The organism is Elusimicrobiota bacterium (assembly GCA_016722575.1).
GTDB lineage: Bacteria > Elusimicrobiota > Elusimicrobia > FEN-1173 > FEN-1173 > JADKIY01.
Genome location: JADKIY010000002.1, coordinates 230687 through 461372 on the forward strand (window position 1 = coordinate 230687; position 230686 = coordinate 461372).

General features: G+C 63.7%; 213 protein-coding genes, 5 tRNA genes and 2 pseudogenes (2 of these 220 cut by a window edge). 46 read left to right on the forward strand and 174 right to left on the reverse strand.

Annotated features, from left to right (window positions below; genetic code table 11):
- Positions 1-378, reverse strand: partial view of an endonuclease III gene (gene nth / locus IPP68_04590; GenBank protein ID MBL0349637.1) — the 5' portion only. It extends 267 nt beyond the left edge of the window; the window shows 378 of its 645 coding nt (coding positions 1-378); the start codon lies at positions 376-378; its stop codon lies beyond the left edge, outside the window.
- Positions 379-442: 64 nt separating this feature from the next.
- On the opposite strand from nth, the gene IPP68_04595 reads away from it, so the two are divergent.
- The gene (locus IPP68_04595) at positions 443-979 is read left to right on the forward strand and encodes a cob(I)yrinic acid a,c-diamide adenosyltransferase (GenBank protein ID MBL0349638.1); all 537 of its coding nucleotides are present in this window, start codon (positions 443-445) and stop codon (positions 977-979) included.
- A gap of 64 nt (positions 980-1043) precedes the next feature.
- On the opposite strand, the gene ilvD is transcribed toward IPP68_04595, so the two are convergent.
- The 43 genes from ilvD to IPP68_04810 all read right to left on the reverse strand — a co-directional run bounded on the left by ilvD (position 1044) and on the right by IPP68_04810 (position 48264).
- A complete protein-coding gene (gene ilvD, locus IPP68_04600) occupies positions 1044-2735 on the reverse strand; it encodes a dihydroxy-acid dehydratase (GenBank protein ID MBL0349639.1) in 1692 nt (563 codons plus the stop codon).
- A 10-nt stretch (positions 2736-2745) separates the two neighbouring features.
- Positions 2746-3582 carry a tetratricopeptide repeat protein gene (locus IPP68_04605; GenBank protein ID MBL0349640.1) on the reverse strand — a complete coding sequence of 279 codons (837 nt, stop codon included), beginning with the start codon at positions 3580-3582 and terminating at the stop codon, positions 2746-2748.
- Positions 3579-4274: an HAD family phosphatase gene (locus IPP68_04610; GenBank protein ID MBL0349641.1), complete on the reverse strand. Its 696-nt coding sequence runs from the start codon at positions 4272-4274 to the stop codon at positions 3579-3581. The genes IPP68_04605 and IPP68_04610 overlap by 4 nt, the downstream gene beginning before the upstream one ends.
- Positions 4238-5629: an FAD-dependent oxidoreductase gene (locus tag IPP68_04615; protein MBL0349642.1), complete on the reverse strand. Its 1392-nt coding sequence runs from the start codon at positions 5627-5629 to the stop codon at positions 4238-4240. The genes IPP68_04610 and IPP68_04615 overlap by 37 nt, the downstream gene beginning before the upstream one ends.
- A gap of 127 nt (positions 5630-5756) precedes the next feature.
- Positions 5757-6389: a peroxiredoxin gene (locus IPP68_04620; GenBank protein ID MBL0349643.1), complete on the reverse strand. Its 633-nt coding sequence runs from the start codon at positions 6387-6389 to the stop codon at positions 5757-5759.
- A 54-nt stretch (positions 6390-6443) separates the two neighbouring features.
- A complete protein-coding gene (locus IPP68_04625) occupies positions 6444-8189 on the reverse strand; it encodes a threonine--tRNA ligase (GenBank protein MBL0349644.1) in 1746 nt (581 codons plus the stop codon).
- A gap of 39 nt (positions 8190-8228) precedes the next feature.
- A complete protein-coding gene (locus tag IPP68_04630) occupies positions 8229-10151 on the reverse strand; it encodes a hypothetical protein (protein MBL0349645.1) in 1923 nt (640 codons plus the stop codon).
- Positions 10152-10590: 439 nt separating this feature from the next.
- A tRNA-Val gene (locus tag IPP68_04635) sits at positions 10591-10664 on the reverse strand.
- Positions 10665-10700: 36 nt separating this feature from the next.
- The gene (locus IPP68_04640) at positions 10701-11135 is read right to left on the reverse strand and encodes a hypothetical protein (protein MBL0349646.1); all 435 of its coding nucleotides are present in this window, start codon (positions 11133-11135) and stop codon (positions 10701-10703) included.
- The gene (gene queF, locus IPP68_04645) at positions 11132-11542 is read right to left on the reverse strand and encodes an NADPH-dependent 7-cyano-7-deazaguanine reductase QueF (protein MBL0349647.1); all 411 of its coding nucleotides are present in this window, start codon (positions 11540-11542) and stop codon (positions 11132-11134) included. Before queF ends, IPP68_04640 begins: the two co-directional genes overlap by 4 nt.
- Before the next feature lie 10 nt (positions 11543-11552).
- Positions 11553-11629, reverse strand: a tRNA-Cys gene (locus tag IPP68_04650).
- Positions 11630-11771: 142 nt separating this feature from the next.
- Positions 11772-13370 carry a chromosomal replication initiator protein DnaA gene (locus IPP68_04655; protein MBL0349648.1) on the reverse strand — a complete coding sequence of 533 codons (1599 nt, stop codon included), beginning with the start codon at positions 13368-13370 and terminating at the stop codon, positions 11772-11774.
- 31 nt (positions 13371-13401) lie between these two features.
- Positions 13402-15030 carry a hypothetical protein gene (locus tag IPP68_04660; GenBank protein MBL0349649.1) on the reverse strand — a complete coding sequence of 543 codons (1629 nt, stop codon included), beginning with the start codon at positions 15028-15030 and terminating at the stop codon, positions 13402-13404.
- A 44-nt stretch (positions 15031-15074) separates the two neighbouring features.
- Positions 15075-16157: a PilT/PilU family type 4a pilus ATPase gene (locus IPP68_04665; GenBank protein ID MBL0349650.1), complete on the reverse strand. Its 1083-nt coding sequence runs from the start codon at positions 16155-16157 to the stop codon at positions 15075-15077.
- A 344-nt stretch (positions 16158-16501) separates the two neighbouring features.
- On the reverse strand, positions 16502-17053 hold the full coding sequence (locus IPP68_04670) for a hypothetical protein (GenBank protein ID MBL0349651.1): 552 nt from the start codon (positions 17051-17053) through the stop codon (positions 16502-16504).
- Positions 17046-17459 (reverse strand): tetratricopeptide repeat protein, encoded by a 414-nt coding sequence (locus IPP68_04675; protein MBL0349652.1) that lies wholly within the window; start codon positions 17457-17459, stop codon positions 17046-17048. The genes IPP68_04670 and IPP68_04675 overlap by 8 nt, the downstream gene beginning before the upstream one ends.
- A complete protein-coding gene (gene rpiB / locus IPP68_04680; protein MBL0349653.1) occupies positions 17456-17905 on the reverse strand; it encodes a ribose 5-phosphate isomerase B in 450 nt (149 codons plus the stop codon). The genes IPP68_04675 and rpiB overlap by 4 nt, the downstream gene beginning before the upstream one ends.
- A complete protein-coding gene (locus IPP68_04685) occupies positions 17902-18678 on the reverse strand; it encodes a triose-phosphate isomerase (GenBank protein ID MBL0349654.1) in 777 nt (258 codons plus the stop codon). Before IPP68_04685 ends, rpiB begins: the two co-directional genes overlap by 4 nt.
- A 113-nt stretch (positions 18679-18791) precedes the next feature.
- Positions 18792-19514, reverse strand: a complete 723-nt coding sequence (pgl, locus tag IPP68_04690) for a 6-phosphogluconolactonase (GenBank protein ID MBL0349655.1) — start codon at positions 19512-19514, stop codon at positions 18792-18794.
- The gene (zwf, locus tag IPP68_04695; protein MBL0349656.1) at positions 19511-21106 is read right to left on the reverse strand and encodes a glucose-6-phosphate dehydrogenase; all 1596 of its coding nucleotides are present in this window, start codon (positions 21104-21106) and stop codon (positions 19511-19513) included. Before zwf ends, pgl begins: the two co-directional genes overlap by 4 nt.
- Positions 21045-21953, reverse strand: a complete 909-nt coding sequence (gnd, locus tag IPP68_04700) for a decarboxylating 6-phosphogluconate dehydrogenase (protein MBL0349657.1) — start codon at positions 21951-21953, stop codon at positions 21045-21047. Before gnd ends, zwf begins: the two co-directional genes overlap by 62 nt.
- 10 nt (positions 21954-21963) lie before the next feature.
- A complete protein-coding gene (locus tag IPP68_04705) occupies positions 21964-23760 on the reverse strand; it encodes a glucose-6-phosphate isomerase (GenBank protein MBL0349658.1) in 1797 nt (598 codons plus the stop codon).
- On the reverse strand, positions 23693-24829 hold the full coding sequence (gene tal / locus IPP68_04710) for a transaldolase (GenBank protein ID MBL0349659.1): 1137 nt from the start codon (positions 24827-24829) through the stop codon (positions 23693-23695). Before tal ends, IPP68_04705 begins: the two co-directional genes overlap by 68 nt.
- The gene (tkt, locus tag IPP68_04715; GenBank protein ID MBL0349660.1) at positions 24826-26868 is read right to left on the reverse strand and encodes a transketolase; all 2043 of its coding nucleotides are present in this window, start codon (positions 26866-26868) and stop codon (positions 24826-24828) included. Before tkt ends, tal begins: the two co-directional genes overlap by 4 nt.
- Positions 26869-26932: 64 nt before the next feature.
- Positions 26933-28786 (reverse strand): sensor histidine kinase, encoded by a 1854-nt coding sequence (locus IPP68_04720; GenBank protein ID MBL0349661.1) that lies wholly within the window; start codon positions 28784-28786, stop codon positions 26933-26935.
- Between the two features lie 123 nt (positions 28787-28909).
- Positions 28910-29332: a tetratricopeptide repeat protein gene (locus IPP68_04725; GenBank protein MBL0349662.1), complete on the reverse strand. Its 423-nt coding sequence runs from the start codon at positions 29330-29332 to the stop codon at positions 28910-28912.
- The gene (locus IPP68_04730; protein MBL0349663.1) at positions 29293-31239 is read right to left on the reverse strand and encodes an O-antigen ligase family protein; all 1947 of its coding nucleotides are present in this window, start codon (positions 31237-31239) and stop codon (positions 29293-29295) included. Before IPP68_04730 ends, IPP68_04725 begins: the two co-directional genes overlap by 40 nt.
- 75 nt (positions 31240-31314) lie before the next feature.
- Positions 31315-34155, reverse strand: coding sequence for an O-antigen ligase family protein (locus IPP68_04735; GenBank protein ID MBL0349664.1), 2841 nt, complete (start codon positions 34153-34155; stop codon positions 31315-31317).
- Positions 34156-34181: 26 nt separating this feature from the next.
- Positions 34182-34253 (reverse strand) — tRNA-Thr (locus IPP68_04740).
- A 590-nt stretch (positions 34254-34843) separates the two neighbouring features.
- On the reverse strand, positions 34844-34999 hold the full coding sequence (gene ccoS, locus IPP68_04745; protein ID MBL0349665.1) for a cbb3-type cytochrome oxidase assembly protein CcoS: 156 nt from the start codon (positions 34997-34999) through the stop codon (positions 34844-34846).
- 55 nt (positions 35000-35054) lie between these two features.
- On the reverse strand, positions 35055-35309 hold the full coding sequence (locus IPP68_04750) for a hypothetical protein (GenBank protein MBL0349666.1): 255 nt from the start codon (positions 35307-35309) through the stop codon (positions 35055-35057).
- Positions 35303-35872: a cbb3-type cytochrome c oxidase subunit II gene (locus IPP68_04755; protein ID MBL0349667.1), complete on the reverse strand. Its 570-nt coding sequence runs from the start codon at positions 35870-35872 to the stop codon at positions 35303-35305. Before IPP68_04755 ends, IPP68_04750 begins: the two co-directional genes overlap by 7 nt.
- 51 nt (positions 35873-35923) lie before the next feature.
- Positions 35924-37309: a cbb3-type cytochrome c oxidase subunit I gene (locus IPP68_04760; GenBank protein MBL0349668.1), complete on the reverse strand. Its 1386-nt coding sequence runs from the start codon at positions 37307-37309 to the stop codon at positions 35924-35926.
- 107 nt (positions 37310-37416) lie between these two features.
- Positions 37417-38007: an SCO family protein gene (locus IPP68_04765; protein MBL0349669.1), complete on the reverse strand. Its 591-nt coding sequence runs from the start codon at positions 38005-38007 to the stop codon at positions 37417-37419.
- Positions 38008-38112: 105 nt separating this feature from the next.
- On the reverse strand, positions 38113-38490 hold the full coding sequence (locus IPP68_04770) for a hypothetical protein (GenBank protein MBL0349670.1): 378 nt from the start codon (positions 38488-38490) through the stop codon (positions 38113-38115).
- 177 nt (positions 38491-38667) lie between these two features.
- A complete protein-coding gene (locus IPP68_04775) occupies positions 38668-41124 on the reverse strand; it encodes a DUF4118 domain-containing protein (protein MBL0349671.1) in 2457 nt (818 codons plus the stop codon).
- The gene (gene kdpC / locus IPP68_04780) at positions 41121-41699 is read right to left on the reverse strand and encodes a potassium-transporting ATPase subunit KdpC (GenBank protein ID MBL0349672.1); all 579 of its coding nucleotides are present in this window, start codon (positions 41697-41699) and stop codon (positions 41121-41123) included. Before kdpC ends, IPP68_04775 begins: the two co-directional genes overlap by 4 nt.
- Before the next feature lie 10 nt (positions 41700-41709).
- Positions 41710-43776 (reverse strand): potassium-transporting ATPase subunit KdpB, encoded by a 2067-nt coding sequence (gene kdpB / locus IPP68_04785; GenBank protein ID MBL0349673.1) that lies wholly within the window; start codon positions 43774-43776, stop codon positions 41710-41712.
- A 14-nt stretch (positions 43777-43790) separates the two neighbouring features.
- A complete protein-coding gene (gene kdpA, locus IPP68_04790) occupies positions 43791-45512 on the reverse strand; it encodes a potassium-transporting ATPase subunit KdpA (GenBank protein ID MBL0349674.1) in 1722 nt (573 codons plus the stop codon).
- Positions 45509-45598, reverse strand: coding sequence for a K(+)-transporting ATPase subunit F (kdpF, locus tag IPP68_04795; GenBank protein MBL0349675.1), 90 nt, complete (start codon positions 45596-45598; stop codon positions 45509-45511). Before kdpF ends, kdpA begins: the two co-directional genes overlap by 4 nt.
- Positions 45599-45693: 95 nt before the next feature.
- Positions 45694-45936: a hypothetical protein gene (locus tag IPP68_04800; GenBank protein MBL0349676.1), complete on the reverse strand. Its 243-nt coding sequence runs from the start codon at positions 45934-45936 to the stop codon at positions 45694-45696.
- Positions 45937-46043: 107 nt separating this feature from the next.
- A complete protein-coding gene (locus IPP68_04805; protein ID MBL0349677.1) occupies positions 46044-46724 on the reverse strand; it encodes a response regulator in 681 nt (226 codons plus the stop codon).
- Between the two features lie 7 nt (positions 46725-46731).
- The gene (locus IPP68_04810; protein ID MBL0349678.1) at positions 46732-48264 is read right to left on the reverse strand and encodes a DUF4118 domain-containing protein; all 1533 of its coding nucleotides are present in this window, start codon (positions 48262-48264) and stop codon (positions 46732-46734) included.
- 84 nt (positions 48265-48348) lie between these two features.
- Between IPP68_04810 and IPP68_04815 the strand changes: the two genes are divergently transcribed.
- Positions 48349-48819 carry a hypothetical protein gene (locus IPP68_04815; protein ID MBL0349679.1) on the forward strand — a complete coding sequence of 157 codons (471 nt, stop codon included), beginning with the start codon at positions 48349-48351 and terminating at the stop codon, positions 48817-48819.
- 10 nt (positions 48820-48829) lie between these two features.
- On the opposite strand, the gene IPP68_04820 is transcribed toward IPP68_04815, so the two are convergent.
- Positions 48830-49360 carry an SRPBCC family protein gene (locus IPP68_04820; GenBank protein MBL0349680.1) on the reverse strand — a complete coding sequence of 177 codons (531 nt, stop codon included), beginning with the start codon at positions 49358-49360 and terminating at the stop codon, positions 48830-48832.
- Between the two features lie 21 nt (positions 49361-49381).
- Positions 49382-50071, reverse strand: coding sequence for a hypothetical protein (locus IPP68_04825; protein MBL0349681.1), 690 nt, complete (start codon positions 50069-50071; stop codon positions 49382-49384).
- Positions 50072-50246: 175 nt separating this feature from the next.
- Between IPP68_04825 and IPP68_04830 the strand changes: the two genes are divergently transcribed.
- Together IPP68_04830 and IPP68_04835 are read left to right on the forward strand one after the other, a co-directional pair.
- Complete coding sequence (locus IPP68_04830; protein MBL0349682.1) at positions 50247-51473, forward strand: hypothetical protein; 1227 nt, start codon at positions 50247-50249, stop codon at positions 51471-51473.
- The gene (locus tag IPP68_04835) at positions 51470-52243 is read left to right on the forward strand and encodes a hypothetical protein (GenBank protein MBL0349683.1); all 774 of its coding nucleotides are present in this window, start codon (positions 51470-51472) and stop codon (positions 52241-52243) included. Before IPP68_04830 ends, IPP68_04835 begins: the two co-directional genes overlap by 4 nt.
- A 794-nt stretch (positions 52244-53037) precedes the next feature.
- Here the strand turns inward: IPP68_04835 and IPP68_04840 are convergent.
- The 3 genes from IPP68_04840 to IPP68_04850 are packed head-to-tail and all read right to left on the reverse strand — an operon-like array spanning position 53038 to position 55484.
- The gene (locus IPP68_04840; GenBank protein ID MBL0349684.1) at positions 53038-53388 is read right to left on the reverse strand and encodes a DUF3147 family protein; all 351 of its coding nucleotides are present in this window, start codon (positions 53386-53388) and stop codon (positions 53038-53040) included.
- Positions 53388-54506 carry a PQQ-binding-like beta-propeller repeat protein gene (locus IPP68_04845; protein MBL0349685.1) on the reverse strand — a complete coding sequence of 373 codons (1119 nt, stop codon included), beginning with the start codon at positions 54504-54506 and terminating at the stop codon, positions 53388-53390. Before IPP68_04845 ends, IPP68_04840 begins: the two co-directional genes overlap by 1 nt.
- Positions 54507-54524: 18 nt before the next feature.
- Entirely contained in the window at positions 54525-55484 is a 960-nt protein-coding gene (locus tag IPP68_04850) for a DUF1259 domain-containing protein (protein MBL0349686.1), read from the reverse strand.
- Between the two features lie 193 nt (positions 55485-55677).
- Here IPP68_04850 and IPP68_04855 point away from each other — a divergent pair, with 193 nt between their 5' ends.
- The gene (locus tag IPP68_04855; GenBank protein ID MBL0349687.1) at positions 55678-56235 is read left to right on the forward strand and encodes a hypothetical protein; all 558 of its coding nucleotides are present in this window, start codon (positions 55678-55680) and stop codon (positions 56233-56235) included.
- 882 nt (positions 56236-57117) lie between these two features.
- Here IPP68_04855 and IPP68_04860 read toward each other — a convergent pair.
- The 10 genes from IPP68_04860 to IPP68_04905 all read right to left on the reverse strand — a co-directional run bounded on the left by IPP68_04860 (position 57118) and on the right by IPP68_04905 (position 63019).
- The gene (locus IPP68_04860) at positions 57118-57669 is read right to left on the reverse strand and encodes a hypothetical protein (GenBank protein ID MBL0349688.1); all 552 of its coding nucleotides are present in this window, start codon (positions 57667-57669) and stop codon (positions 57118-57120) included.
- Positions 57653-58600 (reverse strand): transcription termination factor Rho, encoded by a 948-nt coding sequence (gene rho / locus IPP68_04865; GenBank protein MBL0349689.1) that lies wholly within the window; start codon positions 58598-58600, stop codon positions 57653-57655. Before rho ends, IPP68_04860 begins: the two co-directional genes overlap by 17 nt.
- A gap of 47 nt (positions 58601-58647) precedes the next feature.
- The gene (locus tag IPP68_04870) at positions 58648-58947 is read right to left on the reverse strand and encodes a hypothetical protein (GenBank protein MBL0349690.1); all 300 of its coding nucleotides are present in this window, start codon (positions 58945-58947) and stop codon (positions 58648-58650) included.
- A complete protein-coding gene (locus tag IPP68_04875) occupies positions 58944-59156 on the reverse strand; it encodes a hypothetical protein (protein ID MBL0349691.1) in 213 nt (70 codons plus the stop codon). Before IPP68_04875 ends, IPP68_04870 begins: the two co-directional genes overlap by 4 nt.
- 311 nt (positions 59157-59467) lie before the next feature.
- Positions 59468-60889, reverse strand: coding sequence for an SDR family oxidoreductase (locus tag IPP68_04880; protein ID MBL0349692.1), 1422 nt, complete (start codon positions 60887-60889; stop codon positions 59468-59470).
- A gap of 138 nt (positions 60890-61027) precedes the next feature.
- A complete protein-coding gene (locus IPP68_04885; protein MBL0349693.1) occupies positions 61028-61180 on the reverse strand; it encodes a hypothetical protein in 153 nt (50 codons plus the stop codon).
- Positions 61181-61231: 51 nt separating this feature from the next.
- The gene (locus tag IPP68_04890) at positions 61232-61435 is read right to left on the reverse strand and encodes a DUF3185 family protein (protein MBL0349694.1); all 204 of its coding nucleotides are present in this window, start codon (positions 61433-61435) and stop codon (positions 61232-61234) included.
- Positions 61436-61445: 10 nt separating this feature from the next.
- A complete protein-coding gene (locus tag IPP68_04895) occupies positions 61446-62015 on the reverse strand; it encodes a tetratricopeptide repeat protein (protein ID MBL0349695.1) in 570 nt (189 codons plus the stop codon).
- A complete protein-coding gene (locus IPP68_04900) occupies positions 62002-62604 on the reverse strand; it encodes a C39 family peptidase (protein MBL0349696.1) in 603 nt (200 codons plus the stop codon). Before IPP68_04900 ends, IPP68_04895 begins: the two co-directional genes overlap by 14 nt.
- Before the next feature lie 16 nt (positions 62605-62620).
- The gene (locus tag IPP68_04905; GenBank protein ID MBL0349697.1) at positions 62621-63019 is read right to left on the reverse strand and encodes a PA2779 family protein; all 399 of its coding nucleotides are present in this window, start codon (positions 63017-63019) and stop codon (positions 62621-62623) included.
- 1051 nt (positions 63020-64070) lie between these two features.
- On the opposite strand from IPP68_04905, the gene IPP68_04910 reads away from it, so the two are divergent.
- Positions 64071-65129, forward strand: a complete 1059-nt coding sequence (locus IPP68_04910; GenBank protein MBL0349698.1) for a hypothetical protein — start codon at positions 64071-64073, stop codon at positions 65127-65129.
- Entirely contained in the window at positions 65126-68326 is a 3201-nt protein-coding gene (locus tag IPP68_04915) for a right-handed parallel beta-helix repeat-containing protein (protein ID MBL0349699.1), read from the forward strand. The genes IPP68_04910 and IPP68_04915 overlap by 4 nt, the downstream gene beginning before the upstream one ends.
- A gap of 149 nt (positions 68327-68475) precedes the next feature.
- On the opposite strand, the gene IPP68_04920 is transcribed toward IPP68_04915, so the two are convergent.
- Together IPP68_04920 and IPP68_04925 are read right to left on the reverse strand one after the other, a co-directional pair.
- A complete protein-coding gene (locus IPP68_04920) occupies positions 68476-70182 on the reverse strand; it encodes a delta-60 repeat domain-containing protein (GenBank protein MBL0349700.1) in 1707 nt (568 codons plus the stop codon).
- 157 nt (positions 70183-70339) lie between these two features.
- A complete protein-coding gene (locus IPP68_04925) occupies positions 70340-71359 on the reverse strand; it encodes an NAD-dependent epimerase/dehydratase family protein (protein MBL0349701.1) in 1020 nt (339 codons plus the stop codon).
- Between the two features lie 76 nt (positions 71360-71435).
- Between IPP68_04925 and IPP68_04930 the strand changes: the two genes are divergently transcribed.
- Entirely contained in the window at positions 71436-72578 is a 1143-nt protein-coding gene (locus IPP68_04930; protein MBL0349702.1) for a hypothetical protein, read from the forward strand.
- Between the two features lie 14 nt (positions 72579-72592).
- Here IPP68_04930 and IPP68_04935 read toward each other — a convergent pair whose 3' ends face one another.
- Positions 72593-74389 (reverse strand): ABC-F family ATP-binding cassette domain-containing protein, encoded by a 1797-nt coding sequence (locus tag IPP68_04935; protein MBL0349703.1) that lies wholly within the window; start codon positions 74387-74389, stop codon positions 72593-72595.
- 101 nt (positions 74390-74490) lie between these two features.
- Between IPP68_04935 and IPP68_04940 the strand changes: the two genes are divergently transcribed.
- Positions 74491-74799: a hypothetical protein gene (locus tag IPP68_04940; GenBank protein MBL0349704.1), complete on the forward strand. Its 309-nt coding sequence runs from the start codon at positions 74491-74493 to the stop codon at positions 74797-74799.
- A 76-nt stretch (positions 74800-74875) separates the two neighbouring features.
- Positions 74876-75328, forward strand: coding sequence for a tautomerase family protein (locus tag IPP68_04945; GenBank protein MBL0349705.1), 453 nt, complete (start codon positions 74876-74878; stop codon positions 75326-75328).
- Between the two features lie 862 nt (positions 75329-76190).
- Here IPP68_04945 and IPP68_04950 read toward each other — a convergent pair.
- Positions 76191-77714 (reverse strand): OmpA family protein, encoded by a 1524-nt coding sequence (locus IPP68_04950; protein ID MBL0349706.1) that lies wholly within the window; start codon positions 77712-77714, stop codon positions 76191-76193.
- A 241-nt stretch (positions 77715-77955) separates the two neighbouring features.
- On the opposite strand from IPP68_04950, the gene IPP68_04955 reads away from it, so the two are divergent.
- Entirely contained in the window at positions 77956-78648 is a 693-nt protein-coding gene (locus IPP68_04955) for an outer membrane beta-barrel protein (GenBank protein MBL0349707.1), read from the forward strand.
- Positions 78649-78690: 42 nt separating this feature from the next.
- Here the strand turns inward: IPP68_04955 and IPP68_04960 are convergent, their stop codons facing one another.
- The 11 genes from IPP68_04960 to IPP68_05010 all read right to left on the reverse strand — a co-directional run bounded on the left by IPP68_04960 (position 78691) and on the right by IPP68_05010 (position 91763).
- On the reverse strand, positions 78691-82788 hold the full coding sequence (locus IPP68_04960; protein MBL0349708.1) for a hypothetical protein: 4098 nt from the start codon (positions 82786-82788) through the stop codon (positions 78691-78693).
- Between the two features lie 120 nt (positions 82789-82908).
- A complete protein-coding gene (locus IPP68_04965) occupies positions 82909-83196 on the reverse strand; it encodes a hypothetical protein (protein MBL0349709.1) in 288 nt (95 codons plus the stop codon).
- Between the two features lie 76 nt (positions 83197-83272).
- Positions 83273-83593 carry a hypothetical protein gene (locus IPP68_04970; GenBank protein ID MBL0349710.1) on the reverse strand — a complete coding sequence of 107 codons (321 nt, stop codon included), beginning with the start codon at positions 83591-83593 and terminating at the stop codon, positions 83273-83275.
- Complete coding sequence (locus tag IPP68_04975; GenBank protein MBL0349711.1) at positions 83590-83910, reverse strand: TfoX/Sxy family protein; 321 nt, start codon at positions 83908-83910, stop codon at positions 83590-83592. The genes IPP68_04970 and IPP68_04975 overlap by 4 nt, the downstream gene beginning before the upstream one ends.
- 40 nt (positions 83911-83950) lie before the next feature.
- On the reverse strand, positions 83951-86938 hold the full coding sequence (locus IPP68_04980) for a PQQ-binding-like beta-propeller repeat protein (GenBank protein ID MBL0349712.1): 2988 nt from the start codon (positions 86936-86938) through the stop codon (positions 83951-83953).
- A gap of 108 nt (positions 86939-87046) precedes the next feature.
- Positions 87047-88174 (reverse strand): DUF2914 domain-containing protein, encoded by a 1128-nt coding sequence (locus IPP68_04985; GenBank protein ID MBL0349713.1) that lies wholly within the window; start codon positions 88172-88174, stop codon positions 87047-87049.
- A 22-nt stretch (positions 88175-88196) separates the two neighbouring features.
- Positions 88197-88595 (reverse strand): tryptophan-rich sensory protein, encoded by a 399-nt coding sequence (locus IPP68_04990; protein ID MBL0349714.1) that lies wholly within the window; start codon positions 88593-88595, stop codon positions 88197-88199.
- A gap of 37 nt (positions 88596-88632) precedes the next feature.
- Positions 88633-89193, reverse strand: a complete 561-nt coding sequence (locus IPP68_04995; protein ID MBL0349715.1) for a phosphatase PAP2 family protein — start codon at positions 89191-89193, stop codon at positions 88633-88635.
- A gap of 18 nt (positions 89194-89211) precedes the next feature.
- Positions 89212-90690: a DUF3943 domain-containing protein gene (locus IPP68_05000; protein ID MBL0349716.1), complete on the reverse strand. Its 1479-nt coding sequence runs from the start codon at positions 90688-90690 to the stop codon at positions 89212-89214.
- 134 nt (positions 90691-90824) lie between these two features.
- Entirely contained in the window at positions 90825-90980 is a 156-nt protein-coding gene (locus tag IPP68_05005) for a lmo0937 family membrane protein (GenBank protein MBL0349717.1), read from the reverse strand.
- Positions 90981-91004: 24 nt separating this feature from the next.
- Positions 91005-91763 (reverse strand): DNA starvation/stationary phase protection protein, encoded by a 759-nt coding sequence (locus tag IPP68_05010; GenBank protein MBL0349718.1) that lies wholly within the window; start codon positions 91761-91763, stop codon positions 91005-91007.
- Between the two features lie 250 nt (positions 91764-92013).
- Between IPP68_05010 and IPP68_05015 the strand changes: the two genes are divergently transcribed.
- Positions 92014-92634, forward strand: coding sequence for a hypothetical protein (locus IPP68_05015; protein ID MBL0349719.1), 621 nt, complete (start codon positions 92014-92016; stop codon positions 92632-92634).
- Positions 92635-92745: 111 nt separating this feature from the next.
- Here the strand turns inward: IPP68_05015 and IPP68_05020 are convergent, their stop codons facing one another.
- From IPP68_05020 to IPP68_05035, 4 genes are read right to left on the reverse strand one after another with little or no spacing between them, the layout of a single operon-like run.
- Entirely contained in the window at positions 92746-93021 is a 276-nt protein-coding gene (locus IPP68_05020) for a hypothetical protein (GenBank protein ID MBL0349720.1), read from the reverse strand.
- Positions 92997-93371 carry a phage holin family protein gene (locus IPP68_05025; protein ID MBL0349721.1) on the reverse strand — a complete coding sequence of 125 codons (375 nt, stop codon included), beginning with the start codon at positions 93369-93371 and terminating at the stop codon, positions 92997-92999. Before IPP68_05025 ends, IPP68_05020 begins: the two co-directional genes overlap by 25 nt.
- A 7-nt stretch (positions 93372-93378) precedes the next feature.
- Positions 93379-93657 (reverse strand): hypothetical protein, encoded by a 279-nt coding sequence (locus IPP68_05030; protein ID MBL0349722.1) that lies wholly within the window; start codon positions 93655-93657, stop codon positions 93379-93381.
- 46 nt (positions 93658-93703) lie between these two features.
- A complete protein-coding gene (locus IPP68_05035; protein MBL0349723.1) occupies positions 93704-93907 on the reverse strand; it encodes a DUF3185 family protein in 204 nt (67 codons plus the stop codon).
- A 179-nt stretch (positions 93908-94086) separates the two neighbouring features.
- Here IPP68_05035 and IPP68_05040 point away from each other — a divergent pair, with 179 nt between their 5' ends.
- The gene (locus IPP68_05040) at positions 94087-94734 is read left to right on the forward strand and encodes a superoxide dismutase (GenBank protein MBL0349724.1); all 648 of its coding nucleotides are present in this window, start codon (positions 94087-94089) and stop codon (positions 94732-94734) included.
- A gap of 68 nt (positions 94735-94802) precedes the next feature.
- On the opposite strand, the gene IPP68_05045 is transcribed toward IPP68_05040, so the two are convergent.
- From IPP68_05045 to IPP68_05080, 8 genes are all read right to left on the reverse strand, one after another.
- A complete protein-coding gene (locus tag IPP68_05045; GenBank protein ID MBL0349725.1) occupies positions 94803-95573 on the reverse strand; it encodes a BON domain-containing protein in 771 nt (256 codons plus the stop codon).
- A gap of 129 nt (positions 95574-95702) precedes the next feature.
- On the reverse strand, positions 95703-96404 hold the full coding sequence (locus tag IPP68_05050; GenBank protein ID MBL0349726.1) for a response regulator: 702 nt from the start codon (positions 96402-96404) through the stop codon (positions 95703-95705).
- Positions 96405-96425: 21 nt separating this feature from the next.
- A complete protein-coding gene (locus IPP68_05055) occupies positions 96426-96917 on the reverse strand; it encodes an ATP-binding protein (GenBank protein ID MBL0349727.1) in 492 nt (163 codons plus the stop codon).
- Positions 96812-98335, reverse strand: coding sequence for a PAS domain S-box protein (locus IPP68_05060; protein ID MBL0349728.1), 1524 nt, complete (start codon positions 98333-98335; stop codon positions 96812-96814). Before IPP68_05060 ends, IPP68_05055 begins: the two co-directional genes overlap by 106 nt.
- 16 nt (positions 98336-98351) lie before the next feature.
- Positions 98352-98501 (reverse strand): DUF3309 family protein, encoded by a 150-nt coding sequence (locus tag IPP68_05065; protein ID MBL0349729.1) that lies wholly within the window; start codon positions 98499-98501, stop codon positions 98352-98354.
- 23 nt (positions 98502-98524) lie between these two features.
- Positions 98525-99145, reverse strand: a complete 621-nt coding sequence (locus IPP68_05070; protein MBL0349730.1) for an RNA polymerase sigma factor — start codon at positions 99143-99145, stop codon at positions 98525-98527.
- A 59-nt stretch (positions 99146-99204) separates the two neighbouring features.
- Entirely contained in the window at positions 99205-99918 is a 714-nt protein-coding gene (locus tag IPP68_05075) for a GGDEF domain-containing protein (GenBank protein MBL0349731.1), read from the reverse strand.
- A 70-nt stretch (positions 99919-99988) separates the two neighbouring features.
- On the reverse strand, positions 99989-100168 hold the full coding sequence (locus IPP68_05080; GenBank protein MBL0349732.1) for a hypothetical protein: 180 nt from the start codon (positions 100166-100168) through the stop codon (positions 99989-99991).
- Between the two features lie 762 nt (positions 100169-100930).
- Here IPP68_05080 and IPP68_05085 point away from each other — a divergent pair.
- Positions 100931-101881 carry a PD40 domain-containing protein gene (locus IPP68_05085; protein MBL0349733.1) on the forward strand — a complete coding sequence of 317 codons (951 nt, stop codon included), beginning with the start codon at positions 100931-100933 and terminating at the stop codon, positions 101879-101881.
- A gap of 164 nt (positions 101882-102045) precedes the next feature.
- On the opposite strand, the pseudogene IPP68_05090 reads toward IPP68_05085, so the two are convergent.
- A pseudogene (locus IPP68_05090) lies at positions 102046-102961 on the reverse strand (TerC family protein).
- Positions 102962-103604: 643 nt separating this feature from the next.
- A tRNA-Gly gene (locus tag IPP68_05095) sits at positions 103605-103755 on the reverse strand.
- A 257-nt stretch (positions 103756-104012) separates the two neighbouring features.
- Between IPP68_05095 and IPP68_05100 the strand changes: the two genes are divergently transcribed.
- Positions 104013-104843 carry a GGDEF domain-containing protein gene (locus IPP68_05100; protein ID MBL0349734.1) on the forward strand — a complete coding sequence of 277 codons (831 nt, stop codon included), beginning with the start codon at positions 104013-104015 and terminating at the stop codon, positions 104841-104843.
- On the opposite strand, the gene IPP68_05105 is transcribed toward IPP68_05100, so the two are convergent.
- Genes IPP68_05105 through IPP68_05170 form a run of 14 tightly spaced genes read right to left on the reverse strand, consistent with a single transcriptional unit; the run spans position 104840 to position 118084 of the window.
- Entirely contained in the window at positions 104840-105277 is a 438-nt protein-coding gene (locus IPP68_05105; GenBank protein ID MBL0349735.1) for a hypothetical protein, read from the reverse strand. The genes IPP68_05100 and IPP68_05105 overlap by 4 nt on opposite strands.
- Positions 105270-106733, reverse strand: a complete 1464-nt coding sequence (locus tag IPP68_05110; protein ID MBL0349736.1) for an HDIG domain-containing protein — start codon at positions 106731-106733, stop codon at positions 105270-105272. Before IPP68_05110 ends, IPP68_05105 begins: the two co-directional genes overlap by 8 nt.
- Complete coding sequence (locus IPP68_05115) at positions 106730-108289, reverse strand: long-chain fatty acid--CoA ligase (protein ID MBL0349737.1); 1560 nt, start codon at positions 108287-108289, stop codon at positions 106730-106732. Before IPP68_05115 ends, IPP68_05110 begins: the two co-directional genes overlap by 4 nt.
- Complete coding sequence (locus IPP68_05120) at positions 108286-109080, reverse strand: ABC transporter ATP-binding protein (GenBank protein ID MBL0349738.1); 795 nt, start codon at positions 109078-109080, stop codon at positions 108286-108288. Before IPP68_05120 ends, IPP68_05115 begins: the two co-directional genes overlap by 4 nt.
- The gene (locus IPP68_05125) at positions 109077-110030 is read right to left on the reverse strand and encodes an ABC transporter ATP-binding protein (GenBank protein MBL0349739.1); all 954 of its coding nucleotides are present in this window, start codon (positions 110028-110030) and stop codon (positions 109077-109079) included. The genes IPP68_05120 and IPP68_05125 overlap by 4 nt, the downstream gene beginning before the upstream one ends.
- A complete protein-coding gene (locus tag IPP68_05130) occupies positions 110027-110866 on the reverse strand; it encodes an ABC transporter permease (GenBank protein MBL0349740.1) in 840 nt (279 codons plus the stop codon). The genes IPP68_05125 and IPP68_05130 overlap by 4 nt, the downstream gene beginning before the upstream one ends.
- A complete protein-coding gene (locus tag IPP68_05135) occupies positions 110863-111837 on the reverse strand; it encodes an ABC transporter permease (GenBank protein ID MBL0349741.1) in 975 nt (324 codons plus the stop codon). The genes IPP68_05130 and IPP68_05135 overlap by 4 nt, the downstream gene beginning before the upstream one ends.
- On the reverse strand, positions 111837-113465 hold the full coding sequence (locus tag IPP68_05140; protein ID MBL0349742.1) for a peptide-binding protein: 1629 nt from the start codon (positions 113463-113465) through the stop codon (positions 111837-111839). The genes IPP68_05135 and IPP68_05140 overlap by 1 nt, the downstream gene beginning before the upstream one ends.
- A 5-nt stretch (positions 113466-113470) precedes the next feature.
- Positions 113471-114763 carry an insulinase family protein gene (locus IPP68_05145; GenBank protein ID MBL0349743.1) on the reverse strand — a complete coding sequence of 431 codons (1293 nt, stop codon included), beginning with the start codon at positions 114761-114763 and terminating at the stop codon, positions 113471-113473.
- Positions 114764-114769: 6 nt separating this feature from the next.
- Positions 114770-116086 (reverse strand): insulinase family protein, encoded by a 1317-nt coding sequence (locus IPP68_05150; GenBank protein MBL0349744.1) that lies wholly within the window; start codon positions 116084-116086, stop codon positions 114770-114772.
- Positions 116086-116319, reverse strand: coding sequence for an Lrp/AsnC ligand binding domain-containing protein (locus tag IPP68_05155; protein MBL0349745.1), 234 nt, complete (start codon positions 116317-116319; stop codon positions 116086-116088). Before IPP68_05155 ends, IPP68_05150 begins: the two co-directional genes overlap by 1 nt.
- Before the next feature lie 21 nt (positions 116320-116340).
- Positions 116341-117012 (reverse strand): NAD(P)H-hydrate epimerase, encoded by a 672-nt coding sequence (locus IPP68_05160; GenBank protein ID MBL0349746.1) that lies wholly within the window; start codon positions 117010-117012, stop codon positions 116341-116343.
- The gene (locus tag IPP68_05165) at positions 117009-117365 is read right to left on the reverse strand and encodes a hypothetical protein (protein MBL0349747.1); all 357 of its coding nucleotides are present in this window, start codon (positions 117363-117365) and stop codon (positions 117009-117011) included. Before IPP68_05165 ends, IPP68_05160 begins: the two co-directional genes overlap by 4 nt.
- Positions 117362-118084, reverse strand: a complete 723-nt coding sequence (locus IPP68_05170; protein MBL0349748.1) for an endonuclease V — start codon at positions 118082-118084, stop codon at positions 117362-117364. Before IPP68_05170 ends, IPP68_05165 begins: the two co-directional genes overlap by 4 nt.
- 96 nt (positions 118085-118180) lie before the next feature.
- On the opposite strand from IPP68_05170, the gene IPP68_05175 reads away from it, so the two are divergent.
- Positions 118181-119695 (forward strand): hypothetical protein, encoded by a 1515-nt coding sequence (locus IPP68_05175; GenBank protein ID MBL0349749.1) that lies wholly within the window; start codon positions 118181-118183, stop codon positions 119693-119695.
- Here the strand turns inward: IPP68_05175 and IPP68_05180 are convergent.
- The 25 genes from IPP68_05180 to IPP68_05300 all read right to left on the reverse strand — a co-directional run bounded on the left by IPP68_05180 (position 119692) and on the right by IPP68_05300 (position 150711).
- Entirely contained in the window at positions 119692-120507 is an 816-nt protein-coding gene (locus IPP68_05180) for a metal ABC transporter permease (protein ID MBL0349750.1), read from the reverse strand. The genes IPP68_05175 and IPP68_05180 overlap by 4 nt on opposite strands.
- Positions 120504-121268 carry a metal ABC transporter ATP-binding protein gene (locus tag IPP68_05185; protein MBL0349751.1) on the reverse strand — a complete coding sequence of 255 codons (765 nt, stop codon included), beginning with the start codon at positions 121266-121268 and terminating at the stop codon, positions 120504-120506. The genes IPP68_05180 and IPP68_05185 overlap by 4 nt, the downstream gene beginning before the upstream one ends.
- A complete protein-coding gene (locus IPP68_05190) occupies positions 121265-122182 on the reverse strand; it encodes a zinc ABC transporter substrate-binding protein (GenBank protein ID MBL0349752.1) in 918 nt (305 codons plus the stop codon). Before IPP68_05190 ends, IPP68_05185 begins: the two co-directional genes overlap by 4 nt.
- A 164-nt stretch (positions 122183-122346) precedes the next feature.
- On the reverse strand, positions 122347-123582 hold the full coding sequence (locus IPP68_05195; GenBank protein MBL0349753.1) for a hypothetical protein: 1236 nt from the start codon (positions 123580-123582) through the stop codon (positions 122347-122349).
- A 64-nt stretch (positions 123583-123646) separates the two neighbouring features.
- On the reverse strand, positions 123647-123934 hold the full coding sequence (locus IPP68_05200) for a hypothetical protein (GenBank protein MBL0349754.1): 288 nt from the start codon (positions 123932-123934) through the stop codon (positions 123647-123649).
- A 31-nt stretch (positions 123935-123965) separates the two neighbouring features.
- The gene (locus IPP68_05205) at positions 123966-124571 is read right to left on the reverse strand and encodes a peptidylprolyl isomerase (protein ID MBL0349755.1); all 606 of its coding nucleotides are present in this window, start codon (positions 124569-124571) and stop codon (positions 123966-123968) included.
- Between the two features lies 1 nt (position 124572).
- Positions 124573-125286 (reverse strand): DUF1573 domain-containing protein, encoded by a 714-nt coding sequence (locus IPP68_05210; GenBank protein ID MBL0349756.1) that lies wholly within the window; start codon positions 125284-125286, stop codon positions 124573-124575.
- An 11-nt stretch (positions 125287-125297) separates the two neighbouring features.
- Entirely contained in the window at positions 125298-126758 is a 1461-nt protein-coding gene (gene bioA / locus IPP68_05215) for an adenosylmethionine--8-amino-7-oxononanoate transaminase (GenBank protein ID MBL0349757.1), read from the reverse strand.
- Positions 126755-127441, reverse strand: a complete 687-nt coding sequence (gene bioD / locus IPP68_05220; GenBank protein ID MBL0349758.1) for a dethiobiotin synthase — start codon at positions 127439-127441, stop codon at positions 126755-126757. Before bioD ends, bioA begins: the two co-directional genes overlap by 4 nt.
- Positions 127438-128607 carry an 8-amino-7-oxononanoate synthase gene (locus IPP68_05225; GenBank protein ID MBL0349759.1) on the reverse strand — a complete coding sequence of 390 codons (1170 nt, stop codon included), beginning with the start codon at positions 128605-128607 and terminating at the stop codon, positions 127438-127440. Before IPP68_05225 ends, bioD begins: the two co-directional genes overlap by 4 nt.
- On the reverse strand, positions 128592-129716 hold the full coding sequence (locus IPP68_05230; protein ID MBL0349760.1) for a beta-ketoacyl-[acyl-carrier-protein] synthase family protein: 1125 nt from the start codon (positions 129714-129716) through the stop codon (positions 128592-128594). The genes IPP68_05225 and IPP68_05230 overlap by 16 nt, the downstream gene beginning before the upstream one ends.
- Positions 129713-130432: an SDR family NAD(P)-dependent oxidoreductase gene (locus IPP68_05235; protein MBL0349761.1), complete on the reverse strand. Its 720-nt coding sequence runs from the start codon at positions 130430-130432 to the stop codon at positions 129713-129715. The genes IPP68_05230 and IPP68_05235 overlap by 4 nt, the downstream gene beginning before the upstream one ends.
- Positions 130429-131499: a biotin synthase BioB gene (bioB, locus tag IPP68_05240; protein MBL0349762.1), complete on the reverse strand. Its 1071-nt coding sequence runs from the start codon at positions 131497-131499 to the stop codon at positions 130429-130431. Before bioB ends, IPP68_05235 begins: the two co-directional genes overlap by 4 nt.
- 117 nt (positions 131500-131616) lie before the next feature.
- On the reverse strand, positions 131617-132126 hold the full coding sequence (locus tag IPP68_05245) for a PilZ domain-containing protein (protein MBL0349763.1): 510 nt from the start codon (positions 132124-132126) through the stop codon (positions 131617-131619).
- A 142-nt stretch (positions 132127-132268) separates the two neighbouring features.
- Positions 132269-133954, reverse strand: a complete 1686-nt coding sequence (locus IPP68_05250; protein MBL0349764.1) for an arginine--tRNA ligase — start codon at positions 133952-133954, stop codon at positions 132269-132271.
- 25 nt (positions 133955-133979) lie between these two features.
- Positions 133980-134414 (reverse strand): ribosome silencing factor, encoded by a 435-nt coding sequence (rsfS, locus tag IPP68_05255; protein ID MBL0349765.1) that lies wholly within the window; start codon positions 134412-134414, stop codon positions 133980-133982.
- A 34-nt stretch (positions 134415-134448) separates the two neighbouring features.
- Positions 134449-135417 carry a cyclic nucleotide-binding domain-containing protein gene (locus IPP68_05260; protein ID MBL0349766.1) on the reverse strand — a complete coding sequence of 323 codons (969 nt, stop codon included), beginning with the start codon at positions 135415-135417 and terminating at the stop codon, positions 134449-134451.
- A 1-nt stretch (position 135418) separates the two neighbouring features.
- Positions 135419-136564: a type IV pilus twitching motility protein PilT gene (locus tag IPP68_05265; GenBank protein MBL0349767.1), complete on the reverse strand. Its 1146-nt coding sequence runs from the start codon at positions 136562-136564 to the stop codon at positions 135419-135421.
- Between the two features lie 94 nt (positions 136565-136658).
- Positions 136659-137759: a type IV pilus twitching motility protein PilT gene (locus IPP68_05270; protein MBL0349768.1), complete on the reverse strand. Its 1101-nt coding sequence runs from the start codon at positions 137757-137759 to the stop codon at positions 136659-136661.
- 30 nt (positions 137760-137789) lie between these two features.
- Positions 137790-139025 (reverse strand): LCP family protein, encoded by a 1236-nt coding sequence (locus IPP68_05275; protein MBL0349769.1) that lies wholly within the window; start codon positions 139023-139025, stop codon positions 137790-137792.
- Entirely contained in the window at positions 139022-139258 is a 237-nt protein-coding gene (locus IPP68_05280) for a hypothetical protein (protein ID MBL0349770.1), read from the reverse strand. The genes IPP68_05275 and IPP68_05280 overlap by 4 nt, the downstream gene beginning before the upstream one ends.
- Positions 139259-139263: 5 nt before the next feature.
- Entirely contained in the window at positions 139264-139593 is a 330-nt protein-coding gene (locus tag IPP68_05285) for an HD domain-containing protein (protein ID MBL0349771.1), read from the reverse strand.
- Complete coding sequence (nadD, locus tag IPP68_05290; protein MBL0349772.1) at positions 139590-140195, reverse strand: nicotinate (nicotinamide) nucleotide adenylyltransferase; 606 nt, start codon at positions 140193-140195, stop codon at positions 139590-139592. Before nadD ends, IPP68_05285 begins: the two co-directional genes overlap by 4 nt.
- Positions 140195-141535, reverse strand: coding sequence for a glutamate-5-semialdehyde dehydrogenase (locus IPP68_05295; GenBank protein MBL0349773.1), 1341 nt, complete (start codon positions 141533-141535; stop codon positions 140195-140197). Before IPP68_05295 ends, nadD begins: the two co-directional genes overlap by 1 nt.
- 68 nt (positions 141536-141603) lie before the next feature.
- A complete protein-coding gene (locus tag IPP68_05300) occupies positions 141604-150711 on the reverse strand; it encodes a hypothetical protein (protein MBL0349774.1) in 9108 nt (3035 codons plus the stop codon).
- A gap of 174 nt (positions 150712-150885) precedes the next feature.
- On the opposite strand from IPP68_05300, the gene acnA reads away from it, so the two are divergent.
- Complete coding sequence (gene acnA / locus IPP68_05305) at positions 150886-153576, forward strand: aconitate hydratase AcnA (GenBank protein ID MBL0349775.1); 2691 nt, start codon at positions 150886-150888, stop codon at positions 153574-153576.
- Here acnA and IPP68_05310 read toward each other — a convergent pair.
- A complete protein-coding gene (locus IPP68_05310; GenBank protein ID MBL0349776.1) occupies positions 153573-154043 on the reverse strand; it encodes an 8-oxo-dGTP diphosphatase in 471 nt (156 codons plus the stop codon). The two genes, acnA and IPP68_05310, sit on opposite strands and share 4 nt — an antisense overlap.
- Before the next feature lie 74 nt (positions 154044-154117).
- On the opposite strand from IPP68_05310, the gene IPP68_05315 reads away from it, so the two are divergent.
- Positions 154118-154747 (forward strand): urate hydroxylase PuuD, encoded by a 630-nt coding sequence (locus tag IPP68_05315; protein ID MBL0349777.1) that lies wholly within the window; start codon positions 154118-154120, stop codon positions 154745-154747.
- Positions 154748-154829: 82 nt separating this feature from the next.
- Here IPP68_05315 and xseB read toward each other — a convergent pair whose 3' ends face one another.
- From xseB to IPP68_05345, 6 genes are read right to left on the reverse strand one after another with little or no spacing between them, the layout of a single operon-like run.
- Positions 154830-155051, reverse strand: a complete 222-nt coding sequence (xseB, locus tag IPP68_05320; GenBank protein MBL0349778.1) for an exodeoxyribonuclease VII small subunit — start codon at positions 155049-155051, stop codon at positions 154830-154832.
- Positions 155048-156439, reverse strand: a complete 1392-nt coding sequence (gene xseA, locus IPP68_05325) for an exodeoxyribonuclease VII large subunit (protein MBL0349779.1) — start codon at positions 156437-156439, stop codon at positions 155048-155050. Before xseA ends, xseB begins: the two co-directional genes overlap by 4 nt.
- Positions 156406-157197 (reverse strand): hypothetical protein, encoded by a 792-nt coding sequence (locus tag IPP68_05330; protein ID MBL0349780.1) that lies wholly within the window; start codon positions 157195-157197, stop codon positions 156406-156408. Before IPP68_05330 ends, xseA begins: the two co-directional genes overlap by 34 nt.
- Positions 157198-157210: 13 nt before the next feature.
- A complete protein-coding gene (locus tag IPP68_05335) occupies positions 157211-159676 on the reverse strand; it encodes a HEAT repeat domain-containing protein (protein MBL0349781.1) in 2466 nt (821 codons plus the stop codon).
- 14 nt (positions 159677-159690) lie between these two features.
- Positions 159691-160449, reverse strand: coding sequence for a hypothetical protein (locus IPP68_05340; protein ID MBL0349782.1), 759 nt, complete (start codon positions 160447-160449; stop codon positions 159691-159693).
- Between the two features lie 44 nt (positions 160450-160493).
- A complete protein-coding gene (locus tag IPP68_05345) occupies positions 160494-160958 on the reverse strand; it encodes a hypothetical protein (protein ID MBL0349783.1) in 465 nt (154 codons plus the stop codon).
- A gap of 192 nt (positions 160959-161150) precedes the next feature.
- Between IPP68_05345 and IPP68_05350 the strand changes: the two genes are divergently transcribed.
- Entirely contained in the window at positions 161151-161642 is a 492-nt protein-coding gene (locus IPP68_05350) for a hypothetical protein (GenBank protein MBL0349784.1), read from the forward strand.
- Positions 161639-162763, forward strand: coding sequence for a hypothetical protein (locus tag IPP68_05355; protein MBL0349785.1), 1125 nt, complete (start codon positions 161639-161641; stop codon positions 162761-162763). The genes IPP68_05350 and IPP68_05355 overlap by 4 nt, the downstream gene beginning before the upstream one ends.
- Before the next feature lie 48 nt (positions 162764-162811).
- Here IPP68_05355 and IPP68_05360 read toward each other — a convergent pair whose 3' ends face one another.
- The 6 genes and pseudogenes from IPP68_05360 to IPP68_05385 all read right to left on the reverse strand — a co-directional run bounded on the left by IPP68_05360 (position 162812) and on the right by IPP68_05385 (position 168404).
- Positions 162812-164119 (reverse strand): hypothetical protein, encoded by a 1308-nt coding sequence (locus IPP68_05360; protein MBL0349786.1) that lies wholly within the window; start codon positions 164117-164119, stop codon positions 162812-162814.
- A gap of 20 nt (positions 164120-164139) precedes the next feature.
- Entirely contained in the window at positions 164140-164472 is a 333-nt protein-coding gene (locus tag IPP68_05365) for a hypothetical protein (protein ID MBL0349787.1), read from the reverse strand.
- A gap of 15 nt (positions 164473-164487) precedes the next feature.
- Complete coding sequence (locus IPP68_05370; GenBank protein ID MBL0349788.1) at positions 164488-165414, reverse strand: hypothetical protein; 927 nt, start codon at positions 165412-165414, stop codon at positions 164488-164490.
- 142 nt (positions 165415-165556) lie between these two features.
- Positions 165557-167161: an FAD-dependent oxidoreductase gene (locus IPP68_05375; protein ID MBL0349789.1), complete on the reverse strand. Its 1605-nt coding sequence runs from the start codon at positions 167159-167161 to the stop codon at positions 165557-165559.
- Positions 167162-167251: an NAD(P)/FAD-dependent oxidoreductase gene (locus IPP68_05380; GenBank protein ID MBL0349790.1), complete on the reverse strand. Its 90-nt coding sequence runs from the start codon at positions 167249-167251 to the stop codon at positions 167162-167164.
- Between the two features lie 7 nt (positions 167252-167258).
- Positions 167259-168404, reverse strand: a pseudogene (locus IPP68_05385) (aminoacetone oxidase family FAD-binding enzyme).
- 99 nt (positions 168405-168503) lie between these two features.
- Here IPP68_05385 and IPP68_05390 point away from each other — a divergent pair.
- The 4 genes from IPP68_05390 (at position 168504) to IPP68_05405 (ending at position 170775) form a co-directional block, all read left to right on the forward strand.
- The gene (locus IPP68_05390; GenBank protein ID MBL0349791.1) at positions 168504-169055 is read left to right on the forward strand and encodes a hypothetical protein; all 552 of its coding nucleotides are present in this window, start codon (positions 168504-168506) and stop codon (positions 169053-169055) included.
- Positions 169052-169417, forward strand: a complete 366-nt coding sequence (locus IPP68_05395) for a TM2 domain-containing protein (GenBank protein MBL0349792.1) — start codon at positions 169052-169054, stop codon at positions 169415-169417. The genes IPP68_05390 and IPP68_05395 overlap by 4 nt, the downstream gene beginning before the upstream one ends.
- Positions 169418-169488: 71 nt before the next feature.
- Positions 169489-170136 carry a DsbA family oxidoreductase gene (locus tag IPP68_05400; protein ID MBL0349793.1) on the forward strand — a complete coding sequence of 216 codons (648 nt, stop codon included), beginning with the start codon at positions 169489-169491 and terminating at the stop codon, positions 170134-170136.
- Positions 170137-170250: 114 nt separating this feature from the next.
- Positions 170251-170775, forward strand: a complete 525-nt coding sequence (locus IPP68_05405; GenBank protein MBL0349794.1) for a hypothetical protein — start codon at positions 170251-170253, stop codon at positions 170773-170775.
- 20 nt (positions 170776-170795) lie between these two features.
- Here IPP68_05405 and IPP68_05410 read toward each other — a convergent pair whose 3' ends face one another.
- From IPP68_05410 to IPP68_05445, 8 genes are all read right to left on the reverse strand, one after another.
- On the reverse strand, positions 170796-171401 hold the full coding sequence (locus IPP68_05410) for a rhodanese-like domain-containing protein (GenBank protein MBL0349795.1): 606 nt from the start codon (positions 171399-171401) through the stop codon (positions 170796-170798).
- A 79-nt stretch (positions 171402-171480) separates the two neighbouring features.
- The gene (locus IPP68_05415; GenBank protein ID MBL0349796.1) at positions 171481-172080 is read right to left on the reverse strand and encodes a DUF3592 domain-containing protein; all 600 of its coding nucleotides are present in this window, start codon (positions 172078-172080) and stop codon (positions 171481-171483) included.
- Between the two features lie 18 nt (positions 172081-172098).
- Complete coding sequence (locus IPP68_05420) at positions 172099-172464, reverse strand: hypothetical protein (protein ID MBL0349797.1); 366 nt, start codon at positions 172462-172464, stop codon at positions 172099-172101.
- Between the two features lie 64 nt (positions 172465-172528).
- Positions 172529-172951, reverse strand: coding sequence for a peptide chain release factor-like protein (locus tag IPP68_05425; GenBank protein ID MBL0349798.1), 423 nt, complete (start codon positions 172949-172951; stop codon positions 172529-172531).
- A 95-nt stretch (positions 172952-173046) separates the two neighbouring features.
- Positions 173047-173439, reverse strand: coding sequence for a hypothetical protein (locus IPP68_05430; GenBank protein ID MBL0349799.1), 393 nt, complete (start codon positions 173437-173439; stop codon positions 173047-173049).
- Between the two features lie 96 nt (positions 173440-173535).
- Positions 173536-173949: a hypothetical protein gene (locus tag IPP68_05435; GenBank protein ID MBL0349800.1), complete on the reverse strand. Its 414-nt coding sequence runs from the start codon at positions 173947-173949 to the stop codon at positions 173536-173538.
- Between the two features lie 68 nt (positions 173950-174017).
- Positions 174018-174239, reverse strand: coding sequence for a hypothetical protein (locus IPP68_05440; GenBank protein MBL0349801.1), 222 nt, complete (start codon positions 174237-174239; stop codon positions 174018-174020).
- A gap of 76 nt (positions 174240-174315) precedes the next feature.
- Positions 174316-175356: a DKNYY domain-containing protein gene (locus tag IPP68_05445; protein MBL0349802.1), complete on the reverse strand. Its 1041-nt coding sequence runs from the start codon at positions 175354-175356 to the stop codon at positions 174316-174318.
- A 397-nt stretch (positions 175357-175753) separates the two neighbouring features.
- On the opposite strand from IPP68_05445, the gene IPP68_05450 reads away from it, so the two are divergent.
- A complete protein-coding gene (locus tag IPP68_05450; protein MBL0349803.1) occupies positions 175754-176182 on the forward strand; it encodes a type II secretion system protein in 429 nt (142 codons plus the stop codon).
- Positions 176183-176465: 283 nt separating this feature from the next.
- Here the strand turns inward: IPP68_05450 and IPP68_05455 are convergent, their stop codons facing one another.
- The 7 genes from IPP68_05455 to IPP68_05485 all read right to left on the reverse strand — a co-directional run bounded on the left by IPP68_05455 (position 176466) and on the right by IPP68_05485 (position 184571).
- Entirely contained in the window at positions 176466-176783 is a 318-nt protein-coding gene (locus tag IPP68_05455) for a hypothetical protein (GenBank protein ID MBL0349804.1), read from the reverse strand.
- A gap of 113 nt (positions 176784-176896) precedes the next feature.
- A complete protein-coding gene (gene clpB / locus IPP68_05460) occupies positions 176897-179485 on the reverse strand; it encodes an ATP-dependent chaperone ClpB (GenBank protein ID MBL0349805.1) in 2589 nt (862 codons plus the stop codon).
- Positions 179486-180588: 1103 nt separating this feature from the next.
- Positions 180589-181146 (reverse strand): aminoacyl-tRNA hydrolase, encoded by a 558-nt coding sequence (locus tag IPP68_05465; GenBank protein ID MBL0349806.1) that lies wholly within the window; start codon positions 181144-181146, stop codon positions 180589-180591.
- A gap of 12 nt (positions 181147-181158) precedes the next feature.
- Positions 181159-181914 carry a 50S ribosomal protein L25 gene (locus tag IPP68_05470; GenBank protein MBL0349807.1) on the reverse strand — a complete coding sequence of 252 codons (756 nt, stop codon included), beginning with the start codon at positions 181912-181914 and terminating at the stop codon, positions 181159-181161.
- A gap of 30 nt (positions 181915-181944) precedes the next feature.
- The gene (locus IPP68_05475) at positions 181945-182904 is read right to left on the reverse strand and encodes a ribose-phosphate pyrophosphokinase (protein MBL0349808.1); all 960 of its coding nucleotides are present in this window, start codon (positions 182902-182904) and stop codon (positions 181945-181947) included.
- Positions 182905-182926: 22 nt separating this feature from the next.
- Positions 182927-184273, reverse strand: coding sequence for a bifunctional UDP-N-acetylglucosamine diphosphorylase/glucosamine-1-phosphate N-acetyltransferase GlmU (glmU, locus tag IPP68_05480; protein MBL0349809.1), 1347 nt, complete (start codon positions 184271-184273; stop codon positions 182927-182929).
- A 226-nt stretch (positions 184274-184499) separates the two neighbouring features.
- Positions 184500-184571: transfer RNA gene (locus tag IPP68_05485), tRNA-Gln, on the reverse strand.
- Between the two features lie 419 nt (positions 184572-184990).
- On the opposite strand from IPP68_05485, the gene IPP68_05490 reads away from it, so the two are divergent.
- The 5 genes from IPP68_05490 to IPP68_05510 all read left to right on the forward strand — a co-directional run bounded on the left by IPP68_05490 (position 184991) and on the right by IPP68_05510 (position 192868).
- The gene (locus tag IPP68_05490; GenBank protein ID MBL0349810.1) at positions 184991-186130 is read left to right on the forward strand and encodes a tetratricopeptide repeat protein; all 1140 of its coding nucleotides are present in this window, start codon (positions 184991-184993) and stop codon (positions 186128-186130) included.
- 1 nt (position 186131) lies between these two features.
- Positions 186132-187037 (forward strand): hypothetical protein, encoded by a 906-nt coding sequence (locus IPP68_05495; GenBank protein ID MBL0349811.1) that lies wholly within the window; start codon positions 186132-186134, stop codon positions 187035-187037.
- Between the two features lie 169 nt (positions 187038-187206).
- Complete coding sequence (locus IPP68_05500; protein MBL0349812.1) at positions 187207-190530, forward strand: hypothetical protein; 3324 nt, start codon at positions 187207-187209, stop codon at positions 190528-190530.
- On the forward strand, positions 190521-191942 hold the full coding sequence (locus IPP68_05505; GenBank protein ID MBL0349813.1) for a hypothetical protein: 1422 nt from the start codon (positions 190521-190523) through the stop codon (positions 191940-191942). The genes IPP68_05500 and IPP68_05505 overlap by 10 nt, the downstream gene beginning before the upstream one ends.
- A complete protein-coding gene (locus IPP68_05510) occupies positions 191939-192868 on the forward strand; it encodes a PorV/PorQ family protein (GenBank protein ID MBL0349814.1) in 930 nt (309 codons plus the stop codon). Before IPP68_05505 ends, IPP68_05510 begins: the two co-directional genes overlap by 4 nt.
- 63 nt (positions 192869-192931) lie before the next feature.
- On the opposite strand, the gene IPP68_05515 is transcribed toward IPP68_05510, so the two are convergent.
- From IPP68_05515 to IPP68_05570, 12 genes are all read right to left on the reverse strand, one after another.
- Complete coding sequence (locus tag IPP68_05515; protein MBL0349815.1) at positions 192932-193228, reverse strand: septation protein SpoVG family protein; 297 nt, start codon at positions 193226-193228, stop codon at positions 192932-192934.
- Between the two features lie 42 nt (positions 193229-193270).
- Complete coding sequence (gene ispE / locus IPP68_05520; protein MBL0349816.1) at positions 193271-194176, reverse strand: 4-(cytidine 5'-diphospho)-2-C-methyl-D-erythritol kinase; 906 nt, start codon at positions 194174-194176, stop codon at positions 193271-193273.
- A gap of 2 nt (positions 194177-194178) precedes the next feature.
- Positions 194179-196356, reverse strand: coding sequence for a tetratricopeptide repeat protein (locus IPP68_05525; GenBank protein MBL0349817.1), 2178 nt, complete (start codon positions 196354-196356; stop codon positions 194179-194181).
- Positions 196343-196834 (reverse strand): ribosomal protein S18-alanine N-acetyltransferase, encoded by a 492-nt coding sequence (rimI, locus tag IPP68_05530; GenBank protein MBL0349818.1) that lies wholly within the window; start codon positions 196832-196834, stop codon positions 196343-196345. Before rimI ends, IPP68_05525 begins: the two co-directional genes overlap by 14 nt.
- A gap of 4 nt (positions 196835-196838) precedes the next feature.
- Positions 196839-197630: a tRNA (adenosine(37)-N6)-threonylcarbamoyltransferase complex dimerization subunit type 1 TsaB gene (tsaB, locus tag IPP68_05535; protein MBL0349819.1), complete on the reverse strand. Its 792-nt coding sequence runs from the start codon at positions 197628-197630 to the stop codon at positions 196839-196841.
- Positions 197627-198118 carry a tRNA (adenosine(37)-N6)-threonylcarbamoyltransferase complex ATPase subunit type 1 TsaE gene (gene tsaE, locus IPP68_05540; GenBank protein ID MBL0349820.1) on the reverse strand — a complete coding sequence of 164 codons (492 nt, stop codon included), beginning with the start codon at positions 198116-198118 and terminating at the stop codon, positions 197627-197629. Before tsaE ends, tsaB begins: the two co-directional genes overlap by 4 nt.
- Positions 198111-199118, reverse strand: coding sequence for a thiamine-phosphate kinase (thiL, locus tag IPP68_05545; protein ID MBL0349821.1), 1008 nt, complete (start codon positions 199116-199118; stop codon positions 198111-198113). The genes tsaE and thiL overlap by 8 nt, the downstream gene beginning before the upstream one ends.
- On the reverse strand, positions 199115-200281 hold the full coding sequence (locus tag IPP68_05550) for an amidohydrolase (protein ID MBL0349822.1): 1167 nt from the start codon (positions 200279-200281) through the stop codon (positions 199115-199117). The genes thiL and IPP68_05550 overlap by 4 nt, the downstream gene beginning before the upstream one ends.
- Before the next feature lie 65 nt (positions 200282-200346).
- Positions 200347-201225, reverse strand: a complete 879-nt coding sequence (locus IPP68_05555) for an NAD(P)H-hydrate dehydratase (GenBank protein ID MBL0349823.1) — start codon at positions 201223-201225, stop codon at positions 200347-200349.
- The gene (gene acpS, locus IPP68_05560) at positions 201222-201587 is read right to left on the reverse strand and encodes a holo-ACP synthase (protein MBL0349824.1); all 366 of its coding nucleotides are present in this window, start codon (positions 201585-201587) and stop codon (positions 201222-201224) included. Before acpS ends, IPP68_05555 begins: the two co-directional genes overlap by 4 nt.
- 9 nt (positions 201588-201596) lie before the next feature.
- Positions 201597-203648, reverse strand: coding sequence for a ComEC/Rec2 family competence protein (locus IPP68_05565; GenBank protein ID MBL0349825.1), 2052 nt, complete (start codon positions 203646-203648; stop codon positions 201597-201599).
- 87 nt (positions 203649-203735) lie between these two features.
- Positions 203736-204323 (reverse strand): methyl-accepting chemotaxis protein, encoded by a 588-nt coding sequence (locus IPP68_05570; protein ID MBL0349826.1) that lies wholly within the window; start codon positions 204321-204323, stop codon positions 203736-203738.
- A 120-nt stretch (positions 204324-204443) separates the two neighbouring features.
- Between IPP68_05570 and IPP68_05575 the strand changes: the two genes are divergently transcribed.
- Positions 204444-205769, forward strand: coding sequence for an amino acid permease (locus tag IPP68_05575; protein MBL0349827.1), 1326 nt, complete (start codon positions 204444-204446; stop codon positions 205767-205769).
- Here IPP68_05575 and IPP68_05580 read toward each other — a convergent pair.
- From IPP68_05580 to sucC, 7 genes are all read right to left on the reverse strand, one after another.
- Positions 205766-207634, reverse strand: a complete 1869-nt coding sequence (locus tag IPP68_05580) for an N-acetylmuramoyl-L-alanine amidase (GenBank protein ID MBL0349828.1) — start codon at positions 207632-207634, stop codon at positions 205766-205768. The genes IPP68_05575 and IPP68_05580 overlap by 4 nt on opposite strands.
- A gap of 7 nt (positions 207635-207641) precedes the next feature.
- On the reverse strand, positions 207642-208808 hold the full coding sequence (locus IPP68_05585) for a DUF819 family protein (GenBank protein MBL0349829.1): 1167 nt from the start codon (positions 208806-208808) through the stop codon (positions 207642-207644).
- The gene (locus IPP68_05590) at positions 208805-209884 is read right to left on the reverse strand and encodes a hypothetical protein (protein ID MBL0349830.1); all 1080 of its coding nucleotides are present in this window, start codon (positions 209882-209884) and stop codon (positions 208805-208807) included. Before IPP68_05590 ends, IPP68_05585 begins: the two co-directional genes overlap by 4 nt.
- On the reverse strand, positions 209881-210948 hold the full coding sequence (locus tag IPP68_05595) for a C40 family peptidase (protein MBL0349831.1): 1068 nt from the start codon (positions 210946-210948) through the stop codon (positions 209881-209883). Before IPP68_05595 ends, IPP68_05590 begins: the two co-directional genes overlap by 4 nt.
- Positions 210949-211117: 169 nt before the next feature.
- A complete protein-coding gene (locus tag IPP68_05600; protein MBL0349832.1) occupies positions 211118-213085 on the reverse strand; it encodes a glycogen debranching enzyme family protein in 1968 nt (655 codons plus the stop codon).
- Positions 213085-213993 (reverse strand): succinate--CoA ligase subunit alpha, encoded by a 909-nt coding sequence (sucD, locus tag IPP68_05605; protein MBL0349833.1) that lies wholly within the window; start codon positions 213991-213993, stop codon positions 213085-213087. Before sucD ends, IPP68_05600 begins: the two co-directional genes overlap by 1 nt.
- Complete coding sequence (gene sucC / locus IPP68_05610) at positions 213990-215255, reverse strand: ADP-forming succinate--CoA ligase subunit beta (GenBank protein MBL0349834.1); 1266 nt, start codon at positions 215253-215255, stop codon at positions 213990-213992. The genes sucD and sucC overlap by 4 nt, the downstream gene beginning before the upstream one ends.
- A gap of 257 nt (positions 215256-215512) precedes the next feature.
- On the opposite strand from sucC, the gene IPP68_05615 reads away from it, so the two are divergent.
- The 15 genes from IPP68_05615 to IPP68_05685 form a co-directional block, all read left to right on the forward strand.
- Positions 215513-215986 carry a CBS domain-containing protein gene (locus tag IPP68_05615; GenBank protein MBL0349835.1) on the forward strand — a complete coding sequence of 158 codons (474 nt, stop codon included), beginning with the start codon at positions 215513-215515 and terminating at the stop codon, positions 215984-215986.
- A gap of 71 nt (positions 215987-216057) precedes the next feature.
- Positions 216058-217824, forward strand: a complete 1767-nt coding sequence (locus IPP68_05620) for a 2-oxoacid:acceptor oxidoreductase subunit alpha (protein ID MBL0349836.1) — start codon at positions 216058-216060, stop codon at positions 217822-217824.
- A complete protein-coding gene (locus tag IPP68_05625; protein MBL0349837.1) occupies positions 217821-218858 on the forward strand; it encodes a 2-oxoacid:ferredoxin oxidoreductase subunit beta in 1038 nt (345 codons plus the stop codon). The genes IPP68_05620 and IPP68_05625 overlap by 4 nt, the downstream gene beginning before the upstream one ends.
- Positions 218855-219391, forward strand: a complete 537-nt coding sequence (locus IPP68_05630) for a CBS domain-containing protein (GenBank protein ID MBL0349838.1) — start codon at positions 218855-218857, stop codon at positions 219389-219391. Before IPP68_05625 ends, IPP68_05630 begins: the two co-directional genes overlap by 4 nt.
- A 58-nt stretch (positions 219392-219449) precedes the next feature.
- Positions 219450-220388 carry a thioredoxin-disulfide reductase gene (gene trxB, locus IPP68_05635; GenBank protein ID MBL0349839.1) on the forward strand — a complete coding sequence of 313 codons (939 nt, stop codon included), beginning with the start codon at positions 219450-219452 and terminating at the stop codon, positions 220386-220388.
- Positions 220292-221317, forward strand: a complete 1026-nt coding sequence (locus tag IPP68_05640) for a hypothetical protein (protein MBL0349840.1) — start codon at positions 220292-220294, stop codon at positions 221315-221317. The genes trxB and IPP68_05640 overlap by 97 nt, the downstream gene beginning before the upstream one ends.
- A gap of 86 nt (positions 221318-221403) precedes the next feature.
- Complete coding sequence (locus tag IPP68_05645; protein ID MBL0349841.1) at positions 221404-221739, forward strand: hypothetical protein; 336 nt, start codon at positions 221404-221406, stop codon at positions 221737-221739.
- Between the two features lie 38 nt (positions 221740-221777).
- Positions 221778-222083 (forward strand): hypothetical protein, encoded by a 306-nt coding sequence (locus tag IPP68_05650; protein ID MBL0349842.1) that lies wholly within the window; start codon positions 221778-221780, stop codon positions 222081-222083.
- Positions 222076-222597: an FAD-dependent monooxygenase gene (locus tag IPP68_05655; protein ID MBL0349843.1), complete on the forward strand. Its 522-nt coding sequence runs from the start codon at positions 222076-222078 to the stop codon at positions 222595-222597. Before IPP68_05650 ends, IPP68_05655 begins: the two co-directional genes overlap by 8 nt.
- 183 nt (positions 222598-222780) lie before the next feature.
- Positions 222781-223170: a hypothetical protein gene (locus IPP68_05660; protein MBL0349844.1), complete on the forward strand. Its 390-nt coding sequence runs from the start codon at positions 222781-222783 to the stop codon at positions 223168-223170.
- Positions 223142-225196, forward strand: coding sequence for a (E)-4-hydroxy-3-methylbut-2-enyl-diphosphate synthase (gene ispG / locus IPP68_05665; GenBank protein MBL0349845.1), 2055 nt, complete (start codon positions 223142-223144; stop codon positions 225194-225196). Before IPP68_05660 ends, ispG begins: the two co-directional genes overlap by 29 nt.
- The gene (locus tag IPP68_05670) at positions 225186-226367 is read left to right on the forward strand and encodes an AI-2E family transporter (protein MBL0349846.1); all 1182 of its coding nucleotides are present in this window, start codon (positions 225186-225188) and stop codon (positions 226365-226367) included. Before ispG ends, IPP68_05670 begins: the two co-directional genes overlap by 11 nt.
- Before the next feature lie 717 nt (positions 226368-227084).
- Entirely contained in the window at positions 227085-227789 is a 705-nt protein-coding gene (locus IPP68_05675) for an RNA methyltransferase (protein ID MBL0349847.1), read from the forward strand.
- Between the two features lie 2 nt (positions 227790-227791).
- Positions 227792-228925, forward strand: a complete 1134-nt coding sequence (locus IPP68_05680) for a DUF1343 domain-containing protein (protein ID MBL0349848.1) — start codon at positions 227792-227794, stop codon at positions 228923-228925.
- A gap of 1151 nt (positions 228926-230076) precedes the next feature.
- Positions 230077-230686 carry the 5' portion of a hypothetical protein gene (locus IPP68_05685; protein MBL0349849.1) on the forward strand. 185 nt of this gene lie beyond the right edge of the window, so the window shows 610 of its 795 coding nt (coding positions 1-610); its start codon is at positions 230077-230079; its stop codon lies beyond the right edge, outside the window.

A 230686-nucleotide genomic window follows, 5' to 3' on the forward strand; every position in this document is an offset into this window, starting at 1 on the left:
TCCCATCACCACGTTGGCCGTCTTGCGGGCGACGCCCCGCATTTCCAACAGGGCGTCGAAAGACCGCGGGACCTCGCCGCCGTGTCGTTCGACCAGCAACCGCGCCGTCGCCACCAGGGATTTGGCTTTCTGACGGAAAAACCCCGTGGAGCGGACGATCGTTTCCACCTCAAGCACGGGGGCGGCGGCCAGGGCCGCCGCCGTTGGAAAACGGCCGAAGAGAACGGGGGTCACTTGATTGACCCGGGCGTCCGTGCACTGGGCCGACAGGATCGTCGCGATCAAAAGTTCAAAGGCGTTTCGGTGGGCCAGGGCGCAATCGGCATCGGGATAGGCTTGGTGCAACGCTTTCAGGAGGGGAGCGAGGGTCGGCTTCACGGGATTATTTTCTCACATTTTGTCGGCCTTTGCCGACGCGCTCGGAACGGGTAAAATGATCCCCATGAAAATCTACACGCGGGTGGGCGACGGCGGATACACTTTTCTGTTCGGCGGAAAAAAAGTCCGGAAGGACCACATCCGCGTCGAGGCGTACGGCACGGTGGACGAGCTCAACTCGGCCCTGGGGTTGGCCGGGGCGCTGACCCAAAAGGCCGCGCTCCGGCGCCGGATCGAAGCCGTGCAACGGGATTTGTTTGTCCTGGGCGCCGATTTGGCCACGCCCCTCAAAAAGGGCGCTCCCCGGGTGCCGCGGATCGGCCCCCTCCACGTGCGGCGATTGGAAATCGAAATTGACCGGATGCAGGCGGAACTTCCGGCCCTTCGCCACTTCATTTTGCCCGGCGGCTCGTCGGCGGGGGCCGCGATTCACCTGGCCCGGGCCATTTGCCGACGGGGAGAGCGCTACTGCGCCGGCCTGGGAAAACCCTTCGCCTCGGCGATCGTCTATTTAAATCGCCTGGGAGATTTCCTGTTCGTTCTGGCGCGCCGGGCGTCTCACGAAGAAGGGAAAAAAGAAACCCTCTGGACGCCCGATTAACTTCCCCGGCGGTCCCGTCCGGGGCCGCCCCCCCCTAACAATATTTACCGCAGAACGGTGTCGGCTACTCGCCGGGGACGCGCAGGACGGCCCCTTCGGAACCGGAAGTGACCAGGGCGGCGTACCGAGCCAACCAACCGGTGGCGCGGCGCTTGGGCGCCTTCCAGGCTTTGGCCCGTTTGGCCCATTCCGCCTTGGAAAGCGCCACGCTCAATTCCCGTTTTTCGGCGTTGATCGTGACGACGTCGCCGTTCTTGATCAGCCCGATGGGACCGCCCACGGCGGCTTCCGGGCACACGTGCCCCACCACCCGGCCGTGGCTGCCGCCGGAGAAACGCCCGTCGGTAATGAGACCCACCTTGTCGCCCAACCCTTTGCCGGACAAAATGGCCGTTAAGGAGAGCATTTCGCGCATTCCGGGACCGCCCTTGGGCCCTTCGTAACGCACCACGACCACGTCCCCCGCCTGAATGCCCCCCCGCAACGCGGCCTGGGTGGCCGCTTCTTCGCCGTCGTAGACTTTCGCGGGGCCGACAATCGTGGTGTTCGACAACCCGCCGACTTTGGCCACGGCGCCCTCCGGCGCCAGATTCCCCTTCAGGATGACGATGGGGCCGGTGGGCCGCAGGGGATTGTCTTTGGATCGGATAACGGCCTGCCCGGCGACCAGCGCGGGCGCGTCGGCCAGCGTTTCGGCCAACGTTTTGCCCGTCACCGTGAGGGTCGAGCCGTCCAAATAACCGTCGGCCAGCATTTGTTTCATAACCGCGGGCACGCCTCCCGCTTTGTGCAGGTCGAACATCACGTAACGTCCACTCGGTTTCAAGTCGGCCAGGTGCGGGACTTTTTTAGCGATGCGAACAAAATCCTCCAACCCCAACTTGACCCCGAAGGCGTCGGCCATGGCGATCAGGTGAAGCACCGCGTTGGTGGAACCGCCGAGGACCATCACCAGGGCGATGGCGTTTTCGAAATTCTTTTTCTTCACGATGTCCCGGGGCCGCAGGCCCAAACGAAGGGCTTGGACCACGGCTTTTCCCGCCTCGACGCATTCGGCGGCCTTGTCGGGGGTCTCGGCCGGAAGAGAGGAACTTCCGGGAAGGCTCATGCCCAAACACTCGATGGCCGAGGCCATGGTGTTGGCCGTGTACATCCCGCCGCAGGACCCGGGCCCGGGGCAGGCGGAACATTCGACGCCCTTCAGGGTTTTTTCGTCGATCAGGTTGTTGTTGAATTGGCCCACGGCCTCAAAGATGCTCACGATGTCGACGTCCTTCCCCTGGAAGGAACCGGGGCGGATGCTTCCGCCGTAAACGAACACGGACGGGATGTTGAGGCGTCCCATGGCCATGAGGCAGCCGGGCATGTTTTTGTCGCAACCGCCGATGGCCACCAGGCCGTCGAAGCGCTCGGCCCCGGCCACCGTCTCGATGGAATCGGCGATGATTTCCCGGCTGGGCAGGGAATAACGCATGCCGTCGGTTCCCATGGAAATGCCGTCCGACACCGTGATGGTTCCGAAAATCAGAGGCGCCCCGCCCCCCGCCCGGGCCCCGGCTTTGGCGCTCTCGGCCAACTTGTTGATGTGGATGTTGCAGGGCGTGATCTCGCTCCAGGTGCTGGCCACGCCGATCAACGGCTTTTGGAAATCCTCGTCCGTCAACCCGACGTCCCGCAACATCGCGCGGTTCGGGGCGCGGTTGACGCCGTCGGTGATGTCGCGGCTTTTTATTTTGAGGTCTCGGGAATCGGGCATAACGGGCTCCTTAGATGGTTTCGTTCAGTCGACGGGCGATGAGGTCTTTCAATTTGGAAACGTCCGGCCGGTCGGTGGCCTCCGGCGCGTGGGTCAAATAGGATTCCAGGTCCCGCAAGGCGGGACGGTAACGACGCATTTGATAAAGGACCAAGCCCCGGTCCCGCACCTCGGTCCAGGCTTCGGGAAGGAGCAGGGCCAATTTATCGATCACCGCGTGGGCCTTGGCGTAGGACCGCGACTCCACGTAGATGTTCTTCAAATTGGTGAGCAGGCGAACCAGGATCGCCCGGGGCCCGATGGGGCGGAGGTGGTCCGGCGTCAGGGCCATTTTCCCCCCGAAAACGTTGGCCACTTTATCCGCGCATTCCTCCTCCGTCAACAACCGCCCGCCGTCAAAAGCGTCGATGTAGTGAACGCGCCCCGGGGAAAGCAGGGCCGCCACAAAATGCCCCGGAAGGCCGACGCCGGCGGAGGAAAGCCCGGCGCGACGGGCGACGTCGATGTAGAGGAGGGACAGCGTGATCGGGATGCCGACCCGGCGGTCCAAAACTTCGTTTAGAAAACTGTTTCGGGGATCGTAATAATCCTTCTGGTTCGGTCCAAACCGCTCTTCTTCAAAGAGGACCGCGTTCAAGGCCGCGATGGCCGCGACGGGATCGGGGCCGCCGCGCAGACGCGCGGCCACCCGGTCGGAAAAACCGTCCAAACGGTCCAAATAGGGCCGCGGGTCCAGGCCGGGGTATTCGTCCCCCGCGACCAACAGGGCCGCCTCGGCCAAATCCACCCCGGCGTCGTCCCGATCCAACAATTGAAGCAGGCGCGCGCGGGGGGTGGGCGGGGTCATTGGGGCGTGGCGGTCAGAAACAGGCTCTCGAGGTCTTTCACCCGCACCGCGGTCAACACGGGAACGACCCGGTCGGCCGCGCTCAACTCCTCGGCGGAATAGGAGGTCGTGACGGCCACGCATTTCATCCCCGCGGCGCGGGCGGACAAAAGGCCGTGCTTGGAATCTTCCACCACCAAACATTCCGAAGGCTGAATGCGGCGGTCCGGGTATTTCCGGTTGATTTCCTCCAAGGCTTTCAAATAGGCGTCCGGAGCGGGTTTTCCCCGCACCACGTCCTCGGCGGCGATCACGGCGTCGAAATAGTGCGCGATGCCCGCGGCGTTGATCATGAGTTTGACTTCGTCCCGCAGGGCCCCGGAGGCCATGGCCAGGGGAAACTTTTGGGAAACGGCCATGACGAATTCCACCACCCCGGGGAGAATCACCAGATTTTCCGTGGCCGTTTTCTTATAAAGGGCCGTTTTCTTTTCAATGAGGGCGGACAATTCCGCGTCGGACAAGGACCGGCCGTGAGCGGCCACCACCGCCCGAAAACATCCCTTGTCGTCCATGGCCAAGTATTTTTCCAGGTAGTCCGCCTGGGTCAACGGCACCCCGATCTCCCGAAGGACCTTTTGGAAAAGCGAAAAGTGCAGGTGTTCGGAATCCGCGATTACGCCGTCGCAGTCGAACAATACGGCTTTGAGCATTCGTCCTCCTTTTGACCGTCCAACCAACGCAACGCGAAGGCCGCGGCCCGGTGGCCGCTCCGGCAAGCCGCTTCGATGGTGGGCGGGAGACCCACGTCCACCCAATCGCCGGCCAAAAACAGATTTTTGAGGGGCGTTCCCACCCCGGGCCGGGCGCGCCAAAAAAGCGGGGTCGGGGCCGGCGTCGCCTCTTTTTCCCAGGTCACGGTGGCGTGGGTCGGCTCTTCTTTAAAATCGGGAAAGGCCCGCCGAAGGTCCGCGAGCGCCAGAGCGATGAGCTGGTCGCTGGAGCGCCCCACGTGGTCGTGTCCGGCGCTCAACACGAGGGAAATTTGCCCTTCGGCGCCCCGCCCCCAAAGCACTTCCCGATTAAAACCCCATTGGATGTCCAAATCCAAAAACCCCACCCAGGGGTCGGAAAAAGGCGCCCGGGGAAACCAAAGATTAACGGCGGCGATGGGCGAATGACCGGTCGGCATTTGAGCCAACCCGGGCACGTGGGGCCCGGCCACCGCCCGGCCGGCGCTCAAGGGCATCGCCGCGACGAAAACGTCGGCGGCCACCGGCTCCCCCGCGTCAATTTGAAGGGCGGTCACGAGGTCCCCTTCGACCGCAAACCCCGTGGCCCGGATGTTGGCGGCCACGTCCCCCCCCTGGCTTTTTAAATAAGCCGGCAACTCCGTGGCCCAGAGCCTTGCCAGGGGAACCGTGGAATACCCCAAAGCGCGATCGTCGACCGATTTTAAAAAACCGTCCCGAAGGACCGCCACCAAGGCGTCGGCCGAGGCCCGGTCGGGCCGCTCGTTCAACGTGGCGTAACAAAGGGGGTCCCAAAAGGCCCGCAGGGCGCCCGGCGTCTGATGAAGGTTTTTCAGCCACGCCGACACCGTCAAAGCCCCGTGGTCGGTCGAACGATCAACGCGAAGACGAGCCAACCCGTACAGGAGGGACGCTTTGTCCTTCCACCTCAGGGCTCCAAAACCCAGCACGCCCCGCACGAAACCCAGGGCGCCGGGAAGGCGGCCGGGATTCAGAACGGATTTTTTTCCCGAACGGGCGTAAAAGGACGTCGAAGCCCCGGGAAGCCACCGCAGGCGGTTCTCCGTCTTCATTCGCCGTAGAAAGGCGCGGGTATCGCGGTAGGCGCCCAGAAAAAGATGTTGGCCGTTGTCGACGTCCTGGCGGGTGACCCCGTCCCGATAGGACGATGTGCGCCCGCCCAGAGTGTTCCGGGCTTCCACGAGAGTAACGGCCACCCCCGCTTCGGCCAAGGCCGAGGCCGCGGCGGCGCCGGCGAATCCGCCGCCCACCACGACCGCGTGCCGCCGGTCCGCCCCCGTGTCCAATCGCCCCATGCCCGCTCCCCCGTATTTCCTCGAACCGCGTGTGCGCGTCCGGTTCCCCTAAAAAAAATCCGCCCCCACCGGTTCCGACCCCACGGGGCGGAAGCCCCAAAGGGCCGGTGGGGGCGGAACGTAAAAACTATTTCAACGCGTCGCCCACCCGACCCACCATCTGGGCCCCCGGCTTGAGCGTTTTGCCGCCTTGTTTCCAGTTGGCGGGGCACACTTCTTCGGGATGTTTGGCCAAATAGGCGTTGGCCTGCACCTTCCGAAGCAACTCCGCCGCGTTCCGCCCGACGTTGAAGAAATTGATTTCACCGCTGGCCAGCTTGCCGTCCGGGGCGATGATGAAGGTCCCGCGCAGGGCCAGTCCCGACGCGTCGTCGTAGACGCCGAAAAGCCGGGAGACCTTGCCCGTCGGATCGGCCGCCATGGGGTATTTCACGTTTTTCAGAAGCGTTTCCTCGCGCTGCCAGGCCATGTGGACGAAATTCGTGTCCGTGGAGACGGAGAAAACCGCCGCCCCGGCTTTGGTCAATTCGGCGTGCTGCTCGGCCACGTCGGCCAATTCCGTGGGGCAAACGAAGGTGTAGTCGGCGGGGTAGAACACCAAAACCGTCCACTTCTTTGCTTTCTTGTTTTCGGCCAGGGACATCTTGCCGAACCCGTGCTCGACGGGATCGAAGGTGTCCATTTCAAAATCGGGCACGGTTTGACCCACCCGAACGGGAACGGCTTGGGGGAAGTTGGCTTCGTAGGAAAGACTGGACATGGGATGGCTCCTTGGGTGAAAAAAGGTCTCGGCCGAATTTCCGCCGGCCCCGGACTACTTTTTCTGGGAAATCTGTTCTTTCAATCGCGCCACGAGATCGGCCAGGGGCAGGACGCCCACGTCCTGGCCTTCGCGGGTGCGAACGGCAACGGTTTTGGTCTCCGCCTCGCGGCCGCCGACGACGAGAAGATAGGGGATCTTTTGCATCGTCGCTTCGCGAATTTTCGCTCCCACTTTATCGGCCGAATCATTGACCGAGGCCCGAATTCCGGCCGCTTTGAGGGCCGCGAAGACCTCGTCCGCGTAGCCTTGGAATTTATCGCTGATGGGAAGCACCGCCGCCTGAACCGGCGAAAGCCACAACGGGAAGGCCCCGGCGTAATGTTCGATCAACACGCCAAAGAACCGCTCCAGGGAACCCAACAGGGCCCGGTGGATCATGAACACCTGGGTTTCGCCCCCCTGGGCGTCCCGGTATTTGATGTTGAACCGTTCCGGGTTGTTGAAATCCACCTGCACCGTCGAGCACTGCCAAGCGCGGCCCAGGGAGTCTTTGATTTTAAGATCGATTTTGGGGCCGTAAAAAACGCCTTCGCCGGGATCCAGCGTGTAAGCCAGTCCGACGGTTTCCAAGGCTTTTTTAAGGGCGCCTTCGGCGTGGGCCCACCCCTCCAAGGTCCCGGAATACTTGTCCGGCCGGGTGGAAAGTTTGACATCGTAATCTTTGAACCCGAACATGCCCAGGATTTCGGTGATGATGCGCAGGATGCTCGCCACTTCCTCTTCCACCTGGTCCGGGCGGCAGAAAATGTGGGCGTCGTCCTGGGTGAATCCGCGGACCCGCATCAACCCGTGCAACACCCCGCTTCGTTCAAACCGGTAAACGGTCCCGAACTCGGCGTAGCGGAGCGGCAATTCCCGGTAGGAGTGGAGGGTCGACTTGTAAATCAGGATGTGCCCCGGGCAATTCATGGGTTTCAGGAGAAATTCCTGGTTTTCGAGTTCCATGGCCGGGTACATGTTTTCGCGGTAATAATCCAAGTGACCGGAGGTTTTCCAAAGGTCGGAACGCGCCACGTGGGGGGTGTAGACGAAATCGTATCCGCGGGCGCCGAGATAATCCTTGAGCGTGTCTTCCATCAACCGGCGAACCAGGGCGCCTTTGGGCAGCCAATAAATGAACCCCGAGCCTCCGGATTCGTGTTGAATCGAAAAGAGCCCCAACCGCGGGCCCAATTCGCGGTGGTCGCGTTTTTTGGCCTCTTCCAGGCGAGCCAAGTAGTCGGTCAATTCCTTGGCCGAGGGCCAGGCCGTGCCGTAAATGCGCTGCAGGCGCTCGCGTTTCTCGTCCCCTCGCCAATAGGCCCCGGCGATTTTAAGGAGCTTGAAGTGGCGGATGTCCTTGGTCGTGTCCAGGTGGTGACCGCGGCAAAGATCGACGAATTGGTCGTGGGAACAATAGGTGACCGTGGGCTCGTTCAGGTCGTTGATCATCTCGACCTTATACTTTTCACCCCGGGCGCCCCAAAACGTCTTGGCGTCGTCGGAGGCGTGGGTGCTCATGACGAAGGCGTGATTGCCTTCGACGATTTGGCGCATGCGCGCCTCGATTTTCTCGAGATCCTCGGGGACGAAACGGTGGTCCGACTCAAAATCGTAATAAAACCCGTCTTCCACCGGCGGGCCGATGGTCAGGCGCGTGCCCGGAAAAAGATCCTGGACCGCTTGGGCCATCACGTGCGTGGTCGAGTGGCGGAGTTTGTAGAGGTAGTCTTCGCGGTTTACAACGGCTTGGGCCATGGGATCATCGCTCTGTTTTTTTGGAAGTTCCATTTTAGCTTATCCGATGCGTTCCCGCAAAAACCAAAACAAACGAAATCCGGTGGGCGGTCCTTCGGCCCGGAGCGGCGCGCCCGCGAGCCCCCCGGCCCCGCGGCCCCGCCAACCGACGGCCAAGGCCAATGACAACATCGACAATACAAGCCCCGCCCAAAACGAAACGGGGACGAATCGAAAAACAAGCGCGTGCTCCCCCGAAGGAACGGACACACACATAAACACGTCGTCCTTCAAACGCAGGGGGGCGGAACGGCCGTCGATCGCCGCTCGCCACCCCGGAAAATAGGCCTCGGAGAAATCGATTTCCCCGGGGCCACCGGCCGTGTATCGACATTCCAGGCGCTCGGGCCGGGGACGACTTACCGAGAGAATCCGAACATCCCCCCGGGCGGACACGCGCGGGGCCGGTTGGTCCAACACGGCGACCCGCGTGTTGTTCTCGGCCACCCGATCGGACGCGGGGTCGGCATCGACCACGCACCCGATGGCGGCCGCGCGGGCCTCGGGCGCGGATTTTCCGGCCCGGAAGAGCCGGGCTTGAAATCGCTCGGTGGATCGCAAGAGCAAAACCTGGTAACTGTCCACTTCCGCCACCCCGTAGGCCGTGCCCAGGGACGGGACCAGCAAATCGCGCATCCGTTGAAAATCCGACTCGTCCGTCAAAGTCGAACGCGGGGCCAAACGCACGAACCGGGGCGTGTGGTAGATGCGCCCGGCATCGGGCCCGGCCAAACGCGCGGCGAGGGGAGGGATGTCGCTCAAGATTTCCGGCCGAGCCCAGCGGTGGCGGGGGGCCAAACCATAAGCCAGCAAATCCGCGGCGACGAAGAGAAACGCCGCCCCTTTCCTTTTCACAGAGGACCACCGTCCGATTTCAACGCTCGCAAGATAAATGGCGCCCGCGGTTAAAACCAACAGCCAGTTGGCGGGATAGCGCGCCACCCGCAAAGGCGACAGGAGCCAGTGTCCCCACCCGAGTCCCCCCAGCGACAGGATAAAAGCAAGGACAACCAATGCCACCCACCGCCCCTGGCCCCGCCCGCCCGCCAGCAGGGAACGAACGCAAAGGAGGGTGGGCAGAAGACCGATATAGAACGAAACCATGACGGGGTCGCCTTTTAGCTCCGTGTACCACCAGGACCAGGCCGGACCGAACATTTCAACGGCCAATTGTTTGACCGGAAGCGAAAACTCCAAAGCCTGGTCGACGGCCAAAATCAAAGGGCGACTGGATCGCAAAAAGAGTTCCATAAAGGGGACCCACTGAACGGCCGATAGGCCGGCGAACCACAAGGAAACCCGCAACCAGAACGCGGCGTCGGCCCGTCGGCGGGGAAACGCGACCAGGCCCACCACCCCGACGGTCAATAGGAAAAAGGGCGGATAACCGGCCAACCACTGGAGGCCCAACGCCATCCCGACTCCCCGGGAGGATTTCAAGGAAGCGCCGTAGAGAACGACGGGAAGCCAGGCCGCGGCGGCAAAATGATTGGGAAACAACCCCCGGCCCAGGAAAAAACCATTCGCGGCAAACAACAAGGCGGCCGTTCGAGCGGCCCACGTGTCCCCCGTGACGCGATGGATCCACGCGGCCCCGAACCCGGCCGAAAGGGCCGTGTGCAACAAGATCCACGCGCCCCAAAAAGCCGCGTACGTTGGGAAAAACGCCGTCAACCACCGAAGCGGGTACAAGGCCATCGTTTGCGGATCGGCCAGAAAGGGCTCGCCCATATTTTTTAATGGATTCCAAAAGGGCCATTGGAAATGAGTCGCGGATTTGTGAAAAAAGGACCAAAGCGGAAAGGAGTAGGTCAAGGTGTTGCCGTCCACGGGAAGCAGACCGTTGAAAAAATAGCGCCGCCAACAAAGCAGCGCCAAGCCGGCGACAACGCCGACGACAAAGCCCGTTCGATGGATTTTCATAGGTCAACCCCGGAGCGGGGAGCGCGATTAAGAGAAGTTTCGAGCCTGGTCATGGGCCAAGGAGGCGGTGGCTGCGGGGCTCCGGGAAGCAAGTCCACGAGAAACGCCGCGGCCTCGCACCGAATTCCCGGCCTCGGTTGAGCGCACTCCGCCCTTTCCAGGCGGACGTCTTCGTCGTCCGCTCCAACCGCGAACCTCCGCGTCAACCGCGGGAGGTCCTCGCCTTGGAACCCATCCGTTTTGCCGGACCCCCGGTGGGGACCTCGCAAACCGGCTCGGTACAGGACAACGGCCCCCGGCCTTTGTTGGGAGGACTCCGCCCTTTTAGGCGGACGTCTTCGTCGTCCGCTCCAACCGCGAACTTCCGCGTCAACCGCGGGAGGTCCTCGCCTTGGAACCCATCCGGTTTGCCGGACCCCCGGTGGGGGTCCCGCAAATCTGCTCGGTACAGGACTCGAACCTGTGACCCCCTCCATGTCAAGGAGGTACTCTAACCAACTGAGCTAACCGAGCGAAATTCGACTCCACGACGCCCCGGAGGGCGGCGGGTTAATTCTTGGGAGCGGGGGATTCGCCTTCGTTCTCGGGCGCGTTGCTTTCCGCCCCCTCGGCGCCCGTCGACCCCGGGAAGGGGCAATGGGCCATGGCGGCTTTTTTGGATTCACAGCTTCGGCGGCAAAGGCCCGCCCCGGCGCGGCAGAGCAATCCGAAAAGACTCACCACGAGGATCACCGCGCTGACAAAACGACCCACGTTTTTCAAAATTTTCTTGTTTTCTTGTTCGGCCAACCGCAGGAGCCAATACCCCAACCCGAGAGTCGCCAAATAAAGCGCCACGCCGCTCACCCCGTGACCTTGAGGGGCTCCCATTCCGCATTTCATGCCGGCGCCCATCAGGCCCATGCCGTGACCGGGCTCGCAACCCGCGAAGACCGACGAGAAAGAAACCGACGCCAAACCGAGCGCGCTGATGAGTTTTTTCATTTTCCCTCCTGGGGGACCTTCCCGTGCGACGCCGCGATGCGCGCTTCAATCCCGCCGCGGGCGGAAAACCGCCCTTCGACGACCGCCCACCGGGGCTTCGCGTCCTTCACCACCGAGGCCAATACCCGATTGACCACGTTTTCCGTAAAAATGCCCAAATCCCGAAAGGCGTTCAAATACATTTTCAACGATTTGGTTTCCAAACACCAACGGTCCGGCGCGTAGCGGATCACCAGAGTGCCGAAATCCGGGAGGCCCGTCTTCGGACACACCGACGTGAATTCCGGAAAAATCAACTCGATCGTGTAACCGGGAAATTGATTCTCCCAGCATTCGATCTCCGGCAACTTGTCCCCCACGCCCGAACGCGCGTGGGTGGGTGTGTAGGCTCGCGACTTTTGGCTCACGTTGAGATATTGGAGGTGCGGGCCGGATTTGAACCGGCGAATAGAAGTTTTGCAGACTTCCCCCTTAGGCCACTTGGGTACCGCACCAAAAGGGGCATCCGTAACAACCCCATGATACGAAGTTCCCGGCCCCCCCCGCAAGCCAACGGGGCGCACCGAACTCCGCCCCTCTTATCCCGTCGGCGATCGAAACCGATCGTTCGATCCCACCGGGAAGAGAAGCCCGTGATTAAGGTTTGCCTTTTTGTTTGATGCGGAGAAGCGTAATGTCCAGGGCGAGGTTTAAAAAGCGGTAGTCCTTTGCCAACTCGTCCCACGGAATCAGCTGGAGGGACAAATCCTGCTGCTCAAAAAGTTCCTGGAGCCGATGAAAAAAGACGGCCTCCCCCAAGGTCCCGTCCGGCGAGGGGCCGAGCACGACGGCGATCATGACGCCGGCGCGTTTGCATTTGGTGGAGAACAACTCGTAGGACAACGAACTGTCCATGGGGTAGGGGACTTCCAAGGCCGGAAACAGGGAAAATTTAAGTTTGTGCTTGCGGATGATGTCCCCGAATTTCTTTTTCATTTGGCCCAGTTCTTTTTCTTTTCCCGTCGGGAAAAAGAACACCACGGGGATGTCCCCGGGGTTGGAGGGAACCGCCACCACCTGTTCGTCCTCTCCTTTGACGAAATTGGACGATCCGGGAGCTTCCGCCGCCGACGCCATTGGGGCCTCGGCCGGGGCGTCGCCCCCCCCCAATTCCAACGAGGACCCGATGCCCGCCATGGCGTTGTCGAATTCCTGCCCGAGGGGAGCGGGGGTCTCTGGCTCCGAAGGCACCTCGGGGAGTGCCAAACCGGGAGCCCCTTCCTCCGGGACGGAAGGCCGCGCTTCAATCGGGGGCTCCGCCGCGGGCAAAGACTCCAACGCGGCCTCGGGTTCCGCGGGCGCGGGGGCCGACTCCAACGGGGCCGGTTCCTCCGCGGGCGCGGGGGCCGACTCCATCGGGGCCGGTTCCTCCACGACGGGATCGTCCACCCACTCTTCGGGCGGCAATAGTTCCTTCATGATTTCCTTGACCAGCACCAAGGTCACGTCCTGGTTGTTGAGCTGGGAATAGGCCTGAACCCGGCGTAAAAATCCCTCCAGTTCCCGAATGTTGGATTTAAGCCGGCTGGCGATGTAAATCCGAATGTCGTCGGCTAAACGAACGCCTTTGAGATGCCCTTCTTTTTTCCGGAGGATGGCGACGCGCGTTTCCAAATTGGTGTGCTTAATGTCGGCGATGAGGCCCCATTCAAATCGACTGCGAAGGCGGTCTTCCAAGGTGGTCAGCATTTTGGGCGGGCGATCGGACGTCATGATGATTTGCTTGCCGGCCGAATGCAAATCATTGAACATGTGAAAAAATTCCTCTTGCGTGGCCTCCGACGTGGCCAAGAATTGAATATCGTCGACCAGAAGCAGGTCCAAGGCCCGGTAACGCTCCCGAAGGGCGTTCAAGTTGCCCGCCTGAAGCAATTCAATGACTTCCGACATAAACTGCTGGGCGGTGACGTAGAGGACGCGGGTTTTCGAGTCCCGCTGAAGCACCCGGTGGCCGACCGCCTGCATCAAATGCGTTTTTCCGATGCCGACCGGACCGTATATGAAAAGAGGGTTGTAGGCTTTGCCTAAATTTTCGGACACGGCCAACGCCGCCGCGTGGGGAAAGCGGTTGTGAGGCCCGATGACGAATTCCTCAAACGTGTAGGACGGAATCAGGCGGGTGTCGCCGGACCCCTGGGCGGAATCGGGAGGGGCCACGGTCACCGCTTGCCCTTTCCGGCCGCGCGCGCGCGCCAAGCCCGTCTCGATGAAATCGATTCAAGAAGAGTCATGACGTGGTTTTCGGTTTCCTTTTAATCAGCATGAGTTCCACCATTAAATCCATGTAAAGGAGTTTGGATCCAATTTCGGCCTGCGGGATCAGGAAACAACGAAGGCCCGCCTGGCGGGCTTCCGCCACGATGCCCTCCATGAAGTCCGGCAGAATGTCCGGCGGCAGGATGACGAAAAAGCAATCCGCCCCTTGGGCTTTGGCGGTCCAGATCCATTCCACGGCGTTGTCGGACGTAATGCTCGTGGCCTGGGAGTGCACGATATGAAAGAACATGGGTTTTTTTGATTTCTTTTGGGCCATGTCCATTATCGTGGTGAGGAATTTTTGTTTCGGCGCGTCTCCTCCCTGGGGGAAGAAAATCGCTGTTTTAAACGTGGAATCCTCCGGGGTTTTTAACTCCACCACCACCTTGGGTTCTCGCACGGGGGGCGGAGGAGGCGTGGGGGGCGGCGGCGCCACCGGAGAAGGCGGCGCGGCCACGGGAGCCACGGGCGGCGTCGGCGGCGCGGGGGGCACGGTTGGTATCGGCAAAGGAGGCGGGGTCGCCGTCGGCGCGGGGGGCGATTTTGGTCCCGGTGTCGTCGGAGTCGTCGACATGGGTTCGATTCCAACCCCCAGGGGCGGCTCGGCCGCGGGCTTGCCCGGGGGCGGCGCTTTCAAGATCGCCGTCAAATCGTTTCGGGGCGGAGACGGTTTGGCCTCCGGCACCGGCAGGGGGAGGGCGTCGTCGATCCCGATGTCCAATACGATTTCCCCCGGCATCGTCGGGACATCGGAGCGAATCGCCGCCGGGGGGGCCGGCGCGGTCGGCGGCGTCGCGGCGGGCGGAGTCTTTGGCGGCGCGGGGGGCGGAACCGGGGCCGGCCCGCCGATCGATGCAAATCCATGGTCGATCATGGGCTCCACCGGTTTCTCGGGAGGGGACTTAACAACCGGGGGAGTGGGCGCGGCGGGTCGCGGCGGCAACGGCATTCCCCCGACCGGGGGCGCTTTGGGCGGCGGGGGCGCGACCGGCGGAGCGCCCGCGACGGGAACCCGGGGAGCCAACGGGGGCACCGGAGGAACCGGAGAGGCCGCCGGGGGCTTGGAAATCGGCGGCGTCGGCGCGGCCGGACGAACGGTGGGGTTGGCCGGGGCTCCGTTTGGAACCGCTGGTGGAGGCGCGGCCGTCGGGGCGGACCCTTTCCCGGGCGCCGCGGGATTCCCCGGCGCGATTGCCGGTCGTAGAGGATGCAGGGGAGGAACGGCGGCGTCCCGTTCCTGGACCTCTTTCAATTTTTTCGCCACGAACGCCTGTTCTTCGGCGGTTAAATTGGTCAAATTTTCAAGAGCGTCGCTCAACCCCGTCAACATTTCGCTCAAATCGAAGGAGGCTTGGGGTCCGACCGCGGGATCCGCGGTCATGGCGATCAACTGGTTTTGGATGGCGAGCCGTTCGGCTTGATTGGCGTCGACGACGAAAATCACCCATTGGAAGACGGCATCGGAGATTTCTTGGGCGTCTTGGCAGACACGGGGATTGGAGGCGACAATCTTATCGACGTCGGCCTTGGCGCCGCGGATTTTAAGGATATACCGGTCCGCCCGGGAAGACAAAAGCATTTCCCAACGCTCAATGGACATTCAACGACTCTCCTCAGCCATCGCCATGGACGGGGCGCGTGGGCCTACATGTCCCCCAGGCGGAGGGTGTTCATTTTGACCAGCAAATCATCGGGGTTCGTGGAGGCGTCCAGGGCCTCTTCCTTCGTGATTTTCCGTTCGTTGAACAAACGGATGATGTCCTGGTCGAAGGAATGCATTCCGTAGTACTGGCCCTGCTCGATGGCCTTGTTCACTTCCGGAAATTTATCTTCCATCAGCAGTTTCCGGATCAAGGAGGTGACGACCAAAATCTCCGTCGCGGGAAAACGGTCCCGGCCGTCGGCCGATTCCAGGAGCCGCTGAGCGACGATGCCCTTCAACACGTTGGCGATGCGGGCTTTGGCGCCGGCCTGTTCGGCCGGATGGTAGGATTCCAAAAGGCGCCCCATGGTTTGGGCGGCGTCCATGGTGTGAATGGTGCCCAGCACCAGGTGGCCGGTTTCCGCGGCGGTGATGCCGGCCTGGATCGATTCCGCGTCCCGCATTTCCCCCAGCACCACCACGTCGGGGTCCTGGCGGAGCAAATGCTTGACCGCCGAGGCGAAAGACGGCGTGTCGTTCCCCACTTCGCGCTGGGCGATGGAGGATTTTTCGTTGGCGTGGTAATACTCGATGGGGTCCTCGATGGTGATCATGTTGTAGGCGTAGTTCTTGTTGATGTAGTCCACCATGGAGTTCAGGGTCGTCGTTTTCCCCGCCCCGGTGATGCCCGCCACCAGGATCATGCCCCGGGTGTTCGTGCAAATCTTTTTCATCGTGTCCGTCGGGAGATTCAATTCCTCGAAGGTTTTGGCCTGCAGGGGGACGACCCGCAGGGACAGCGCCACGGACCCTTTTTGCCGGTAAATATTGACGCGGAACCGGGACAGGTCCGGCACGTGGTAGGACATGTCCAATTCGCTTTCCCGTTGAAAAGATTTTCGTTGCTCCTCGCTCATCAGGAGGTTGGCCAATTCCTCGATGTGTTCCGGCGCCATCTTGTTGAAGCCGGACGACATCAAACGCCCATGCATACGCACCATGGGCGGCGTTCCCGCCTTGAAGTGGATGTCCGAAATGCCGCTTCGGATCATTGTTTGAAAAAGCTTGTTGATGTCAACGGCCACCGAAGACCTCCTTGATGCGATTGGTCGCTCGCCGCGCGGGAGCGGGTCGTTCCTCACGCCCCCAACGTCGCGCGAAGCTCCTGTTACAATTCCGAAACATCTATTTTACCACGCCCTCGGGTTTCCCACAACCGTCGAAGAAACCGTGTTTTTCCCCCAAGCGCTTCGGGAACCCCTTTTCCGCCCATTTCGCCCTGATTCCCGCGTCCCGAACCCCCTCGGAGAAAAAAATTCCGGTCTTGGACCCCTGGCCGACACGTTGCAAACACACCCCCCGAAGCCCATTCAGTATGCACTATGAAATCAGCGGTTTCAACCCTTTTTAACGCGCAAAAACAAGAATCCTAGGGGGTCGGAAACCTCTTTAATAAGGCGGTCACCGACCCCTCCACCGCGGCGTCCAAATCCAGCCCCTCATACGTCATGGCGCCGGTCCACCAGACGTTTCGGCTCACCGGATCCAACAAACGAACGGACAACGAAAGCGTGGCGTTGGAAACAACCACTTGGGCGTCCTGGACCCCCGCCGTGGTCGCGGAGGGATAGAGGCTTCGGCCTGAAATCTCGGTGACGGGGTTCAAAACCAGGACGTCCTGGCCGTCTTTGGACCGGATGGGGATCAAATATTTCTTGTCGGGGATCATACGGCCGACGTTGACTTGAAGCAAAGCGTCGGGGGCGGGAACTCCTTCGCTCCCGACCCGAAGGGTGAATCCCCGGGCCATCAGTTGCCGCACGAATTCGTCGGTGATCCCCCGCAGTTCTTCCCGGTCGGGATCCAAAACGGCGATGGTCTTGACGCGGGAGAAATCAACCCCGGGCAACGTGGCCACGCGGGCCGGCGCCAAACACCCGGCCGACAGGAAAAAGAGCGTGGCGAGGACGAATTTATTCAAGACGATCCACGTGCCGTTGGGCGATTTCCTTGAGATCCGACGAAGGGGACAAAGCCAAAAAACGCGTCCAGGCGTCCCGGGCCCGGGACCAATCCCGTAACTTTTCGTAAACCATGGCGAGATTATAGAGGGCCGTTTCCGATCGAGGAGCCCGCTGCAGGGCCCGTTCCAAGGCGTCCCGGGCGTCGTCGTAACGCCGCGCCTCCTGGGCGGTCAAACCCAGGGTGATCAAGATCGAGGCGTTTCCCGGGTCCAATTGCGCGGCGCGACGCAGGGTGGACAGGCCCCGATCGACGTCCCCGCCTCGAACCTCGGCCAGGCCCTGCTGCAACAGGTCTTGGGCGCTTTCGGCGTGGCCGACCCCGGCCAACAGGATCAACGAAAAAACGGCGACCGAAATTTTCATCGGATTCGCCCCTTTTCGAGGGCGGTGATTTTTTCAATTCGCCCGGCGTGCCGCCCCCCCTCGAAGGGGGTTTTCAGCCATATTTGGACGAGACGGATCAACCGCGCCGTGCGAAAAAGACGCCCGCCGACGCTGAGAACGTTCGCTCGGTTGTGCGCGGCGGCCAGGGCCGCGGTTTTCTCCGACCAAACAACGGCGGCCCGAACCCCGCGGATTTTATTCGCGGCGATGGCCATCCCGATCCCGGACCCGCAGACCAACACCCCCCGGTCCGCCCGGCCGGAAGCCACGGCGCGCCCCACCGCGGCCGCAAAATCGGGATAATCCACTCGGTCCCCGGTGATGGGTCCCACGTCCACAACCCGGTGCCCGGCCCGCCGCAGGGCCTGGAGCAGGGCGGTTTTTCCGGCGAACCCGGCGTGATCGGAACCGAGGGCGATTTTCACGCCCGGGAAGCCGCCGGGGCGTTGAACCGGACGATGCGGAGGAAATCCTCGGCTTTCAGGCTGGCGCCGCCGACCAAACCGCCGTCGATGTCGGGCTCGGCCATCAGCTGGTCGATGTTGTCGGGTTTGACCGAGCCGCCGTAAAGGATTCGGAGGGCGTCGGCCGTTTTGGGACCGAAGAGGGCGTCCAATCGGCGGCGGATGAAAGCGTGAACCTCCTGGGCTTGCGCCGGGGTGGCGGTTTTCCCGGTGCCGATGGCCCAGACGGGCTCGTAGGCGATCACAAGGCGGAGGGCCTGCTCCGCGGTCAGACCCTTTAAGCCCCCGTTGATTTGAGTTTCAACCACGGAAAAGGTTTTGCCCCCCTCCCGTTCGGCGAGGGTTTCCCCGACGCAGACAATGGGAACCAATCCGTTGTCCAAGGCCACTTTTGTTTTCTTGTTGATCAAAGCGTCGGACTCCCCGTAGATCTGGCGTCGCTCCGAATGGCCGACAATGACGTGGGTCGCGCCGGCGTCTTTGATCATCCCGGCCGAGATCTCCCCGGTAAAGGCGCCCTGGAGATTGTCGTTCATGTTCTGGGCTCCGACTTGAACGGACGTTCCGCGAGCGGCCTGGGCGGCCCCCGCCAAGGCCGTAAAGGGCGGGCACACGAGGACGTCCCGGTCCGACCAGGACCCGGATTGGGATTTCAAGGCGTTCACCAAATCGACGGATTCCGCGATGGTTTTGTGCATTTTCCAATTTCCGGCCATTAAGGCGCGACGGGGCATAAAAACTCCTTTGAGGAACGGCAAAGTATAAAGAAGGGCGTTTCTGTCAGGTATTCTAGAACATCTTTTCCGTCGGAGCAATGGGGCATCGTCCGAAGGGGCCGGACGCCGGGCTACCCCCCGGGAAAGGCCGGGCGGTCCACAAACCACTCCACGGTACCCCGGGACGGCCGAACCCGGGCGGCCGGGAGGGTCCTCCCGCGGCGGGACCAGACTCGGCGGAGAACTTCCCTTTTATCCCCCCCGCGAACCAGAAAAAGCACGTGGCGCGCCCGATTGAAGAAGGGCAGGGTGAGCGTCAACCGACGAGGGGGCGGTTTGGGCGCGTCCTCCACCGGCAGGACCCAACGGCGTTTTGCCGCCAAAGCCGGAGCCCCCGGGAACAACGAAGCCGTGTGGCCATCCTCCCCCACCCCCAGCAAGACCACGTCCGGTCGGCGTCCCCGAAACCAACGGCGGAGATGGGATTCAAACCGGCGGGCATCGTCGACGGATCGGCCGGGAACGGTGAAAAAGGGGTGTTGCCGGGACCGGGGAATCGGCGGTTTTCGCCCAAAGGCTTTACGGGCGTTTCCGGCGTTGCTGGCGGGGTCGCGGAAAGGGACCATCCGTTCGTCGCCCCAAAACAGATGGATCTTGGCCCAGGGGACCCCGGGCGTCCGGCGGGGGTCGAACAAGCGTTGATACAAAAGATCGGGGGTTCGTCCCCCCGTCAAAACGAGCGAGAGGACCTTCGATTGGGCGGCGCGTCGACGAAGCAGTTCGGCCACCCGGTCCGCGGCCGCCCGGGCCAAATCCGCGGGGGTGGAAAAAATCCGCCGCGTCGGGGCGCTCATTTTCCGTTGCTCCACCGATGGCCTTGAGCCGCGAGCAGACGATCCGCTTCGGGGGGCCCCCAGGTTCCGGAGGCGTAGAGGGGCGGGGGTCCGGCGTCGCCCCAACGCTCCAGCACCGGGGTCAACAGCGACCAGGACAGATCGACCCAATCCGATCGGGTAAAAAGGGTCTGATCGCCCGCCATGGCGTCCAAGAAGAGGCGCTCGTAGGCTTCCGGCGATTCCCCAAAAACGTGTTCGTAGGAAAAATCCATTCCGACCGTGCCCAAACTCAACGCCGGTCCCGGCCGCTTGGTCTCCACGGTGAGGGAAAGCCCTTCTTCGGGTTGAATGCGCAGAACCAACCGATTCGCCGAGAGGTCCTCCGCGCGAAGGGGATGGAACATCAGGTGGGGGATGCGCTTGAATTGAACCACGATTTCCGTCAACCTCTGCGCCAAGCGCTTGCCGGACCGGAGATAAAACGGAACGCCTTCCCACCGCCAATTGTCGATCGACACCTTCAACGCCGCAAAAGTTTCCGTGGTGGACCGCGCCGAGACCCCCGGCTCCTCCAGGTAGGCCCGTTGCAGAACACCGGCGACGTCGCCCCGACCGTATTGCCCCCGCACCGCCACCGACTCCAAACGGTCCGCCTCGAAGGGGCGCACCGCCCGCAGCAATTTTGATTTTTCGTCCCGAACACGGTCCGCCTCGAACCCGGACGGCGCTTCCATGGCGGTGATGCACAGGAGCTGAAACAAATGGTTTTGAAACATGTCCCGCAAAACGCCGGCTTCCTCGTAATAACCCGCGCGGTGGCCGATGCCGATGTCTTCGGCGACGGTGATTTCCACGTGGTCCACGTAATTCCGGTTCCAAACGGGCTCAAAGAAAATATTGGCGAACCGAAGAACCAGGATGTTTTGGACGGTTTCTTTTCCCAGGTAATGATCGATCCGGTAAATTTGATCCTCGTTGAAGACCTTCCACACTTTTCCCGACAGCACCCGGGCCGAGGAAGCGTCCCGGCCGAAGGGTTTCTCAACGATCACCCGGGCCCACCCGCCGCGCCCTCCCCGGGAGAGGCCCGCCGCGCCCAGCCGTTCCACCACCGTTTCGTAGAGGCTGGGCGGGATCGACAAATAATGCAGTCGGTTTCCTCGGGTGCGGTGGCGGGTTTCCAGGTCGTCCAACCGGGCCGCCAGCCGACGGTAACCTTCCGGGTCCCCGTAATCCAGTCGCTGGTAGTAAAAGTGGGCGAGGAAGGAGGCCGCCTCCGCCGGGGACGGCGGCGATTTGAGAATGCTTTTCAACGCCTCGGCCACGTGAAGGCGAAAGGCCTCGTCCGTCAAATCCGTGCGGCCGGTGCCGAGGGCGAAAAATTCGGGGGGGAGGAAACCGCCCGATCGGAGATTGAACAAGGACGGGAAAAGCTTGCGTTCGGCCAAATCACCGGAGGCGCCGAAGATGACGATGCCGCAGGGGAGACCCGGGGGGCGGACGCGGCGATGGGAGCGTCCGCGCGGAGAACCTTCCCCCGCGGTCGGCTCATGCGCCCGGGCTCTTGGATTTAACGGGGTGACCGCCGAATTCCTGACGCAAGGCGGCAAGCACTTTGCCGGCGAAGGATTCGGGTTGTTGGGAGGAAAACCGGGCGAACAACGACAGGGCGATGGTCGGCGCGGGAACGCCGGTTTCAATGGCTTGTTCCACCGTCCAGCGGCCTTCGCCGGAGTCTTGGACGAAATCCATCAACCCGGAAAGGTCTTTGTCCTTGGCGAAAGCCCGTTCGGCCAGTTCCAGCAGCCAGGAGCGGACGACGCTCCCCTGATTCCACAAATGTGAAATGCGCCCCAAATCCAGGGCGTAGGGCGAGGCGCGAAGGATTTCAAACCCTTCGGCGTAGCCCTGCATCATCGCGTATTCAATGCCGTTGTGAACCATTTTAACGAAGTGGCCGGACCCGGCGGGACCGCAATGCAACCACCCGTTGGGCGGCGCCAACGTGGAAAAAATCGGGGCCAGGCGCGCGATGTCCGCCGGGGTTCCCCCCACCATCAGGCAATACCCGTTTTGCAACCCCCAAACCCCGCCGGAGGTTCCGGAATCGACGAAGGAGAATCCCCGCGCGGTCAGGGAGTCCGATCGACGTCGGGAATCGGAGTGGCGGGAATTCCCGCCGTCCACCACGAGGTCGCCGGGGGTTAGAATTTTGCCCAATTCGTTGATGGTGGTTTCGGTGGCGTCCCCCGAGGGGACCATGACCCAGACGGCGCGGGGCGGTTTGAGCGTTTTGGCGAAATCCGCCAAGGCAAAAATGCCCTCGGCGCCTTTGGTCATGATTTCACGGGTTTTTTCCGGCGAGCGGTTGTAAGCGACGACCCGGTGGCCGCCGCGAAGAAGGCGTTCCACCATGTTGGCCCCCATGCGTCCGAGGCCGACGAAACCGATGTCCATGGACGATCCTTTACGCGGCGGAAACGGGGGCTTTGATTTTCCCGGTTAAAGCGGCCAGATCGCGCGTCGCGTTTTTGGAAAGATGAATCCGTACGGCTCGACGACCGTGTTCCCGCAAAGATTGAAAATCGCCCAGGGCCTGGGCCATCTTGAGGGTGGTGAACCCATACCCCGCGCCCGGCACGACGGCGTCGGCCGCGTCCGCGGCGGTGATCTGAATGAACACCCCGTTGGCCGCCCCGCCTTTGTGGAGCTGTCCGGTGGAATGCAGGAACCGGGGGCCGAACCCCAAAGTCGTAGCGCGCCCCGTGATTTTCCCCACCCGCCGGCGAAGACCCTGAAGCGCCGCCGTGCGCGCTTTGTCCGGGGTCACGTAGGCCATGAGGGCCACGTAATCCCCCGGGCGCGTGGCCGAAAGGAAATCGCCGAGAACCGCGCTCGGGGAATCCCCGCGAACCTTCCCCGTGGACCAGAGGGAAACGCCCTTCTCCGTCACGGCGGGCGCCTCCTCGGGCAACGCCCGGGCCGCTTCGAACTGGGCGAGGATGCGCGTGGTGTTGGCCTTGCTTTCCGACACGTTCGGCTCATCGAAGGGATTGATGCCCATCAATTGACCGGCCACCGCCGTCGCCATTTCCCAACGGAAAAATTCCCCGGCCAAATCGTAACGGTCGGACAATTCGAGACGAACGACGGGGTGGCCCGCCTTTTCCATCGCGGCCAGCGCCTTGAGCGCCGGCCCGGTCCCCTTGGATCCCTTAAGTCCCAAATAAACGAACACGCGGTCGCGCCCGTCGATTTCGGCGGGGGGCACCGGCTCGTTTTCGGCGGGGACCAATCCCGTGCCTTCTTTGCCGGTGCTTTCGGCGATCAATTGCTCGGCCCAGATTCCAAAAGCGCGCAACTCCGGCGCCGTCCAAAGAGTCACCTTGTCCCGCCCGGCTTCGGCCGCCGCGCCCAAAACGGCGCCCAGCCAAACCGACGGATTTTCCGACGGATCCTGCCCGGGACCCGATTCGTTGGCGACCCGCGCCGCCCGTTCCAAAAACCGTTTCACATCGATGCCGAGAAGAGCCGCCGGCACCAGGCCGAAATAAGTCAGGGCCGAGTAACGCCCGCCCACGTCCGGCGGGGCCAGGAACACCCGACGGAATTTCTTTTCTTTGGCCAGCCGCTCCAACGTCGTGCCCGGGTCGGTGACCGCCACGAAGGAAGCCCCCGTCTTGGTTTTTTGAACGGCCTCCACCTTGGCCCAAAAATAGCGGAACAAGGAATTGACCTCGATCGTTCCCCCGGACTTGCTGGAAACGATAAAAAGCGCCTTCCGAAGATTGACGGCCTTCGCCACCGCCAGGATCGCGCCGGGGTCGGTGGTGTCGAGAACCGACAAGCGCGGAGACCCCGCCCGGGCCCCAATCACCTGACGCAGAACTTCGGGACAGAGGCTCGAACCGCCCATGCCGAGCAGCACAACGTCCTTGATGCCGGCCCGCCGAACTTCGGCGGCAAAGGCGGCCAATTCCGCCACCGCGCTGCCCATGACCGACGGCAAGTCCAGCCAGCCCAACCGGTTTCGAATCGTGTTTTGAATTTGGGGGTCGGATTTCCAAAGCGATGGGTCCTTCGCCCACAGACGCTGCGGAACGTTTTCTTCCTTCAATTCCCCCAAGGCGTCGGGCAAATCGATGCCGGGCAATTGGGCGGGCAGGCCCACGGGAACGTTTTTGGTTTTCACGGGATCATCCTTTGGCGGCGGCCAGTTCGAGGGCCAATTTTTTGGCGCGGAGGCTGGCGAGCAGTTTTTCATAGGATTCGGCGAACAACCGCACCCCTTCGGCCTCCAGCGTTTCGGTCACCCGCCGCAAATCGATTTTCGCGGCTTTGAGCCGCTCGAGAGCCTTCAACGCCTCGTCCGCGTCGGCCTCCAAGGTGTCGGCCACTTGCCCGTGATCCAAAAACGCCGCGAGGGTCGCGGGGGGCACGGTGTTGACGGTCGAAGCGCCGATGAGTTGGTCCAGGTAAAGCACATCGGAATAATGGGGGTTTTTGGTTCCGGTGCTGGCCCAAAGAGGCCGCTGGGGGCGCGCCCCGAGCGTGCGCAACGCGGCGAATTTTTCATCCGCGAACCGCTTTCGAAACAGCCGGTAGGCCGCCTTCGCGTTGGCGATGGCCACTTTGCCCAGGAGCTCCAACAACGCGTCTTTTTCCTTGGCGCTGGGGGACGTTTGAATTTTTTCCTGGATTAACTTGTCCACGGAGCTATCGATGCGGCTGATGAAAAAACTCGCCACGCTGGCCACCCCGACGCCCAACCCCTGCTGGGCCCGGGATTCCAGGGCCGCGCGATAGGCCTGAATGACTTCGTCGTAACGTTCCAAGGAAAAAATAAGGGTCACGTTGATGTTGATGCCGTCGGTCAGGCAGCGTTGGATGGCGGGAAGGCCTTCCCGGGTGGCCGGGATTTTGATCATCACGTTGGGACGGTCCACCCATTTCCACAGGCGACGCGCTTCGGCCAACGTGGCGTCGGTGTTCCGGGCGTGCAACGGAGACACTTCGATGGAGACGAAGCCGTCTTCCCCCGAAGTTCGATCGTACAGGGGTCGGAACAGGTCGGCGGCCCCGCGAATGTCCTCCACGACCAGCCGCTCGACGATGTCCTCCACCGTCAATTTTTGGGCCAAAAGGCGCCGAAGGGGCTCGTCGTATTCGGCCCCCGTGGCGATCGCTTTTTCAAAAATGGTCGGGTTCGAGGTCAGCCCCCGGACCCCCTGGGCGATGAGTGTTTTTAATTCGCCGGAGAGAAGCATCCCCCGCGTAATATTGTCCAGCCACACGCTTTGCCCGCGCGCCGCCAGCTGTTCAAGTCGGCTCATTCCGTCCCCCTCTTTGCGTCGCGCGCCCGCGCCAACGCCGTCTTCGCCGCGCGCGCCACGTTCTCCACCGTAAATCCAAATTGGGCCATGACCGTGTCGCCCGGCGCCGAGGCGCCGAAATGGTCGATCGTCACCATCTCCCCGTGGTCGCCCGCGTAGCGGGACCAGCCCTGGGACACGCCCGCTTCCACCACCACCCGGGCTTTGATCGACGGCGGTAAAACCCCCCGCCGATAGGCCTCGGGCTGGGCCTCAAAAAGCTCCCAGGATGGAAAACTGACCACCCCCGCCCGAACGCCTTCCTGGGCCAACCGTTCGGACGCGGCCAAGGCCAACGGCACTTCGGAGCCGGACGCCAAGAGGAGCACCTCGGGATCGGCCGGGGTTCGGGTGAGGCGGTAGGCGCCCCGGGCCACGCCGTCGGCCGACGCGAAAAGGGTTCGATCGACAACGGGTAATTTTTGCCGCGAAAGGATCAAGGCCGTGGGGCCCGTGCGTCGCTCCAAAGCCACCCGCCACGCCCAGGCGGTTTCGTTGGCGTCCGCGGGCCGAAGGACGCACAGGTTGGGAATCGAACGCAGCGCCGCCAAATGTTCGATGGGTTGGTGCGTCGGCCCATCCTCCCCCACCCCCACGCTGTCGTGGGTGAAAACGTAAACCACGCCCAGTTTCATCAAGGCCGCCAACCGAATGGCGGGCCGCAGGTAGTCCGCAAAGACAAGAAAGGTCGCGCCGAAGGGCAGGAAACGGGAATCCACGGCCAACCCGTTCAACAAGGCCCCCATGGCGTGTTCGCGGATGCCGAAGTGGATATTTCGTCCTCCGGGGTTCTTGTCGCTGACGTCGCCCCCGTTTTCCAAACGGGTGTTGTTCGAAGGGGCGAGATCGGCCGATCCGCCGATCAAGGTGGAGAGCACCGGCGCCAGGGCGTTGAGAACTTTCCCGGAGGCCTGGCGCGTCGCCAAGCCCTCCCCCGCTTTAAACACCGGAAGCCGGTCGGTCCACCCCGCGGGAAGCGGTGAACGGCTCAACGCGTCCCACTCCTTCGCCAGATCGGGGTGCTGCGAACGGTAGCGTTCAAACAACGAATTCCACTCGGCTTCAAGAGCGGCGCCCCGTTCCACCGATCGCCCCATGTGGGCGCGAACGGCGTCGGGAACAAGAAAATCGGCGTCGGCGGGCCAACCCAAATTCGCTTTCGTGAGTTTGACTTCTTCCCGGCCCAGGGGAGCGCCGTGGGCCTCGGCGGAATCCTGCTTGTGGGGGCTCCCGAAACCGATGTGCGTGCGGGCCACAATCAACCTGGGACGATCCGTTTCGGCGTCGGCCGCGCGAAACGCCGCTTCCACGGCGGCGAGGTTGTTCACGTCGGGAAGGTACAAAACGTTCCACCCGTAGGACTCGAAGCGCTTCCCCACGTTTTCGGTGAAGGCCAATTCCGTGGAGCCTTCGATGGTGATGCGATTGTCCAAGTAAAGATACGTCAACTTCCCCAACCGCAGATGGCCCGCCAAGGAGGCGGCTTCGCTCGCCACGCCCTCCATCAAATCGCCGTCGCTGACAAAGGCGTACACGCGGTGATCCACGATCGGGAAACCCGGCCGGTTGAATTTAGCGGCCAGCCAACGCTCCGCGAGCGCCATGCCGAGACCCGTGGCGAAGCCCTGCCCGAGGGGCCCGGTGGTGGTTTCCACCCCGGCGGTGTGGCCGAATTCCGGGTGCCCGGGGGTCCGGCTTCCCCACTGCCGAAATTGCTTGAGATCCTCCAAGGACAGGTCGTACCCGGTCAAATGGAGCAAACCGTAAAGAAGCATCGACGCGTGCCCGGCGGAAAGAACGAAGCGGTCCCGGTTGGGCCAGGCGGGATTTTTGGGATTGTGCCGAAGGATTTTCGTCCAGAGAACGTGGCCGAGCGGGGCGGCTTCCATGGGGGTGCCCGGATGGCCGGAATTCGCCTTTTCAACGGCGTCCACGGCCAAAAAGCGCAAGGCGTTGACGCTCAGCGCATCGACATCGACGGAGGGAGTGGTGGTGGCCATAACGGAAAGCCGAATTATACAACTTCGGCGGTGGTCTGTCTGGGGGGCGGTCGAAAACCTTGGGTCAACGGGTCGGAACGAGGCCGGGCGTCGACGCGGGGCGTTCGGCGGAGGCCGGAACCGACTTGGGGGCTTCGGGAAGACTGACGAAAAATTCACTGCCGCGCCCCGGGACCGAATCCACCCAAATCTCGCCGCCGTGGGCTTCGACGACCATCTTGCAAAAGGTCAATCCGAGGCCGCTGCCCACCCGGTAGTTTTGTTTTTTTCCTTCGGCCTGACTGAATTTCTCAAAGATCTTCGCTCGAAACTCGGGCGGAATGCCGTCCCCGTTGTCTTTCACGCTCATCACCAAGCGCGACCGGTCCGCCGAAACCCCCACGTGGATGGAAATCTCCGTCCCGACGGGCGTGTGCTTGAGCGCGTTCGTCAACAGATTGGCCAGGACGCGATGAATCAAATCCCGGTCGGCCCAGGCTTTGGGCAGGTCCTTGTCGACCTCGACGGAAATGACTTTGTTTTCCTTCAAAATGGCGGCTTCCAAATCGTCCACGCATTGACCCGCCAATTCGAGGAGAGACACCGGCTCCCGCCGCAATTCCAAGCGGCCTTCCTCCATCTTGGCCAGGTCCAGCAGGTTTTGGATCAGGCGGAGGAGCTCCCGGCCGGACTTGGCCCCGAGGCTGAGAAGTTTTTTCTGTTCCGGCGTCAGGTTGTCCTTGGCGACGACCGTCACGTATTCCAGGCTGCCCAAGAGGCCGGTGAGGGGATTTTTTAAATCGTGGACGATCATGTGGGTCAAATCCCGTTTGATCTTTTCCAACCCCTCCAGGGAGGCGGCCATGGCGTTCAAGGCTTCCGCCACCCGTTGCAGCTCATCGCCGGTGCGGATGTCCAGGCGATGGGACAATTCGCCCCGGCCGATGCGCCCCAAGCCCTCCTCCAACCCCCGAAGAGGGTGGAGGATGCGATCCACCAGCGTCCAGCCGATGAACCAAAACAAAGCGCCCAGCGCCCCGACGATCAGGGCGAGCCGCGTGCCGAATCGGCGAACCGGGGCCAACACCCGTTCCACGGGCGCCTCCACCAGGGTCGCCCACCCCAAGGCGGGAACCCGCTGGAGAACCACCTGGCTCCGGTCCTTTTCTTCCCCCCAGACAAACGACGTCAAGGCGGGGGCGTTCGCGGGGGTCAAATAGGACCGCACCCCCGGTCGGCCGATCCAATTCTCGTGACCGAGAACGCGGGCCGAATCCACGTGCGCGAGCAAATGCCCTTCCCGGTCCACCACCGCCGCCTGCATGGACGGCGAAGCGGCCTCCGCCACCAGGGTCCACATGCTGCCCAGGGAAAGGCGCGCCAATAAAACGCCGTGGCCGGACCCCGTGGGCACGGAAAGAAACATTTGGGGAATGCGGTCGCGGTCGGTAAAAAAAACGGGGCCGATGTACGGGCGCCCCTGGGCCGCTTTTTCAAATTCGTCGCGCCCGGCTCGGCGGGACGTATCCGGCCCCCAGACCAATCGGCCGTTTCGCCGCGCGGCCCGCACCAACCCGTTTCCGCGACCGTCGTAAAGGGAAATCTCCATCATGTCGGGGTAATTGGCCAACAGTTCCCGAAGGGCGCTGAGCTGCTGGCGCGGCTTCACCTGGTGAAGTCGACCCTGGGTCGCCAAGGTGAGAAGGCCTCGTTGCGTGCTTTCCACGTGCCCGGCCACGCGGTCCGCCAGGCGGCGGGCCAGTTCCCGTTGTTCCCGGAGGCTCGAGGCCACCAGGGACGCCCGCACCGTGGCGTAGGCCAACAGACCCGTGAGCAAGGCCGGTCCCCCGACGCACAGGGAAAAAAAGGTGAGGAGGCGCGAACGGAGACTGGGCCGAAGGGCCGGACGGGAGGACCCGGTTCGGATTAAAAACGACACGTCGCGCGCCCCCCGCCGACCCGCCCAATAAAAAACGGCCGCGGGAGAAGAGCTCCGTGCGGCCGCCGAGCGTTTTTTTCCGTCATAGGTGGATCTTTATTTTCACACGTCGACGCCCGTCTGTCAAGGTGTTTCCTGGAACGCGGCGAGGCGGTCCCGTACCCCGGGGTCCGCCGGGAAATCCGCGCGCAAGGATTCCAGTAGCTCCCGGGCCTCTTTTCGTTTTCCCATAGCGGCCAACGCGGCGGCCAAATTCAATCGGGCGTCCCGATGCCGCGGTTCGTCGTTGAGGAAGGCCCGGTATTCCGAAACCGCGACGGACCAATCCCCTTGCCGGGACGCCAAATCCGCGAGGATCAACCGGCCCAGGGGGCTTTGGGGGACCCGCCGGCGCAATATTTCCGCCGCCCGCCGGGCGGAATCCCAACGGGCGGCGGTCGCGTCCCGCCGGATTTGCTTCAACAGGTCCGGAACCGGGGCCAAATCGGCGGGGAATCCGCCCGGGCTCAAACGCCGGAGAGCCGCCCATCCTTCGGTGGAATCCAAATCGACCCGCACACCGTCGGCGGCCGCCCGTCGAGCCCCGTCCGCGTCGCCGGTTTTTTCGCGCCAGCGGGCCAGTCCCTGCCAAAATTCAGCGCGGGCGGGAAAATAGGAAACAGCGCGTTCGTACAAATCCCGAAGCGCGTCGCTCGACGGCGGCCGGCGTTCCCACAGGGCGGCGAGGCCCCGTACGCGTCCACGTTCAAGGGATTGATCAAAAGGGACATTCGGTAGTCGCGGATCGCCGATCCCGTGTCCCCGCGTTCAAGCCAGAGGCCGGCTCGATTAAAATAGATTTCGTCGTACCCGGCGTTCGCGGCCAAGGCTTCCCCATAGGCTTCCAGGGCCCGCGTCTCGTTTTCTTCCTTTTCCGATGGCAATTGTTTTTCAGCGGCCCACCGGGCCCGGCGGGCGTAAAGGTTCCCCCGCTCGTAGGCGCTGTGCACGTCCCCCGCAAACCATTGACGCGATTCCAAAAGGGATTCCTCCGCCCGGGACGTCGCTCCGGACTGAATTTCGCGAAGGGCCCGCAGATGGCACTCCGCCGCCCGCCACACCCCCCATTCCCGCCAAAGACCGGCCGCGGCGATGCCGGTCATCGACAGGGCCAAAACGGTCGAGACGGCGGCGGAGAAACGCCAACATTTTGCATTTGGAGTTCGACCGACGGCCCATTGCCCCCCCACCCAACAGAAAAGAAAGCAGGGAACGGCAAAAAACAGGGACACATTCCCAAAAAAGTTGTCCACCCCCGCGCCGACCAGACCGGCCCACCGGGCGGCGCCGGACCATCGCTGATCGGAGGGCCCGGCGCGGCGGGACCGCTGAAGGCCGACGGCGGTCACGACCAACCACAACAAGATCCCCACCCCGAGGAGGCCGGTTTGAGACCCCCATTCCAGGACCAGTTGGTGCGCGTTGTTCGCGTGGGTGCGGAACCCCCCGAAAAGGGGATCGGACAAATAGCGGCCTTGGAAAAATGGAAAAAAAACCTCGAACAAACCCCACCCGTTTCCGCCCCAGGGCCGCGAACGCCACATGTCCAAAGCGCAGGACCAGATCAAAAGCCGCTGGTGCCAGGAAGCGTAAATTTTTTGTCCGACGACTCCGTTCCAGAGCTCGAGGACCCGGGCGGCCGGGGTTGGTGCGTCGGAAGCCAGACGCCCGCTGGGCCAAAGGACCAACAACGCGACCAAAATCAAAAGCCATACCCCCCATCGGCGCGGACGAGAGCGAATCAAATCCCAGGACCCCCACACAAACAAACTTCCCGAAACCAAGCCTCCCAAATAGGACGAACGCGTCATGGTACTGAGCAGCGCGGCCGAATAAACGAGCGCAAGGCCCCCCGCGATGCAGACGGCGCCCCTTTTCTGGGCGATCATCATTTTCCAAAGCGCCAGAGGAATCAACAACACCAGCGCCGTCGACAAGAAATTGGGATTACCGAAGGTGGAGACCGGCCGACCCGTAAAAGGGTTCACCGGGTGGGGCCAGAGAGGGTCAAAACCGGCGTATTGGATCAAACCGTAGACGGCGGCCGCCCCCCCCACCCCCATCATCAGGTTTTGCAGCTTTTGAGATCGGTCTTCAAGGGCCGTCTGCGTTGACAAAAAAAAGACCCCCAACGCGTTCCCCCACAGCCACAAGGCCCCGCGCAACCCCTCGTGGTACAGCGAAGGCGCCAAAATCCCCCCCCGATAAACGGCGACGCCCCACGTCAACGCCGACGCAACCCCCAAGGCCAAAACCGGAAGGTCCAAGACCGTCGATTGCCAGACAATCTGCTTTTCCCGAAAAATGAAAAACGCCACGGCCAAAAGCGCCAGAAAAACACCGGCGTGAATCAAACAAATCTGGACGAGGTAAGGGTTCTGGGTGCGGTCGGTGAAAAAAAGGAGGGGCGCCAAAAGGTGAAGAACACCGGCAACAAGGAGAAGGGGGCGCTGGGCCCCGGGGCGACCCGGGAGGGCCATCGGGGAGGGCTAGGAAGCGGGCGGCGGAGAAAAAACCCGGCGGACGTCGGGATCCTCGGGATTCCACGCCCGCAACTTCAGCCATAGAGATTTGGCCTGATCGCCCGATTTGGATCGACTGTAAAGGACGGCCAAGGATTTCGTGGGCTCAAACCCCACTTCGTCCTCCCGACCGGAAAGGCGGGCTTCGTCCATGGCCTTCAAATAATAGGACTCGGCTTTCTTGAACTCCGGCGAATTGGCCGGCAACCAGGAAACACCGGGGTTTTGATTCACCAGCAAAATATAATGAAGACGGCCGAGATTGGAATAGGTTTCGGCGTTTCGATCGTGATAAACCCGCCCGACGGCGTTCTCCGAATTGTAAGTCAGAGCGCCGAGATAGGCCATTTCGGCCTTTTCGTAATCGCCCCGCATGAAATGCACGTAGGATTCCCGGTAATAATTGGGAGGAAAAACGGGGTCCAATCGATGATAAAATCCAAAATTCGTCAGCGCTTTATCCCAATTCTCGTCCGCTTTCGTTTTCCCGCCGAAAAGGCTTTCCATTTCGGCTTTCTTCAAATACACGAGCCCCACCTGATGATGGGTCTGAACGTAATTGGGGGCAAAGGCTTTCACCGCCCCGTAGGCCGCCAGGGCCTTGTCGAGATAGTCGGCCGCCCGTTGGTGAAGGGTCTCGGCCGCGGCCGCGTCCCCGCGATTTTTCAACTCCTTGGCCCGGTCCATGACCGCCGCGCCCCAATCGTTGTAAACGTTCCCGATAAAATAGCGCGCCATGGGAAAGTTCGGGTTCAAACGGCAAACGGTTTCGTAGTGCTCCAGCGCGCCGCCTTGTTCCTCGTATTCCCGCCGCATTTCGGGAGGGTAGTCCGGGGCCGCGACCCGCGCGTCGAATTCGGAGGAACGCGTCCACATCCCTTGTTTCGAGAAGAAGATTCCGACGTTGTGGTTGATGTCGGCGATGAAGTAGTTGCGAAAGACCCCGTACGCCGTTCCCCATAGAAGGACGGCCCCCCCCGCGCACGCCCACTGCCACGCGGCCGGGGACAAACGACGCCCCCCGGCGGTGGCCGGGATCGGGGCCGACCCGGGAACCAATCGCCATTCCAACAACTCGGCCAATCCGCCCATCAACACGACCGAAACGACCAGACCGACGAGGTGACCCAAGGGTCGCGCGCGAATGCTTGGAATGGCCATAATCCCGTGGGAGAACACCAGGGCCCAGAAAAGGACCAATCCCCAGCGGAGACGCCGATCGTTGGGCGACGGAGCGTCCTGTCGTTCCCGATGGCCGTGGTGCCGACACAAGGAAACCACCAACCCCGGAAGAAGAAAGGAAAAAATACCGGACGAAACAAAACGGACCGACACGTCCATAAACCAGTGGAGAAGGGCCGCCCACCACGCCCCCAAATAGGCGATCGACTTGTACACCCGGTCCTCAAACGGCTCGGCGGGCGGCGCGCGGGGCCCGGCGGCGGTCAGACGCCTGAGATTTTTCAATCCCAACACACTCACGGCGAAAATCAACCACAAAAAGGCGCCGAACCCGATCAGGCCTTCGTCATACCAGATTTCCAAATATTCGTCCTCGGCGTGATCCGTTTCGGTGTTGGATCGGCCTTCCAACAAAATGATTTCCGGGCGCCGGTAGGCCGGGTAGGACCATTTAAAGGATCCGATTCCGGTCCCCAGCCATGGTTGGCGGCGAATCATGTCCCAGGTCGAAATCCAGGTAAACACACGAAAATCAACCGATTGGCGGCGCTGAATGGCGTAACGGCGGACCACCGCGCTCCCAAAAAAAACCAGCACGCTGGTCAGGACGAGGAGACCCACGGTGACGCGCCGGGCCCGTTGCCCCACCAAGAACAACCCCACCAACACCGCGGTGGCCACCATGGCCCCGAGGAACCCCACCCAGGCGCCCTTGGTTTCCGTGGCGTACAAATTGACAAAAGTGGCCGCGAAGAAAATCAAAAGCCCCGAAGCCGCGGCCGAGGCGCTTCGCCACCAAACCAAGAATCCAACAACCCCCAACCCCGCCAACAAACCGACCACGACCCACGGACGCGTGGCGGCCGTGACGCCGCCGAACTGGTTCAACAACCACTTATCGGTCAACACCACAACAGGAACGAGGACGCCCAACAACAAGAAGGGGCGGAAGGGCCGCCCCCCATTTTTGAAAAAGAACGCCAGGATCACCGGGGTCACAATGACCAAAAAATTTCCGTAGAAGTTGGGATTCCCGAAACTGGAAAAAACGCGCCAGCTGAAAGCCTGCCGCCAAATAAACGGATCCAACCCCACCCCGCCCGCGCCCGGAGGAAAAAGGCGGCCGTCAAAATATTGAACAAACCCATAGAGGACGGTGATGCCGAAGGAGGCCAATAGCCATCGAAAAAGGCGCCGTTGCCGATCCAGACCGCGAAATTCGGCGATCACCACCAAGGCCATCAAGACGTAAAAAACCCGACGAATAAATTCATCCAGGCTTCCGGCTTTGAAGGAGGATTGGAAGTAGGAAAGGCACCCCGACGCGAGAACGGCCAGAAACGGTGCAACAACGGGAAGATCGGCTTTGGAAAAAGGCCAGCGCTTCTCAAAAATCAATTGAAGAACCCAAAAAAGCGTTACCAGGGCGCAGCCAATTTGGGCAAAAGTTATTTTGATTTGGGCGGAATCGTATGTTCGAAGGTAAAAGGAGACCGTGACCAGAAAATAGGTCATCGGCAGGGAGAAAGCCACCAATCGGGAAAACAAATCGGCCAACCCCTCGGGGGTCCAGGGACGGTCGTTGTGGTGGGTGGTGAGCGGGTCGTTGGTTTCGATGCTTTTCATAAAAGAACCGTTTTTTTTAAAAAATCAGCCGAGGATGGGATTTGAACCCACAACCTATCGCTTACGAAGCGATTGCTCTACCGTTGAGCTACCTCGGCAGGGAATTCGGGCCTTCTGGGCCCGCCTGCCGGTCCTTGCGCTCTGAGCAAGGGCGGCGCCTTTGAGAATTCGGGCCTTCTGGGCCCGCCTGCCGGCCCCCTTCCGACAACCAGGGGACCATGCCTATCGGCAAGGTCCTTGCGCTCTGAGCAAGGGCGGCGCCTTTGGGAATTCGGGCCTTCTGGGCCCGCCTGCCGGCCCCCTTCCGACAATCAGGGGACCATGCCTATCGGCAAGGTCCTTGCTTCTGGAGCTAAGGCAACCCGGCCTGGAACCGTTGATGTTTCCCAAAAGGACCGGCCGCGACGCCCCCCATCGTCTTCACGTGGGGAAAAAGGATGTTAACTTAATTCCAAGACCCCGACAATGCCAACGGCCGCGTCCCCCACGAAGGGCGACGCGGCCGTTGACGTTTGAAACTTAAGGGCGTTCGGCGGTGGTGAGGGCCGGGCGTTGCGTCCATTCTTTGTAATCCGGCAACGCGTATCGCGCCACGTAATACAGACTCCACACGACGAGGGCCACCCAGATAAGAAAAAGCCAGCGCGGCATTTTCCCATGTCCGGCGGGGGGGATCGCGGCGGTCTCTTCAGTTGTTTTTGGGGTCGCCATCGGATTCAGCCTCCAGAATTTTAAATTTCGGCTTCTCGCTATCGTCCCACTGGCCGCTGGCGACGCTCCAGACCAGCACAAAGACAGACCCCACGACCAGAAGGCCCAACGTGGACAAAAAAAGGGCGATCAACGCCCGGCTGTCCACCCCGCAGAAGAAACAAAAACAACTCGAACCGCCGAGCCACCTATTCCGCGTCATCGGCTTCGGCCCTGAGGACCCGATGCTTGGGGGCTTCGACGTCGTTCAGGTCCCCCCGAAAGAACGTCCAACCGACCAGGAAAAGGAAACCGATGGTCGACAGGATATAACTGCCGGCGGCCAATTTGGCGTATTCCGTCACCTTCTTTTGCCAAAGCAACCCCAACATCATCACCACCGCGGCGAACAAACCGCTCGCGACGAGGGCCGCCCAAACGGCCTTGGCTTTGGGGGTTACCATTCTTCGTCCAACCCTTTAACGCGGGGCCAAGTGCCCAACCACTGAATGTAGGTCACAATGGCCAATCCTTTGGCGTTGGGGTTCCCGTCTTTGTCGTAGAACCAGGCGTAAGACGGCATCACCGACCCCGCGACCACGGCGGGCGGATTCTTGAAGTGGTTGAAGTGCCAGGTGTTGTCGTATTTGCCCCCCACACGGGTCAGATCCGGGCCGACGCGCCGGGTGCCGAAGAGTTGGGGCAATTGGAGAACGTTCTGGTATTCGGTCGCGGTCGACACTTTGCCGAACCGCTCCGTTTCGCCCGGAACCGGGCGGACGAACTGCGAATGACAGTGCCAACACGCTTCCGCGATGTAGACGTCGCGCCCCAATTTGAGCGCTTTGGCGTATCCCGCCGGGTCGTCGCTGCCGAACGCGGCCGCAAAGGTGTCCGGGTATTTGACCTTCATCTGGGAGAAATAATCGTCCGGGTGCAGGGCGAGTTCCTCCATTTGAGCCACCGGGACTTTCTTCAACATCCACCAGGGGCTCGCCACCAACGTGACGAAGGCGAAGAAGAACATCAACACCCCGCCGACCAAGAAGACGAAGCTGAATTTTTCGGGACGCACGGCTTAGCCCTCCACCGGGAGGCCCGCCGGAGCGCCGGCCTCCGCTGACGTTCCCCGCGCCGTCTTAAACAGCGCGATCACCAGAAGCACAATTCCGGCCAGCATGCCCGTGCCGGCAACGGTTCGAATCTGCCAGAAGGGCTGGGAGGCTCGAATGGATTCGATCCAGGGCACCGACGGGTGCCGCCAGAGGAATCCCTGGATAAGGCCCGCCACGCCCAAGTCCGCCCACAGGATGAAGTTGCCCGCGGCGCACAGCCAAAAAGCGGCCGAAGCGATGCCCCAGGGCAGGGGCCGCTTATACATTTTGGGCCAGAGGTAGGCCATCATGCCCAGGATCCAGAACCCGAACACGCCGAACATGACCAAGTGCGCGTGGCCGACCACCCAGTCGGAAAAGTGGATGATCTGTTGGGCCGACAACGTCACCTGCACCGCGCATTGGAAACAGGTGATGATGTAGTTAATGATGCCCAAAAAGAAGAACCGAAGCGGAATGTTCGACATCAGCGCGGTCCCGTTGCCTCGAAGCGTGGCGAAGAAGTTGTAGGCGACGGTGTAAACCACCACGTGAATCCCGACGGAAGCGACGACCGACGCGTATTGAATGAACATCGGGATCGGGGAATACAGGTAGTGGTGCACGCTGTTGAGCGGGTAGAAAAACGCCAGACTCCAAAACCCGATCAGGGACAACGCGTGGCTGTAAATGGGTTTTTTAAGCACGGCCGGCACAAAGTAGTAGAGGAGGCCCCAGCCCAGCGGGGTCACGAGCAGGCCCACCAGGTTGTGAATGAACGCCGAGGTGATGGCCGCCCCGCCGGTTCCGGGCACGATGTATTGGGGCAGGTAGTTGCCCATCAGGTAGTTAAGGGCCGTCCAAATCATGGCCGCGACGAAATACCAAATGGACACGTAGTAGGCTTCGTGGCGCGCCTTGAGGATCGGCACAAAGATGTTGATGGTGAGCAGAACAACGCCGAGCACGATCAAGGGGTCCACGAAGAGCGGGGTTTCCGTCCATTCGATGCCCTGGGCGTAGCCGGCCAAAATCCCGCCGCCCATCAGGACGACGACCAGTTGCCACGCAAAAAAGATCACCCAGGAAAGCTTGCGCGACGCCAGCGGCCGGTCGGTCAGCTTGGGGACCACGTAACACAATCCGCCGATGAAGGCGTTGACGATCCACCCGTAGGCGATCATGTTGGTGTGGAACATCCGAACCCGCCCCGGCGAGAGCCATTCCATGCCCGGAAAGGGATAACCCCCCAGGAACTGAAAGGAATACGACAAACCGCCCAACATGGAAAGGAGCAAACAAACCAGCCCAGCGCCGAAATGCCACCGGACGAGCTTTTCGTCCACCAACGGAGTTTCCGCGTTTTGCATTCTTTATTTCCTTTTCTGGACCCGGGCCGCGATCCACAGAGAGAGAAGAAACATCGCCAGCGTTCCGACGACGATGATGCCGAACTCTACCCAAAACGGAAGGATCTTCACGACGCCGCCGCCGGGGCCAGCAACCCGCGGGTGTCGCGGAGAAGTTTTTTCATTTCCCCCGGCTCCTCGCCGTCGTAATAACCGCGGATCCGCCCCGCCGCGTCCACCAGCACAAATTTAGTCGAATGAACAAACCGTTCGGCCAGGGGCGCCTGGGTGTTTTCCTCGGCGCTGAGTTTAAACCCGTTCTCAATGAGGGCGTATACTTTGGCCTTGTCGCCCGTCAAAAAAAACCATCGGTTTTCCTGACCCACAAAGTGCTTGGAATAAGCCAAAAGCGATTTGGGATCGTCCCGTTCCGGATCCACGCTCACGGACACCAGCCGGACCTCCGACGGCAACGCGCGTTGCAACCGGGCCATGTTGCCCGACATCAGAAAGCACGGCCCCTTGCACCGGGTCCATACGAAATCGGCAATCCAAACCCGTCCGGTCATATCCGCGGCCGAAAGCGTCGCCGTCTTTTCGCCCGTCACCGCCGTGAGCCGAAAATCGCCGACGGAACTCAGGACCGGCAATTCCCGAGGTCCGGAGGCGCACCCCGCCCCCCACACCGCCAGGACGAGCGGGGCCCCCCAAAGGGCCATTCTGCGGAAAAAATTTAGGTCTTTCATGCCGTTAAACGCGCTTTTTTTATCAATTGAACCGGAACCGAATCCATGATCCAGATCATGTTTACAGCGACCTTCCCGTTACCGCGCATCGAAAACACGCGTCCACCACCCCGTGCCCGCGCCTTCGTAACGATACAAAACGATTTTTCGGCCGAATTCAGTGCTCACAAGCGCCGCCCGGTAATTCTCCGGGGCCAATTTTCCGATCCGCACTTTTCGTATTTCAAGGATTTTAAATCTTTCAATCCGCCCTTCGGCCAAATAGGTGGATTCAAAACTTTTCCGAAAAACATCCGCCGTAGCGGCCTTTTCCCCCAACGGCACGATGGGGAAGGTTCCGTTGCTCCACAACGGTTTTTGGGAGAGCTCCGCTAACAATTGATCAATGAGGTCCACCTTCTTCATTCCCGCCAAGGCCATGAAAGCCACCGCCCACCAAACGCCGCCTGTTCGCATTTCGTACCCCCCTAAATTCCAAATTCATTCTACCCATTTTTAAATCCGCTTTCCGGGAATGGCCGCGCGACCTCGGCACCGAATAAGAAGGCCCCGCGAGAGGGGCGCGGAGCCTCTTATAAATCGCTTTAAGATTTCAATCCAAAGCGTTGCGTAAATGTTCGGCCTGGGAAGCGACTAAACCAGGGGAACCCCCGGGGCGGCGCCGCCGCCCGACAGGCGCCGGTGGAGGATTTCCAAGGATTCCGAAGCGACGACGGCCTCTTTCCGGCCGGGTTCCTGGAAAAAGGAAGCCACCAACGACAGGAACCCCAGGTGATCGCGGGGCCGGTCCTCCGGCCCTAGGAAAACAATCCAAATTTCCCCGGCCGACCGGGAAACCCCCATCGCCGCCCGAATTTTATCCAACCCGGTGATCCGGGCGTGGGGCGCCCGTATTCCCGGCCCCAAGACCGTCGGGGCGGCGCGCTCCCGCTCCATAACCGCGTGAAAAGCCCGGTTGGGATTCTCCAAATCCAACCGGGCCAACAGGGTTCGAATCCTTTGCTCGTTGGTCAAACCTTCCTCCAAAAACACGAGCCGATCCGGAGGAAGGAAATCGGCCAGGCGGTTCCCCGCCGCGGCGGCGCGCTCGATGGCCTGGCCTTCGGCCCGAACCTCTTCCCGTCCGATGGCCTCGCTGAGCCGTGTGCTTTCCAAAGCGCTCCCGATTTCGGAGGCGAAGGTTTCCAACAGCTCCAACGCGTCGGTCGAAGCCGAGTCCCCTTCGGGCCCCACGGAAAGGCCCAGAACGCCCACCGTATTTCGGCGGCCCGTGAGCGGCAAATAAAGCCCCCGGGCCCCCGCCAAGGTGTCGGTCCCCGCGCCGGCCAATTGGGATTTGTCGAACACCCACCGGGCGACGGACCGTTCGTTTTCGCTCCATTCGAATTCGCCCGGGTCTCCGGCGGCCACCTCCAGTTGTCCCCCCGCCCCCCCGGTCAATAGCAGAACGGGCCTTCCGTAATACTCCCGCAGCTGGGCCGCGGCCGATTTCAACATCGACGCCGTGTCCGGCGTTTCGGACATGTCCCGGCTCAGTTTATAGAGGGCGCGCAAACGCTCCTGCCGCCGGCGGAGGGAAAGCGTCTGGAGCCGAAGTCGGCCCATGATCGTGCTGATCAGGAGGCCCACCCCCAGCATGGCGGCGAAGGTCAGAACGTACTGGCTGTCGGCGATGGCGAAGGTGAAGGTGGGCGGGACAAAAAAGAAATCGAAGCACAGGACGCTGAGGACCGACGCCCACGCCGAGGCCCGGCGCCCGAACCGGTAAGCCGCGACCACGATGCCGACCAAATAAACCATGATCAGGTTCACCCGGTCCAAACTCCCGGCCAAGGGCCAGCAAACCAAGGAAGCCAGGCCCGCCACGGCGGTCCCCCAAAGGAATCCCGCAGCGCCCCGTCGGCCTTCCGCCGGGGAGCGTCGTCGGGGCCGGGCGTCGGGCCCGGTCCCGCTGACGATGTGCAAATCGATGTCTCCGCACCGGCGCGCCACGTCGTTGACCACCGAGCCGAACAGTCGTTCCCGCCACCGGGGCCGGGCCGGTTGGCCCAGGACGATCCGCGTGACGTGGCGTTTGCGGGCGAGGGCGAGCAGTTCTTCCGTCACGTCCTCGCCGGTCAACACCAGGGTTTCAGCCCCCAACCCCTGGGCCAAACGCAAATTTTCCGCCGCGGCGTCCCGATCGGCGGCGGGTCCGGCCAGGAGATCCGGCGTTTCGACGTGGGCCGCGATCCACGGGGTGCGAAGCCGCGCGGCGAGGCGCCCGGCGGCCCGCACCAACCGGGCCGACATGGGGCTCCCCGTGACGCCCACCAACAGCCGCTCGCCGACGGCCCAGGCTTCGCCGATGGCGTGCCGCTCTTTGAAGGCGCGCATTTGGGCGTCCACCCGCTCGGCCGCGTGGCGGAGGGCGAGTTCCCGCAGCGCAATCAGGTTGCCCGGCCGGAAAAAGTTCTCCGCGGCGCGCCCCGCCACCTCCCCGCGGTACACCTTGCCCTCCCGCAGCCGCTTCAACAAATCCTCCGGGGCCAGGTCGACCAGTTCGATCTCGTCCGCGCGATCCAAAAAATTGTCCGGCACCGTCTCGCGGATCGACACCCCAGTGATCTGGGCCACCACGTCGTTGAGGCTTTCCCAATGCTGGACGTTGAGAGTGGTGTACACGTCGATCCCCGCGTCCAGAAGCTCCTCCACGTCCTGCCACCGCTTCGCGTGGCGCAGGCCTTCGGCGTTGGTGTGGGCCAGTTCGTCCACCAGGATCAGCCGGGGCCGCCGCTTCAACGCGGCGTCCAGGTCGAACTCCCGAAGGACCACGCCTTTGTAAAGGATTTCCTTCCGGGGCAAAATTTCCAGTCCCTCCACGAGCGCCTCGGTGTCCACCCGGCCGTGGGTTTCCACCAGGCCGGCGACCACCTCCCGCCCTTCCCGACGGCGCTGGCGGGCCGCTTCGAGCATGGCGTAGGTTTTGCCGACGCCCGGGCTGGCGCCGAAAAACAGCTTCAGCCGCCCCCGGCCGAGGGACGCCTCCTCGGCCTGGACGTGCTTCAGCAATTGATCGGGGTCGGGCCGCCGGTCCGGGGGGGCGCTCACGGGTTCGCCCGGTCCATGGCGTTGTTCAGGGCCAGAACGTTGACGCCCGGCTCGCCCAACAGGCCCAAAAAGCGAGGGCGGGTGTTCTCGCGGATCAGCCGCTCCACCGCGGACTCGGGCCATCCCCTCGCCCGGGCCACGCGTTTTAATTGAAAGTCCGCCGCCGCCGGGGAGATCTCCGGGTCCAACCCGCTGGCCGACGCCGTCACCAGGTCGACGGGCACGGGCCCCCGGCTTTCCGGATCGGCCGAGCGCAAGGCCTCGATGCGGTCGCCGACGGCTTTAAGGAGCGCCGGGTTGGCGGGCCCGAGGTTCGAGCCCGAGGAGGCCGCCCCGTTGTACGCCGTCGGCCCCGTGGCGGAAAGACGCCCCCAAAAATACCGCGGCTCATCGAAGGATTGTCCGATCAAGCGGGACCCCACGGGCCGTCCCGCCGAAAGGATCAAGCTCCCGTTGGCCTCTTTTGGAAAAAGGAGCTGGGCCAGTCCCGTCATTGCGAAAGGGTAGGCCAATCCCGTCAAGACCGAAAGGACCAGGACGGCGCGCACGGACGTCCCCCACTGTTTTAAATACATGATATTCCTCCTAAGCCAGCCGCAAAACCACCAACAGCTTGTCGATGAGCTTGATCCCAAGAAAAGGCGTGATCACCCCTCCCACTCCGTAAATCAGCGCGTGGTCGCGCAAAAGCCGGCTCGCCCCCAGGGCGCGGTATTTGACCCCCCGGAGCGACAACGGGATGAGCGCCACAATGATCAAGGCGTTGAAGATCACCGCTGAGAGAATGGCGCTGGCCGGGGTGGCCAGCCCCATGACGTCCAAGGACTTGAGCGCCGGGTAGGTGCCCGCGAAGGCGGCGGGAATGATGGCGAAATATTTCGCCACGTCGTTGGAGATGCTGAAGGTCGTCAGGGCGCCGCGCGTGATCAGAAGCTGTTTTCCGATCTCCACGATCTCGATCAATTTCGTCGGATTCGAGTCCAAATCCACCATGTTGCCCGCCTCTTTGGCGGCCTGGGTGCCGGTGTTCATGGCCACGGCCACGTCGGCCTGGGCCAGGGCGGGGGCGTCGTTGGTGCCGTCGCCGGTCATGGCCACCAGGCGCCCGCCGGTTTGGGTTTCCCGGATCAATTTGAGTTTCGTTTCCGGCGTGGCCTGGGCCAAAAAGTCGTCCACCCCCGCCTCGGCGGCGATGGCGGCGGCGGTCAGCGCGTTGTCGCCGGTGATCATCACGGTTTTTATCCCCATGCGGCGCAACTCCGCGAACCGTTCCTTGATCCCGCCTTTGACGATGTCTTTCAGGTGCACCACGCCCAACACGCGGCCCCGTTCGGCCACCGCCAGGGGCGTCCCGCCGGCCCGGGCGATGTCGTCGACGGTTCGACGCACCGCGGGGGGAAAGGCGCCCCCCTGTTCCGTCACGTAGGCCTCGATGGCGTCGGCGGCGCCTTTTCGAATCCGCCGTCCGTCCTGCAAATCCACGCCGCTCATCCGGGTCTGGGCGGTGAACGGGATGAACGTCGCCCCCAGTTCGTGCACCTGCCGGGCCCGGAGGTTGTATTGTTCCTTCGCCAGCACCACGATGCTCCGCCCCTCGGGCGTTTCGTCCGAGAGCGAGGCGATTTGCGCCGCGTCGGCCAGGTCCTCCGCGGAGGTCCCGTCCGCCGCCCGGAAAGCCACGGCCTGGCGGTTCCCCAGGGTGATGGTGCCGGTCTTGTCCAACAGCAGAACGTCCACGTCCCCCGCGGCTTCCACCGCCCGGCCGGACATTGCGATCACGTTGGCCCGGATCAGCCGGTCCATCCCGGCAATGCCGATGGCCGGCAATAGGCCGCCGATCGTCGTCGGGATCAGGCACACCAACAGCGCCACCAGCACCGTGATCGACACCGCCGCTCCCGCCCCGGCCGCTTGGACGCTGTAAAGGGAAAACGGCAGCAGGGTCGCCGTGGCCAACAGGAAGATGATCGTCATTCCCGCCAACAGAATGCCCAGGGCGATCTCGTTGGGCGTTTTTTGCCGTTTCGCCCCCTCCACCATGCCGATCATCCGGTCCAAAAAGGTCTCGCCCGGGTTCGTCGTGATTCGCACCACCAACCAGTCGGACAGAACCTGGGTCCCGCCGGTGACCGCGCTGCGGTCGCCCCCGCTTTCGCGAATGACGGGCGCGCTTTCGCCGGTGATGGCGGCTTCATTGACGGACGCGCACCCTTCGATCACCTCCCCGTCCATGGGGATCGAATCGCCGGCTTCCACCAGCACCACGTCGCCTTTCTTGAGCGCGCCGGCCAACACGACGAGCGGCGCCCGGCCCCGCTTCCCGTCGATGAGCTTTTTGGCCGACGTGTCCTTCCGCGCCGCCCGCAGGTTGTCCGCCTGGGCCTTGCCGCGGCCCTCCGCCAGGGACTCGGCGAAATTGGCGAACAAAACGGTGAACCACAGCCACAGCGACACGGCCAAAATAAACCCCGCCGGCGCCTCGCCCGTCCCGGTCGCGGCCTGAAGCCACAAGCCGGTGGTCAACACGCTGCCCACCTCCACCACAAACATCACCGGGTTTTTAAATTGGTGGCGCGGGTCCAATTTCTTGACCGCCTCCAACAGCGCCCGGCGCAGAAGGGCCGGGTTGAACAGCGAAAAGGATTTTTTCATCGCACTCTCCTTGGCTACGACGCGAGCGTCAAATGTTCGACGATGGGCCCCAGGGCCAGCGCCGGAAAAAACGTCAACGCCCCCACCAGCAGCACCGTCCCCACGAGGAAGAGGACGAACAGCGGCGTGTGGGTCGGCAGCGTCCCGCTGGACAGGGGCACTTGTTTTTTCCCGGCCAGAGACCCGGCCAGGGCCAACACCGGGATCGCGATCCAATACCGGGCGAAAAACATCGCCAATCCCAACGCGACGTTGTAGAACGGGGTGTTCGCGCCGAGCCCCGCGAAGGCGCTCCCGTTGTTGTTTCCGGCGGAGGAAAAGGCGTACAACACCTCGCTGAACCCGTGGGCCCCGGGGTTGAACACCGTCGCCCTCCCCGCTTTCGTGGCCACGGCGACCGCGGTGCCGATCAGCACCACCGCGCAGGGGACCAAGACGCCGATGGACGCCATCTTCATTTCGTACGCCTCGATCTTTTTTCCCAGATATTCCGGGGTCCGCCCCACCATCAGACCGGCGATAAAGACCGCGATGACGGCAAAGAGCAGCAAACCGTAGAGCCCCGACCCCACCCCGCCGAACACGACTTCGCCCAGCTGCATGAGGACCAAGGGGGCCAATCCCCCCAGGGGCGTCAAGGAATCGTGCATGGCGTTGACCGACCCGTTGGAGGCCGCCGTCGTCGCCGTCGCCCAGAGAGCGGACTGCACGATGCCGAAACGGACCTCTTTGCCCTCCATGTTCCCCCCCGGCTGAAGGGACGACGCCGCTTGGTCCGCCCCCGCCCGGGTCAAGAGCGGGTTGCCCCGCTGTTCCTGGTCGACGGTGAGCCACAGAAAGGGGACGAACATCACCCCCATGGCGGCCAGGACCGCCCACCCCTGGCGGCGGTCTTTGACCAGCTCGCCGAAGGTGGAACACAACGCCGCCGCGATCAGGAGGATGGAAATCCATTCGATGAAATTGCTGAGGGGCGTCGGGTTTTCGAAGGGGTGCGCCGAATTCACGTTGAAAAAACCGCCCCCGTTGGTTCCCAACTGTTTGATGGCCACCTGCGACGCCACCGGACCCACCGCCAAGACCTGCGCGGCCGCCCCACCCCCCAGCGGGGCCACCGTCACGCTCGGCCGGAAGGTCTGCACCACCCCCTGGGAAACCAGCAACAGCCCCACCGCCACCGACAACGGCAGGAGGATGTGAAGCGTGCTCCGGGTGAGGTCCACCCAGAAATTCCCGAGAGTCGACGCCTGCCGTCGGACAAACCCCCGCGTCAAGGCCACGAGCACGGCCATGCCGGACGCCGCCGAGAGGAAATTCTGCACCGTGAGCCCCAGCGTTTGCGTGAGGTAGCTCAGGGTGGTCTCGCCCCCGTAGCCCTGCCAATTGGTGTTGGTGGCGAAACTCACCGCCGTGTTGAAGGACGAGTCCGGGGACACGGCCCCCAGTCCCAGCGGGTTGAGCGGCAGGCGTCCCTGGAGGCGCTGAAGCGCGTAAACGGCCACCAGGCCCACGATGTTAAAGGCCAGAAAGGCCGCCGCGTAGGTTTTCCAGGGCATTTCCTCCTCGGGGCGGATTCCAAAAAGACGGTAGAGAAGCCGCTCCAAGGGGCCCAGCGCCTTCCCGAGCCACGGCGCCCGGCCCTCGTACACCCGGGCCATGTAGAGGCCCAAGGGTTTTACCAGCGCCAACAAAACCCCCAGACCCATCAGGCATTGCGTCAGGTTGTTTGCGTTCATTGAAAATTCTCCGGTTTTAACAGAGCCGCCATCAAGTAGACCAGGATCAACACCGTCAGGGTTCCACCGATCCAATAAAGAACCATCGATTCGCCTCCTTACAATCCTCTCGCAGAGCGCGATGAGACCCACCGTCAAAACCGTCAGGACCACCGTCAAACCCAGATAGACCGCGTCCATGTCATTTCTCCTTCGGCCGCTCCGACACGCGGCGCAATTGGTCCTTGATGTCCTTGAGGTCCCGGAGCGCCTCGGTCAGACACGCTTCGTCCCGCGCGACCCGGTCCGCCAACGGCTCCGCGGCCCGCGCGGCGGATCCCGCCGTCCTTTTTTCCTCTCCCTCCGGGGGCCACACGGCCCATCCAGCGCCGGCGGTAAACAGCGGGAACGTCGCGGCAAAGCAAAAGAAGAATTTTCGTTTCATGGCCCAACCTCCCGAACAACGAATCGTCGCCTGCCCCCCCATCATGGCGCAAAGGGGCGTTAACGCTCCATTGCGGGGGCGTTAAGAAGTCGTTAAGACGCGGAACGTCAGTCGAGGGGGGCTTCGAGGCGGTAACCGACGCCGGGCTCCGTTTTGAGGCAACGGGGGCGCACCGGGTCGGGTTCAATCTTTTGGCGCAGTTGATGGACAAAGATGCGGACGGACTCGGGGGTGGCGTCGCCGTTTTCCCCCCACACCTCCCGCAACAGCTGGGTCTGGCTCACCACGCGTCCGGCGTGGCGCACCAACACGGCCAGCAGGTCATACTGGCGGGGCGACAGGTGGATTTCTTTTTTTCGAAGGGTCACCCGCCGCGCCACCAAATCCACCCGCAGGCCGTCCCGTTCGTAGACGGGCGAGACGTCGGCGGGCCCCCGTTCCGTTCGGCGCTCGGCGGCCCGCACCCGGGCCAGGAGCTCCGCCGTGGAGAAGGGCTTGGTCAGATAATCATCGGCGCCGGCGTCCAACCCGGCGATCTTGTCTTTTTCCTGCCCCCGGGCCGAGACGATGATGATGGGGGCCGAGGTCCACTTCCGCAGGGCTTTGAGGACCGTCAAACCGTCGCCGTCGGGCAAACCCAAATCCAACAGGATCGCCCGGGGTTTTTTGGCCGCCGCCGCCTCCAGACCCTGCCGGCCCGTGGCGGCCTCGAGCACCCGCCACCCCGCGTCTTCGAGCACCGGCCGGAGGAAACGCAGGATCGCCGCTTCGTCCTCGATCACGAGCATCGTCTTTTCAACGGCCACGGTCGTCTCCCCGGGGCAGCGTCAATTCGAAAACGGCCCCGCCCCCGGGCCGCCGGTCGGCGGTCAGGCGGCCGCCGTGGGCTTCCGCCACCGCCCGGCAAATGGCCAACCCCAGTCCCGCCCCGGGGGAGGCCTTCCCCCGATAAAATTTCTCAAACACCCGTTCGCGGTCCCCGGGGTCCAAGCCCGGGCCCCGGTCCGCCACGGTCACCGTCACGTTTTTTTCCGTCGAACGCGCCGCGATGTCGATGGGGGATTGGGGCGGAGTGTGCCGCAGGGCGTTTTCGATCAAATTGACGAACACCTGCTCCATCAACAGCCCGTCCATGGGAACCGGCGGGAAATCGGGCGGAAGGTCCACCGTCACCCGCCGGGCGATCAGCGCTTTTTCCAACCGGGCCAAGGCCCCGCCCACCACGTCTTCCAAGGGGTGAAGTTCCTTTTGAAGGACCACCGCCCCCGATTCCAGGCGCGTCACTTCCAAAAGATTTTGAATCAACCGGGTCAACCGTTCCGCTTCCGACCGGATGTTCTCCAACAGGTCCCGGGCGGCGGACCCCGGCGGATTATCGCTCTTGGCCAACAAGGCCTCCGCCGAGCCCAGAATGGCCGCCAGGGGCGTTCGCAAATCGTGGGACACCGCGCTCAACAATGAACTGCGAAGCCGCTCGGCCGCGGCCTCCACCTCGACTTTCCGGTTGTGATCCTCCAACCGCACGATCGCCAACGCCGAAGCGATTTGGTGAACGAAGGAGTCCAACAACAGCCGCTGCTCCGGCGCCAGCAACCAATCGCGGGACCGGGGCTGGACCCGGAGTACCCCCACCGTTCCCTCGTCGCCTTGGAGCGGAAGGAAGAGGGCCTCCTCGCCGGGCAGGGCGGCGGTTCCCAACCCCGCGGCGTTCCATCGATCGTAAACCCATTGGGCGACGCCCCGTTCCTTATCGACGGACGCGGGCGCCTCTCCCGCCCGGGCTTTGGCCTCCAGCCGACCGTCCGCCCCGGGAAGATAGAGGGTCGCCCCCGCGTTAAAAACCTCCGCCACGTGCCGCGCCGCCGCGGAAAGGACTTTTTCGATCCCTCGCGCGCTGGTCAACTGCTGGGTGAAGGCGTGGGTCAGGGCCGTTCGACGTTGTCCCTGGCGGGCGGCCTCCGCCTCGTATCGAAGGCGAAGGGTGAGGTGGCTGATCACCAGCGCCGTGGCCAGCATCACCAGGAACGTCCAAAGATATTGCGCGTCGGAAACGGTCAAATGGAATCGGGGCGGCACGAAACAAAAATCCATAGCGGCCACGCTCAGGACCGAGGCCGCCACCGCCGGCCCCCGGCGCCCCCGGGCGGCCACGAGAAGGACGCCCACCAGGTAAATCATGATCAAATTGACCAAATCGAAAAAGGGAAACGCGGCGAAGCAGAGGCCCGTCGCCCCGACGACCACGAGGACGGCGAACAAATACTGTCGTGTCAGGGGGGGCGGAGGAGGGGACGTTGGATCGGGATTCATGGGTTTTGATTGTACCACGCCCTCCGAGCGCGGAACAGGGCCTGTCCGCCGCGGGAACCAATTCGCCGGCCCGGTGTCCCAGGTTGACCAAGGAGGTTTCCCATGCCCAGGTTCGACAATCCGTTGAAGGGTTTAAAAGTGGCGTCCCCGTGCCCGATGAATTGGGACGAGATGACCGGCGACGACCGGGTGCGCTTCTGCGCCCATTGCCGCCTGAACGTTTTTAATTTGTCCGCGCTTAAGCGGGACGAGGCGATCAAGCTGTTGAACGAAAAGGAAGGCCGGCTGTGCGTGCGGTTTTTCCGGCGGGAGGACGGAACGGTGATGACGGCGGACTGCCCGGTGGGCCTGGCGGCCCTCCGGCAAAAATTTCGGCGTTTGACGGCCTTGGCCTTCGCGGGGGCCGCGGCCCTGTTGACGGCCTGGGGGTTCATTAAAAAAAGGCCCGCCCCCGCCTGCCGCCCCACCGTGGGCGAACCGATCCTGGGCGCTCCCTTGATGGGCAAACCCGCCGCCCCTCCCCGGGCCGTCCTGGGCGACGTCGCCGAAGCCCCGCCGCCGGACAGGCGGTAAAGGCATCGGGTTATTTCTTCTCGGCCAGGCTTTTCAGGTTGGCCAGCCCGGTTTCAAAGGACCCGCCCACCATTTTGTCCATGTTCACAAACACGCACATGAGGCGGCCCACGAAGTTGTTTTTCCCCCGCACCGACCAGGTGACCACGCTTCCGTCCTTCGACGGGGCGATGGCCATTTCCGCCTCCTGGGTCATTTGAAATGGCTTTCGGTATTCAAGGCGGGTTTTGACCGTCCGGGGAGGAACGCTTTCCACCACCACCGCGGATCCCACGCCCATCTTGCCGGGGCTTTCCCACCGGCTCTCGGACCCCACGCCCTCCTCGGGCCCGTTGAAACTCATCTTCATGGCCGGGTCCAGGGCGGGCCAGGGCATCCACTGGTTCGTTTTTTTGGAATTGTTGATCCAGGGAAAGAGCGCCTCCGGCGACGCCTTTATCTCCAATTGACGGGAAATCGAATAGTCCGCCGGTTTCAACGCCACGAAAACCAAAAACACGCCGACCGACAGCGCCAACCCGCCAAGCATTTTCAATTTCACAAACACCTCTCTCCCAAGAATTTAAAACTTAAACGCCAACACGAAGTCGACGCCGTCGCCTTTGAACTTTTCAAATTCCGCGTTCAAACTCGAGACCGGTTGCACCGCGCCGTTAAATTCGGCGGTTTTGGCCTTGTAGCTCACCACGGAGTACCGCACCCCCGCCGACAACGAACAACGCTTCAAATAGCGCTCAAAATCCGCCGTCAGGTGGAACCCTTGCCCCGCCTTGTAACGCACCTCGGTGCGTCCCGCCCCCACGGACCCGAAATCCGTTTTAAACTTCCCGGACGGGTACTGCCCGATCCCGCCGCCGATTTTAAAGTCCAGCCACGCCCCCTCCCGTTTCACGAGGGGAATTTTGTACTTCAAGGTCGCCAGCGTTAGATACCGCTCAAAGGACCCGGACGCGTTGCTCACGTCCGGCGACAGCGTGCTCCGCTGGTAGCCCCACAACACTTCGACGTCCACGGAATCCGTCAACCCGTAACCCAGGCTGATCCCGCCGCCCAGGCCGCCCCCCGCGCTGATTTTGATGCTCTCGCCGTCGGTGGTCACGCCCACCTCGTGGTTTTTAAGCCCCAGGCCGATCAGCAATTGGGGCTCCACCCGCCATTGCCCCGTCCCGCGCCCGTTGCCCGCTGCCGCCAAGGGCCCGGCCCAAAACAATCCCGCCGCCATCAGCAGGCCCTTCATCGAAATCAATTTCATACCGTCCTCCTCTTGGGAATGGGTCGGGGCGCCGACTTTGCCCCCTTGGACGATTATATCAACCCTCCCGCGGTCCGGCACGCCGGACGCGGGCCACTTGCGTTTTCCCCGTTCCCGCTTATACTAGCCTCACGCCCTAATTTGTGAGGCGCTTGCCCCAACCCAAGGAGCTCCCATGTTTACTGGAACCACCGGCGTTTGGAAAATTGTCCTTTCCATTCTTTTCTTCCCCCTATTTTTCCAAAACCATTTCGTTGCCTTCGCCTGGGGGGCGGGCGAACCCTGGCCCCTGCGCCTGGTCAAATGGCTGTTCCTCCTGCCGGGGGTCCTGGCCTTCATTCTGGCCTGCTGGGTCACCATGGCCAGCCTGCTCACCATCCCCGTCCGCCAAAACCGCTCGGCTTTCATCACGGGCCTTTTGATCACCTGGTGGGATTTGGGCCGCAGCGTCTTCGCCTTTTGGGGCGGGGCGTTCCGCTTCGTGTTTTACCTGGCGGCCGCGCTCTTCGCGGTCGTTAAATTGACCGTCATCGGCACCTGGGCGGTGCTCCAGGACTTCATCCTGTTTCCCTTCCGCGTGGTGAAGAACCTGGGCGAGAACGTCACCAAAGCCGGCGTTCCCTGGATCGCCGTGTTCCTGACATTGATCTGGGCGGTACTGGAGGCGGCGATCTTCACCTACGTCACCACCCCCGTCGTGATCGACACCTTCTCCAACATGACGGGCAACGAGCTGTCCGAGGCTTCCATCCGCATTCCCCTTTTCATCTTCATGCTCTTCATCGTCCTGGGCAGCTACGCCGTGCTCTCCACCTGGGCCGAAGCGGTCAAAAGCAAAAACGTCGGCGCCATCATTAAGATCGGCGTCATCGAGCTCGTGACTCTCTTCGTCGAAGTCGTCTTTCTTTACCGGGAATTCGTGGATTCGCTGGTGCCCTGGTTCGCCCAGCACACCTCGGGGGACTTTGATTTGGGCATCGTCGGCATCCTGGCGATTTCGTCTTTGACCTGGCTGGGCGTCCGCGGCATTTCCTGGTTCCTCTTCGCCTCCCACGGCACGCCGACGCTCATGGCGGTGTTGCGCGGCTCCGGCATCCACGTCCCCGTGACCTCCAGCGCGCAAAAAGAGGTGAGCCCCACCACCATGACGGCCTCGCTCTGGGCCGCGGTCAAAAACGATCTCACGTTCATTCAAAAGAAGGGCGACGAAGTTCTCGCCGCCTTCATCATCCCCCCGCTCCAGGTGCTCGCCTCGGCCATCAACTTCTTGACGCTCTTGGTGACCTCCGAACACCTCTTCCGCCTGCCGTTCAAGTCCATCGAAGAGGTCATGGATTCCAAAGTCGTTTTGCACAGCGTCGGCCAGGTCCGCATCGACGCCCACAAACCGGAGGCCAAATGAACCGTTCATCCCTGCGCTGGAAAGCCCTGGTTTTAGCGGCGGCCCTTCTCCCGGCCTGCGGCGGCACCGCGCCCGATGTCAAAAAGCCGCGCCTCTCCCTCTTCGTCGGCATCGACATCAGCCGGTCCTTCCTGGAAGGCCCCAACTACGAAGATTCCATGGATTTCCTGGCCCATTACCTTTATGCCCACCTGAAGGGCCAGGGCGGGCTCGAAGTTCCCAACACGCTCTTCGTGGGCTCCATCGGCGGCACCCGGGCGGACGAGGCCAAAACCTTCTTCCCCATCCAGACCTTCGAGGGCAAATCGGTCAAGGAACTTAAAGAAATCCTGACCGGCATGTTTCCCAAAAAGACCTCCAACCCCACCACGGACTTCAACGCTTTTTTTAAGGACGTGGCCGAAACCGTGAAGAGCCGCAATTTGTTGCTGCGGCCCATCAGCGTGGTCATGATCAGCGACGGCAAACCTTACGTGAAGGAAAACGGCGGGAAGGTGGACTTTCGGAACATCGAAGTGAAACCGCTGGAAAAACTGGCCCGCAACATCACCCTGCGCCTGCTCTACACCGACGCCGTGACCGGCCGCTCCTGGCAAACGGAAGTCCCGCGCCGCAACATCCGCGTCTGGACTCAGGACGCCAAGGTCATGGCCTACTGGAAAGATCCCTCGGTCCTGACCCCCGGCGCCCCCCTGGAGAAGCAGGACAAGTTTTCCGCCTGGGTCAAAGACAACGTCGATTTCGGCGTCCGCGCCCGCCGCGTCAACTAGCTCTCCCGTTCCGATGTCCCGGTAAGGGGCCCCCCGGCCCCCCGCCGCTCCTTATATGTCCGTCGTCCCGGTAAGGTTCCAACCGGGACCCAGAGGTTTCCTTTGTTTGGGCGGCTCCCCGAGTTCAAATTCAAAACCGTGGGCCTCCCCGGCCCACACCCGGCCAAGGCCATTTTTGGACGCGCAAAAATGGCCCTGGACCCAAAAACGCGCCCCGGTCGGCCTGCGCGCGCCGTTTTGGCGGGCGGCCCTCACGTGGGCCAAAAAGCGGCCCCGGTCACCGGCGGCTCCGCCGCCAGATTCGTGACCGGCTCGGCTCAACCGCCTATCGCCGGCACAACGGGCCGCACCACAGCCGCCAAAACCTCGTGCTCGATTCGCCTTATGGGGCCCCTGAGAAGCACCTGCATAGGCAACGGCGAAAACACCTGACCAAAATCTTTGATTTGGCCTTTGCTTATGCCTATGTAGCTAAAATCCCCCTTGAGGCGTTTTGAGCACGCTTTTTTGAAGATCGCGGGCCCGGGCCTGTTTGATCCGGCCCGTGGGATGTTGAGGGCCGGGAGTTGGTCCGGGCTCCTTCAAAAAAGCGCGCGCAAGCCGTCCGGGGGCGGTTTTCTTTTGCCTACTTTTCTTTGGGCGGCCAAAGAAAAGTAGGTTGCCGCCGGGCAACCCCCGGCGACTTAGATTTGAAGAATGATTTAGAAAGGATAGATTGCGAAAAAAATGGACTCCGGGTGTGGGCCGGGGAGGCCCACGACGTTGGTTTAAGGTGGGACAACGAAATAAAAAACCTAAATCCGAATCCCCGCTTTCCCCGCGAAATACACCATCCCAAAGTACAACCCCACCATCACGGCGGAAGACGCCGCCAAGGCCCCGTAAAAATTCCACTTCAGCCTCAGGAGATAGGGAAACAGCAAAAAGAAAGGCAACGACGGCAACACCAACCAAAAGATCCCCGCCGACAGGTCCGCCACCTTCCCCGCCTCCCGGGTCTCCTGGTACATCCAAATCATCGCCAGGACCGAGGTAAGGGGCAACGACGCCACCACCGCCCCCATGAGCGAACTTCGTTTGGCGATCTCCGAAATAAAAACCACCAACAAACTGGTGATCAAAACTTTAACAACGTAATAAACCACTAGCCCTCCAAATCAAAAACCCAACCCCGCCCCCAGGCCGCGTTGAACGCCGCCACGCCCCCGTCCCCGACAACCAATCGGTCGGGAAAAGGCTTCAGCAATTCCCCGTCGGGGATGTCGCCGTTTTCAAGGACCGCCGGGACCGCCTCCGGCTTGTCGGCGTCGTAAAGAGCCCAGTCCCCCTCCCGGGTCGCAAAGAGAGCCCGCCGCCCGTCGAACCCCACGAAGCGCCCCGCGCTTCGCCACCGGGCCCGCCGTTTTCCTTGACCGTCCACGATCTCGGTGAATTCCAAGGGCTCCGCGCAAAGAATCGCCGCCCCGTGGCCGAACCGCAACCGGCCCTTCAATTCCAAATCCGTCTTTTCCATGCAGGGCAGGGCGAACCGCCGTTCCCCCGTTTCCGCGTCGTGAACGTGAAACCCCTTCTCGCTCCCGCGGGGGAGAATAAATCCCCACACGTCCGCGCCCCCGCCCAGGTCCTCGGCGCCGGACAGGGTCTTCGTCCACCGCTCCTCGCCGTTTTCCCGGTCCAGCCCCGCGACACCGTCAAAGCCCCGGTTCACCACCACGGTTTTTTTGGACAGCGCCACCGCACGCCCATCGGCCTTCCACAGCAATCGCCCGTGGGGGTCGAGGAGGAAGACTTGCCCTCCCGCGCTTTCCGCGCCGGAGGTCTCTCCGCTCAAGAGCCACCCGCCGTCGGCCAGGGCCAGAGGTTGCGCCAGGGGCCCCGGTCCGGCGTAGGCATCGGGCAAATCAATCCGCGGGTAATCCAGCGGGATCGCCGTTCGAAACTTCTTTTCCCCCGCCGCGGTCAGGGCGGTGAACTCCACGCCCCCCGGTTCCCCCCGGTAGTCCCAAAAACCCACGCTTCCCGTCAAAGCGGCCCATCCCGGCGGCGACCGGTGCAACCCGTCCCCCGGCAAAGACACTTCCAGGGCCGCGGCCTCGCCACGCCGAGCGTGCCCCGTCAACACATTCCGTCCACGGGTGTAGGCCCACAACCGACCGCCGCCCAGGGCGCCCCCCGCCCAAACGTCCAGGCCTTGGAGGTGCTTTATAAAGCGCGGGACCCGCCCGGACCAGGACCCGGCGGGCACCTCGTCAATTTGAATCATGGGCTCCCACGAAAACCGTCAGTCGATCCGCGTCTTGGGATACCACTTTTGAATCGCCGGGTTGAGCGGCCGACGCTTTTTAGTTTCCTTGCTTTTCCCCTGGTCGCTCAAGGCCGTCTGGATCCCTTTGGCCAAATCCCCCGCCGGGCCCACGCCCCAGTAGTGCACAAAGATCACTCGGGGTGTTTCCCCCGTCAGGCGGTTGTGAATGGCCGTCACATAGAGGCCCGCCTTCCGCAAATTCTTGAGCACGCCTTGAAGTTCCGACTCGTAAGCCGCCACGTCCCCATCCACCAGGGCCTTGGCGTCGGTGCCGGTGAAGGCCGCCCAGGTATTGACCCCCATGGCCTTTCCCAGGGAGTGCCCACCCATGCGCGTCGTCTTTTCGATGACGATCTTGTACACCCCGTCGATCGTTTCCCCCGTCGCGCCGAAAACGGCGTCCAAGGCCTTTCCGTCCAGAGGCGTCCCGGCCGCCTCCGGCGTGTCGGGCAGGGCGCCCTTTCCGCCGGTCGTCTCTTTTAGCTTTTCAAAAACTTTCCCCACGGCCGCCGCCATGGCCTCCGCGTCGCCCATCCCGCCGATGTGCATGAACATCCCCCGGGGCGCCTCCCAGAGAAAATGGTTATTCAGCGCCGTCACTTCCAACCCGTAGTCCAGCGCCGCGCTCATCACCGGGTTCACCTGGTCCTCCGCCAGCACCAGGTCGCCCATGACCGCCACGCGGTTCCCCATGGGCGTAAAGGCCACCCAGGCCATCAGGCCCTGGGCGGGGCTCAATTTCACGCCCGCCGCTTTGATGTCCAAATCCGTCCGGGGGAAGGTGACTTTAAAAACGTCCTCCGCCTCGTTCCAGGTGCCTTTAAGCCCCGTCCATTGCTCAATCCGGGCCGTGTCCAGCTTGGGCTCGGCCCACACCGGGGCCAATAGCGTCAGGCCCCCCAGGGCGGCGACCGCCGCTCGCAAAGTTTTTCTCACGTGTGTCTCCTTTTTCTGCTCCATCCGGCGTATTCGTCGATAAATCCGCGAACCGTCTTAATCCGCCTTTGAACCATGAACCGCAAAACGGCGGAGGGAATCAATCGCATGCCCAATTCCGGCGGCCCGGCAGGGCCGCCTTTCGTTATATGATATTCCCACAACGGGACAAATTGAACAAGGGGGCTTCACCGTGAAGAACCGCATCGCCGATCGCACGATTTTCTTTCTCGCCGCCCTTGAGATTTACGCGCCCGCGTCACTGTTCGCCGGCCCCAAGGACAATTGCCTCCCCCCCCGGGAAGCCCAAAGGCCGGCCCAAGCCCTGTCCGTGCCCGGGACTCCCTACACGGTCGACGTCTGCTACGAGCCCGAGCAAACCGTGGGCGGCCTTCTCCAGGACTCCCGAGATCGCGTTCGTCTAAAAAAGAACGGCCGCGTCGTCGCCCAGCAAATCGTCACGACCCCCGTTACCGTCGGCCGCCTGTCGGACCTCGCGCTGGAGAAGGCCACTCCCCATTACCTCGCCCTGTCCTACTCCAACTGCGAGTTCGGCAACGCCCTCGTGATTTTTAATCTCAAGATTCCCGCCGTCGCCCACCACCGCCCCTGCACCGGCGCCCCCGTGGATTGCCGCGTCGCCGACCTTCAAGATTCCGTCGCCACCGTCGAGTGCCGCGAAATCGAGGCCGAAGGCCTCCCCCCCAAAAACCCCTCCCCCATCACAACAAAGGTTGTTCTCCCGGAATAGTTCTTAGGTTCTTCGGTCCTTCGGTTCTTTGACCTTTCGGGAAGACCGTCAGATTCCAATTCAAAATCGACGTCGTGGGCCTCCCCGGCCCACACCCAGCACCGACTTCCCAGGCGCTCCGCCCTGGACCCGGGTGACTTCTCTTTTTGCTTGTCCAAAAAGAGAAGTCACCAAGAGAAAAAGACCCCCCAGACGGCCTGCGCGCGGTCTTTTTGCCGGGCCTGCGGAACTCCCCTGGCCCAAACCAGCCAGGGACGGTTAACCCTCGGCCGCCGCGGCGGCAAAAAGCCCGTGCTCGATTCGCCTCAAGGGGCCCCGAAAGTCAAAAAAGGCTTTGGGTGTTGCCTATGCCTATTTAGCTAAAATCCCCCTTGAGGCGTCATGAGCACGACGTTTTGGCCGCAGCGGCGTGGCCCGTTGTGGGACGCCCAAAAAACAGGGCGTCGGCCCTGCGGAAGAATTCAACATTCTTCTCGTCGGCAACGCCGATAGGCATTTGAGGCGTGCCGGTCCCGGTTTGGCGGCGGCAGCCGACAGGGAGCCGGGGCCGGTCTATGGCCCACGTGAGGGCCACCGGCCAAAACGGCGCGCGGAAGCCGCCTGGGGGCGGTTTTCTTTTGCCTACTTTTCTTTGGGCGGCCAAAGAAAAGTAGGTTGCCGCCGGGCAACCCCCGGCGACCTTGATTTGAAGTTTGATTGAGAAAGGACAGATCGCGTGAAAAAATATGAATGCCAGGAATGGGCCAGGGAGGCCCGCGACTTGGAATTTAATTTTGAATGGTAAACTCCGACTCCTGAAATGAGGGCTGGGAAGTTAATTGTTGGTGCGGGCATGGAAGGACCCGCGAATGATGGATTTGGTTTTATGAAAAAGGCAGGAAACTACTGGGAAATTCGAAAAGATCTTAGAGAGCGATCAAACAATTCCTTGGGCGTCCCCTCCTCCCCCGAAAACGTCTCAAAACTCAACCGGTAAATGAGCCCCCCGCCCCCCACAAAATAATCATAACTTTCCGCTTCGTCCGTCGTCGCCACCCGATAGGCCGGGGTGCCGTTGAGCGTCGTCGCCTCCGCCGAGGCGACGATTTTCGCGGGGTAAGGGTAGAGACCATCGCTCTCTTTGGGCGCGTCCTGGAGGTACCATTGCTCCGGCGTCCGCCCGTGAGGATTGTCGTAGACATGCACGGTGATCAACGTCATGCCTTTGACGGCCCCCGCCTTTTCGTTCACCTTGTAAAAGGTGACCTCAAGACTCTCGGCGATGTCCTGGGCCGTCCCTTCGGCGGTCCAGGCCGCGGGATAGTCGATGGCGTAGTGGTATTTGGTGTTTTGGTAGGTTTTAAATCGGCTTTCGGACTTCCCGCAGGCAAAGAAGGCGCCCAGGGCCAGCCCGACCATCGGGAGAGACCGGAAAAAACTATTTTTCCGAGGCAAACTTGTCCACCGCGGCCAGAAACTCTTTGTTGGTGGGGTAGGACTGCAACTCCGTCACCAACTGCTGGGCCGCGTCCACCGGGGTCATCTTGGCCAGCACCCGGCGCAACTTCCGAACCGCGCCCAGTTCCTCCGGCCCCAGCAACAATTCCTCTTTGCGCGTGCCGCTTTTGGCGATGTCGATGGCCGGGAAAATCCGCCGGGTCGAGATCTCCCGGGACAAAATGATCTCCATGTTCCCCGTGCCTTTGAACTCCTCAAAGATCACGTCGTCCATGCGGCTTCCGGTCTCCACCAGCACCGTGGCCAAAATCGTCAGGGAGCCGCCGTTTTCAATCTTTCGCGCCGCGCCGAAGATCCGCCGGGGGATCTCCATGGCCCGGGCGTCCATCCCGCCCGAGAGCGTCCGCCCGCTGGAATGCCGCTCCGCGTTGTGCACCCGCGCCAGCCGGGTCAGGGAGTCGATCACGATCATCACGTTCTGCCCCGCCCCCGCCTCCCGCACCGCCTGGCGCATCAGGGTGTCGGCCACCTGCACGTGCTGTTCCTGGGTGTTGTCCGAGGACGACGCCCGAACTTCCGCCACCACGTTGCGTTTAAAATCGGTCACTTCCTCGGGGCGCTCGTTGATCAGCAGGCAGTAAAGCTTGATGTTGGGCTGGCCCTTGGCCACCGCGTTGCAGATGTCTTTTAGGAAGGTCGTCTTGCCGGACCCCGGCGGGGCCACGATGTATCCCCGTTGCCCCATGCCGATGGGCGCCACCAAATCCATGGCCCGCACGGTCAAGGCCGAACTGCCGTCCTCCAGCCGGATGCGGGGGGACGGATCAATGGCCTGCCCGTCGTAAAAGCGGGCCTCGTTCTCGTCCCTTTTGGGAGGAGGAGGGGACCGTCGCGGGTTGTTTCGGTCGAAATTTCTGGGACGCATCATTTATCGGGTTGGATGTTTGGGTCTTCAGCGGCAACTTCGGAACTATATTACTTGTTTTTCAGAACTTCGAGAAAAGGAGTTTTGAATTTTCCCGCCCCCTCGGTCAAAATCCAATCGTTCATCAACCGCTTGATCTGCGTTTGGTAAGGCGTTCCCGCCCTTCCGGCCATTGACTTAAAAGCTTCCAACAGGGGTTCCGGCACTTTCAGGCTGATGAGCCGGCTTTTGGACGGCCGCACCGAGGCCTGCATCACCCGAAAATTCTCCAGAAACTTCAAAATCTGCTCGGGGGTCATTTCCCGGCACCGGGCCAAATATTCGGGTGAAAAATACTGAACCGGCCTCATCGGTCCAACGACTCCAGGGCTTTAATGTCTTCCAGGTCCTGGGGCCGGGCGCTCTCTTTCTTCATGGCGATCAAATCCTTCTTTGAGACCAGGGGAATTTCATCCCGGCCCCACCGCACCGCCAGGACTTTCATCTTGGCCAGATCGTGGGTGATAACGACGTCCACGATTTCCGACGGGTCCGCGGGGTTCCAAAAGCTCCAGGCCACCAAGTTCTTCCGCGCGATGTATTCCTTTCGAAAATCGAAGACTTCCCCGCCGTCACCGGCAATTTGGGTTTTAGGCCCAACGTCGCCAAGGCCTCCGCCGCCGCCACGAAATCCTTACGCCTTAATCGTAAAACCAAATCCAAATCGACGGTCCCCCGCACGGCCCCGTGCAAGGCCACGGCGTACCCTCCCACCACCCCAAAGGGCACCCCGTGTTTCTTAAAAGCCTTCGCCACCCGAGATATCAACATGGTATATATCAGTATATACCAATTACAAGTTTCGTCAACCCGAAAGCGGGGGAAATCGACCTAGGCCCGGGCCTTCCGGGCCAGGGCCCGGAGCATCCCGGCGAAGATCACCCGGTGCGCTGGATATAGGGCGTACCAATAGGCGAGCCCCGCCAACCCCCGGGGGTCAAAGATCGCCGTTTGCCGTATCACGGAACCGTCGCCTTCCGGCGTCACTTCAAATTCCAGCCAGGCCCGTCCCGGCAGGCGCATCTCGGCCGCCAGCCGCAGGCGGCGGTCCGGCTCGTAGGCCTCCACCCGCCAAAAATCCAACGCGTCCCCCACCCGCAGGGCTTCGGGGTCCCGCCGCCCCCGGCGCAGTCCGGGCCCGCCCGCCAAGCGGTCCCAAAACCCCCTCAAGACCCAAAGCGCGTTGGCGTAGTACCACCCGCGATCCCCGCCGATCCGCCGGATGGGCCGAAAGGCTCTTTCCGGCGGCACCGGCACCCGCCGGGTCCGGGTGTCCACCAGCCGGTTGCCCAGCCGCGCGTGGGACGCCTCCGGAACCCCCAGGGAGGAAAAGGCGTCGGACCACCGGGTCTCGGCAAATTGGCGCTCTTCGTTTCGTAGCGCCAGGGCCATGGCCTCCCGCACGCCCCCGGGCCGCACGTCAAAGTCCCGCCGGGCGGCGTCGTCCCGCACCACGGTCGGATGGCGAATGCTTTCTATCAGCTTCCGGCCGATCCGGGCAAAAAGCGGCGTCACCAGCCCCAACCACAGGCTGGAAAGCCACGGGGTCAAAACCGGCACCGGGATCATCCAGCGTTTGAGCCCCCGCTGGCGCGCGTATTCCCGCATGAGGTCCGCGTAGGACATCCGGTCTTCCCCGCCGATCTCGTAAATCCGGCTTTGGGTCAGAGGCGCCGTCAGGGCCGCCATCAAATAGGCCAACAGGTCTTCAATGCCGATGGGTTGGGCCTCCACCGTCACCCAGCGCGGCGTGACCATGACCGGCAGCCGCTCCACCAGCGAGCGGATCATTTCAAAGGACAAACTGCCCGATCCCAACACGATTGACGCCCGAAACTCCAACACCGGCACGCCCGACTCCCGCAACAACCGCCCCACCTCCTGCCGGCTCCGCAAATGGGGCGACAGCCCGGGCCCCTCTTCCCCCAACCCGCCCAGGTAAATGATCCGCTTCACCCCCGCCCGCTTGGCCGCCTCGCCGAAGAGACGCGCCTGCCGACGGTCCTGCTCCTCGAAATCCACCGCGTTGCCCATGGAGTGGATCAAATAGTACGCCGCCTCTACCCTCGCCAGGGCCTTGTCCAGCGCCGCCGGGTCCAGGGCGTCCCCGGCCACCACCTCCACCCCGGGCACGAGGCGCGAGGCCAGGGCCTCCGGCCGCCGCGCCAAACAACGAACCTCGCGCCCGACCTTGCAAAGGGAATTCAACAACCGCCCCCCCACATACCCCGTGGCCCCCGTCAGAAGAATCAAATGGTCGCTCCCTTTGGTGTCATTGCCTTTCCTTTAAACAAAATAAACGAACTTCCGAGAAGCCCGCCGCGTGTTTGCTCACGGCCCGGGTCTTCGGAAGTTTTCGATGGGTCGGGGCCCCTCCGGGGCCCCGGCTGATTATTTTTTCGTATTGGGGCTGTTCATAACCTCCATGAGGATGTTCAACAGGTTCTGCCTTTTCATGGTCTCGCTGGTTTGTCCTTTTTCCTTTTCTCCCGCTTTTTCGTCGGAATTGTTGACCTTGCCGGTCTCATCGCCGTCTCTCATCATGGGAAGCAACTCCTTAAAACAGAATTGTTCTACCCCAAAGGGCTCGACGGCCTAACCCTTGGACCCGCGCACCAACCCCGCCAAACCGGCCGCGGCCGACAGCGCCCCGCCGATCAACAACCAAATCGATTTGTTCGTGGGCGACCCCGTGAAGAACCGCGACACGTCCGACCCAAAGGAATCCGACGCCTTGAGCCCATAAACGATCAACACCACCCCCACCGCCAACAGCGCCACCGAAAGACCTCTGTTCACACGACCCCCTTCATTTCAATTTGGCGGGAAGCTGCTCCCGGTTTTTAGCGATCCGCGCTTGCAACTCCTTGTTGTCCGCGGGGGCCGATTCCTCCGCCGCTTTCTGGGCGATCCTGGCCTCCAGCACCCGCCCCTCCCGGAGGTAAAGCTCCGTCAGGGTTTCCAAAACATAGGGCCGCAGGGGCCCGCCCTGTTCCAGGGCCCTTTCCGCGTAACGTTCCGCCTTGTCCAAATTTTTTCCCACCGTGAGATACACCATGGCCAGGTTGTTGTTGGCGGCGGCGTCCCGGGGGTCCAGCCGCCGGGCCCGCCGGTAATGGGTTTCGGCCTTGGCCATGTCGCCGGCGGCAAAGGCCAGGTTCCCCAGGGCCAGATGGCCCGGCAGATATTTCCGGTCCGCCTTGATCGCCGCTTCGTACTGGGCGGCGGCGTTGTCCGCCTGGCCCTGGGCTTCGTACACCGCGCCCAACTGCAGGTGTTGCCGGGGCGTCAGAGGGTCCGCGTGCCGCGCCATCTGGGGGAAGGTCGCGCAGGCCGGCAACAAAACCGCCAATAGCCAAACTTTTTCAAGGCCCCGCATGGAGAGACTCCTGGTCCCGGTCCGGCGGCAAAATCAGAAGGGTCGTCTGTTGGGTCTTTTTCCAGTTCCGCCAAAAGCTTCCGTAGCGCATAAACTTGTTTTTCGACAGGCCGGAATGCACGTAAAATCCCTGCCGCACCTCGTCAAACCCGCTCACCACCACAAAATGCCCCATGGGGGCGAACAAAAACCCCCGGTTCAAAAAAGCCACCAGTGGGTGCCCGCGGGACAGTTCGACTTTGACGTCCTCCAAACTTCCGTTGTAGAGGTGGGCCTTAAAGCCGCGGTTTTGCGCCGCCAGCATCAGATCCATGGGCAAACTGCCCTTGACCTGGGCCAAATAGATTTCGCTTTTCAGGTCCCCCGGCGCCGTGGGCGTCCCCCAAAAACTGAGCACGCTGGCCAGGGAAGAGGGCCCGCATTGGTCCGTGTTGTCCGGGAAGAAGGGCACGCTCAGCAACCGCTGATCGGTGACCCGCACGTCCGGGTCCCGCGTGGGGGCGTTGTTCACCCCGGCGCCGGCGCAACCCGCCGCCAACGTCCCCAGGATTACACCCCGGGCCCACCGCACGGAACCGCCCAATTTCAAGGAACCCTCCCCGACGTTATATGCGCCGGAACAAATACAGGAACAATGCCACCAACACCGCCACCAAGAGCACCGTAATCACCAACCCGCCGCCGTCACCGCCCGCGCTCACGGTCTGTATCCGGCTCGCCGTTTGGTGCAACTGCGCGTCCGAGAGCTTGCTCAACCGCGCCTCAATCTGCGCCGGGGTGAGCTTCATCTCCGCCAATCTCTGCCGAACGATTTGGGATTCCAAGGCCGTCTGAATGGTCTTTAGATCCGCCGCCCGCGCGTCCGTGGTTTGGCCGATTTCCCCCCGGTCCAGGACCGGCGCAATCATCGCCCAGCCCTTGGGCGTCAGGGTAAAGGCCAAGGTCGTCGCAACCGCCAACGCCCCCGCCAACGACTTCATCGAAAACGAACACTTCTTCTTCATAGGAGCCTCCTCAATCGACTCTTTGCCCCCAATAGGACCCCAATCCCCCACCCCAGGTAACCTCTCGTTTTGCTCCTTCCCCCCGCCCGTCAATCCGGCAAGCCTCTGGCGGGAATCCAGGGGGGCCGCCGCTTTTCTCTTTAATCTCAAACCCCAATCCCACCCCAAGGAACCTTCCGTTCTTTCCTTCCCCCCTTGAGAGGGAACGAATGGATGGGGGGTGCGGTACCCTTTCTCTTTAATTTGAAACTTCCAGGCGCTTCTTATTAACAGGCTCGCCTATCCCCCCCCCGTCATTCCGGCATGCCCCTGGCCGGAATCCAGGGGTTCTCATTGATCGTTGAAAAATCCGGATTTTGGAAAGAATCCCTCCGGAATATCGAACGAAGAAGTTTTTCAGTGCACTGTCGTTTCATCGTCGTGGGCCTTCCCGGCCCGCGCCCGGCCATTCGAAGTCACCGGGGGTTGCCCGCCTCAGCACCTCGGGTGCCCCCGGGGTCGGAAGCTTTGCGACCGACCGTCAGCAACCACCTTTCCGATGGCCGCTCAAAGAAAAGCAGGCGAAATAAAACCGCCCCCAGGCGGCTTCCCGGCGAACTTTTTGCCGGATTTCCGGAACTCCCCTGCCCCAAACGAGCCCGGGGCGTCGAACCCTCGGCCGCGGCGCGTCCTGTTGCGGGGCACCTCAAGCAATGCACGCCGCCCTTCCGGTTCCACCGCAAAACCTTGTGGCAATCCTCTGGTTTTTTCCTGCGTTAAGATTTCCCGGAACCAAATATCACTCACAATTGCCAAAAAACCGCCGGGGGATTATACTTACGCGGTGACTGGATCGGGATCGTCGAGAGGGGGTTTCCCCTCCGATGGATCGTCGACGGCCGAGGTGGAGGATCGGGACCGCGAGGGACCGGCCGGGGGGGATCCCCCATCGATCTCGGCCACAAAGGGCCGTCGCGGGTCTTGAAGGCTCTGGACGGTTTTTCCCTGTGGGGGAGAGAGGATTGAGATGCCCGGAGAAAGGTCCTTCCGAAAAGTTTTTCTGGTTTTTTCCTTGGCCTATCCCCTTGCTTCGCCCGGGGTTTACGGGGCGTTTTCCGAGGGGTTCCCGGGACCGTTGGCCCAGGGAGCCATCGGCGTTGGGTCGGCCCGTTCGGAAAATGGGTTAAGCGTTTTCGTCAACCCCGCGACGTTGGCCGGCTTTGATCGCCCGATCGCGACTTTGTTTTACGAGCGGCCTTTTTCCGTGCCGGGCGTCAACGTGTCGAATCAAATGGCGGGGGTTTCTTTTCCGCTTTCGCCCGCCTGGTCGTTGGGAGCCGGGGGACGCTTCTACGAGGCCGCCGGGATATATGCCGAACAGGAAGGGGTGTTGGGTCTGGCCTGGCAAGTCCAACCGCGGGTCTCGGTGGGGCTCAGCGGATCGACCTTGCGAAATCATTTTATCGGGGATCCGGAAAACCCCACCATCGCTTCCGCCCGATCCCACAGCGCCCCGGCGGTCAACCTGGGGGTTTTGTGGCGTTTTTCCCCCCGCGTCAGTTTGGCCTTGGCCGGCCACCGGGTCAACCGGCCCGATGTGGGGATACTTCAAACGGAAAAACTTCCCGTGCGTTGGGTCGGCGGGTTCGACTATCACCTCGCCAAGGCCGCCTTTCAAGCCGAACTTGTCCGGGGCGGCCTCGACGCCCGCTCGGACGGGCCGCCAACGACCGACTGGGCCCTCGGGGCGGAATGGCGGCCCCTTTCCCCCACCCGATTGAGGGTGGTGGCCACCGAGAACAAGCTCTCGGGAGGCGTCGCGGTGTTCTGGAAGAACCTGCGCCTGGAATACGCCGCTTTTCTTTCGGACTCTTCATCGACGGATCTCGGGGCCGCGCAACGCGTGTCCATGTCCTGGTCCTTCGGGGCTCTTCGCTCCCCGTCTCCCGCTCCCGCGACCGCCGGCCAGGGTGGCCGTCCCACTCCAAAAATCGAGGGCCGTTCCTCCCCCTCCCAAACCCGCGTTCCAGCCCCCAAGGGGCTGTCCACGTCGCCGGCCAAAAAACCCGCGGCGCCGCCGCCCCCGCCGCCAAAAAAGATGGCTCCCAAAAGCCGGAAGCTCCACTTATGAACCGGCGTTTTCTTTTCTTCCTCGGCTTGGCGGGATGGGCCGGCGCGACCGCCCGTTCGGCCACCTATTACGTGGAGGCGGCGCGGGGCAACGACGCCTGGGCCGGGACGGTCGCCAACGGCGGGTTTCTCCCGAGCGGATGCGAGTCGGATGGGAACACCTCCGACTGCGCCAACGGCCCCTGGAAAACGCTGGCCAGAGCGAACGCCGCTCCGCTGAACCCCGGCGATTCGGTGTTGTTAAAGCGGGGCGAGGTGTGGAGAGAGCCGCTTGTCGTGGGGCGGTCCGGAAACGCGTCTTCCCCCATCACGTTCGGCGCCTACGGATCCGGCTCTTTGCCGAGGATCATCGCGTCCACCCGCGTCACGGGGTGGACGCTGGCTTCCGGAAATATCTACTGGGCCGCCGTCCCGGGCGAGGTCAATCAAGTCCTTGTCGATGACGACGCTTTGGAAGAGGCCTATGAACCGAACGGAGACTTTTTTTATGCCGACGCCACCCACGCCACCGACCCCAATCAACGGATCATCGACAACGACATGGCGATCTCCGCCGGCGTTTTGACGGGGGCCCGTGTGATAATGAAGACGCTCCCCTGGGCCTACGAGACCAAAGTGGTTCAATCCTACGCGGCGGGCTCCCACACCCTCACTCTTGATTCACCGACGTCCGATCCGATCACGACGGGCGTCGGGTACCGCCTTATTGGCAAAATAGATTTTTTGAATCGGGCGGGGGAATGGGTCTACGATTCCTCCGCCGGCCGTTTGTATGTGTGGTTAAAGGACAGCGCCTCCCCCGCGGGCCATCGGGTGGAAATGAACGGGACGGCCGTCGGCATTGAGATCGAAGGGAGAAATTACATAACCGTGCAAGATCTGGCGGTGGAGGGGGCTTCGGACAGCGGGATCCACGTCAAATACTCGGCTTCCGGGAACGCGACCGTCCATACCGAAATTAAAAGAGTCGCTTTAACCTCCTGTTGGATCGGGGTTCGCGTTGAGGGGGGCAATTTAAAAGTGGAAAATTTCGTTTTGCAAGATTCCCTCATTCAAAAATGCGCCAAGGCGGGGTTAAGCTTGATTTACGTCAACGGAGGGACGATTACTGGAAACCGAGTGGAAGACACGGGGCAAAACACCTCGGGTTCATACCAGATCGGGATTGAAATGATCAATTTGCAAAATGGCGTCGTTTCGGGGAACACCGTTCTGCGAAGCGGTTGGTGCGGGATAAGCGCTGTGGGCGATAATTTGACCATCGATTCCAATCGAATTGAAGATTCTTGTTTGTTCTCCACCGACTGCGGCGCCATTTATACCGGATCGGCCAAAGATGTCCGGGACCACCCCTACCACGCCACCCCGCCGGGGATACGCATCAGCCATAACTTCATTCGCCGCTGCCCCGGGTATTGGGCGGGTTCGACGGTGGATCATTCCCAAGCGGAGGGCATCTATTTGGACAACGAATCCACCCAGTACACCGTCGAAAACAACGCCATCCTTGACGTCGGAGATTGCGGGATTCAACTTCACGACGCCTACAACAACGTGGTCCGGAACAACGTCGTTTTTGGCGGCCGACGGGGCGCTTTGCGTTTCATTGAAGACGACAACCTCGTGTACGGGGATGGGGGCGCCGCGGGGTTTGCGACCAACAATTCCGTCCATGACAATCTTTTGTTAAACGACGTCTCCGCCGAAAATCCAACGGTCATGATCTTCGGATTTTTGGGAAGCCTCCGGGTGGGGGCTCTCGATCACAACGTTTACGGGCAACTCTACACGGATCAATTCGCCTCCAGTTACATTCCCGACGGTTTAACCGGCGGCCCCCCGTCGGTCTATTACAGCTTGTCCAAATGGCGGTCCGAGCTGATGCAAGACGCCCATTCCCTGTGGTTGGGCGACTGGTATCAAGCGGAAAAATATCGAAACACGGCCGTGCTGGGCCCCAGCCTGATTTCGAACGGAACGTTCAATGCCGGGATTTCTTCTTGGTCGCGATATCCCGGGAGCGCCGTCATTGACTGGGATTCCTCGGCCGGAGGGGTTCAACCCGGCAGTCTCCGCATGACCTACGACACGGCCACCGACGGCGCGATGACCAACAGCGGCTCCTTTTCTTTGATCGCGGGCGTGACCTACGAACTGAAATACACCGCTCGGGCTCTTTCCAACACCACGCTGACCCCCACGTTGCGGTTGGCGGCGGACCCCTACACCGTCCACGCCCAATTTCGCACCGTGGCCGCCCCCTCCTGGAAAACGTTCGCCTTCCACTTTACCCCCTCCGTGAACTTGCCCAACACGCGTTTGGATTTCGAGTCCCCCGGAGGAATGGCGACCGCCTACTGGCTGGACGATGTTCAGCTGGTCCCCGTCACCGCCGTGCTCAACGACCCGTTGAAGGCGATGCGGGTGCTTGCCAACGACACCGACACCCCCCAATCCTTCCCGCTCTCCGGTCGCGCCGCCGATGTCTCGGGAACGATCGTGGATTCCGCCGTCCTCCTTCCTCCGTGGACCATCAAACCCCTCCTCTTCCCCTACGACAACGCGGACGGCGCGTGCAACAACCGGGAAACCCACGCCACCGCCCCCGGGGATTGCGCGGTCGGCGAGCAGGGGCCCGATGTCGATGACCGCGTTCCCCCGGGCCCTCCGTCCTCGCTCAAAGCGACGGTCCATTCCTCCACGCAGATTTCGCTTGTTTGGGGGGCGGCGGTCGACGACCGAATCGTTCGCGGCTACCGGGTGTCGCGAAACGGCGCTTTGCTGGGCGAAGCGGCGGGACTGTCTTTCGCGGACAGCGGTTTGACGCCCGGGAAAGTCTATTTTTACAGCGTGGCAGCGGTGGACGAGGGAAACAACCTGTCGGAGCCGGCGACCCTGGTGGCCGCGACGTGGCCCACCGACGCCGACCCCGCCGTCTTGAAATCGACCCGCAAGGTCGTCACCCCCGGGGCCGGGGCGTCGACCGACGGCGCCGTCTTCGGCGCCAACGCCCGCCGCTTGGAGGTGTTCACCGCCCGCGGCGACAAGGTCTTCGAGTCCTCCTCCGATGGCGCCGCCCCCCTGCACTGGGAAGGCCAGGACGGCGGCGGAGCCCCGGTCGTCTCCGGGGCCTACCTCGTCGTCGTCACCGACGCCCAGGGCCGCCAGGAGTTCCAGGTCATCGCCGTTGAACACTAAACCCCGAGGGAACGCCTCAAGGGGGTTTTTAGCTACATAGGACCTGGAGGGGACGCAGCATACTAATTAACTTTAAGCGGGGATTTCGGGGACAGTCATTATTCCCCCATTGCCGAATTTACAGGGTGGAGAAACGGTTTGCCGAAGCTTTATGGCAAAACAAACGACGGGTCCCGCCGACCGTCTTCGTCCAGCCGCATGAAGGTGAACACCCGCCGGCCGAAGAGGTATTGCATCGTGGTGAATTGCCCGGCCACCAGTATCTTGCCGTCCTCCCCCACCTGCACGGCGGTCAGCACCGGAGAGATCCCGTGGGAGTCCCGGTTCGGCAAAAAGGCCGGGTCAAAGCGCCCGTCGGGCAAAAACCGCACCAACCCCGCCGGGTGGCCCACGGCGTTTTTAAGCCGCCCCAGGGCCAGCACCTTTCCGTCCTTCTGCACCTCTAAGTCTTTTACCAAGGTGCCGTAAGCGGGCGGACCAAAAGAAGGATCCGTCCGGCCGTTTTCCAATAGGCGCATCAACCCGGCCGGGGTTCCGGGCCCGGGCGTCGCAACAATATATAAGGCGTCGTCCGGCGCGCAGCGGAAGTTTCTTATTGCCAGGTCCTCCGGCGGAGTGAAGGTCGCGTCCAAGCTTCCGTCGGGGTTGAAGGCCACCAGCCGCCCCACCGGCGCGCCGGAGCTTTTTTCCACCAAAGCGAACACCCGGCCGTCGCTCCCCACCCCCACCACCGAGCACCGCGCCGCGCCCCACCGGGCCTCCAGGTCCGCGTTGGCCCGCTGGGTAAATTCTTCGTCGATCAACCCGCTGGGCTTCAGCCGCACGATCGCCATGGGGGCCATGCCCACAAAGCGCACCTCGTTGGAAAACACCAGCCGCCCGTCGGATTGAAACACCATGTGGTCCGGGGAATAGGGCGGGTGCGCCGGGTCGCCCACCACCTGGGCGAACTGGGCGTCGATCTGCCCGTTGGGCAGTATCCGCGTGGGCGGCGATCCGCCGGAAAGCCCCACGTTCACGTAGGTGTTCCCCGAAAGGGCCACCAACACCCGGGGGCGGGAAAAGAGAACCGGGAAGTCCGGGAATCGCGGAAAGGACTCGTCAAAATGCCCGTCGGAAGTCAGTCGCAACAATCCCGGCGCGGGCATCCCGCCGTACCATTGAAACCCCCCGGCCGCCGTGATGTTGCCCCGAAGGTCCGTGGCCAGGGAAAAGGGCGGCACGTCGAACCCGTAGAGCCCCTGGACAAACCCGGTGCCCGCGTCCTCCGGGTCCGTCCCGGTCTGCTTCCGATAGAATTCCAACCGTCGCCGGCGGTCTTCCCGCACGGTCAGGTCCGCCGACACCCGCGCCACGAAGGCCGGCCCGGTGTAGACCACCCAAAACGCTAAAAGAAGAATCGTCCCGTATCGAAGGGGCGGCCACTTGTGCCACAGCATGAGCGGCACCCGCACCCCGTGGAAGCACACGGCGAACCCGGCCCCCGCCAGGGCGAAGACGATGGCGAAGTTGGTGATTTCCGGCGGCGGAAAACACGGCCGCCCCTGCCACCACTGGGCCAGGGTGACGAGCCCCACCACCAGCGGCCCCCCCCAGAGCACGGCCGTGACCACCATGTCGGACAGGGTGATCCCCAGGGAGGCTTCCCCCTGGGCCTCGCCGCGAAAGATCGTCACAAAGGCGCCCAGGGCGATCAGAACGATCACCGTCGGAATCAGGAATTGTTGGGTTTGAACCCGAAGGCCGGCGGGGTCGGTGTGGCCGGCCAAGCCGGTGAAAAGGGCGACGGCGATCCCCCCGGTAAAGAAAGCCCAGGGCACCGCGCTGCGTTGAAAGGAAAAGATGCGACCGATCATGGTCCAGGCTCTCCGTAATCCGCGAAGTGTCTCGCCGCTCTCCGACCGCCGTCGTCGGAATTATCCAATTAATAAAAGGCGTTGCCTACTTCGGGAAATCGGGGACAGTTTACTTATTTCGGCCCTCGGCGGGACGTACCGCCGGGGCCGCGTCGGCTTATTGGGATTTTTCGGTTTTCCCTTCCGAAGTCCGATCCGGCAATCGGCCCGTGGCCACCATCCACCGATAACAATCCATCAACATCTCCTCCAGGCTGGAGGGATCGTAGCCCAATTCCCGAATCGCCTTGGACGAATCGGACAGGATGGTGTGGCGGAGCATTTCGGCGGTGTGCGGCGTCATCGCCGGTTCCCGGCCGAGCCAGGTCGACAAGCGGTATTCCACATGCCCGTAGAGGAGGAAAAGGCTCGACGGCAAAACCCACCGCGCGCCGGGCCGGTTCAAAAGGGCCGCCACCCGTTGAACGACGTCAAACCAGGTCACGTCGGGTCCCCCCAAAATGTAGTGCTCTCCTTTCCGCCCGCGATGATAGGCGGCCACGTGGGCCTGGGCCACCTTCCGCATGTGCGCCACGCTGGATCCGCCCGGCGGCGCGAAGGGCAGGGGCAGCCCCCGTTCAATCTCCAAAAACAGTTTCGACCACGTGGCCTTGTCGTAGGCCCCGAAAATGGCCGACGGGTGCAGATACACCGCGTCCAGCCCCGCCGACATTCCTTTCGCCACTTCCGCGTCGGCCAACCTTTTCGACCGCATGTAGGCGTCGTCCCCTTGATAGAGGCCGTATTCCTCCGTCAAACGCCCCCCCCGGGTGAAATCGTAGGTGAGAACCGTGGAGGTTTGAATAAAACGGCGGGCCTTCCGCTGGAGGGCCGATTCGACCGCGTTTTGGGTGCCGGTTTGGTTCACGGCGTAGCGCGTGTATTCTTGATGGTGGGGCAGCGGCATGACCGATCCCGCCACGTGAAAAACGGCGTCGACCTCGGGCGGCATTCCCCGTTCCACGGAGGCGCGGTCCGTCACGTCCCCCACGGCGAACCGAACGCCGGCCAACTTTTTCAATTCCGTCAGGTCGGAGGACGCGCGATGGAGCGCCGTCACTTCCCACCCGGCCTTGGCCAGTTCCTGAACCAATTGAATCCCGAGAAACCCCGTGGACCCCGTGACGAACGCCTTCATCTCCACCTCCCGGACCGACCGGCCTTCACATCCCGCCAACGATTATGGATTTTTCGGAGTATAATGGAACGCTCCCATGGGAAACGCCGCCGGCCTCGTTCTCACCGCCCGACTCTTCGAGTTCCACACCCGATTTCTCTGGCCCCTCCACCGTCTCTGGGCGAAGGACCGCATTTCCCGTCGATGCCGTCGGTGCGCCCTGTCGGAAAGGGCGGCCGACTTGGACGACGCCGGCCTTTGCGCCCCCTGCCGGGAACCCCGCTCCGCCACGCCGGAACCCGCTCCCGACCCCGCCGACGTTTCCTCCCTCGCTAAAATAATCGCGGCCCACGAAGGCCGGGGCCGGGGTCGCTACGACGCGCTGATCCTCTTTAGCGGCGGCAAAGACAGCGTGTACCTGGTCCGCCGCCTCCGGGACGAGCACCCCCGCCTGCGCCTTCTGGCCTTCACGCTCGACAACACCTTCATGAGCCCCGTGGCCCGGGCCAACGTTCTGCGCCTGGTGGAACAATTGGACCTGGACCACCTCACCTTCCGCCCCTCCCGGGCCTTCCTCAAAAAGCTCTACCGCCACGGCATCACCCACTTGAACCAAAACGGCGGCTACGGCACCGTGGACTTCAGCGACGGGGAGTTCCTGCTGGACGCCGCCCGGACCCTGGCCGCCGAACGGGAAATCCCCCTGATTCTCTGCGGGTATTCCCGCTACCAGGTCCAGGACGGCCTGGGTCTCCGCGCCTTCGAATCCCCGCCCGAACGCGAGCGGTCCGACCGAACCCACGTGGCCGGCATGCCCCTGGCCGATATTTTTACCGAGGAGGAACGGCGTCTCTGGTGGCGCGGCTCCCGCTGGCCGGCCGACCGCCCGGCGCGGCTCCTGTTCCCCCTCTACGCCTGGAACCTGGACGAATCCGTGATCGCCAAGCAGGTGGCGGACTGGGGCCTTCTCCATCCCCGGGAAAACAGCCCGCTCGTCACCAACCACCGGCTCATCCCCCTGCTCGGGGTGGTGGACATCCACCGCATGGGCTACAGCGGATTTGAAAAGGAATTTTGCCGCATGATCCGGGAAGGCAAAGCGCCGCTCAAACGCTGGCGCTCCGTTTTTGAATTGTTGGAGTACACGGCCCGCACGGGCCTCTTCGTCAAACCCCTCGTCCTAAAAACCCTCGAGGAACTGGATCTCACCCCGGCCGAGGTCGGCGTCTACTTCGACTGAAATCGGAGGGGGCCCTAACCGCCCCCCCGCCCTTCCAGCTCGTCCCACCGGGCGTAAAAAGCCTCGATCTTTTGGGTCCATTCGTCCACGGTCTTCTGCCGCGCCAGGAGTTCCGCCGCGTCGGTGGCGATGGCCGGGTCCAGCAGGGCTTCCCGGGCCTTCTCCCGCCGCTCCTCCGCGTCGTGGATTTTGCTTTCCATGGTTTTCAGTTCCTTGGCCTCCGCCGGGGAAAGCGCCTTTTTCGGGGCGGCCGGCGGCGGGGGCGCGGGCGGGGTCAGTTCGATTTCGCCGCTCGCGTCCCGGTCTTCCCATTGGGCCAGGTCGGCGTAAAAATGAGCGTTGCCCCGTCCGTCCAGGGCCAAAATTTGTTGGCTCACCCGGTCCAGCAGGTAGCGGTCGTGGGTCACCAGCACCAGCGCGCCGGAAAATTCCGCCAGGCTCGTCTCCAGCACTTCCAGGGAATTCAAATCCAGGTCGTTGGTCGGCTCGTCCAGCAACAGGATGTCCGCCGGGCGGAGCATCAGCCGCGCGATCATCACGCGCGACTGCTCGCCCCCGGACAGCCGCCCCAGGGGCACGTCCAACTGCTCTTTGTTGAATAAGAACCGGTCCGCCCACCCCACCACGTGAATGGGCTTGTCCTTGTAAAACACGAATTCGCCGGACTCGCAGAGCGCGCGCCGAAGGGGCATGGAAAGGTCCAGGGGTTCCCGGTGCTGGTCGAAGGTTACCACCTTGAGCCCATCGGCCCGTCGGATGTCCCCCCCGTCGGGAGCCAGGGTCCCGGCCAACACTTTGAGCAGCGTGCTCTTGCCGCTTCCGTTTCCGCCCAAAAGGCCCAGCTTGTCCCCGGGACTCAGCACCAGGTTCAAGGGGCCAAAGAGTTTTCGCCCGCCCATGCTTTTTTTCACGTGGGTCAGTTCCACCAGTTTCTTGGTCCGACGGTCGCTGGAGGTGAAATCAATACTGGCCGACCGGGTCTGGGCGTTCCGGTATTCCAGATCTCTCAGCTCCCCCATCAGTTCCCCGGCGCGGTCGATGCGGGCCTTCTGCTTGGTGGTCCGGGCCTTGGGGCCCCGGCTCAGCCACTCCATTTCCCGGCGCACGATGTTCCGCATGGAGTCTTCCCGCACCGCCTGGGCGTTGAACAGGTCCTCGCGGTTTTTCAGAAAATCGCTGTAGTTCCCCGCGCTGCTGAAGTGCCCTTCCGGGTAGCGCTTGTGCAGTTCGATCACCCGGTTGCACACCGATTCTAAAAACCGCCGGTCGTGGGTGATCACCACGAAGGAAAATTCCACCCCGCTCATCAGCCGTTCCAGCCACAGCACCCCGGCCAGGTCCAAATGGTTCGTCGGTTCATCCAAAAGAAGCAAATCCGGTTCGCACAACACTTGGGAGAGGATCGCCAATCGCTTCCGCCACCCGCCGGAAAGTTCTTTGACCGGCTGGTCCGGCTTGAACCCCGAGGCCCCCAGCCCGTCCTCCACCCGAATGTCGATTTCGTAATCCTCGAGGCCGATGCCCTGAAGCGCCCGGGTGAGTTCCTCCCGCACCGTCACGCCCTTTTCCGCCTCGGGGAATTGATCTTGTTGGGCCAGATACCGAATGCGGAGGTTTCGCCGGATGGCGAGCTCCCCGTCGTCGGGCTTTTCCAACCCCGCGAGGATTCGCAACAGCGTGGATTTCCCCGTCCCGTTGGGCCCGATCAACCCCGTGCGCTCCCCGTCGAACAGGCCGAAGGACAGCCCCTCGAAAAGGGGCCGCGCGCCGTAGGTTTTGGAAAGGTCTTTGCAGCTGATTAAAGTCGCCATGACAATGGGGGACAGTTTACCTATTTCCCTCTCCCCGGGCGTGGCCTCCGACCTCCACTTTCAGGAAAAGCACTATTCTCCTTTTTCGACGTAATGATAGTATGGAGCGAATGGCTCAGAAACCCACGAACGACTTTCTCCGCGGGGCGCGCAAAGAGATCCTTCTTTACGACCTAAAACTCCTTTGGTGGGGCGTTTTTTGGATCCTGTTGGCCGTCTGGGTGATCGTCGCGTTACTCGGATTCACGGGAGCGATCGATACCTCTGGACAAGCGGGCGAAGGCGCGGGATTTGCCATGTTGGGTTTCTTATTTGTGGTGGGTTGGATTTGGACGATTATGTTTGTTGCGTGGCTCCTTTGGGGGTTGGTGGAAGTCATCAAAGAAACCCTTGCCAAGCAAAAAGGTTAATAAAACACCGGATTCGGCCTCGATCAAATTGCACCTTCCTATACCCGCAGAGCGGTCCGGGACCAGGAGCTCCTAAATGCCATTAATAGAAATTTCAGTTCCCGCCGGCTTCCTTCCCACCCCGGAAAAACAAGCGCTTATAAAAGAGCTCACCACCGCCGTGCTCAAAGCCGAAGGCGTCCCCGACAGCCCCCGCTCCCGAAGTCTCACCTGGGTTTTGATCAACGAGGTGGACCACGGCCATTGGGCCATCGCCGGGGCGCCGCCGGCGGGTCTCCGGTTTCTGGTCCGGGTCACGGTCCCCCTGGGCGCCGTGAGCCTCGCCCGCAAACGGCGGATGGGCCTGGAGATTCACCGCCTCTTGTCCAAAACCGCCGGCAAGCCCCTCGCCACGGACGAAGCCTGGATCCTGGTCTACGAAGTCCCCGACGGCCACTGGACCGCCGCCGGTAAAACCCTTCAATTAAAAGACCTCACCGCCTTCGTGGGCTTTCAACGCCCGCCCCGATCCGGGGACCCCCAGCCCTAACCGGCCGGGCCATCGGACGGCTTGCACCGACCCCCCTCCCGTTACGCCACCCAATCCCTCCGGTCGCGCTCCTTAGCGGCAAACAAAAATTCGGCGGAGCCTCCAGGCCTTTGGGCCAAAGATCCACCCTTTTCGCCGAGCGATAAATTCAACATTGACGTGACCTCCGTATTCGTGCCCCCCCAGCAGGAACACCGTCTTATCGGCGGGAAATTCCAATTTTCCAAATCGCTCCCGGAAAGTCGCTGTCCGGTGCAATTCCAACAACGCTTCGAAATAGTTCCGCGGGTATTCCCCGCCGGCACCGGAGCCCGAGGTGTCTTTGAATTCCTGTGTGGCCCGAAAAAGGGCGTCACAATCGTTCCTCCCCAAAGAGTCGTCAATAAAAATCAACGCCTGCTGGAGTTTTGTAAAAACCGGTTGTTCCATGGCCATAGCAATGCCTCCCAGGGTCGTAATGATGGAAATAATGACGAGTGCGGCCAACGGCCACGACCTTTTTGCGTTCATTTCGCCCTCCTAATTTCTCCCACAACTCCGTTGAATTAAACATTATTCGATTCGCCCCCATCCACCCGTTCCATGACAAGGGATTCGCCGTCCACCATGGAGGCACTCCCTTGCTCAACGGCCGCGTCAAAGCGCGTCGAGGACGGCTTTTTTCAATTGTTTGTTTCAATGAAAACCCCATGAATCTTCGCCTCTCTCCCGGGTTCCTTCCAACCGGAATTCCTAGGCCTAAAGGCGTCCCGGGAGGACAGGCGCCTTTTAGCCCCAGGACCGAATCCCCACCCATAAAAAGACACGCCGCGCCGGGAACGTCCCGGGCGCGGCGCGTCCTTTTAAAAGTTCTTAAACGAAATTACTTTGCCGACGACAGGGTGCCGATGGCTTCGCCGCTCACCACCACTTCCACGCGGCGGTTTATTTGACGGCCCTGGGCCGTGCCGTTGGATTCCATGGGCACGGATTCGCCGTACCCGCGCGAAGCCACCGTGTTCCCGGGAACGCCCTGGCTCACCAGGTAATCCCGCGCGGCCGACGCGCGGTTTTCCGATAACTTCTGGTTGTAGCCGTCGGTTCCCACACTGTCGGTGTGGCCTTCAATGTCCAGCCGCAACCCGGGGTTCGAAAGCACGATGCCGGCGATCTTGGCCAGTTTCTCCCGGGCCGCCGGACGAAGCCCGGCGCTCCCGGTTCGAAAGAGCACGTCCGACATGTTCACGATGAGCCCCCGCGCGGTGTCCTGCGTCATCAAAACGGCGTTCAATTGCCGATATAATTTGGCCCGCGCGGCGGCCTTGTCTTCGGCCGACTGGGCGCGTCGGTTGGCCACGGCGGTCTGGTCCTTGGCCTGGGCGGTTTCCACCCGGGCCGCCTTCGCGTCCGCCTGGGCGCTGGAGGAGGTCGCGATGGCGCTGGACGCCAAGGAGAGCGCGGCCGCCCGTTCGATGTCCGACTGTCCCTTGGCCCGTTCGGCCGCGGCCTGTTTCGCGTTGGCCGCGTCCGCCTGGTCCAGGGCGCTGTTGATGGTTTGGCGGGTCTGCTCGTGCTCGCTCGCCAGGGAGGAAGCCGCCTGGTGTTGCACGGCGGTCGCGCGGCTTTCTTCGGCGCTTTGCACGGCCTCCCGGGCGGTCAGGGCCCGGCCTTTAAAGCCGCCCGCCTTCGTTTCCGAGAGCGCCAACAGCCGCTCCGCGTTTTTGAACGCCGGGGAACCGTCGGCTTCGGCGCCGGCGGCCCGGGCGATCCGCACCGCGTTCCGGGCCTGGTAGACGTTAAAAGGCGTCTCTTTGTTCATGGCCGGGGTCTGCTGGTCCGGCACGGCGATGTTCTGGGTGTATTGCCCCCGGGGAATCAATTGGTACTTCCCGGCGACCAGGGCGATGTTCTCTTTGTTACCGGGCTGAATGGCGTTTTCCAACACCACCACGTTGCTCGGCTGGGCCACGGCGAAGTAGGGCTCCGCCGTCACGATGAGGCTCAAGGCCTGGAGCGGCGTTTTGTTGCTCACGCGCGCTTTGCCGTCTTTGAGCACCAGCTCCCCCAGGTTCGTGGCCTTGCCTTCGGGCGAAACGGCCCACACCACGTACGTCAAATATTCCGACCCGAAGAGGGTCGCGACCGGTAGATTTTCAAAGTCGGCTTTGATTTCCGCCACGCCGGCCCGATTCTTGACGACGCCGCGGCCCGAAGCGCCGGGCAAGAGCGACGTGCCTTTAAAATCGATCTCCACGGCGCCGTTCAGGTTCCGGTAGTTGATCGCCTTCCCTTCGGATTCCACCAACGTTACTTTGTAGAGTGGCGTCGTGACGGCCGGTGCCGCGTTTGCGCTTTGCGCCATTAAAACGGCGGCGCAAACCCCCATAGAAATAAACGAACTCTTCATAAACGAATCTCCTTTTAAGCACACGCATCTCGTCCCGGATCGGGATTGTTTTTGGGTCGGTTGAAAACGGAGCGCGCGAAGGGTGGTTTCCCCGCGTGACGGCCTGTGGGGTGAGACACGGCCGCCCCGGCCCGGGTAACAGAACCTCCCCTGTAACCTTTCGCCGCCCCGACGGTCTTATTCCTCGGCGCGGTACCGGCACGAAGCGCCTCCACAACCGATTCGATGTCAGGAGACTCAAATGAAACCCATCAAAATCTTAACGCTGTCCTTGGTTCTCGCGGCCGCGGCCTCGACGTTGCGGGCGGGCTGGTACGGCAACCTCGGCAAACCCGCCACCTACGGCCGCTCCACCGCGGCCGGCGTGGTGGACATCGGGTCCCGCAAATTGGAAACCAAATCCGGAAACACCCAAAAGCTGGACGTTCTCGGGGTTTCCCTTCAGGCCACCCACGGGTTCGGCCACGGCGTCGAAGTCTTCGGCCGCCTGTCTCCCCAAACCCTTCGGTGGGAATTCAACGATTCGTCTTTCAAGCCGTCCCTCTTCGGTTTGGGCGGGGGCCTGCAATGGACGCCGGCCTGGCAGAAGCAACCCTTAAAGGTGGGTTTCGGGGCGGGGTTTGACTGGGCGAAGGGGAAGGACAATGGCACCGACATCAACGTGGCCGAACTGTCCTTTGCGGGCGGCGTCGGCTACGCCATGGACAAAAGCCTCGACCTCTACGCGGGCCTGTCCCTGATTGCCACCGACGTGAATCTCAAAAACAACGGGGTCAAAACCGACCTCTCGGAGAACACTCCCATCGGGCTTTTCGGCGGGCTCAACTACCGCCTGCCCAACGGCTTCGGCCTCGGCGCCGAAGTGCGGTTGATCAACGAACAAATGGTCAGCTTGGTGGGCCGCTACTCCTTCGGCCCCCGCACGGCCGAATAATATCGACGAACTCCCTCGTTCGGGGCGTTCCGCCCCGGGTCCTTAAACGGCTCCCGGGGCGGGCGGGGGAACGTCAAACACTTCGGAGAAGCTGTAGCGATAGGGCGCTTCGCTGAAAGCGTGGTCCCGGCAGGTCCGCACGGGCCACTGCTTGGCGGCGATGGCGTCCTGAATGCCCCGCCGGTTGGAATGGATATACCCCGCGGTCGGCACCCACACGCCCCGGGCCCCCAGGGCCTTGGCCAACCGCCAGGCGAATTCCGTCACCCGGTCCAACACCAGCTCCGGGCTCGTTTCCGACAACAGGTCCTGGCCGGGGTTGATGCCCGGGAGCGCCACGTAGGTTCCGTCGGCGTCCTCCACCACCAGGACGTGGGCGCCGCCCGCGCACACGCCGTTGTCCCCCCAGATCACCGCCTGCCAAAAATGCGGCTTGTTCCACAAAATCCGATCGCCCGCCACGCACACGCCTTCGCAGTAGCCCACGGCCGCGTGGGCCCGGCGCTTGGTGACTTCCATCGTCAATTTTCGCGCCCCGGCCGAAGGCACGAATTCCAAGCACCCCGAGCGGCCGTCCGTCCCGTGCAGAATCCGACGCATGTGGCGCAGGGCCTGGCCCGTCAGTTCCTGGTGCACCCGCTCCACTTCGACCCCCGCGTTCAGGGGAAGGACCTTGGCGGGCAGGCGGGACAGAATGTCCTCCACCGCCTCCCGGCTCTCCGCCCCCAGAAGCGCGTCGGGCTGGGTCCATTCAAAATCCTGAAGTTGCCGCCCCAGCCGCTCCACCGCGTCCTGCCGGGTCAGCTTTTTTTCCCGGAAGGCGTCGAGCGTGGCCGCCACCCCTTTGACCAGGGCCTTTCCCACGCCGGCCGCCGGGGCCAGTTTTCCCCGCACCAGCCGCTCGTAGCGGGAGCCGTCGGAGGCCTTGGCGGCCAGGAGCACTTCCTCCACATAATCCCGCACCCGGTTGGCCGCGAAGTCCCGCAGGGCGATCAGCGCGTCGGGGGAGTTCAAATCCGCCGCCCGGGCCCCGCCGCCCGCCCGCCGGGCGAGGACGGGCAAAAATTCCTTTTGATGGTCGGGACGGCCCAGGAGGCCCTGGGTCCAGGCGCCCAGAAGCTCCCACCCTTCCGCCTCGGGGGTTTGGCGCGGGACCGCGGCCTCGGGCGCGGGGACGAAAGGCCGCCAAACCTCCAGGTCCACCGCCGCGTCGGGCAAAAAGCGCCATTCGCCCCCGGAAACCGAAAATTCGTATTTCGCCGCGCCGTTGTCCTTTAAGGGCGACAGATCCTGGGGCCGGTCTTCAAAGCGCTGAAAAAGGTCCTCGTAATCCCGGGTCGAGGCCGACGTCGCGGGCGGAAAAAGATATTGGAGCGCCACCCCCAAAAGCGGGCTTTTTTCCTCCTCCGCCGTCAGCTGCCCCCGGCGCAGGCCGTCGGCCAAACCGGTGATCTCCCGTCCCAGATCCTCCACGCGCCGCTTTTTTTCGCTTCGGGGCGTGTCTTTCTCCGCCACGATGGACCGGTAACGCGAAAAGATGGACACGTTGTGGAACCCGATGTCGTTAAAGTAGTCGATCAATATTTTGCGGTCCGCCGCCAGCGAGGCGACTTCGCCCCGGTGGAGGGCGGGCGCCACCAGGTTTTTGACGGCGTCGGCGGCGCGCACGCCCCGTTGGGCCACGATCTCCATGAACGCCGCCCGATTTTCCGTCGTGTCCAAATATTGGTCCGCCAATCCGGCGATCCAGCGCAAAAGCGCCCCCGCGTGTCCGCCCTGGCGCGCCAGGGTCGGCGCCACCACCTCCGGCCACAGGCCCCCGCACCGCTCCACGGGGCCCAGCACGTCGGCCAGCCCGTTCACCAAGGCCGACCGTTCCTGGGCGGGCCGGATCGCCTTTCGCAAAACGGCGAGCCGTTCCCGAACCCCCTGAAGGCTCTTGGCCGCGGCCCCCAGGGAAAGCACCACCGAGAGCGTGGCCTCGTCGTCCCCCAGGGCCTCGATTTCCGCGACCAGGGCGTCCAGGGCTTTTAAAACATCGTCGGTGGAGTTCAGACCCGCCGCGAAAACCCCCGTCGCCTTTTCCAACAGCCAACCGGCGCGGCGCGTCCACGCCCGGGCCCGTCCCGCCAGTTCCGTCAGGAAGCGTTCGGCCGCCCGGGGTTGCCCTTCGGCGATCCGGGCGGCGGCCTCCAGGCCGCCGCGCCACCAGGCCTCCCGCCGATCCTCGGGCAATCCGTCGGCCAGGGACAGGGAAAGGTCTATCAAGGAGCCCAGGGACGCCGCGTCGTCGGCCAACCGCGACAAGAGGGGAAGCGCCTCGATCAGGGCGGGCGGCACCGGCGAGGGCGCGTGGTCGGCCACGGCCCGGAGAATCGGTTCCAATTTGGCCGCGTCCCCGCCGGCCAGGGCGCAGGCCGCTGGGGGCGCCACGGCCGCCAATTCCGCCGGAAGGCGCGCCAAGGACCGCTCCATCACGGCCAGCGCCTCCCGGAAAAGGTCGGGGCCCGTCCCGCCCGCCCGCGCCGCCACGGCCAGGCCGTGTTCCAGCATTCCCAGGGCCTGGGGGGTTTTGTCCAACCGTCCCCATTCCTCCAGACGGTCGAAAACGATGTCCACCAGCCAGGGTTTTCCGACGGATTCTTGGGCCAGCACCGGCAGTCCCCGTTCGGCCAGGGCCGCGAGATCCGCCCCCCGGGCCATCCAAAGATCGAACACCCGCTCCAGGCGTCTCAGGAACACGATGAACACGTCGGAAGTCGCGCCCTCCTCCGCCATTCGCTGAATGTCGTGGAAAAGGGTGTCTTGAACATCGGCGCCTTTTTTTTCCAGGGAAAGAATCAGCCGGGTGATCCCCGCCAAGAGATCCCGGAAGCGATCGCCGTGGGCGCCCGCCAGGACCGCCAAGGGCCGGATCGCAAACCGCAGGGCCGCCGTGGGATCGGCCGACGCCCCGGCCAGCGTCCGCGCGAATTCCAACACCGAGGCCCGCAACCCCGGCGGCGCGGGTTCCGCCGACAGAGCCCGGGGAAAACCGAAGAGGATCGCCATCGTCGGGTCCAGGCCCCGGTCGATCATTAATTCGGAAAAGCCGAGCAGGTCCTCCCCCAGCCCCGGCAATTTCGCCTCGAGGGCGGCCACGCAGGGAATCGCCTCTTCAAAAAATCGCTCGCCCTTTCCCCGCCGGGTTTTCAACGCCAGGGCCAAACCGATCAATCGTTCCCCGCCCTTGGCCAGGAGCCCCAGGGAATCGTAGACGCGGAAGTCCCCCGCCAGCACCGGCGCGGGGTCGCTCCCCTCGGCCGCCAGTTTTTCGGCGACCGCCAGGGATTCCGAAAATAAACACGCGCGCCGTAGGGTCGGCGCGGGGTCCACTCCCCGGTCGGCCAGGGCCACCGCGACGGTCAACCCGCGCATCAAATTTTCCGGCGGAATCGAAAGGTTTTGCAGCTCCTCCAAACCCCCACGAAAGAGCGTCACCACCCGGGGCGCGTCCAGGGTTTTTACCAGGACGCCCAGGAGATCCAGGGCCTTGGCCCAGTCGCCCGAATTCGGGAGGATCTTGGCCACCGATTCCAAGCCCACCGCCAACGGGTAAGGGATGAAGGCGCCCCGTTCGAGGAGGGGCGCCAAAAACGCCGTCAGGCCGTTCAGTCGTTGCTCGAAACCCGGCCCGTTTTTCATGGCCGGCAGGGTCAATTGCAAAAACCAGCCCGGGTCCTGCTTTTGGCCCGCCAGCTGGCGGGCGAACCGGAGGGCGCGGATTAAATTCAACCCGTCGCCTTCGAACGCCGCCGCCGCGATGCCCACGCCGTATTGCTCCGTGCGGGTGGTGTCGATGCCCTGGTCGCGCAGGTCCATCAGCAAATCGCGGGTCGCGTCCAGCAAATCGACGAAAAGCCCCGCGTCGCCGCCGGAGGCCTTGGCGAGGGGTTCGATGGTGAAATGGAGCGGGGACCAGAGGGAGATCTTTTGGGTGTGGAGGATGGAAACGAAATCGAACAAGGCGTCCAACCAGGGCCCGGCGTCCGTTCCGACGCGGCCGGCGTGCTTGGTCAGGGGGTCGGCCCCGTAAGAAATCACGGTGCCTTCGTCCATCCCCGCTTTCAGGACCCGTTTCCGAAGTTCGTCGATGTTCATGGTTTTGGAATCAGATGCCCCCCGGCCGCCGGGTGATATTGGTTTGAAACGGAGGGTCCGGGCCCTCGCCGGGGAAGCCCTGTGCAGGGCCAATCGGGCTTCCCGGCGGGACGGAGGGGTTCAGGGTATCTGTCGGCCGAAACGAATCGCTTTCTTTTTGAGTTTTTCGCCCTGGCTGTCGCCGGAGCCTTTGCCTTCCAAACGGTCCAGAGCTTCTTCCTTGGCGTCGTCCTTCACTTCGTCTTTCACCGCGTCCACCACGGGATGGCTTTTTTTGGCCGTCGGGGTCGATTCGGCCACTTCCGTTTTTTCCGACTTCGCGGACTTGCCTTTCTTTTCCCCCGCCGACGCCGACATTCCGACCCCCACCAAAATCGCCAACGCGCCCACCGTCCATTGCTTGGTCATCGCTTCCTCCGTTGATCGTTGTGGATTCTCCAGTATGGATGGGAACCCGTTAAAAAACAATCCCCCCGAGACCCCGTCACTCGGGGATTTTCAGAACCCGGGAGAGCGTGTTTAAAATCTCCGTAAACACCTTTTCACATTCCGCCCGTTCGAGAAACCCCTCCAGCGGACCCACGTGGATTTGAAAGGGATAGGGACGGGGCGGCTCGAGGTTCTTCAAGAGGTCTTTTAATTGGTCCCCGGCCCGGGCCGCCGTCTCACCGGAAACCGCCGCCGCCCACTTTTCCACGTTGGCGCTTCCCAGGTCAAAGGCGTCGGGCCCGCAACAACCCGCCACGCAGTTCGTCTCGCAGGCCAAAATCAGTTCCCGGAGGGGCCCGTCGATTTCGATGTTCATCGCCCCGGCCGCCCCCGGCCCGCTTTTTTCAGGGAGCTCGCGGCTTTCAACGCGTCCCGGGCCCATTCGGCCGCCGCGACGGGCGAGTCCAAGACCTCCGGCGGCACTTCGTAAAAGGAGTGGAGGGTTTGGCGCGGGGAGGGCGAGAAGGGTTCGGCGCCCCGTTCCCGGTAGGCGGATTTGGTTTCCTCGGACACTTTAAAAAAGAGCCGCCCGTTGAAGACAATCCCGAAAAATCGTTCCCCCTGGTAAATCCCCCACCCGCCGAACATCGCCCGGCCGAACACCCCCGGCACCCGGGCCAAGACGTCTTTCATCACGTAGTCCCGGAACGATGGGTCCTTCGCCCCCATAGTTCTATTTTCCCGGCGGGCCCGAGGTCCTGGGGGGTTTGAGCTCGATCGCCCAACGGATTTTCCCGGTGCGAAAATCCACGCCGGTCAGCCGGTCCCCCGGCCAAAGGCCCACGCCGTCGGTCAGAGCCAGGGGCGGGCCCAGCACCACGCCCTTGAGCGGCGCCTCCTCCTCCGGGACGGCCACGATGCCCCGGGCGGGAAGCTCGGCCCGGGAAACCAACTGTCCCGTGGCCGCCGTCAGCACGATCAGTTCGCCGCGGACGGTTTCAACGAACAATTGGGATTCGTCCGGGGAGAGGCCCAAAAACAGCGGCGCCGCGTTGGCGCCGGATTGGAAAATCCACCGAATTTTGCCGTCCTTCAGGTTCCGCCGCCGCACCCGACCGTTTTCCTCGCCCAGAACGACCTCCTCGCCCAAAAACACGGGCGGCGCGGAGGGCAGGCCCAGGTCCGTTTTCCGTCGGTCGTCGGTCCGCCACCGTTCGCGGCCGCTGTCGATGTCCAACACGCGGAAGACCCCCGCCGGGTCCAGGAACGCCGCCGCGTCCCCCGCCACGCGGGGGCGTTGGAGGGCGTTGGGAAACCCCGGGGTTTCCCAGCGTTTCTTGCCGTCCCCCGCGTTCAGGGCGATCAGGCGCCCGGCGTCGTCGGGGTCCACCGACCGGCCCAGGCAAAAAAGAAGGTCCACAGGGCCCGCGGGCACGACCGCCTGGGGAACCAGCCCCACGGGCAGGGAACACTGCCAGAGATTTTCCCCCTGGGCGCTCACGCAGCGAACGCCGTCTTTCACGGGGGCCAGCCACCGTTCGCCGTCGCTCATCCACCGGCCCCGCAGGCCGTCGGCTTCCAGGGGCGCCGTCCATTCCACCGCGCCCGTCCCGGCGTTGATCGATTGAACCGTCGAAGTGGTCAGGGCCAAAAGGTTCCGGGGCGTTCCTTGAAGAAGAAAGGCGGGCAAGGTCCGTTCCCAGGCCACGACGCCGTCGGCCAGGGCGACGCTTTTGACCCGCGTTCCGCCGGGGCCGGGCCGCCACAGGACCAGCCGGCGGGCTTCCGTCACCAAGGGCGCGTTTTGATCCCCCAGTAAAAACGCCGTCCCGCGCTCCACCGCCAGGGTCCATTTGGTTTTTCCGGTGTCCAAGTCCAGGGCGCTCAGGGAGGCATCCCGCAGGGAGAGGCCCACCCCGTTCACGTCCACCAGGTTCGAGGCCCGGGCTTTCGCGTCCTGGGGAATTTTCCACTTCGCCCGTCCCGTGGCGCCTTCGACCAGAGACAGGGCGTTTTTCTCCATGAGCCAAAAGAACCGCGGGTCGCTCAACACCTGGAACCGCGTCGCGTCCCGGTCCAATTCGGTGTAGGCCCGGCGGAGGGAGTCGTTCAGGTATTTCAATTCCGGGGAGAAGTAATGGGTGAAACCGCCCAGGACGACGTCCTTCTTTTCCTCCGCCGTCAGCGGGCGGCTCTCCGCCTCGCCCGGGTCGTCGTCGGGGTCCCGCCGGTTTTTCATCAGGCCGATTTCCAGAAAGCGGCCTTCTTCGGCCAATTTTCCCCGCCCGAAGGAGTCCAGGACGGGCTGCCCGTCCCGCCACGACGCGAGGATCGTCTCGCCGTTCAGCTTTTCCAAGTCGGCCAGGGAGAGGCCCACGCGAATCCCGCCGGGGGTGGTCCACTTGGGCGACACCACCCGCGCGTTCAGCGGTTCCCCCAGGGGGCCCCACTCCACGGAGGTTTGTTCCTCGGACTCGGAAAAAAGATTGGCGTAGGTCGCCGGCCGGAGGAAGCTCGTGGCCGGGAGGGTCTGCACCATCACCTCCTTTTCGCCGAAGACGGCCGCCAAATCCCCCGGCGTCGTGTTCAACCCGATGCCCCCGAAGCAGGCCCCCGGCCGGACGGACCATCGCTTCTTTCCCCAGAGAGCCGCGCAATCCAGGGCCGTGTCGTAATTTTTCTGAAAGGGCGCCTCGGGCGCCAGACGGAAGATCCAGAGCCCCGCCCGTCGGTCCCGGGCGTAGGACCCTTCGACAATCGCCGTCCCTTGGTCGTCCCATTGCTTCCACGGTCCGGTTTTGAGGCCGTGGGCAAAGGCGCCTTCAATGGCTTTTTTGTTTTCGGGGTGCCAGGCCATAAAGGGGCCGTTCAGAAGTTTCTCCCCCTCGGTTTCCCGGCAGGCTTCGCCCCGGTCCCAGGTCCCGCCCAACCAAGCGGTCACGCGCTCGGTGCCGTCCGGGCACCCGGGGAAAGCGGGGTCGTGGGCCGGCGGCGGGGCCGCGTTGTCGGGGTTTAAGTCCAACCATCGATGAAACACGCCGCCCCGGTAAAATTCCCACCCCAGGTAGGCGACCGCAACGGTGGTCACCGCCACGTCCAGCAGGAAACGCGGCCGCACCGCCCGGGGCGCCGTCGCGGGCCAGCGAGGATCGGAGGGGAAGCGCCGGGTGAAGGGCATCCATCCCCGCTGGGCGCATTGGAAGACGATTAAGCCGACCACGATCAACGCCACCGACAACCAACGGGAAAATTGAACCGCCATGAACAAACGAGGCGACAACCGGTTGAGCAAAAGGAGCAAAACCAGGCCGCCCCCGACGGCGTAGAGGGTCGACAGCGCGTTCAAGCCCGCGGCTTTGGCCCACGCCCCGGGCGTCGAGCGGGGACCCGGACGGGACAGGGCCGCCCAGAGGGCCGCGCCGGAGAAGGCCAGGATCAAACCGTTCAAAACGCAGTCCACGGCGACGAAAAGCGGCGCGCTTCCGTCTTCCCGAAGGGTTTTGACGAGAGCCGCGCCCGAGAGAATCAGAAAGAGCAGCGCCGCCACGCGGCTTTGTTTTTTCCAAAGGAAATACAGCAGGAGAAGCAGGGGCAGATTGTTGAAGAAGAGGGAAGCGGCGTCCCCGGTGCGGAACAAGTGAACCCCGGCGCTCAGCGCCAGGCAGGCCGCCACCACGACGGAAGCGACGACGATCGTGCGTGTTTTGCGATGTTCGTCCATGGCGAAGTCCTCCCCGGGGTGCGGTGCCGGACCGGAACGGCCCGCGACCGGCGTGTTGTGCCCTAAATTAAACTATTTTCTTTGGCGGCTTCCCGGGCCCTTCCGGCGTCATTGAACGTCCGCCTTGAAGCGACCGGGGTCGGGCGGCGCCGTCGAGGCTCGCAGGCGAAAGCGGATTCGTCCGATCTCCCGGCCGTCCGTGGTTTCCACCTTGACGCGCCAATCGCCCGGAACGTAATTCTGTTTGTAAGAGAATCCCCGAAAACCCTCCCGCCGCCCGCCCAGGATTTTCAAGGGGATCCGGTCCGAGCTCACCCAGCCCCCCCGGGGGTCCCGCCAAAACCAGTGGAGCGTCAATTCATCGGAAAAACGCGCCGGGGAATAAATCCGGGAGAAAAAATAAACGGCCTCGCCGGACCGGGCCTCGAAATCCTGGTCTCCCTTCCGCCAGAGGGCCCAGGCCGGGCGTTCGTGGTAGAGCCAATAACGGTCTCCCCGCTTTTCCACCCGATGGTAGATGCCCATGTCCACCACCGCCAGGGGCACCGGCGGGATCCACCCCAGGAAGTAAAAGGCCACGGTCAAGGCGCCCAAGGCGGCGCCGGGCAGCAAAATCCGGCGAGACGCCAACCGCCGGTTCGGAATCCGCCGGTGCACCCACCGCGCGATGTACGCCACCACGATCCCCGTGCTGGCCAGGGACAGGGCGAAGGGCACCCGCCCCACGAACCCCAGGAAGGTGGGCCACAGCATGGAAAAAAAGGAGAACAGGCAAAGGGCGTAGAGCGCGACTTTGAGCCCCAACCCGGCCGACTGCACCCGCGGGAGCTCGTTGGCCACCAGGACGCCCATAATAAGGACGATGAAGAGGAGTGAACTGGCCAGGGAAGCGCTTTTGAGAAAAAAGAGGGAGTAAAGACTGATCAGGCTTCCCAGCATGAAATGCACCAGGAGCACCCGGTAGGCCCAGACCTTTTCCAACCGTTTGGACGGCGCCCAGAAGGTCGCTTCGAAGAGAAGCTCTTTGGAAAGGAACCAGCCGATCAGCCCCAGGTAAGCCACCTGCTGGGCGATGCCCCAGGGGTTGTCGACGGTGGACAGGGTGGCGACGTCGAAGAGGAACCCGCCCAGGAAAAACGCGACGTTCAGCCGCTCGCTGTGTCGGCGGTAATGGGCCAGCAGGCGGTTTTTCCAAAGGTCGGGCGCGGGAGCGGCGTCGGAAATCACGGGAACCATTTTACCAGAAGCCCCCGGCCGTCTATCGGTTGAGGAAGGTGATGGTGAGTTGTAAAACCGTCGCGAAGCACACCCAAAGCAGATAGGGGATTTGAGCGTAGGTCACCCACGGCGCGTAGGGCAGGACTTTGGCCATGGACCACAGCAGCGTCCCCAAAAGCAGGAGGATGTCCACCGCCGCCAGCCCGTTGGATTTCAGGCCGAACTGGATCGGCGTAAAGGCCAGATTGAACACCAGGTTCAAAGCGAAGGGGAGGGCCACGACGGCCGGCCACTGGCGCGTGAACGTCCGATAGAACACAAACCCGAAGGACAGGAAGATCCCGATGTAAAGCACCGTCCACACCGGCCCGAAAACCCACGCCGGGGGCGACCACGAGGGTTTCGTCAGTTGATGGTACCAATCCATTTTGTCGTTCATGTCGACTCCCTTTTCCCGCGCGTTCCGTCCATTTTAGTTAAAAAGCGCGCGTCAATTGAACGCCCAGGCCCCGGGACGTTTGGGCGGGCCCCACCGTCCACCCCTTGTACGGCCGGGTGAAAATGTTGGTGGCGGCGAAGGAGATGGCCGCCCCGGCGGCCACGTCCCAGGAATAATGTTCCTTGTCTTTGATGCGTTCGTAGCCCACGTAGGCGGAGAGCGCGTAGGCCGGCAGGCCGAATTTCCAGCCGTACCGCTTGCGCAAGAATTCGGCGGAGGTCACCGTGATCGCGGTGTGGCCGGAGGGAAAGGACTGGGGATCCCCGTTGGGCCGATTTTCCCGGACCGTGTATTTGAGGGCGGCCGTCATCCCCATGGCGGTCCCCACCGATTCGGAGAACTGCCAGGTCCCGGCGTAGTCCCGGGCCCCCAGGGTGACCCCCAGCGTGAAGAGGGGCAAAACGTAAATCACGACGTCGCTCGGGTTGTTGAAAACGTCCCCGGCCGTTTGCACGCCCTGGCCGCGGGCTTCCAACGACAGGAAACACAACAACGCCGCGGCCATCCCGCCGCCCGCGTATTTCCGAAAGGTCCTCATAAAAGCTCCGATCCACCGCTAATTGTCGAATTGATTGTTGCCCCATTCGACGGCGCCCAAGCGCGCCCGTCCGAGGAAATTGTAGGTCAGGGTCACGGTGCGGACCGTTTGATCCCGGTCTTGAAGACCGCCGCTGTAATGGGCCTTCCGGCGGCCCAGCATATACCCCACCGCGACGGCCTGGCGTCCGAAGGTCCGCACCGATAACCCCGCCGTCACGTGCTGCACCAGTTCGTGCCCCGGGGCTTTCCCCGCGCCCACGCCGGTGATGAACACGTTCCGTCCCGAGGCGTCCAGCGAAAATCGGTTTCCCATCAGCAGGCGCAGGGCCAGCAATTGCTGGGGCGAAACGCCGTAGTGAAAATCGGCCTCGGACAAGGTCGGCAAGATGGTCCCGACCGATCCGTAGCCCACCCCCGCCAGGGCCGTCCCCTGCAAAGCCAGCCGCTCCGACAGCCACCATTGGGCCGTCGTCCCGAAGGAGGCCGCCGTGGTCGACAGCCGATAGACCTGGGGCGACAAATAGTCGAAGGTTCCGTAAAGGCCCCAGACGCCCCGGTAGGCGTCGCCCGCCCCGTAGGGCGCGCCGAACAGCAATCCACGGATCATGGCGCTGTTGTACTGCCGCCCGCTCTCGGCGATGGAGTCGATTTCAAAATCGAAGTAGTCGAAGGGCCGGAGATACCGGTACCCCGGTTTTCCCGGCAAGCCGTAGGCGATCCGGTAATCCACGTAACTCGCGGTCCGGGCCAGGGATTCTCCGCTGCCGGCCGCGTGATCGGTGGCGTTGAACCCGGCTCCCAAGGCCAAACAGGACGACAAGGCCGGGTGCCGGCTCTCCAACACGGGGCCGTAGCGGTCCCCGAAAAGAATCCGATTGAGCATCGTGGGGGGCGAAATGACGCCCGCGGCCAGCTTTCGCCAGCGGTTGGGGGCGGGGCCGCCCTCCTCCAACACGAGGTTCGCCAGTCGGAAAAGGGCCTCTCCGATGAAACTCCCCGCCGTGCCGCTCGCCACTTGGTCGTTCAGGGACGGGTCCGAACGTTCTCCCGCCGTTTCCCACAACGCGCTTCCCGCGTTGCTGTAGAGAAGCCCTTCCCAATAATTCAAATTGGCCGATCGCGCGAACCCGTAGTACATCGCCCCCTGATAGGGGTGGCCGATCTGGTTGATGGCGAAGGAGTCCTGGTCCACCACCCAGGGCCCGTGCAGGGCGTGGTCCCGGAAGGTGCGGGGCGTCACCCCGTAGACCTCGTCCCCATACACCAAGCGGTCGTACCCGTTGAGCGTTAGGATAAACGCCGGGATCTCCAGCGCGGGGATCACGTAGCTCTTCCGCGTCGGGCGCTCCCCGGGCAACACCCGGCCCGGCGTGGTGGGGCCCTTGTTGTCGGGGGTGTCCCGCGTCGCCCGGATCACTTTGTCGGGAGCCACCGGGATCAAGGGATCGGCCCAGCCGCCGATGCCCCCGAAAACGACGGCGAAGGACGCGGCCAAAGACCGCGCCCACTCCCCACGCGGTTTCGGGAACCGGCGCCGGAAAAATCCGTCGAAGCGTTTCGACCGGGTTCGCGCGATAACGCCCGGGGAAGGACGGCGGTTCAACGCCGTCCCGCTCCCGGCCCGCGGGGTCATCCTTTGAGAGCCGGCCGACCTTGAATCACGCGAACCAAAACCACCACGATCGCCGCCACCAACAACAGATGAATAAAGCCCCCCATGGTGTAAGCGCTCACCAACCCCAACAACCACATCACCATCAAAACAACCGCCAAGGTCCAAAGCATGGTTCCCTCCTCCTTCGTTCGAAGTTATTCGTTCGTGCGCAACGTGTATTCGGACAGTTGATACGGGTGCGAAGTCATGACGCGCGCGAAATTTTGTCCATTCCCCGACGGGGAAGCGGTCTTGATCAGCGGCGACGTCGTTTTCTTCGGCGAAGCGCCCTCGGCGCCGTCGGCGGCCGTGGCGTCCGACGCGGCGCTCAGAGAATCCGCCATCAGGTGCTGGGCCAGGAACCACACTTGAAGCTCGTTGCCGCGCATCACGTCGCCGACCAGGAGGTCGTTGGTTCCCTGGTCCCCGTCCTCGTCGGCTTGGCGGGCCATGGCCCGGGTTTCCTCCAGAACGATCTCGTGGGCGTGGAGCAGACGCCGCAGCTGAGCGGACGGGTTTTCCCGCCCCTTGGGCGCCCGGGGAACGATCGTGGCTTCGGCGACGTCGGCCGCCATGGCGAGAGACACCCCGCCGAGGGTTTGCACGCGTTCCGCCAACAGGTCCACCAAGCCGCTTTGCTCTTGAAAATGTTTGTCGAAAAGAAAATGGAGGGGCTGAAAGGTCGGCCCGGACGTTTGCCAGTGGTGTTTCTTATAGAGGTCGCGCAAGGTCATGGTGTCCGCCAACACCTGATTAAGGTTGTTGACGCTGGCCGCGCAGGCCTTGGCCTCCAGGGCGATGGGAAGCCGCACGATGGTCCCGAAAGGTTGAATCTCGGTGTTTTGACCGCCTTTGAGCGCCGCTTCCGAAACCGGATTTTTAACGCTGTTTTCAGTGTTTGTTTTGCTGTCCATGGGAAACCCCTTTCGATGCTGTTGCTTCCGACCGTTCCGTTGCCCTTGGTGGGACACCGGGATCGCCGTTCGGGTAACACCGCCCCGCGAACCGGGCGGGCTGTTACCCGCCCCCGCCGCGGGTGTCCAAGCAACGGAGAACCATCGGTCGGAAATCGCGGCCGCGCCTTCCGCCGGGTCCCGGGAAAGCGCCCTCGGACAAATCGACGGGCGCCCGGTCCGGCGGCGGGCGTCCACAAAGGAGAATCAAATGACCAAACGAATAATGGGGGCGGCGGCCGCGGCAATGCTTTGCGTCGGCTTTTCGCCTTTGCGGGCGGGGATGTTGGATCTGCGCGTCGGCGCCGGACTCTCGGCCGCCAATCCGGACGCCTTTGAACAGCGGGTGAAGGACGTCAGCGGAAGCACCCTTCGGGCCAAGACCTTCGACACCTACAACGCCGACGTGGTCTTTCGCTTTCCCGGCGTGCCCGTCACCCTGGGCGTGCGTTACGAGCAGGCCAACCAAAAAAGGAACGACGCGGCGTCGGAATGGAAATTGAACGTCAATAATCTGGCGCTGTTGGTGGACTGGCGCCTCATCAATTCCGCGGTGTACGTGGGCCCCATCGTGAGCGTCGGCTATCCCTGGGCCAACCTCAAGTTCCACGACGGCGCCAACCGCGTGGACCGCCGAATCCACTCCAACCAGATCAGCTACTCCGGCGGGCTGGAGGCCGGCGTCTACCTCGGTCCACTCCTGATCGGGGCCGAAGCCGGTTACAAATCGATCCGCTTTAAAGGGGACGCCTCCGCCGGGTCCTCCCTGAACGCGCACGTCGATCTGGATGGGGTTTACGGAAAGGCCCTGGTGGGGCTGACCTTCCTTTAAACTTCTTTCGCTCCTCGTCCCTCACCGGACAAAACCGGCTCCCCGGAAGCGGCGCTTTGTTTCGTGTTTCGCTTTCGGGGAGCCGGTTTTTTGCCGCACCGACCTCTCGTTTTAAACGGCCTCCGTTTTTCGCCTCCCGAACCATCCCGACAAACGACGGGAAATCATCGGCACCGCCCACCGCCAGGCCACGGTCGCGACCGCCGTTCCCAGGAAGGATTTCCGCTGGGAGGACAAAAGGGTCTTCAGAACGGAGGAAACGATCGGCCCCAGCCCCTCCCCGCCGCCCCCGGACCACGGTTCCCCGGGCCGGGCCTCCCGGCGGCGCGTTTCCGCCAAACGATCCTGCAGGCCTTCCCGCATTAAAAGAAACGATCGATGATCCATGGAACGCTCCTGTTCAATTCTTCCCGGCTGGCCTCGAAGGGACGACCCGCGCCCGGTCGGCGCCGGCCCCACCGGCCGACCACGGCCGCCCCGATCAGGAGGTAGGCGACGGCCAAGGCCAGAGCCACCCGCTCCCCCCCCATCCCGCGTTTCATCGCCCAGCCGATCAGGGCGACGTGCAGCAGCACCGCGGACGACCCCGCGAGCAGAAGGCCCGCGCCCCAGGCGACGACCCGACGCCGGGCCTCGCCCCATTCGTAACGCCACTCCAACAACGCAAGCTCCAGGTGGTCTTTCATCAGATCCACCGGGAGCGTGCGGGAGCGGAAAGGTTCTTCGCTCGGAAGCATACGTCGCTTATTCTTTGTTTTTGGGATAGAGCAGAATCGCGATGACCGCGCCCAATAGGGCGGCGTAGCCCACGGCCTGCCCGGGATTTCGGCGGACAAACCCCTTGGTCCAGCCCCAGGACTGGCGTCCGGCGGATTGGGTTTCCGCCCAAAGGCTCTCGCCTTTCTTTTTGGCCATGTCCCAATAGGCGTCGCCTTTCGCTTTGACGTTCGCCAACGCCTCGCCGGCCGCTTTGGTGGCGGCCGCGCTCAGGTGCCCATCGACGTTCTTAACGGTGATTTCCATTTGGTTGCTCCTTAGGTGATTCCGATAAATCGTTGCGGGAACGGACTTACGCTTTCACTCTTCCCAGGGCCCCGACCGAACCCCCGATGAAGGAAAAGAGCCCTCCGATCGTCAGCCAAAACGTCCGGTCCCCGGGCGAACCGACAAAGAGGTCCCGCGCCCCGGGCGCGAACAACTTCGAAGCGTCCACCCCGTGGGCCAGCAGAACCAGGCCCGTCGCCAGCAACACACCGATCCCCGCTCGGTTCATTGGGTCCTCCCGTTCGTCTCGTTCTCACCGGGTACGACACCCCCCGCCTTGGCGCGGTTACACCCCGGCGTTTTTCACGCGGCGCGCCGTGTAACCCGATCGTTCCGAAACCGTCTAATCCCGGGACCGCCTTCCCGGGGTCGCCGAGGAACACCGAACGCCATTTCCGGAGGACACACATGTTGACCACCGCCCCACCGCCTTACCCACAGCACGAAGTCAAAAACCATCTCAAACCCGGCCCGTTGGACGGATTGTCCATCGCGGCCGTCGACCAGCACTGGACGCTCTACAAAGGGTACGTGACCCACACGAACCGTTTGAACAAGGCCCTCTGGGACGCCGTCGAATCGGGCGCCAACCTCAGCGAGCCCACCCACGCCGAGATCCAACGCCGTTTGGGATTCGAAATGAACGGCGTGGTCCTGCACGAACTTTATTTCGGCGCGATGAAGAAGGGCACCCCGCCCTTCCCCTTGGATTCCGAACTCCGGGACGCCCTGGTGCGGGATTTCGGAAGCGTCGACCGTTGGCGCACCCAGTTCGGTCAGATCGGCGCCATTCGCGGCACCGGGTGGGTCACGCTCTCCATGGACCCCGCCACCGGACGCCTGGCCAACTTCTGGATCACCCAACACGAGATCGGCCACGTGGCGGGCTGGGTTCCCCTGGTCGCCCTGGACGTCTGGGAGCACGCGTTCCTCCGGGATTTCGGTTCCCTGTCCGAAGGCCGCGCCTCCTACATTGAATCCTTCTTCCGCAATCTGGATTGGTCCGTCGTGGCGGGCCGCTTCGCCCCGCCCAAGGAGTTCCCGTCGCCCTCCTAACCGGCGCGAAAAACAAAAGGGCGGTCCCCGATCGGGGACCGCCCTTTCTTATTTTAAGTCCGGCGAATCTATTGGGTGGGACCCACCGTCATGCGGTTTTGAACCGACGTCACGCCGTCGATGTTGCGAACGAGCTTCGTGACCAGGTCCTTCTCCGCCCCGTTCATGGCTTTTCCGGTGATTTCCACGACGCCGCGGTGGGTTTTCACCGAGGTGGAAAGGGCGCTGGTGGATCGGTGGTACAGCAAGGCCAGTTTGACTTGGGCCGTGATGGACGCGTCGTCGATTTTCTTGCCCATCGACTCTTTCGGCGCCGGCGCCGCGGCCACCGTCATTTGGTTGTTCACGCTCGTCACGCCGTCCACGTCTTTGACGTATTCGGTGGTCAAGTCTTTTTGGGCCGCGCTGTTGGCTTCCCCGCGCAGGGTGACCGCGCCGTCTTTGACGTCCACTTCGGTGCGAAGGCCCCGCACGTTGCGGTAGAACAGAAGCGTGGTACGCACTTTCGTGCCGATCCAACCGTCGGAGTTGCCCTCGTCGGTCTGCACGGCGATGTTGTTGGTGACGCTTTTGACGCCCCGCACGTTCTCCGCGGTCGCTTCGGCCAGGGACTTGTGGGAACGGCTCGACACCGTTCCGCTCAAGGTGACGACCCCTTGTTTGGAGTCCACGCTCACGCGATCGTCCTTTAAATACGTTTTAAACACGTGGGAATTCCGCGTGGTCGATTCGATGCGCGCGTCCAGTCCGGGCGCCGTCTGCGCTTCGATTCCGGATGCCAGCAGGACAAAAACCGCCGCCAAGCCCCACGCTCCGTTCGTTCTGTTCGTTTGCTTCATACGGTGTGCCTCCTCGTTGGGATGTTCCAACCGGAACGCCCCGGGGATTGCTTGGCCCGGGGGTCCCAACGATGAGACACGTCCTTGTCGGGGAGGTAACAGGCGATCGGGGGTTGAGGGCGAACGGTTTTACGTCGCCCCCCAGAGAATCGTGGCCAGGCCGCCGTCGTTGCCTTCGCCGTCGACCACCGGCGAAGACACGCCTTCCAAAACCGTGCGGCGCCCGTCGCGCAGAATCGCCCAGCGCGCGGGGGCCTTCCCGTCGCCCGGTTTTTCCTGGGAGGCCCAAGTCGAGAGCGGCCGCCCCAGCGCTTCGTTCCGGGAACGCCCGAAAAGGGCTTCGCCCCGGCGGTTCAGATAGGTCACGTTCCCCTTCGCGTCCACGGCCCACACCGCCACGCCCAGATGGTCCAGGATCCCGCCCGGCCGCTCCTCCAACCCCTGCACCATCCGTTCCATCTTGTGACGGTAAAGCGCCAGGTCGATGGTGGATTTCAACCCCCGTTCCTCAAAGGGTTTTAAAAGATACCCCGACGCCAGAGTCCCTTTCGCCCGGTCCACCGTGAGGTCGTCGGCGTAGGCGGTCAAATAGATGACCGGGGTGTCCCATCGGGCGTAAATCGTTTCGGCCACTTCGATGCCGTCCTCAGGGCCATGGATCCGAATGTCCATCAACACCAGGTCCGGCTTCTGCCGCTCGATCGCCGCCAGGGCTTTATCGCCCTCGGCGGCCGAACCGCAGACCGCGTAGCCCATGCGTTCCAGCATCCGCTTTAAATCTTCCGCGACGATCGTTTCGTCTTCCACAATAAACAGGCGTTCTCCCGCCATGGGTCGATCCTCCTTGCGTGTTTAGCCCGGGGGCCATCGGAACGTCACCGACGCCCGAACGCCCCCGACGGTCTCGAGGTTCAACGTCCCCTGCAGTTGCTCCGTTAACAGCCGCACCAGACGCAACCCCAGGGTGTTGGACTCTTTCCAATTAAAATCGGCCGGAAACCCGGCGCCCCGATCGGCGACGGACAGTTCAAAGCGTCCGTCGCTTTGGGTCTTGAATTTGATGGCGATGGTCCCGCCCGTCCCCGGGGGGTAGGCGTATTTGACGGCGTTGGACACCAGCTCCGTTAATAAAAGTCCGCAGGGAATGGCGGCGTCCAAGCCCAACTCGATATCGTCGATCTCCACCCGGGGGGCCGGTGCGTCCGCCGCGGAGCCGTATACGCGAAAGAGGCTTCGGATCAGCCCGGCCACGTAGTTCGGAAAATTGATCCGGGCGAAATCGTTTGATTTGTAGAGATACTCGTGGACCATGGCCATGGCCCGCACCCGCTCCTGGCTGTCCATGAAAAAGCCGCGATTTTCGGGTCGCCGACGGTGTCCGCCTGAAGGCGGAGCAGGCTCACGATCACTTGCAAGTTGTTTTTGACCCGGTGATGGATTTCCTTGAGCAGGACTTCCTTTTCCAAAAGCGCCTGGGCCATGATTTGTTCCGCGTGCTTGCGGGCGCTGGCGTCCCGGAGGATCACGGAAACCCCCAGGGGGCGCCCTTTCCCGCTCACGAGCCGGCTCAAGGACATTTCGGCCCAAAAACGCCGCCCGTCGCTCCGGACCGCCGTCCCTTCCCCGCGAAAAACCCCGGTGGCGTGGACCGTCCGCAGGGCGCTTTCCAAATCCAGCCCGCCCTCGCCCGACGCCATCAATCGCGTCACGCTCGTCCCCAACGCTTCCGCCCCCGTGTAGCCCGTCATCAGTTCGGCCCCGGCGTTCCACACCAACACTTCGCCCCTGGGGCTCAAAAGAAACACCGCGTGGTCCTTCAACCCTTGCACCAGGTGGGTGTAGTTCTGTTCGCTTTCCTGAAGGGCCTTTCCGAGTTCCCCGCCCACCACCAGGGACGATTGAAGGATGATAAAAGCAACGATCAAAGACCACACCATGAGCGTCCAGAAAGCCGCCGCGGGCCCCGACAAAAAGGCCAACAGGCTTCCGCGAACGCACACGAAAACCAAAACGACCCCCACCGCCAAGGGGAACAGTTTACGCAAAAGAACGGATCGCAAGGAGGCCCCGATGAAAAGGCGCGCGGGAAATCGGTCGGGGCCCAGGGACCCGAGGAACCCCATGGCCAGGAGCACCGTGGAGACCACCGACAACAGGCGCGGGCAGGGAATTTCCCCCGGCGGCACGGAGTGGACCCCGTGGCAATAGCAAATCAGGAAATAAATGAAGGCGACGATCAGGAAGAGGACCGCGCCCCCGAGCGCGTCGCCGGAACGTCCCCGCGTCCGTCCCACCGCGCAGCGGGCCAAAAACGCCGCCGCCAGCCCCGCCAAGGCCGCCTGGGTAAAGGGGCTTTCGGCCGCCGCGCCCCAACGGGGAACAAAAAGGCCCAGGAGAACCAGCCCCGACACCGTCGCGCCGGCCATCCGCCGGGCGCCCAGGATTTCCGTCGGCGGTTCGCGTACGTAAAAAAGAAGGGCCGCCGCCAGGAAGCCGAAACCCGCCGCCGCGGAAGGCGCCATCACGATCCAGTCGTCCCGAAGGAGGGTAAAGGAAAAGGCGGGGAACAGGTTCCACAGGGCCAGAACCCCGATCGCGGTCGCCAACACCGCGAGGGCCGCCCACCCCGACAGGCGGTCCAGAGCCTCCGCGGCTCTGACGGCCGTTTTAAAGGAGAGGGAAGCGGACACCCGGCGCGCGCGGTCCACGGACCCCAAAACGCCCTTCCGTTCCTTCGCCAATTTTGGCCCCAGCAATCGCATCAGCGGTCGGACCTTTCTAAATGGTTCGAAACAGGTGCAACCCCGCCAGAACCAAGCCCAACAAACAGATCCACCCGCTGGCCGCGAACCCCTCGCCCACGCTGTAGGGCCAAATGGGAAGCGCCGCCAGAAACGCCAGGCAAAGCAAAACGTAGACCGGTTTCATATCCGCTTGGACACCCACCCCGTTTAGAAGGTAACACGCGGGCCCCCTCCGGTGGCTTCCAGGCCGTGAAGCACCATTTTCCGGGCCCGGTGCAGGTACACTTTCACCGTTCCCAGCGGCCGCCCCGTCGACGCGGCGATTTCTTTCACCGTCCGGAATAAGAAATAGTGTTGGGTGAAAATCTCCCGATAGGGGTCGGCCAGCCCTTCGAGGGATTTTTTCACGCGGTCCAACTCGAACCGCCCGCGCACGATGGCGTCCGGCCCGGGGGATTTGTCCGGCCATTGGGGGCGTGGGCTGTCCTCGGTTTTTCCGGGCGCGTCCATGGACTCCGTGCGCCGGATCAACCGGGCCCGGACGTGGTTGCGCACGAGGTTCAAAGCGATGGTGTAAAGCCAGGTGGAAAAGCGGGATTCACCCCGGAAGTCGGCCAGGTGCTGAAAGGCCTTCAGGAACACCTTCTGCACCACGTCCTCCGCGTCCTCCCGTTGGCGAAGTTGCCGAAGTACCAGGAGGGCGATCACGGGCCGATGCTTCCGCATCAAATCGTCGAACCGTTCGGGGTGGCCCTGAAGAACGGCCTGGATCAATTCATGATCGGGAATTTCGGCCGGGGCAACGGAAGGGGGTTCCGGACGGCTCATAGATCATTATACACGCGGGCTTCTCCTTTCAGGGGAATATCGGACCGCCCCGAGCCGACTCAACGGCGCGTCCCCGTTTCCGAGGTTTCCAAACCGCTTTTGGCCCTTTGTTTCGCGACATACATGGCGTGGTCCGCCCGTTTCAACACGTCCGCCGCCGATTCCGCCGTCAACTGAACCACCCCGATGCTCACCGCGATGCCCAGGTAGGCCAACGGGGAAGGCGGACCGATCGCCTGGTGGATGCGCCGGGCAACTTCCCAACCGCCCGCCAAATCGGTCAATTGGCACAAAACGACGAATTCGTCCCCGCCGAAACGGAAACACAGGTCCACGTCCCGTTTCGTCACCCCGATCAATTCCTGTGCGAAGGCCTTCAACAGTTCGTTCCCCTCGGCGTGCCCCAACCGGTCGTTAACCGATTTAAAATCATCGATGTCCATAAAGAGCACCGTGAGCGGGGTCCCCGTCCGATGGGCGAGGCCCACCAGGCGCTCCAGTTCGGACTGCAGATATTTGGCGTTGAAGAGGCCCGTGAGCGGGTCGGTCAGGCTCGCCGCGTGGAGCCGGCGCTTCTGGCTTTGAATGACGCCCACCGCCACGAGCGTGACCAGCAAAAGCGACGCGTCGGCGATGGCCCGGTGCCCGCCCAAGGCGAGCGACTTGTTCAGCCAAAGGGTCGCCAAGGGCACCAGCAACAGGAAATAGGGCCAATCCTGGCGAAGCTTTTCGTGGACGAACTGCCGGGTGTTTCGGGGGGATCGGGAAAGCACGGCGTTGAACCTCCTGGGTCGTCGCGGCCGGAAAAGGCCTCCCGGAATTTAGTCGGCGAATCCCGTTCCGCTAACCGGCTTCGCGGGACGGGGTCGGGGCCTTCAAGCGCCGAACCGAAGGCGCCTCCATTCCCCGATCGGGCGCGCAACAGGACGGGGGCGACGTTTCGAACACGCCGAGCACGCAGAAACCGCTGGTCGCGTCGCCGCCGCAATACCCCGGCGGCAACCGTTCTTCATCGTAAAGCACGATCGCTCCTAAAACATTCGTCCGTCCGGGTCTCCACCCGACCCGATGATCCCCTCTACTCTCCCCGCTTCCCGACCGCCCGATTAAAACGACCTAGGATCAGCCGACCCGCGGAAGGTGGAGGGTGGTCCATCCCCCAAAACCCCGAAAACCCGCAAGAGCCAAACAACGACGCAGATCACCACCGCCGCGTTTAATATTTTTTTGATGGTTCCCTGCATCGGCACATAGGCGTTGATCGCCCAAAGCAAAACGCCCACAATCATCAAAACAACGACCACATTCAGCAAATTCATTGTTTCCTCCGTTTAAATCGATAATAGGGCGCACTGGAAGCCCCCCCTCCCTATAAACGCGAGGGGCTCCGCCTTTTAGGACAACCGAGGGAAAGGAAGGGTTACAGCAATAAGGGGACGTAGCATACTAATTTACTTAAACCCAGGACCCGCCATCGATATCGATCCGCTTCACCCACCGTCGACGCGACCCAACCGCGCCCGGGGTTGGAATTGAGCGTAGAGGCCCGTTTTGGAATAGACTCAATCCAGCGGCCCGCATCGGTCGCGGTTTCCAATGTCCTTTATTCTTCGGTCGGAAGACGGTCTTTCATGCTTTCAAATTGTAAAATTCGTTATCGAACCGTTGGTCGTTTCAAAGAATATCCGGCCGGGCTTCCTTCGCTTTAAAGGGCTGCGGTTGGCGTTTCTCGGGCGGGGGTTCGATCGAACAACAATCTCCAAATCCGGTGGGTGGGGGTGGCGAATGAAAAACGTAATCCGTCTTTGCACCGCGGCGATTCTGCTCTCCTTCGGAGCGGCCTCGGCCTCGTCCCTGGAATTGGGGCTGACCCGGGCGGTCAAGAAGCGGGCCCGCACCGTCTCCGACGCCGTTCGCCGCCAACGGGTCACCCCCCGAATCCTGTGGCAAAAATGCGTCCCGGACGAGGGAACCCAGTGCGACGTCTGGTCCATGAACCTGGACGGAAGCAACCCGGTGAACCTCACCCCCGGCACCGACGCGTCTTTTGATTTCGACCCCCAGTGGTCGCCGGACCATTCCAAAATCGTCTTTTCCTCCACCCGCGGCGGCAATCCCGACATTTACACCATGAACGCCGACGGTTCCGATATCGCCCACTTAACTTTGGACGCGGGGTTCGAATCCTGGGCGTCTTTTTCCCCCGACGGCTCCAAAATCGTTTTCTCCCGGGCGGTCGCCGGCCAGGGCCAGCTCTTCGTGATGAACCGGGACGGCTCCAACCCAGTGCGCCTCCACACGGGCCCCGGAGCGGACGAGGAACCGGCCTATTCCCCGGACGGGTCTAAAATAATATTTGGCAACGACTCCACGGGCCGCTACCAGCTCTACACCATGAACGCCGACGGCTCCTCCATCGTCCAACTCACCACCGGCGCCTACGAAAACCGCTACCCCTCCTGGTCCCCCGACGGCCAAAAGATCGTCTTCGGCAGCGACCGCACCGGCAACACCGAGCTTTTCGTCATGAACGCCGACGGCACCGGCGCCGTCCAATTGACCTCCACCCCCGGCGCCATCAATTCCGACCCCGCCTGGTCCTCCGACGGCTCCAAAATCATCTTCCCCAGCGCCCGCGACGGCAACGCCGAAATCTACGTCATGGAACGGGACGGGTCCAACGAAACGCGATTGACGTCCAACAGCGTGTTCGACGCGGGGCCGTTTGCATGGTGAATCCTTAAAAAAACAAAAAGCCGGGCCATCATCTGGCCCAGCGGTATTTTGTTTGAGGGGACGTTGCTTACTAATTTACTTTAGACCAAGCCCTCCCCATTCGTTGGCAAACCTTAGCGATTCGATGGATCCACAAGCCCCATCGGTATGCTGTCCCCGGCATTTCAAGAGGGCGAACCCTTCGGCCATTTCAGGGACGCCGCCACCGATGAGGCCAGCACCAGGGCGATCACCCCCAGCGACACGCCGACCGGGACCTTGTAGACGTCGACCAGAGCCATTTTGGATCCGACAAAAACCAACACCACCGAAAGCCCCATCTTTAGAAAATGAAACTTTCCGACCACGCCCGCCAGCGCGAAATAGAGCGACCGCAACCCCAAGATGGCGAACACGTTCGAGGTGTAGACGATGAAGGTGTCGGTGGTGATCGCGAAAATGGCCGGAATGGAGTCCACGGCGAAAATCAAATCGGTCATCTCGACGATCAGGAGGACCACAAAGAGCGGCGTCGCGGCCCACCGCGTGTTTTCCCACACAAAGAACCGGTCGTCCCTGTAGTCCACCGTTACGGGCATGACTTTCTTAAAGAGCCGCACCACGGGGTTCCGATCCGGCCGAAGTTCGACCTCCTTTTGCAAAGCCATCTTAAGGCCGGTGAATATCAGAAACGCGCCGAAGACGTAAATGATCCAATGGAATTTGGCGATCAGGGCGGCTCCTACCACGATCAACGCCGCGCGCATGATCAGCGCCCCCAGAATTCCCCAGAAAAGGACCTTGTGTTGGTGGAGGGACGGCACTTTGAAGTAGGAAAAGATGATTAAGAAAATAAAGATGTTGTCGACGCTCAAGGATTTTCGATCAGATAGCCGGTCAGGAACTGCAAGGCCGTCTCGGATCCCCGCCAAAAATAAATCCCCAGGTTAAAGGCGAGCGCCAGCCCGATCCACACCCGCTCCAGGTCAACGCTTCCTTCAGCGTCACCTCATGGCTTTTGCGATGGAACACCCCCAAATCCAGGGCCAACATGGCCAAGACAAACACGTTGAAACCGATCCACAACCACAGCGACGACATTGAGACCTCCTGGAATTCCGGGGACAGTATACCGATTTATTGAATTCCAAAATTCATTTGAACCAACTGAAGGAGGGTGCAATCGGGCCCTTGACCAATCCATCAAGGGCGATTTCAAACATTCAGAGGAGATCGTGAAGCCTCGCCCAATTCGCGGGGCTACAGACGGAGCTGTCGGCGCTCTGCGCCGCCGTCAGTCCCAACCCTCTTCGCAGAGCTCCGAGGACGAGCGGCGGCCACAGAGTGTCCGAAACCCCGCACGAGCTCCGCGTGGGGCCCGCACGTTTAAACAGAAAGCCGGGCCAATTTCTGGCCCGGCTTTCTTCCTTAAAGATCGAGGATGGAGCAATCGGGCCCTTGACCAATCCATCAAGGGCGATTTCAAACATTCAGAGGAGATCGTGAAGCCCCGGCCTAAACCGCCGGGGCTACCCGCACGTTTAAACAGAAAGCCGGGCCAATTTCTGGCCCGGCTTTCTTCCTTAAAGATCGAGGATGGAGCAATCGGGCCCGGGCCCCACCCCGGGGGGGGCGATTTCAAACATTCAGAGGAGATCGGAAGCCCCCGGCCTAAACCGCCGGGGCTACCCAGACGTTAACAGAAAGCGGGCCATTCTGGCCCGGCTTTCTCTAAAGACGAGGATGGAGCGAGGTGAAGGATCGGCAAAACCCTCGTCATGCTTGGGGAAGCACGGGCCAATTTCTGCCCGTTGAACCACAGCCCGCGGTCCTTGATTGGACGAACCTCGTCTCATGCTTGGGAAGCACGCATTCTACCATTGAACCACACCCGCGGTCCTTGATTCTACTCAACTGTCCGCGGAGCCCTGGCGATTCTAGCCAGGGCACCCGCGCTTTTATAGCAATAACATAACCAAATTAGTCTTTACGCAATTTGCCAGGGCCAGCACACTCCAACTCGTTTAAATCGTGTGTGCAGCCTTGGCTGCCTTGGGCCAAGGACCCGCGCTTTTGCTCATTTACCGCCCCGATATTATAACACCTCGCGCAGGGGTTCAACCGGCCGGGGCGCTTTGATATGATGAAATCCATGGAAAACAGAAAAGTTATTCGGTCCGTTTTGATCACGGCGACGCTCACGGCGGTGCTCCTCGCGGCGGTGTTTCTATTCCGCTGGCTCTACGGTTACCGTTACGCCCTGCAAGATTTCTCCTGGCGGACCTGGGAGGACTTCCATTATTTCGCGCCCCGAGAGCTCTCGGGCAACGCCCCCCTCTACCTCGTTTTGACCCTGGTCTTCGCGGCGGTCCTGGGGGGCCTGCTGTCCTGGGCCACGCGGCGGGCGGGGCGGCTGCAGGCGCGGTCCTCCCTGCTCAAGCGGGCCTTCCGCCATTACCGGGCCCTCTCGGAAACCGACACCCTCACGGGCCTGGCCACCCGCCGGGGCGTCATGGAGCGGTTGGAGGAGGAGATCAAACGGGCCTCCCGCTACGGGAACCTCCTATCCACCCTCTTTGTGGACGTGGACAATTTCAAAACCATTAACGACACCCTTGGCCACGGGATGGGCGACGAGGTGCTGAAGACCATCGCGGAAGCGATCAAGTCGACAGTGCGGGAGACGGACGTGGCGGGGCGTTACGGAGGCGACGAGTTCCTCGTCCTGTTGCCCCACGCCAACGCGGAGCAGGGTTGTCAGGTGGCGGAACGGGTCCGCCGTCGGGTGGAAAATCTATTCGCGAAGCGAAGCGATCTCAAGAGCAAGCCCACCGTGAGCCTGGGCGTCATGGCCTACGCCGCCGGGGTCGGCGGCTTGGCGGCCTATTTGGAAGCGGCGGACCAGGCGCTCATGCAGTCCAAGTCCCTCGGCAAAAACCGCACCATCCTCTGCGAAAAACCCGGCACCTTCCGCCCCGTCTAAGGCGCGGGGGAGGTGAATTCGTAGACGATCTTGGCCCCCAGGGCCTTCTTGGACTCCTCGGCGGAATAAGTCAGCGCGATGCCATCGGTGCGAATGCCCAGGGGGTAGAGCTTGTAGGACATGACCCCCTGCCGGGACCGCCCCACCAGCGACACGAACCGTTCGCCCTTCACCGCCGTCTCGTAATCATCGGACCAGGAGTCCTGCAGACGTTTGTGCAGGATCACTTTCCCCTCCCAATCCCCCGCCACCCCTTCGAATTTAATCAGCACCCGGTCGCGTTTGATGGGCTCCAAAAACACCACCGTCGCTTTTTCCCCGTTGGGGCCCAAAAAGACCTTCACCAGGGACGAGGCCTTGAGCCGCTCCTCCGCCCCGGCCGCGCCGCCCAGAAGCGTCGCCGCCAAAAAGATTTGCCAAAACGCCTTACGCATGGGAACCTCCGGTTTTTTTCGCTTTGGGAGCGGCCGCGTGCAAACGTCGGGCCAGGGCCAGGGCTTCGTCGCGGCCGGTCACCTGCCCCGCGGCCTGGGCTTCCCGGATGGCGTCCAACAGGCGCCCCACCTCGGGCCCCGGCTTGATCCCCAGGGATTTCATCAGGACGTTTCCGTCCAAGACTTTGGGCGGCTCCACCGTCGCGCGCTTTAAAAAAAACGCCTCCAGCATTTTGCGGATCGTCAAAAACACCGGGTCTTTCCCCCCGCGTTTGACCCGTTCCGACAAATAGGTGAAATGGTCCCCCAGGGCCACGATGAGCATGGCCACCGCGTCTTCCTGAAGGTCCCGGTAAAAGCGAAAGATCGCCCGCTCCGTCAGTTGGGGCGCGTGGCCCAGGTTGCCCGGGCGCATGTGGGCCCCCACCAGGCGGGTCAGGGACCGGCCTTCGTTCGTGGAGAACCGCAGGCGTTCCGCGATGCGCCTGACCATCTTGGCGCCCACGGCGTCGTGGCCGTAGAAGTGCAGTTTCCCGTCCCGCACCTTGGCCGTGGCGGGTTTTCCCACGTCGTGAAAAAGCTCCACCAACTTTAGATGGGCGTAGCGGGGATGCCCCCCCAGGCGCTCGTTTAAATAGGCGGCCAGGGGCCGGTGGAATTTGGGGAAATACCTCGACAACCTTCCCAGCACTTCTTCCATGGACGCCATGGACTCCAGGGAATGGCGCAACACGCCCCCCGCGCCGTAATAGGTTTTCCCCGTCCGCCGCATGGGTTCCCCCTCGGGAAAGAGCGCCGTCAAAAGGCCCGCCTTGTCCAGGTCGAAAAAAGCGCGGCTTCCCCCGGGAGCGACCAGGGTTTTCATCAATTCCTCCCGGATCCGCTCCGGGGAGGAACGAAGGATTTTCTTGGAACGCTTCTTGATTTCCTTGAACGTTCCGGGAACCACCGCCCAGCCCAGCTCCGCCGAAAAACGGAAGGCCCGCAAAAGCCGCAGAGGGTCCTCCTCCAGGGCCCGGGGCGACACCAGGGCGATTTCTTTTTTCTTGAGCGCCCGGCGGCCGTCGAAAGGGTCGATGGTCCGGGCCCAACGCCCGGCGGCCCAATCCGCCACGGTCAGGGCCATGGCGTTGGCCGTGAAATCCCGTCGACCCAAATCCTCCTCGATGGTTTTCCCTTGGAGTCGGGCGAAATCGAAATCGACTTTCCGGCCCTCGTCCTCCACCACCACGCGGTAGGTGCCGCGCTCCTCGTCCAGGGCGAAGGCCCGGCGCTTTTCGGCCCGGGCGAATTTTTCCGCCAGGGCCTTGGCGTCCCCGGCCACCGCCACGTCCACGTCCGCCGTGGGGCGGCGCAAAAGCGCGTCGCGCACAAACCCGCCCACCAGCCACAGCCCTCCGCCGGAGAACGCGTCCAGGGAAAGGATCTTTTTCTTCAGCTTGGCCGGGGTCCTCACGCGCGTCTCCGGCGAAGGCGCGCGGCCTCTTGCCGCAGTTCCTTCTTCAATACTTTTCCCATGGCGTTTTTCGGCAAATCCGTTTTCACAAAAAGCTCCTTGGGCGCCTTGTAGGACGCCAACTTTTCCCGGCAGAGGGAGAGCAACGCCGCCGTGTCCGGGGTTTTCCCCTTCCGGGCCACGGCGAAGGCCAGGACGGTCTCGTCGCCGGTTTCGTCGGGCACCCCCACCACCGCGGCCTCGGCCACGTCGGGGTGGGACAACAAAACGGCTTCCACTTCCTGGGGATAGACGTTCAGCCCCTTCACGATGATTAAATCTTTTTTCCGGTCCACGATGGTCAAATACCCCTGGGCGTCCAGGCATCCCAGGTCCCCGGTCTTCAGCCACCCGTCTTCGGTGAGGGCCGCCCGGGTCTCCTCCGGGTGCTTGAAATAGCCGGCCATGACGTTGGCCCCCTTCACGCAAACCTCGCCGACCTCCCCCGTGGGGCAGGGGCGATCGTAGTCGTCAATGATTTTGACGTGGACGCCCGGAAGGGGCAGGCCCACCGTGCCGGGCTTTCGCTCCTTGTGCAGGGGGTTGACCGCCACCACCGGCGCCGCTTCGGTCAAACCGTAGCCTTCGATCAGAGGCCGCCGGAACTTGGCTTCGAATTCCCGGTGCACCGCCGCCGGCAGGGGCGACGCGCCGGAGATGGCCACCCGCACCGGGTTGGCAAAACGCACCACCCAGGCTTTCCACCCCTGGATCTTCTGGGTCAACGCCGCGAAGATGGGCGGCACCGCGCAGAAGACGGTGATTTTCCGTTTCCAGATGGTTTTCAAGACCGGCTCGAAAGGCAACAGCGTTTCCATGATCACGACGGTGGCGCCCAGTCGGATCGGCAGAAGAACGTTCACCGTCCAGGAAAAGGAGTGGAACATGGGCAACAGGCACAGAAACCGATCCGAGGGTCCGACTTCAATGGCCCGGTGGCAGGACTCCACGTTGGCCAGGAAATTACCGTGGGTCAGCATGACCCCCTTGGGGTTTCCGGTGGTGCCGGCCGTGTAGATCAGCATGGCCAGGGCGTCGGCATCCACCGCGGGCTCGACGAACTCCCCCCCCTCGCCCGCCAACAGGGATTCGAACGTCGGGTGATGGCCCGCCGGTTCCTTGACGAACACGTGGCGCAGATGGGGGGCCCGCTTTTGGGCGTCGTGGACCTGCTTTAAAAATTCCTTGGAAGTGAGGCAGGCCTTCACCCCCGCGTCGGCGAAGATGTACCCGATTTTTTCCCCCTTTTCCAAAAAATTCACGGGCACCGCCACCGCGCCCAGGCGGCACAGGGCGAAGAAGAGCACGACGAACTCCGGGCAGTTGCGCAACACCAACCCGCAGGCGTCGCCTTGCCGGAGGCCCAAGCGGTGAAGCCCCCGGGCGCAACGGGCCACCCGATCTTCCAACTCCCCGTAGGTCCAGGTCCGGTCGCGGTAATAAAAAGCGATGCGTTCCGGGTGGGCCCGGGCCGTGGACCGGAGCGCCAAGGGGAGGGTGCGCGGGTGGCTCGTCATCGAAGGAGCGCCGGCACCGCGGCCAGTAGGTTTTTCGTGACGGGGCTTTGGGGCGCCGCCAGCACCCGGGCGGTTTCGCCCTCCTCGGCCAAGCGGCCCCCGTCCAACACCAACACGCGGTCCGTCAATTGCCGGACCACCGTCAAGTCGTGGCTGATCAGGATCACCGCCAATTTAAATTTCTCCCGCAGGTCCGCCAGCAAATTCAGAATTTGTGCTTGAACCGAGAGGTCCAGCGAGGACACCGGCTCGTCCGCCAAAAGCAGCCGCGGTCCGGCCGCCAGGGCCCGGGCGATGGCGATCCGCTGTTTTTGCCCGCCGGAAAATTGATGGGGGTAGGCCTCCCCCGCGTCCGACGGCAATCCCACGTCGTTCAATAGCCGCGCCCGGCGCTCGTTCAATTCCCGCCCGGAAAGGGCCGACGTGTTCCAACGCGCCCGTTGGCGGAGGGCTTCGTCCAAAAGCGTTCGCACCCGCAATTTCGGGTTCAAGGACGCCGACGGGTCTTGAAACACCATCTGCACCCGGGAGGCCCACTCGTTCCGGGAAAAACTTTCCCGGGGCCGGCCTTCCCAGACAACGCTTCCTCCGTCGGCTTCCAGGAATCCCGCCAGAATCCGCGCCAGAGTGGTTTTCCCGGACCCGGATTCTCCCACCAACCCCAGGGACTGTCCGCTCTCCAGGAAAAAGGAGACGCCGTCCAGGGCTTTGACCGCGCCCACCCGTCGACGGAATATTCCCGCCTCGACCGCGTAGGTTTTGGTCAGGCCTTTCACGTCGAGCAAATTCATGGCAGAAGGTGGCAGGCCGCCGTGCGATCGGCGACGCCCACCGGCCGGAGAACCGGCGATTCCTTTTCGCATCGATCAAAGGCCCCCGGGCACCGGGGGCGAAAGGGACATCCGGCCGGAAGGCGGCCAAGGTCGGGCGGCTGTCCCGGCAGGGCGGGGAGGCGGTCGGCGGTCTTGGTCAACCGCGGCAGGGATTTTAAAAGCCCCTGGGTGTAGGGATGGCGGGGGTCCGACAACACCGCCCGGGTCGGGCCCACCTCCACCAGTTCCCCCGCGTACATGATGCCCAACCGGTCCGTCCGTTCCGAGAGCAACCCGATGTTGTGGGTCACGAGCAAGAGCGCCATGCCCAAATCCCGGCGCAGGGAATCCAGCAAATCCAGAATCTCCCGCTGGACGGTGACGTCCAGGGCCGTGGTGGGTTCGTCGGCGATCAACAAGTCCGGCCCCCCCGCCACGGCCATGGCCAGGCACACGCGTTGCCGTTGCCCGCCGGAAAGCTGGTGGGGGTAGGAAGCGTAGATTCGGTCGGGCTCGGGCAATCGAACCCGGGCCAGAAGATCTCGAACCCGCGCGGGGTTCCGCCCCCCGGCGTGAAGCTCCAAAACTTCCTCGATTTGTTCGCCCACGGTGAGCACGGGGTTCAAGGCGGAAAAAGGGTCTTGAAACACCGTCGCCACGGCTCCGCCCCGAAGGGAACGAAGGTCTCGGTCGGCCAGGGTCAGCACGTCCCGCCCTTTAAAGAGGATTCGCCCGGAGACGGCGCGCACCGCTTCCGGCGCCAACAGGCGAAGGACCGAAAGCGCCAGGGTCGACTTGCCGGACCCCGATTCCCCCGCCAACCCCAGGGATTCCCCCGGCGCCAGATCGATCGAAACGCCCCGCACAGCGGCCACGTTCCCCCGACGGTATTCCACCCGAAGGTCCCGGATTTCCAAAAGCGCCGTCATTGGCCGGACAGCCGCGGGTCCAATCGGTCCCGCAACCCCTCGCCCAATAAGTTAAAGCCCAACACCGTCAGAAAAATCGCCACGCCGGGAAAAAGCGTCAGCCACCAGGCCAGGTGGATGTAATCCTTGCCCGCCGAAAGCATATTCCCCCAGGAGGGCGACGGCGGCTGAACCCCCAGGCCCAGGAAGGAAAGGGCCGACTCCGTCATGACCGCGCCGCCCACGCCCAAGGTGGCGGCCACCAGCACCGGCGAAAGCACGTGGGGCAAAATGTGGACGGTCAAGAGGCGCGGCGTCGACAGCCCCAACCCCCGGGCCGCCCAGACGAAGTCCCGGTCCCGCACGCTCAGGGTTTCCGCCCGCACCAGCCGCGCCAGGCTCATCCAGGAGGTCAGGCCGATGATGGCCATGATGTGGACGATGTTGGGCTCCAAAAAAGCGATCACCATCAAAATCAAAAAGATGCTCGGGAAACAAAGAAGCACATCCACCAGGCGCATCAAGACCGCGTCCACCCACCCGCCGAAATAGCCCCCCGCCAAGCCCACGAGCGTTCCCAGAAAAACGGACAACCCCACCGCCAGGGCGCCGACCATGAGCGATACCCGGGAGCCGTAGAGAATTCGGGAGGCCACGTCCCGCCCCAGGTCGTCGGTGCCCATCCAATGGCGGGCCGAGGGCGCTTCCAGTCGGTGGGTCAAATCCTGCCGCATGGGGTCCACCGGCGCGGCCCAGGGCGCCAGGAGCGCCGCCAACACGAGCCCGCCCACGAGCGCCGCCCCCAAAGTTTCCATGGGCCGTCCCGCCTTCCGTCCCCACCGCCCGAGAAGGTTCATCGGCCGAACCGGATGCGGGGGTCCACCGCCGCGTAGGTCAAATCCGCCGCGAAGTTCCCCAGGAGCGTCAGAAGCGCCGCGATGGTCCCCACCGCCATGACCACCGGATAGTCCCGGGCCATGACGGCGTCGAAGCCCAGACGCCCCATGCCCGGGTAGGCGAAGATGGTTTCAAAAATAAAACTGCCACCGATCAAATCGGGGAGCGAGAGCCCCAGGATCGTCACCACGGGGATCAGCGCGTTTCGAAGGGCGTGCTTGAAAATCACGCGCCCCTCGGAGAGCCCCTTGGCCCGGGCCGTTCGAATGTAGTCCTGGCGGATCACCTCCAGCGTGCCGTTCCGGGTGAAGCGCGACAGGCCCGCCAATCCCGTGAAAGCGCTCACGAACACCGGAAGCGCCAAGTGCCGCGCCAAGTCCACGCCCTTGGACCCGGCGGACAAGTCGTCGAAGTTTAAGGACCGTAACCCGGAGATGGGAAGCCACCCCAGTTTCAAACCGAAGAAGATCATCAGGAGGAGCGACAGCCAGAAGGTCGGCACGGAGTAGCCGATGAAAACAAACAGCGTCGCCAGGCGGTCGAACATCGAATCCCGCTTGACCGCCGACCACACGCCCAGGGGAACCGCCACGATGAAAATGAGAAGAAGGGACAGGACGTTCAGCGCCAGGGTGGCGGGAAGCCGCGCGCCGATCTTGGGCAAAACCGGCCGGTCGTCCCGGAAGGAATTCCCGAAATCCAAACGCGCCAGCCGGGAGAGCCAAAGGCCGTATTGAACGGGCAACGGCTTGTCCAACCCGTAGAGCTTCACGAGGCGCGCCCGGGCCTCCGTCGAGGCTTTCATGTTCATGGTGGTCGCCATGTCCGTGGGCCCGCCCGGGGCCAGGCGCATGACCAGGAAACTGATGAGCGTGATTCCGAGCAATAGCGGCAGGGTGAGCAACAGCCGCCGCAAAAAGTAACGACCCATCAGTTCGCCGACACCCGGTATTTTTGAAGAGCCCGGGGCACAAACCACTCCCGGAAATTCCAGGCGATGCCCGCCGGGGCCGTTTGCACCCCGTGGATCCGACGATGGACCACGGGCAGGGACTCCGGGTAGTAGAGGAACAAATAGGGGCGGTCCTGGGCCAGCAACCGGTGCAGGCGGTGGTAAATGTCCCGGCGACGGTCGGGGTTGAAGGTCTGGCGGCCTTCCTCCCACAGGCGGTCCGCCGCGGGGTTCGCGTAGCCCGCGAAATTGTATTTGCCCGGCCCCCGCTGGCTGGAGTGCCAGATCACGTATTGGTCCGGGTCCCGGGAGAGGTTCCAGGCCAGGATCAAGGCGTCGAAATTCCGCTTGTCCACGTAATTGTGGATGAAAGCCGACCATTCCAAAATCCGGATGTTCATCTGGATCCCCACCCGGGCGAAATGGGATTGGAGGATGGTCGCGGTCAGTTCCCGCAATTTGTTCCCCTGGTTGGTCAGCACGGTAAACTCGAAGGGGCGGCCGTCCTTGTCCAATATCCCGTCGCCGTTGGCGTCGGCCCAGCCCGCGGATTTAAGAAGCGCCTTGGCGGCTTCGGGATCGTAAACGTCCTCGGGCACCGAGGGGTCGAAGGCCCAGGAGCTGGGCGGAAAGGGCCCCGTGGCCGAGCGGCCCCGCCCGAGCAACACCCCTTGAATGATGTCCTTGCGGTCCACGGCCTGGGCCAGGGCCTGGCGCACGCGCCGGTCGGCGAAAAAGGGATGGTCCAGATTGAACGCCAGGTAGGTGTAGGAAAAAGACGGGTAGCTGAACTTGTTGTAGTGCCGGAAGAATTCCGGGTAGGCCCCGTATTGGTCCGGCGAGAGGCCCATGAAATCGATGGATTCGTTCCGCAACTCCAAAAACTCCACGGAGCTGTCGGGGATGATCCGGTAGACGATCCGATCCAGGCGGGGCCGCCCTTCGAAATAATCCGCGTTGGCCTCGAGAACGATCTTTTCGTCGGGCTTCCATTCCAGGAATTGGTAGGGCCCCGTGCCCACGGGGCGCCGGTTGGCGGGGTTCGTGTTCACCGGACCGTCTTTGAAAATATGTTCCGGGATCATCCCCATGCCCCAGGACTCCAGGGCCGGGGCGAAGGGTTTCGCGTAGCGCACCCGCACGGTCCGGTCGTCCGGCGCCTCCACGCTTTGCACGTCGGCGAAATCCGCGCCGAAGGGCGTGGCCACGTTCGAATCGATGAGCACCCGGTAGGTGAAGACCACGTCCCGGGCGGTAAAGGGAACGCCGTCGTGCCAGCGGACGCCCGGGCGCAGGTGGAAAATGATTTCCAGCCCGCCCTTTCGGATTTCCCAGGAGGCCGCCAGGTCCCCCACCAGGCGGAGGTCCTTGTCGTATTTGACCAGCCCGTTGAAGACGTAGCCGCAGATGTCGCCCGAGGCGGAGTCCGTGGCCAGGAGGGGGTTCAGGCGGGAGGCGTCGCCGATGCTGGACTCCACAAAGGTGTCGCCCAGGTCGCCGGGCTGGAAGGTCGCGGCGCTCTGCCAGGCCGGCTCCGGAATAGGATCGCGGCCGCAGGCGGCCAGGAGGAAAGGAAGGAGGACGAACGGCCGGAACGGCCGACCCACGAAAACTACCGCCCGCCGTTCCGCACCCGCACGGTGACCGACGGGCGGGCGAAAAGGGCTTGGGCTTCCCGGTGCAAATCCTCGGCCGTGACGGCGCCGATGTCCGCCGGGTATTGGACGTCGTAGGCCAGACCCTTGCCCAGGAGTTCCCACCAGCCCAGATACCAGGCGATGCGCGAGTTGGTCTGGTGGTCCATCAGGTAGTGGCCCTGGAGAAGGTTTTTGGCGTCGTTCAGTTCGTCCTCCGAGGGTTTCCGGGAAACGAAATCCGCGACCACCGAGTGAATTTTCTTTTCCGCCAGGTCCAGGTTCTTGGGGTCGGTCCCGGCGTAAATGACGAGCGCGCTTCCGGCGGCCCGGGAGGCGTAGAAGGACGACACCTCGTAGGCCAGCCCCGCCCGCTCCCGAACGACGGTAAAGAGGGGCGAGCTCATGCCCGCGCCCAAAAGCGCGTTGATGAGTTTGATTTTGGGATACCGGGCGTCCGTCACGGGCGCGCCGGGGAAACCGAGCATGACGTACCCCTGCTCAAAATTTCGTTTCTCCTCGACCGCGCGGGACTGGGCCGGGTAGGTCACCGGGCCCGCCACCGTCGGGGCCGAGGAAGCCTCGGCGCGCCAGCGGGACGCCAGGCCCTCCACCCACTTTTCGGTTTCGGCGGCGTCCAGGGGGCCCACGGTCACCAGCACCGCGCCCCGGGGCGACAGCCGCGCCGCGTGCCACTTCACCAACTCCTCCCGGCTGAGGGCTTTGACCGTTTTCTCGGTGCCTTCGTCGGGCCGGCCGTACGCGTGGTCGCCGAAAAGCTCCCGGCGGAACCGTTCCTCGGCCACGTTGAAAATATGTTCGTGCCGGGTGCGGATGGAGTTCAAGAGCGCCTCCCGCTCCTTTTCGATTTCGTCGGCCGGCAGGGTGGGGTGAAACACGATGTCCTCGAAGAGTTCCCGGGTTTGGGGCCAGTTGTCGGCGATCACCTGCCCGCCGACGGCCACGAAATCCTCCTGGGCGTCGATGCCGAAGGCCGCCCCCAGGGATTCCATTTGCTGGGCGATCTGGAGGGCGTTGCGCGTGGGCGTGCCTTTGATCCACACGGCCGAGAGCAGGCGCGTGACCCCGGCCCGGTCGGCGGGCTCCACGGCGTCGCCGCCCGGCAAAAACAGCTCGGCCGCGACGATGCGGTTGTGGGTGACGGTCCGGTGGATCCAGGTCAGCCCGTTGTCGAACCGGCGGACCCGGGGGGCCTCAACGGCGGCGGCGGGAGCGGACATAAGACAGACCAGCAGTAAAAATCGTTTCACGGGGGTTCAGCGGCCTCCTCCGGCGGGACGGGGTTTGACGACGACCCCGGAGAGGGGCCGGCCCAGGGAGTATTTCGAGAGGGCCCGGCCGAGGTCCGCCGCGGTCACCCGGTCCAGTTTGGTCAAATAGGTTTCCAAGACTTCGGGCGCGCCGAGCACGGTGTAGAAGCCCCACTGGGAGGCCTGGCCGTGGTAGGTTTCCTGGCCGAAGAGCCAGGAACTGCGGATCTGGGCCTTGGCGCGGTCCACCTCGTCGGGGGTGAACCCGTTGAACTCCACGTCGCCCAACAGGAAGAACACGTCGTTGGGCAGGGAATTGGTTTTTTCCGGCGGGCATTCGGCGAAAATCCCGAAGGCGCCCGAACCCGAATGGGTGATGAAGCTCGCGCTGATGGACCAGACCTGCCGTTTTTCCTCCCGCAGCTTCTGGTAGAGGCGGGAGCTTTGCCCGCCGCCCAGGGCCGTCGACAGCACGTCCATGACCACCTGGTCCGGGTCTTTCAACGTGGGCCCCACGAACCCCAGGGCCACGTGGGCCTGCTGGGCCTTGTCGTTGTAAATTTGCTTGACGGTGGGTTCCGCGGCGGGCGGTTCCAACAAGCGCGGCTGGGGCGGGGTGGGCCCGGCCGGGAGCGCGCCGAAAATCTTCTTGATCTTTTTCTCCACGTCGGCCCGTTTCACGTCCCCGGCCACCACGACCACGATGTTGTTGGGGACGTAGAAAAGGGCGTGCTGGCGGACCATCAAGTCCCGGGTCATGGCCGTGATGGTTTCGACGCTGCCGATCACCTGCTGGCGGTAAGCGGTGCGTTGGTAAAGCCCTTCCAGGAAAACGTCCCAGAGGTCCGAGCGCGGGTCGTCGTTTCGGCGTTTGATCTCCTCCAGAATGACTTTGCGCTCTTTTTCAAATTCCACCGGCGGAAAGGCCGGCCGCATGACGGATTCGGCCAGCACGTCGAAGGCCTTTTCCCATTGTTTGGAGGGAATGTCGATGTAGTATTGGGTGGTTTCGCCGCCGGTGGCGGCGTTGATGGAGCCGCCGTTGGACTCGACGATCTTCGAAATCTCGTTGGCCGAGATTTTGTCGGTCCCCTTGAAGATCATGTGCTCCAGGAAGTGGGAGACGCCCGAGGTGGGGCCTTCTTCGTTGACGCCCCCGCACCGCACCCAGATCTGCAGGGAGACGACGGGGGAGGCGTGGTCTTCCAGCACCACGGTGTGGAGTCCGTTGGACAGGCGCTTCACCGATCCGGCCTGGGCGGTCACGACGGTCATCAGCGTTCCCACGATTCCCAGGGCGGCGGCGCGGAAGCGGTTCCGCATCAGATGGCCGTCGTGACCAGGGTTTCCGTGGAGGCGACTCCCGGAATGGCCCGGATCTTCTCGACGACCACGTGGGTCATGGAAGGCAAATCTTCGGCTTCGACGTCCACCACCAAATCCCACCGGCCGTACACGGCGGAGGTGTGGGCGACCCCTTTGGTTTCCTTGATCTGCTTGAGCGTCTGCTTTTCGCGCCCCGCGTTCAAACGAACCAGCACCAATCCCGTCACCATGGTTCCTCCCCTTGAAGTCCTTTAAACTCGCCGCCGGGGCTTGAGACACCGGTCGGGCGGAAATCCGATGGGGTCCCAGGCCAGGCGCCCCACCCAGGGCCGCGCGGCCGCCCGGGTCAAACCGATCTTGATTCTCCCCAACGACAAGGTGCGCGTGGCGCGAATCGCGTCCCCCGCGGCCCGCCCGGTGTCGGCGTCCAATCCCGAAGGCACGTCCACGGCCAACACCGGCCGGCCGTCGGCGTTCACCGCGCGGACCAACTCCGCCGTCGGGGGCCTTAAGGGGCCGCGGGCGCCGACGCCCACCAGGGCGTCGATCCACAGCCGGCAACCCGTCGTGAATTTTACCAACTTTTGGGCCCCGTCGAAGACGCGCCAGGGGATTTTCATCCGTCGAAGGGACGGCCAAAAGACCCGGGCGTCGGGGCCGAACCGGGCCGGCGGCCGGGCCAGGACCAGGCGCACCTTCCGCCCCGCCGAAAAAAGCCACCGCGCGGCCGCCAAACCGTCCCCGCCGTTGTTCCCCGTTCCGCACAACACGGCCACGGGGCCCCGGGCCATTCGAAGGGCTTCCGCCGCCACCGCGCGACCGGCGTTTTCCATGAGGACCGCCGTCGGCAGGCCGAAGTCCCGAACCACGCGGCGGTCCAGCGCCCGCATCGCGCGGACGTCGACGGGCCGGGGGCGTATCATTTGGGCGAGGCGGACCCCGCTTCGCGCCGGGCCTTGGCCCGGGCGCCCAAAAAGGCGTCCAGCACGCACACCGCCCAGAGGCCGGTGAAAAGCCACTCAAACACCGTCAGCATTTGACCGTGCTCCACCCAGAGGCGGGTGACCATGGCTTTGGCCTCCAACACCGAAATCAATCCATTGCCCGGCGGCATCGTCTGGGCCAGGGCAAGGGTCAAGGCCACGAACAGGGCAAACGCCAGGGCCAGGGCGGCGCCGATGAAAACCATTCCCTTTTTCTTCTCCCCGTTGTAAATCTGGCCGGCCCCGGGAAGGACGAAGGCGGACAACAACACGGCAACGACGGTGGGCATCATTTCTTTTTCCCTCTTTTCTTGGACGCGGCCCGGGGCCGGGACAGCGACCGACGTTTTTTCGCCTCCGGAGCCAGAACCCAAAAGGGGTCCGGCGCTGAACGGCCTTCGAGCAACGCCAACGCCACGTCGATGGCCGGCAACACGCCGACCCGGTGGCCGGGAGACACGAACAAAGGGTCTTTGTAGGCCAGGGCCCGGAGGGCCACGCCCAGGGGTTCCCCGCCCGCGTCCTTAATGAACACGTGGGCGCCGTCCAACCCGGGGGGCGGCGTTTCCCAGGTGCCGTAATCGCAGAGGGTGGACACCCCGAAACAGGGCCGGTCCACGGCCACGCCCAGATGGCAGGCCACGCCGAACCGCCGCCGGTGGGCGATGCCCGCCCCGTTCACCATCAAGACGTCCGCCGGGGTTTGAAAACGCTCCAGCAAAGCGCGCAAAATCGGCACTTCCCGAAACCCCTCGAGCCCGGGCACGAACGGGAACAAGTCGGCGGCGTTCCATTCCACCACGGCCCGTTCCAGCACTTCCCGGGTGGACCAGCGGACCACCGCGCCCTGGGCGCGCACCCGCCCGCGCCGCTCGATCGGGTCGAATTGCAGCACCGCCACCGTGCGTCCCGGGGCGAAAGCGGCCGCGTCCACCCGCTGATTCACTTGGGCGGCCAGGCGGCTTTGCCATTCCTCCGCCTGATCCAACGTCAGGTTTTTCGGCGGTTCCATGAAGAGCCATTGTCGCTTTTTTCCCCCCGGGAGACAATTGCGCGCCCCGGCGGCCGCGCCCTTGCGGCGGGGCCGTCCGAGGCTTACAATTGAGTCATGAAGGATCACGAAGGCCTCGTGCGGCGGCACGACAAATACCAATTTGAAGTCAAACTCGGCTACGACCTCACCCCCCACCATCGGCGGGACCGTTACCGCGTCGAAACCTTTTTTTTCCTGCCGGAAAACCTGGACGTCAACGAATCCACTTATTCCAAGGGCCAGTTCTACCGGGATTTACTGCTTTACATCCGGTTTCGAACGCCGGACTTTTCCTTGGCCGCCCTCCTGGACCCGGCCCAGGAGCGCTCCCCCCTCCAGCGCGTCCCGGCCAAACTGACCGCTTTTTTGGAATCCCCCTCGGTCCGCAACGCCCGGGCCCTGGATTACGAACTGCGCTTGATGGGGTGCGTCGTCAAAAACGCCCTGCGGGAGCAATCCCGGGAGATCGAACCCCTTCTGGAAAAACCCGGCGGGGGCGCCGACGCCCGGGACCGATTGGCCCGCTACCGCGAAGACGTCCGGGCGGTGCTCGCCCGTTACCGTTCCCTGCGGGATCGCTTCCACACCCCGGGCGTCCCGGCCGGACTGCGCGCGACCTTCGCCTTCGCCGACGAATACATGAGCCTCCTGGTGGAAGGCCGCACCCACGATCTGCTCCAACGGGTCCAGGCCCTGAACGCCCCGGCCTACGCTGAAACCGAAACCGGCCTGGCCGCCGTCGTGATCGACGAAATCCAATACCGGAAAACCCGGGGTTATCCATCGATCGTCGCGGAAAGCCAGGACAACGAGACCTTCGTCTTTCGCCAAAGCGTCCTGAAGAAATTCATCACCAGCGCCCTGCACCTGGTGGTCCGGACCGAAGAGGAAGGCAAAGGGTTGGAGCAAATGGCCATGGCCATCGGGGCCGGCATCGCCATGCTGTTCGCGACGACCATCGCCTTCTACTACCAGAAAGTCTACGGCACCCTGTCCCTGGGGTTCTTCGGGGTCCTGGTGGTCAGCTACATGTTCAAGGACCGTCTCAAGGCCGTGGTCCAGCATTACCTCCAGCGCCGCCTGGCCCGGCACCTGTTCGACCAGGCCACCAACATCCACGACCCCTTCAACCGGATCAAGATCGGCGTCTGCCGGGAAGCCGTGGGCTTTGTGCCGGAGCGCCGCCTGGATCCCCACGTCCTGCGCCTGAGGGACCGGGACCACATCACGGAAATCGAGAACACCTGGCGAGCGGAAAAAGTTCTGCACTACGTGAAGGAGATCACGCTCTTCAGCCGGCGATTCTGGAAGAACCACTCCCGCAAGGAAGGCATCACCGACATCGTGCGCTTCAACCTGCGCAATTTCCTGCTGAAGATGGACGAGCCGACCACGGACCTCTACTACTTAAAGGAAGGCCGCTCCGTTATGGTCCGGGGGACCCGGGTCTACCACGTGAACATCGTTATCAAATTCGTCTCCGACGACTACACCCGCTACGAGCGCCTCCGCCTGGTCTTGAACCGCGAGGGCTTGAAAGCCGTCGAACCCGTGGGCAGCGACACCGTCCCCGGCCCCGCCGAAGATTAATCCGCCCGCCCCCGGGCCCAGGCGGTGAGGCGGGCGCCCAGGGTCGCGCCCGCCAACAGCGCCGCCACCAAAGGCCCCGTCGGCAGGTCCCACCGAACCGAAAACACGAATCCCAGAAGGGTCGCGACGACGGCCGTTCCCGCGGCTCCCACAAAGACATTTCTGAGACGCGCCCCGGAGGTGAGCCCCGCCGTGGCGGGCAATAAAAGATAGGCGAAGGCCAACAGGACGCCCACGATGTGGATCGCGAGCGTCATGGCGACGGCGAACAACAAGTTGAAAGCGAAGGTCCATCGGGCCACCCGCACCCCCGCCACTTCGGCGGAGACGGGATCGAAGCTCACCCACACCCAACGGTAAAATCCAAGCCCCAAGGTCGCCGTGGTCGCCAGAAAAAGACCCAGGGCTTCCTTCACTTCGGTTCCCGTCAGGGCCAGCACGTTGCCGAAGAAGAGGCTTAAGGTCTCCGATTCCCCCCGGGGCGCCTTGGCGAGCACCAAAACGGCCCCGGCCGCGCCCAACACGTAGAGGGACGCCACCCAGGAATCGGGCCGCGTGCGCCGTCCGTTGGAAAGGCGCGTGAGCAAATACATCCCCAGAGCCACAAAACACAAGGCCAGCGCGTCCGCCCCCCAGTGCCAGCCCAGGGCCACGCCGATCACCGTGCCCAGCCCCGCCCACTGGGACACCGCGAGCCCCGAAAAGGCCATCCGCCGTAGAGTGAGGAAAACCCCGAGAAGGGACAGCGACAACCCGATCAAGAGCCCGGCCGCCAGGGCCGTGCGCATGAAATCCATCGCGAAAACGTTCAATGGGCCCTCCGTCGGGGCATGGCCCATTTCATGCCCTCCTGCTCCAGGTAGGCGAAGGGCGCGCCGTAAATTTCCTCCAACCGGTTCGTGGTGGTCAACTCCCCGGGCGTGGTATCCACCACCCGGCCGTCGGCGAAGAGGAGAATGCGGTCCGTGAAGTTCAGCGGAATTTGCAGGGAATGACTGACCAACAGGATCGTCAGGTTTTGGGTCCGAAGCCCGGCGATCAATTCCAGGAGGTCCCGTTCCGCCACAACGTCCAACCCCTTGGTGGGTTCGTCCAACACCAGCACGTCGGGGGATTGGCAGAGGGCCTGGGCCAGCACGGCCCGTTGACGCTGTCCGCCGGACACTTCCCCCAACAGCCGCTCGGCGATGGGGAGGACGCCCGTGCGATCCAGGGCCTCTTCCACCGCTCGCCGCTCGGCTTCGCTCCGCCCGCCGCCCCAACGGCGGGCCTTTTGGGCCAACGCCACGGTTTGACGGATGGTCAAGGGCCACCGAACGTCCATGCCGTCGGCCTGGGGCACATAGGCGAACCGCGGCCCCGACCGACGAGTCACCTCGCCCGACCGCGGGGCCAAGAGGCCCAGGGCCGTTCGAAGGAAGGTCGTCTTGCCCGACCCGTTGGGGCCCACCAGGCCCACGGCCTCGCCCTCGTTGATATCCACGGTCACGTCCCGGAGAACGCTCGCCCCCCGGTAACCCACGTCCACTTTTTGAAAGCGGATCAGAGGTTCCGTTCCTTTCCCCGCGTTCAAGAGGGCGTCCGCCCGGAGGCCAAAATCCCCCGCACGTTGCTCTCCATGGCCGAAAGATAATCCACGGCCTCCGGCACCGCCTCGGGCACCAGCGCGATGGTGACCACCCGGGCCCCCGTGGCCCGGGCCAGAGCCTCCGCCGTTCGAATTTCATACTGGGGCATGGTCAGAATCAGCGACACCTTTTGGGCCTTCATCAACCCGATCAGTTCCGAGGTGTGGGAGGGGCTCGGCGGGATGCCGGGCTTGGGTTCGATTTCCCCCACCGACACCAGGCCGAAGTGCGACGCGAAGTAAACCAGGTTTCGGTGGTAACTCACGAAGGGCGCGCCTTTGAGCGCCGCCAGGCGCTTGTCCCAATCGGCGATTTTGGCGTTCAGCCGACCGACAAAGTCCTCGGCGTTCTTTTTATAGACATCGGCGTGGGACGGGTCCAGGGCGGCCATTTTGGCCGCCAAGCCCCGGGCCACGGGCGCGGCGTTGGAGGGATCCCCCAGGTAATGGGGATTTCCCCCGGGGTGGACGTCCCCCTCCGCCCGGCTCAGGTTGGTCGGGACTTCCAGGATTTTGACGAAGGTCGACGCGTCCACAAACCCCGGCGCGCCCGGCTGAAGGCGCGGATTGCGCGCCCCCTGCAACAGAAGCGGCGCCCACCCGACCTCCAATTCCAAGCCGGTCTGAATAAAGAGATCGGCGTTCCGAAGTTTCAGGATCAAAGACGGCTTGGCCTCCACGAAATGCGGGTCCTGAAAACCCCGGGAGAGGCAATCCACCGTCGCCAGGGTTCCCCCCACTTGCCGGGCCAAATCGGCCAAGTCCGGCGTCGTGGCGACCACCCGAAGGGAACCGGCCGCCCGCGCCACGGCAAACCCGGTCAACAACGAAAACAAAAGAAGAGAAATTTTCTTTGTCACGATATCCTCCGATTAAACAAAACGTCGAGCGATCCCCCGCCCCCCTCGGCGCCGCTCGGGCGCCAAGGGGATGGGAGACGGTCCAACAGTGCGCGGGAAGACGTTGGCATCGCCCCGTTCCGCCTTTTCACGCAAAGAGGCGGGACCGCGTTATTTATATCCGCTTAGAAGGCGTGCGCCCCGTGCGGGCCCAAAACAACGGTCCATTGCAAGTACCCGAGATTTTCCTTTTCGTTGCCCGGCCGATCTTTGCGGGTCCACTGAATTCGGAACCGATTGAATTCCGTGAGGGTAAAGGTCGCGTAGGGAGCCACCGCCCGCGTGATGTGCGGAATGGCGGCGTCGCGAACCAGCGGATCCTCCACGTAATCGCCGCGAACCCCGAATCGCCAGCGCTTGGCCGGCTGGATTTCAACGTAGGAATATCCGCCTCGCCGATGCACGCGGGCGGCCGGCGCCTCCAGGCTTCCGTCAATGGGATTCAAAACGTTTCCCAGGGACTGGTCCGTGTAGAGACCTTCCGTGCGCCAGACAAAAGAGCGGTAGACGCCCTGGGCCAGGGGTTTCCAGCGGAAGGTCACGTCCACGGCGCCCAACCGTTTCCGGTCGAAATCACGAAGGACCACGCCCGTTCCATCCACTTCGTCTTTGGGCTCGTACAGCGCGCCCGAAATTCCCAGGTCCACGTTGGCCGTTTCCCCGAGGTCCTTGTAGAACCGGACTTTGGAGACGTGGGCGAAATTGCGAATTCGCTTCGCCGGGGTCGGGGCTTCGCCGGCGAGACTGAGCTCCACCGGCAACCCCGAGTTTTGGTCGATGACCGAGATCGTGTGATCGGTCGGCGGGGTTCCCGCCCCCAAATCCCGCAGGAAGGCGTAACTCACTTCGGTGTACAAGTCGAAAGGCGCGAAGATCCGACTCAGCTCGAACCCCGTGCTGGCCAACCGTTCCTCGCCCAAAAAGGCGTCCAGGGCCAGGGGCGAATCCACCTGGGGAAGCTCGTGGGGGTGCACCATGTTGAGCCGCCCGAAATTCGCGCGGAACTTCCCCCCCCGGGCTTGCAAACCGCCGGGAAGCGAAAGCAGGGTGAAATACCCCTCTTCCAGTTCCGGCGGCGCGCCCGCGTCGTTCATCCCGCCGATGAAAAAGTCGGCCCGCGCGTAGGGATCGATGTCGGCCTGAACGCCGATTTCCACTTCCCGGAGATGAAAGCCATCTTCGGTTTGGCTGGGGTCCCCGGCGGTGCCGGATTGGCCGACGAAGTCGGCGATGACGCTGATTTTGGGGTTTAAAGCGCCGGGGTTGGCGGCGCGAAGCCAGGACGCCCCCGATTCCGCCGCGGCCGACCCGGCCGCCAGCGCGAGGCAAAGAGATAAAAGCAAAGGATAGACAAAGGACATGGGTCCTCCCGTTGAACGATTCAAGGCGCGCCGGAAAAGCGCGGTTCCTATTTATTGACGCGAATCAGATCGAGGGAATGGCGGGAGGCCCTCGCCCGAAGGGGAGGGTGTAAGGAAGGAAAAAATCCGAAGCGGTCCGGGCGGGAACGGCGGGCCAGGCGATCCACGACACGTGGATCGCGCTGTCGCCCCGTGCGCCGGTGCGAGCGCCGGCGCCCCCGGTCCAGGCGCACAGGGAGCAGTCCACGTGCGGTTTGTAGAAACCGCTTTCGTGGCCCGTGTGGCGGTGGACCGCCTGAAAGCCGAGCAGGGCCAAAAGGCCCAGGGCGAGCAGGAAGGGGCGATGTCGCATGTCGAAAGTTTACCCCCGAAGGGGCCTCAATTCAAGATTTTCCGACGCGAACGATTTTCGCGTGCCGGATTACCGGGGGCTGAAGGGGCCGATCGTTGGGCGGTCCGGAAGTCGGCTGTTTGCCGATGCCGTCCACCACCGCCTGCCCCGCCACCACCTGCCCGAAGATCGTGTAGCTCTTGGGAAGTCCCACGGCGCCCAGGGTGATGAAAAATTGGGAGCCGTTGGTGTCCGGACCGCGGTTGGCCATGGCCACCTGGCCCTTTTTGTCGAACGCCTGTTTCGGGTCGATCTCGTCCGGAAATTCGTAACCCGGGCCGCCCCGGCCGGTGCCCGTCGGGTCGCCGCCCTGGATCATGAACCCGTCGATCACCCGGTGGAAGATCACGCCCTCGTAATAGGGCCGCTTGGCTTTCTTGTTCGTGAGAGGGTCCGTGAACTCCTTGGTCCCTTCGGCCAAACCGATGAAATTCGCCGTGGTCTCCGGGGCCTTGTCCGTCAAAAGACGAAAAACGATTTCCCCCGCGCTCGTGTCCAACACCGCGTAGGTGCCGGCCTGGGAACGCCAGCCCTCCGCCTTCGCGCCCGCGGCCATTAACAGCGCCCCGCCCAACAACCACCCCGTGTGTTTCCGCATGTCATTTCCTCCCTCCTCGGGATTTAAACGATTTCAAATAGTGAACCAGGGACCGGATCTGGCCCGCGCTCAGCGGTCCGCCTTTTTTGGCGCCGTAGGCCGGCATGGAGGTTTCGGGAACCCCCTCGGTGATCATCGACTTCAAATGGGATTCGGGGAGGATCGAAAGCGTTTCCGCCGCCGGACCCAGGAGGGGCCCCCCGCGGCCCTGGCTTTCGTGGCACATGGCGCAGTCCGCCATGTAGAGGTCCTCCCCCAGGCGCTTCTCGCCCCGGTCCACGTGGCATTCCCGGCAGGCCCCTTTGAAAATATTCCGGGTGTCCGTCATGTCCGGGTGCTTGGACTCCACGATCTTCCCGGCCAGGGTCAAAAACGCCATGGGCGATTTGGGGTCGTTGGTGCGCACGCGGATCTGCTTCACCGTCTCCCCCATTTTGCCCCGGGAATCGAAAGTCACGTGAATGACGCCCCACTCGCCGGGGGCGATCACCGGGTTCTCCGGGGCCGCCGCCGTGCATCCGCAGGTGGTCTGCACCGATTCGATTCGAAGGGACTCGTTCCCGACGTTCCGGAACCCGTAATTAAATTGAACCGTGGACCCCTGGGGCAATATGCCGAAATCGGCGTACACCTGTTCGAATTTGGCCGCGGGCCGTCCCGCCCAAAGGGACCCGGGGATCATGGCCGCCGCCAACAGTTTGAAAAATCGTCTCATCGATGGAAAGTTTAACAAAAATCGCTCCCGGGTCCCGCCCCGCCGCCCAGAACCGCGTCCAGGGATTCGCGCACCGCCCTCGTCATTCGCCCGAGATCGACCCGGCCGATGCCCAGAGGCGGAAGGATCACCAGCGTGTCCCCCAGGGGGCGGATCCAAAGTCCCCGCTCCCGGGCCGCCCGGCACACCCGGGCCCCCATCCGGTCCCCCGGCGGAAAACGCCGCCCGGTCTTCCGGTCCGCCACCAATTCAATTCCCGCCATGAGGCCCATCTGCCTGACGTGCCCCACCCGGGGATGGTTCGCCGTTTCTTTTAGGAAAAGCGACAAGTCCCGCCGAAGGGGCGCGAGACCCCGGGGCCAATTTTTCTTTTGGAGAAGGCGCAGGTTTTCCAGGGCCACGGCGCAGGCCAACGGATTCGCCGTGTAGGTGTGGCCGTGGAAGAAACTCTTGAACTCGTCGTAGCGCCCCAGGAAGGCCCGGAAGATTTTGTCCGAGGTCAACGTGGCCGCCAGGGGCAGATACCCCCCGGTCAGGGATTTGGCGACGCAGAGGAAATCGGGAACCACGCCTTCCTGCTGGACGGCGAACATCGTGCCCGTGCGGCCGAACCCCGTGGCCACCTCGTCGGCGATCAACGGCACCTGGTATTTCCGGCAAAGGCGCGCGAACCCCCGCAGGTACCCCGGCGGCATGATCCACATTCCCACGGCGGCCTGCACCAGGGGCTCCACGATGGCCGCCACCAACCGGGAACGGCGCTCCTTTAAAATCTTTTCCGCCCCGGCCAGGCATTCCCACCGGCACCCGGTCTCCGCCCGGGCGGCTCCCGGGCGCGGCGCGGGCCCTCGAACCGGTTCGTCGCCCGTGCGCAATCGCGGCGCCGACGGTTTTTTCCGAAAAGGGCATCGGTCGCAGTGGGGCGACGGCGCGAACCGCGCCCGGAAGAGAAGCGGCCGGAACACTTTTTGGAAATGGGCGATGCCGCCCACGGACACCGCCCCCAGGGTGTCCCCGTGGTAGGAATGGGAGAGGGCCAGGTACTCCCGCCGATGGCTCGAAGGCCCCTCGGTGTGCGCCCGGTATTGAAAAGCCATTTTGAGCGCCACTTCCACCGCCGTGGCCCCGTTGTCCGAGTAAAACACCCGGGAAAGTCCCGTCGGGGCGATCGCGGCCAGGGCTTTCCCCAGGCGGATGGCCGGCTCGTGGGTAAGACCCAAAAAGGTGCTGTGGGCCACGCGGTCCAATTGGCGGCGCAGGGCCCGGTCCAAGGCCGGTTCCCGGTGGCCGTGGACCGTGACCCAGAGGGAGGAAACCCCGTCGATGTATTCCCGCCCGTGTTGATCCTTCAACCGAACGCCCCGGGCGCTTTGAACGATGGTCGGCTCTTCCTTGTTCCATTCGGCCTGCTGGGTGAAGGGATGCCAGAGGTATTTCTTGTCCCATCGGCCGAGGGTCTTGGCGGAGGTCACGGCCGCCCTCCAAAGAAGTCCGCGCGCCAGGCCCCGGCGATTCGGCGCGCCGGTCCGCCCGCCTCCAGGGATTTTTTTCCCCAGGGAAGAACCGTCACCGGCCGACGGCCCAGGGCCGCCAGGAGCCGGGGATTGGACCGCTCCGCCTCGTTTTTCCCGCGGTAACCGCTGATCACCACCCGGCGGACCTCCAGGCCCCGCCGCTCCAGGGCTTCCAGGGTCAACAGCGTGTGGTTCAACGTGCCCAAACCGGGTCGGGCCACGACCCAGAGGGGCAGGCCGAAATAGCGCGCGGCGTCGGCCACGTTGAACTTTCCGTGGAAAGGGACCAGCGCGCCCCCGGCCCCTTCCACGACGACCACGTCGAATTTTTCAGCCAACCGCTTCCACGCCCCGGCGACCCTTTCCCAGGCCCGCCGCCCGGCGGCCAACCCGGACCGGCCCAAACCGAATTTCACGACGGGGGCCAGGGGCCGGGAAAAATAAAAGGGGGTGACGTCCGCCCGGCCCTGGCCGGAGCCCGCCGCGCGGATCAAGGCATCGGTGTCCGCCCAGGAACCGCAGGCGAAAGGTTTAAAAACTCCGACGTTTTTACCGGCCCGCCGAAGGGAGCGCGCAAGCCCCGCCGCCACGTGGGTTTTCCCAACACCGGTGTCGGTGGCGGTCACGAACACGCCTTTCACGAAACCCCCGCGGCGTTTTTTCCCCGCCAACGGCGGACCACCGCCAAGGCCCCGTCGATCTGTTCCTCGCTGTGCCCGGCCGTAAGGGAAAACCGCACCCGGGCCGTGCCCTCGGGCACGGTGGGCGGCCGAACGGCGGGGGCCAAATACCCCGCCTCCCAAAGAGCGGCCGAAAGATCCAGGGCCGCCGACGTTTCCCCCACCACGACGGGAACGATGGGCCCTTCCCCCGCCAGACCGAGCCCCGCCCGCAGGCGCGCCGACAGGGCGAAAAGCTTTTTCCGCCCGGCGTCGTCTTCCCGCGCAATCGAGAGGGCGGTCCGGGCCGCGCCCGCGGCGGCGGGGGCCAAAGCCGTGGAATAAATGTAGGCCCGGGCTTTGTTTTGAAGCCAATCCACGAGGGACCGGGAGCCGCAAACGAACCCGCCCTGGGCGCCCAGGGCTTTGGAGAGGGTGCCCATGCAGACTTCCACCTCGTTCTCCAATCCCAGGGCGTTCACGACGCCCCGCCCCCCGGGCCCCCAGACGCCGGTGCCGTGAGCCTCGTCGACGTAAAGCCGCGCCCCGCGCCGTCGGCAAACCGCCGACATTTCCGCGAGGGGCGCCCGGTCGCCGTCCATGGAATAAACGCTTTCCACCAACACCCAGCGCTCCCCGGCGCCTCCGAGTCGGCCCAGGACCTTTTCCAAATCTTCGGGATCGTTGTGGCGGAACACCTTGAGGCGCGCCCGGGAGAGCCGCGCCCCGTCCACCAGGGACGCGTGGGCCAACCGGTCCAACACGACGGTGTCCTCGGGCGACAGGAGCGCCGTGAGCGAACCGACGTTGGCCTGATAACCCGAGGGAAAAACCAAAGCGGCTTCGGTCCCCTTGTGTTCCGCCAGGGCTTCTTCCAACCGGCGGTGGAGGGCCAGCGTTCCGCCCATGAGACGGGACGCCGTGGCCCCCGCGCCCCATTCCCGGGCGCTTCGGGCGGCGGCCTCCGTCACGGCGGGATGGCCCGCGAGATTCAGATAGTTGTTGGAGGCGAAATTGACGACGGACCGGCCATCGACGGCCGTGACGGCTCCCGGCGCGCACGAAAGAAGGCGGGGGTCCCGAAAGCGGTTTTCCTTGCGAAGCCGATCCAGCGCCCGGGACAACCGGTCGTTTAGAGGGGAGCGCATTCGGGTTTTTCCAACACCACGGAGGCCAGGGCTCCGCCGAAACCGAAGGACAGGGACGCCGCCCGGCGCAAAGCCGTCGGCCGCGAACGATCGGGAATGAAATCGATGGATTCGGTTTCGGGGTTTTCCAAGTTCAACGTCGGCGGCAGGCGCCCGTCCCGGAGGGCCAGGAGAGTGAACCCCAACTCCACGGCCCCGGTGGCGCCCAACAAGTGCCCGGTGGCGCCCTTGGTGGAGGACACGGGCGGCGCGCCGCCTTCTGGAAAAAGGGATTCCAGGGCCCGGGTTTCCAGGGCGTCGTTCAAAAGGGTCGCGGTGCCGTGGGCGTTCACGTAGTCCAAATCCGACGGGCCGGCCCCCGCCCGGGTCAGCGCCCGCCGGAGACAATCCGCCATGCGGCGCCCCTGGGAGTTGAACCGCGTGGCGTGGTGGGCGTCGCAGGAAAAATCCCCCCCCGCCACTTCGGCGTAGATGGCCGCGCCCCGGGCCCGGGCTAGGTCCCAGCGTTCCAAAACAAAAACCCCCGCCCCCTCGCCCAGTAAAAAACCGTCCCGGGCCCGGTCGAAGGGCCGCACCCGGCGACCCGGGGAGAGCACGCCCATTTGGTCGAAGCCCGCCACATACAGCGGATGAAAAGACGATTCGGCGGCCCCGGCCAGAGCCCGATCCACGCGCCCCTCCCGGATCCACCCGGCGGCCACCAAAACGGACTGGGCCCCGGTGGCGCAGGCCGAAGACAAATTGATCACCGGGCCCCCGGCCCGCCCCAGCCGCGCCACGGTGGAACACACGTCCTCGGGCGGCCGCATATCCAGGGCGTCCCGGGAAAATTCGGAGAGGAGCGGTTTGCTACCGCTCACGGAACAGCCGCAGCGTTCCCCGCCCGTCCAAGCGTCGCCCACGTCCGCCAGGGCCTCCGCCGCGGCACGTTCCGCCCAGGCCAGGGCCCGATGGCGGACGTCGGGCAGGGGCACCCGGGCGCCCCCGGCGCCCACGGCGCTGTCGCCGTTCGCCAGGCGGGCCCAGGAGGTTTCCCGGTTTTCCCCCAGGGGCGTCACGAGGCCCAGCCCCGTGACGGCGACCCGCTCGCGGTCCGGTCGCGTCGTCACAACAGCCGGGAATCCACGTTGAAAATTTGCCCCGACACCGACGGCAGCTCCGCCAGGAGCACCACCAATTTTTCCAGATCGGCCATGTCCGTGGGCCGCCCCAACACGTGGGCCGCCACGACTTTTTCTTTGACGGCGGCGGGAAGGGAATCGGACATTTCGGTGGGGTGAAAACCCGGAAGGACGGCGTTGACCCGAATATTAAAGCGGCCCAGCTCCTTGGCCGCGGCCTTGGTGAGGCCCAGCAAGCCCGCCTTGGCGGCCGCGTAGTTGGCGCAGCCCACGCCGCCCCGGGCGCCGACGAGGGACCCCACGTTGATCACGGCGCCGGATTTCTCCCGGGCCATGTGCTTGGCCGCGGCTTGAAGGCAATAGAACGCGCCGGACAAATTGACGTCCACCACCGCGCGCCACTCCTCGGGGGTGATGTTCAAGAGGGTCCGGTCTTTCGTGACGCCGGCGTTGTTGACCAGCGCGTCCAACCGGCCCCAGCGGGCGATGACGCCGTCAATCAATTCCCGGCACTGAAGGGGGTCGGCGAGGTCGGCGGCGGCCAGGTCCGCCCGGACGCCGGCGGCTTGAAGCTCGCCCATGACGGCCTCGGCTTCCCCCCGGCGGGCGCGGTAATGAACCACGACGGAATGTCCGGCCCGGCCGAAGGCGAGGGCCAGCCGGCGGCCGATGCCGCGGCTGGACCCCGTGACCAACACGTTCACTGGCGGGTGGCGCGGGTGACCATCTCCACCCGGTCGGCCGGCGCGGAATCGGCCGCCTCGGCGGAGGCGGTGTCGCCCTGGATCTCGAACCCCAGGTCCCGGATCATGTCCCGGTCCGCCTGGGCGGCCTGGCCCTTGGTGGTCAGGTAATCGCCCACAAAAATGGAATTGGCGACGTAGAGCCCCAGGGGTTGGAGGGACCGGAGGTGAAGTTCCCGGCCGCCGGCGATGCGAAGCTCCGCGTCGGGGCACAGAAATCGGAAAAGACAGAGGATTTTGAGGGCCGTCGTGGGCGGAAGGTCCTGTCGGTCGGCCAGGGGCGTCCCCTCCACGGGGATCAGGAAATTGATCGGGATGGAATCCACCTTCAACTCCCGCAGGCGGTAGGCCACGTCCAGAATGTCCTCGGTCGTTTCCCCCATGCCGAACAGGGCGCCGCTGCAAGGCGAGAGGCCGCCGCTTTTGGCCCGATCCACGGTGTCCACCCGGTCCTGGTGCGTGTGGGTGTGGCAAATTTTCCCGTAGTGGCGCTCGCTGGTGTTGAGGTTGTGGTTGTAGGCGTCCACGCCGGATTCCGCCAGCCGCGCGGCCTGTCCGTCTTTCAGGAGACCCAGGGAAGCGCAGATCTCCAGACCGGGGTGCCGCTCTTTGACCCGTCGGACGGTCTGCTCCAGACCCGCGATGTCCCGTTCCGAGGGTCCGCGCATGGAAGCCACCAGGCAGAGGCGCGCCGCGCCCGAGGCCACGGCCCGGTCCGCCAAGTCCAGAACCTCCTGGGCGCTCATCATCCGGTATTTCTCCACCGGGGCCTTGGAAATTTTGGACTGGGTGCAATAAGAACAGTCTTCCGCGCACAAGCCGCTTTGGAGGTTGACCAAATAGTTGAGCTTCACCCGGCGCCCAAAATGGGCGACGCGCACCCGGTGGGCGGCGTTCAGGAGGGAGAGCACGTCCTCCTCCGGCCAGGCCAGCACGGTTCGGGCTTCGTCGCGGGTCAACGGGTCGCCGGCGAGGCTCTTATCGGCCAGGGCGCGGGGGTCCGAACGGTCGAGAACGGGGGAATTCATGGGGTCTCCTTGGAATCCGTCCCGATCGGGACAGGGTTTACGACGGGAACAGGACCCCATGAAACCAAACGAACGGGGGATTGTCAACCGGCGGCTGACAATTAAGTTGACAATCGATCAGTGCGGGCGGAGAAGCTTTTCCAGCACCGAGGAGTCCACGTATTCCGTTGAGGAACGGGTCTTTTTGTAGACCACGATGAACTCCAAGCCGGTGAGGAAATGGTGGGGGATGTCCGTGGCCTGGGACCACACGACCCGGCCGATGGCCGAAATTTTCAGCTTCTCTTCGGTCATATGAATGGACAGGGCCAGAATAGTGCCTTTGGCCAGTTTCTCCGCCAAGACCAACCCGACCCCTTTGACACTGATGTTGTCGGACTTGGACGGCAGGAAAGGCTGAAGGGCGGTGGAGGCCACGACGGGCTCCTCGGCCATGATTTTGTAAAGGACGGGCAGCTTTAAATCGATGCGGGGGTAGAGCCGTTGTTCGGCGCCGGAGGGAGGCGGCGCGGCGTGCCCGGCGGGCTTGCCGGCGGCGGGGTCGCCGGATTGGGGGGCGCGGATGCCCTGGGGGGACCAATGAAAGGCTTTGGGATCGTCGGCATCGGATTCCGGATCGTCGGCCACCGGGGCCCCCTTAAAAAAAATTCACCGTCGGTCCGTCGCCTTGATGTCGGAAGGCCCTCGGCGGATGGTCTCCACGCGTTTCACGGCCCGTCGGTTGTCCTTTTCTATACCCCCGGAAAAGGACTATTTCAAGGGCCGCGGCCTACATTTCCTCGGGCGCGTCGACCGCGAGGAGGCCCAGTCCGGACCGGATCACCTCCCGAACGCCGGCCACCAGGGCCAGACGGAAAGACGCGACGTCCGCCGCTTCGTCCAACACCCGGCAGGACTCGTAAAAACGATGGTAATCCCCCGACAGCTTGAGCAAATAGTCGGTGACGTGGTGCGGGGTCAAATCCTTGACGCACTGGTCCAGCACGTCGGCGAATCCCGCCAGACGAACCAACAGAGCGCGCTCGGCCGGCTCCAGGCGCGCCGGGGCGCGGAAGTGGGCCGGCGCGTCCACGGCGATTCCCCGTTTGGCCGCTTCCCGAAAGAGCGCCGCGCAGCGGGCGTGGACGTATTTGACGTAAAAGACGGGATTCTCAGAGGCCTGCTTTTTGGCCAGATCCAAATCGAATTCCAAATGGCTGTTGGGGCCGCGCAGTGCGTAGAAAAAGCGGCTCGCGTCTTTGCCCACGTCCTCCACGACTTCGGACAAGGTGACGAATTCCCCGGTGCGGGTCGACATCGCCACGGGTTTTCCCCCACGCAACAGGGTCACCAACTGGTAAAGGAGGATCGTCAGGCGCTCCGGGTCGAACCCCAGGGCCTGGACGGCGGCTTTGACCCGGGCCACGTAGCCGTGGTGGTCCGTTCCCCAAATGTCCACCAGGCGGTCGAAGCCCCGCCGGAATTTTTCGTGGTGGTAGGCGATGTCCGAGGCGAAATAGGTGGGCCGCTCGTCGCTCCGCTTCAGCACGCGGTCCTTGTCGTCCCCGTATTTGGTCGAGAGAAACCAGAGGGCGCCGCCCTCGTCCTTCAAGTCCCCCCGGGCGCGGAGAACCGCGAAGGATTCGTCCACCTTGTTTTGTTCGTAGAGGCGGGACTCGGGATACCAGCCGTCGTGAACGACGCCGAAGGCGGCCAAATCTTTTTTGATGCCGTCGACGATGATGGCCTGGCCGACGTCCCGGAAAAAGGGAATCCCCCGGGCGCGGGCGGATCCCGCGGGGTGGCGCCGGCGCACTTCCTCCGCCACGCCGACCATGTAGGCGCCTTTGTAAAGATCTTCGGTCTTCTTGGCCTTGTAGGCCGCCCGTTCCGCGTCGTCCAGGTACCCGGGGTCCAGTTCGTCCATCCGCCACATGACGGAGGCGCCCAGATTTTCCATCTGGTTGCCGATGTTGTTGACGTAATATTCCGTCGTGACGTCGTAGCCCGCGCGGCGGAAGACCCGGGAGAGCGAGTCCCCCAGGGCGGCGCCCCGGCCGTGGCCCACGTGCAGGGGCCCGTTGGGGTTGGCGCTCACAAATTCGATCAGCACTTTTTTCGCGGCGAGCTCGGGCCGGCGGCCGTAGGCGTCGCCTTCGGAGAGCAAGCGGCGCAGTTCGGCCGTCAGCCAGTCGGCCCGCAGGGTGAAATTCAGGAATCCCGGCCCGGCGATTTCCGTCTTTTCGAACAAGTCGCCGAGAGGGATTTTGGCGAGGATTTCCTGGGCCACCTGGCGGGGGTTTTTCTTGGCCTGTTTGGCGGCCGCGAGCGGCCACTGGGAGGCCCAATCGCCCGGAACGTGGGGCGGCGGGACGTCGACCGCCAGCGTGGCGGCGTCCACGGTAAGGGGCTGGGGCTGCTCGGCCGCCCATTGGCGGCAGGCGCCCAAAAGGGCGTTGCGGACGATTTCTTTCATGCGGGGACGCTATTGTAGCAGAAGGTCAGCGGGTTCGGGTTTTGGGGCCCCGGGAGCGGGCGGAGGCCGTTGGGGCCCGCCGCGCCGGGGCGGCGTCGGCGGCCCAGGGCATGGCCTTGGCACCCTCCCACAGGCGTTCCAGGCCGTAAAACAAGCGGGCGGATTCTGTGAGCAGGTGGACCACGACGCCGCCGAAATCGAGAACCCGCCAGGGCGCCGACCCCCGGCCTTCCCGGCGCAGGGGACGCAGGCCGCTTTTTTTGAGGGTCTCGTCGATGGCGTTTTCGGCGGCTTGCATCTGGGGAATCGAATCGCAGGTGGCCACGACGTAGAAATCCGTGACTCCGGAAAAACGGCGCACGTCCCACAACCGGACGTCCCGGGCTTTTTTGTCGTCGGCCCCGCGGGCGGCCAGGCGGGCGGCGGCCAGGAATCGCCGGGCGGAGGCGGGGGAGGTCACCGAAGGGCCCGTTTTCGCGGGATCGGACGGTCCCTCAACGCCGGTCCAAACGCGCCCGCCGGAGGCGTTCTTCGGCGCGACGTTCTTCGTGCAAGGCGGCGTTTTCGAAGGCCGGCGCCACCAGATTGGCCACGCTGGCCAAGGTCCGGCGGTGCCCGGCGGTGAAAAACCCCCGCTCGCCGTTGTGGCCCAAAATCATGAACCCGGCCGGGCGCTTGTCCCCGGGGATGGGCGCGGCCAAGACCGAACGGAAGGCCGGCCACTGGGCCCGCACGGCGTCGATGAACCGAGCGTCGGCTTCCCAGTCGGCGGCCAGCAGGCATTCCCCCTTCTCCCCCATCCAGTAAAACAGGGGGTCGGTCGCCGGCCGCGCCGTTCGAAGACGCTCGGGCCAACCGCCCACGGCGGCGACGCCTTCGTAGTCGTTCGAAAAAGGATCCCAAACGTAAAAAGCGGCCTGGATTTCCCCGTTGAAAGGCTGGGCCATGACGTCCAAGAGGCGCCCGGCCATGTCTTTGATCTCCAGGTTTTGAACCAGCACCCGGCTCACTTCAAAAAAGGCGGCCATTTCGCGCGTGGTGTCCCGCAGGCGCGCGCTCAAGGTGGTTACGAAGGGGAGCAGGAACTTCAGGGGAATTTTGGAATCGTCCGAAAGCCACCGGCCGAATTCCTGCGCGGAAAGGGAAAGCGCTTCGCCGTCGGCGGCCGCCACGGCCGCGGCCGATCGCGCCTCTTTTTCCAAAAGGGCCATCTCGCCGAAAAAGTCGCCGGGGCCCATGACGGCGAGGGTTTTAAAAGTGCCTTTGGCGGCGTCCAAGCTTTTCTGAATGGCCACCCGCCCGGAGAGGATAAAGTAGACGGCGTCCCCCGGGTCGCCTTCGGCGAAAAGACGATCGCCGGTTTTAAAAGGACGCGAATCAAGCCGCTCGGCCAGCAGACCCCGGACGGTGTCCGGGAGACCGGCGAGAAGCGGCAATTCGCTCAGGCGTTCGGCGGGGACCACGTCAGGCCGGCCGTCCCCCGCCGCCGCGCAAGCCGGGCGGCATGTCCACGGGGATTTCCGCGTGCTGGGTCAGAAGGCCTTCCGACTGGAGTTTGATCTTCAGGTCGTTCGGATTGGGCGAATAACTCATCGCCTCGTCGAGCTCGACCAGGTGTTTTTGAATCATGTGGAACAGGGCCTGGTTGAAGGATTGCATTTTGTAAAACTCCGCCGAATCCTCGATGGCCTTCCCGATGGCGCCGATTTTATTGTCCTCGATCAGCCGTTCAATCGTGGGGGAATTGATCAGAATTTCCTGAAGGGCCACGCGGCCCGTGCCGTCGGCTTTTCGAATCAGGCGCTGGGCGGAAACCCCCAGGAGGCACTTGGCCAACTGCATGCGGATTTGGTTGTGCTGGTCCGGCGGAAAGGTGTCGATGATCCGATCGATGGACTGCTTGGCGTCGTTGGTGTGGAGGGTTCCCAGCACCAGGTGGCCGGTTTCGGCCGCGTTCATGGCCGTCGTCATGGTTTCGGCGTCCCGAAGTTCGCCGATCAAAATCACGTCCGGGTCCTGGCGCAGGGCCCGCCGGAGCCCCTGGGAAAAGTCGTGGGTGTCCACGCCGACTTCCCGCTGGTTGATGACGGCCTTCTTGTCCTCATACACGTATTCAATCGGGTCTTCCAGGGTGATGATGTGGACGGCCTGGGTGCTGTTGATGTGGTCCAGGATGGCGGCCAAGGTGGTCGTCTTGCCGGACCCCGTGGGCCCGGTCACCAGGAAAAACCCCTGGCGGCGGGAAACGATTTCCTTCAACACGGGGGCCAGGCCCAACGACTCGATGGTCGGGATTTTCGCCGGAATCATTCGAAAGACGGCGCCCAGGGCCCCTTTTTGGTAAAAGGCGTTTCCTCGGTACCGCGCGACGCCCCGAAGGTAAAAAGAGAAATCCAGTTCCCGGTCCCGCTCGAGCGCCGTCCGCTGGACGGTGTTGATCACGGAATAGACGTGAACCAACACTTCGTCCAAGGAAAGCGCGGATTCGCCGGCCACGGGGGTGATTTCCCCCTGGACCCGGATGAGGGGCGGGCGGCCCACTTTCAAATGAAGGTCGCTCGCGCCCTCCTTGTGAACGACCTGAAGCAATTGCTGGATGTTCATGGCCATGAAGTCCTCCTCGAAGAAACCCGCCCCCGTCGCGAAACAAAAGCCCAACCGCCCCGGTAAGTATCGATCCGGGACGCCCAAAAATCAATACAAATCAGTAGACGACGGACCGGTTGCTCTCCACCCGGGGGCCGGAGCCGTGGCCGCTGTATTCCCGAAGCTTTTGGGGATCCGAGGCCTTGGCCAGGGCGTCCTCGAAAGAGATCATCCCGGAATTGACCAAGTCGGCCAAAGCCCGGTCCAGCGGCACCATGCCGTATTTGGATCCGGTTTCGATGGCGCCGTAGATCATATGGGTTTTCCCCTCCCGGATCAGGTTGGAAATGGCGGGCGTCACCACCATGACCTCCCGGGCGGCCACGCGCCCGTGGCCGTCGGTCACGGGAACCAGGGTTTGGCAGACGACGCCCTTGAGCACGGTCGACAGCTGAACCCGGACCTGCTGTTGCTGGTGGGGCGGGAACACGTCGATGATGCGGTCCACGGTCTGGGCCGCGTCGGTCGTGTGAAGGGTGGCGAAGCACAGGTGGCCCGTTTCCGCGGCGGTCAGCGCCATGGAAATGGTCTCGATGTCCCGCATTTCCCCGATTAAAATGACGTCGGGGTCCTGCCGGAGGGCGTGTTTGAGGGCTTCCTGGAAACTGTGGGTCGAATGCCCCACTTCGCGCTGGCGGACGATGCAGCGCTTGGGTTCGTAGACGAACTCGATGGGGTCCTCCACGGTCAAAATGTGCTGCCGCCGGACCTGGTTGATGATTTCGATCAAGGCGGCCAACGTGGTCGATTTGCCGGCGCCGGTGGCGCCCGTCACGAGCACCAGCCCCCGGGCCAGATTGGCGAATTCCAGGATGGCGGGGGAGAGTTTGATTTCGTCCGGCGCGGGAACTTTCGAGGCGATCACCCGCAGGACGGCTTCGACCCCGTTGATCTGCATGAGGACGTTGACGCGGAAGCGGGCCAATCCGGCGATGGAAAAGGAGCAGTCCAGCTCCAGATTCTGCTCAAATTTTTGTTTTTGCTCGTCGTAGAGCATGGAATAGATGAGGCGCTTGGTCTCTTCCGAGTTCAACGCCGGCAGGCCCGGCATGTCCAACACCTCGCCGTGGACCCGGGTCATGGGCGGGCGCCCGATCAACAAATGCACGTCGGACGCTCCCTGTTTGACGGCCAAACGCAGGATATCGATCATCTCCATCGGTCCACCTCCCGGTGGTTCAAACGCGCGTTATTCCTCGGACCCGGTAAAATCTTCGCCCAGCACCACCTCGACGTCGGTCCGAAGGGCCGGGTCGGCGTCGGAGTAGGCGCCCAAAAGTCCCAGACGGTCCGCCACGCGCCGGGCCCGATCAAAGTGCCCGGAACGGTCCACGACGCGGCTCTTGTTCTGCCGCCCGCTGTAATTGCCCCAATCGATGACGTCGAACCCCTCGCGCCGGAGGCGCCGCGTGACCGCCAGGGCCAGTCCCGGGCGGCCCGAGGCGTTCCACACCTTGACGGTGGGGGCGCGTCCGGCTTCCGGCGCCGCGGGCTCCGTCCCCGCCGCGGGGAGATCCTCCCCCTCCGAGGCCGCCGCCGGGGCCGCGGTCTCGCCTTTCAAAATCTGCTGGATCACGTAGGCCGCCCGGTCCTTGTCCATCTCCCAATAGGCCCCCCGGGGGCGCCCGGGCAACAACCAAGGGTTGATGTCGGGGCCGCGCATTCTTTTGCCCTCGACAAACAGGAAAGGCAGTTCAAAAGCGCGGACGTTCGTGTGAAGCGCCCAGGCCGCCTCGGACAGGGCCCGGGGCCAACGCCAAAACACCGTGGGCGAAGTGGTCAATTTCAATAGCGACCGCAAAAATTCCATTTGCCGGAGAATCCGGCCCCGGTCGCCGCTTTTGCCGCGGAACCGGACGTAGCCCAGGGCCTCGGTGCCGTTCAGGCGGTACACGCCCGGGTCCTTGTGAAAGTGAAAATTCCCCGCCCGGTCGTCGTAGTGCATCGGCTCGTCCACCGCGACCGTCACGCCGCCCAGCCGGTCGATCATCCGGCGGAACCCTTGGTAATCCACTTGAAAAAAAATCCGCGGCTGGAGCGCGCCGCCCGAGGGCAACAGCTGGGTCACCGCGTCCATCACGGGATGCACCGCGGCCGGGACGTTCCGCTGGGCCGCGTAGTGGTAAGCGAACACCTCATTTATACGCCGAAAACGGTAGCCCGGCAAGTCTATTTTTGTGTCCCGGGGAATGGACAGAACGTTCAGCTTGGTTTGTTGGGGATTGTAGCGCCAGAGCATGAGCGTGTCCGAGTGGGGCGCGTTCTCCGCCAGGTCGGTGCCCAGGAGAATTCCCTCCACGGGTTCCCCGCGCCGGAGAGCCGTGGCCAGAGGCGATCGCACGGCGACCACCGAGAAAAACAGCGCCAGGGCGGCGCCCGCCGCGGCCGCGCCGCGCAAAGCCGTTGTTTCGGAGGCGGGGCTCACGCGAGGGCGTTCCACAGCCGCACCGTTTCGGGGTGGAGGAAACGCCCCGTCGAAACAACGTGCTCGATTTTTTTTCGAACGGTTTCCCGCAGCGCCGCCGTTAAATCCCGGCGGGCCAATCGGCGCACCGCCCGGGCCGCCCCGTAGGAACGATCCGGGGAGGAAAAGTCGGCCACGAACAGGATTCGGTCCAAGCGGGAAAGCCGGGGATGGCCCAGCGTGTGGCGGGCCACGGCGCTCAGGACGCCCCGGTCCTTTTCCCCCACTCCCGGGCGGCGCGGTGGGCGGACACGTGGGCGTGGAACAGGGCGTGGGCTTTCCGTCGATCAATTTCCGCCGACCCCGGGACGGGGACCCGGTGGGCCCGGACGTAACGGGCCAGGGCCGGCCCCGGCATTTCCTTGGCCACGTCGTGCAGGAGGCCCGCGCGCCGGGCCCGTGCCGGGTCTTCGCCGTGAAGACGGGCCAGGTCTTCCGCCCACCGGGCCACGGCCAGGGTGTGCCGGTAACGAGCGGGAGAGAGGGTTTTTTTCAAATGGGCGAGAAGGTCCGGAGCGGCGGCGGTCATGGGCGGTAGAGGCCCCGACGGCGGATGTAGGCGGCCACGGGCGCCGGGGTCAGCCCCCGCAGAGACCGTCCCCCGGTCAGCCGGTCGCGAATTTCCGTCGAAGACACGCGGGGAAGGACGCCGCGCAGGAACCGCACGCGGTCCGCGAACCCCCGGGGCGGACGAACGCCTTTTTCCCCCGGTCGGGCGCCGACCACCACCACGTGGTGCCGAAGAATCTCCCGCCAGCGCCGCCATTTTTCAAAGTGTTTCAACGAATCGCCGCCCAAAATCAGGCGCCATTCGGCCCGGTTTTGCCGCCGGAGCCGCCGAAGGGTTTTGTAGGTGAAGGAAGGCCCCGCGCCCAAATCCCACCGCGACACGGGAAATTCCGGCCTCCGCCCCAGGGCGAGGCGGAGCATGGTCAGGCGTTCCCGGTCGGAGGCCCGGGGCCCCGTGGACTTCAAAGGCGACCGACCGGCGGGAACGAAATGGACTTTGCCCAGTTTTTCCTGACGGAGGGCGGCCCGGGCCAGGGCCAGGTGGCCGGATTGGACGGGATCGAAGGAGCCCCCGAAGTAGCCCAGGACCGGGCGGGGGGCGGCGGGACGGGGACGGGCCACTATTCGCGGATCTGGCCGCTGCCCCGAACCAGATATTTCGTGGTCGTCAGCTCGGGAACGCCCATGGTGCCCCGGGCGTGCATCTTTTGCGTCGAGATCCCCATTTCGGACCCCAGGCCGAAAACACTTCCGTCGTGCAAGCGGGTGGAGGCGTTGTGCAGGACGGCGGCGGAATCCACCTCGGTCATAAACCGCCGGGCGGCCGCTTCGTCGGCGGTAACGATGGCGTCCGAGTGATGGCTGCCGTGGGCGTTGATGTGCTGGATGGCGTGGTCCAGGGAATCGACCACTTTGATGGCGGCTTCCATTCCCAGGAATTCGGTGTCGTAGTCCGCCGGCGTGGCGGCGGTGACGACGGCGCCGCCCAGTCGGCGGGTGTCGGCGTCCCCGTGAACCGCCACCCCGGCCTCGGCGTAACGGCGGACCAGGCCGGGCAGAAATCGGTCGGCCACCGCCCGGTGGACCAGCAGGGTTTCCATGGCGTTGCACACCCCCGGCCGCTGGGTTTTGGCGTTGACGGCCAGGCGTTCGGCCATGGCCAAATCGGCGGCTTGGTCGACGTAAAGGGAGCAGAGGCCCTTGCCGTGGGACAGGACCGGCACCGTGGCCATTTCGCGGATGGCGGTCACCATCTCCTCGCCGCCCCGGGGAATGACCAAATCCACGAACCGGTCCATGCGCACCAGGTCCCGGATCACGGAGCGGTCCGCGGTTTCCACAAACTGAATGGCCCCGGCGGGCAGGCCCGCTTCGGTCAGCGCCCCCCGCAAAACGTGGACGAGCGCGGTGTTGGACTCCAGCGCTTCTTTCCCCCCCCGCAAAATGACCGCGTTGCCGGATTTAAGGCAAAGGCCCGTGGCGTCCACCGTGACGTTCGGCCGGGCCTCGTAAATCATGGCGACGACACCCAGGGGAACCCGGACTTTTTTAACGTTCAAACCGTTGGGCCGGTCCCAATCGGAAAGGATTTCGCCCAGGGGGTCGGGCAGGGCCGCGATGTCCCGAAGGCCCCGGGCCATGTCGTCCACCCGACGGGGAGTCAGGGCCAAACGATCCAACAAGGCGGGGGCCAGGCCGGCTCGGCGGCCCGCCTCCACGTCGATTTCATTTTTAAAAAGGATGTCGTCCCGGTTTTTTTCCAACGCGTCGGCCAGGACCGACAGCGCCCGGTTCCGGGTTTCGGCGGTGGAGGAAGCGAGGACGCGGCTGGCCTCTTTGGCCCGCCCGCCCAGGAGCGCCAGCTCCCGGGTGTACTCCGAGGGCGCCGTGGGCCGCGGGGCGCGGTCGGCGGCCCGGCGGGGCCGGGGGGATCGGGTCTTTTTAGCCTTGGATTTCGCCATGGTCCTATTATAGAAAAAACGGCCTCCCCCCCGTGAGGGAAGGAGGCCGTTTTCGCAAAACCGTCTTGTTACGCGTTGGTGCTCAGAACGTGGATCGCTTCCATTTCCTGGGTGATGGACAGAGACATCCGAACGATCTTCGGCCCTTCCAGGATCAGGAACTGCACCAATTCCCCGATTTCCGGAACGCCCACCTGATTCCAGTGGGCCAGGGTTTTGTCGCCGGTCAGGATGCTCAGGCGGTATTTGATGCTTTCCCCCGAGAAGAGGCCGGGCGCGAACCCCATGGTCTTGGACAATTCGGGAACCGCCTTGTAAAGGCCGGCCACGGAATAGCGGCCCTGTTCGTCCAGAATGCCCGGGGTGGTTCGGGAAACGACGCGGCGGGTCAAGTCCTGCCAGGAGTCCAAGGCGTGCCGGTGGTCGGGACGGCGGAGCGTCTCCAAAACCCCCGGCTTCTGTTCCCGGAGAATCGCGTCCTTCGCCCGGGCGAGCCGCTGGGCGGCGGCGTCGGGATCGCTCGAGACGGCCAGGATCACGGCGCCGTTCTGAAGCGAACTCAGGAGGCTTCGCACCAATCCCGCGTCGTCCTGGGCGTCGACTTCGATGGTGGCGATGTCCGGCGTGCTCCCCGACGGCCGGGGCACCAGATCCCAATGGGAGGATTGCACGTCCATTTCCCGATGGACCGCCGGGGCCGGGAAGGTCGCCCGCCGAACGAGAACGGCCATGGCGTTGGCTTCCCGTTCCGTCAACGACGCGCCGAACAATTCGGCCCGCTGAGCCAGAAGGAAGAGCGCCAGCGCCCGAACCGCGGACGCGTTGGGCGTCGGGGTCCTCGCCGTGCTGTTTTTGGCCAAGGCGCGCAACGCGTTCATGGCGTAGACGCCGAAACCGCTTTTGGCGTCCTCGGGCTTGTTGCGGGAGAGCGCGTTAAAGGTCGAGATCAGGCGCCGAAGGTCCTTGTCGCTCAAGAAGGCCACGTCGATTTTGGATCGTTCCGCGGGCGAGAGGACGTCGTAGGCTTTCGCGGCGAACCCCAACCACGCGCCGCCGAAGGCGGCGTAAAGCCGGACCAACCCCGCCTGGGGGTCGGTTTTGTCTTCCGGGTTTTCCCGGGTCCATTGCTCGGGCAGAATATCCGAAAACCGCTCGATCGGCAAAAGGGCGTCGACCGCTTTCAGGGACTCCCGGGCGCGGGCCGTTTCGGCGGAGGCGCCGCCGGTTCCGCGGGCCACGACCCCGGCCACGAGGCCGCCCAAACCGAACAACCAGGGCACGAGGGAACTTCCGCCCACGCCGGGAATTCCGAAGAACCCGGCCGCCTCAGCGCCCGTGGGAAGTCCGAACAGGGCCGCCCCGGCGGCCATCAAAGCGATGGACAGCGTCCGGCCCGACATCGTCGGATGGCCCGAGAAAAACGTCAAGCCGTAACCGGTGAGGAAGAACGTCGGCGCGAGACCGAGAACGAAGGACCCGGCGGCGAAAAGAGCCCCGCCGGCCAGCCACACCAACAATTCGGTCGAAGCGGCCCCCGACTGGCGGCCGACAAAGATCCGGCGCGCGGACTCCAAAAAGGCCGCCCGCGGACGGCCGTCGGGCAAGGCGCCGAGCCGTCCGTAAAGGCTCACGCCTTGAATCAAATTCCCCACCGCGGCGGAGCGCCGGACTTCCAGGCCCAGGGCCAGGACCCCGGGCAGGGCGGCCGCGGCCAAAATCACGGGCGAGGCCGTTCCGGCGGCGATCGCCGCGGCCGTACCGGCCACGGACGCCACCACCGCCAACAGCGACGCACGGGCGAACCCGCCTTGGCGGGTCGCCGGGGCGTGAACCGCCGCGGGAGCGTCAAGAAGTCCTTTTAACGTCGCGGTGAACCGCGTCGAAACGGGGACCGCCACGCCGTCGCCGACGTATCGGTTTACGTAGGGGTTCGAAACATTGCCGGGGAACACGATCGGCGCCAGGGACGCGGCCGGCGCCACCACCACGGTGTCTTCTAAATTCAATCCGAAACGGTTGGCCACCGCCCCCAGCCGCAGGGAACGAACCCCGTTTTCAACGGGGCCCAAGCCGTCGGCGCCGTCCACCGCCAGCGTGTAAAGGGCGACGCGGCGCGACAGGGGCCGCGCGGCCAGTTCCTCCGGCAGTCGGCCCCGCACGATCGGTTCCGCCAAAACGACCACCCGGTCGCTCCCTTTCGACGCGGCCGCGTCCACCACCGCCTGCTCCACGCGACCGATCAAGTCGTCGGTGGCGCCGGTGTCCAGGTAGAACACCGTGGTTTTCTGGTCGCGCGGCGTCGGCAGGAACACCGGCGGATGAAACGCCAACCAACGCTCCTGCACGGTGGTTTCGATCAGGGCCCGGCCCCGGCTTTCCGGCAGCCGCTCGGTCAAAGCGTTCAGAAATTGCGTGCCCGCGTCCGCCGCTGGAAGCACGGACCGTCCCAGGGAATGGTTCAGAACGCCGAAGAGCGCCGTCAGCGGCGGAAGCACGGCGGAGACGGAAACGTCGGCCGACGGCCGACGGCCGAGGTCGGCGATTTGAGGGCCCAGCCACGACGCGGCCGCGTTCAGGGGTTCCTCGTTCGGCACGGGACGGGCGATGGGCCGCACGGGAAATTCCGGCGCCGCCAAGGGGATGGTCGCCGGGGATTTCGGCTGGGCAAAATGACGGCCCCCCGCGAACAGATACCACATCCAACCCGCGCCTCCGAAAATCAACCCCAACGTGGAAATCCCGTAGAGGACGGCGACTTTTTGGTTCGCCCATATTTCAGCGAGGCCGACCCATCCCGACCCGTCCAAATACGCCGCCAGTCCAAAAGTCAACACGGCCGCCAACGCCATCGATCCGAGGCCGATGAGCAATGGCACACGCGCGAAACCTCCCTCGGAGCCCCGGCCGCCCGTGGGGGGCGCCGGTGGAACGGGGGTTTCCCGACCGGGAATGCCGTCGTCCGGCCGGAGTGGGACGTAAGACAGGAGGTGCGAAGTCCCTTTCCATTGGAGGACCCCCTCTCGGATATTGATCTCCGGGCTTTCGGCCAGTTGGGCCATTTCCCGGGCCACCCCGCTCAGGCGATCCAGGTCGCTCCGCATCTGGCGGAGGGTCGATTCCAGCGTCTCCCGCCGGCCGGGGGAGAAGTTCCGGTACGGCATGAACTGCAAACCGACGGCCGCCGCTTTCAATCGGAGGACGGGGTGGAGCACGTCCCCCGGGGCGTCTTCCTCGAAAGGCCCCGTCATCGTGTTGTAGAGGGGCGACGACAAGGGCATGGTCTCCAGCCGGTGCAAAACATCCACCGCGGCCTGATGGAGGCGGGCGATGTTCGCGTCGACGACGGCGTCGAACTTTTTGTCCGCGCTCGCATCGCCGGGCACCCACCGCAAGGATTCGATGGTTCGAAGGGCGTGGTCCATCGCGTCCACGCTGTGCCGAAGGACCGAGGCGGCCGTGTTGGCGTCGGACTTCATCTGGGACGGAGCGACCGCGTCCCCGTTGACGGAATGGCGAGGCCGGTCCCCCCGCTGATTCGCCTTTTGAACCTCCGGGAAATCGGAAGGCGCCAGTCCGACCACCTCGCCGTCGGCTCCGAGATCGATCCGAACCCCGGCCCGGGCCAGTTCCGTCAGCCGGGCGGAATAAGCCTCCATGGCCCCGGCCAAATCGTAAAAATTGCCGCGGGCGTCGGCGTTCGTCTCTCCCGCGGCCGTGAGCGGCTTTTGCGGGGTCCCCTTGTAGGCGATGAACTCCCGGCGCCCGATGGACCGGAACGCCACCTCCGGCACGCGCCCCCCGGCGTCGATCAGGAGCGGGAGCTGATTGACGAGGAAGTCCTGCACGGCCTGCTCGGTCACGAACCCCGTGTTCGTTTCGGAACCCAATTCGTTGGCGACCCCCTTGGCCATGGGGCGCGTCGTCAGGATTTTGTCTCCCGTTTCCTGCAAAACCCGCGTCCAGCGATCCGGGGGGACGGATTTCAGTTTCTGGACCAGATCCCCGCCGCCTTCATCGAACCCGAACAGCCGGGCCAAGACCAACCGAAGGTCCACCGCGTAGAAGGCGGCGTTGGCGTGCCAGGGGATCGCCTTGCCGCCGACGCCCGTCGTGAGATCGTCCAAATAGCGTCGGCCCTCCTCCAGGAAATTCGCCAAGGGGACGGCGCGCTCGCCCACGAGGATGGTGGCGGGGTCCGTCGGCCCAAGCTTGATCCCGTCCCAAGGGGAATTTTTCCGGACGGGGAACTCGCTCGCCTCCCGAAGAACGCGCCGGGAAACGGTCTCCCCCGTTTCGTTGTTCACGTAGGTTTCCGACACGGCGAGCCCGACCTTTCGGTCGTTGTCCGTCTCGGTGACCATCGCGACCGTCGCCAACGGACGCCCCTCGGACCGGGCCTTTAAGATTTCCCCCACCATGCCTTCCCGGGGGAAGTTCAAGACGTTGTCCCCGTTGCCCACGACGGCGACGCCGTCCGATTTTTCAAGGAAATCGATCATCGCGACTTGGTCCATCAGCGGGGAGAGGAACGCCCAAAGGTGATTTTCCGCCGCGGTGACGACGTCCCCGTTGGAGTAGCGCAGGGCGTACCCCGTTTGCGAATTCAAGGCCGGCTGAACCCGCTGCGTGTAAACGCGTATCTGGCCCTTTTCCAGCCGCTCCCCGTGCTCCTCCGCGACGATGGGAAGAATGCTCCGGGAACTCTCGCCCGGGAAAGGACTCCCCACGCTGACAATGACGCCCACCTTGGCGTCGGGGCTCTGACCGAAAAGGAAGCCGAGGCGCCCCTGGACGATGCTGATCCAGCGGGTCGCCAATTGCCCGTTGGCGAGCCGGACCAGGACGTGGAGGGCCCGATGGACCATTTTGTTGTATCCCATGGCCTTTTTGACCGTGTTGGAGGATCCCCCCGCGAGGAGCAGGCTCAACACGCCCCCGCGCTGGATGGACTCCCGGCCCAATTGAAATTCCGGGGACGTCGGATCGACCGCGAGCGGACGTATTTCTTCCCGCGTCAACAACTTGACGTTGCTCACGGTCCACAAACCCTGTTTCCCCACGCGCGATTCCGGGACGGGCCTCTCGTAAAAAGATTTCGTGCGTTGCGGCGCGGCCGCCCCCCCCGCGGCCGCGGCCAGGTCGTGGGCTTCGCGCAGGGCCTGGCCTTCGCGCAGGTAACGCAGCCAATCGACCCCCGTGTGGGAAAAATAGATTTGGTTCGCCAGGCCGGCCAGCACCCGGCCGACGACCGGGTCCTCGTTGACGAGTCGCAGGTTGTGCAGGAGCTCTTGAACGTCCTGATAGGCGTGGGGGTCTTTCGCAAGCCCCGCGACGGCCAGGCTCTCGATCAGCTCGGGCGTCACTTCCATCGGACGACCGCCGATGGATTGGGCCAACGCGTCGCGCACGGTCGACAACGCCGCGTCCACCACCGCCGCCGGGGGATCGTCCGCCCGCAAGCCCGGTTGCTGGAGGGGGTTCACGGGGATCAACGTCAAAGGGCGATGGGTCACGGCGGGATCGACGGGGAGGGTGAAATCAAGATCCTCCAAATTCAAATCCGTCACGTTCAATCCGAAAAACTCCATCACCGCGGGGTTCCCGAGCGGATTCAAAGCGTCCAAACGGATTTCGTCGATGAACCCGGCGAATTCCCCGTCGCGGGCTTCTTTCACGTCCCGCATCAAATACGTCTGGTTCCCGATCCGAAGCGCGGCGTGATTTCCCAGGCGAACCCGCGTGAGGGCGATTTCCCGGCCGGCGCCGTTACGAAGCAGGATGGTCCGGCCCGTTATTTTCGTCGCCAAGACTTTTTCCCTGGCGGCGGCCGGAAAAAACACGACGGTCGTGGGGCTGAAGGACGGCAAGGGCGGACCCTCTTCGGCGGGGCGGAAATTCCCGCGCGCGATGTCGATCACCCTGGCCGCGAGGCTCCAACGGGCCTTCATCATACTGAAGGCCGCCACCGCCGCCCCGCCCAGGAGAAGGGCGCCGAGGCCGCGGGCGGCGGAATAGAGGTTGAGCAATTCGGGAATTAAGCCCCCCCCCGCGGCGTAGGCCGCGGGAGCGAAAAACAAAACGGAAACCACCGCCGCGATCTTCAGGCTTCTCGTCAGGACGGGGACGCTTCCGCCCAGGAACCCGCGCCCACCGACGATGGCCGGCAAGGCCGCCGGTCCGGCCGTCTCCGGTCGCTTTCCCCCGAGGAGGAACGACACCAGCGCCGGAGCGCGGAGAGACGGTCGGCCGCCCGGCGCGGAAATCGTGCGCGCGGCGACGGCGGTTTTCGCCGCCTCGGCCAGCTTCTTTTCAACCAGTTGGACCACGGCGTCGCGCTGCCGCGCGTCAAGTCCCCCGCGCGCAAAAGGGCCGTGTTCGAACAAATAAGAAACCCGGTCGATGACGTCCCCCAACGGCGTTCCATACAGCTGCCGCCGCGGAGACCCGAGGAAGGCCCCGTTCCCGGGGGCGGTGGCGACCGCGTCGACCTGGTCCGGGGTCAATTTGTTGAGCATGTCCAGCAGGGTCGCGTCGGCCAAAATCCGTTGGGCTTCGTAGAGGTTGTTGTCGGGCGTGTCCAACTGGGCGGTGATCGAATACCGGGGATTCCGCGCGTTTTGCTCGGCGGATCGAAGAAGGCTGTTCTGCACTTCGACCATCACCGGATGACGCGGCCCGCCGTCGATCTCCTTGGAACCGAGCCGCACGGGCCCTTCCCGGAAAACCTGCCAAATCCGCGCTTGGACCAACGCAAAAGCCGGGGGCAAATTCGTCCCGTTCAGGAAGGCGTCCTTCTTGAGAAGATCGTAAAACGCGGGCAACGATTCGCGGGGGATCCCGACCAGCAAGGCCCGAACGACGTTGTCGCTCAACACCCGCTGGGCCTCCACCCCGGGATTTGCTTGATAAAGGAAATCCTGAAACCGGGGCACGACGCTGGCGGCCGCCGGCTTTTTCTCGACGCTCCGCAGGTCCTCAAACCACTTCTGAAGGGAGTCCCACCAACCGCCGGCCAGGACTTGGGCGGGCCCGGCCGTGACGGTCACGGACAAATTTCCGGCCGTTCCGGCGTTGATCCGGCCGGGGGCGGGAACGGGGGGCGTTTCCGCGGCCGAAAAATCGAGGGCCAAAGGCGCGTCTCCGGCGGTGAGATTCACGGTCGTTCCCTCGATGGAGGTGACGGCCAGAGGCACGGGGGCGGCGGCCAGGGCCCGTTGGGCGGCGTCCGACTTGGCGGCGGCCGCGGCGTCCCGGGGCGTGGCCGCGCCCAGGGCCAACACGGCGGCGAAAGCGAGGACCGAGAGGCCCCGGGTGACGCTGTCGTGAACGCCGGCGAATCCGGCGGGCGCGTTTTCCGCCAATCCGAGGGTGTTGCGGATGAAGAGTTTTTCCCCGAGCATCATTTTTTCCAAGGGGGTGTGGTCCCGGACGAAGACGTCCAGGTAGTTGTCGTCCTTGTCCACTTTGGTCAGGCGCGGCGTGACGACGACGTGGCCGATGCCCTTTTGCGTCAGGAGGTCCCGAAGGCCCTCGGTGTGGAAGCCGCCGGCCACCAGCACCGCCGACTTGGCGCCGGAGGCGCGAAGGCGTTCAAAAAGGTTTTGGACGAAGTGATCGTTGCGGGCCTGGGCGGTGGCGTAGAAAGTTTCGTAAGGCGCGAGCGAAAAGCCGAATTCGGCTTTTGGGACGGCGACGCCGCTCTTCTGCCCGGCGGCGGCCAGGCGCGCCGCGAAGGCGCGCAGGTCGTTGGCGCGCTTTTGATAGGCGCTCCAATCCCGGTAGGTTAAATTGTGGTGAAGCAATTTGCCGAGCAGAACATGGTCCCGGGAAAGCCGGGCCGCTTCCTTTTGGGCCGAGGACGTGGCGAGGCCTTCGGTCACGGAATCCTCGAGGCGGCCGATTTCGTTCAAGAACGACGTGCGCGCGATCCCGTCGGTCAAGAGGGCGTAGGAAACGTACTTTTTCAATTCCGGCGTGTGGGCCAAATCCACCTTGACCCGTTGGGCGGCGGCGCTCAAGGCCTTGTAATAATCGCCGAAACCCACGTGGTGCAAGCGGAATTCCATGCTGAGGGCCACCAGGCGCGTGAGATCGTCCTTGGAGAGCCGCCCGGTCAGGGACCGAAGGAATTCGGTCCGCTCCGCTTCCACTTTTTTAAAGTCGATGGTTTTTTCCAAGAGGATGGCTTTGCGGAAAAGGGCGATGTTCGGATACGTGTTCAAATTGATCCCGGCCCGCAGGGCGGGACCGGCGGCGATGGATTCCACGTAGTCGCTCAAGGGAATTTTCTCGTCGGCGTAGAGGGAGCGCTGGCGTTCAAAGATTTTCAAGTCCGCGCTGTACACTTTATCCTGGAGAGCCGCGAGGGCGCCTTCGGCGGAGGCTTCAAAGGCGGCCACGACGGGGCGGAGGGCCACCGTCTGCTTGTACGCCTCCACGTTGGCCAGATAGGCCGCTTCGTCCTCGATGCCCCAAAGGGTCGCCGACGCGGGCGCGTTCAACCCGAAATATTCGGCGCCGCTCAACACCCGTTCGTTGATCAAAAAGTCCGACGCCCAGCGGAGGGCCTCGGGGGCGTTCATGGCGCGGAACCGGTCGGTCAACAGGCCGCCGGTCGCCCCTTCAAGACCGACGACGGAAAGCCCCGCCCGGGTTTGGTAGGATTCCATGATTTTAGAGATGTTCAGTTGCGCTTCGGGGACGTTGTGCACGTCCTGGAGCAGGACGATGACGGGATCGGCGGATTTATCGAAGGACCAGGTCGCGGCTTTTTGGAGGGCGCCCGTCACGTGAAAATCCTCGATTTCGCCGAAGGGCGTGACCAGGGTTCGCATCCAGGCCGGCAGGGGCTTTTGGTCGGTGGTGCGGGGGGTGACGAGATCGGCCAACCCTTTGGTCACCAGGTCCCGGGCGCCGGCGGCCACGCCGTCGACGGCCTTCTCGTCCAACAGCATGGGGTTGGCGCCCTTGAACATCCCGGCGTACAGGGAACGGGATTCGGCCGTTCCGGCGTCGGCGGCGGAGGGTTCCGCGACGGTCCGGGCGGCTTTCTGACGGTCCTGCCAAAAATTGGCTTCCACGACGGGCACGGAGACCGTCGTAAACAGAAACACCGACGCGGTGGCGCCGGCGATGGTGGATTTCAATTTTTTAAGGCGAGCTGTGGAAAACGTCATTGTTCCCCTCCGGGAAATTCATCTAAATACGAACTTATTATGCCCGTGAGGGTCAAAAATCCCCTTAAGTTAGTGTAAATTAGATGTAACACTTATTCCCCGATGAAATCGCCCTCCCACCGGCCGACGCCCGGCGATTTTGTAAAATCCGAAGACTTTCCAAACGGAGCGACCATGTCTTCCACCAATTCCTTCGGCACCAAAGTTCACCTGACCCCGGGCGGTCCCCATTATTTTCGTCTTCCGACCCTGGAGGAAAAGGGCGTGGCCAACGTGTCCCGCCTTCCCTACTCCATCCGAATCCTGTTGGAAAACGCCCTGCGCAACGAGGACGGCCGCCTGGTCACGCGGAAAGACGTCGAAACCCTCCTGCATTGGGTGCCCAAAAATTTGCCGGAAAAAGAAATCCCCTTCATCGCCGCGCGCGTTCTCCTGCAGGATTTCACCGGGGTCCCCGTGGTGGTGGATTTGGCCGCCATGCGCGACGCCGCCCGGGCCGCGGGGGTGGACCCCAAAAAGATCAACCCGCTTTTCCCGGTCGACCTCGTGATCGACCACTCCGTCCAAGTCGACGCCTTCGGGTCCGCCGAGGCCTTCGGCGCCAACGTGGAGACCGAATACGCCCGCAACCGCGAGCGCTACGTCTTTTTGAAGTGGGGCCAGAAGGCCCTGCGGAATTTCCGGGCCATCCCCCCCGATATGGGGATCGTCCACCAGGTGAATTTGGAATACCTGGCCCCCGTCGTCATCAAGCGGGACGGCGTTCTCTTCTTCGACACCGTGATCGGCACCGATTCCCACACCACCATGATCAACGGCCTGGGCGTCCTGGGCTGGGGCGTGGGCGGCATCGAAGCCGAAGCCGCCCTGCTGGGCCAGCCCCTGTCCATGCTCCTGCCCGAGGTGATCGGCGTGCGCCTGACCGGCCGCCTGCCCGCCGGGGCCACGGCCACCGACGCGGTGCTGACCGTCACCCAGCTTTTGCGAAAGAAAAACGTGGTCGGCAAATTCGTCGAATTCGTCGGCCCGGGCTTGGATCAGCTCTCCCTGCCGGACCGCGCCACCATCGCCAACATGGCCCCCGAATACGGCGCCACCATGGGCTTTTTCCCGGTCGACCCGGAAACCCTGGCCTACCTGCGCCTCACCGGGCGCACCGAAGACGACCTCCATCGGACGGAAAGCTACCTCAAAGCCCAGGGCCTTTTCCGGACGCCGACCTCTCCCGTCCCCGAATATTCCGATCTGTTGGAGTTGGACCTCTCCACCATCGTCCCCTCCCTGGCGGGTCCCAAGCGGCCCCAGGACCGGGTGCCTCTATCCGACGCCAAGGCGTCCTTTCAAAAGTCCCTGGCGGCCCCCGTCAAGGACCGCGGTTTTGAAATCCCGGCCGAGGAGATCTCCCGCAAAGTCCGCGTCGAATCCAACGGCCACGTGACGACCATCGGCCACGGCGCCGTGGTCCTGGCCGCCATCACCAGTTGCACCAACACCTCCAATCCGTCGGTGTTGATCGCCGCCGGGCTCCTGGCCAAAAAAGCGGTGGAGCGGGGCCTTTCCGTCGCGCCCCACATCAAAACCAGCCTCGCCCCCGGGTCCCGGGTGGTGACGGATTATTTGAACGCCGCCGGCCTTTCGACCTATTTGGACAAGCTCGGTTTTCATTTGGTGGGCTACGGGTGTACGACCTGCATCGGCAACAGCGGACCCCTTCCGGAAGCCGTGTCCAAGGCCATCAAGGAAGGTCGTCTCGTCGCCGCGGCGGTTCTCTCCGGCAACCGAAACTTCGAAGGCCGCATCAACCCTCACGTCAAAGCCAATTACCTGGCGTCCCCCCCCCTGGTCGTGGCCTACGCCCTGGCCGGCCGCCTGGATTTGGATTTGACCCGGGAACCCCTGGGCATCGGATCCGACGGAAGTTCGGTGTTCCTCAAGGACGTTTGGCCCACGGAAGCGGAAATCCGGGACGTGCTTCAATCGTCCGTCCGGGCCGACATGTTCCGGGAACGCTACCGCACCGTGGCCGACGGCGACGACCACTGGAATTCTCTGAACGTTCCGACCGGCGACCTTTACGCCTGGGACCCCGCGTCCACCTACATCAAGCACCCGCCGTATTTCGACGGCATGACCCTGGAATCCGGCGTGCTGGCGGACCTGAAGGGCCTCCGGCCCTTGGCGGTGCTGGGGGATTCGGTCACCACCGACCACATTTCCCCGGCCGGTTCCATCGCCGAGGACAGCCCCGCGGGCAAGTATTTGATCTCCCTGGGCGTGACCAAAAAAGAATTCAACTCCTACGGCGCGCGGCGCGGCAACCACGAAGTGATGATCCGCGGCACCTTCGCCAACATTCGCCTGAAGAATTTGATGGTCCCGGGCGTCGAAGGGGGCGTGACGCTTCACCGGCCCTCGGACGAGCGTTTGGCCATTTACGACGCGGCCCAACGCTACGCCCGGGAAGGCGTTTCCCTCATCGTGATCGCGGGGAAGGAATACGGCACCGGCTCCTCCCGGGACTGGGCGGCCAAGGGAACGCGGCTGTTGGGCGTGCGGGCGGTGATCGCCGAGAGCTACGAGCGCATTCACCGATCCAATCTGGTGGGCATGGGCGTCCTGCCCCTGCAGTTTTTGCCGGGGGAAACCCGGGACACCCTGAGCCTCACGGGACGGGAAATTTTCGATATCGCGGGCGTGGCGGGATTGTCGCCCAAGGCGAAACTAACGGTGACGGTCCGGCGGGAAAACGGGTCCACGTCGACTTTCCAGGCGGTGGCCCGGGTGGACACCCCGGTGGAAGTGGAGTATCTGGCCCACGGCGGCATATTGCCCGCCGTGCTCCGGCAAATCCTAAAAAAAGGTTAACGCGCGGCGGGGTAAAACGAGACCCGGTGGGATTTGAGCCGGCCCTTCTTGTAAACCAGTTTCCCCGAAAACAGCCGCCGGCCCTTCATCCATTTCAGAAACAGACGGTCCCCTTCCCAGAGGGGAAGCCGGGGCACCCGGGCGTCCGGGATCCAGGACAAATCGCCTTCGTCCGACGTCCGGAGCCGCCCGGCGAACCGCCGCGCTTCGAACACCCAGACGTACCAGTCGTCCTCGCCGTCGAACCCCGGAAAACTCAGAAACCCCTTCAAGGCGGGAGTCGTGATTTTCAAGCCGCTCTCCTCCCGCACTTCCCGGATCACGCATTCCTCGGGGCTCTCCCCCGGTAGGAATTTGCCGCCCAGGCCGTTCCATTTGCCCGCGTGAAGGTCGTTTTTCATTTTGACCCGGTGCATCATGAGCGTGCGCCCGTTCCGGCGCAGATAACAAAGCGTGGCGAGTTTCATCGGCGTTCTTGCGTCCCTTCCGGGGAATTATTAAAATAGGACAACATTGTATATATTTTAGCTCCGGAGGACCCATGGACCTGTTTACCCACACGCATCTCCTGTTCCGCTGGCTTCACGTGATCGCGGGCATCGCCTGGATCGGCCATCTCTACTTCTTCAATTTCGTGAATCTCCCCTTCCAAGCGACCATCGACGACGCGACGAAAAAAGCCGTCAACCCCCAACTCATTCCCCGGGCCCTCTGGTGGTTCCGCTGGGGCGCCATGGTCACCTTCCTGGCGGGCTGGGTCCTCTTCACCTTGAACTACATGTACTCCCCCGGCATCGGCTGGGGCCCCACCAACCTCTTCAGCGACACCGAAGGCGTCACCGGCCGGGCCCTCTGGGTCATGACCGGGATGCTCTTCGGATCGATCATGTGGTTCAACGTCTGGTTCGTCATCTGGCCGGCGCAGAAACGGATCCTCGGCCTCTGCGGCACGCCCAAGGCGACGCCGGAGGAATTGCCCGCGGTCCGCGCCCGGGCGGCCAAGTTCAGCCGGATCAACACGTTCCTCTCGGGCCCCATGCTCTTCGGCATGTTGGCCGGCCCGCACCTGGGCGTGTTCAACCTGTGGAACTTCCTCATTTTCACGGCCCTCGCGATGTTCGCGGTGAGCGCGGCGTACAAACTGTCCGCCAACGTCGGGAAATCCGCCTAGGCGACTTTCTTTAAAACAGAACGCCGGGGGGCCGACGCCCCCCGGCGTTTTTGTTTGTCCGAAGTCCGACGAGGCCGCACGGTTATTTTTCTTCGTCCTCGGCCGCGTCCTCTTCAAACTTTTCCATAACCTTCTTGACCTGGAGTTCGGTCTCCCGCAGGCGTTTGCGGCAGAACTCGATGAGTTCGGCGGCCCGCTTCACGTTGTCGGAGAGCACGTCCACGTCGACGTCCCCCTGTTCCAACGCGGCCAGGATTTTCTGAATCTCCTCGAAACTCGCGGTGTAGCTTTCGGTCTTTTTCATGCGGTTTTTCCTTTCCCCGTTCGGGTCACGCCCAACACGTTGGCCGACAGTGTTCCGTCGGACAACCGGGCCTCGATGAATTCCCCCGGTTTGATGTCCCGAACGCGTTTGGCCAGCCGGCCGCCCGCGTACAGCAAACTGTAACCCCGCTCCAAAAGACGGCGGGGGTCCTTCAAGTCGCGTTCCCGCCCGGCGGCGGCCAACCGCTCGAACCACCGGAGAAGGACGCCCTTGGCGCTCCGGCCCAGACGGTCCGGGGCGGTGCGCAGACGTTCCCGGGCCATTCCCAATTGCCGTTTAAGCGCCGACGCCAGGAGGCCCCGCTTTTCCCGAAGAGCGCCCTGGGAACGGGCCAAGGAAGCCCCGGCCGCTTCCCGCCAGGACCCCGCCGCCGACGACAAATCCCGCTCCAGCCGGTCCAGGAGCGCCCGGGTTCCCCGGACCAGGGCCCCGGCGTGGTCCGCCAGAAGTCGGTCCACGGCGTCCACCCGCTCCACCAAAAACTGCGCCACCGCGGTCGGCGTTTTGCGCGCCGTGTGGGCCACCACGTCCGCCACCGACGAATCGATCTCGTGGCCGATGCCCGTCACCACCGGCACGGGGCAATCCGCCACGGCCTCCGCTATTTTTTCCTTGTCGAACCAAATCAGGTCGCTCCGGGAACCGCCGCCCCGGATCAGGGCCACGACTTGGACCTCGGGACGGGCGCCCAATTGGCGAAGGGCCCGGGACACGTCGCGCTCGGTCTCGGCGCCCTGGGTGTGGGCGTCCACGAAATAAACCGTGAAGGCGTAGCCCGAGCTTTTCAGTTCCTGGACGAAATCGTGGTAGGCGGCGCTCCCGTCGGAGGTGACGAGCCCCACGCCCAGGGGGAGGTCGGGGAAGGGCAACGAACGGTTTTTTTCCAGCCGGCCGGACTTCTTTAATTTTTCCAAGAGCTCCCGCCGGGCCCGCTCCATGTCCCCCAGGGTGAAATGGGGGTCCACGTCCAGCACTTTGAGCTGAAGGGAGGCCCGGGGCCAGTAAAAATCCACCGTGCAGAGCACTTTGACCGAAAGCCCGTCTTGAAGCTTCAAGTCGCCGGACACTTCGGCCAATTTCCGGCGCAGGGTGTTTTGGGCGTCGCCCCAGAGCACCGCCTTGATGCTGGCGCGCACGGTGTCGGCGCCCGGTTCCTTCTCGATCAATTCGAAATACACCTGGCCCCACCGGCGCTGGCCGGCTTTGGCCGCGTCCCGATCGAACCCCTGAAGCTCGCCCTTGACCCAGAAGGCCTCGGAGAACCGTTCCTCCAGGGTTTTGGCGATGGACTGGTTGACCTGGCTGACGGACAGTCCGTCGTCGGCCGTTTCGCTTATCGGGGAAGTCGCGCGAGGGTGAGGAGCCACCGGCATTCCTTTTCAAATTGTCCGCGGTCGGAGTAACCGGCGGTCGCCAGGGTTTTGTTTTCCATCACCCAGCGGGCGCCGCGGTTGAGCGGCACGTCGGGCCGCCGTTCAAGAATGATTTTGATGAACCGTTTCAGATTTTCCAATCCGTTCCAGGTTTTGGATTCGCCCAACCCGGAAAACCCGAAATGCCCGGCGTCCACCCGAAAGCGCTCCGTGGCGGTGAACAAATCGGCGAACACCGTGAGGTCCCCGGTGGTCAAGGTCTTTTTGATCTCCGTGGATTTCCCCATGGGAAGCGGAATGCCGGTGGTCATCAAGAGGGTCATTTTGGCGGCGCGCTCGCCGGCCGACGGGCCCTCCTTGAGGATGACCGTCGACGTGGATTCCTCCCGGAACGGTAGGATCGCGATCAGCGTGAGGTCGACCAGGGGGATTCGCTTTTCCCGGGCGGGAAGGCCCAGGGTGAGGCGAAGAACGTCGTTTTCGGGACCGCCGCCGTTGGCCGATTGGGACGGGGGCGAAACGGCGAGCTCCGAATCGGGCACGACCCGGGCGGGCGCCCCGGCCGCCTGGGCCCCGGCCGCCAGGCGCTGGGCCTCTTCCGCCGACAATTTTTCGCCCAGAAAGCCCCAGGCGTCCCGGGCCTTGTGCTGGGCGTCGATGGCGGGGACGTTGAGAAAGTCTCCGAGGATCTTGGACACCAGCGGAAATTCCGCCCCCCGAGGGTCTCGCAGGAGAACAGCGAAGAGGCCCACGCCCGCTGCCTTTTTAAGAACGCCGACGGGCGCCGCCGCCCCGGCGGTTGGGCGTGGGCGAATCCTCGATGTTCTTTTTCAATTTCAAAACGACTTCCTCGGCGGTTCGGATCAAGCGGCCGTCCCAATCGCCCTTGGTCAGTTTTTCCAGGGCGGGCACGGCGCGCTCGTCGCCCACCTGGCCCAGGGCCCGGACGGCGGACATTTGGACCAGCAAATACGGGTCTTCCAACAAGGCCGTCAACCGGCGCAACACCTCTTCCCGTCCACCGCCCAATTGGGCCAGGCATCGGATGGCCGTCAGGCGGCGGGTGTGGGGCACGCCGTAGGCGGTGTGACGAATCAAGGTGTCCACAGCGCCGGGCGAGCGGAGCAGGGTCAGGGCCTCCAAAGCGCCGGAGCGAAGCACGTCGTTCCAGGATTCCCGGCCGAGCGCCTCGTCGATCAGGCGGCCCACGGCGGCGTCCCCCTGCTTGGCCAGGGATTTGAGCGCCTGGGTTTCGGCGAAATAGCTTTTTTCCTGGGCCAGGGTTTCCCAGAGCCGCTCGCGCACCGCGGGCTCCCGGTATTCGCCCAGGGCGGCGTTGATGGGGCGGCGGGCCTTGGGGTTTTCTTCGACGGCGTGGGCCCGCAACAGGAACTGGAGGGCCGCCGGCGTCCGGATCTGGCCCAGCGCTTGGGCGATGTCGGCCTTGACGCCCCAGAAAGTTTCCCGGAGAAGCGCTTTCCCCAGGGCTTCGGTGGCGGCCGCGCCACCCAATTTGCCCAGGGCCTTGGCCGCGTCGCTGCGTCCCAGCACCGTGGGGTCCAGGGCCAACTGCCGAAGCCAGACGGCTTCGGATTTCGGGAAATCCACCTTCTTTAAAATCCAGTGGTCCGGGTCGAAGAGGGTCAACGCGGGTTCGCCGGTCAGTTTGAAACGGAACAGGTGGGTTTTCTTTTCCACCGTCTCTTTAAACCGTTTTTCTTTCCCGTTTACCCAGAAGGCGAATTCCACGGGGAGGGCAAAGAGGCCGGTCTCCCCGTTGGTCGTTTGGGATTGCACGACGCGCACCACGGCTTCCCGGGTTTTCGGGTCCCACCAGGAGCGCACTTTGTATTCGGGGTGGCCGCCGCCGTAGACCCATTGGTCGAAGAACCGCGAGAGGTTCCGGCCGGTGGATTTTTCGATGGCGTCCAACAGATCGCGCGTCTCGACGACCGTTTCCCGGTTGTCCGCCACGTAGCTGTGGATGGATTTCCAGAAGTCCTTGTCCCCCAACAAATACCGGATCATGTGGAGGACCCGGGAGCCCTTTTCGTACAAGTGCCGGTCGAAGAGGTCCGAGGGCTGCTTGTAGACCTTGGTCACGATGGGGCGGCGGTAGTGCTCCGCGTCCTCGTCGAAGTAGATCTCGCCGTTTTGGCGGATTTCCTGGGCGAATTCCTCGGGGCCCTTGTCGAACTCGGTGAAGAGGGCCTCGAAGTAGGTCGCGAAACTTTCGTTCAACCAGGCGTGGGCCCAGTCCCGGCAGGTGAGCAGGTCGCCGAACCATTGGTGGGCCAGTTCGTGGGCCACCAAGGGGTCGCTGGAGAAGTCCAAATGGGCCCGTTCGTCGTGGAGCGTCAGGGCGGTCTGGGTGGTGGCACTGGTGTTTTCCATGCCGCCGTAGATGAAGTCCAGGGCCGCCACCTGGGCGTATTTGGGGTAGGCGTAGGGCACGCCGATTTTGGAGGAGAAAAACTCCATCATCTTGGGCGTCTTGCCGAAGGCCCGGCGGGCGTCGTCCTCGCGGCCGGGGGTCACGTAGTAGTTCACCGGCACCCGGCGCCATCGGTCTTTGATCTCGGTGAATTTCCCGACGGCCAGGGTCACCAGATACGTCGCGTGGGGAATGTCCTGTTTCCAGTGGAAAAGCGTCTGGGCGCCCCGGGCTTGCTTTTTGACGAGCCGCCCGTTGGAGACGGCGGTGAAGCCCCGGGGCACGCGCACGAGCATTTCCGTCGTCACCCGGTCCTGGGGCGAATCGTGGCAGGGGAACCAGTAGCGGGCGTATTCGTCTTCCCCCTGGGTCCACACCTGCACGGGCTTGTCGGGGTAGCCCCGGTCCGGCCCGATGAAATAAAGGCCCAATTTGGGCTTGGAAACGCGGTAGGCCACGTCCACCGGGACGACGGCGCCGGCCGCGAAGGGCTTGGGAAAGCGCACGGTGAGTTTCTTCTCGTCGTAGTCGAAGGGCAGCGCCCGGCCATTCGACCGAACCGATTCGATTTTAAAATGCACCGCGTCGAACACCATGCGGTCCGCGCCCGCCGCCAGGGCGCGCAGTTTCGTTGAAGCCGTGCCCCGGAGGGTTTTCTTGGCGATGTCCAGCGACAGGTCCAGCCGGATGTGCTCGGTGTCGAACGTCCGGTCCGGGGCGTAGTGGGACTCGGAGCCCTTGAGCGTGAAGCGGGCGTCGGCGGCTTCGGAGCGGCGGCAAATCATTCGTTCTTCCATGGGGGAGTCTCTCCTTATTTCGGCGCGGGTCCGCCCGGGGCGGGGACCGGCTCCATCGAAAAATCCGGGCTCAACAGGGCGTTGAACACCAGGTCGCCCACCCGCACCACTTCCAGGCGCTTGCCCTCGGCGGAATAGCGCGTCCACCGGGTCGGCAGGAAGAACTGATTTTGAAACATTTCCTCGCCCTCGAACAGCCAGGTTCCGGGGGCCCCGAGGGCGTTCATTCCCCGCAAAAAGGCGGGGGAGGTGTCGACGTAAAGGGTCCAAGCTTCGGGCGCTCCGGCCACGGGCCCGAAACTCAAACGGCGTTGCAGGCGGCTTTGTAAAAAACCCATGCCCCTATAACGGGCGGGGAGGCGGCATTGCGCCAGATGAAAGGGCGCGAGAAGAAGGTAAAAACGCTCCCGGGAGGAGCGCCCGTCGGGGTCCAAGGACGCGTCTCCCAAATCGAAGGGCGCCGTGGCGGTCCAGATCCGGGCCGATTCCCCGAGGGTCTTTTCCGAAACACGCCAGCCCCCGGGCACCCGCCGGGCGGCGAAATCCACGGCGCTGTTCACGACGCCCGCGGTCGACGGACGCACCAGGAGGAAACGGCCCTGGATCGTTTCAATCCGGCCGAATTTGGCGACCCCCCCCGCCGCGTCGACGGCCTGGGTCAAATAATCCGGCTCGCCTTTGTCCTTGGCCGCGGCGGGGGCCCCCGCGAGCAGGCTCAGGAGCGCCGCGGCACCCGAAACCCGGGCGTTCCGAAAGATCGTAAAAAGTTTCATTTATTGACGGAGTATACCAATTTGCCGAAGGCGGACCCCCGGGACTATTTTCTCAAAACGTCGACGGCGTCCGAGTCCGCGTGGACCCGGACCTTGAGCTTGCCGCACACCCCGAGGACGAGGTCCTTCCCCTGGGGGGAAAGGTCCAGGGAGGAGATCCATTCGAAATTGGACATGTCGGAGTATTGGCGGGACAGGGTTTCCAGGTCGGGGACCACGTCCTTCAACGCGAGGGTCCTTCGCGATTCGCCCGTTTTCAGATCGTAGACGGCGACGCGCCCCAGGTCGACGCCCGGGTCGCCGAATCCCCCGACAAAATAGGCCACTCCCGCCTCCGGGGACAGCACGACGTCGGAAGGGAAATCCGGTCGAACGCCCCGCCAAACGTATTTCTTCCGGGTCGCCGAATTCCCGGTTTCCACCCAGGGGTCCCGGCGGGGCGGGTAAACCAGTTTGCATCGGCCGTCCGCCGACTTAAACTCAAATTGTTCCGGAAGCACGACATCCATCGAGAAAGCGACCCCCTTCAATAGGCCCGCGATTAACAAAGAAAAGAAAAACGTTTTTGGAACATGCCGAACAAGGCGATTCCACACCGACGCCTCCCTGGGAACGCAAATATTCTATTTCTTTAAAACCTTCCGTGCCTCCCCGGCCGTTCGACCGACTTTTCCAAATCCGAGGTATAATGACCGCCAACCATGACGGCCGGGACCCCCCTCCATCGAAAATTCATTTTTTGCTTCGCCGCCCTGAGCCTGGGGGGCGTCGCCTCCCCGCGCTGCGAAATCCGCCGAGGGGACGCTTCCCTCGGGATCCTGTCTTCCGGGGTCGCCGCTCAGGTCGTGACCTTTCCCCGGGTGTCCCTCGGAATCCACTATCAAAAGCAGCGGGGCGTGGCGGTCTATGGACTCCGCCAGCGCTACCACCTCAATCCCGACGCCCCGCGGACCAACTTTTTCGTCGGCCTCGAGGAAAACCGAGTGACTTTCGACATCGACGGCGTCAAGGGCCGGGGGTGGACCGGCGGGGCCTTTTTGGGTTTGGATTATTTTGTCGCCAGGCGTTGGTCCCTGGAAATGGACGCGGGCCCGGCCTTCATCGCCTTGGAAGACGGCGACAGCGCCGTGACCAACGAAGGCCTGGATTTCGTCGCCAACGTGGGGCTCAACTGGCATTGGGGCGGCCGGTGAAAAATTTTTCGGGAATCGTCGGGGGGTTGGTCTTGGTGGCCGGGGCGGGCGCCTGGGCGCTCCAATTCGGAACGGCGGGCGCGGTCAAGAAACGGGCCGCCGTCGTCGCCGGGGAACGGAACGAACAGCTCATGGACCCCTGGAACGCCCCCCTGGGCGCGCCCGTGGAGGGGGCCGTGCTTTCCGACGGCTGGCGGGACCTGCGGGAAGTGCCCGGCCCCGTGAACGTTGATGGGGGATGGACCGACTCCGTCATGGTCACCCGCAACGGACGACGGCTTTTTTACGGCTACACCCGCTACGATTTTTGGCAATTCTACTTCTCCCTGTCCACGCCCACACCGGCGGGCGTTCAATACATCCCTTCCGGCCCCCAACGGCCGGGCATGACCGGCGACGCCTTTAAGATTTTTCAGGCCGACCTGGGCCCCCGGGGCTGGGTCGAAACCTTCCACGCCGTCAACGGCGACCCGACCCTTTCCGAAGCCTCCGCCGCGGTCAATTTGACCGAAGACCTCCTGGTGTTCAACCGGTTTCCAACGGGCCTCCCCCGGGGAATCTTCTTTTCGTCCCGAACCGCCGACGGTTGGTCCGTGCCGGCGGCCGTGCCCGGCATCAACAGCGGCTGCGACGACGACAACGGCTTCGTGGTGGGCGACTTGCTGCACGGCGCCACCTTTTACTTCGAATCCAGCCGAGTGGACACCGCGGCCAGCTCCTGCGGGTCCCTTCACCGGATTTGCCGAACCTACTTTCCCCCGGCCGGAGTCAACACCCCGATCCAATTCCTCCCCGGGCTGGGCACCGCCAACGACGACACTCAAATTTCCGTCTCTCCGGACCAGAAAGAGATTTATTGGACCAGCGTGCGTGCCGGGAAATACGGCGTCTTCACCGCCGACCTCCAGCCGAACGGGACCTACGGCAACATCCGCCCCGTGGTGACCGGCGTCACGACGCCCCCTTTTCAAGGGAAAGTCACCTTGATGGGCGAAGCCAACGTCGCCCGGGTGCCCCAGGGCGAATTGATGTATTTGATGTGCGGCATCGCGGGCGGCGACAGCGGCGGGCATCCCGTCAACATCCGCCTCAAGATTTGCCAGGCCCGGCGAACGCGTTAGAGAGAGGAAGGGCGGCTTCGTGCGGTGGAGGGGATGGAACCCCGGGGGTCAATTCCGAACGACGATCTTGAAGGTTTTCCGGCTTCCGTCGGCGCCGTCGGCCAAAACCCAATAAATCCCGCTCGCCGCCGTTCGCCCGGAAGCGTTGCGGCCGCTCCACTGGGCGGTTCCGCCGCCGTCCGCCGACACCTCGGCCACCGACTCCCCCGTTAAACTGAAAATCCGAACGCGCCCCCCCGGGGCCAGCCGTGCGAAGGTCAACGGAATTCCCGACGAGGGTTTGAACGGATTGGGAAATCCGAGGGGCTCTTCCCCCCCGCCGGGCGTGGTCAAACGCGTCTCCGCCAACCCCACCCGAAATTCGAACAACGCCTCGTTGACCCCGGTGTAATACAGTCGCCCCACGCCGTTGTCGTTCAGCACGCTGGGAAAACCGCCGTCCATCCCCGCGTTTTCAAAGGGTTGGGTGCCCAGGCAGAGGACGGGATTGGCCGAGACCTCGGTGAATGGCCCGAAGGGCGCCGGTCCCCGGGCGAGCGAGAGGCCCACCCGCCCGGCGCCGCAGGCATCGTCCACGCCGTAAAAAAGGGAATAAAGACCGTCGGCGTCCAAAACGATATCCGGGTGCTGCAATCCGATGTTGCTCCCGGGGTCCAGCCGACCTTGCTTGGTCCAGGTGCGGCCGTTGTCCGTGGAAACGGCCTTCAAGGCGTAAAAAGCCGGTTGACCGCCGTTGAGGGCGCACCCCTGGGTGCACCACCCCACGTAAATCATTTCCAACGTTCCACCGAGGTCGACGATGGTCGGGTCGGTGAGCCCGTCCTGGTCGAAGGAGTTGGGCGTGCGGGTCAGCACCGGGGAGGTGCTGGATCGCACGAAATGCGCGCCGTCGGTGGAAACCGCCAGTCCCAGGTCGCCCCAGGCCAGGCCGCCCGAGGCGTCCCGCGCCGCGGGGTCGTAACCGGCGTAAACCAGCAAATATTCCCCCCCGGCCTTGATCAGTTCCGGCGTTTCCAGGCTTTCGTCCCAGACGCCCAGGGCGCTCGGCACCACGAGGCCGTCTTGCCCGTTGTTCAAAGTGGCCCAGACGGTGCCGTCGGGGGAGGTCGCCAGGATCAGACTGTTGCCGTCGGGGCTTCCGCCGCCCGCCCCCGACACGACCATGCGATAAGTCGATCCGTCCTTGATCACGGAAGGATCCGAAGCCACGGCGGAATGAGTGTAGACCGGATTCGTCGGGTGTTTGGTCCAGGAGGTCCAAGGCGCGGCGGGACCGTTCGCCGCCAACAAAAGGAGAAGGCCCGGCAAGATTATGTGGAGGACGTCGCGCCGGGAAAAGGCGGTCAAAGGGGGCAACGCATGGATCCGGGGCCGGTTCATGACGGATTTTTCAAGCCCAGGAAGCGGCGAACCTCTTCGCCCCAATTCTTGGTGTCTTTCTCGTTGAAGGATCGAAGAAGGAACCGGGTGACGGGCAGCCCGAAATGCTCGGGTTTCAAGGAGGTGTGATGAACGGCAACAACAATATTTTGGCCGCCCTCCACGCTGACGGACATGGTTCCGAGCGGCGTATCGACCACGGCGTCCAGATAGAATTTCCCGTTCATTTTGGAGGAACGCTCCCACGCCTTCGCCAATTCCGCCGCGTCCTTGGGGAAACGAAGGGGCGGCTTCTTCCGGCCCAGGGAGGTCGAGTGTTTGGTTGGCATCAACGGTTCCCGGGGCTATTTCTTGGGCAAATGGTCTTTCCGCTGGGCGGCGTGGGTGTCCAGGGATTTGTCCCATTCCCGCCACCCGTCCATCAACGCGGGGTTGCTGCTTTTTTGCACGCAGGCGCGGCAGGCTTCCAACACCGACTCGGCGGAGACGATCGCCCGGGCGTGTTCGTCCTGGGCCGGCCCCACCCGTTTCCCTTTTCCGGTTTTACGGAGATCGGCCGGGATCGCCGGAACCGCGGGGTAATGGGCGAATTCCCCGGCGATGGATTTTTCGGCCGACGCCATGATCTCCTCCAACACGCGCACCGAGTCGGTGGAATACGACGGATTCTGTTTGTCCCAGATCCGGTCTTCCAGATCCAGGGAGTGGTATTGAACCATGGGAATGGCTTTTTGCCGCTTCTCCCGTTCTTTGGAATTCAGGTCGAGGCCCCGGAGGTATTCGGCGTAGGCCCGGGAAGGAAGGGGGCGGGGGTCGCCGGGGATGAACATCGGGCCGCCCGCGTCCAGGTAGATCAAATTAAAAACGCGGTCCTTGACCTTGAGGGAAGCGGTGAGGTCCACGTAATAAAACCCGGAGGGGGACCCGTCGCCGGAGGCGAAGGGGATGCGAACGAGGTGGTTGTGGTAGTTCAGCCCCCGGGGGAGGGTCTCTTCGGTGGTTTTGCCGTCCCGGCCGATTTTGTATTTCGTCGACCCGGCGAAATAGGGCGAAAAGACGTGGAGCGTCTCCCCGTCTTTTTCCAACACCAAAATCAGCCGATCGTTCAACACGTCCAGGGAATGTTCCGTCGGAACTTCGGGAAACAAACGGATCAGCTTGGCCGCGCAGGCCAAGCGCTCCCGGTCCGGGTCCGCCGCGGCCCGCGCGACGCCCGCGCCCGCGATCGACAATCCGAGAACGGTCCAAACGACGGCTTTTCGGAAATTCATAAATCCTCCCGCTTCCCGGGGCAACGCCCCGCCCGATTTCCATAAAATACCAAAATTTCCGTCGATCGGGGCCGGTCGTTCCTCCCGTTCCGTCGGGGGCCGGTCCCGAGGACGGACCGGGCTCCCCCCCGGGACGGGGGGGTCACCGGGGCCCCCGGGGAGAGGCGGCGCCCGCGGTCGCCAGGATCGCTTCGGCCACCCGCAGGCCGTCCACCGCCGAGGACATGATGCCGCCCGCGTAACCCGCGCCTTCCCCCGCGGGAAAAAGGCCCCGCAGGTTCGTTTGAAAGGAATCGTCCCGCGTCATCCGCACCGGGGAGGAGCTCCGGGTTTCCACCCCGGTCAACAGGGCGTCGGGGTGGGCGAACCCTTTCATCCGCCGGTTGAACTCCGCCAACCCTTCGATGATTCCCTCGCAAACGAATTCCGGCAGGCAGTCCCACAGATTGGCCGGGGTCACCCCCGGCAAATAAGAGGGCGACACGGCCCCCAGCCGCGTCGTCGGCCGCCGCGCCAGGAAATCCCCCACCCGTTGAACCGGGGCCTTGTAACCGCCGCCCCCCAGCGCGAAGGCCCGCCGTTCCCATTCCCGTTGAAAAGCCACGCCCGCCAGGGGATCTCCCCGGCCGAATTCGGCGGGGCCGACCCCGACCATGAGGGCGCTGTTGCTGTTGGGCGCGCCCCGGGCGTATTCGCTCATGCCGTTGGTGACCACGCCGCCTTCCTCGGACGCGCCCGGGACGACCACGCCGCCCGGGCACATGCAAAAAGTGTAGGCGCTTTGGCCTTTGGCGCCGTGGTGGGCCATCTTGTAGTCGGCCGCGCCCAGTTGGGGGTGCCCGGCGAAAGAACCGTAAAGGCCGCGGTCCACCCATTCCCGGGGGTGCTCCACCCGCGCGCCGATGGAGAAGGGCTTCGCCTCCAGCCGCACCCCCCGTCGGTGCAACAACTCGAAGGTGTCCCGGGCGGCGTTGCCGACGGCCAGCACCACGGCGTCGCAGGCCACGACCTCCCCGTCGTTGACGCGCAGGCCGGACACGCGCCCGTCCACGACCGTCAAATCCGTCACTTTGGCCCCGAAACGGAACTCCCCCCCCCGGTCCTGGATGTCCCGCCGCATCCGTTTCACCGTTTCGCGGATGCGGTCGGTCCCGACGTGGGGCTTGGCTTTGTACAGAATATCCGGCGGCGCGCCGGCGGCCACCAATTGTTCCAACACCCACCGGCAACGGGGATCGCTGATGGAGGAGTTCAATTTCCCGTCCGAAAATGTGCCCGCGCCCCCCTCGCCGAACTGAATGTTCGACTCGGGCTTCAGCAATCCGCCGGAAAGCAGGCCTTCCACGTCCTTCACGCGTTCCTCGATGGGCCGCCCCCGCTCCAGGAAAATCGGCCGGGCCCCCGCCCGCGCCAACAACAACCCGGCGAAGAGCCCCGCGGGCCCCGTGCCGACGATCACCGGACGTCGGGGGAAAGCGTCGGCGTGCGCGGAAAAGGAATAGGGCGCGTCCGCCGCGGCCGACACGTGGGGGCGGTTTTGGGAAAGCACGGCGGCCTCGTCCGCCGCCTCCAGGTCCAGGGAGTAGATGAAATAGATTTGGCGGGGATGCCGGGCGTCCACGCCCTGGCGGTGGACGCGGAGGGACCGAATTTCCGGAGCCGGGATTCCCAGGGCGGTCGCGGCGGCCCGGCGAAGGTCGTCCTCCGTGTGGCCCACCGGAAGCCGGAGTTGCTGAAGGCGGATCATTTAAGACGCGGCGGCGTGGACGCCCGCCGCGTTTCCCGACGACCAGGCCCATTGAAGGTTGTAGCCGCCGCAGTCGCCGTCCACGTCGATGGTTTCCCCCGGCCAAAAAGAGGCCCGGGAGGATTTTGGATTCCAGCGTGGCCGCGTTCAGTTCCGCCGCGTCCACCCCGCCGGCCGTCACGTGGGCCCGGGACCAGGGTTGGGTCCCCGTGATCGGCGCGGTCCAGCTTTTCAACAGTTCGGCCAGTCGCCGGGCGTTCTCCGGCGGGGCGTGGCGGCAGGCCAAATGTTTGTTTTTATACCCCGCCGCCTGAAGGAGAACCGGCAGGAGATTGGCGTGCACGAGTCCCACCAGGGCCCGGTCCAGGGTTTCGTCGGGTCGGGAGGACAGGCGGTGTTCGATGTCGGCCAAAAGGTCCTGGGGCGACCGGCCGGGAAAGAGGCGCAGTTCCAACACGGGCTCGCGTTGGCGGAGCAGGCATTCCCCCGCCGAGCGGCTGAGGTCCAACACCGGAATGCCCGAGGCGCCGTAATCCGTCAGTTGGATTTCCCCCGTTTCCTCCCGCACCACGCGCCCTTGATCGAGGACGGCGGCGGCCCCGTCGAAGCGAACGCCGTCCACCGCCTTGAGGAACCCCGCCCGCAAATTCAATTGAACCAACACCGGAAACAGCGGCGTCACCCGGTGCCCGAGCGCCTTCACCAGTTCGAGGCCGGACCCGTCGGATCCCCACTGGGGGCCGGCCTTGCCTCCGGCGGCGACGATGACCCGGTCCGCCGCGAAGGCGCGACCGTCTTTGGTTTCGGCCTTAAAGGCCCCGCCCGCGCGCGTCAGTCGGTGGACGTCGGCGCCGCAATGCACGCGGACGTTTCGTCGTTCCATTTCAAACCGAAGAACCTCCACCACGGCCGAGGCCTGGCCACAGGAGGGGTAAACACGCCCCTCTTCCTCCTCCACGCAGGGCAGCCCCAAGGATTTAAAGAAATTCAGGGTTTGATCGACGGGGAAGGAGCGAAGGACCGTTTCCGTGAAAGCCGCGGGGGCGCCATGATAGCGGGTGGGGCTGTGCCGGGCGTTGGTGATGTTGCAGCGGCCGTTGCCGGTGACAAGGATTTTCTTTCCCGGCTTGTCCATGCGGTCCAAAAGGGTGACCGAGGCGCCCCGACCGGCGGCCGCCAGGGCGGCCAGCATGCCCGCCGGCCCGCCCCCCACCACCAAAACCGTTTTGGAAGGACTCGTCATCGGGCCATTTTAACACGAATGCGCCCCCTTCGCCGGAGGGGGCCGGGCCGCCACCCGGGACCCATTGAAATTCCGGGACGAATTTAGGATAACAGGTTTATGAACAGCCCCGGGTGGATTCCTCGATGGGCGGCCGCCGCCGCTTTTCTATTTGTCGTCGGGTGCCATAGCCAACCCAAGGAAACCAGCGGCGAAGGGGTTGTGGCCGCCTCGGGGACCTGGGATTTTGATCAAAACGCCATCGTGCAATTCCCCCGGGGGCAGTTCTCCTACGGTTGGTACGGGCGGGAGGAAAGCCATCTCACGGGGATCGCGGCGGACATGATGGGAACGCCCGGCGACCGCCTGGCGCCCTTGGGCGACCGGCCCATCGAAGGCGTCACGCAGGAGGAACTTAAGACCCTGCCCTATACCCATATGCCGATCGTGGACTACAACCACAAAACAATCCATCCCGGGTTTTCCTTCGCCGTCCAGCTTCGGGACGGCCGCTACGCCAAGGTCACGGTTACCGGCTACACCCACCGCCGCGATTTCTCCTTCAAAGGCGCCGACACCCTCAGCAAATTCACAAAAGACGATCTCCTCAAGGGCCCCGACAACGCGGAATACAACCTGAAGGTTCGTTGGGTGCTCTACGGGGGCTCTTGATCCCTTTTATCGTTCGGGACGTCCTCGGGGGCGTCGCCCGTTCCGTTTGGGAGGAGCATCAAAAAGGCGAGCAACGGCTTCAAAAAGCGGTCGCCGCCCTCTCCCCCCTCCATCAAGCGGCCTACGCCAACCAAATGAAAAGCAAACGGAAATCCCTGGCCGCGGCCTACGTTCTCGGTGTATTGGGCGGACTCCATCACGTGTATCTGGGCAGCGTCCCCAAGTTCCTCCTGTTTCAGTTCACGGCGGGCGGCCTGTTGATCTGGTGGACCTGGGATTTGGGCACCATGTTTTTTATCGTCAGCGCCCACAACCGCCGGGAAGCCTTTAAAATCCTCGAAAATCTGCCCTCCCCCGCCTAGGGACCATCGGAACCATTCCGCCGGCCGTTTGTTGTCATAATAGGAATGCCACGCTTTCCCAGGAGAGAATCATGAAAATCAAGGTGGACATTTTTTCCGACGCCATTTGCCCCTGGTGTTACGTGGGCAAAAAACGCCTGGAGAAGGCCGTGACGGCCCTCTCCCCGGACCACGCCTTCGAAATCCGATGGCATCCCTTTCAATTAAATCCCCAAACGCCCGCCGAAGGCTTCGACCGGGCGGAATATCTGGCCCGGAAATTCGGCGGCGGGGAACGCCTGCGCGAGATGGACGCGAAAATGAAGGAAGTCGGTCGCGGCGAAGGCATTGAGTTCCACCAGGAGAAGATCCTCAAAACACCCAACACGCTGAACGTCCATCGGTTGATTTGGTGGGCGGGCCGGGCCGGGAAGCAAGGCGCCCTGGTCGAAAACCTCTTCCGCGCCTATTTCACCGAGGGCCGGGACATCGGCGAACGCGCCGTCCTGGCCCGGGTGGCCGGGGAAAGCGGTTTCAATGCCGGCGAGGCCGCCGCGTTTCTGGAGGGAGAAGAGGGCCGGACCGAAGTGCTGAAGGAGGAAGAGGACATCAAACGCGCCGGGGTCCGGGGGGTGCCGTTCTTTATTCTCAACGGGCGGGCCTTTCTGGAAGGGGCGGAGCCGCCGGAAGCCTTTGTCCAGGCCGTTCGGGAAATGCCCCCGGACGCGGCCCGCGGCTAAGCCGCCGTTCGTCGGCCCCCAAAAACCCGTCGACAAAAAAGCTTCTTGGGTCTAACCTATCGAAGACGGCGATTCCCCGTCGGCGAACCCGAACGCCCGACTGAAAGGGAAACCATGAAAAACGATTTCCGTTCTCCTTCACACAATCCCGAAGACTTCGAAATCGGCGCACGCAAAACCGGCCCCGACGGCCGCACCTGGGAAGTGGCCCGGTCCAAAAACGGCGTCGTCCGATGGCTGCCACTCGGTCGATTGACCCGGCGCCTCTACGTGGCCCAGGTAAACGCCCGCATCCGAAAACCTCGATCCGCCTCCGCCGCTCCCCGTCCCAATTCCAGCCTGGATTGGGTCATCGCCAATCCCCAAAAATTGAAGGCCCTCACGGAGGGCCGCCATTTTAAACCGGCCTCGAACCGGGAGGGGTTGATGAAGCAGGCCCGCCTCCATCGGGACGGTTGGGAAGCCATCACCACCCGGAACCAAGACTGGTCCGATGAGCGGATCGCCGCGTCGTCGGCGTCGGAATTGAGGAAGTTTGTGAAGAGCTACACAACGCCCGAAATGATGGAAATCCTGGCCCAGTGGCTGGCCCCGCTCCTGCTCCAAGCCCTGCGTTACAAAAAATCCAAACACGCCTGAGGTCGCCGGCGCCTTTCGAATTATTTCTTTACGAGGCTCCCGTCGAATTCGATGCGCGGATCTTTCACATCGACGAGCTCGTTCAATTCGTAGACGTTGCGGTACCCGTAGCCGTAGAGGTTGATGTAGGTGGGGATGTTGAGCGCCAGCGTGATCGGCTTCTCCTGGACGCGCATTTGTTGGGCGGGGGTCGCCGCGGTCCCGGGGAATTCACCCGGCGGGGGAGGGAAGGTCGCCTTCGTGGCGAAATCGACCTGATTGCCGTCGAAGTTGTTGTTGCAATAAATCAGGATGGGGGTGTCAAAATCCGGGAACACCTTGGCCAAATTCGCTTGGGTAAAATCGGAAAACGCAAGGTGTTTCGCCCCCTTCACATGGAGGCGCTCGAACCGGAAATCCGATCGCGAATCGAAAATCACCACCCCGGGCTTCCGACTCATTTGCAGAAAGGCGTCCAGGTCGATCAGACGCTGGGCCCGGTGGGGCTCGACCGCCTGGACCAACGACTTGAAATCCTCAAAACTGACTTTCGCCGCCGGATGTTTCATTTTTTCTCCCCCCGCCAAACCGAAGGCCAACGCGGCCATCGCGACCGCTCCGCCCACGACGCCCCAATGGCTTCTCATAGGAAAATATTAACGTAAAAGGAGGGCCATGCAAATCCAACACGCACCGTCATGGCCACCCCCGCGACCCCGGCCGGCCTCACAACCCTCGAACCAGCTCGACGGCGGCGTAAAGCAGGAACGAACCGAATATCAGGCCGCGAACACCCCAACGCTTTCGCTCGGAGACTTTATTGTAAAGGGTCGCCTCGGCGATTCCCATGGGGAAAAGGGAAAAAACCAGCATCCATCCGCAACACATCCCGAAATCGGCCCACATCATTCCCCGATGGACAACGGAATTCGAGGGATTCCCCGGATCGACAAAAACCGTCACCGGCCGGCCGTTCCGGCGGGCCTCGTCCAACTCCGCCACCGTTCGTTTCAACCACCGGCCGTTCCAAACATCCCCGCGGTCGTTCGCCTGGGGCGTAAACGCCAAGCGGCGGCCTTGAAAGGTTTTCCCCTCCCATTCGTATTCATAGAGCAGATCGACGTTGAAATGCCCCATCCGGCGGGGCCTTCGCTGGTAATCGACTTGAACGGAAATAACCTTGGCCGGAACCTCGACCCAGGCCCTGGCCCGCACCACGCGATGGGTCAGGCGTCCCACCAAAAAGACGGGCCAGGCGGCCAAGGCCAGAAAAAGCCCGGCCATCACAAGGCCCGCCAGCGTCGAAAGCCAACCTCCCTTATTCATTCGAACGACCCCGTCGCCTCATAGAAGGTGGTAGACAAAAACGGCCATGGAAACAAAGGGAGCGATCTCTTCCCTGGGAACCGTCGGAAATTTTACGGCGACGTCCGCCGCCAGGCGCTCGACGTCAAAATCCTTGATGTCCGTGTATTCGCCGTGGGCTCCGGTGAAATAACGGGAGCGTTCCCGTTGGGCGATCTCGCCGTGGACTTCGTCTTTCAAATGGCGGAGAACGTCCACGCGCGCGGGGTTAAAGGCCCCCAACTTCTTTCTTTTTAGCGTGTTTCGGATTTTGAGGTCGCTGTCTTCTTTATTGGAAAATGAAAATTCATAGATCAAAACACCGAGAACGGCGCTCTCGTAGGTGGGGGGGCGTTTGGAAGTCATGAGCGTTGCGCGAGGGAAAGCCTGCGTTCCTTGTCCATCCTCAAAAGCAAACCGTCCCCTTCTATTATTGCTCGCCGCCCCAATCGGGGGGCCGGCGGTTGGCTTTGATGTTCGATTGGTGGTGTTTGTTTTCAAGCATCTTGTTTTTGGCCCGGCGGCTTCGTCGGCGTTTTTGGCGGCGGATCTTTTCGATGGCCTGTTGCTTGGCGCTCCGGGCGCCCAGGAGCTTCTCTTCCATTTTCTCCGCCAATCGCTGGCGGGCCAAATAACGGTTCAACGCCTGGGACCGCTCCTCCTGGCACCGCACGGTGGTGCCCGTGGGACGGTGAACCAACAGGACGCAGGTGGACACCTTGTTCACGTTTTGCCCCCCGTGCCCGCCGGATCGAACGAACTGCTCGTCCAAATCCCCCTCACGCACGCCCAACCCCAGAAGGCGGGCCTCCAGGGCTTTCCACTTACCGGGACTAACGGGAAAATCGGGCATGGTTGAAAAAGTATACCGAAGATTTAATTGAATTCATTTTTTTCACGGAACTCCAAGGGACAGTGTTTGGTCAAAGAATCGGTTCTGTCCATCGTTTAATGCTGGGCCGGGAAAAACAGGATCGCGAGCGTCACAAAGGCGGCCAGGAGGACCACGAAGAAGGCGATGGCCAAGGCCAGGTCCCGGCCCCCATGGGGCCGCTCGGCCGCCAAGGCCGGACGGTTCCCCAAATAGGCCAGCCCCGCCGGCCCGGCGAGAAGCCGGATCAGTGAGTCGTAAACCCCGTAGGAACCCCTCAACCCGAAAGGGATCAACAGGGCGGGAGCCAGTAAGGGCAAAAGAAAAATTCCCAACATCCATAGGAGGGCGGAGCGTTTCTTCTGGTAGGCCACCACCGCCGCCACGACGGGGCAGAAAACGACGATCAACCGCAGAAGGTCGTTGATCCTGTTGGAATTGAAGAGGTGGCGCAGGTCCTCGGCGTTCATAGAGATCCGATCGGCCGATTGAGGTAGAGATCGCGCACGGGGGTAACCGCCATCGACCTTACCCGGAAAAGGCCCTATTCACCCAGCCCCCCCTTTTCACAAACCCAATTTTTCGGACTGGGAGAGGCCCCGGATCAACAGGAAACAGGCGCCGATCAACGAAAAACCGCCGGTCACCGCGAGAACCACTGTAAAAATAGCGCCCTGGGTGAGCCCCCGAAGGCACGTTCCCAAAGGAAGAAAAAGCGACGTCGCCGTTAAGACAGCCGCGTTCCGCTTAAGGCGCTCCGAACAGGTCAGATGGGAAATCAACAAACCGAAGAGAATGTTGATCAAACCGAAGGTCATGCCGTGGGTGTGGCCCGCCTTGGTCAGGTAGCGCCAAAAAGGGATTTGCGCGTATCCCTGGGCGAAATAGGGGTCCAAGGATTTGCCCAGAGCAAACCCGCCGAGAGCCGCGGCGATCAAGACCCCCAAACCCAGATATATATTAAACCGTCCATTGCCCATGGTGCCTCCTCTGGTTTCCTATCCGCGGAATCGAATCAAACCACTTTTTAGCAAAACCGGGAGCCGACCTAAGGGGTCATGGCTTCGTATTTCGTTTCTTCCACCCAGGTATGCCCGCATTTGCGGCACAGGCGCTTGACCTTATACACATCGTCGGGCAACAGCCACCCCCGAACGCCCTTCGGGCCCAGGAGGCTTTTGCAACGGGGACAACGCTGAAACCAAAGCACAACCAGAACCAGCGCGGCGATGAGAAGAAGGACTACAAGGGCGCCAATAAGTTTAGCCACTATAGGAGGGCGTGGGGCAACGGGGTGGAATCAAAAACCGTCATCGGAAGTGGAGGGAAAGCGGGAGCACCCGGACTTACTTTCTACGGCCGTCCATGTAACGGGCCGTCTTGTCCTTGGCTTCCGTGCCGGTCGCGGAGTCGAAAAGGGTCACCTCGAAGGTTGGAGCGTCGGCCCCTTCCACGACGGTCATTTTCTTCTGGGAGAAATGGTAAACCCGCCGCGCGTCCTTGGCGTAGGAACGCTCCAACGGTTTAAACGTGGCCGGGTCCGCCTCGGGCACGACGATCCCCTCGTAATACACCAAGGCCTTGTCCATGGCGACGGATTCGTTGTCGGGATGGGCCCGCAGGGATTGCACGTCCACGCCCGCCAAGGGCTGGTTGTAGAAAACGGCGTTTTGGTCATCCGCCACGTAATTTCGCCCCACCAGATGGGCGGAGGGGCCTTTGAGGAGCGGCATGGGTCGCCCGTCGAAGTAAACGGCGGCGCGGTCCCGATAGAACGCCGTGGGCTCGCCGCCCGCGGTTTTAAGCATCCCAAAGGTCCCGGGGTCCGCCGATTCGAGAACTCTCCCGTTGTAATACACCCGGTTTTTGTCCGCCTGGTAAAAATGGGACTGGCCGGCGAATTTGAAAGTGGCCGGGTCCGCCCCGGAGATGGTTTTCCCCCGGACAAAGACCTTTTCCCGGTCCCGAGCGTAGTCCGACCGGCCGATGCCGTCGTCGTCGCTGAAGGGCGCAAAGGTCCCGGGGTCGGCCTCGATGCGGCGGCCGGAGTAATACACCTTGGATTCCTTGACGAAATAGCCCCGGGTCGGCAAACCGGCCAGGCGGGTTTTGAGCATTTGGGGATAGCCGAAGAGGAACGCCCCCAAGAGCGGAACCACGACGGTGGCGGCAAAAACATACTTCGGCGGAATCCGCCAAAGCGGGAAATTGAAAAGATAAACCCCCAACCCGATCAAAACCGGGTAAAAGGTCAGCCCAAGCACAAAGACGATGTTCCCGACCTTCTCGGTCGATCCCGGAGCGTCAAACATCATCACCGACGTAAAAAGAACGAGCGGCCACCACAATAAGAGAAAGGTTAGGACGATTTGAATGAGAATTTTCATGGGTGTAGGATAAGACATCCGGTTAACGGGAGCAACGGGGGGGTTGGAGAACTTCACGCCGATTTAACATGGAAAAACATGCCGTTGCCGTATTGTTGCGTATTCGAACCGGCACACTGTCCCGAAATTCCCGAAATCTCAATCCTAATTGGAATCCTGTTGTTTTTCAATGAAAATGGGGCTATGTTTATCGGGAGGGGGGGGAATTCTGAGGCCAACCGGAGGGGCAGGGGAACGGGAGGAACACGGGCAGCTTGCCCAGCATCGCCTAAGATTCCGCGTTGGATCAAGCTGGTTGATCCGGTGAATTCCCTATCTCGATCGCTGGCGTTGAAAATGAAGGGATCCGGCTTAGGCTCACAGCGGAGGTGCTGCCACGCGAATTCGCGGGTTCACGTTGATCGAGTTGATGTTGGTTGTCGCGATCATCGCGTTGTTGTCGGCGATCGCCGTCCCAAAGTTTGGTGGTTTGATTCGCAGGGCGCAGGAAGCGGCCGTCCGGGGGCAATTGGGGGCCTTTCGCAGCGCTCTTAGCATTTACTACGCCAACAACGACGGCGTTTCGGCCAAAGAACCCTCGTCGCTGACGGTCGGCGGCACCTATCTGGAGGCCATTCCCTTCGTCACGGTGCCTATCCCGGAGCACACGCGCCCTTTGACAGGGAGGGATTATGACGATTTAAGTTTTGGAGGCTACAGTGTCTGCTGCCATTGCGGGTCCATGCCCGGGATGCATATCCCCTGGGACTACGATTTAACCACTCACGAGTTGCAAATCAACTGCTACCACATGGACAGCCGGGGCGTCTCTTGGTGCGAATACTGACCGTGGCTGCATCCTCTTGTTTCGTTGACGCCTCCCCACAGTTAAATGGAGAGGCTCAATACGTCCCGTTATTTACTGCACGCACACCGACACTCGAGGTCGGACTTGGAGCAACTACTCAATTTTTCGTTTAACGCCATGTAATCCCGAGGACAATATTCTCATTTCCCCTTTTTCATCGGCTGGGCCGCCTTCTTAAAAAACAAGCGCCCCGCGGGCAGGGCATCCAGCTCAACGGCGTCGCCTTCCTCAAAGTCCCCTGCCCGATTTTTCCGAGCCCCCCTCAAATTAATTTCGACAGCGTGTCTTTCGGGACCTGTGAAAGCAAGACCCGGTCCTCTTCCACCAAGGAATCCCACGTTGGACCGGAAAGATTAAGCAATTTCAAATGGGCGTAGTCCCAATAATTCTCCGATGGAAAATCCGTCAACAAATCCCACGGAGAAACATCCTCCTTCGTCCAAAGCACGACCAATCCGGGGAGAAGGGGACCCCCCCCCCTTTTTCGGTATTCTTCGGCAATCTCGTCAAGAAAGGGCAAGCGAGAGCGGAGAGACTCCCCGTTTTTTTCTTCCAAAATCAGGGCGGTTGGTTGAATCAAGTCCGGATCTATTTTCTCCAACTTGGCGCGCGTGGTCGCATCGTGCCTGGCGGTCACAATGCATTTGACCCGGGCCCCCGCCTTCGTTGTTTCTTGACCGGGATCCGTAGCCACTATTTGCGCTTGCCAGACGGCATGGCGGCTTTTTTGAAAAACAGGTGCCCGGTGTCCAAGGCGTCCAGCTCAATGGCATCACCTTCCTCGAAGTCCACCGCCAATAGCTTCTTGGCCAGGGGATCCACGATCTCTTTTTGAATGGCCCGCTTTAAGGGCCGGGCGCCGTAGTCGGGGTCGTAGCCTTCCTTGACCAGGGCGGCTTTGGCGGCGTCGGTCAGGTGGAGGGTGAGTTTCCGCTCCGCCAGACGCTTTTGGACGCCCACCAATTGGATGTCCACGATTTTAGCGATGTCCTTTTCCGACAGGCGGTGGAAGATGAGGGTCTCGTCCACCCGGTTCAGGAACTCGGGCCGGAAGTGGGCCTTGAGGGCGGCCATCACCTGGGTGCGGACCTCCTTTTCCGACTTGGCCTCCAGCAGGAACTGACTGCCGATGTTGCTGGTCAGGATGATGACCACGTTTTTGAAGTCCACCGTGCGGCCCTGGCCGTCGGTCAGGCGGCCGTCGTCCAGGATTTGGAGCAGGACGTTGAACACGTCGGGGTGGGCCTTCTCCACCTCGTCCAACAATAAGACGGCGTAGGGACGGCGGCGCACGGCCTCCGTCAGCTGGCCTCCTTCTTCAAACCCGACATATCCTGGGGGCGCTCCGATGAGGCGGGAGACGGAGTGTTTTTCCATGTATTCCGACATGTCGATGCGGACCATGGCCCGCTCGTCGTCGAAAAGGAACTCCGCCAGGGCCCGGGCCAGCTCCGTCTTGCCCACGCCCGTGGGGCCCAGAAACAGGAAGGAGCCCAGGGGTTTGTTGGGATCTCCCAGGCCCGACCGGGACCGGCGAATGGCGTCGGCCACGGCCTGGACGGCCTCGTTTTGGCCGATGACGCGTTGGTGCAGTTCGTCTTCCAGCTTTAATAGCTTGGCCATTTCGCCCTGGAGCATCTTGGTGACGGGAATGCCCGTCCATTTGGAAACCACCTGGGCGACGTCTTCCTCGTCCACCTCTTCCTTGAGCATCTTGGTGTCTTTCTGCACGCCGGCCAGTCGGTCCTGGGCCTCTTTCATCTGCTTGTCCAATAGGGGGCGCTTGCCGAAGCGGAGCTCCGCGGCTTTGCCCAAATCCCCCCCGCGCTCGGCTTTTTGCTCCTCGAGTTTCAAATCCTCCAGCTTGCCCTTCAGGTCCCGAATGCGGGCCACGGCGACTTTCTCCACCTCCCACTGCTTTTTCATGTTCTCGGAGTTCTTCTTGAGCTCCGCCATGTCCTTCTCAATCTTGTCCAAACGCTCTTTGCTGGGGGCGTCGGATTCCTTTTGAAGGGCCCGCTTTTCAATTTCCAGCTGGCGAAGCTTGCGCTCCACCTCGTCCAACTCCACGGGCATGGAGTCGATCTCCATCCGCAGGCGGCTGGAGGCTTCGTCCACGAGGTCGATGGCTTTGTCCGGCAAAAAGCGGTCGGCGATGTAGCGGTGAGAGAGCGTGGCCGCGGCCACCAGCGCCCCGTCTTTGATGCGGACGCCATGGTGGACCTCGTATTTTTCCTTGAGCCCCCGGAGAATGGCGATGGTTTGATCGACCGTGGGTTCCCCCACGGTGATGGGCTGGAAGCGGCGCTCCAGGGCGGCGTCTTTTTCGATGTGCTTTTTGTATTCGTCCAGGGTCGTGGCGCCCACGCAGCGGAGCTCGCCCCGGGCCAGCATGGGTTTAAGCAAGTTGGCCGCGTCCATGGCCCCTTCGGTGGCGCCGGCCCCCACGATGGTGTGGAGCTCGTCGATAAAGAGAATGACCTTCCCCCCGGCGTCTTTCACTTCTTTCAAAACGGCCTTCAGGCGGTCCTCAAACTCCCCCCGGTATTTGGCCCCGGCGATCAGGGCGCCCATGTCCAGGGAAATGACGCGCTTCTCTTTAAGCCCCTCCGGCACGTCGCCGGAGACCACGCGCTGGGCCAGGCCTTCGGCGATGGCGGTCTTGCCCACGCCCGGCTCGCCGATCAAAACGGGGTTGTTCTTGGTCCGTCGGGAAAGCACCTGCACCACCCGGCGGATCTCCTCGTCCCGGCCGATCACGGGGTCGAGCTTGCCCTGGCGGGCGGCTTCGGTCAGGTCCCGGCCGTATTTCTCCAGGGCCTGGTATTTGGCCTCGGGGTTCTCGTCCGTCACACGGTGGGAGCCCCGAATGGCCGACATGGCCTGGAGGGCCTGGGCGTGGCCGAGCCCCAGGGCCCGGGCGAAATCGCCGTCCGCCTGGAGGAGAGCCAACAGGAAATGTTCCGGGGAAATGAAATCGTCCTTCAGGGCCTTGGCCTCTTTTTCGGCCTGGACCAGGGCTTCGCGGAAGAGGGCGGTGGTGGTGAGCTGGGCGTTGCCCTTCACCACGGGCAGTTTGTCCAGCCGGGACGCCAAATAGGTGCGGACCTTGGCCTGGGGAACCCCGGCCTTTTCCAAAACGTCGGGGACGATGTTCCCCTCCACCGAGAGGAGAGCCAGGGCCAAATGGGCGGAGTCCACCGATTGGTGGCCGCGGCGCTGGGCGTCTTGTTGGGTTTCCTGCAGGACTTCCTGGGATTTGAGGGTGTATTTGTCGGACATGGGGCGCCTCCGTATTTCGACCGTCGATACTTCCCTATTCTATCAGACTTAGCACTCAGAGTCAATGAGTGCTAGTTTCGTTTTTCTTTCCCCTCACAACCACCATCATGGGCCTCCCCCCCCCGCCCACACCCTGCACCGACTTCCAAGGCGCTCCGGACCAGCGGCCATGCCGCGCCTTTCCACATACAGGCACCGCAACTAGCGGCACAACCCCAGGTGTCCGGAGCTCTGCGACGGGCCGCCCTGAACCCGGGGTTTCCTAAGCAAAGATCAAATCAACGTCGTGGGCCTCCCCGGCCCACACCCGGCAAATCAAATTCGCCGGGGGTTGCCCGGCGGCAACCTACTTTTCTTTGGCCGCCCAAAGAAAAGTAGGCAAAAGAAAACCGCCCCCGGGCGGCTTCCGCGCGCTTTTTTGAAGGAGCCCGGACCAACTCCCGGCCCTCTAAATCCCACGGGCCGGATCAGACAGGCCCGGGCCCGCGATCTTCAAAAAAGCGTGCTCAAAACGCCTCAAGGGGGATTTCAGCTACATAGGCATAGGCCAAAGCAAAGACCGAACAAAGATTTTGTTCAGGGTTTTTGCCTTTGCCTATGCCGGTGTTTCTAAGGGTCCCCATAAGGCGAATCGAGCACGACGTTTTGGCGGCTGTGGTGCGGCCCGTTGTGCCGCCGATAGGCTTTTGAGGCGTGCCGGCCCTGTTTTGGCGGCGGCAGCCGACAAGGGACCGTCCCGCCCGACTAAGATATCCGAAGTCGGGACAGCACCGACGATTGATATCAAAGTAGGGCGGTGCCGGGGCCGGTGTTTGGCCCACGTGAGGGCCCGGGGGGGGGGGAGGGACGAGGGCCACCGCCAAAACGGCGCGCGCAGGCCGACCGGGGCGCGTTTTTGGGTCCAGGGCCATTTTTGCGCGTCCAAAAATGGCCTTGGCCGGGTGTGGGCCGGGGAGGCCCACGACTTGAGTCACCCGGGTCCAGGGCGGCGCGCCTGGGAAGTTGGTTTTTGGTTAAAGGGATTTCAACTGCCGAGTGTGGGCCGGGGAGGCCCACGACGTTTGTTTGAAGTTTGAGGCGAAGGGTTAAACGAGAGGGGAAAACTAAATAGAGGGGGCCGCGTTCACGTGGTTCATGGCCGCGTCAAACCCCTCGGAGAGAACGGAACCGACCGCGTCGGCGGTCTGCTCCGCCAATTCCTTCACGGTGTCCTTGTCCATTTTCTTGAGAACGTAATCTTTGGGGTCCATCCCCGGCGGCACCGGCCCCACCCCGACCCGAAGCCGGGGGATGTCCTCGGTGCCGAAGGTTCGGATCACGGAATCCAACCCGTTGTGGCCGCCGGCGCTCCCCTTCTTGCGAAGGCGGAGGCGGCCCCAAGGGAGGGCGAAGTCGTCGCAGACGATGAGGGTTTCGGCGGCGGGGATGTGCCACCAGTGGCTGGCCCACTGCAGGGGCTCGCCGGACACGTTCATCAGGGAATGGGCCTTGACCAACCGCACGTCGCCCTTGTGGGCGGCGACCACCCGGCCCTTCTGCTCTTCCCAGGTAAGTTTCAGGCGCCGGACCAAAACGTCCAGCGCCTGAAACCCGATGTTGTGGGGCGTGAGATCGTATTTCTTTTCGTCGTTGCCGAGCCCGGCGACAAGACGAATCGACACGTCGGCCGGCCTTTATTTCTTCCCGGCGGCCGGCGCGGCGGCTTTGCCCGCGTCTTTCCCGGCGGGAGCGGCGGCGCCCTTCGCGGGGGCGGCTCCGCCCTTGGCGGCGGGAGCGGCGGCGCCTTCTTCGCCTTCCTCGGGCTTCTTGCCCTTGGCGATGACTTCCGGTTCCGTGCCGGTGGGCGCGGCCGTGGCGGGCGTGGCGACTTCCTCTTCGGCGGGCGCGACGATGTTGACGACCAAGCTGCCGCCGTCAATCAAGGACTCGACGCCCTTGGGAAGGGCGAGGTCTTTCACCTTCACGCCCTGGTTGATCTGGAGGGCGGAGACGTCGATGTTGATCCCGTCCGGGATGTCGGCGGGCAGGCAGCGCACGCGCAGTTCCCGGAGGATGTGCTCCAAAATGCCGCCCGAGAGCTTCACGCCCGGGGCTTCGCCGACAATGTGGAGCGGGACGTTGACTTCGAGCTTCTCCGTCATGGAGACGCGCTGGAAGTCCACGTGCACGATGTTGTGGGTCAGGAAATCCCGTTGGAGGTCCTTCAAGAGCACGGTTTCCCCCGCGCCGGCCACCTGCAAGTTCATGATCACGTTCGTTCCGTGGCCCTTCAAGACCTGGAACAGGCTTTTGCCGTCGATCGTCAGCGGGGCCGAATCTTTCTGGCCCCCGTAGACCACGGCCGGAATCCGTCCGGCGGCCCGCAACTGCCGGCGGACGCCCTTGCTCGTCAATTCGCGCCGTTCGGCGCCCAATTCAATCGTCTTCATGGACTCGATACCTCTCTTGGTTTTGAAAAATCAAATAAACATTTCGCTGATGGACCGCTCGCCGTGAATCCGGGCGATGGCCTCCGCCAGAAGCGGCGCCACCGACAACACCCGGATGCGCGCCGCGTCTTTGTGACTGAGCGGAATACTGTTGGTGATGACCAATTCCTCCACGGGGGAGGCGTTCAAGCGCTCGATGGCCGGGCCCGCCAGCACCCCGTGGGCCGCCGCCGCCAGAATTTTGATCGCCCCGGACTCTTTCAAGGCCTGGGCCGCTTTGACCAGCGTGCCGCCGGTGTCCACCAAATCGTCGATGATGAGGGCGATCTTGCCCTTCACGTCGCCCACCACGTGCATCACGGCCGCTTCCCGGGGGGAGAGCCGCCGCTTGTCGATGATGGCAAGGCCGGACTCCAGCCGCTTCGCGAAGGCCCGGGCCCGCTCCACGCCGCCGGCGTCGGGCGAGACCACCACCAAGTCCTCGGTGCGGATCTTTTTCTTCTGGAAATAGGCCACCAGCACCGGGTTGGCGTAGAGATGATCCACGGGGATGTCGAAGAACCCCTGGATCTGGCCCGCGTGCAGGTCCATGGTTAAAACGCGATTGACGCCCGCCGCCTCGATCATCTTGGAGACCAGCTTGGCCGAGATGGGCACGCGGGGCTCCGCCTTGCGGTCCTGCCGGCCGTAGCCGAAATAGGGGATCACCGCGGTGATGCGGCGGGCGGAGGCGCGCTTCAGGGCGTCCACCAGGAGCAGGAGCTCCATCAAATTGTCGTTGGCCGGGAAGCTCGTGGGCTGGATAATAAAGCAGTCCGCGCCGCGCACGTTCTCCTGAATCTTCACTTCCACTTCCCCGTCGGGAAACCGGCCGACGCTGGCCTGGCCCACGTGGGTCTTCAGGACTTTGGCGATTTCCTGCGCCAGGTCCGGGTGCGCGTTGCCCGCGAAAAGTTTCAAAGGCGCTTCGGTGGAAATCGAGGGTTTCATGGGTTTGGTTTGTTCCTTCGCGTTAGTGAGAAGCATGTCGCCTCATCTCGTTCCGTTTTGTTTTGGCCCACCCGGGCTTGACCACCGCGGGGGATCGCTCCAGAGCCAGCGCGTCCGTCGGAACGTCCCGGGTGAGCGTCGACCCGGCCCCCACCACGGCCCCGGGACCGACCCGGAGCGGCGCCACCAAATTCGCGTTGGAGCCGATGAACGCCCCGGCGCCGATGACCGTCGGGTGTTTCGAATAGCCGTCGTAGTTGCAGGTGATGACGCCGGCGCCGATGTTCACGCCCGCGCCCACCGTCGCGTCGCCCAGATACGTCAGATGGCCGGCTTTGACGCCCGCCGCCAGCCGGGACTTCTTGATCTCCACAAAATTGCCGACCCGGGCGTTGGCGCCGATGTCCGTCCCCGAGCGCAAATGGGCGAAGGGCCCCACCTGGGCGCCCCGGCCCACTCGGGCGCCGGTTGAAAACGTCGCGCGCACCTGGGCGCCGTCGGCCACCGCCGTGTCTTCCAGCCGGGCGAAGGGGCCCACCCGGCACCCGCGGCCGATGGTCGTGCGCCCCACCAAGAACGTGTTCGGTTCGATCACCGTGTCGCGGCCCACGCGGACGGTGGCGTCCACCCGGGTGGTCGCGGGGTCCAGCACCGTCACCCCGCCGTCCATCAAGGCGTCCACGGCCCGGCGGTTCAACAGCCGGTCGGCCTCCGCCAGTTCCCGGCGGTTGTTGACGCCCAAAATCTCATCGCCGTCGGGCAGGCAGTGGGCCCCCACGCGGCGGCCCCGGGCGACGAAATAGGCGATCACGTCGGTGATGTAATACTCGCCCTTGGCGTTGTCCGGGCGGAGGCGCTTTAACCCCTCCAACAAATCCCGAACGCGAAAACAGTAGGTGCCGGAGTTGATTTCCCGGATGGCGCGGTCTTCGGGGCTCGCGTCCCGGTGCTCCACGATGGCCCGGGGGCGGTCGTCCAACCCCCGGCGGATGCGCCCGTAGCCCGCGGGGTCGGCCACGGCGGCCGTCAAAAGCGTGGCGGCGTTCTTTTCCCGACGGTGGCGGGCCACCAGGGCTTTCAAGGTTTGGGGCCGGATGAGCGGCGCGTCGCCGCAGAGGACCACCACGTCCCCCCCGCGTCGGGCCAGCCAGGCGGCGGCCGGACGAACGGCGTCGCCGGACCCCCGGCGTTCCTTTTGAATGAAAAAGAACAAATTTTTCCGGCCCGCCAGGCTTTCCTTCACCCGGTCCGCGCCCCGCCCCAAGACCACCCCGGCGGCGCCCTTCAAGGGGCCGGCGGCTTCCAGCACGTGTTCCAAAAGGCTCCGACCGGCCGCCCGGTGAAGGACTTTGGGCAAATCGGATTTCATCCGGGTGCCTTCCCCGGCCGCGAGAACAAGAACGTTGATGGAATTCAAGAGAGAAGTTTTAGCCTAAAAGAACGGCGGTATTTTAGCAAAATTTCGCCCAATTGTGGAGACACGGCCCGCGAATCAACGCGACCCCCTCCGGGTTCGCCGGGATAACGCGGCCTGCTTTTAAAAGAACATTCCTGGGGCGCTAGGACAACGCTTCCCGTCTGATAAAAGAACATCCCTGGGGCGCTAGGATTCGAACCTAGGAATGGCGGCTCCAAAGGCCGCTGCCTTACCACTTGGCTACGCCCCAGGGATGTTCTCCTCAAAAAGGGAAACGCTTCGTTGAGCGGATATCCGCTACCATTAAACGTCGCTCTCTTCAACCGCGAACCCGGAAAGGGTGGCTCCGCTCGGTGCCGTGCCGGATTGTCGGACGGCGCGGCTCCAAAGGCCGCTGCCTTACCACTTGGCGACGCCCCAGGCTGACGACGAAAATGGTTTTGTTGAACCGCCGCCACGCGTCAAGCGGCGAGACATCATATTAAATAAATCCCGCCGCGCGGACCTCTTCCGGGCCATCGCGACGACCTTTCGTGTTTTCGGCGTTCCCCTCCAATCGACGGGGGACTTGTGTTATACTCACACAACGCGACGACGCGGCGGCAACGCACACGAATGGAAGGGGGACGATTTCCGATGGTGAAGGACGGACCGGCCGGTGGTTCCCGCGTGTCCCTCGACCCCCGCCAAATTCCGAAACTGGAATCGGAATCCGACGCCGCCGAAGCGGCCGGAAATTGCCTGGCCGCCCTCCCCCCTCGCCGAGACCTGCTCGCTCTTATCCAAGGCCTTCAAGGGGCGGAGAATGCCAAGCTGGTTCCCCACCTTCGGCGCCTTTCCGTTTACCAGGAAAAAATGGGCTTTTTGAACGACGCCGAACGGTCCATCGCCCTTTCCCTGCGCATCAACGAAAAAACGCCCATGGAAAGCACCCCCGAGATCGCCCGGGACTTGGCGCTCCTGGGCCGCCTCCAAATTCGCCGCCGAGCTCACGCCGAGGCCGAGGCGGCCCTGACCCGCGGCATCAAGATCTCGCGCATCGTCTTTGGGGACGATCGATCGGAAACGGCCCTGGCTTGGACGCACTGGGGCGATCTCATGGCCGACCGGGGGCGATTCGAGGAAGCCTCGGACGGCTACGGAAAAGCCATGGTCGTCTGGCACAAAATGCTCCGGCGGGAAGCCGCCGAAGCGGCCGAAACGATGAGGCGCCAGGCCCGCCTCCTTGAGCTTCGCGGCGACAGCGCAAAAGCCGAGCCGATCCTGCAGGAAGCCATGGACCACCGGGAAAAAACCCTGGGCCCCAACACCCCCGGGTTGGCCGGCGACCTGCTGGCCCTGGCTCGTTACCACAACCGAGCGGGGCTGTTTCGGAAATCCCTGCCGCTTTTGGGGCGCGCCCTGGAAATTCGCCAAACCGCCCAAGGCCCAAACCACCCGGACCTGGCGGAGATCCTCCTGGCGTCGGGCGACGCCCTGGGTCGTCAGGGCGACCTGATGCAGGCGGAGGAGTTTTTTCTCAAGGCCCTGCGCCTGCTCGAACAAAATCGCGGTCCCCAATGCCCGGATTTGGCCGGCGGTTTGAACGATCTCGCCGCCTTATACTATGATCACAGCCATTACAAAGAAGCCGAACCGCTGCTTCGGCAGTCGATCGACATCCTTCAAAACGTGTACGGGCCGAATTACCCGGAAGTTTCGACCGGACTCAATAATTTAATGATGTGCCTCCAGTCCTTGGGCCGAATCGACGAAATGGAAGCCATCAAACACCAATTGATTGAAAGGGCCCGCCAGTTCGGGCGATAAAATGGAACCCCTGGATCCCCATCTCCGCCGTGTGTTCCAACCCCGCCAGCGACGCGGACTCTTGTCCTTCCGCCGGCGCCGGGATCTGGTCTTCTTTGTTGTCTGCCTCTCGGGCCTTCTGATCGGACTGATTTCACTGGCCGTGGCTTTGGTGATCGTGAATCGCCGCTCCGCGCCGGCCCCCGACCCCTCCGCGGAAGCGGTCGAACCGCCGCCTCTGGAAACGCCTCCCCCGGCTCCCGCCCCGTTTACGGAGCCGACGCCGGCCGCGCCCGTGAATCCGGCGGAATCAACGCCACCGCCCGCCCCAGTCTCATCGGAAATAAACGCGCCGCCCCCCTCCTCGACCGTCGACGGCGAAGACGGGGCGGGTTCCCCCGATCCGGACAAGAAAACGATACCGCCCCTGGCCGCGGCCAAACCGGCCGACTTTCCCCGGCTGGCGTCCCCCTACGTTTTGCTGTCCAACAACCGTCCCATGAAAATCGACGCGGACACGACCTCGGAGATCATCGCGGAAACGATCGTCGGCGGCGGCCAACCCGCCCTAAAAATTCGCTACCAGTTGGTGCAAGGCCGTTGGGTTCGGGTGTCCTATAAGACTCCCGCCGACCTTCGGGGGGCGCGTTCGGTGAGCCTGGCCTTCCGCGTGGAAGGCAAAGTCAACACCATCGAATTTGGCGTGATTGACGACGACGGCACCGTGGCGAGCGTCGCCTGGTCCAAAATATTGGAGTCGACCGTCTGGGCCACCGAGGAAGTCCCCGTGGAGAACCTGGCCCTCTCCGGCGGGGACGGGACTATGGACTGGTCCCACGTGCGCACCGTGTACGTCCGGATATCCAAAGCACGCGGGGTCAAAGGCGGAAAAGGCACCGTTCTGGTGCGGGCCATTAAAATCCTTTAATCCATCCGGCGGCCCCCTCCCGGCCCCCCGTCGCGATTGACTTCGACTCCCCTCCGTGTTAGAATCAGCCCGCTTCCGTCCGACATCCCGGATCCTTTCTCACGCTCTCTTCCTATTTAAAGGACACAGTCTGAAAAACCGTTTTCGCCCCTTCGCGCGCGCCCTCCTGATGGGGCTGACGCTCCCCCTGACGGGCCTCGGACTCCGGGCCGAACCGGCTCCCGCCGTTCAGTTCCGCGGGGACGCTTACGATCCCGCCTTCGCTTTCGTGCCTCCCAGCGGGCACGGGACCGCGGGACCCCACCATCTGGTGTTGTCGGACAACGGCAAGCTCATCGTCCAATCGAAGTCCGGCGTTGTGGTCAGCTCCCAGACGCTCCTGAATTTCTGGGACGCGGCCCTGCCGGCCGCCGACTTTCGTTCCACCGCTTGGCCCCGGATCCACTTCGACCCCATAACCCAACGATACATCGCCACGGCCCTGGGAACGACCTCGAACCGCGTCGTCATCCGGGTCTCTCCCCCGCAATTCTTCGCCTTGGTGGCCGTGTCGGAAACCGACGACCCCACCGGCCCCTGGAAGAAATACGCCTTCAACCTGAACACCGACGCCGCGTCCCCCCTGCGCCCCGTGATCGGCGTCAACGTCACACAAACGGGCTTCAGCCATCGTTGGATCGCCCTGACGCTCGTGGCGACCAACCTGGGGGCGGCGGACGGTTGCCACCTTTACGTGTTCGAAAAAAACGACCTGATCAACAACGCCGTCACGCCGACCACCGTGACCCGGTTCGGCAAAGTCGCGAACAACCCCGTCTCGCCGATGGTGCCGAACCTCAACACCGCGCAGGACGATCTTTACTTTTTGGAATCCCGCTTCGGCGACGGGGGTATTTTTTACAGTTTGGGGGAAGTGACGGACAAAGGCGGGCCCGTCCTCGGCGCCGTGTCCTCGCGGAACATCGCGACCCCCTATCTGCACCTCCCGTCGACCTTCCCCTTTCACCCCCAATCCGGCACCTCGGACAAGATTTCGGCCTCCAAAAGCGAGATTCAGTCCTTAATTTTCGACGGGACCTCCCTGTGGTCGGCCCAAACGGTTTACGGCCTTTCGCCCACGCGCTCGGCCATTCAATGGCACCACTGGAACCCGGTCAATCTCGCCGACTTCGACGCCGGTGTTCTTGAGGATTTGACCGGGGCCAACATGTACGACTACCCGTCCTTGTCCGTCACTCCCCTGGGCGACGTCCTGATCGGATTCACCCGTTTTTCTGGAACGACGTTCCCGTCGGCCGGCTACGCGTTCCGCGCCGCCAACGACCCGGCCGGAACCCTTCAAAAACCGGAAATTTACAAAGTCGGTCTGGCCCCTTACCACCCCTTGGGCGCGGGGGCCAATCCCTGGGGCTATTTCAGCACAACCGCCCTCGACCCCTCCGACGGTCACAGCCTTTGGACCCTTCAGAACTACGCCGAAGCGCCGGTCTTTAACGGCGACACCTTCGACGACGCCTGGGGCCTTCAATGGGCCCGGGCCATTCCCCCCGTCAACCCCCCGACCATGCTCGCTCCCGCGGCCTTGGGCGTCTCCAGCGTTCAATGGAATTGGTCCGACAACTCGCACAACGAAACCGGGTTCAACCTTCGGCGCACCGCGGACAACGGGGCCATCGTTCTCGCCTTGGCCGCCAACACGACCTTTTACCGGCAGACGGGCCTGACGCCCAACGCCGCCCAGCGGGCCTACGCGCAGGCCTTCAATTCGGCGACAACCGTCAACGGCGGAAATTCGAGCGTGATTTACACGTTGGCCAATCCGCCCACCGGCACCGCCGTGACCATTCGTTCCTCCAACACGGCGACCCTCGCCTGGAACGCCAACGGCAATCCCGCCGGCACGGAGTATCGCCTCCAAGGGGCCACGAGCGTTCCCCTGCTGGCGCTGGCCTCGGAATCAACCACCACGGCCACCACGATTTCCTTTAACACTCTGACCCCCGACACGACCTGGTTTTTCCGGGTGCGCGCCCGGAACGCCAACGGGGTCAACAGCGCCTTTGACGCCACCGTTTCAACGCTAACGTTGCCCGCGCCACCGGCCGCGCCCTCCGCGCCGGACGCGGTGGCCCGGAGCACCGGGAGCCTCACCTGGGGGTGGACGGATCTCGCCGCGAACGAAGCGGGGTTCCGGGTCCGCCGGGCTTCGGACAGCGTGGTGTTGATCGGCACTCTCCCGGCCAACAGCGCCCAATGGCTTCAGACGGGCCTGACCCCCAACGCGCCCCAGCGGGTCTTCGCGGAATCCTTTAACGTCACGGCCTCCAGCGCCTCGGGATTTTCCCCCACCCGTTACACCCTGGCCACCGCGCCGGTGGCCAGCACCGTCGCCATCGTCGCGCCGCAAACGGCGCGATTCACCTGGCTGGCCAACGGGAACCCGGCCGGCACGGTCTACCAAGTGTCCTTCGCCCAAAGCGGGTTCGACCCGTCGTTTTTCTCGACGACCGGAACGTTCCGGAACTTCCCCGGATTGACGCCGAACACCACCTATGAATTTCAAGCGAGCGCCCAAAACGCCGAAGGGATTTTCTCGGCCCCCAGCGCCCTTTTGACGCTTTGGATTCCCTCCCTGACCCCCAACGCGCCCTCGGCGGTCACGGCCGTCGCCTTTTCCACCCACAGCGTTTCCTGGGCCTGGACGGACAACGCCAACAACGAAGACGGTTTTCGGGTTCGCCGGTCTTCGGACAACCTCAATCTTTCGGGCGATCTGCCGGTCAACTCCACGGGGTTTGTCCACGTCGGGCTGGGTCCCAACGCCCCCGCCCAAGTGCGCGCGGAGTCCTTTAACGCGACGGGCTCAAGCGCTTCAGCACCGTCGGCCACGGCGTATTCTCTCGCGGCCCCCCCTTCGTCCTTGGCGTTCCTGGGCGTGTTTCCCACCAGCGCCTCCTTCGGCTGGTCCAACGGCGGCAATCCCGGGGGCACCCTGTTCCGGGCCGAACGGTCCTTGAACGGCGCGGCGTACGTTGAAATCGCCACCACGACCCTGACCAGCGCGTTGGCCCCGGCGCTCGCGCCGGACACGACCTATTTCTTCCGAGTGCGGGCGGAAAATACGGAGGGAACGACCACGGCTTATTCCAACGTGGTGACGACCCGCACGATTCCCCTGGCGCCCTTGGCCCCGTCGCTGTTCGTGATCGACGAATCCACGGTTTCCATAACCTGGGGATGGACGGACAACGCCGCCAACGAAACCGGTTACCGCGTGCGGCGCACGACCGACAACGCCTCCCTGTCCGGGGATCTTCCGGCTGGAACGGCGTCCTTCCTTCAAACCGGGTTGTCGCCCAACCGGTCCCAACAGATTTACGTCGAAGCCTTCAACGCGGGCGTACCGGGGCTTCGGGGTCCCTGGCCCATTTTACCGACGCCGCGCAACCGGACGTTCCCGCGGCGGCGCCGACCGCGAGCACCGTGTTGTTGACCTGGCCCGCCAACGGGAATCCCCCGGGCACCGTTTACGAATCCCAATTCGGGGCGTCCGTGGAAACCTACGGGGCCGCCCTCTCGAGCACCGCCACCGCCCGCCTGTTCACAGGGTTGGCCGAGAACACGACGTATTTCTTCCGCGTGCGGGCCGTGAACGGCGACGAAAACCCCACGGGCTACTCCGGCGTGTCGGCCCGTACGGCCCTGGGGCCGCCGGCCGCTCCGTCGGTGCCGGTCGTGATCGATCGGTCCACGGGGTCCCTGAGATGGGGATGGACGGACAACGCCACGAACGAAGCGTCCTACAGGTTCTTCGCCCGGATCGGCGCTTCGGACCAGGACCTCTCCGGCCCCCTCTCCCCGAACACGACCTTTTACATGGACACCGATTTCCCGACGGCCAACACGCCCCGGCGGGCTTTTGTTCGGGCGAGCAACGCCACGGGCGACGCCGATTCGGGCCTCTCTCCCGTGGCCTACACGTTGGCGAACCCGCCGACCGGGAGCGCGGTCTCGATCTACGTTTCGAGCGTTACTCTGCGGTGGAACGCCAACGGCAACCCCCTCGGCACCGTTTACCGGGCCGAGAAAGCCTTCGGCCCCGGGGACTTTGAGGAATTCCAATCGGGGTCGAGCCTGGAAGCCACCGCCGTTGGCCTGGCCACCGGCCCCTACCGCTTCCGCGTGCGCGCGGAAAACGGGGACGAACGGCTCACCGCCTACGACGCCGTGATTCAGGCGTCGGTGACCGTGCCCAACGTGTTCTCCGTCTGTTCCGACGGCGGCGCCTTTTCCTACGGCGCGACCAATGTGATCGTTCCCCCGGGTTCAGCGACCTGCGGCACGGTGTTCACCGTCCTCAACCCTGGGACATTCCCCAATGGCACCGGTCCGACCGGAACGTTGACGCCCCTGGGCGTGGGAGCGGACATTTCGGCGGTCCCGCCCGTGTGCGGGTTTTCCGTGACGTTGAGCTACGCCGACGCGGACGTGGCGGGCATCGACGAATCGACCCTCGTGATCGCCCGCTACGACGGGGCCCGGGGATTCTGGGTCCCCCTGCCCTCCCGGGTGGAGGCGACCACCAATAAAGTCACCGCGGCCCAGGCCTGCACCAGCCTCGTGCAGGTCATGGGACGGGCCCCTTCCAACACCGTATCGACGGCCGTGGCGTACCCGGTGCCCGCCCGCACCCAAATCACGTTTTCCAATTTACCGGCGGCGGCCCGGATTCAAATTTACACCGTGAGCGCGGAGAAAGTTCGGGAGTTCGACGCCGACAGCGGCGGGCAGGCGGTGTGGGACCTGCGGAACGAATCGGGCGAAACCGTGGCGAGCGGCACCTATTTGGCGCGGATTGAAAAATCCGGCCAGGACGACGTGGTCAAAGTGGTGGTTCAGCGATGAAAAATCGATCGGCGGCGTTGTTGGCGGGCGTGATCGCCCTCGCCGGACCCCTTCGGGCGGGCGGGTTTTCGTCCTCGGCCAAAGGGACCTCGGCGGCGGATTTCCTGAAGATCGGCGTGGGCGCCCGGCCCCTGGCCCTCGGCGAAGCCTACACGGCCCTGGCCGACGACGCCCTGGCCCTTTCCTGGAACCCGGCGGGACTCTCGCGCACGCCCCACCTGTCGGTGGTCTTGGCCCACACGGCTTATCTGGAGTCCATTAATTTCGAACACGCGGCCGTGGCCCTCAAACTCCCGCTCGGTTTGGCCGTCGGCGGCGCCCTACAATTTCAAACCGTGGGCGACGTGACCGGCCGCGACAGCGCGGGCGCGGCCACGGGCGGATTATCGCCCAAGGACATGGCCTTCGCCTTGGGCGCCGCCCAGAGCCTGGGCGTGGTGTCGGTGGGCCTCGCCGGGCGGTTCGTGAAAAGCGAACTGGCCGACGCCGCCAACACGGTGGCCTTCGACGCCGGCGTCCTGACCGGGCCGATGTTGGGCGACCGGGTGCGCCTGGGCGCCACGGCGGCGAACCTGGGCGGCAAACTCAAATTCGACGACGCGTCCAACCCGCTCCCCGTGACCTACCGGGCGGGGGGGGCGGTTCGCTTGTCGCCCGCTTTCTTGGTGTCGGCCGACGCCATCCTCCGACGGGACAACAAACCCGTCGCGGCGGGCGGCCTGGAGTGGAACCTTCCCGCCACGAGCGGCTGGACCTTCGCGGTGCGGGGCGGCTACAACACCCGGACCGCGGGCGACGTGGGCGGTCTGACGGGCCTCTCCGCCGGTCTGGGGTTCGGCTTTAAAACCCTGCAAATCGATTACGCCCTGGTCCCTCTCGGGGATTTGGGCCTCACCCACCGCCTCTCCCTGTCCTACCGCCTTTAATCTCGCCATAAAAAAAGCGCCGCCGGCCGAAGCCGACGGCGCCGTCGAATACGTTTCCGCTGGTTAGGCCTCTTTGGGAGCGGCCGCCGGGCCGCCCGGCGGGGCGCGCTTCACCTCGTCCTCGTAGGCCGTGAAAATCCGCTTCTCCAAATAAGTCCGAAAATCCGCGTTGATGGGGTGGGCCACGTCTTTAAAAGTTCCGTCGGGGAGCTTGCGGGACGGCATGCAGAGCATCACGCCCTTGTCGCCTTCCACGATTTTCATGTTGCGGACGGCGAAGCATTTGTCAAAGGTGACCGTGACAAACGCTTTGAGCTTGTCCTCGTTGCGCAGCGTAACGCGAATCTCGCTGATTTCCATGTTGTCACCTCGGCGTTCAACGGCGTTGTCCAAAAGGGCGGTTCACGGTGCGCGCCGGTCCGCGGACCGGACCAGCCAAAGGTCCCAGGGTTCGCGGGACAGGCGCCGGAGCACCGCCCGGCCTTGGGCGGGCGTCTCCACGACGCCGAAAACGGAGGAGCCGGACCCCGACATCCGGGCGGCCAAACAACCCGATTGTTCGAGCGCCCGCCGGGCTTTCGCCACCGCGGGCAGCCGAGGGAGCACCGCTTCTTCGAGCCGATTGAAAAGTTCCGGCGCCCAAAGGCGCGCCGGCGCTCCGTCGATCAGGGCTCTTTTTAGTTTAAGCCCCGAACGCCGCTTTGTCAACGGAAATCGAAGGGCCCGGTAGGCGTCGGGGGTCGAGGAAAACACCCGGGGGTACACGAGAACGAAATGCCGGACCGCCGGCCGGCGAGGCATTAAAAATTCCAATTTCTCCCCGACCCCTCGGCCCTCGGCCAGGCCCCCCCGTAGAAAAAAAGGAACGTCCGCGCCCAACCGCCGGGCCGGGAGTCGGAAACGCTTTTCGGGAAAGGGGCGGTCGCCCCGGGTAAAAAACCATTGGGCTTTGAGGGCCGCCGCCGCGTCGCTGGAACCCCCGCCCAGCCCCGCCCCGAGCGGGATTTTCTTCGCCAGGTCGAACCGGAGCGGAACGGCCTTCGGGTCCTCCGCCGCGAAGGCCCGGGCGGCGCGGACCACCAAATTGTCGTCGGTCGCCGTCAACCCCGGGAAGGAACAGAACAGTCGGGGTCCCCCGGACGGATCCGGCCGCGCCCGCAGGGTGTCCGCCAGCGAAATTTCCTGAAACAACGTCGAGAGGGTGTGGTAGCCGTCGGAGCGGCGGCGAAAAATTTCGAGAAACAGGTTGATCTTGGCCGGGGCGGGGAAGGCGCGGGGGGCCGCGGCCCCTGTTCGGGAAGACGGCATCGTCACGGTTGGGCGGGCAGGGAAAAAAGGTCGCCGGCGGCCGGCGGATTGACCATGATTTGGGTAAAAGTGAGGGTCAGGGACCCCGCGTCGGAATTCAAACGAATCAGGGTCGGCACCCGGAGGCCTTCTTTTTCGACGGTGTTTTCAAAACGGATTCGGAGCGGGCCATCGGCCGCGCCCCACCGGGCCTCCGCGAGCGTTTTCTCCCGTCCGCGCAGGACCATCGCTCCGACGGGGGATTCGTAGACCACGTCGTCGCCGTCCTGGCGGGCGGAGACGGACGGGGCGTCAAACCCGGCGGTCCATTCGCCCGAAAGAACCCGATTCAACAGGGTCAGCCATTCGTCCACGGCGGGGTCGCCGATCTCCGGCGGAAGCCATTGGGTGCCGGACGACGTGTGGACCATTACCGCCGCCGGGGCGAAGAGCGGTCCCAGGATTTCCAGCCGGAAGCGGCCGGGCCGGGCGTAGTGCCACACCCCGCGACCCGCGACGCCGCGCCCCCGCCACCGTCCGTCCACTTCGACAAACCCGGACAACCCGCGCAACTGGCGGAAATTGCCTTCGACCCGCTTCAACAACGTGCGCGCGGCCGTCCGGGGGGCCACGTTTTTGATCCGGCCTTCGTCGCCCAAGCGCTTCAGTAATTCTTTGTGGTTGGGGTCGAGCAACAAGCCTTCCTGCCAGGCCCGCATGGATTCGTCCTTTTTGCCCCGGGCCTCCAACACGTCGCCGTAATGCTGCCAAACGGCCGGGTCATCGGCGGGATGCACGCTGGCGGCCAGGGCCGTTTCCGCTTCTTCCAAACGCCCCAACCGAAAATACACCCAGCCCAAGGAGTCCCGGTAGGCGGGATTGTCGGGCGCCAGGGCCACGGCCCGTTGAATAAGATCCAGCGCTTCCGGAAGGCTTTCCCCCCGCTCGGCCAAGCTGTAGCCCAAATAATTCAACGCCAGATGGTGCCGGGGGTCCGCGGCGATGGCGTTCCGAAGGGCGGGAGCGGCCTTGTCAAAGCGGTGGAGGCGGTCCCAATTCATGGCCAGACGGAATTGAACGTCGGCGCGGCGCGGGTCGATTTTCAACGCCCGCTCATACCAGCCGATCGCTTTTCGAATTTGGCCGTTGTCTTCCTGGGCTTGCCCCAGATACTGCATGAAATCGGGGTTTTCCGGATGGGCCTTTTGAAGACGGGCCAGGGTTTTGACCGTGTCCCGGGGGCGGCCCAAGCGCTGGTAATAGGACGCCAATCGGAGCAACACCCCGGTCTGGGGAGCGGCCCGGGCCGCCAGAGCCATGTGTTGAACCGCGTCCGCCCAGCGCTCCTGCTCCTGGGCCACGAGGGCGCGCCAAAAATTAACGACCGGGTCCCGGGGCGCGGAAACCGCGGCCCGGTCGAAGGCCGGCCGGGCCCGGGACATGTCCCCGGCCTGGAAATAAAGCTGGCCCAACCGGGCGTTCACTTCGGGATTGTCGGCGACGCGGACGGCGTATTCCTCGTAGCCCGCGATGGCGGCGGCCGTGTCGCCCCGAACGTCGTAAAGTCCCGCGAGCCCCAGAAGGGCGTCGACGTTCCCGGGATCCGATTCCAATATTTTTTTCCAGTGGCGTTCGGCCCCGGCGGCGTTCCCTTCGTGCTCCAACAACTTGGCCAGCCGGTCCCGCACCGCGTCGGCCACTTCCCCGTCCCCGCTTTCTTTGAGGAACTTCTCCAGGGCGCCGGCGGCCACGGCGGGGTCCGTCAGCCGCGTCTGACTGGTGGCCCACCCGAGCGCGTCCACGTTGGCGGGGTCCAGCTTCAACGCCCGGTCAAAGGCCGTTTGGGCCTTGTCCGATTGCCCGGCGGCCAAAAAGGTGCGGCCCAGCAGAATTTGGTATTCGGCGTTTTCCGGAAAACCATCGGCCAGGGCCCGGGCCGTTTGGACCGCGAGGTCCCAGCGCCCGGCGGCCAGGCTGGCTTCGACCAGGGCCGCGCGCACCGCCGCCGCCTCCGGGTCGCGCTTTAAAACGTTTTCATACATTTCCGCCGCAACGGCGGGCCGGCCCGCCCGTTCCTCCAACAGCCCCCGAAGGAACAACCGGTATCCGTCCCAGGGCGAAGCCGCGGCGGTCGCGGCACCGAGCAGCGCCGCGGCGGCCACGGCGAGAATCCGGCGAGAGGTTCGGTCAGCGGGGGTCAAGGTTTTTCTCCATCAGGACGGCGGTTTCGGTTCCCTCGTAGAAACGGGGCCGCCGTCCGGTTTCCCGAAATCCCAATCGACGATACAGCGCCAGGGCGGGGACGTTGGACAGACGCACTTCGAGGGTGGCCAGGCGGCCGCCCTCGGCGACGGCCCGGGCGATCAACCGCTCCAGGAGCGCCCGGCCGAGCCCCCGTCCGCGCAGCGCGGGGTCGACCACCAGATTGGCCAGTTGGGCTTCCGGAGGGATCCACCAATAGACGCCGAAGGCCCGGACCCGGCCGTCGGCCGAGAGATAGGCGAGTCCCCGCGACCGGGGCGCGGAAAGTTCTTCTTCGATTTGCCGGAGAGACCAGGGGGACGGGGAACTTTGAGATTCGAGGGCGGCCAAGTCGCCCGGCGGCGCGTCGGTCCAGGGGACCCAACGGCCCTCGGCGAGCGGGTCCGTCACCGGGAGAGACAAGGCGGCGACCGCCAAGCGATCAGCGCGCCTTGGCGGCGGCTTCCTCGGCGTAGGAGGGACGCAGGTAGAGGGGGCGGACCTGGTTGAAGGATTTCATTTCCCGCCGAAAGAATTTCTCCGAACCCAAGGCGGCGACCCAATGGGGGTCGGGCTCGGAAATTCCGGGCACGAAGCGTGCCCGGCGGCCGAAGGCCTTGGACAATTCCTTCCGGTAGCGGTTGGCCGCGGACCCGACGAAAAGCAGGGACTGGGCCTGGAAGCAGTTCTGGAAGAAATCCAGGAAACGGTCGAAGGGAAAAAGCGTCGGCGCGTGGACCAGTTTGAAGTGGTGGCCGAAGGTGTGGTAGGAGCGCCCCGAGGGAACCCCGCGGCGGTTTTTTTCCGTGACCTTGTGGAACCGCCACACCGCCATGTAGACGTCCCCCCGCAGGGCGTCCATCAAAACGCACAACATGTCTTCCCGGAAATTCCAGACGAAAGATTTCCCCGTCTGCCAGCCGGAACCGCTGGCCGCGAGGGTTTCGAGGCTGGTCACCTCGACCAGGGGTTTTTGGAGGATGAAGGACAACGTCCGCGCCGCGGACACGCCGAGGCGGATCCCGGTGAAGCGGCCGGGGCCCACGTCCACGGCCACCACGTCCAGGTCCTGGGGAGTCCAGGGGACTTTTTTGAACAAGTCGTGCAAGGTCGGCAACAGGTGTTCGCTGTGGGAGTCGCCGGCGGGCAGGGTTTTGGCCGCCCGCACGCGGAAATCCTCCCAGAGGCAGACGCCCAACCGGCTTCCCGTCGATTCAATGCCCAAAACTTTCATTTTTTTCCTTTCAACCGCTTGACGATTTCGCCCGACCGGGGTCCGCAGACGTAAAATTCGATTTGACGACGGTCCGCGCCCTTGTGGGACAAGCGCACGGGCAGGCACTGGGCCGGCCAAAGGAATTTGGCTTTCTCGGCCCACTCCACCACCGTGACGCCCGTGTCGTCGTGAAGCTCTTCCCATTCGAGGCCCGGCACTTCGGCCGGGGAGAGCCGGTAAAGATCCACGTGGCGAAGCGTCGCCGACCCGTGGTTTTTCCGGGGGCGGTGCGTCTGAACGATGGCAAAGGTGGGACTCGTGGGAACGTCCTCGATGTTGAGCCCTTCGGCCAACCCCCGGGCGAACACCGTTTTGCCGGACCCCAAATCGCCCATGAGCGCGATCCAATCGCCGGCCCGCAAATGCCGCCCCAACTCGCGGGCGAGCGCCAGGCTTTCTTCGGCGGAATGGGTCTCGCGCGACCACTCCGGGGATTTCTTAAGAATCAAAGTGTTCGAAGCCAGCGGGAGCCTCCCGTTTTTCTTTGCCTTTGAACAACCCGACGCCCGACGCGCGGGGCAGAATTTTCCCCACCGCGGTCGCCCAACCCAATCGCTCGAGACGTCCGGCCACCGGCGGCGAAGCGCCGACGACCAACTCGTAATCCTCGCCGCCCGTCAAGGCCCGGCGGAACGCTCCGGGCCCGGCCCATCGCCGGAACGCGGGCGAGAGCGGCAAACGCTCGACGTCCACCGCCGCGCCCACCCCGGAACGTTCGCAAAGTATTTGAACCGACCGCCACAATCCGTCGGAGCTGTCGAGGCCCGCTCGAACGCCCGCCCGGGCCAGCCGGCGCGCCGCGTCCAGCCGCGCCTCCGGCCGCCGAAACCGTTTCAACAAGAACCGCTCGTCGGCGCTTCGGGGCGCCCGCCGGGTTTCGGCCACGGCGAGCCCCGCGTCCGCGTCCCCCAGAGTGCCCGTGACCATCAAGACGTCGCCCGGGCGGCAGGCGTCCCGGCGGAACACCCGGTTTCCGGGGCGGACTTTGCCCAACACCGTGACCGACACCGTGATCCGGTCGGCCCGCACCGTGTCGCCGCCCACCAAGTCGAACCCCGTTCGCCGGGCCAGGGCGGCGAAGCCCCGGTAAAACCCCTTCAAAAAAGAGACCGGCGTTTTCGGCGGAAATCCCGCCGCCACCACGCCGAAACCGGGCTCCACGTCGCCCATGGCGGCCAAATCCGACAGATTGACGGCGAGGGCCTTGTGGCCCAAATCCGCGCCCGACGTCCAGGCCGTTCGAAAATGCACGCCTTCCACCAGCATATCGGTGGTCACGGCCCAGGTTTCGCCGCCGATCGTCAACAGGGCGGCGTCGTCGCCGGGCCCCAGAACCACCCGCCGGGACAATCCCCGGGACAGCCCCGGCAAAAGCGACGAGAGCCACTTCCATTCCCCCCAGCGCCCGAGGGTGTTCGGCCCGGGGCGCTTCGCCGCGGGACTCAACCGTTCAGTTCCCGGAGCGCGCGGCGCGCGAGGGCCGTCAAAAAATTAACGCCGGTCAGCATCGACGGTTCGTGCAGCACGAAGGAGGCGTGGTGCCAGGGACGCCGGGTGCGGGCGTCGGCGCCCGTGCCGACGTAAACGAAGCACCCCGGGGCCTTCGCCAAATATTCCGAAAAATCTTCGCCGCCCATGGAGGGCCGCTCCAGCGTCAGGGCGCGCCGGGCGCCCACCGTTTCCTCCGCCGCCCGCCGGGCCAGGGCCGTCATGGCGCGGTCGTTGATCACCGGACGGCTCAACACCTCGTACTCCACGCGGGCCCGCCCGCCGTGGGCCCGGGCCACGCCCCGGACGATTTGCCCGATCAAACGGGGCATCCGGCGGTGCCACCCGGGGGTCAGGGTGCGGACCGTGCCCGTCAAGACCACCGACGACGGCAAAATATTGAAGCGCTCCCCGCCGTGGATCGTGCCGATGGTCACGACGCCGGGCTCCACCGGATCCAACCGCCTGGAAACGACGGTTTGAAGCGCCGTCACCGTTTCCGCGGCGATCACGACGGCGTCGGTCCCCTCGTGGGGGTAGGCCCCGTGGCCGCCTTCGCCGTCGATTCGAATCGTGAACCGGTCCACCGCGGCCATTAACGGGCCGGCCTTGAGGCCCAGGGTGCCCGCCGGGAGCCGCGGGTTCACGTGGACGCCGAAAACCGCGTCCACCCGGGGCGCCGTCATGGCGCCCTGCCGGATCAATTCCCGGGCGCCGCCCGATCCTTCTTCGTCGGGTTGAAAAAAGAATTTGAGGGTGCCGGGAACGCCCAGCCCCTCTTCCTGGAGCCGGAGGGCCGCGGTCAACACCATGGCCGTGTGGGCGTCGTGGCCGCAGGCGTGCATGACGCCGGGGTGCCGGGAGCGAAACGACAGGGACGACCGCTCGGTCAAAGGCAGGGCGTCCATATCGGCCCGGAGGGCCACGCAGGGGCCGGGCCCCGCACCGCGCAGGGTCGCGACCACGCCCGTTGGATTTATTCGTCGAAAAGGAACGCCGGCCGCCCGAAGCGTGCGGGCCACCAAGGCGGTGGTGAGTTTTTCCCGGCCGCCCAATTCGGGCCGCTGGTGAATCGCCCGGCGAAGCCGGACGGCGGTCGCGAAGGCGCGACGGTCATTCACAACGGCGGGGAGAGCGGAGGAAAAGCATTGGACGTGAGGCTATTGTAACAAATTCGAAGCGGGGTTCAGACGGGGCGCGAAAAGGTTCGACGGAAGGCCGCGGGAAGTTCGTCCACCAGGTCGCCCGCGGCGATCGGCGCCCCCCGACGGACGGCCCGGTCCCCGGCCAAACCGTGCAGGCGCGCCCCGAGCACGGCCGCGCGCCAAAGCCGTTCGGGCGCGTCCGCGCCCGCCACTTGACCGATCAGCGCGCCGATCAATCCGGCCAGGACGTCGCCCGTCCCCCCCGTGGCCATCCCGGGGTTGCCGGTGGGGTTGAGCGCGATTCGATGTCCATCGGAAATCACGGTGCGGTGACCTTTTAAAACACAAACCCCGCCGAAACGCCGGGCCAGGGTTCGGGCGGCGGCGGAACGATTTTTTTGAAGGACGGCCACGGACGTTCCCAGCAAACGGGACGCCTCGCCGGGATGGGGCGTGAGAACCACCGGAACGGCGGGCCGGAATTTTGTGTCGCCCGCCAGGGCGTTCAATCCGTCGGCGTCCAGAACGACGGGAAGACCCAAATCCGTCAAGACCCGTCGAACAAAAGCGGCGCTTCCGGCCGTCACGGACAGTCCCGGACCCAACACCACCGCCGTGAGCGGGCGCCGCCGCGCGTACGCCAACACCACGGGCCACGCGGCGGCCGCCACGGCCCCGCCGGATTCCGGAAGAGCGAGCGTCAGGGCTTCCCAGGGCCCGCCCACGGCCGCGACGAGTTCCAGGGAGCGGGGGACCGCCAACGTGACGAGGCCCGCGCCCCCGCGAAGGGCCCCGGCGGCCGCCAAGCGCGGCGCGCCGGACATTCCACGGGCGCCGCCGATCACGAGCACGTGGCCGAAATCGTTTTTGTGGGAATCCCGCGGACGGGGCGGAAGCCAGGACCGGGGAACGGCGGTCATCGACGGCGGGCGGGCGGCGAAAAGAGGGCGACGGCCACCGCGTGTTCGGCGGTGTGGGACAGCGTGAGCGTCAGCCGGGGTTCCAGCGAACGAAGCCTCGCCGCCAACTCCACGCCGGGTTTTCCCGACGGCTCGTTTTTGACCGAAATGTCCTTGTGGGCGACGCCCGCCCGGCCCAGGGCTTTGTAAACGGCTTCTTTGGCGGCGAACCGAACGGCGAAATGCTGGGCCGCGTTTTTTTTCGCCCGGCAATAGGCCACTTCCCGGTCGGAAAAGACCCGGGCCAAAAACCGGGGTTCCCGGATCAACCGGGCGATGCGTTTCACTTCCACGATGTCGACGCCGAGGGAGGGAGAGGTCATGGCTTTATTTTACCAAACCGCCGGCCGTCGCACCGGCGGAGGCGCCTCCGCGAGTTCCGACCAACGGCCGCCGTCGGCCCCCCCGGTCCAGGCCAAGGCCCCCCGGGCGGAGAAACACAACGCGGCGCCCGTTCGACGCAGGCTCGCGGACGCGGTTCGTCCCTGGAAAACCGCCGTACGAACCTCCGTGCGGGTCAGCCGGTCGAGCGCGGCGGGCGCGCCCGGACGGGGCCGCCAACCCAGGATGTCCACCGTCGGCGGGAGGCGGGGCGCCGCCGCGGCCGCCAGGGCTTCGGACGCCTCAAAACCCAAAAGCGCCCGGCGCCCTTCCCGCTCCAGCAATAACAAAACGCCGTCATCGGGACCGCGGGAAAAAACCGTCCACTCGATCCCGCCGTCCCGTCCCTGGGCGACGCCACCCACGGACGCCGCCCCGGCGGGCCGGAAATCGCCGGGAGGATGCCGCCAGGCGAGGCGCTCGACACCGAGTCCCCCGAGGAATCCGGGAAGGCCGTTGAGCGTCCCGTCTTTGGTCGAATCAAAAAGCCCGACGCCCGCGGGGGTTTGCAAAAACACCGCGTCGCGTCCCCACCACACCAGACGGAAAGGCGGCGCGGGCGGCCGGGCCGCTCCCAACAACAGAGCCGCCGCACCGGCGGCGGCCGCCCACCAACCGAAAAACCGTCGACGGGTCAAAAGAAAAGCGAAAGCGGCCAGAATCCCCGCCGACAGGAAAATCGTTTGCTCGAAGGACAAGCGGGCGTGAAGCTCCGCCCCGGGAAGACGGGCGGAAAAACGAACCCAGGCGAGGAAGGCCCCCACCGCCCGCTCCGTCACCGCGGCCAGGCCCCGGGCGGCCGGGGTCCAACCCATCGTTTCAAAACCGAACAGGCAGAGCCCGAGGGTTAAACAGAGGCCCGAAGCGGGGACGGCGATCATGTTGGAAAGCAACCCCGCCACCGAAAAGCGGCCGAAGTAAAAAAGGAGAAGGGGGGCCAGGGCGGCCTGGGCGGCCAGACTCATCCCGAAGAGCCGCCGGGCGTGAAGGCCGAACCCGCGGACCGCCCGGGCCGCCCCGATCGTTCGCGGGTCCGAGGGAGGCGGCGCGCCCTGAATTCGATTCCAAGCCACGGCGATGCCCAGGGTCGCGGCGTAGGACATTTGAAATCCGGCCTCGAACAGGGAAGCCGGGTGGATCGCCAGGAGAATTCCAGCCGATAAAAATATCGGGTGCTCCGGCCGGTCCCAGCGCCCCAGCGCGTGGCCGAAGGCCCCGAGGGAGGCCATCAGCGCGGCGCGCAGGACCGGCGCGTCGCCGCCCGCCACCCCCGCGTACAGGAAGGCCCAAAAAGGAACCGCGAGCAACGTCCACCGGCGGGGCCACCAGAGGGCCCAGCGGGCCAAAAACCACCAAAGGGCCAGGGCGATCCCCACGTTGGAGCCGGACGCGACCAGGAGGTGGGCGGTTCCGCTCCGTCGAAAATCTTCCATTAAATCGTCCACGCCCCGGGGCCGGCGGCCCAGAACGAGGCCGCCCAGGATTTCCGAAGAACGGGGCGACAAGCGCGCCGCGAAAGCGGAACCGAGGCGATCCCGAAGGGCCCCCGCCCACCGCCGGGGAGAGAACGGCGATAGGCGCTCCACGACGGCCGCCTTCCCGGCCGGGACGATTTGGCGGGCCCGGGCGCCCCGTCGCTCGTCGGCGGCGGCCGAGTCGTAGAGGCCCGGGGCGGCGGCGGGCCGCGAAGGAACGAGAGGCCCCCACAACGACACCCGATCCCCCCAGACCGGGCGCGGGGCGGGCGTCGTCCCCGCCGCGGCCGCGGAGGAAAAGGCGCAAAAGGCGACCACGTTGCCCGACACCGGCCGGGGGGCCGCGCCGAACGCCTTCAACCACTCGGCCCGCAGGAGCAGGGTTTCCCCCCGCGCGCTTCGTTCCGGCGGGCGAAGAACGCGTCCGACCACCCGGGCGGGGCGACCGTCGGCCCAACGGGCCACGTCGTCACGCGCCGCGGGCGGCGTCCCCCAAAGACGAAGGGCGGCCCAGGCGCCGGCGGTCAATAGGACGACCGGGATCAGGGGACGGCGAAAAACGTAGGGAGCGCTATCGAGGGAAGGAGAGGGGAATTCGGGGGGAGACGGGGACAGCTAAATCTTGAAGCCCTTGTGGAGGAGATCCACATCGGACTTGATCTGTTGAAGCTTCTGGGTCATTTCGGCCGGGGCGTGTTTTTGGGACAGCACGTCGTTCAAATGCTTGGAAACGCGAAGGGCCAGATGGGCGTCCTGGGACACCAACCGCTGGATGGATTCCACCATCATGTTGAACTCGTCCCGCAAATCGCCCAACTCGTCGCCGGTGCGGGTTTTGATGCGGTGCGTCAGGTCGCCGGAACCGACGACCCGGGCGGAACGCTCAAAGCGGTAAATGGGGCCCGCCAGCTTGTGGGAGCCGATGATGGCGAACAGCGTCACGCCGACCATGTAGATGATCAACTTAAACAGGAAAACGTAGCTGTCGGTTTTGAACAAATCGTAGAGGCTGGGGTCCATGAAGTTCTGAACTTCCCGGCCGAAGTGGAAATAGAAATCCAAGCCGATCGCGGTGATGGCGATGAGCACGAAGGTGAAGACCCAAATGACGTAGCGGGTTTGAAGGCTGCGTTTAACGAAAACGATTTTCCGTTTGGCGCGGGGGTTGTGAAAAGGGTCGTTGGTGGGGTGCGCGTGAGCCATTGGTGAAAACTTAACAGACATTGTACCGTTTGTCAACCCCGCTTCCGAAAAATATATTCATCTCGGAGAATCCGTCCGCGGCGATTGCCCCGACGCCGAATCAATGTTATTCTTCGGCCCGTGACGGACCCCCTCCCCTCCGCTCCCCGGCGACTCGGCCTCTGGGACGCTTCCGCCCTCGTGGTCGGCTGCATCATCGGCGCGGGCATTTTCCGCCTCTCCGATTCCGTCGCCCGCGCTTCGCCATCGGTGTTTTTGTTCCTGGCGGCCTGGGTGCTGGGCGGCCTCCTGTCCCTTTGCGGCGCCCTGGTCTGGGCCGAATTGGCCACCCGGTTCCCCCGGAACGGGGGCGAGTACGTTTTTCTGTCGAACGGCTACGGACGCGCCTGGGGGTTTGTCTACGGGTGGACCCGTCTTTTCGTCAGCCGCACGGGCACGCTCGCGATTTTGGCCTTCGTTTTCGCCGAGCACGCCGCCCGGGTTTTCGGCACGCCGCCCGCCGCGGTCAAACCCATGGCGACCGCCGCTGTCCTGGCGCTCACCGCCTTGAACGTTCTCGGCGTCCGTTTCGGGAAGTCCGTCCAAAACCTTTTCACCGTTCTAAAGCTCCTGGCTCTCTTCGGGATCGTCGTCGTCGGCCTCCTGGCCGGGCGCGGAACGCCCGTTCATCTCACGCCCTTCTTTCCCCCGGGACAGACCTCGATCCTTTCGTCCCTGGGGCTGGCCTTGATCCCCGTACTCTGGACCTACGGGGGCTGGTACGAAGCGGCCTACGTGGCGGGCGAAGTGCGGGACCCCCACGTCAATCTGCCCCGGGCCATCGTCGGCGGACTGCTGGCCACCACCGCGCTGTATCTGTTGATCAACCTGGTGTACATCCTTTATCTGCCGTTGGACGAAATGCGCGCAACGGATTTGGTGGCGGCGGGCGTGATGGACAAAATCTGGCCCCGGGTGGGCGGCGCGGTGGTGGCCGCCATGGTCATGGTGTCCACCTTCGGAGCGCTGAACGGATACATTTTTTCCAGCGGACGGCTGCTCTCGGCCCTGGGCCAGGACCATGCGTTGTTCAAAAAAATGGGCGCGGTGTCCCCCCGCACCCAAACCCCCGCGGCCGCCTTGGCGGCCAACGCGGCCCTGGCCCTAATCCTGGTGTGGACCGGGACCCTGGACAAAATCGTGACGTATACGGAAGTCGTGGTTTATCTGTTTTTTGCCGCGACGGGGGTTTCGCTCTTTATTTTTCGACGACGGGAAGGCGCGGCCCCGGGCGGGTACCGCGTGTGGGGCTATCCTTGGACGCCCCTGGCGTTTATTTTGCTCAACGTGGCCATCGCGTTAAACGGGGTGGCCGAGGAACCAACGGTGGCGCTCGCGGGCATCGGCGTGGCGGCCCTGGGGTTCCCCCTCTATTGGGTGTCCCGCCGCCTCGCTCCGAAGGCCTAATCCCGCATCTTTTTTACAAACCGCTTCAGCCCCCGAAACATCGCTTCCGCGCAATCGCACTGAAACGTTTCCGTCCGGAGAAGTTCTTCCTCCGGCGGCCAAATCACGTAGGCCGATTCCGTCAATACCGCCGGCATTTGGGGGGTGCGGGCCAACGCCAAATTGCCGTAGTGCAGCCCGTCGTCCCGCAGGCGGGTGGACCGGAAGGACTGGGGAGCCCCCCCGAACACGTCGCCGTAAGCCGCGTGAATTTCCTCGGCCAACGCTTCGCTTTGGGGATGGTAGTAATAGACCCCGTAGCCGTTCCGTTCGAAGGGGTTGGCGCCGTCGGGCAGGGCGTTGTTGTGCACGCTGATCAGGACGTCCCCCCGGGCGGCCCAGGCCATTTTGGGCCGATCGTATAAATTGACGTTCTCCGTCCCGGTCCGAAGCAGGATCACCTCGGCTTTTTCCGAAAGCAGCTTGCGTTCCAGGCATTTGGCGATGGCCAGGTTGGCGTCTTTCTCCAAAAGTCCCGTCGGTCCCCGGGAACCGATGTCCCAGGAATGCCCCGCGTCCACCACCACCTTCAAGCCTTCCAACGCGCCGTTGCCGCCGCCCGTGGGCGGACGGCGCAATTCCAACACGAAGGTCGAATTTTCATAGCGGACGTCGTACCCCCACCAACGACGGGGCCGGGTGTGCACCCGCAGGCGGAAGGTGTCCGCGTCGTCCTGAAACCACTCCACGCGGCGAACGGCGCCCGCGGGGGCGTTGTAGTGGACCCAATCGGTGTTCGAGGCCACGCCGTAAAAATAAACGTCCAGACCGGACCCGTCGTCCAAGGGGCGAACCTCCATCGGCACGCGCTGGCCCAAATTCAACCGGACGAGCGTGTGGCGTCCGGCGGGTTCCACCGAAATCGCCCCGGCCAACGTGCGGGGCGGCGGCGTCCCCGACGGCAAAAAGCGGACTTCGTCGGTGCCGATCCAGGCCTCCCGGGCGGCGGACAGGCGGACCCGGAGCTCGCCCCCCCGGCGGCCCGTCACCCACAGGCGCGTTCCCGGGGGCGGGAACATCACGTAGCCCGCCTTCTCGCCGGGGTACGGAGCCGAGGCCGCCCGCAGGATCGCCAAATCCGTCGACACTTCGACCACCCAGGGGGTTTCCTCGTCGAAGCGCCAAATTTTACCGGGGGCGGTGGAGGTGTCGTGGGCTCCTTTTTTGCCGGTCAAGGTCGCCTTGATCGTGGCGCCTTCGAACGCGTCGTCGGGTTGAACCACGTAGGAGCCCCGGTAGGTACCCCGGGAAACGGCGCTTTCGACCATGGGGTGCTTTTTTTTGCTTCCGCCGAAAAAGAAACCGGCGTCCTGCCCCGGACTCCCGACGGCGGTCACGGTGACGATGTCGCCGGCGGTCACTTCGGCATCGACGTCCGGGGTCAACACGCGAATGTTCAGGGGTTTGACGGGCGGGACGCCCGGCGGACCGGCGACGTACACCCGGCGCGTCAAGGCGAACACCTCGGTGCCCCGGGTTACTTCGAATTCGATGTCGTTGGCCCCCGGGGCGTAGCTCACCATGGCGATCCAGCCGCCGCCGGGATACACCCGGATCGCTTGCCCGCCGATGGCGAGGCGGGACCCCGGCTCCACGGAGCCGAGAACGAAAGAGGATTTGACGTAGGGCAGGGAGGCCCCCTCGGGCGGATGGACGACCCGCAAGGGAGCTCCGGGCGCGGGAATCGGCGCGGTGGACGCCGCCAGGGAACCCGAACTGATTTGAACGGGCGGGAAATCGTCCCCCATTTCAACGGACGCGGGGGGTTCCGCCCGGACGACCGCCGGCCCCACCAATAAAATCGCCACCGCCCAACGCTTCATCATTGTTCCTTCATCCCCACCGGGAAGAAATCTGCGCCACGACCAGCCCAAAATAAGTCCCCACCACGTTGCCCGTCACCGCCAACAGCAGCCCCACGGCGGACAGGGCGGGTTGATAGACCGCGCTCACCATGGGGGCCGACACCACGCCCCCGACGCAGGCCTGGCTGGCCGAAGCCAATAAAAAAAGCGGCAGTCGAAACAGGCGACCGCCCGCCCATAGGATTACCGCATGAACGGCCAAAATGCAAGCGCCGACGGCGATAAAAAAAGGCGCCCGGCCCAGCGCGGTTAAAGACGCCCGCGCCCCGAGGGAGGCCAGCAGGAAATAGAGCACGGTCGTTCCCCACCGTTCGGTGCGTTCCGGCGACCGGCCGAAATACCCCGACAAGGAAACCGCCAAGGTCAGCGTCGTGACGGTCAACACCGTCCAGGTCGACGGCGACAAAGTGGCCGCCCATCCGGGGGCCACGCGCCCCACCGCCCCGGTGAGCGCGGGGCCGGCGCGATCCCCGATCGCCAGCGCGATCAAAGCCAGGCCGGCCGCGGCCGCCGGCACCGCGGGCCAGGGGACCGCCGCTCCCGGGGCGCGACTCTCCGCCCACGGAGCGGCGACGGCGGTCGCCCCGGACCATCGGTCGTAGGATCCTTGAAATCCGGCCAAGGAAATGAGGCCCGCCATCCAGGCGTAGGCGAAGAAAGAGTCAATAACGACCACGGGAGCGAACACGGCCTCCGGCGCCGACAGGGCTTCCTTGACCGCCAGCATGTTGGCGCTGCCGCCCGTCCAACTGGCCGAAAGGGCGCCCACCGCTTTCCAGGCCTCGGAAGGCAGATGGTCGTGAAACAGAAAACAAGCCAGGACCGCCCCCGCGCCGACGCCGACGACGCCCAAGGCCATGGCCGCGACCGCCGGGCGGCCCAAACGGAGCAGGGCGCGCAAATCAACGTTGATCAAAAGGAGCGCCAAGCAAAAGGGCAAAGCGTACCGGCCCAGGAGCGTGTAGAGCGGCGACGCCTCGGGGAAAAAGCGGAAGGTCCCCCCCACCATGGGCAGGACGTAGCACCAAAAAGGGACGGGAAGGTAACGGAACAGGCCGGGGCGGCGCGCCCGGAGGGCGCCCAACCCCAACACGATCGAGGCCAACGCCGCGGCCAAAACCCACGGCGAGTTCATGAAACCCCCAGGCCCGGCCCGGGCCGACGCGGCAAAAGGATCCACGGACCGCGCCGAATGTAACCGCCGCGGTACGGCGTCGGTCGGAGGATCAGGTCCGAATCCAAATCGGCGAAATCAAAAACCCCGGTTCCCAGGGCGAAGTGAACCGCGGCCGACAGGCCGAGGCGCGACTCCGCCATGCAGCCGATCATGAGCCGGGCGCGGCGTCCGCGGGCGGCGCGGGTTTCGTCCACGATGGCCAAGCTTCGGAGGACGCCGCTTTTGGCGAGCTTGATGTTCGCGCCGCTCACGCTTTCCCGGCGATAGGCCGTCCGGGCGTCCCGGGAGGTTTGGATCGACTCGTCGAGCAGGAGCGGGCAGGGCGGCCGGGCTCGCGCGAGAAGGTCCCAACGGCGCTTCGGGAAAGGTTCCTCCACGGCTTCCAGGGGAACGCCGTCCCGGCGGGCCCCCTCCAAAATCTCCGCCAAAAGATCGGGCGTCAGGCTTTGGTTGGGGTCCAACAAAAACCGGGCCCGGGGCGCGGCGCCGAAGGCGCAACGCAGTCGCTCCTGGTTGAGCGCAACGCCTTCCGCGCCGTTCAGCTTGAGTTTAATTTTTCGGTAGCCCGCCCGTCGAGCGGCGGCCGTCCGCCGGCCCACCTCCGCGGGGGCCACCGCGGACACGCTCAGCGTGGTTTCGATCTCCGCCCGTTTTTTTCCCCACAGGGCGTAAAGCGGCGTGTTTTCGGATTGGGCCAGGGCGTCCCAGAGCGCCGTTTCAAAGGCGGCCGCGGCCGTCGGCCAGACGCCTTCCCGCCGCCAAGCGGCCAAGCTCAGAGCGCGGATGTCCCGGACGTCCCGACCCCGGCTCCAGCGGGCCAGGCGCCGAAGGGCCGCGGTCATTTTGGGGCCGGTTTGAAAGGGCATCGCCAGGGAGGAGGAGGCTTCGCCGCGTCCCACCGGCCCGCCCGCCAGCCGGACGGAAACGACGACGTTGTCGGAATGGGTTTTGCGGCCCAGGGCGGTGACGAAGGGAACCCGCAGGGGCCAACGGACCGGTCGGACGTCGACGGCCGCGATGCGGGTCGGGATCAATTGGGAATCAAGCGCCCGAAGGTGACGACATACCCCCCGGCGGTCTGTCCGGGGCGAAGGGCCTCTTTCGCATCGCCCAGTTTCTTTTTGAACGTGACCCGGCGGACCACGTTTTCTTCGTGCACCGCTTCGATCAATTGCTCCCCGCCGGTGAAGATCATCACGTGGACCATGCGGTCCGGTTTCGTCGCTTTGGCCAGAAACACCAGATCCCCCGGCTCCAAATCCGAGGAGCGGGCGATGGACTGGCTCGCCATAAATTGCTCGTGGGCGTCCCGGGGGATTTCCAAACCGGCGACCCGGTAAGCCACGTTCACCAACCCGGAACAGTCCATTCCGCTCGGCGCGTCGTCCTCGTCGGCCCGGTGGCCGGCCCGTCCTCCCCAATAATACGGCTCCCCGAGAAACTTTTCCGCCGAACGCAGCAGCACTTCCCGGATGTCCGAGGTCCGGCGCGGGGTTTCCAGCGTCGTTCGCGCCTCTTTGGTCCGCATCCACCCGCTCTCGCCGCGAACGCCGGCCACCCGAAACCACGCGCCTTTTTTGTAGGCCAAATAAAGCCGCGATCCCATGGGCAGCGAGAGCCCCTTGGCGAACCACCGCCGGGTGGGCCGCACGCGGCCGTACCGGGCGGTCACAACCCCGTTGGGTTCGTACTGGGCGGGGCGCGGTTCCAGCGCCTCCCGGAGCACCCACCCGGGGTAACCCTGCCAGCGATCGCCGTGGGTGTATTCCGGCTGCTCGGGCGCCTCCACCCGGACCCACCCCTCTTTTTCCTCAAAGGATTGAACCGCCTCGCCGTAGAGGACTTGGGATTCTTGCAGCGGGTCCACCGCGTAGGGGCGGCGGGTTCCCGCGCCGTCGGTCACGGACACCGGATTCCGTCGGAGGTCGACCACGGGGCGCGCCACCACGAATTCCCCCGTGGGCGGAGCCGGCGGGAAGGACGGGGGGGCGAGGACGCGCCGGTCGGCGCCCCCGGTGCTGAACAAAATCTCAAACCCCTCGGCCCGGAGGCCGGGGGTCAACCCGCACAAGACCATCGCCCAAAAATATATTTTCACTTTTCCGCCTTTGTCCGCCGGTGGGCGTACGGTCCCGCGACTGTTGGAGGGGGAGGGTGCGGACCGAACGTCCGTCCCGCGCCCACCGAAACGAAAACGAACGGCCCCCGGGGAGGGCCGGCACGCGGGACCGCGAACCGAAAAGCGGCGCCGCCCGCCCGTCCCAAAATCAAAGGGTGATTCCCTCTTCCCAGAGCACGCGGAGGATTTCGCCCACGCTCCAGGCCTGGGCCGGGCACCCCTGGGGAGCGTGGGGGGCGTCCCCGTCGAAGAATTCCGACACCTGCCCGACGCCCGCCTCGGACAAATGGTGAACCAGGGGCTGAAGAAACCGCACGACTTGTTTTTTGGACTCCTCGGTGGAACCGAACGCTTTAACATACGCGGTGACAAAGGGGCCCAACAGCCAGGGCCAAACGGTGCCTTGATGGTACATCCGGTCCCGGTCGGCCGGGGGACCGCCGTGGCGCCCGCGGTACAAAAGGTGGGAGGCGGACAGGGTGCGCAATCCCCGGGGGGTCAACAGTTCCCACCAGGTGGTTTCCACCAGGGGCTTAAAGTTTTTCTCCTCCAAAATTTCGTACGGGAGGCTCACGGCCAACAGGCCGTTGGGGCGAAGCTCCGCTTCCCGTCGTTTGCCGTCGACGACGTCGAAAAGGCATTGGGCGTCCTCGTTCCAGAATTTCTCGTTGAAGCTTTTACGGGCCACCCCGGCCAGTTTGTCGTACCCCCGGGTGGGTTCCTTGAGCTTCAACTGGATCTCCACCAGGAATTGAAGGGCGTTGTACCACAGGGCCTGAATTTCCACGGGTTTTCCGTTCCGCGGGGTGACGGGCTTGCCGTCGACGCGAGCGTCCATCCAGGTGAGCGGCCAATCCCCCGCCGGAATTTCAATCAATCCGTCCTGGTCCATGCGGATGTCGTATTGGTTGCCGTGCTGGTAGCTGTCCACGATCTCCCGCATGACGGGCAGCCAGGCGCGCACCCGGTCGTCGTCGTGGGTCGCCCGGTGGTAAGCCTGAACGGCCCGGACGAACCACAGGGGGGCGTCCACGGCGTTGTATTGGGTGCTTTCGCCCCCTTCGGGAAATCGGTTGGGCAGCAGGCCCTCGTGGACGTGGCGGGCGTAAGTGTCCAAAAACCCCGGGGCTTCGTTCCATCGCCCCGTGGCCAAAAACAGCCCGGGAAACGCCACCAGGGCGTCGCGGCTCCAATCCCCGAACCAGGGATACCCGGCAATGACGGTCAAACCCTCGCCCCGGGAAACGATGAATTGATCGGCGGCGGCCGACAGCGCGCCCGCCAGAGGGCCCCGCACCAGGGACGCCCGGACTATTTTGCGACGCTGGTCCCGCTCTTCCTCTTCCCAACGCTCCGCCCCGTCCATGGAGGTCCGCCCGACGGCGTAGACCACGCGGACCGCCTCGCCGGGCTTGAGCGGGATTCGATAGAGTCCGGGGCTCCAAGCGTCTTCCTGCCGTTCCAACCCCCGCCGCTCCTCCCACACGTAGGTTTGATTGCGGTACCAGGCGGGGGCGGACTCGAAGCGACCGCCGTCCGACAAAACATTCAGGACGGGGCCCCCGGGGAAATCAACGATCAACGTCCGACCCTCGGCGCGGGTTGTGCCTTCGAAGCGATTGTTTTCCCTGACCAGGGTGTGGTGGTCGCGCCCCGTCAGGAACGGCCGGACTTCCAGCGACAGGGCCGGGCCGGCCAACAGGCGGTAAACCGCCACGGCCGTGTCTTCGCCGTAACGGAGGAAAAAACTTTTTTCAAAACGAACGTCGCCCCACGCGTAGGTCCAAATGGGGAACGGTTCCAATCGGAAGGATTCCAAGCGGTCGTAGCCTTTGGGATTGACGACGTCGGGATAGGATTGGCAGGAAAGATCAAATCGCTTCTCGCCGATGATCAACGCTTCTTCGGAGCGGTTCACCAGCTGAACGCGCTCCAAGGGCGGACGGCGGGGAACCGTCAGGAGGCCGTGGTAGCGGCGGGTGTTGCCGCCGGCCACCGTGCCCAGGGCGTAGCCGCCCCGGCCGTTGGCCTCCAGCCATTCCCGTTCGCTGGCGTCGGAATAATTTCCGCAGACGGCGCGGCCGAGGTCGACCACGGGTCCGGATTTGACGGCCATTAAACCCGGAGGGCCTTGAAAACGATTTCCCCCATATCGGCCGGCGAATCCACGATTTTAACGCCCGCCGTTTCCAAGGCGGCGCGCTTTTCGGCCGCGGTGCCCCGGGAGGCTTTCCCCCCCGCGCCGCCGGCGTCGACGATGGCCCCCGCGTGGCCCATGCGCTTGCCCGGGGGCGCGGTTTGCCCGGCGATGAAGGCGAAAAGCGGTTTGGTCATCTTGGATTTGAAGTAATGGGCCGCCTCTTCCTCGGCGGTCCCGCCGATTTCGCCGATCATGAGAACGGCTTCGGTGTCCCGGTCTTCCTGGAAAAGGGTCAGCGTATCGACAAAGGTCGAGCCCTGAACCGGGTCGCCGCCGATGCCCACCACCGTGGATTGGCCGAGACCCCGCTGGGACAACTGCCACACCGCTTCGTAGGTCAAGGTGCCGGACCGGGAGACGATGCCGATCTTTCCCGGCTTGTGGATGTACCCCGGCATGATGCCCATCTTGCATCCGGGCCGCTTGTCGTCGCCCGGCGTGATGAGCCCCGGCCCGTTGGGGCCGACCAAGCGGACGGGCGCGCCCCGGAGGGCCGCTTTGACCCGGGCCATGTCCAAAACGGGAATGCCTTCGGTGATGGCGACGATCAAACCGATCCCGCCGTCGGCCGCCTCCAAAATGGCGTCGGCCGCGAAGGGGGGCGGCACAAAGATCATGGAGGCCGTGGCCCGCGTGGCGTTCACCGCCTCTTTGACGGTGTTAAAAACGGGAATGCCCTCCACGTCGGTGCCGCCCTTGCCCGGCGTCACGCCGCCCACCACCTGGGATCCGTAGGCCTTGCAGCCCTTGGCGTGGAAAGACCCGGCGGACCCGGTGATCCCCTGGACGATGATTTTGGTGTCGTGGTTGAGGAGAATGCTCATGACGGCCTCCCGGCGGCGGCCCCATCCGACGAACTGGGACGGCCCCTAGCGGCGGCCGCCCCATCCGACGAACTGGGACGGCCCCTAGCGGCGGCCGCCGCCAGCGCGACGGCTTTCTTGGCGCCCTCGGTCAAATCCGAGGCGGGGGTGATGGCGAGGCCGGATTCGGCCAAAATCTTCCGGCCTTCCTCCACCCGGTTGCCTTCCAAACGCACGACCAGGGGCCGGTCGAGGCCGGTTTTGCGGACCGCCTGAACGATGCCCTGGGCGATGACGTCGCATTTCATGATGCCGCCGAAAATGTTAACGAAGATCACTTTCACGTGGGCGTCGGACAGGATGATTTTAAAGGCCTCGGTCACCTGGTCGACGGTGGCGCCGCCCCCCACGTCCAAAAAGTTCGCGGGTTCGCCGCCGTGCAGTTTGATAATGTCCATGGTGGCCATGGCCAGGCCGGCGCCGTTCACCATGCAGCCGATGTCGCCGTCCAAGCGGATGTAGGAGAGGCCGACTTTCCCGGCGCGGCGTTCGGCGGCGGTCAGGTCCCCCAGGTCGGCCTGGTCGAAGAGATCGGCGTGGCGGAAGGCGGCGTTGTCGTCGATGGTCACCTTGGCGTCCATGGCCAAAAGCGACAACCCTTTTTTCCCTTTCAGCACGCCCAACGGGTTGACTTCCATCAGGCTCGCGTCCGAAGCCATGAAGAGCTTGGCCAGGTTTCGGAAAAAAGCCACGGCGGAACTCAACAAATCCCCGGTCAACCCCGCGGCGAAGGCCGCTTCCCGGGCCTGGAAGGCTTCCAAGCCCCGAAGGGGGTCGATGTCGAACCGCAAAATTTTCTCCGGCGCGCTGGCGGCCAATTCCTCGATGTCCATGCCGCCCTGGGCCGAAAGGATCAGGACCGGCTTTCCCGTCTTCCGGTTGAGGGTCACGGCGACGTAGATCTCGCGTTCCACCTTGACCGCCGGTTCCGCCAAAATTTTCCGCACCACCAGACCCTGGGGACCGGTCTGGTGGGTGACCAGGGTTTTGCCCAAAAGACCCTTGGCGAAAGCGGCCGCCTCTTTGGGCGTTTTAATGAGTTTGACGCCCCCGGCCTTGCCCCGGCCGCCCGTGTGGACCTGGGCTTTCAGGACCCAGGGGCCCTGGCCGATTTTCTTAAGGGCCGCGGCCGCTTCTCCGGGCTTACCGATGACCGCGCCCGTGAGAACCGGAAGGCCGAAACCGCCCATTAAAATCTTCGCTTGGTACTCATGGAGCTTCATTCGGAGTCCCCTTAATAAAGTCGCTGAAGCGGTTATTTAACCAAATCAATCGGGCTAAAGCAAAAACGCGAACCTCGGAACAGGTTGAATATTCAATCTTTTTCCACCCCCCGGCCCCGGGGACCGGTTCCGCCACGCCACGCGAAAATCCCCGGGATTCCTTCTCCCCGACGATAATACCGGCTTGATTGCCCGCTTTCTTCCTTTTATCTACAATGATCCTTCCGCAAACGCATCCAGGGACAGCGAGGCCCGCCATGAGCGCCAAAACCGATCGTCGCCTTAAAGAAAAGAAAATCGGGGAAGTGGTCAATCCCCGATTGATCCAGGCTCCCGCGGACATTTCCGTTCAACGCGCCCTGGACGTGATGCGCGAGAACAAGTCCTCTTATCTCGTCATTTCCGAAGGCAAACGCGTGGTCGGCATGTTCACCGAATCCGACGTCACCCGCAAACTCCTCAACAAGAAAAACGAATGGGGCCGCCCCGTGCGGGACTTCATGACCGCCGACCCCATCGTCCTCCGGATGGACGACAACGTGGGCCGCGCCGTGGACCTCATGGCCGAAAACGACATCTACCACGTCCCCCTGGTCAACGAAAAGCAGGAACTCATCAACGTTCTGAGCGTCCGCACCCTGATCCGCTTTTTGGCCGAATTCTACCCGGGGGAGGTGTACAACATCCCCCCCAACCCGCACCAAGTGCACCACACCGCCGAGGGGGGCTGACCGTGGCCGTGAAAGAAAAGAAAGTCGTTCCCTCCGTCACCGTGCGCTTCGCCGGCGACTCGGGGGACGGCATGCAGTTGACGGGGGACCAGTTCACCGACACCACCGCCGTCATGGGGAACGACTTCGCCACCCTGCCGGACTTCCCGGCGGAAATCCGCGCCCCCGCCGGCACCCTGCCCGGCGTCTCCAGTTTTCAAATCCAATTCGCCAACTCCCTGATTTTCACCCCGGGCGACATGGCCGACGTCCTGATCGCCATGAACCCCGCCGCCCTTAAAGTCAACACCCGCCACATTAAAAAGGGCGGCCTGATGATTTTAAACGAGAACGCCTTCGACAAGGACGGCCTGGAAAAAGCCGCCTACGCCGCCAACCCCCTGGAGGACGGCAGCCTGCGGGACTGGCAGGTCCTCAAAGTTCCCCTCTCGGACCTGACGGCCAACGCTCTCAAAGACCACCCCCTCCGCCCCAACGACGTGGACCGGTGCAAAAACTTTTTCGCCCTGGGCCTCATGTTCTGGCTCTACGACCGAAGCTTCGACCACACCGTCGACTGGATTTCCAAGAAATTCGCCAAGAAACCCGAATTTGTGAACGCCAACATCGCCGCCCTGAAAGCCGGCTACAACCACGCCGACATCACGGAACTCATGCCCACCCGCTTCGAAGTTCGGAAATCCGCCCTGGAACCGGGGACCTACCGGAAGATCACGGGCAACGAAGCCGCGTCCATCGGGTTGATCACCGCCGCCGAATTGGCCGGCAAGACCCTCTTTCTGGGCTCCTACCCCATCACGCCGGCCTCGAGCATCCTTCAAGATTTGTCCTATCACAAGGAATTCGGGGTCAAAACCTTCCAGGCCGAGGACGAAATCGCGGCCATCGGGTCCGCCATCGGGGCGGCCTTCGGCGGCGAACTCGGGGTGACCACCACCTCGGGCCCCGGCCTTTGCCTCAAGTCCGAAGCCCTTAATTTGGCCATCATTGCCGAGCTTCCGCTCGTGGTCGTGAACGTCCAGCGGTGCGGACCGTCGACCGGCATGCCCACCAAGACGGAGCAAACGGACCTCCTGCAAGCCATGTTCGGCCGGAACGGGGAATCCCCGGTGATCATCGTGGCGCCCAAAAGCCCCGCGGACTGCTTCGACGTGGCCATCGAAGCCGTGCGACTGGCTCTGACCCACATGACCCCCGTGATTTTGCTTTCCGACGGCTACCTGTCCAACAGCGCCGAACCCTGGAAGCTACCCGACATCGCCAAATTTCCGAAGATCACCGTCACGCACCCGACGACCTGGAAGGGTCCCTTCACCCCCTACGCCCGGGACCCGAAGACCCTGGCCCGGGCCTGGGCCAAACCCGGCACCCCGGGCCTCCAGCACCGCATCGGCGGCCTGGAGAAAAACGACGTCACCGGGGCGGTGAGCTACGATCCGGAAAACCACGAGAAAATGGGCCTCATCCGCGCCGAAAAAGTGGCCCGGGTGGCCGACGACATCGCCCCCCTGACCGTCCGCGGCGCCGACCAAGGCCGATTGCTGGTCCTGGGCTGGGGCAGCACCTACGGCCCCATTTACCAAGCCGTGAGCGAAGTGACGGAGGCCGGCCGTCCCGTGTCCCAGGCGCATCTGACCCATTTAAATCCCTTCCCCAAAAACACCGGGGAAATCCTCGCCAAATTCGAAAAGGTGCTGGTGCCGGAACTGAACAGCGGTCAACTGCTGATGCTCCTGCGCCACCGGTTCCCGAAAGTTGATTTCACGGGCTACAACCGCGTGCGCGGCGTGCCCTTTTACGTTTCCGAAGTTCGCGAAGCCATCGAGGCGGCCCTATGACCGACGTCCCCGTTCCCTCCGGCGCCGAAAAGCGCCCCACCTTCACGAAAAACGATTTCGTGTCCGGCGCCGAGGTCCGTTGGTGCCCCGGCTGCGGCGACTACTCCATTTTGGGGGCCATGCAGCAGACCCTGGCCAAGTTCGACATCCCCCGGGAAAACCACGTCTTCGTCTCGGGCATCGGCTGCTCTTCCCGGTTCCCCTATTACATGAACACCTACGGGTTCCACACGATTCACGGCCGGGCGCCGACCGTGGCCACGGGCCTGCGTTGCGTGAACCCCGACCTCTCCATTTGGGTCATCACCGGCGACGGCGACGGGCTTTCCATCGGCGGCAACCATTTGCTCCACGCCATGCGGCGGAACTTGAATTTCAACATTCTGCTGGTCAACAACCAGATTTACGGCCTGACCAAGGGGCAATATTCCCCCACCTCCCCGACGGGCAAAATGACAAAGTCGTCGCCCTACGGGTCCATCGACCACCCCATCAACCCGCTCTGCATCGCCATCGCTTCCGAAGCCACGTTCATCGCCCGCACGCTGGATTCCGACCCCCGCCACATGAGCGCCACCCTGGAGCGGGCCATGAAGCACAAGGGCATCTCCTTCGTCGAGGTGTACCAGAACTGCATCATTTTCAACGACAAGGCCCACGGGCCCGTCACGGGCCGGGAAACCCGGGACGACCGAATGGTGTATTTGGAGCACGGCAAGCCGCTCCTGTTCGGCAAAAACAAAAACAAGACCCTCCGCCTCAACGGCCTTTATCCCGAAATCACGGACTTCGACCCCACCGACACCCGGGGGCTCCTGATCCACAACGAAACGGACCCGCGGCCCAACCACGCCTACCTGCTCACGCAGTTGATTTACCCCGATTTCCCCGTCCCCTTCGGCGTGTTCCGCGCCGTGGAAAAACCGACCTACGACGACCTGATGAACCAGCAGATCCGGGACATCGTCGCCACAAAAGGCAAGGGCACCCTGGAAAAATTGATCTACAGCGGCGACACCTGGAGGGTCCAATGAGCGCGAACCCCTGCCCCTTTTGCGGACACGAAAATCTCCCCGGCGACGACCGGTGCGGCCAGTGCCTCCATTCGTTGATGCAACGGCAAATCCCCTCGGCCCGGCGGTTGGGCGACGAATTCCGGGACGCGCTTCTGAACGAACCGGTGTCGGAACTGCTGACGGGCATCGACCTGCTGGTCTGCAGCCCCAAGGACTCCCTGGACAAAATCCTCAAGATCTTTCAAAAAGAGAAGAAGGGCTGCGTCCTGGTCTACGAGAAGAAAAAAATGGTCGGCGTGTTGTCCAACCGGGACCTCCTGTTGCGGGCCGCCGGTCCCGGAGACGACCTGACGAAGCTCACCGTGGAAGACGCCATGACCCGCAACCCCAGTTACGTCCGTCCCGAGGACCCCATCGCTTTCGCCGTCAACAAAATGTCCGTGGGCGGCTACCGCCACCTCCCGGTCATTCGGGCGGACGGAACGCCCGTCAGCATCTTGCTCATTCGCGACATCCTTCGCTACCTGTCGGCCAGCAAAAAAGAATATTGATCGCCGACCCGGGAACCGAACCCGGGCGCGGGCGTTTCATAAAGAAGAGGTCATCGCCATGGAAACACGTCCCCTGATCATCATCGGCTCCGGCCCCGCGGGTTTCACCGCGGCGCTTTACGCGTCCCGGGCCGGTTTAAAGCCCCTCGTCCTGGGCGGCCTCTTTAAAGGCGGCCAGCCCGGCGGCCAGCTCATGACCACCACCGACGTGGAGAATTTCCCCGGCTTCCCCGACGGGGTCGAAGGCCCGGAACTGATGAAACGGATGCGCCAGCAGGCCCAACGCTTCGGCGCCGAGGTGTTGGACAAGGACGTGGAATCCGTGGATTTTTCCGTCCGCCCCTTCAAAATCGCCACCGACGAAGCCGAATACCTCGCCAAAGCGGTCATTCTCTCGACCGGCGCCACCGCCAAGCGGCTCCACAACGCGGCCGAATCCAAATTCTGGAACCGCGGCATCTCCGCCTGCGCCACCTGCGACGGCGCCCTGCCCCTTTTCCGCAACAAACCCATCGTCGTGATCGGCGGCGGGGACACCGCCATGGAAGAAGCGCTGTACCTCACCCGCTTCGGCTCCGAAGTCGTGGTCCTCCATCGACGGGAAGAATTCCGGGCCTCCCGGGTCATGCTGGAGCGGGCCAAGAAGAACCCCAAAATTAAATTCAAAGTGCCCTACGGCCTGGAAGACACGCACGGTGAAAAGACCCTGGAACAGCTCAAGGTCAAAAACCTCAATACCGGCGCCGTGGAAACGCTGGCGGCGGCGGGCCTCTTTTTGGCCATCGGCCACGAACCGAACACCGCGCTTTTCAAAGACCGAATCAAGTTAGACGACGTGGGGTACATCCTGACCGACGGCCACGCCCGCACCAACGTCGAAGGCGTGTTCGCCGCCGGTGACTGCGTGGACCACGTCTACCGCCAAGCCATCACGGCCGCGGGCCAAGGCTGCATGGCCGCCATTCAAGCCGAGCGCTGGCTGGCGGCCCAAGAATAATTCCCCCTCCCCGCCTCGTCGGCCTCGGCACCGCCCTTCCGTCCCGGAGCGTTTCCCAGGGCGAGGCTCTCGGATTTCTCCTTAAATTCTTTCCCCACCGCCCCGCAACCCGGGCCCTCCTGACCCGGGTCTTCGCCCACGAATCCGTGGAGACCCGCCGGTTGGCGGTGAACCGTCTGTCCGAACTGGCCGACCGGGACCTCGACCGGAAAAATCGCCGATTTGAAAAAACCGCGGTGGCCCTTTCCGCCCGGTCCTTGGCCGACGCCCTTCGCCGGGCCGGGCGATCGGCCCGCCACATCGACTTTTTGGCCGCCACCACCTGCACCGGCTTTCTCTGCCCGGGCCTCGCGCCCCGTACGGCGGACCGGGCCGGCCTTCGACCGGACGTTCGCCTGGCGGACCTCGTGGGCATGGGGTGCGGCGCCGCCCTTCCGGCCCTGCAAACCGCCGCGGATTTTTGCCGCTCCCACCCCGGCGCGCTGGCCGCCGTGGTCAGCACCGAAATTTGTTCCGCGGCTTTTTTCCCCGGCGACGCTCCGGACCTCGTGATTTCCAACGCGCTTTTCGGGGACGGCTCCGCCGCCCTGCTGCGGGGGGCCGGAAATCATCGACGAGGAATCCCTCGTCGTTCCCGCCTGGCGGGACGCCCTCCGCTTTACGACCGACGGCGGCCACCTGCGAAACGTCCTGTCCCCCCGGGTCCCCCTCCTGGCCGCCCGGGCCACCCGTCGGGTGCTCGACGCCGTCCTTCGCCGCCAAACTCGCCCCGCGACATGACGCTGGGCCTGCACGGGGGGCCGGGTGCTGGACGCCCTGGAACGAACGTTGGGTTTGGCTCCCGCCGATCTGGCCGCCAGTCGCGGTCCTCCGCCGTTACGGCAACCTCTCCTCGCCCTCGGTGCTCTTCGCCTTTCGGGAATCCCTGACGCGCTCCCCCGGGCGGCCGGGGGAGGGCCTTTCTGGCCTCCTTCGGCGCCGGGTTTTCGGCCCACGGGCTTCTCCTCCGATTTCCATGAACCTCTTCCCCGACCTTTCCTGTCCCGTGGATTTGGAGGAGTGGATGGACACCCGCCCCCTGGACGACGCCGACGGGGAGGGCGTCTTCGGATTTTTTGAATTCACGAACCGGCGCTTCGGTGGTTTGTCGACGGTGCTAAACCTTTTTATCCGTTGGTCCGCCCGATGGGCTCCGGGGGAACGAATCTCCCTTCTGGACGTGGGGGCCGGCGGCGCGGACATCCCCCGGGCCTTGGTTCGGTGGGCCCGGGCGCGGGGGTTCCGCCTATGGCCGGCGGAACCCCGGCCATCGCCGAAGGGCCCGCGGGCCTGCGCCAATCCCGGAAATTGAATCGAGAAAGACTCGGTGGATGACGGACCACGGGCTCGATGGACGCGTCCCTGTTCCAGTGGCCGTCCGGGCGGGCCGACGCCTTGGCCGCCCTGGACCGGCTGGCCCGCCGGGGGGTGATCGTCAGCGATCTGCGCCGGTCCCTCGGGGGGTATTGGGCCGTGGGGGCCTTGGCCGCCCTGCGCCGGGACCGCGTGGCCTTCCACGACGGGCCCGTCTCCGTTCGCCGGTCCTTTCGCCCGGTCGAGCTGGACCATCTGGCCGCCAGCGCGGGGCTACACTACCTGAAAAGCCGATCCGAGCCCTGGTTCCGCGTGTCTCTCTCGGGGGAAAAACATTTCTAAAACGGCGCTGATCGTCGGCGGCGGACCGGCGGGCGCGGGGGCGGCCTTGGCCCTTTTGGGCGGTGGCTTCGACGTCGAGTTGTTTGAACGCCGACCGGATTTTTCCCCCCGGGTTTGCGGGACCTTCCTGGATGGTGAAGCCCTCCGCCACCTGGACGCCCTCGGCCTGGGAGAACGGGTACGCGGCGAATCCGTCTCCGTCCCCCGCGTCGTGGCGACTTTTCCGCCCGACCGCTCCCGGTCCGTTGATCTTCCGGAGGCCGGCGCCGCCCTGCCCCGTCCTCGCCTGGAAGAAATTCTGATCGATGAAATTCGACGGCGCGGCGGCCGCGTATCGATGGGCGTTCGTCTCTCCCGGAGACGGCGCTCGGACCCTACGCCTGGAAGGCTCCGCCGTGGGCGCGGGTCCGACCCGAAACCGGGAAGCGGACCTCGTGCTTTGGGCCGACGGCCGCTTTTCCACGGGACCGGCCCCGGGCGGCCCCGGCCACTACGGGTGGAACGCGGAATTTGACGGCGTGGCCCAGCGGCCCGGCGACTTGTCCCTTCACTTCGCCGCCCGCGGCTACGTCGGCGTCGTCACCCACCGGGACGGAACCTCCAACATCTGCGGTCTTTACCGACGGAATAACGAACCGTTGGACTGGGAAACGGTTTTTCAACACACCAACACGTCTCGCGGCCCGGCCCGGGCGGCGTGGGGCCCCGCCTTTTCGCGGGCTTGCCCCCGGACGGTGTTTTCCGGGTGGGCGACGCCGGGGCCGTGGGGGACCCTTTTATGGGCGAAGGGATCGGCCGGGCCCTGGCCACGGGGGCGCTCCTTCGGGCGGCCCTGCGGGAGGTCGACGATCGTCCGTTGGTCGAACGCTACCGGGCGCTGTGGAGCGCGTCCTACGGCGGGCGTTTCGCCTTCGGCCTCTGGGCACGGAGGCTTCTGCTCAACCATCGGCTGACCCCTTGGACGCTGAGACCCCTCCTCTCCCCGTGGTGTTGCCCCGGCTCCTGTCCCTCTTTCACCGCGGCTACCGCCCGCCGTCGAGGATCGACGGGCGTTTGGTATAATATCCCCCGTGAAATCCGCCGTTGAAGCGATCCCCAAATCGCCCCCGTTTTCCCCCGACCTCTTCGCCTACCGCCGCCGCAAAACGCGGGCGGTCAAGGTGGGCGAGGTGGGCGTCGGCGGGGACAATCCCCTGCGCCTCCAGTCCATGACCACCACCCGAACCCAGGACACGGATTCCACGGTGAACCAGGCGATCCGGTTGGTCCAGGCCGGGTGCGAAATCGTCCGCATCACCGCCCCCACCGAAGTCGACGCCAAAAACCTCAGGAACATCGCCGCGACCCTCCGGGCCAAAGGCGTCCGCGTGCCCCTGGTGGCCGACATTCATTTCCGTCCCGAGGCGGCCCTGGAGGCCGCGGAACACGTGGAAAAAGTGCGCATCAACCCCGGCAATTTCGCCGACAGTAAAATGTTTAAAACCCGGGAATATTCCGACCGGGAATACGCCGAGGAACTGGAGCGGATTGAGGAACGGTTCACTCCCCTCGTTCTCAAAATGAAAAAGCTGGGCCGGGCGCTCCGCATCGGCACCAATCACGGATCGCTCTCCGACCGCATCATGAACCGCTACGGCGACTCCCCCGAGGGCATGGTGGAGAGCGCCCTGGAATTCCTGTCCATTTGCCGCAAGAACAATTACCACGACGTGATTTTCTCCATGAAGTCCTCCAACCCCAAGGTCATGATCGCGGCCTACCGCCTTCTGGCGGCGCGGCTGGACGGACAAGGGTGGGACTACCCCTTCCACCTGGGCGTCACCGAAGCCGGGGACGGGGAGGACGGGCGCATCAAATCCGCCGTTGGCATCGGCGCCCTGCTGGAGGACGGCATCGGCGACACTTTGCGGGTGTCCCTGACCGAAGACCCCGAATTCGAAATCCCCGTGGCCCGCCGGTTGGCCGCCCGATTCGACGGACGCCCCGCGGTGAGCTACGCCCCCCGCCGCCGGGACGGCGACACCGATTTAAAACCCGTGGGCGACGACTACCACTACCAGCGGCGCGCCGCCAAGGAAATCGCCGTGGGACCCATCCGCCTGGGCGCCAACCACCCGCCCCGGGTGGTGACGGACATTTCCGCCCTGGGTCTCTTGGGCTCGGACATTTTGGCCTCCCTGGAAAAGGCCCTGAAGAATTCCAAGCAGATCCCCCCGGAAATCCTGGCCCAGGACGTGACCACGCCGGAAGACGCGGGGAACCTATCGAATTTGAAACGGGATTTGAAATTCGAAACCTCCCGCCTCGGCTTTTTGGCGCGGCTCACCGGCACCGAGGACGTGGCCGCCAACGCCCTGGACGCCGCCGATGGATTGATCGTTCCCCTGAAACTCGGGCCTTCGGCGACGTTCCTGCTGGCCGTGGCCCGGGCCGCGACCGACGCGGGCAAATCCCTTTGGCTCGAGGCCACCGACGCCGGGGAGCTCCTGGCCGCGGCCCAGAACCTGGGCGAACGCCCCTTCAACATCGTGTTGGCCCTTCGGAGCACGGACCCCTCGCGCCTCCTGCACCAATGGCGCTTCGTGGCGTCGCAACCCTTCGTGCGCCAGGCCGGATGGCCCCTGCTCATCACCGCGCCCGCCGCCCTGGACACCGACGGATTCCTGCTCTCGGCCGCCACGCTGGTCGGCGGCTTGCTCTGCGACGGCTTGGGGGACGCGGTCCAATTGGATTCGGGGTTGGGCCTGGAACGCGGACTGGAACTGGCCTCCAACCTCCTGCAGGGCGCCGGGGCGCGCCTCACCAAAACGGAATTCGTTTCCTGCCCTTCCTGTGGTCGCACCCTATTCGATTTGCAAACGACGACCGAGCGCATCAAGAAGCGCACGGGCCACCTGAAGAACGTCAAAATTGCCATCATGGGGTGCATCGTCAACGGCCCCGGCGAAATGGCCGACGCGGATTTCGGTTACGTCGGCGGCGGGCCGGACAAAATTAATTTGTACGTGGGCAAGGAATGCGTGGCCAAGGGCATTCCCTTCAACGAAGCCGACGAACGCTTGGTCGCTCTCATCAAAGAAAACAAGAAATGGACGGAACCCCATGAGTCCTAGTTTGTTCCTCGACGCCAAAGGCGATTCCCGGCCTCTGATTTTCCGGATTTTCTTTTTCGCCGCCTTCGGGTTTCTCTTGTTCCAGCTTTTTCGTTTGTTGTCGCCTTTCTTCGACGGCATCATGGTGGCCGTCACCCTGGCCCTGGTGTTTTACCCCGTCCACGCCCGGTTTTTAAAATGGTCCGGCGGCCGCCGAACCCTCGCCGCGGGGTTGAGCGTCGCCGCGCTGTTTTTAATCGTGGTCATCCCCACGATGATCTTTTTGGGCATGTTGGGCAAGCAAACAGCCGCCCTCTATCCCTGGGCCCAGGAGCAGATTCAAACTCTTCGGGCCAATCCCCAGGAAGCCTTCATCAACAAACTTCCCGCCTCGGTCCGTTCCGCGTGGGAACGGGCCGACAAGGTACTGGACAACGCGGGCGTGGACATTCAAGACGTTCTTCTGCGCAACATCGAGGGGCTCGGCCACCAACTCTCCTCCACGGGCGCGGCCATCTTAAAAAACCTCGTGTTCTTCATCTTTCAAACCTTCGTCATGTTGTTCACCCTGTTCTTCCTGTTTCGCGACGGGGCGCGTTTGCTTCACCAGCTCGTCCAGCTGGTCCCCATGGAACAGGTCCACAAAGAACACATTTTAAATCGACTGAACCAAACCCTCACGGCGGTGGTCCGGGGCATGTTCATCACGGCGTCGGTGCAGGGCCTCCTGGCCGGGATCGGTTTCGCGGTGGCGGGCGTGCGTTTCTCGGTACTGTTGGGGTTCGCCACGGCGTTCATGGCCCTGGTGCCCCTGGTGGGCGCCACGGCGGTGTGGGTGCCGGTTTGCGGGTATTTGATTTTAAAAGGCTGGATGTGGCCGGGCGTTCTCCTGTTGATTTGGAGCGCCGGGGTGGTCAGCACCATCGACAACTTCCTCCGCCCCTATTTGATCGGCGAGAAGGCCCGCCTGCCCATCATGCTCCTGTTCTTCGGCACCTTGGGCGGCCTCAAGGCCTACGGCCCCACGGGGATCTTTTTCGGCCCGGTCATGGTGGCCAGCGTTTTGGCCTTCTCCAAGATTTACGGCGAGCAACTTCAGCGCCTTCAAACCGCCCAAGTCGCCCCCGAGCGGGAACGCCGACATCCGACCGAACCGTCCGGCCCCCTCCCGCCGGTCCCACCGGTGGTCTGACGTGTTCAAAAAAAACCGTCGTCCCTTCCGCGGTCCCAAACCCCCGTTCAACCCGGGCCGGGGCGTCGAACGAAACCCCGGGGGGGACGAGCGCTCTCCCTTCGACCCCCACCAACGGGGCCCCAAGAAGTTCAACCACGGCGACCGTTTCCGCCCCGGCAAAAGGAACGACAAAGATCGCCGGCCCGGCAAGTTCGGTAAGCCGGAGACCCCCGCCTCTTTTAATCCCAAATTCGGCGGGACATCCGGAGAACCGGGGACCCCCGCGGGCCGCCCCCAAGAATCTCGCGGCAATCGGAAACGGTACAATCCCGGGAAGTCCAAGAATTTCCGCCAACGCCCGGGGCGGTTTGACCGGGCCGACAACCGCAACAACAAACCCAAATTTAACACCCGATACGACCGAGACCGCTCGGGTTCTTCCGATGGCGAAAATCGTCCCCTCCCCCCCGGGAAGCCCGACCCCGCCTTCCGAAACCTTTCGAAGAAGACGCGGGCGCCGAACCCCTTTCCACGCCGACGCCCCCGCCGTTCAAAGCCCCGCCCCTTTTCCGCGGGAACCCCGGTCCCGAGAAGCCCCGCACGCCGTCGAACGGGGAACCACCCCCGACGCCCTCCCGAACTTTTTTCGGGCGCGGCGAAAAGCTCAATCGCACCAGCCCCATCGTTCACCGATTCCGGGACGCCCGGGACGGCAAGGACCCCAAATCCATTTTCGTGGAAGGCCACCGCCTGATCGGCGACTTGATCCACATTCCGCTGGCCGTCCGCGAGTTCCTTTTCACCGTGGCCGCGGCCGACCGCCCGGAGATCAGCCGCGTCATCGACGCCCTTCGGGGCCGCGGCGCCTCGGGGCACAACGTCACCCCGGACGTGATGGAGTTCGTCTCCGACTTGGAAACCCCTCCGGGTTTGGTGGTTCGGGCCGACCGCCCCGTTTCCCCCGCCCTGCCTTTGGCGGACAACGCGCTTTGGGTGGTGCTGGACGGCTTGCAATCCCCGGCCAACGCCGGGGCCGTCGTGCGCGTGGCCGAAGCCGCCGGGGCCCAGGCCGTCATCGCGGCCGCGGGCACCGCCGATCTCTGGAGCCCCAAGGCCCTTCGCGGATCTTCCGGCAGCGCCTTCCGCGTTCCCCTGGTTCTAATCCCCGCCATGAAGGAAGTGTCGGACCGCCTGAAGGGGCGGGGCATCACGGCCGTGGCGGCGGATCAAAATGCGGACATGGATTATTGGGATTTCGATTGGACCCGCCCCACGGCGATCATTTTGGGGGCGGAGGGCCGCGGGCTGGGCGATCTTTCGGAATTCAACGTGCAACGGGTTCGCGTGCCTATGGCGGGCAAAGTGGAGTCCCTGAACGTCGCGGTGGCGGCGGGCCTTCTGCTCATGGAGGCGGCGCGCCAAAGGCGGTCCAAGATTTGAAGGTGCAAACGGGCTTGGACCTCCTGTCCAAGCGCGGCCACCCGGCGTTGAAGGGCAAGCGGGTGGGTCTCATCGTCCACCAGGCTTCGGTCGACCGCCAACTTCGCCACGCGGTCGACCTCCTCCGAAACCGCAAGGATTTCCACGTCGCCGCGATCTTCGCCCCCGAGCACGGCTTTTACGGCGACCTCCAGGACCAGGTGCCCGTGGACGGCGCCCAGGACCCCCGCACCGGCCTCCCGGTTTTCAGCCTCTACGGCCCCCGCCGCCAACCCACCCCCCAAATGCTGAAGGGCCTGGACGCCCTGGTCTTCGACCTACAGGACATCGGCGTCCGTTATTACACGTTCATCTGGACCATGGCCCTGGCCCTGGAGGCCGCGGCCAAGGCCGGGATCACGTTCGTCGTCCTGAACCGTCCCAACCCCCTGGGCGGCGGCGTGGAGGGCAACCTTCCGGACCCGGCCTACGCCAGCTTCGTGGGCCTTTACCCCCTCCCGGTCCGCCACGGCAAAACCGTGGGCGAGCTGGCCGTTTATTTCAACAAGAAATACAAATGGGGCGCGGACCTTCACGTGGTCAAAATGAAGGGGTGGAAGCGCTCCATGCGGTTCGATGAAACCGGCCTGCCCTGGGTGATGCCCTCCCCCAACATGCCCACCCTGGACACGGCGACGGTCTACGCCGGCATGTGCCTGCTGGAAGCCACCAATTTATCCGAGGGTCGCGGCACCACCAAACCCTTCGAAATTGTCGGCGCCCCCTTCATTGACGGCCACAACCTGGCCCGGGCCCTGGAAAAGAAAAACCTCCCCGGCGTCGCCTTCCGACCCCTGGCCTTCCGGCCCACGTTTAATAAATGGGCCAACCAAACCTGCGGCGGCGTCCAACTCCACGTGACGAATCCCAAAACTTTCGAATCATTCCTCGCGGGCCTGGTTTTTCTTCAAACGGTGAAACAACTTTATCCCCGAAACTTAAAATGGAACCCGCCGCCCTACGAATACGAGACGGTCAAAAGGCCCATGGACATCCTTTGCGGAACCGATCAAATTCGGAAAGCCATCGACGACGGCGACAATCTTATTAATCTCTCCAAAACCTGGCCCCCCGCCCTTAAATCTTTCCAATTTTAAACTCTTCCACTTTCCCAAATCATTAATTCAACGTCGTGGGCCTCCCCGGCCCACGCCCGGCACCGACATCCCAGGCGCTCCGCATCAGCGGCTATGCCGCCCCAGGTGTCCGGAGCTCTGCGACGGGCCGCCCTGGACCCGGGTGACTCAAGTCGTGGGCCTCCCCGGCCCACACCCGGCCAAGGCCATTTTTGGACGCGCAAAAATGGCCCTGGACCCAAAAACGCGCCCCGGTCGGCCTGCGCGCGCCGTTTTGGCGGCACCGTCTTGCTGATTGTCTATTGCCGGTGCCGCCCCGACAATGGATATCTTAGGCGGACGGGGCGGGCGTCCCTCACGTGGGCCAAACACCGGCCCCGGCACCGCCCTACTTTGATATCAATCGTCGGTGCTGTCCCGACTTCGGATATCTTAGTCGGGCGGGACGGTCCCTTGTCGGCTGCCGCCGCCAAAACAGGGCCGGCACGCCTCAAAAGCCCTTCGGCGTTGCCGACGCGAAAAAAGTCGAATTCTTCCTCAGGGCCGACGCCCGGTTTGTGGGCGCCCCACAACGGGCCGCACCACAGCCGCCAAAACGGCGTGCTCGATTCGCCTTATGGGGTCCCAGAAGCAACTACATCGGCAAAATCAAATTCTTTGTTCAGCCTTTGCCTTGGCCTTTGCTTTGGCCTATGCCTATGTAGCTAAAAACCCCCTTGAGGCGTTTTGAGCACGAACTTTTTGCCGCCGCGGTGGCCGAGGACTGTTTGAGCCCCGTCACGGGTCTTTGACGGGGCGAGTTCCGCAGGCCCGGCATAAAGTTCGCGCGGAAGCCGCTTGGGGGCGGTTTTCTTTTGGATACTTTTCTTTGGGCGGCCAAAGAAAAGTATCCCGGGTCCAGGGCGGAGCGCCTGGGAATTATGAAAAAGTCCAAACCTAAATGAATCGAACAAAATGGATAACCGTCCGTAATATACGCACCGGAGGCGAAGAACGGGAAAACACAACGGGAGCCCCCCCTTCCCCCCTTGATTTCCCCCCCTCCATCCCGCATAATAAGCGTCTCCAGGATCCACATCGACGGATTCACCCCGGGGATTTCTGTTCGGAATCCCGACAAATTTGGTTCCTCGCAACCAAAACCATCATCAGCCAAGCAATAAGGAGGAAGTATGAAAAAAGTTTTCTCGTTGTTCGCCGGTCTGGCGGTTTTGCCGGGACTGGTCTGGGGTCTCAACCTCGGGATCAAGAAAGACCACATTCAAAAAGTGCACTCCATCGCGATCATCAGCGTCTACAGCAACGCCGAGATCATTAAAAGCGACGCGCGCGCGGGCGGCCTCACGGCCGGCATCGGCTTCTTGAAGAAAATGAAAGACAAAAAAGACAACCCGGCCCTCGGACACTTCGGCGGGACCGACCTGGTGCAAAGCGCCCTGGACGCCTACGCCAAGAACCTCGCCGGCGTAAAGAGTTGGACCGTCGTCGACCCCAAAACCGTCTTGGCCGCGGCGGACTACAAAGCCTTCGTGGAGGACGTGAAAAAGGAAGTCGGCCCCCGGGGCATGGAAATGATGGACAAAACGCGCTCCGTCCCCGAGGGCATGGTGCCGTACCTGTTCTTGAACAACAAGGACAAAAAGAAACTGAGCCAGATGTCGGACCTGTGCGCCAAGCTCAAAGTCGACTCCGTCGCCATCGTTGAGATGGAACTCTCCCAGCGCTCCACCTTCCTGACGGCCGGCGTGGCCGGCAAAGTGTGGCCCGGCGCCGCCGTGACCT

Excerpts from the sequence above, each read along its gene's own strand:
- IPP68_05345 (MBL0349783.1), bottom strand. The coding sequence starts at position 160,958 with ATGGATGTCGTGCTTCCGGAACAATTTGAGTTTAAGTCGGCGGACGGC.
- IPP68_05410 (MBL0349795.1), bottom strand. The coding sequence starts at position 171,401 with ATGAGAAGCCATTGGGGCGTCGTGGGCGGAGCGGTCGCGATGGCCGCG.
- IPP68_04765 (MBL0349669.1), bottom strand. The coding sequence starts at position 38,007 with ATGGCCCTTTGGGGGGCCCCGCTCGTCCTGGCGGTGTGGGGGGCGGGG.
- IPP68_04940 (MBL0349704.1), top strand. The coding sequence starts at position 74,491 with ATGGAGCGAATGGCTCAGAAACCCACGAACGACTTTCTCCGCGGGGCG.
- IPP68_04995 (MBL0349715.1), bottom strand. The coding sequence starts at position 89,193 with ATGAGGACCTTTCGGAAATACGCGGGCGGCGGGATGGCCGCGGCGTTG.
- IPP68_05405 (MBL0349794.1), top strand. The coding sequence starts at position 170,251 with ATGAAAAACGATTTCCGTTCTCCTTCACACAATCCCGAAGACTTCGAA.
- IPP68_04920 (MBL0349700.1), bottom strand. The coding sequence starts at position 70,182 with ATGATCGGTCGCATCTTTTCCTTTCAACGCAGCGCGGTGCCCTGGGCT.
- IPP68_04620 (MBL0349643.1), bottom strand. The coding sequence starts at position 6,389 with ATGTCCAGTCTTTCCTACGAAGCCAACTTCCCCCAAGCCGTTCCCGTT.
- IPP68_05295 (MBL0349773.1), bottom strand. The coding sequence starts at position 141,535 with ATGGCGAAATCCAAGGCTAAAAAGACCCGATCCCCCCGGCCCCGCCGG.
- IPP68_05195 (MBL0349753.1), bottom strand. The coding sequence starts at position 123,582 with ATGTCCTTTGTCTATCCTTTGCTTTTATCTCTTTGCCTCGCGCTGGCG.
- IPP68_05055 (MBL0349727.1), bottom strand. The coding sequence starts at position 96,917 with ATGGACAGCCAGGAGCGGGTGCGGGCCATGGCCATGGTCCACGAGTAT.
- IPP68_05040 (MBL0349724.1), top strand. The coding sequence starts at position 94,087 with ATGTTGACCACCGCCCCACCGCCTTACCCACAGCACGAAGTCAAAAAC.
- IPP68_05065 (MBL0349729.1), bottom strand. The coding sequence starts at position 98,501 with ATGAAACCGGTCTACGTTTTGCTTTGCCTGGCGTTTCTGGCGGCGCTT.
- IPP68_05170 (MBL0349748.1), bottom strand. The coding sequence starts at position 118,084 with ATGGAACCGCCGAAAAACCTGACGTTGGATCAGGCGGAGGAATGGCAA.
- IPP68_05445 (MBL0349802.1), bottom strand. The coding sequence starts at position 175,356 with ATGAAAATTCTCATTCAAATCGTCCTAACCTTTCTCTTATTGTGGTGG.
- IPP68_05335 (MBL0349781.1), bottom strand. The coding sequence starts at position 159,676 with ATGGAAGAACGAATGATTTGCCGCCGCTCCGAAGCCGCCGACGCCCGC.
- IPP68_04925 (MBL0349701.1), bottom strand. The coding sequence starts at position 71,359 with ATGAAGGCGTTCGTCACGGGGTCCACGGGGTTTCTCGGGATTCAATTG.
- IPP68_05020 (MBL0349720.1), bottom strand. The coding sequence starts at position 93,021 with ATGGATCATCGATCGTTTCTTTTAATGCGGGAAGGCCTGCAGGATCGT.
- ispE (MBL0349816.1), bottom strand. The coding sequence starts at position 194,176 with ATGCCGTCTTCCCGAACAGGGGCCGCGGCCCCCCGCGCCTTCCCCGCC.
- IPP68_05160 (MBL0349746.1), bottom strand. The coding sequence starts at position 117,012 with ATGATACGCCCCCGGCCCGTCGACGTCCGCGCGATGCGGGCGCTGGAC.
- IPP68_05515 (MBL0349815.1), bottom strand. The coding sequence starts at position 193,228 with ATGGAAATCAGCGAGATTCGCGTTACGCTGCGCAACGAGGACAAGCTC.
- IPP68_05205 (MBL0349755.1), bottom strand. The coding sequence starts at position 124,571 with ATGCGGAAACACACGGGGTGGTTGTTGGGCGGGGCGCTGTTAATGGCC.
- IPP68_05430 (MBL0349799.1), bottom strand. The coding sequence starts at position 173,439 with ATGAACGCCGAGGACCTGCGCCACCTCTTCAATTCCAACAGGATCAAC.
- IPP68_04800 (MBL0349676.1), bottom strand. The coding sequence starts at position 45,936 with ATGAAACGAAAATTCTTCTTTTGCTTTGCCGCGACGTTCCCGCTGTTT.
- IPP68_04830 (MBL0349682.1), top strand. The coding sequence starts at position 50,247 with ATGTTTACTGGAACCACCGGCGTTTGGAAAATTGTCCTTTCCATTCTT.
- IPP68_04815 (MBL0349679.1), top strand. The coding sequence starts at position 48,349 with ATGCCCAGGTTCGACAATCCGTTGAAGGGTTTAAAAGTGGCGTCCCCG.
- kdpB (MBL0349673.1), bottom strand. The coding sequence starts at position 43,776 with ATGAAAAAATCCTTTTCGCTGTTCAACCCGGCCCTTCTGCGCCGGGCG.
- IPP68_05585 (MBL0349829.1), bottom strand. The coding sequence starts at position 208,808 with ATGAACTCGCCGTGGGTTTTGGCCGCGGCGTTGGCCTCGATCGTGTTG.
- tal (MBL0349659.1), bottom strand. The coding sequence starts at position 24,829 with ATGAGCCGACTTGAACAGCTGGCGGCGCGCGGGCAAAGCGTGTGGCTG.
- IPP68_05155 (MBL0349745.1), bottom strand. The coding sequence starts at position 116,319 with ATGGTGACGGGATTGGTGCTGGTTCGTTTGAACGCGGGGCGCGAAAAG.
- IPP68_05025 (MBL0349721.1), bottom strand. The coding sequence starts at position 93,371 with ATGCTTCCGAGCGAAGAACCTTTCCGCTCCCGCACGCTCCCGGTGGAT.
- IPP68_04755 (MBL0349667.1), bottom strand. The coding sequence starts at position 35,872 with ATGTTCTTCTTCGCCTTCGTCACGTTGGTGGCGAGCCCCTGGTGGATG.
- sucC (MBL0349834.1), bottom strand. The coding sequence starts at position 215,255 with ATGAAGCTCCATGAGTACCAAGCGAAGATTTTAATGGGCGGTTTCGGC.
- IPP68_05570 (MBL0349826.1), bottom strand. The coding sequence starts at position 204,323 with ATGGCTCACGCGCACCCCACCAACGACCCTTTTCACAACCCCCGCGCC.
- IPP68_04825 (MBL0349681.1), bottom strand. The coding sequence starts at position 50,071 with ATGAAATTGATTTCGATGAAGGGCCTGCTGATGGCGGCGGGATTGTTT.
- IPP68_05670 (MBL0349846.1), top strand. The coding sequence starts at position 225,186 with ATGAGTCCTAGTTTGTTCCTCGACGCCAAAGGCGATTCCCGGCCTCTG.
- IPP68_05370 (MBL0349788.1), bottom strand. The coding sequence starts at position 165,414 with ATGAATTTCCGAAAAGCCGTCGTTTGGACCGTTCTCGGATTGTCGATC.
- IPP68_05120 (MBL0349738.1), bottom strand. The coding sequence starts at position 109,080 with ATGAATTTGCTCGACGTGAAAGGCCTGACCAAAACCTACGCGGTCGAG.
- IPP68_05310 (MBL0349776.1), bottom strand. The coding sequence starts at position 154,043 with ATGAAACTCGCCACGCTTTGTTATCTGCGCCGGAACGGGCGCACGCTC.
- IPP68_04770 (MBL0349670.1), bottom strand. The coding sequence starts at position 38,490 with ATGCGAACAGGCGGCGTTTGGTGGGCGGTGGCTTTCATGGCCTTGGCG.
- IPP68_04805 (MBL0349677.1), bottom strand. The coding sequence starts at position 46,724 with ATGCTCGTGATCGAGGACGAAGCGGCGATCCTGCGTTTCCTCCGGCCG.
- glmU (MBL0349809.1), bottom strand. The coding sequence starts at position 184,273 with ATGAAATCCGATTTGCCCAAAGTCCTTCACCGGGCGGCCGGTCGGAGC.
- kdpF (MBL0349675.1), bottom strand. The coding sequence starts at position 45,598 with ATGGTTCTTTATTGGATCGGTGGAACCCTGACGGTGTTGATCCTGGTC.
- IPP68_05225 (MBL0349759.1), bottom strand. The coding sequence starts at position 128,607 with ATGCGCTCCCCTCTAAACGACCGGTTGTCCCGGGCGCTGGATCGGCTT.
- IPP68_05495 (MBL0349811.1), top strand. The coding sequence starts at position 186,132 with ATGGAACCCCTGGATCCCCATCTCCGCCGTGTGTTCCAACCCCGCCAG.
- IPP68_04965 (MBL0349709.1), bottom strand. The coding sequence starts at position 83,196 with ATGACCAAGCAATGGACGGTGGGCGCGTTGGCGATTTTGGTGGGGGTC.
- IPP68_04935 (MBL0349703.1), bottom strand. The coding sequence starts at position 74,389 with ATGGCGACTTTAATCAGCTGCAAAGACCTTTCCAAAACCTACGGCGCG.
- IPP68_05165 (MBL0349747.1), bottom strand. The coding sequence starts at position 117,365 with ATGATGCCCACCGTCGTTGCCGTGTTGTTGTCCGCCTTCGTCCTTCCC.
- IPP68_04615 (MBL0349642.1), bottom strand. The coding sequence starts at position 5,629 with ATGGGGCGATTGGACACGGGGGCGGACCGGCGGCACGCGGTCGTGGTG.
- IPP68_05085 (MBL0349733.1), top strand. The coding sequence starts at position 100,931 with ATGAAAAACGTAATCCGTCTTTGCACCGCGGCGATTCTGCTCTCCTTC.
- IPP68_05435 (MBL0349800.1), bottom strand. The coding sequence starts at position 173,949 with ATGGGCAATGGACGGTTTAATATATATCTGGGTTTGGGGGTCTTGATC.
- IPP68_05035 (MBL0349723.1), bottom strand. The coding sequence starts at position 93,907 with ATGAACCGAGCGGGGATCGGTGTGTTGCTGGCGACGGGCCTGGTTCTG.
- IPP68_05650 (MBL0349842.1), top strand. The coding sequence starts at position 221,778 with ATGGACGCGTCCCTGTTCCAGTGGCCGTCCGGGCGGGCCGACGCCTTG.
- IPP68_04945 (MBL0349705.1), top strand. The coding sequence starts at position 74,876 with ATGCCATTAATAGAAATTTCAGTTCCCGCCGGCTTCCTTCCCACCCCG.
- IPP68_04705 (MBL0349658.1), bottom strand. The coding sequence starts at position 23,760 with ATGAAAAACTGCTCGCCAGCCTCCGCGCCAAAAAATTGGCCCTCGAAC.
- IPP68_05645 (MBL0349841.1), top strand. The coding sequence starts at position 221,404 with ATGAACCTCTTCCCCGACCTTTCCTGTCCCGTGGATTTGGAGGAGTGG.
- pgl (MBL0349655.1), bottom strand. The coding sequence starts at position 19,514 with ATGAGCGCCCCGACGCGGCGGATTTTTTCCACCCCCGCGGATTTGGCC.
- IPP68_05475 (MBL0349808.1), bottom strand. The coding sequence starts at position 182,904 with ATGAAACCCTCGATTTCCACCGAAGCGCCTTTGAAACTTTTCGCGGGC.
- IPP68_05390 (MBL0349791.1), top strand. The coding sequence starts at position 168,504 with ATGAACAGCCCCGGGTGGATTCCTCGATGGGCGGCCGCCGCCGCTTTT.
- tkt (MBL0349660.1), bottom strand. The coding sequence starts at position 26,868 with ATGGCCACCACCACTCCCTCCGTCGATGTCGATGCGCTGAGCGTCAAC.
- IPP68_04660 (MBL0349649.1), bottom strand. The coding sequence starts at position 15,030 with ATGTCCATTGAGCGTTGGGAAATGCTTTTGTCTTCCCGGGCGGACCGG.
- IPP68_05105 (MBL0349735.1), bottom strand. The coding sequence starts at position 105,277 with ATGCGTAAGGCGTTTTGGCAAATCTTTTTGGCGGCGACGCTTCTGGGC.
- IPP68_04750 (MBL0349666.1), bottom strand. The coding sequence starts at position 35,309 with ATGGTAACCCCCAAAGCCAAGGCCGTTTGGGCGGCCCTCGTCGCGAGC.
- trxB (MBL0349839.1), top strand. The coding sequence starts at position 219,450 with ATGGAAACACGTCCCCTGATCATCATCGGCTCCGGCCCCGCGGGTTTC.
- IPP68_05150 (MBL0349744.1), bottom strand. The coding sequence starts at position 116,086 with ATGCGGAACCGCTTCCGCGCCGCCGCCCTGGGAATCGTGGGAACGCTG.
- IPP68_05100 (MBL0349734.1), top strand. The coding sequence starts at position 104,013 with ATGGAAAACAGAAAAGTTATTCGGTCCGTTTTGATCACGGCGACGCTC.
- IPP68_04990 (MBL0349714.1), bottom strand. The coding sequence starts at position 88,595 with ATGAACGACAAAATGGATTGGTACCATCAACTGACGAAACCCTCGTGG.
- IPP68_05060 (MBL0349728.1), bottom strand. The coding sequence starts at position 98,335 with ATGCGATTGCTGGGGCCAAAATTGGCGAAGGAACGGAAGGGCGTTTTG.
- IPP68_05625 (MBL0349837.1), top strand. The coding sequence starts at position 217,821 with ATGACCGACGTCCCCGTTCCCTCCGGCGCCGAAAAGCGCCCCACCTTC.
- IPP68_04640 (MBL0349646.1), bottom strand. The coding sequence starts at position 11,135 with ATGAAAAAACTCATCAGCGCGCTCGGTTTGGCGTCGGTTTCTTTCTCG.
- IPP68_05620 (MBL0349836.1), top strand. The coding sequence starts at position 216,058 with ATGCAGTTGACGGGGGACCAGTTCACCGACACCACCGCCGTCATGGGG.
- IPP68_05210 (MBL0349756.1), bottom strand. The coding sequence starts at position 125,286 with ATGAGACGATTTTTCAAACTGTTGGCGGCGGCCATGATCCCCGGGTCC.
- kdpC (MBL0349672.1), bottom strand. The coding sequence starts at position 41,699 with ATGTATTTAAAACAGTGGGGGACGTCCGTGCGCGCCGTCCTGGTCCTT.
- IPP68_05265 (MBL0349767.1), bottom strand. The coding sequence starts at position 136,564 with ATGGCCATGAACATCCAGCAATTGCTTCAGGTCGTTCACAAGGAGGGC.
- sucD (MBL0349833.1), bottom strand. The coding sequence starts at position 213,993 with ATGAGCATTCTCCTCAACCACGACACCAAAATCATCGTCCAGGGGATC.
- IPP68_04915 (MBL0349699.1), top strand. The coding sequence starts at position 65,126 with ATGAACCGGCGTTTTCTTTTCTTCCTCGGCTTGGCGGGATGGGCCGGC.
- IPP68_05125 (MBL0349739.1), bottom strand. The coding sequence starts at position 110,030 with ATGACGGCGCTTTTGGAAATCCGGGACCTTCGGGTGGAATACCGTCGG.
- IPP68_05200 (MBL0349754.1), bottom strand. The coding sequence starts at position 123,934 with ATGCGACATCGCCCCTTCCTGCTCGCCCTGGGCCTTTTGGCCCTGCTC.
- acnA (MBL0349775.1), top strand. The coding sequence starts at position 150,886 with ATGTCTTCCACCAATTCCTTCGGCACCAAAGTTCACCTGACCCCGGGC.
- IPP68_05010 (MBL0349718.1), bottom strand. The coding sequence starts at position 91,763 with ATGGACAGCAAAACAAACACTGAAAACAGCGTTAAAAATCCGGTTTCG.
- IPP68_05555 (MBL0349823.1), bottom strand. The coding sequence starts at position 201,225 with ATGACCGCCGTTCCCCGGTCCTGGCTTCCGCCCCGTCCGCGGGATTCC.
- IPP68_04905 (MBL0349697.1), bottom strand. The coding sequence starts at position 63,019 with ATGAAGAAGAAGTGTTCGTTTTCGATGAAGTCGTTGGCGGGGGCGTTG.
- IPP68_04955 (MBL0349707.1), top strand. The coding sequence starts at position 77,956 with ATGAAACCCATCAAAATCTTAACGCTGTCCTTGGTTCTCGCGGCCGCG.
- IPP68_05045 (MBL0349725.1), bottom strand. The coding sequence starts at position 95,573 with ATGAAGCAAACGAACAGAACGAACGGAGCGTGGGGCTTGGCGGCGGTT.
- IPP68_05500 (MBL0349812.1), top strand. The coding sequence starts at position 187,207 with ATGGGGCTGACGCTCCCCCTGACGGGCCTCGGACTCCGGGCCGAACCG.
- IPP68_05415 (MBL0349796.1), bottom strand. The coding sequence starts at position 172,080 with ATGAATAAGGGAGGTTGGCTTTCGACGCTGGCGGGCCTTGTGATGGCC.
- IPP68_05375 (MBL0349789.1), bottom strand. The coding sequence starts at position 167,161 with ATGATCCGCCTTCAGCAACTCCGGCTTCCGGTGGGCCACACGGAGGAC.
- IPP68_04970 (MBL0349710.1), bottom strand. The coding sequence starts at position 83,593 with ATGAACATCGAAATCGACGGGCCCCTCCGGGAACTGATTTTGGCCTGC.
- IPP68_04960 (MBL0349708.1), bottom strand. The coding sequence starts at position 82,788 with ATGAACATCGACGAACTTCGGAAACGGGTCCTGAAAGCGGGGATGGAC.
- IPP68_04675 (MBL0349652.1), bottom strand. The coding sequence starts at position 17,459 with ATGAAAATTTCGGTCGCCGTTTTTTCGTTGATCCTGTTGGCCGGGGTC.
- IPP68_05510 (MBL0349814.1), top strand. The coding sequence starts at position 191,939 with ATGAAAAATCGATCGGCGGCGTTGTTGGCGGGCGTGATCGCCCTCGCC.
- IPP68_05470 (MBL0349807.1), bottom strand. The coding sequence starts at position 181,914 with ATGAAGACGATTGAATTGGGCGCCGAACGGCGCGAATTGACGAGCAAG.
- IPP68_04685 (MBL0349654.1), bottom strand. The coding sequence starts at position 18,678 with ATGCCCCGTCGCGCCTTAATGGCCGGAAATTGGAAAATGCACAAAACC.
- IPP68_05115 (MBL0349737.1), bottom strand. The coding sequence starts at position 108,289 with ATGACGAGCCACCCGCGCACCCTCCCCTTGGCGCTCCGGTCCACGGCC.
- IPP68_05175 (MBL0349749.1), top strand. The coding sequence starts at position 118,181 with ATGAAGGATCACGAAGGCCTCGTGCGGCGGCACGACAAATACCAATTT.
- IPP68_04625 (MBL0349644.1), bottom strand. The coding sequence starts at position 8,189 with ATGGCCCAAGCCGTTGTAAACCGCGAAGACTACCTCTACAAACTCCGC.
- IPP68_05340 (MBL0349782.1), bottom strand. The coding sequence starts at position 160,449 with ATGAAACTTTTTACGATCTTTCGGAACGCCCGGGTTTCGGGTGCCGCG.
- IPP68_04835 (MBL0349683.1), top strand. The coding sequence starts at position 51,470 with ATGAACCGTTCATCCCTGCGCTGGAAAGCCCTGGTTTTAGCGGCGGCC.
- IPP68_05030 (MBL0349722.1), bottom strand. The coding sequence starts at position 93,657 with ATGGAAATCACCGTTAAGAACGTCGATGGGCACCTGAGCGCGGCCGCC.
- IPP68_05315 (MBL0349777.1), top strand. The coding sequence starts at position 154,118 with ATGGACCTGTTTACCCACACGCATCTCCTGTTCCGCTGGCTTCACGTG.
- IPP68_05015 (MBL0349719.1), top strand. The coding sequence starts at position 92,014 with ATGACCAAACGAATAATGGGGGCGGCGGCCGCGGCAATGCTTTGCGTC.
- IPP68_05420 (MBL0349797.1), bottom strand. The coding sequence starts at position 172,464 with ATGACTTCCAAACGCCCCCCCACCTACGAGAGCGCCGTTCTCGGTGTT.
- IPP68_04950 (MBL0349706.1), bottom strand. The coding sequence starts at position 77,714 with ATGAAGAGTTCGTTTATTTCTATGGGGGTTTGCGCCGCCGTTTTAATG.
- ilvD (MBL0349639.1), bottom strand. The coding sequence starts at position 2,735 with ATGCCCGATTCCCGAGACCTCAAAATAAAAAGCCGCGACATCACCGAC.
- IPP68_05250 (MBL0349764.1), bottom strand. The coding sequence starts at position 133,954 with ATGAAAGAAATCGTCCGCAACGCCCTTTTGGGCGCCTGCCGCCAATGG.
- IPP68_05130 (MBL0349740.1), bottom strand. The coding sequence starts at position 110,866 with ATGAACCTTCTCGGGCGGTGGGGACGGAAGGCGGGACGGCCCATGGAA.
- IPP68_05135 (MBL0349741.1), bottom strand. The coding sequence starts at position 111,837 with ATGGGTCGTTACTTTTTGCGGCGGCTGTTGCTCACCCTGCCGCTATTG.
- IPP68_04895 (MBL0349695.1), bottom strand. The coding sequence starts at position 62,015 with ATGCGGGGCCTTGAAAAAGTTTGGCTATTGGCGGTTTTGTTGCCGGCC.
- IPP68_04870 (MBL0349690.1), bottom strand. The coding sequence starts at position 58,947 with ATGAGGCCGGTTCAGTATTTTTCACCCGAATATTTGGCCCGGTGCCGG.
- IPP68_04630 (MBL0349645.1), bottom strand. The coding sequence starts at position 10,151 with ATGAAAATCCATCGAACGGGCTTTGTCGTCGGCGTTGTCGCCGGCTTG.
- IPP68_04975 (MBL0349711.1), bottom strand. The coding sequence starts at position 83,910 with ATGAAAGACGTCTTGGCCCGGGTGCCGGGGGTGTTCGGCCGGGCGATG.
- IPP68_05270 (MBL0349768.1), bottom strand. The coding sequence starts at position 137,759 with ATGGAGATGATCGATATCCTGCGTTTGGCCGTCAAACAGGGAGCGTCC.
- IPP68_04885 (MBL0349693.1), bottom strand. The coding sequence starts at position 61,180 with ATGATGAGAGACGGCGATGAGACCGGCAAGGTCAACAATTCCGACGAA.
- kdpA (MBL0349674.1), bottom strand. The coding sequence starts at position 45,512 with ATGAACGCAAACAACCTGACGCAATGCCTGATGGGTCTGGGGGTTTTG.
- IPP68_05050 (MBL0349726.1), bottom strand. The coding sequence starts at position 96,404 with ATGGCGGGAGAACGCCTGTTTATTGTGGAAGACGAAACGATCGTCGCG.
- gnd (MBL0349657.1), bottom strand. The coding sequence starts at position 21,953 with ATGGACATCGGTTTCGTCGGCCTCGGACGCATGGGGGCCAACATGGTG.
- IPP68_04595 (MBL0349638.1), top strand. The coding sequence starts at position 443 with ATGAAAATCTACACGCGGGTGGGCGACGGCGGATACACTTTTCTGTTC.
- IPP68_04735 (MBL0349664.1), bottom strand. The coding sequence starts at position 34,155 with ATGAAAAGCATCGAAACCAACGACCCGCTCACCACCCACCACAACGAC.
- IPP68_05285 (MBL0349771.1), bottom strand. The coding sequence starts at position 139,593 with ATGACCGCCGCCGCTCCGGACCTTCTCGCCCATTTGAAAAAAACCCTC.
- IPP68_04930 (MBL0349702.1), top strand. The coding sequence starts at position 71,436 with ATGGGAAACGCCGCCGGCCTCGTTCTCACCGCCCGACTCTTCGAGTTC.
- IPP68_04980 (MBL0349712.1), bottom strand. The coding sequence starts at position 86,938 with ATGGACGAACATCGCAAAACACGCACGATCGTCGTCGCTTCCGTCGTG.
- IPP68_05300 (MBL0349774.1), bottom strand. The coding sequence starts at position 150,711 with ATGACGTTTTCCACAGCTCGCCTTAAAAAATTGAAATCCACCATCGCC.
- rho (MBL0349689.1), bottom strand. The coding sequence starts at position 58,600 with ATGATGCGTCCCAGAAATTTCGACCGAAACAACCCGCGACGGTCCCCT.
- IPP68_04845 (MBL0349685.1), bottom strand. The coding sequence starts at position 54,506 with ATGATTCAAATTGACGAGGTGCCCGCCGGGTCCTGGTCCGGGCGGGTC.
- IPP68_04605 (MBL0349640.1), bottom strand. The coding sequence starts at position 3,582 with ATGACCCCGCCCACCCCCCGCGCGCGCCTGCTTCAATTGTTGGATCGG.
- IPP68_04985 (MBL0349713.1), bottom strand. The coding sequence starts at position 88,174 with ATGGTTCCCGTGATTTCCGACGCCGCTCCCGCGCCCGACCTTTGGAAA.
- clpB (MBL0349805.1), bottom strand. The coding sequence starts at position 179,485 with ATGTCCGACAAATACACCCTCAAATCCCAGGAAGTCCTGCAGGAAACC.
- xseB (MBL0349778.1), bottom strand. The coding sequence starts at position 155,051 with ATGAAAAAGACCGAAAGCTACACCGCGAGTTTCGAGGAGATTCAGAAA.
- bioB (MBL0349762.1), bottom strand. The coding sequence starts at position 131,499 with ATGAATTCCCCCGTTCTCGACCGTTCGGACCCCCGCGCCCTGGCCGAT.
- IPP68_04760 (MBL0349668.1), bottom strand. The coding sequence starts at position 37,309 with ATGCAAAACGCGGAAACTCCGTTGGTGGACGAAAAGCTCGTCCGGTGG.
- tsaB (MBL0349819.1), bottom strand. The coding sequence starts at position 197,630 with ATGAAAGTTTTGGGCATTGAATCGACGGGAAGCCGGTTGGGCGTCTGC.
- IPP68_05615 (MBL0349835.1), top strand. The coding sequence starts at position 215,513 with ATGAGCGCCAAAACCGATCGTCGCCTTAAAGAAAAGAAAATCGGGGAA.
- IPP68_05425 (MBL0349798.1), bottom strand. The coding sequence starts at position 172,951 with ATGCCCGATTTTCCCGTTAGTCCCGGTAAGTGGAAAGCCCTGGAGGCC.
- IPP68_05400 (MBL0349793.1), top strand. The coding sequence starts at position 169,489 with ATGAAAATCAAGGTGGACATTTTTTCCGACGCCATTTGCCCCTGGTGT.
- IPP68_05350 (MBL0349784.1), top strand. The coding sequence starts at position 161,151 with ATGACGGCCGGGACCCCCCTCCATCGAAAATTCATTTTTTGCTTCGCC.
- IPP68_05365 (MBL0349787.1), bottom strand. The coding sequence starts at position 164,472 with ATGCCAACCAAACACTCGACCTCCCTGGGCCGGAAGAAGCCGCCCCTT.
- IPP68_05600 (MBL0349832.1), bottom strand. The coding sequence starts at position 213,085 with ATGGCCGTCAAATCCGGACCCGTGGTCGACCTCGGCCGCGCCGTCTGC.
- IPP68_05630 (MBL0349838.1), top strand. The coding sequence starts at position 218,855 with ATGAGCGCGAACCCCTGCCCCTTTTGCGGACACGAAAATCTCCCCGGC.
- IPP68_05070 (MBL0349730.1), bottom strand. The coding sequence starts at position 99,145 with ATGAGCCGTCCGGAACCCCCTTCCGTTGCCCCGGCCGAAATTCCCGAT.
- IPP68_05005 (MBL0349717.1), bottom strand. The coding sequence starts at position 90,980 with ATGCTTTGGACCTTGGCGGTTGTTTTGATGGTGATGTGGTTGTTGGGG.
- IPP68_05580 (MBL0349828.1), bottom strand. The coding sequence starts at position 207,634 with ATGATGAAGCGTTGGGCGGTGGCGATTTTATTGGTGGGGCCGGCGGTC.
- acpS (MBL0349824.1), bottom strand. The coding sequence starts at position 201,587 with ATGACCTCTCCCTCCCTCGGCGTCGACATCGTGGAAGTGAAACGCATC.
- IPP68_04610 (MBL0349641.1), bottom strand. The coding sequence starts at position 4,274 with ATGCTCAAAGCCGTATTGTTCGACTGCGACGGCGTAATCGCGGATTCC.